169 protein-coding genes, 7 tRNA genes and 3 pseudogenes are annotated in these 177,690 nt (G+C 56.8%); 116 read left to right on the top strand and 63 right to left on the bottom strand.

The window, feature by feature from the left end:
- Positions 1–41: 41 nt before the first annotated feature.
- Entirely contained in the window at positions 42–992 is a 951-nt protein-coding gene (tal, locus tag SPL01S_RS17115; RefSeq protein WP_063201479.1) for a transaldolase, read from the bottom strand.
- A gap of 272 nt (positions 993–1,264) precedes the next feature.
- The gene (gene cbp21 / locus SPL01S_RS17110) at positions 1,265–1,858 is read right to left on the bottom strand and encodes a chitin-binding protein/chitosanase CBP21 (protein ID WP_062868205.1); all 594 of its coding nucleotides are present in this window, start codon (positions 1,856–1,858) and stop codon (positions 1,265–1,267) included.
- Positions 1,859–2,264: 406 nt separating this feature from the next.
- On the opposite strand from cbp21, the gene SPL01S_RS17105 reads away from it, so the two are divergent.
- Positions 2,265–3,206 (top strand): LysR family transcriptional regulator, encoded by a 942-nt coding sequence (locus SPL01S_RS17105; protein WP_004947759.1) that lies wholly within the window; start codon positions 2,265–2,267, stop codon positions 3,204–3,206.
- Between the two features lie 96 nt (positions 3,207–3,302).
- On the opposite strand, the gene chiB is transcribed toward SPL01S_RS17105, so the two are convergent.
- On the bottom strand, positions 3,303–4,802 hold the full coding sequence (chiB, locus tag SPL01S_RS17100; protein WP_063201476.1) for a chitinase ChiB: 1,500 nt from the start codon (positions 4,800–4,802) through the stop codon (positions 3,303–3,305).
- Positions 4,803–5,099: 297 nt separating this feature from the next.
- On the opposite strand from chiB, the gene SPL01S_RS17095 reads away from it, so the two are divergent.
- From SPL01S_RS17095 to maeB, 5 genes are all read left to right on the top strand, one after another.
- Entirely contained in the window at positions 5,100–5,426 is a 327-nt protein-coding gene (locus tag SPL01S_RS17095) for a phage holin, lambda family (protein WP_062790035.1), read from the top strand.
- 10 nt (positions 5,427–5,436) lie between these two features.
- Entirely contained in the window at positions 5,437–5,817 is a 381-nt protein-coding gene (gene chiX / locus SPL01S_RS17090; protein ID WP_006327113.1) for an L-Ala D-Glu endopeptidase ChiX, read from the top strand.
- Positions 5,814–6,197, top strand: coding sequence for a DUF2570 family protein (locus SPL01S_RS17085; protein WP_004947747.1), 384 nt, complete (start codon positions 5,814–5,816; stop codon positions 6,195–6,197). Before chiX ends, SPL01S_RS17085 begins: the two co-directional genes overlap by 4 nt.
- Entirely contained in the window at positions 6,178–6,351 is a 174-nt protein-coding gene (gene lysC, locus SPL01S_RS25495) for an Rz1-like lysis system protein LysC (protein ID WP_169800862.1), read from the top strand. The genes SPL01S_RS17085 and lysC overlap by 20 nt, the downstream gene beginning before the upstream one ends.
- A 168-nt stretch (positions 6,352–6,519) precedes the next feature.
- Positions 6,520–8,799, top strand: coding sequence for an NADP-dependent oxaloacetate-decarboxylating malate dehydrogenase (gene maeB, locus SPL01S_RS17080; protein ID WP_062868202.1), 2,280 nt, complete (start codon positions 6,520–6,522; stop codon positions 8,797–8,799).
- A gap of 48 nt (positions 8,800–8,847) precedes the next feature.
- On the opposite strand, the gene mmuM is transcribed toward maeB, so the two are convergent.
- On the bottom strand, positions 8,848–9,786 hold the full coding sequence (gene mmuM / locus SPL01S_RS17075; protein ID WP_063201469.1) for a homocysteine S-methyltransferase: 939 nt from the start codon (positions 9,784–9,786) through the stop codon (positions 8,848–8,850).
- A complete protein-coding gene (gene mmuP, locus SPL01S_RS17070) occupies positions 9,776–11,185 on the bottom strand; it encodes an S-methylmethionine permease (RefSeq protein WP_013814023.1) in 1,410 nt (469 codons plus the stop codon). Before mmuP ends, mmuM begins: the two co-directional genes overlap by 11 nt.
- 193 nt (positions 11,186–11,378) lie before the next feature.
- Between mmuP and SPL01S_RS17065 the strand changes: the two genes are divergently transcribed.
- Entirely contained in the window at positions 11,379–12,218 is an 840-nt protein-coding gene (locus SPL01S_RS17065; protein WP_063201465.1) for a ChaN family lipoprotein, read from the top strand.
- A 27-nt stretch (positions 12,219–12,245) separates the two neighbouring features.
- Here the strand turns inward: SPL01S_RS17065 and SPL01S_RS17060 are convergent, their stop codons facing one another.
- From SPL01S_RS17060 to amiA, 3 genes are all read right to left on the bottom strand, one after another.
- Positions 12,246–12,701 carry a YaiI/YqxD family protein gene (locus SPL01S_RS17060; protein ID WP_004947732.1) on the bottom strand — a complete coding sequence of 152 codons (456 nt, stop codon included), beginning with the start codon at positions 12,699–12,701 and terminating at the stop codon, positions 12,246–12,248.
- Positions 12,701–13,621: an oxygen-dependent coproporphyrinogen oxidase gene (hemF, locus tag SPL01S_RS17055; protein WP_062868199.1), complete on the bottom strand. Its 921-nt coding sequence runs from the start codon at positions 13,619–13,621 to the stop codon at positions 12,701–12,703. The genes SPL01S_RS17060 and hemF overlap by 1 nt, the downstream gene beginning before the upstream one ends.
- A 62-nt stretch (positions 13,622–13,683) precedes the next feature.
- Complete coding sequence (gene amiA, locus SPL01S_RS17050; RefSeq protein WP_004947727.1) at positions 13,684–14,571, bottom strand: N-acetylmuramoyl-L-alanine amidase AmiA; 888 nt, start codon at positions 14,569–14,571, stop codon at positions 13,684–13,686.
- 205 nt (positions 14,572–14,776) lie between these two features.
- Here amiA and SPL01S_RS17045 point away from each other — a divergent pair, with 205 nt between their 5' ends.
- The gene (locus SPL01S_RS17045; RefSeq protein ID WP_004947724.1) at positions 14,777–15,202 is read left to right on the top strand and encodes a GNAT family acetyltransferase; all 426 of its coding nucleotides are present in this window, start codon (positions 14,777–14,779) and stop codon (positions 15,200–15,202) included.
- Between the two features lies 1 nt (position 15,203).
- On the opposite strand, the gene SPL01S_RS17040 is transcribed toward SPL01S_RS17045, so the two are convergent.
- Complete coding sequence (locus tag SPL01S_RS17040; protein WP_063201461.1) at positions 15,204–15,635, bottom strand: YgiW/YdeI family stress tolerance OB fold protein; 432 nt, start codon at positions 15,633–15,635, stop codon at positions 15,204–15,206.
- Positions 15,636–15,806: 171 nt separating this feature from the next.
- Between SPL01S_RS17040 and SPL01S_RS17035 the strand changes: the two genes are divergently transcribed.
- The 8 genes from SPL01S_RS17035 to cysM all read left to right on the top strand — a co-directional run bounded on the left by SPL01S_RS17035 (position 15,807) and on the right by cysM (position 23,216).
- A complete protein-coding gene (locus SPL01S_RS17035) occupies positions 15,807–16,271 on the top strand; it encodes a DUF2919 domain-containing protein (protein ID WP_063201457.1) in 465 nt (154 codons plus the stop codon).
- A gap of 130 nt (positions 16,272–16,401) precedes the next feature.
- Positions 16,402–16,986: an RpoE-regulated lipoprotein gene (locus SPL01S_RS17030; protein WP_037433439.1), complete on the top strand. Its 585-nt coding sequence runs from the start codon at positions 16,402–16,404 to the stop codon at positions 16,984–16,986.
- 202 nt (positions 16,987–17,188) lie between these two features.
- The gene (locus SPL01S_RS17025; protein ID WP_004947716.1) at positions 17,189–18,088 is read left to right on the top strand and encodes a Dyp-type peroxidase; all 900 of its coding nucleotides are present in this window, start codon (positions 17,189–17,191) and stop codon (positions 18,086–18,088) included.
- A 204-nt stretch (positions 18,089–18,292) separates the two neighbouring features.
- Positions 18,293–19,315, top strand: a complete 1,023-nt coding sequence (locus tag SPL01S_RS17020) for a sulfate ABC transporter substrate-binding protein (RefSeq protein WP_062868196.1) — start codon at positions 18,293–18,295, stop codon at positions 19,313–19,315.
- Positions 19,315–20,148: a sulfate/thiosulfate ABC transporter permease CysT gene (cysT, locus tag SPL01S_RS17015; RefSeq protein WP_062868195.1), complete on the top strand. Its 834-nt coding sequence runs from the start codon at positions 19,315–19,317 to the stop codon at positions 20,146–20,148. The genes SPL01S_RS17020 and cysT overlap by 1 nt, the downstream gene beginning before the upstream one ends.
- Positions 20,148–21,023: a sulfate/thiosulfate ABC transporter permease CysW gene (cysW, locus tag SPL01S_RS17010; protein ID WP_063201454.1), complete on the top strand. Its 876-nt coding sequence runs from the start codon at positions 20,148–20,150 to the stop codon at positions 21,021–21,023. The genes cysT and cysW overlap by 1 nt, the downstream gene beginning before the upstream one ends.
- Positions 21,013–22,101 (top strand): sulfate/thiosulfate ABC transporter ATP-binding protein CysA, encoded by a 1,089-nt coding sequence (gene cysA, locus SPL01S_RS17005; RefSeq protein ID WP_063201451.1) that lies wholly within the window; start codon positions 21,013–21,015, stop codon positions 22,099–22,101. Before cysW ends, cysA begins: the two co-directional genes overlap by 11 nt.
- Before the next feature lie 233 nt (positions 22,102–22,334).
- The gene (cysM, locus tag SPL01S_RS17000) at positions 22,335–23,216 is read left to right on the top strand and encodes a cysteine synthase CysM (RefSeq protein WP_004947698.1); all 882 of its coding nucleotides are present in this window, start codon (positions 22,335–22,337) and stop codon (positions 23,214–23,216) included.
- 3 nt (positions 23,217–23,219) lie between these two features.
- On the opposite strand, the gene SPL01S_RS16995 is transcribed toward cysM, so the two are convergent.
- Both SPL01S_RS16995 and SPL01S_RS16990 read right to left on the bottom strand, forming a co-directional pair.
- A complete protein-coding gene (locus SPL01S_RS16995; RefSeq protein ID WP_063201447.1) occupies positions 23,220–25,169 on the bottom strand; it encodes a MacB family efflux pump subunit in 1,950 nt (649 codons plus the stop codon).
- A 3-nt stretch (positions 25,170–25,172) separates the two neighbouring features.
- Complete coding sequence (locus tag SPL01S_RS16990) at positions 25,173–26,369, bottom strand: efflux RND transporter periplasmic adaptor subunit (protein WP_063201444.1); 1,197 nt, start codon at positions 26,367–26,369, stop codon at positions 25,173–25,175.
- Between the two features lie 175 nt (positions 26,370–26,544).
- Between SPL01S_RS16990 and SPL01S_RS16985 the strand changes: the two genes are divergently transcribed.
- From SPL01S_RS16985 to SPL01S_RS16975, 3 genes are all read left to right on the top strand, one after another.
- A complete protein-coding gene (locus SPL01S_RS16985; protein ID WP_004947692.1) occupies positions 26,545–27,225 on the top strand; it encodes a response regulator transcription factor in 681 nt (226 codons plus the stop codon).
- A 5-nt stretch (positions 27,226–27,230) separates the two neighbouring features.
- Positions 27,231–28,547 (top strand): ATP-binding protein, encoded by a 1,317-nt coding sequence (locus tag SPL01S_RS16980; protein WP_063201441.1) that lies wholly within the window; start codon positions 27,231–27,233, stop codon positions 28,545–28,547.
- 160 nt (positions 28,548–28,707) lie between these two features.
- Positions 28,708–29,613, top strand: a complete 906-nt coding sequence (locus tag SPL01S_RS16975; RefSeq protein ID WP_063201438.1) for a sulfotransferase domain-containing protein — start codon at positions 28,708–28,710, stop codon at positions 29,611–29,613.
- Between the two features lie 67 nt (positions 29,614–29,680).
- Here SPL01S_RS16975 and crr read toward each other — a convergent pair whose 3' ends face one another.
- The 5 genes from crr to cysZ form a co-directional block, all read right to left on the bottom strand.
- Entirely contained in the window at positions 29,681–30,190 is a 510-nt protein-coding gene (crr, locus tag SPL01S_RS16970; protein WP_004947686.1) for a PTS glucose transporter subunit IIA, read from the bottom strand.
- Positions 30,191–30,239: 49 nt separating this feature from the next.
- Positions 30,240–31,967 (bottom strand): phosphoenolpyruvate-protein phosphotransferase PtsI, encoded by a 1,728-nt coding sequence (gene ptsI / locus SPL01S_RS16965; RefSeq protein ID WP_004947683.1) that lies wholly within the window; start codon positions 31,965–31,967, stop codon positions 30,240–30,242.
- A 46-nt stretch (positions 31,968–32,013) separates the two neighbouring features.
- Entirely contained in the window at positions 32,014–32,271 is a 258-nt protein-coding gene (gene ptsH, locus SPL01S_RS16960) for a phosphocarrier protein Hpr (protein ID WP_004947679.1), read from the bottom strand.
- Positions 32,272–32,668: 397 nt separating this feature from the next.
- On the bottom strand, positions 32,669–33,637 hold the full coding sequence (gene cysK / locus SPL01S_RS16955) for a cysteine synthase A (protein WP_004947678.1): 969 nt from the start codon (positions 33,635–33,637) through the stop codon (positions 32,669–32,671).
- A 183-nt stretch (positions 33,638–33,820) separates the two neighbouring features.
- Positions 33,821–34,582 (bottom strand): sulfate transporter CysZ, encoded by a 762-nt coding sequence (cysZ, locus tag SPL01S_RS16950; protein ID WP_063201435.1) that lies wholly within the window; start codon positions 34,580–34,582, stop codon positions 33,821–33,823.
- Between the two features lie 221 nt (positions 34,583–34,803).
- On the opposite strand from cysZ, the gene zipA reads away from it, so the two are divergent.
- The 3 genes from zipA (at position 34,804) to SPL01S_RS16935 (ending at position 38,114) form a co-directional block, all read left to right on the top strand.
- Complete coding sequence (gene zipA, locus SPL01S_RS16945) at positions 34,804–35,799, top strand: cell division protein ZipA (RefSeq protein WP_063201431.1); 996 nt, start codon at positions 34,804–34,806, stop codon at positions 35,797–35,799.
- 78 nt (positions 35,800–35,877) lie between these two features.
- A complete protein-coding gene (ligA, locus tag SPL01S_RS16940; RefSeq protein WP_063201426.1) occupies positions 35,878–37,899 on the top strand; it encodes an NAD-dependent DNA ligase LigA in 2,022 nt (673 codons plus the stop codon).
- Entirely contained in the window at positions 37,899–38,114 is a 216-nt protein-coding gene (locus tag SPL01S_RS16935) for a DUF3820 family protein (protein ID WP_004947672.1), read from the top strand. The genes ligA and SPL01S_RS16935 overlap by 1 nt, the downstream gene beginning before the upstream one ends.
- Positions 38,115–38,143: 29 nt before the next feature.
- On the opposite strand, the gene SPL01S_RS16930 is transcribed toward SPL01S_RS16935, so the two are convergent.
- A complete protein-coding gene (locus SPL01S_RS16930; protein ID WP_062868188.1) occupies positions 38,144–39,136 on the bottom strand; it encodes a bile acid:sodium symporter family protein in 993 nt (330 codons plus the stop codon).
- A gap of 94 nt (positions 39,137–39,230) precedes the next feature.
- On the opposite strand from SPL01S_RS16930, the gene SPL01S_RS16925 reads away from it, so the two are divergent.
- Entirely contained in the window at positions 39,231–40,151 is a 921-nt protein-coding gene (locus SPL01S_RS16925) for a LysR family transcriptional regulator (protein WP_063201422.1), read from the top strand.
- Position 40,152: 1 nt separating this feature from the next.
- Here SPL01S_RS16925 and SPL01S_RS16920 read toward each other — a convergent pair whose 3' ends face one another.
- Both SPL01S_RS16920 and SPL01S_RS16915 read right to left on the bottom strand, forming a co-directional pair.
- Entirely contained in the window at positions 40,153–40,629 is a 477-nt protein-coding gene (locus SPL01S_RS16920) for a FlxA-like family protein (RefSeq protein ID WP_062868186.1), read from the bottom strand.
- A 59-nt stretch (positions 40,630–40,688) separates the two neighbouring features.
- Complete coding sequence (locus tag SPL01S_RS16915; protein WP_063201419.1) at positions 40,689–41,237, bottom strand: nucleotidyltransferase family protein; 549 nt, start codon at positions 41,235–41,237, stop codon at positions 40,689–40,691.
- 214 nt (positions 41,238–41,451) lie between these two features.
- On the opposite strand from SPL01S_RS16915, the gene SPL01S_RS16910 reads away from it, so the two are divergent.
- A complete protein-coding gene (locus tag SPL01S_RS16910; protein ID WP_063201416.1) occupies positions 41,452–42,834 on the top strand; it encodes an ethanolamine ammonia-lyase subunit EutB in 1,383 nt (460 codons plus the stop codon).
- Positions 42,834–43,625 (top strand): ethanolamine ammonia-lyase subunit EutC, encoded by a 792-nt coding sequence (eutC, locus tag SPL01S_RS16905; RefSeq protein ID WP_063201412.1) that lies wholly within the window; start codon positions 42,834–42,836, stop codon positions 43,623–43,625. The genes SPL01S_RS16910 and eutC overlap by 1 nt, the downstream gene beginning before the upstream one ends.
- On the opposite strand, the gene SPL01S_RS16900 is transcribed toward eutC, so the two are convergent.
- Complete coding sequence (locus SPL01S_RS16900) at positions 43,604–44,563, bottom strand: LysR family transcriptional regulator (protein WP_063201409.1); 960 nt, start codon at positions 44,561–44,563, stop codon at positions 43,604–43,606. The genes eutC and SPL01S_RS16900 overlap by 22 nt on opposite strands.
- Positions 44,564–44,913: 350 nt before the next feature.
- Here SPL01S_RS16900 and SPL01S_RS24760 point away from each other — a divergent pair.
- Positions 44,914–45,093, top strand: a pseudogene (locus SPL01S_RS24760) (ABC transporter substrate-binding protein); the annotation flags it as partial.
- Positions 45,094–45,132: 39 nt separating this feature from the next.
- On the opposite strand, the gene SPL01S_RS16895 reads toward SPL01S_RS24760, so the two are convergent.
- On the bottom strand, positions 45,133–46,341 hold the full coding sequence (locus tag SPL01S_RS16895) for an RNA-guided endonuclease InsQ/TnpB family protein (protein WP_063201406.1): 1,209 nt from the start codon (positions 46,339–46,341) through the stop codon (positions 45,133–45,135).
- A gap of 22 nt (positions 46,342–46,363) precedes the next feature.
- On the opposite strand from SPL01S_RS16895, the gene tnpA reads away from it, so the two are divergent.
- Positions 46,364–46,780 carry an IS200/IS605 family transposase gene (tnpA, locus tag SPL01S_RS16890; RefSeq protein WP_063201493.1) on the top strand — a complete coding sequence of 139 codons (417 nt, stop codon included), beginning with the start codon at positions 46,364–46,366 and terminating at the stop codon, positions 46,778–46,780.
- A 103-nt stretch (positions 46,781–46,883) separates the two neighbouring features.
- Here the strand turns inward: tnpA and SPL01S_RS16885 are convergent, their stop codons facing one another.
- On the bottom strand, positions 46,884–49,163 hold the full coding sequence (locus SPL01S_RS16885; protein WP_063201403.1) for a TonB-dependent siderophore receptor: 2,280 nt from the start codon (positions 49,161–49,163) through the stop codon (positions 46,884–46,886).
- A gap of 308 nt (positions 49,164–49,471) precedes the next feature.
- On the opposite strand from SPL01S_RS16885, the gene fes reads away from it, so the two are divergent.
- Genes fes through SPL01S_RS16870 form a run of 3 tightly spaced genes read left to right on the top strand, consistent with a single transcriptional unit; the run spans position 49,472 to position 55,003 of the window.
- Positions 49,472–50,845, top strand: a complete 1,374-nt coding sequence (gene fes, locus SPL01S_RS16880) for an enterochelin esterase (RefSeq protein WP_063201400.1) — start codon at positions 49,472–49,474, stop codon at positions 50,843–50,845.
- Positions 50,820–51,026, top strand: a complete 207-nt coding sequence (locus tag SPL01S_RS16875; RefSeq protein ID WP_062868178.1) for an MbtH family protein — start codon at positions 50,820–50,822, stop codon at positions 51,024–51,026. Before fes ends, SPL01S_RS16875 begins: the two co-directional genes overlap by 26 nt.
- A 32-nt stretch (positions 51,027–51,058) precedes the next feature.
- Entirely contained in the window at positions 51,059–55,003 is a 3,945-nt protein-coding gene (locus tag SPL01S_RS16870; RefSeq protein ID WP_063201397.1) for an enterobactin synthase subunit F, read from the top strand.
- Positions 55,004–55,109: 106 nt separating this feature from the next.
- Here the strand turns inward: SPL01S_RS16870 and SPL01S_RS16865 are convergent, their stop codons facing one another.
- The 3 genes from SPL01S_RS16865 to fepD are packed head-to-tail and all read right to left on the bottom strand — an operon-like array spanning position 55,110 to position 58,005.
- Positions 55,110–55,910 (bottom strand): ATP-binding cassette domain-containing protein, encoded by an 801-nt coding sequence (locus tag SPL01S_RS16865; RefSeq protein WP_062868176.1) that lies wholly within the window; start codon positions 55,908–55,910, stop codon positions 55,110–55,112.
- Positions 55,907–56,932, bottom strand: a complete 1,026-nt coding sequence (gene fepG / locus SPL01S_RS16860) for an iron-enterobactin ABC transporter permease (RefSeq protein WP_081113165.1) — start codon at positions 56,930–56,932, stop codon at positions 55,907–55,909. The genes SPL01S_RS16865 and fepG overlap by 4 nt, the downstream gene beginning before the upstream one ends.
- Entirely contained in the window at positions 56,932–58,005 is a 1,074-nt protein-coding gene (fepD, locus tag SPL01S_RS16855; protein WP_063201393.1) for a Fe(3+)-siderophore ABC transporter permease, read from the bottom strand. Before fepD ends, fepG begins: the two co-directional genes overlap by 1 nt.
- Positions 58,006–58,267: 262 nt before the next feature.
- On the opposite strand from fepD, the gene entS reads away from it, so the two are divergent.
- Entirely contained in the window at positions 58,268–59,536 is a 1,269-nt protein-coding gene (gene entS, locus SPL01S_RS16850) for an enterobactin transporter EntS (RefSeq protein ID WP_004947625.1), read from the top strand.
- On the opposite strand, the gene fepB is transcribed toward entS, so the two are convergent.
- Positions 59,523–60,482, bottom strand: a complete 960-nt coding sequence (fepB, locus tag SPL01S_RS16845) for a Fe2+-enterobactin ABC transporter substrate-binding protein (protein WP_063201390.1) — start codon at positions 60,480–60,482, stop codon at positions 59,523–59,525. The two genes, entS and fepB, sit on opposite strands and share 14 nt — an antisense overlap.
- 323 nt (positions 60,483–60,805) lie before the next feature.
- On the opposite strand from fepB, the gene SPL01S_RS16840 reads away from it, so the two are divergent.
- The 4 genes from SPL01S_RS16840 to dhbA are packed head-to-tail and all read left to right on the top strand — an operon-like array spanning position 60,806 to position 65,264.
- Complete coding sequence (locus tag SPL01S_RS16840) at positions 60,806–62,014, top strand: isochorismate synthase (protein ID WP_063201389.1); 1,209 nt, start codon at positions 60,806–60,808, stop codon at positions 62,012–62,014.
- Between the two features lie 8 nt (positions 62,015–62,022).
- Positions 62,023–63,648, top strand: a complete 1,626-nt coding sequence (locus SPL01S_RS16835) for a (2,3-dihydroxybenzoyl)adenylate synthase (RefSeq protein ID WP_063201386.1) — start codon at positions 62,023–62,025, stop codon at positions 63,646–63,648.
- Positions 63,649–63,651: 3 nt separating this feature from the next.
- Positions 63,652–64,506 (top strand): isochorismatase, encoded by an 855-nt coding sequence (locus SPL01S_RS16830; RefSeq protein ID WP_063201379.1) that lies wholly within the window; start codon positions 63,652–63,654, stop codon positions 64,504–64,506.
- Entirely contained in the window at positions 64,506–65,264 is a 759-nt protein-coding gene (gene dhbA, locus SPL01S_RS16825; protein WP_063201376.1) for a 2,3-dihydro-2,3-dihydroxybenzoate dehydrogenase, read from the top strand. Before SPL01S_RS16830 ends, dhbA begins: the two co-directional genes overlap by 1 nt.
- A gap of 202 nt (positions 65,265–65,466) precedes the next feature.
- On the opposite strand, the gene SPL01S_RS16820 is transcribed toward dhbA, so the two are convergent.
- From SPL01S_RS16820 to SPL01S_RS16805, 4 genes are all read right to left on the bottom strand, one after another.
- Positions 65,467–65,542: transfer RNA gene (locus SPL01S_RS16820), tRNA-Lys, on the bottom strand.
- A gap of 7 nt (positions 65,543–65,549) precedes the next feature.
- A tRNA-Val gene (locus SPL01S_RS16815) sits at positions 65,550–65,625 on the bottom strand.
- Between the two features lie 39 nt (positions 65,626–65,664).
- A tRNA-Val gene (locus SPL01S_RS16810) sits at positions 65,665–65,740 on the bottom strand.
- A 40-nt stretch (positions 65,741–65,780) separates the two neighbouring features.
- A tRNA-Val gene (locus tag SPL01S_RS16805) sits at positions 65,781–65,856 on the bottom strand.
- 292 nt (positions 65,857–66,148) lie between these two features.
- Here SPL01S_RS16805 and gltX point away from each other — a divergent pair.
- The 3 genes from gltX (at position 66,149) to SPL01S_RS16790 (ending at position 68,037) form a co-directional block, all read left to right on the top strand.
- Positions 66,149–67,558 carry a glutamate--tRNA ligase gene (gltX, locus tag SPL01S_RS16800; protein ID WP_063201373.1) on the top strand — a complete coding sequence of 470 codons (1,410 nt, stop codon included), beginning with the start codon at positions 66,149–66,151 and terminating at the stop codon, positions 67,556–67,558.
- A 267-nt stretch (positions 67,559–67,825) separates the two neighbouring features.
- A tRNA-Ala gene (locus SPL01S_RS16795) sits at positions 67,826–67,901 on the top strand.
- A gap of 60 nt (positions 67,902–67,961) precedes the next feature.
- Positions 67,962–68,037: transfer RNA gene (locus tag SPL01S_RS16790), tRNA-Ala, on the top strand.
- 115 nt (positions 68,038–68,152) lie between these two features.
- Here SPL01S_RS16790 and SPL01S_RS16785 read toward each other — a convergent pair.
- Positions 68,153–69,340, bottom strand: a complete 1,188-nt coding sequence (locus tag SPL01S_RS16785; RefSeq protein ID WP_004947602.1) for a NupC/NupG family nucleoside CNT transporter — start codon at positions 69,338–69,340, stop codon at positions 68,153–68,155.
- 378 nt (positions 69,341–69,718) lie between these two features.
- Here SPL01S_RS16785 and SPL01S_RS16780 point away from each other — a divergent pair, with 378 nt between their 5' ends.
- Entirely contained in the window at positions 69,719–70,951 is a 1,233-nt protein-coding gene (locus SPL01S_RS16780; RefSeq protein WP_063201370.1) for an Nramp family divalent metal transporter, read from the top strand.
- A 185-nt stretch (positions 70,952–71,136) separates the two neighbouring features.
- On the opposite strand, the gene SPL01S_RS16775 is transcribed toward SPL01S_RS16780, so the two are convergent.
- Positions 71,137–71,538, bottom strand: coding sequence for a DUF2502 domain-containing protein (locus SPL01S_RS16775; protein ID WP_073972068.1), 402 nt, complete (start codon positions 71,536–71,538; stop codon positions 71,137–71,139).
- Between the two features lie 220 nt (positions 71,539–71,758).
- A complete protein-coding gene (gene mgrA / locus SPL01S_RS16770) occupies positions 71,759–72,748 on the bottom strand; it encodes an L-glyceraldehyde 3-phosphate reductase (RefSeq protein ID WP_063201366.1) in 990 nt (329 codons plus the stop codon).
- Between the two features lie 248 nt (positions 72,749–72,996).
- Between mgrA and SPL01S_RS16765 the strand changes: the two genes are divergently transcribed.
- A complete protein-coding gene (locus SPL01S_RS16765; protein WP_063201362.1) occupies positions 72,997–74,658 on the top strand; it encodes an alpha-keto acid decarboxylase family protein in 1,662 nt (553 codons plus the stop codon).
- Here the strand turns inward: SPL01S_RS16765 and SPL01S_RS16760 are convergent.
- A complete protein-coding gene (locus SPL01S_RS16760; protein ID WP_063201359.1) occupies positions 74,634–75,524 on the bottom strand; it encodes a LysR family transcriptional regulator in 891 nt (296 codons plus the stop codon). The two genes, SPL01S_RS16765 and SPL01S_RS16760, sit on opposite strands and share 25 nt — an antisense overlap.
- 157 nt (positions 75,525–75,681) lie before the next feature.
- On the opposite strand from SPL01S_RS16760, the gene SPL01S_RS16755 reads away from it, so the two are divergent.
- Positions 75,682–76,134: a multidrug/biocide efflux PACE transporter gene (locus tag SPL01S_RS16755; RefSeq protein WP_063201356.1), complete on the top strand. Its 453-nt coding sequence runs from the start codon at positions 75,682–75,684 to the stop codon at positions 76,132–76,134.
- A gap of 67 nt (positions 76,135–76,201) precedes the next feature.
- Positions 76,202–76,894, top strand: a complete 693-nt coding sequence (locus SPL01S_RS16750) for an aspartate/glutamate racemase family protein (RefSeq protein WP_063201353.1) — start codon at positions 76,202–76,204, stop codon at positions 76,892–76,894.
- Here the strand turns inward: SPL01S_RS16750 and SPL01S_RS16745 are convergent.
- Positions 76,891–78,138, bottom strand: coding sequence for an ion channel protein (locus SPL01S_RS16745; RefSeq protein ID WP_063201349.1), 1,248 nt, complete (start codon positions 78,136–78,138; stop codon positions 76,891–76,893). The genes SPL01S_RS16750 and SPL01S_RS16745 overlap by 4 nt on opposite strands.
- Before the next feature lie 343 nt (positions 78,139–78,481).
- On the opposite strand from SPL01S_RS16745, the gene glk reads away from it, so the two are divergent.
- Positions 78,482–79,447, top strand: coding sequence for a glucokinase (gene glk, locus SPL01S_RS16740; RefSeq protein ID WP_303621171.1), 966 nt, complete (start codon positions 78,482–78,484; stop codon positions 79,445–79,447).
- A gap of 65 nt (positions 79,448–79,512) precedes the next feature.
- Here glk and SPL01S_RS16735 read toward each other — a convergent pair whose 3' ends face one another.
- Positions 79,513–80,739 (bottom strand): L-lactate MFS transporter, encoded by a 1,227-nt coding sequence (locus SPL01S_RS16735; RefSeq protein ID WP_063201345.1) that lies wholly within the window; start codon positions 80,737–80,739, stop codon positions 79,513–79,515.
- A 398-nt stretch (positions 80,740–81,137) separates the two neighbouring features.
- Between SPL01S_RS16735 and SPL01S_RS16730 the strand changes: the two genes are divergently transcribed.
- Positions 81,138–81,479, top strand: coding sequence for a DUF2502 domain-containing protein (locus SPL01S_RS16730; protein WP_006327015.1), 342 nt, complete (start codon positions 81,138–81,140; stop codon positions 81,477–81,479).
- Between the two features lie 9 nt (positions 81,480–81,488).
- Here the strand turns inward: SPL01S_RS16730 and SPL01S_RS16725 are convergent, their stop codons facing one another.
- From SPL01S_RS16725 to SPL01S_RS16715, 3 genes are all read right to left on the bottom strand, one after another.
- Positions 81,489–82,223, bottom strand: coding sequence for a LytR/AlgR family response regulator transcription factor (locus SPL01S_RS16725; RefSeq protein WP_013813970.1), 735 nt, complete (start codon positions 82,221–82,223; stop codon positions 81,489–81,491).
- On the bottom strand, positions 82,223–83,911 hold the full coding sequence (locus tag SPL01S_RS16720; RefSeq protein ID WP_063201489.1) for a sensor histidine kinase: 1,689 nt from the start codon (positions 83,909–83,911) through the stop codon (positions 82,223–82,225). Before SPL01S_RS16720 ends, SPL01S_RS16725 begins: the two co-directional genes overlap by 1 nt.
- A gap of 110 nt (positions 83,912–84,021) precedes the next feature.
- Entirely contained in the window at positions 84,022–85,266 is a 1,245-nt protein-coding gene (locus tag SPL01S_RS16715; RefSeq protein WP_062868159.1) for a DUF1479 domain-containing protein, read from the bottom strand.
- A gap of 171 nt (positions 85,267–85,437) precedes the next feature.
- Between SPL01S_RS16715 and SPL01S_RS16710 the strand changes: the two genes are divergently transcribed.
- From SPL01S_RS16710 to SPL01S_RS16700, 3 genes are all read left to right on the top strand, one after another.
- On the top strand, positions 85,438–85,977 hold the full coding sequence (locus tag SPL01S_RS16710) for a GNAT family N-acetyltransferase (RefSeq protein WP_063201342.1): 540 nt from the start codon (positions 85,438–85,440) through the stop codon (positions 85,975–85,977).
- Between the two features lie 116 nt (positions 85,978–86,093).
- The gene (gene alaC / locus SPL01S_RS16705; RefSeq protein ID WP_062868157.1) at positions 86,094–87,329 is read left to right on the top strand and encodes an alanine transaminase; all 1,236 of its coding nucleotides are present in this window, start codon (positions 86,094–86,096) and stop codon (positions 87,327–87,329) included.
- A 111-nt stretch (positions 87,330–87,440) separates the two neighbouring features.
- Positions 87,441–87,965, top strand: coding sequence for a cytochrome b (locus SPL01S_RS16700; protein WP_063201338.1), 525 nt, complete (start codon positions 87,441–87,443; stop codon positions 87,963–87,965).
- A 67-nt stretch (positions 87,966–88,032) separates the two neighbouring features.
- Here SPL01S_RS16700 and ypdK read toward each other — a convergent pair whose 3' ends face one another.
- Entirely contained in the window at positions 88,033–88,107 is a 75-nt protein-coding gene (ypdK, locus tag SPL01S_RS25315) for a membrane protein YpdK (protein WP_086012885.1), read from the bottom strand.
- Between the two features lie 365 nt (positions 88,108–88,472).
- Here ypdK and SPL01S_RS16690 point away from each other — a divergent pair, with 365 nt between their 5' ends.
- The gene (locus SPL01S_RS16690) at positions 88,473–89,237 is read left to right on the top strand and encodes a CDP-diacylglycerol diphosphatase (RefSeq protein WP_006327003.1); all 765 of its coding nucleotides are present in this window, start codon (positions 88,473–88,475) and stop codon (positions 89,235–89,237) included.
- A 264-nt stretch (positions 89,238–89,501) separates the two neighbouring features.
- Here the strand turns inward: SPL01S_RS16690 and SPL01S_RS16685 are convergent, their stop codons facing one another.
- On the bottom strand, positions 89,502–89,951 hold the full coding sequence (locus tag SPL01S_RS16685) for a type II toxin-antitoxin system HicB family antitoxin (RefSeq protein WP_020439517.1): 450 nt from the start codon (positions 89,949–89,951) through the stop codon (positions 89,502–89,504).
- Positions 89,952–90,026: 75 nt separating this feature from the next.
- A complete protein-coding gene (locus SPL01S_RS16680; RefSeq protein ID WP_062792047.1) occupies positions 90,027–90,476 on the bottom strand; it encodes a DUF805 domain-containing protein in 450 nt (149 codons plus the stop codon).
- A gap of 286 nt (positions 90,477–90,762) precedes the next feature.
- Between SPL01S_RS16680 and mltB the strand changes: the two genes are divergently transcribed.
- A complete protein-coding gene (gene mltB / locus SPL01S_RS16675; RefSeq protein ID WP_063201335.1) occupies positions 90,763–91,848 on the top strand; it encodes a lytic murein transglycosylase B in 1,086 nt (361 codons plus the stop codon).
- Between the two features lie 56 nt (positions 91,849–91,904).
- Here the strand turns inward: mltB and SPL01S_RS16670 are convergent, their stop codons facing one another.
- The gene (locus tag SPL01S_RS16670; protein ID WP_062868153.1) at positions 91,905–93,056 is read right to left on the bottom strand and encodes a porin; all 1,152 of its coding nucleotides are present in this window, start codon (positions 93,054–93,056) and stop codon (positions 91,905–91,907) included.
- A gap of 422 nt (positions 93,057–93,478) precedes the next feature.
- On the opposite strand from SPL01S_RS16670, the gene SPL01S_RS16665 reads away from it, so the two are divergent.
- From SPL01S_RS16665 to SPL01S_RS25575, 3 genes are all read left to right on the top strand, one after another.
- Positions 93,479–93,769: a hypothetical protein gene (locus SPL01S_RS16665; protein ID WP_062869705.1), complete on the top strand. Its 291-nt coding sequence runs from the start codon at positions 93,479–93,481 to the stop codon at positions 93,767–93,769.
- Between the two features lie 96 nt (positions 93,770–93,865).
- Complete coding sequence (locus SPL01S_RS16660; protein WP_063201332.1) at positions 93,866–94,789, top strand: DMT family transporter; 924 nt, start codon at positions 93,866–93,868, stop codon at positions 94,787–94,789.
- 3 nt (positions 94,790–94,792) lie between these two features.
- Positions 94,793–95,095 (top strand): hypothetical protein, encoded by a 303-nt coding sequence (locus tag SPL01S_RS25575; protein WP_063201331.1) that lies wholly within the window; start codon positions 94,793–94,795, stop codon positions 95,093–95,095.
- Positions 95,096–95,126: 31 nt separating this feature from the next.
- Here the strand turns inward: SPL01S_RS25575 and dsdC are convergent, their stop codons facing one another.
- Positions 95,127–96,056, bottom strand: coding sequence for a DNA-binding transcriptional regulator DsdC (gene dsdC / locus SPL01S_RS16650; RefSeq protein WP_063201328.1), 930 nt, complete (start codon positions 96,054–96,056; stop codon positions 95,127–95,129).
- A gap of 370 nt (positions 96,057–96,426) precedes the next feature.
- The gene (locus tag SPL01S_RS16645; RefSeq protein ID WP_063201326.1) at positions 96,427–98,430 is read right to left on the bottom strand and encodes an ATP-binding protein; all 2,004 of its coding nucleotides are present in this window, start codon (positions 98,428–98,430) and stop codon (positions 96,427–96,429) included.
- A gap of 375 nt (positions 98,431–98,805) precedes the next feature.
- Here SPL01S_RS16645 and SPL01S_RS16640 point away from each other — a divergent pair, with 375 nt between their 5' ends.
- From SPL01S_RS16640 to SPL01S_RS25310, 7 genes are all read left to right on the top strand, one after another.
- Positions 98,806–99,114 carry a hypothetical protein gene (locus tag SPL01S_RS16640; protein ID WP_063201324.1) on the top strand — a complete coding sequence of 103 codons (309 nt, stop codon included), beginning with the start codon at positions 98,806–98,808 and terminating at the stop codon, positions 99,112–99,114.
- A 74-nt stretch (positions 99,115–99,188) separates the two neighbouring features.
- Positions 99,189–100,300 (top strand): IS3 family transposase gene (locus tag SPL01S_RS16630; RefSeq protein WP_111738501.1). Its coding sequence is split into 2 segments (ribosomal slippage): positions 99,189–99,450 and positions 99,450–100,300, totalling 1,113 coding nucleotides; the frame shifts between segments, so codons are not numbered across the junction.
- Positions 100,301–100,729: 429 nt separating this feature from the next.
- On the top strand, positions 100,730–101,059 hold the full coding sequence (locus SPL01S_RS16625) for a hypothetical protein (RefSeq protein WP_063201320.1): 330 nt from the start codon (positions 100,730–100,732) through the stop codon (positions 101,057–101,059).
- 1 nt (position 101,060) lies between these two features.
- Complete coding sequence (locus SPL01S_RS16620; protein WP_063201318.1) at positions 101,061–102,074, top strand: Shedu immune nuclease family protein; 1,014 nt, start codon at positions 101,061–101,063, stop codon at positions 102,072–102,074.
- A gap of 70 nt (positions 102,075–102,144) precedes the next feature.
- Positions 102,145–102,801 carry a hypothetical protein gene (locus SPL01S_RS16615; RefSeq protein ID WP_063201316.1) on the top strand — a complete coding sequence of 219 codons (657 nt, stop codon included), beginning with the start codon at positions 102,145–102,147 and terminating at the stop codon, positions 102,799–102,801.
- Between the two features lie 2 nt (positions 102,802–102,803).
- Positions 102,804–103,130 carry a hypothetical protein gene (locus tag SPL01S_RS25045; protein ID WP_063201314.1) on the top strand — a complete coding sequence of 109 codons (327 nt, stop codon included), beginning with the start codon at positions 102,804–102,806 and terminating at the stop codon, positions 103,128–103,130.
- 62 nt (positions 103,131–103,192) lie between these two features.
- A complete protein-coding gene (locus tag SPL01S_RS25310; protein WP_147424913.1) occupies positions 103,193–103,507 on the top strand; it encodes a hypothetical protein in 315 nt (104 codons plus the stop codon).
- Here SPL01S_RS25310 and SPL01S_RS16605 read toward each other — a convergent pair.
- The 3 genes and pseudogenes from SPL01S_RS16605 to SPL01S_RS16595 all read right to left on the bottom strand — a co-directional run.
- A pseudogene (locus SPL01S_RS16605) lies at positions 103,496–103,906 on the bottom strand (tyrosine-type recombinase/integrase); the annotation flags it as partial. The gene SPL01S_RS25310 and the pseudogene SPL01S_RS16605 sit on opposite strands and share 12 nt — an antisense overlap.
- Before the next feature lie 272 nt (positions 103,907–104,178).
- A tRNA-Arg gene (locus SPL01S_RS16600) sits at positions 104,179–104,253 on the bottom strand.
- A gap of 129 nt (positions 104,254–104,382) precedes the next feature.
- Positions 104,383–105,312, bottom strand: coding sequence for a formate/nitrite transporter family protein (locus SPL01S_RS16595; protein WP_013813956.1), 930 nt, complete (start codon positions 105,310–105,312; stop codon positions 104,383–104,385).
- A gap of 253 nt (positions 105,313–105,565) precedes the next feature.
- Between SPL01S_RS16595 and ccmA the strand changes: the two genes are divergently transcribed.
- The 10 genes from ccmA to mlaA all read left to right on the top strand — a co-directional run bounded on the left by ccmA (position 105,566) and on the right by mlaA (position 113,412).
- Entirely contained in the window at positions 105,566–106,186 is a 621-nt protein-coding gene (ccmA, locus tag SPL01S_RS16590; protein ID WP_063201312.1) for a cytochrome c biogenesis heme-transporting ATPase CcmA, read from the top strand.
- A complete protein-coding gene (gene ccmB / locus SPL01S_RS16585; protein WP_004947525.1) occupies positions 106,186–106,845 on the top strand; it encodes a heme exporter protein CcmB in 660 nt (219 codons plus the stop codon). Before ccmA ends, ccmB begins: the two co-directional genes overlap by 1 nt.
- Before the next feature lie 118 nt (positions 106,846–106,963).
- Positions 106,964–107,701, top strand: coding sequence for a heme ABC transporter permease (locus SPL01S_RS16580; RefSeq protein ID WP_013813954.1), 738 nt, complete (start codon positions 106,964–106,966; stop codon positions 107,699–107,701).
- The gene (gene ccmD / locus SPL01S_RS16575; protein ID WP_004947521.1) at positions 107,698–107,934 is read left to right on the top strand and encodes a heme exporter protein CcmD; all 237 of its coding nucleotides are present in this window, start codon (positions 107,698–107,700) and stop codon (positions 107,932–107,934) included. Before SPL01S_RS16580 ends, ccmD begins: the two co-directional genes overlap by 4 nt.
- Positions 107,931–108,425, top strand: a complete 495-nt coding sequence (gene ccmE, locus SPL01S_RS16570; protein ID WP_004947520.1) for a cytochrome c maturation protein CcmE — start codon at positions 107,931–107,933, stop codon at positions 108,423–108,425. The genes ccmD and ccmE overlap by 4 nt, the downstream gene beginning before the upstream one ends.
- Positions 108,422–110,392 (top strand): heme lyase CcmF/NrfE family subunit, encoded by a 1,971-nt coding sequence (locus SPL01S_RS16565; protein WP_063201309.1) that lies wholly within the window; start codon positions 108,422–108,424, stop codon positions 110,390–110,392. Before ccmE ends, SPL01S_RS16565 begins: the two co-directional genes overlap by 4 nt.
- A complete protein-coding gene (locus SPL01S_RS16560) occupies positions 110,389–110,940 on the top strand; it encodes a DsbE family thiol:disulfide interchange protein (RefSeq protein ID WP_013813951.1) in 552 nt (183 codons plus the stop codon). The genes SPL01S_RS16565 and SPL01S_RS16560 overlap by 4 nt, the downstream gene beginning before the upstream one ends.
- Positions 110,937–111,404 (top strand): cytochrome c-type biogenesis protein, encoded by a 468-nt coding sequence (locus SPL01S_RS16555; protein ID WP_006326986.1) that lies wholly within the window; start codon positions 110,937–110,939, stop codon positions 111,402–111,404. The genes SPL01S_RS16560 and SPL01S_RS16555 overlap by 4 nt, the downstream gene beginning before the upstream one ends.
- Positions 111,404–112,615 carry a c-type cytochrome biogenesis protein CcmI gene (gene ccmI, locus SPL01S_RS16550; protein WP_063201307.1) on the top strand — a complete coding sequence of 404 codons (1,212 nt, stop codon included), beginning with the start codon at positions 111,404–111,406 and terminating at the stop codon, positions 112,613–112,615. Before SPL01S_RS16555 ends, ccmI begins: the two co-directional genes overlap by 1 nt.
- Before the next feature lie 35 nt (positions 112,616–112,650).
- Positions 112,651–113,412 (top strand): phospholipid-binding lipoprotein MlaA, encoded by a 762-nt coding sequence (gene mlaA, locus SPL01S_RS16545; protein WP_004947508.1) that lies wholly within the window; start codon positions 112,651–112,653, stop codon positions 113,410–113,412.
- 105 nt (positions 113,413–113,517) lie between these two features.
- Here the strand turns inward: mlaA and fadL are convergent, their stop codons facing one another.
- Positions 113,518–114,795 carry a long-chain fatty acid transporter FadL gene (fadL, locus tag SPL01S_RS16540; protein ID WP_063201305.1) on the bottom strand — a complete coding sequence of 426 codons (1,278 nt, stop codon included), beginning with the start codon at positions 114,793–114,795 and terminating at the stop codon, positions 113,518–113,520.
- A gap of 405 nt (positions 114,796–115,200) precedes the next feature.
- Between fadL and SPL01S_RS16535 the strand changes: the two genes are divergently transcribed.
- The 4 genes from SPL01S_RS16535 to sixA all read left to right on the top strand — a co-directional run bounded on the left by SPL01S_RS16535 (position 115,201) and on the right by sixA (position 120,054).
- Positions 115,201–115,497 carry a YfcZ/YiiS family protein gene (locus SPL01S_RS16535; protein ID WP_004947502.1) on the top strand — a complete coding sequence of 99 codons (297 nt, stop codon included), beginning with the start codon at positions 115,201–115,203 and terminating at the stop codon, positions 115,495–115,497.
- Between the two features lie 192 nt (positions 115,498–115,689).
- Positions 115,690–117,000 (top strand): acetyl-CoA C-acyltransferase FadI, encoded by a 1,311-nt coding sequence (gene fadI / locus SPL01S_RS16530; protein WP_063201303.1) that lies wholly within the window; start codon positions 115,690–115,692, stop codon positions 116,998–117,000.
- The gene (fadJ, locus tag SPL01S_RS16525; protein ID WP_063201486.1) at positions 117,000–119,165 is read left to right on the top strand and encodes a fatty acid oxidation complex subunit alpha FadJ; all 2,166 of its coding nucleotides are present in this window, start codon (positions 117,000–117,002) and stop codon (positions 119,163–119,165) included. The genes fadI and fadJ overlap by 1 nt, the downstream gene beginning before the upstream one ends.
- Positions 119,166–119,571: 406 nt before the next feature.
- Positions 119,572–120,054, top strand: coding sequence for a phosphohistidine phosphatase SixA (sixA, locus tag SPL01S_RS16520; protein WP_004947495.1), 483 nt, complete (start codon positions 119,572–119,574; stop codon positions 120,052–120,054).
- Positions 120,055–120,121: 67 nt separating this feature from the next.
- Here the strand turns inward: sixA and smrB are convergent, their stop codons facing one another.
- Positions 120,122–120,652 (bottom strand): endonuclease SmrB, encoded by a 531-nt coding sequence (smrB, locus tag SPL01S_RS16515; RefSeq protein WP_006326965.1) that lies wholly within the window; start codon positions 120,650–120,652, stop codon positions 120,122–120,124.
- A 183-nt stretch (positions 120,653–120,835) separates the two neighbouring features.
- Between smrB and prmB the strand changes: the two genes are divergently transcribed.
- The 6 genes from prmB to SPL01S_RS16485 all read left to right on the top strand — a co-directional run bounded on the left by prmB (position 120,836) and on the right by SPL01S_RS16485 (position 125,490).
- Positions 120,836–121,768 (top strand): 50S ribosomal protein L3 N(5)-glutamine methyltransferase, encoded by a 933-nt coding sequence (gene prmB / locus SPL01S_RS16510; RefSeq protein WP_006326964.1) that lies wholly within the window; start codon positions 120,836–120,838, stop codon positions 121,766–121,768.
- A 61-nt stretch (positions 121,769–121,829) separates the two neighbouring features.
- The gene (gene aroC / locus SPL01S_RS16505) at positions 121,830–122,915 is read left to right on the top strand and encodes a chorismate synthase (protein ID WP_062868136.1); all 1,086 of its coding nucleotides are present in this window, start codon (positions 121,830–121,832) and stop codon (positions 122,913–122,915) included.
- 5 nt (positions 122,916–122,920) lie between these two features.
- Positions 122,921–123,748: a penicillin-insensitive murein endopeptidase gene (gene mepA / locus SPL01S_RS16500; protein WP_063201301.1), complete on the top strand. Its 828-nt coding sequence runs from the start codon at positions 122,921–122,923 to the stop codon at positions 123,746–123,748.
- A gap of 3 nt (positions 123,749–123,751) precedes the next feature.
- Positions 123,752–124,552: a sulfite exporter TauE/SafE family protein gene (locus SPL01S_RS16495; protein WP_062868135.1), complete on the top strand. Its 801-nt coding sequence runs from the start codon at positions 123,752–123,754 to the stop codon at positions 124,550–124,552.
- Between the two features lie 66 nt (positions 124,553–124,618).
- Entirely contained in the window at positions 124,619–125,176 is a 558-nt protein-coding gene (locus tag SPL01S_RS16490) for an elongation factor P hydroxylase (protein WP_062868134.1), read from the top strand.
- A gap of 32 nt (positions 125,177–125,208) precedes the next feature.
- Positions 125,209–125,490: a YfcL family protein gene (locus tag SPL01S_RS16485; RefSeq protein ID WP_013813937.1), complete on the top strand. Its 282-nt coding sequence runs from the start codon at positions 125,209–125,211 to the stop codon at positions 125,488–125,490.
- A 43-nt stretch (positions 125,491–125,533) separates the two neighbouring features.
- Here SPL01S_RS16485 and mnmC read toward each other — a convergent pair whose 3' ends face one another.
- Positions 125,534–127,555 carry a bifunctional tRNA (5-methylaminomethyl-2-thiouridine)(34)-methyltransferase MnmC2/FAD-dependent 5-carboxymethylaminomethyl-2-thiouridine(34) oxidoreductase MnmC1 gene (mnmC, locus tag SPL01S_RS16480; protein ID WP_063201299.1) on the bottom strand — a complete coding sequence of 674 codons (2,022 nt, stop codon included), beginning with the start codon at positions 127,553–127,555 and terminating at the stop codon, positions 125,534–125,536.
- Positions 127,556–127,725: 170 nt separating this feature from the next.
- On the opposite strand from mnmC, the gene fabB reads away from it, so the two are divergent.
- From fabB to SPL01S_RS16445, 7 genes are all read left to right on the top strand, one after another.
- A complete protein-coding gene (fabB, locus tag SPL01S_RS16475) occupies positions 127,726–128,940 on the top strand; it encodes a beta-ketoacyl-ACP synthase I (RefSeq protein WP_062868132.1) in 1,215 nt (404 codons plus the stop codon).
- 205 nt (positions 128,941–129,145) lie between these two features.
- A complete protein-coding gene (locus tag SPL01S_RS16470; protein ID WP_004947462.1) occupies positions 129,146–129,367 on the top strand; it encodes a putative periplasmic lipoprotein in 222 nt (73 codons plus the stop codon).
- 203 nt (positions 129,368–129,570) lie between these two features.
- Positions 129,571–129,993, top strand: coding sequence for a hypothetical protein (locus tag SPL01S_RS16465; RefSeq protein WP_063201297.1), 423 nt, complete (start codon positions 129,571–129,573; stop codon positions 129,991–129,993).
- A 68-nt stretch (positions 129,994–130,061) separates the two neighbouring features.
- On the top strand, positions 130,062–130,385 hold the full coding sequence (locus SPL01S_RS16460) for a copper-binding protein (protein ID WP_006326952.1): 324 nt from the start codon (positions 130,062–130,064) through the stop codon (positions 130,383–130,385).
- A gap of 10 nt (positions 130,386–130,395) precedes the next feature.
- The gene (locus tag SPL01S_RS16455) at positions 130,396–131,655 is read left to right on the top strand and encodes a TolC family protein (RefSeq protein ID WP_063201294.1); all 1,260 of its coding nucleotides are present in this window, start codon (positions 130,396–130,398) and stop codon (positions 131,653–131,655) included.
- Positions 131,652–133,106 carry an efflux RND transporter periplasmic adaptor subunit gene (locus SPL01S_RS16450; protein WP_063201292.1) on the top strand — a complete coding sequence of 485 codons (1,455 nt, stop codon included), beginning with the start codon at positions 131,652–131,654 and terminating at the stop codon, positions 133,104–133,106. The genes SPL01S_RS16455 and SPL01S_RS16450 overlap by 4 nt, the downstream gene beginning before the upstream one ends.
- Positions 133,103–136,222 carry an efflux RND transporter permease subunit gene (locus tag SPL01S_RS16445; RefSeq protein ID WP_020439507.1) on the top strand — a complete coding sequence of 1,040 codons (3,120 nt, stop codon included), beginning with the start codon at positions 133,103–133,105 and terminating at the stop codon, positions 136,220–136,222. Before SPL01S_RS16450 ends, SPL01S_RS16445 begins: the two co-directional genes overlap by 4 nt.
- A gap of 46 nt (positions 136,223–136,268) precedes the next feature.
- Here the strand turns inward: SPL01S_RS16445 and apbE are convergent, their stop codons facing one another.
- Entirely contained in the window at positions 136,269–137,300 is a 1,032-nt protein-coding gene (apbE, locus tag SPL01S_RS16440; protein WP_063201290.1) for an FAD:protein FMN transferase ApbE, read from the bottom strand.
- Positions 137,301–137,455: 155 nt separating this feature from the next.
- Here apbE and SPL01S_RS16435 point away from each other — a divergent pair, with 155 nt between their 5' ends.
- A complete protein-coding gene (locus tag SPL01S_RS16435) occupies positions 137,456–138,568 on the top strand; it encodes an SLC13 family permease (protein WP_062869704.1) in 1,113 nt (370 codons plus the stop codon).
- Between the two features lie 35 nt (positions 138,569–138,603).
- Here SPL01S_RS16435 and pepT read toward each other — a convergent pair whose 3' ends face one another.
- Positions 138,604–139,836 (bottom strand): peptidase T, encoded by a 1,233-nt coding sequence (pepT, locus tag SPL01S_RS16430; RefSeq protein WP_063201288.1) that lies wholly within the window; start codon positions 139,834–139,836, stop codon positions 138,604–138,606.
- A gap of 216 nt (positions 139,837–140,052) precedes the next feature.
- On the opposite strand from pepT, the gene SPL01S_RS16425 reads away from it, so the two are divergent.
- Entirely contained in the window at positions 140,053–140,949 is an 897-nt protein-coding gene (locus tag SPL01S_RS16425; RefSeq protein WP_063201285.1) for an endonuclease/exonuclease/phosphatase family protein, read from the top strand.
- 199 nt (positions 140,950–141,148) lie between these two features.
- Entirely contained in the window at positions 141,149–142,336 is a 1,188-nt protein-coding gene (locus tag SPL01S_RS16420; RefSeq protein ID WP_063201282.1) for an MFS transporter, read from the top strand.
- Here the strand turns inward: SPL01S_RS16420 and pdxR (SPL01S_RS16415) are convergent.
- Complete coding sequence (gene pdxR, locus SPL01S_RS16415) at positions 142,323–143,756, bottom strand: MocR-like pyridoxine biosynthesis transcription factor PdxR (RefSeq protein WP_373282285.1); 1,434 nt, start codon at positions 143,754–143,756, stop codon at positions 142,323–142,325. The two genes, SPL01S_RS16420 and pdxR (SPL01S_RS16415), sit on opposite strands and share 14 nt — an antisense overlap.
- A gap of 92 nt (positions 143,757–143,848) precedes the next feature.
- On the opposite strand from pdxR (SPL01S_RS16415), the gene SPL01S_RS16410 reads away from it, so the two are divergent.
- Positions 143,849–144,304 (top strand): rhodanese-like domain-containing protein, encoded by a 456-nt coding sequence (locus tag SPL01S_RS16410; RefSeq protein ID WP_063201276.1) that lies wholly within the window; start codon positions 143,849–143,851, stop codon positions 144,302–144,304.
- A 4-nt stretch (positions 144,305–144,308) separates the two neighbouring features.
- On the opposite strand, the gene flk is transcribed toward SPL01S_RS16410, so the two are convergent.
- Complete coding sequence (flk, locus tag SPL01S_RS16405; RefSeq protein WP_062868122.1) at positions 144,309–145,340, bottom strand: flagella biosynthesis regulator Flk; 1,032 nt, start codon at positions 145,338–145,340, stop codon at positions 144,309–144,311.
- Positions 145,341–145,639: 299 nt separating this feature from the next.
- Between flk and SPL01S_RS16400 the strand changes: the two genes are divergently transcribed.
- From SPL01S_RS16400 to SPL01S_RS16385, 4 genes are read left to right on the top strand one after another with little or no spacing between them, the layout of a single operon-like run.
- Positions 145,640–146,005: a hypothetical protein gene (locus SPL01S_RS16400; RefSeq protein WP_063201271.1), complete on the top strand. Its 366-nt coding sequence runs from the start codon at positions 145,640–145,642 to the stop codon at positions 146,003–146,005.
- 49 nt (positions 146,006–146,054) lie between these two features.
- Entirely contained in the window at positions 146,055–148,091 is a 2,037-nt protein-coding gene (locus SPL01S_RS16395) for a protein-disulfide reductase DsbD family protein (protein WP_063201268.1), read from the top strand.
- Positions 148,088–148,804: a DsbA family protein gene (locus SPL01S_RS16390; RefSeq protein ID WP_062868119.1), complete on the top strand. Its 717-nt coding sequence runs from the start codon at positions 148,088–148,090 to the stop codon at positions 148,802–148,804. The genes SPL01S_RS16395 and SPL01S_RS16390 overlap by 4 nt, the downstream gene beginning before the upstream one ends.
- Complete coding sequence (locus tag SPL01S_RS16385; protein ID WP_063201265.1) at positions 148,797–149,297, top strand: protein disulfide oxidoreductase; 501 nt, start codon at positions 148,797–148,799, stop codon at positions 149,295–149,297. The genes SPL01S_RS16390 and SPL01S_RS16385 overlap by 8 nt, the downstream gene beginning before the upstream one ends.
- 8 nt (positions 149,298–149,305) lie before the next feature.
- Here SPL01S_RS16385 and pdxR (SPL01S_RS16380) read toward each other — a convergent pair whose 3' ends face one another.
- A complete protein-coding gene (gene pdxR, locus SPL01S_RS16380) occupies positions 149,306–150,763 on the bottom strand; it encodes a MocR-like pyridoxine biosynthesis transcription factor PdxR (protein ID WP_063201262.1) in 1,458 nt (485 codons plus the stop codon).
- 168 nt (positions 150,764–150,931) lie between these two features.
- Between pdxR (SPL01S_RS16380) and SPL01S_RS16375 the strand changes: the two genes are divergently transcribed.
- On the top strand, positions 150,932–151,927 hold the full coding sequence (locus SPL01S_RS16375; protein ID WP_063201483.1) for a DMT family transporter: 996 nt from the start codon (positions 150,932–150,934) through the stop codon (positions 151,925–151,927).
- Positions 151,928–152,082: 155 nt separating this feature from the next.
- Positions 152,083–152,712, top strand: a complete 630-nt coding sequence (locus SPL01S_RS16370; RefSeq protein ID WP_004947390.1) for a CatB-related O-acetyltransferase — start codon at positions 152,083–152,085, stop codon at positions 152,710–152,712.
- Positions 152,713–152,750: 38 nt separating this feature from the next.
- On the opposite strand, the gene SPL01S_RS16365 is transcribed toward SPL01S_RS16370, so the two are convergent.
- The 3 genes from SPL01S_RS16365 to SPL01S_RS16355 are packed head-to-tail and all read right to left on the bottom strand — an operon-like array spanning position 152,751 to position 155,706.
- Positions 152,751–154,268 (bottom strand): tripartite tricarboxylate transporter permease, encoded by a 1,518-nt coding sequence (locus SPL01S_RS16365; protein WP_004947387.1) that lies wholly within the window; start codon positions 154,266–154,268, stop codon positions 152,751–152,753.
- A gap of 11 nt (positions 154,269–154,279) precedes the next feature.
- The gene (locus tag SPL01S_RS16360; protein ID WP_004947383.1) at positions 154,280–154,711 is read right to left on the bottom strand and encodes a tripartite tricarboxylate transporter TctB family protein; all 432 of its coding nucleotides are present in this window, start codon (positions 154,709–154,711) and stop codon (positions 154,280–154,282) included.
- A 14-nt stretch (positions 154,712–154,725) separates the two neighbouring features.
- Positions 154,726–155,706: a Bug family tripartite tricarboxylate transporter substrate binding protein gene (locus tag SPL01S_RS16355; protein ID WP_063201259.1), complete on the bottom strand. Its 981-nt coding sequence runs from the start codon at positions 155,704–155,706 to the stop codon at positions 154,726–154,728.
- A gap of 275 nt (positions 155,707–155,981) precedes the next feature.
- Between SPL01S_RS16355 and SPL01S_RS16350 the strand changes: the two genes are divergently transcribed.
- From SPL01S_RS16350 to SPL01S_RS16340, 3 genes are all read left to right on the top strand, one after another.
- Positions 155,982–156,308, top strand: a complete 327-nt coding sequence (locus SPL01S_RS16350) for a hypothetical protein (RefSeq protein WP_063201256.1) — start codon at positions 155,982–155,984, stop codon at positions 156,306–156,308.
- A gap of 203 nt (positions 156,309–156,511) precedes the next feature.
- A complete protein-coding gene (tctD, locus tag SPL01S_RS16345) occupies positions 156,512–157,186 on the top strand; it encodes a transcriptional regulator TctD (protein WP_013813917.1) in 675 nt (224 codons plus the stop codon).
- The gene (locus tag SPL01S_RS16340; RefSeq protein ID WP_062868114.1) at positions 157,173–158,591 is read left to right on the top strand and encodes a sensor histidine kinase; all 1,419 of its coding nucleotides are present in this window, start codon (positions 157,173–157,175) and stop codon (positions 158,589–158,591) included. The genes tctD and SPL01S_RS16340 overlap by 14 nt, the downstream gene beginning before the upstream one ends.
- On the opposite strand, the gene SPL01S_RS16335 is transcribed toward SPL01S_RS16340, so the two are convergent.
- Positions 158,588–159,487, bottom strand: coding sequence for a DMT family transporter (locus tag SPL01S_RS16335; protein ID WP_004947367.1), 900 nt, complete (start codon positions 159,485–159,487; stop codon positions 158,588–158,590). The two genes, SPL01S_RS16340 and SPL01S_RS16335, sit on opposite strands and share 4 nt — an antisense overlap.
- 123 nt (positions 159,488–159,610) lie before the next feature.
- Between SPL01S_RS16335 and SPL01S_RS16330 the strand changes: the two genes are divergently transcribed.
- The 15 genes and pseudogenes from SPL01S_RS16330 to hisP all read left to right on the top strand — a co-directional run bounded on the left by SPL01S_RS16330 (position 159,611) and on the right by hisP (position 174,046).
- Positions 159,611–160,384: an AraC family transcriptional regulator gene (locus SPL01S_RS16330; protein WP_063201253.1), complete on the top strand. Its 774-nt coding sequence runs from the start codon at positions 159,611–159,613 to the stop codon at positions 160,382–160,384.
- Between the two features lie 55 nt (positions 160,385–160,439).
- Positions 160,440–161,561: a 4-phosphoerythronate dehydrogenase PdxB gene (gene pdxB, locus SPL01S_RS16325; protein WP_063201250.1), complete on the top strand. Its 1,122-nt coding sequence runs from the start codon at positions 160,440–160,442 to the stop codon at positions 161,559–161,561.
- Positions 161,562–161,712: 151 nt separating this feature from the next.
- On the top strand, positions 161,713–162,723 hold the full coding sequence (locus SPL01S_RS16320; protein ID WP_063201247.1) for an aspartate-semialdehyde dehydrogenase: 1,011 nt from the start codon (positions 161,713–161,715) through the stop codon (positions 162,721–162,723).
- Complete coding sequence (gene truA, locus SPL01S_RS16315) at positions 162,723–163,544, top strand: tRNA pseudouridine(38-40) synthase TruA (RefSeq protein WP_063201244.1); 822 nt, start codon at positions 162,723–162,725, stop codon at positions 163,542–163,544. Before SPL01S_RS16320 ends, truA begins: the two co-directional genes overlap by 1 nt.
- 93 nt (positions 163,545–163,637) lie before the next feature.
- Positions 163,638–164,300, top strand: a complete 663-nt coding sequence (locus SPL01S_RS16310; protein ID WP_004947352.1) for a DedA family protein — start codon at positions 163,638–163,640, stop codon at positions 164,298–164,300.
- A gap of 234 nt (positions 164,301–164,534) precedes the next feature.
- Complete coding sequence (gene accD / locus SPL01S_RS16305) at positions 164,535–165,443, top strand: acetyl-CoA carboxylase, carboxyltransferase subunit beta (protein ID WP_004947349.1); 909 nt, start codon at positions 164,535–164,537, stop codon at positions 165,441–165,443.
- A gap of 208 nt (positions 165,444–165,651) precedes the next feature.
- On the top strand, positions 165,652–166,917 hold the full coding sequence (gene folC, locus SPL01S_RS16300) for a bifunctional tetrahydrofolate synthase/dihydrofolate synthase (protein WP_063201241.1): 1,266 nt from the start codon (positions 165,652–165,654) through the stop codon (positions 166,915–166,917).
- Positions 166,918–167,721: a cell division protein DedD gene (dedD, locus tag SPL01S_RS16295; protein WP_063201238.1), complete on the top strand. Its 804-nt coding sequence runs from the start codon at positions 166,918–166,920 to the stop codon at positions 167,719–167,721.
- Between the two features lie 233 nt (positions 167,722–167,954).
- A complete protein-coding gene (gene cvpA, locus SPL01S_RS16290; RefSeq protein ID WP_004947341.1) occupies positions 167,955–168,455 on the top strand; it encodes a colicin V production protein in 501 nt (166 codons plus the stop codon).
- 21 nt (positions 168,456–168,476) lie between these two features.
- Positions 168,477–169,994 carry an amidophosphoribosyltransferase gene (purF, locus tag SPL01S_RS16285; protein WP_063201235.1) on the top strand — a complete coding sequence of 506 codons (1,518 nt, stop codon included), beginning with the start codon at positions 168,477–168,479 and terminating at the stop codon, positions 169,992–169,994.
- Positions 169,995–170,124: 130 nt separating this feature from the next.
- Positions 170,125–170,697, top strand: a complete 573-nt coding sequence (locus tag SPL01S_RS16280) for a UbiX family flavin prenyltransferase (protein WP_063201232.1) — start codon at positions 170,125–170,127, stop codon at positions 170,695–170,697.
- A gap of 302 nt (positions 170,698–170,999) precedes the next feature.
- Positions 171,000–171,781, top strand: a pseudogene (gene hisJ / locus SPL01S_RS16275) (histidine ABC transporter substrate-binding protein HisJ).
- 85 nt (positions 171,782–171,866) lie between these two features.
- Positions 171,867–172,553 (top strand): histidine ABC transporter permease HisQ, encoded by a 687-nt coding sequence (locus SPL01S_RS16270; protein ID WP_004947330.1) that lies wholly within the window; start codon positions 171,867–171,869, stop codon positions 172,551–172,553.
- Positions 172,550–173,254, top strand: a complete 705-nt coding sequence (locus SPL01S_RS25305; protein WP_004947327.1) for an ABC transporter permease — start codon at positions 172,550–172,552, stop codon at positions 173,252–173,254. The genes SPL01S_RS16270 and SPL01S_RS25305 overlap by 4 nt, the downstream gene beginning before the upstream one ends.
- An 18-nt stretch (positions 173,255–173,272) precedes the next feature.
- Positions 173,273–174,046, top strand: a complete 774-nt coding sequence (gene hisP / locus SPL01S_RS25300; protein WP_004947323.1) for a histidine ABC transporter ATP-binding protein HisP — start codon at positions 173,273–173,275, stop codon at positions 174,044–174,046.
- A 42-nt stretch (positions 174,047–174,088) separates the two neighbouring features.
- Here the strand turns inward: hisP and SPL01S_RS16255 are convergent, their stop codons facing one another.
- From SPL01S_RS16255 to yfcG, 3 genes are all read right to left on the bottom strand, one after another.
- Entirely contained in the window at positions 174,089–175,003 is a 915-nt protein-coding gene (locus SPL01S_RS16255) for a TIGR01777 family oxidoreductase (RefSeq protein WP_063201229.1), read from the bottom strand.
- A 27-nt stretch (positions 175,004–175,030) separates the two neighbouring features.
- Complete coding sequence (gene folX / locus SPL01S_RS16250; RefSeq protein ID WP_004947317.1) at positions 175,031–175,402, bottom strand: dihydroneopterin triphosphate 2'-epimerase; 372 nt, start codon at positions 175,400–175,402, stop codon at positions 175,031–175,033.
- Between the two features lie 104 nt (positions 175,403–175,506).
- Positions 175,507–176,136 carry a GSH-dependent disulfide bond oxidoreductase gene (gene yfcG, locus SPL01S_RS16245; RefSeq protein WP_004947314.1) on the bottom strand — a complete coding sequence of 210 codons (630 nt, stop codon included), beginning with the start codon at positions 176,134–176,136 and terminating at the stop codon, positions 175,507–175,509.
- Between the two features lie 314 nt (positions 176,137–176,450).
- On the opposite strand from yfcG, the gene yfcE reads away from it, so the two are divergent.
- Positions 176,451–177,002, top strand: coding sequence for a phosphodiesterase (yfcE, locus tag SPL01S_RS16240; RefSeq protein ID WP_063201226.1), 552 nt, complete (start codon positions 176,451–176,453; stop codon positions 177,000–177,002).
- 90 nt (positions 177,003–177,092) lie between these two features.
- The gene (yfcD, locus tag SPL01S_RS16235; RefSeq protein ID WP_063201223.1) at positions 177,093–177,650 is read left to right on the top strand and encodes an NUDIX hydrolase YfcD; all 558 of its coding nucleotides are present in this window, start codon (positions 177,093–177,095) and stop codon (positions 177,648–177,650) included.
- The last annotated feature ends 40 nt before the right edge of the window (positions 177,651–177,690 follow it).

The raw sequence follows: 177,690 nt of genomic DNA, 5'->3' as shown, positions 1-177,690 counted from the left end.
GGCGAGTTGCTTACGAGAGGACATTCATAACTCCAAAATAATTACAGTTCAGCGGCCAGCATGTCTTCCAGCTTCTGCTGGTCGACGGCGAACAGGCGGATACCTTCGGCCAGTTTCTCGACCGCCATGGCGTCTTGATTATGCAGCCAGCGGAATTCGGCTTCGGCAAGCGGGGCGGGCTGATAGAAACCTTCGGTGGACGGCGTCAGCTTACGCTCGACCGGTTGCTCGCTGTGTTTGAGCTGTTCCAGCAGGTTCGGCGCTATGGTCAGGCGATCGCAGCCGGCCAGGGCCAGGATCTGCTCCACCTTACGGAAGCTGGCACCCATGATCACCGTCTGGTAGCGGTGCTGTTTGTAGTATTCATAAATGGTGCGCACCGATTTCACGCCCGGATCCTGCTCGGCGTCGTACTCGGTGGCAGGCTGCTTGGCCTGGTACCAGTCATAGATGCGGCCGACGAAAGGTGAAATCAGGAACACGCCGGCTTCGGCACAGGCGCGGGCCTGGGCGAAGGAGAATAGCAGCGTCAGATTGGTGTTGATGCCTTCTTTTTCCAGTTCCTCGGCGGCTTTGATGCCTTCCCAGGTGGAGGCCAGCTTGATCAGAATACGCGACTTATCAATACCCTGTTCCTGGTACAGGCCAATCAGCTTGCGCGCCTTGGCTACGCACATGCCGCGGTCGAAGGACAGGCGTGCGTCCACTTCGGTGGAAATGCGGCCCGGCACGCTTTTGAGAATTTCGACGCCGATGTTCACCGCCAGTTTGTCGCCGGCGTTGATCAGTTGGGTTTCTTTGCTGCCGCCCTGTTGGCGGGCATAGTTCAGCGCTTCGACGATCAGTGGCTTATATTGCGGCAGCGCCGCGGCTTTCAGGATCAGTGAAGGGTTGGTGGTGGCGTCCTGGGGTTCGAACTGGCGGATGGATTCAATATCGCCGCTGTCGGCCACAACCGTCGTCAGCTGCTTGAGTGCATCTAATTGGTTCATTTATACGCTCCTTGATCAGTGCCAAACATGTAGGGAAATGAGAACCTTTTTCATCATAGGGTGAACACACTGCATCATAAGCCTGATGAATAAAATGCGCTTTTTCTGATTGTTGCGATGGATAAGAACAATGGATCCCGAAACGAGCCAGGCGGGCTGCGGGTTGCACCTGCGGCAATGCGGTTTTGGCGTGGGGGAGACGGCGAGAAGAAGAGGGGGCAACGGCAATAAAAAGGGTTCAGCCCGGCTGAACCCCAGGGGACGTCCTCCGATTATTTACTCAAATTCACGTCAATCGCCTGATAGAAGGCATTGGTGGTGTCTGCTACATCCCACACGGCGAGGATCACATGCGAACCGCTGCGGTCTGCCGGTATGTTGCACTGGTGGGTGACCTGCGCGGCTGGGATCGCGCCGCCGTCGTTGTATTGGCAGAACGGCGTCAGGTCAAAGGAAGCGCGGGTCAGCGGCTGCGACGCATCCCAGTTTGGCTTGGTAATGAAATAACGCCAGCCGGTGGTGCTGTGACGGGCGGTCAGCCTCCAGGTAAAGGAGTTGGCGCCGGTGTGCAGATTAAGCTTGTTCCAGCGGGTTGGCGTTTGCTGATCCAGCTCGAAGAAGGTGCTCTTGTCGGCGCTGGCGATATGGCCGTCCACCGGACCGTTTTGCGGGAAGCCTTTCAGACCTTCGACGCTTTGCGGCTCATACTGCACGCTGCCGCACTGGGTATTGAGTTGCAGCTTGCACTGGTAAGAACGGCTGGCCGGTGTTTCGACATAGCCGTGGGCGTTAGCTTGTTGGGATACGCCAAACAGGGCGGCGCTCAGCAAACCGAGGGACAGAAGGGTACGAGAAGTATTGTTCATAAGTCACTCCGGACAGAAGTTATATTGTAAGTTGAGTGTATTTTCGCCACTTAAATGAGAGGTCATTAACGAAATTAAGAAACATCATTATTGATGGCTTGTTTTATTTTTATCATTCGTGGCATGGATGGGGATGGAAAGTTTTATAGGCTATTAACTAAAATTATTATGATGAATGTCTTTTATTCGTTGATTGAATTTATTTAAACGCTGCTGTCTAAAAACGCAGCATCATGATGAATTTTACTTAATGGATTGATGAATACTCTTTCAGATGACGCTCTCCGATATGGAGTATATTGCTTGTGGTTTTGTTTACTCTTGTTCGACTTGAACGTTTTTTACGCGCCAGTTGCCTGGGAATTTAGTGTCAATTTTTCTTATTTTATGTCAAAGAGGAATTAGTATGACTAGATTATCCCTGGATGCGATTAAAATAATCAGCACCATAAAAAGTACCGGCTCTTTCTCTATGGCGGCGGAGGCGCTGCATAAAACGCCTTCGGCGATATCCTACCGGGTTTCCAATATTGAAAGTAAACTCTGCGTGAAACTATTTCATCGAAATGGCCCGATGATTACCCTAACGGATGAAGGGGAATTCCTGCTGCAAGAGGGCAGCTGGATTTTAAATGCGGTGCAGGATCTCGAGAGCCGTGTGAGGAATATCCCGAAACTCGATAATAATATCCGCATCGTCGTCGACAAGTTCTTTCCGTTGGAAACTATCACCCAGGATATACGTGACTATATTCAGCACAGCCCGAACGCCAACATTTCGGTGCAGCGGGAAGCGCTGAACGGCACCTGGGATGCGCTGAAGAACAACCGGGCGGATTTGATTATCGCCATCGGCCAGATCCCGGACAGCGTGCAGGCCAAGACGCTGATGCTCGGCAAGCTGAATTTCGTGCTGTGCGTTTCGCCTTCGCATCCCTTTGCGGCGCAGAAAAAACCGGTGGATAAAAATCAGCGGTTGAATGACATCGTGGTGGTGATTGCCGACAGCAGCCACGAACTGCCAAAGCGCAACCACGGCACTATGCCGTTGCAGCGCCAATTGGTGGTTTGCGACGTCGAGAGCAAGCTGGCGCTGTTGAAGCGCGGTATCGGCCACGGCTTTTTGCCGCCTTCGCTGATCGAAAAAGAGCTGGCGAGCGGCGAGCTGGTGACGGTTCCCGTCGATATGCAAAAAGGTGACGAAATGATTTGGCTGGCCTGGCACCCGGCCAGCAAGGGGACAGGTTTTACCTGGTGGCATGAACGCCTGACGCGTAAAAGCGACGTTTTCAGCCTGATGGGGCGCGAAGTGATTCGCGATGGGGGTTACCCTTGGTGCAATAACTGAGGGCAGCGATATGCTAACGGCAAAGGAATGCGATCATTAAACGGTTAACAGAGTAAGAAACCCCGCAGCATCAGGCTACGGGGTTTTTTTATGCCGTTAAGCTACGCGGCCCACTTTCAGCCAGGCGCTGTCGGAGCCGGGTACGGAAGTGATAAAGCCCCACTTGGTCTGCCAGACGTAGCCCTGATAAGACACCAGCGCGCCCTGTGGATAGGTGGTGCCCGCCACGTACGCCGGCGCGCTCATGATCGGCAGATTGCTGGGGCCGACGCCGGTATAGCGCAGGCCGGTGCCCATATCCAACTGGCTGTCGTCATAGTCGGCAGCGTTGAAATAGCGGTCCAGCGAGGCCAGCAGGTCGCCGTTGCGGTTGTCCTGCCCCAGGTGCCAGAACATCACGCCGCCCAGTTGCTGCTGCTTGATGTACTTCGCCTTGTATTTGAAGCTTTCGACGTCGTCATAGGTAACGAACAGGCCGTTGGCCGCGTGGTACAGGTACGGCGTTTTGGTTTTGTCGTTCCACAGGCGCTGATAGCCGTAGTTGCCGAGCAGCATCTGTTCCAGTTGGCGGTAAGAGGCGATGCGCGGGTCCTTGTCGCGGATGCACTCTTCGCAGCCCACCAGCCAGTAATCGGTACCCGGGAACGGATCTTCCCCCGGCGTGCTGTGGCTGCTGTATTGGCCGCCGTTGCTGCCGCTGACGCCCTTGAACGCACGGCCGTAGAACGGCACGCCCATGACGATCTTGCTGCTTGGCACGCCTTCCAGCATCAGGTGTTGCTGTACGGCGGCGTCCACCGTCAGGCTGAACGGGCTCGGGAAGGCGCGGGTCAGCTCTTCCCAGCTCCAACCCAGATTGGCTTCGCGCAGCGCGTTATAGAAGGTCGGCCCGGCGCTGTCGCCAAACAGCGCAGCCTGATGGTTGGTGATTTTTTCCCATGGACCGGCCAGATCGTAAGTCATCAGGTTGATGTAATCGAGCGAGGCGACGATCTGCGGCAGCTTGCTGTAGTAGCGCGACAGGAAGAACGCGCCGCCGGCGCCGGCAATGGTCAACTGATAAGGCAGCGCCTGGCGACCGTCGGTCTGGGTCTGCTGGTTCAGCAAAGCGCGGATCTCCTGCAGCGCGGCGACAAAACCGTCCACCTCGCTGCTCTGCGGGTATTCCCAGTCAATGTCCACGCCGTCGAAGCCATAGTCTTTCATGATGCGCACGCAGGATTGCGCGAATTTGGTTCGCGCCGCCGGAGTTTTCACCGCATTCACGTAATTGGCGTGGGACACGCCCAAATCGTTGGAGTAATACCAGCCACCGATGGAGAACATGATGCGCAGGCTGGGGTTGTGCGCTTTCAGCGCGGTCAACCGACCGACCACGTCGCGTGCCTTGGCATCTATCGTTGCCGGATCCCAGGCGCACTCCAGATTGCTGTTAATGTCCAGGAACGAGAAGTTAATGTGGGTCAGCTGTTTGGCCTTGGCCGGCGTGATATTGGACACCGGGAAAGGCACGATTGAGGTATCGGTTTCGGTATAGTTATTAATTTGGTTGGTCGGAATAAAATAATAACCAATCACCGCTTTGCGTGCAGACATAGTATTTCTCCAGAGTTGAGGTTTTGTTATCGAGAGCGGTTCTCTCGCCGCTATTAAATGTTTATTTTCCCGGCAAAGAAAAGTCGAAATAAATCACAGTAAAGATGAATTTTTCATTCGGTGTTGGCCATTATTCCTGAAGGCTGTTGTGCCAAGGGTGAGCGTGAATGAATTTGACCATAGACGCTGTTTTTATTCATTTGCTTTGTTATAGCATCCTTAACTAGATTCTGACTGTACCGATATCCTGCCGGCCGTGATTGGCATTTAATTAAAATTAAAAATAGGAGAGTAGCTATGTCCAGCATAGAGCCAGACGCTGTTGGATTAATTATTCAGCGAGCGTGTGAATACCTTCAGCCGGCAATGAATGCCATTTTGGCTGGCATTATGGCGCTTTTGCATGGCGCCTATCGCAACGTAGGGATGCGACGTCGGTTATTAAATGCAGGCATGTGCGCGTTATTGGCCTGGACGGTGCGTGATGCATTGGCGCTGGCGGGCCTGGAGTTAAAATGGGCGAATCTTGCCAGCGTGCTGATTGGCTTTCTGGGCGCTGATTATATTAGCGCATTAATTAAAAAAATCATTGGCAAGAAGACGGGGTTAAAAAATGTTAAATGAAATTGAGGAAATGCGCTTTACCGCACGCAGTGAGGACAACTTAATTGGCGTGCATCCGGATCTGGTGCGGGTGATGCGGTTGGCGTTGAATTATTCGCTGGTGCCTTTTTCCATCAGCGAAGGGGTGCGCAGCATGGCGCGGCAGCGTGACATGCTGCGCACCGGCAAAAGCCAGACGCTGAGGAGCCGGCATCTGACCGGTCACGCGGTGGACGTGGTGGCGATGCCGGCGGGCGTGGTGTCCTGGGAGTGGGATTACTACGCGCAAATTGCCGTGGCGGTGCGCCGCGCGGCGCGTGAATGCGCAGTCAGCGTCGAGTGGGGCGGCGAGTGGCGCACGCTGAAGGACGGGCCGCATTTCCAGCTCTCTTTCAAGGATTACCCGGCATGAGCGGTTGGCTGAATAAGCTGATACAGGGTGGGTTGCTGCTGCTGTTGGCGGTGGCGATTTGCCTCGGCGGTTACAGCTCGCTGCTGTCGCACCGGCTGGCGCTGGCGCGGCAGCAGGCGGCCGAACAGCAAAAGACCTTGGCGCAGCAGGCCGGGCTTATTGCCACGCTGCAAACCCAGGATGCGCAGAATCGTGCGCTGATGGCCGCTCAGCAGCAACAGGAACAGCAGTTGCGCCGGCAAAGCGACGTTTACCAGAGGAAATACCGTGAAGCGATTAAAAATGATGCCTGCGCTGGGCAGCCTATGCCTGGCGCTGTGCTTGAGCTCCTGCGCCCAACCGCCGACGGTACCGACGCCCGTGGTGCTGCAGCCCCCTGAATCCGTCTTTACGCCCTGCGAGCAGCCTCTGTTGCAGGGCGACACCTGGGGCGATGCCGTCAGCTATACGCTGGCATTGCAGACCGCGTTGCAAATTTGTGCGGGTCGGGTGGCGACGCTCAACGCCTGGCGAGCAAAACTGCCGTTGCCTTGACGGCGGTTTTGTTATTTCCCGTCCAGGGGGGGCCTGTTTTTTTGCTTTTATAAAACTATTTCGATCAAGGTTATGGCCCGCTTCAAAGTTTGTGACGTTTCTCTCACTATACTGGTCTAGCCTAAAAGCCTTACCTCAACATAAAAGCAAAAAGCAAAGGAACCCATAATGGACGAACAGCTCAAACAGAGTGCCCTTGATTTCCATCAGTTTCCGGTCCCAGGGAAGATCCAGGTCTCTCCAACCAAACCCCTGGCAACGCAACGCGATCTGGCGCTGGCCTATTCACCGGGCGTTGCTGCCCCTTGTCTGGAAATTGCCGCCGATCCTCTGGCGGCCTACAAATACACCGCCCGTGGTAACCTGGTCGCGGTGATTTCCAACGGCACGGCGGTACTGGGGCTGGGCAATATCGGCGCATTGGCCGGTAAGCCGGTAATGGAAGGTAAAGGCGTTTTGTTCAAGAAGTTTTCCGGTATCGACGTGTTCGATATCGAAGTGGATGAACTTAACCCGGACAAGCTGATCGACATCATCGCTTCCCTCGAGCCGACCTTTGGCGGCATCAACCTGGAAGACATCAAGGCGCCGGAGTGTTTCTACATCGAGCAAAAACTGCGCGAGCGCATGAAGATCCCGGTGTTCCATGACGATCAGCACGGCACCGCCATTATTACCACCGCCGCAGTGCTGAATGGCCTGCGGGTAGTGAAAAAGAATATCTCCGACGTGCGCCTGGTGGTGTCCGGCGCCGGTGCGGCGTCGATAGCCTGTCTGAACTTGTTGGTGGCACTGGGGCTACGTCAGCAAAACATCACCGTTTGCGATTCCAAAGGGGTGATCTACAAGGGCCGCGACGCCAACATGGAGCAAACCAAGGCGGCCTATGCCATCGAAGATAACGGCCAGCGCACGCTGGGGGATGCGATCCCCAATGCCGATATTTTCCTCGGCTGTTCCGGCCCGGGCGTGCTGACCCAGGACATGGTGAAAACCATGGCCAGGGATCCGTTGATCATGGCGTTGGCTAACCCGGAACCGGAAATTCTGCCGCCGCTGGCGAAGGCCGTGCGTCCGGACGCCATTATCTGTACCGGCCGTTCCGACTACCCGAACCAGGTGAACAACGTGCTGTGCTTCCCGTTCATCTTCCGCGGGGCGCTGGATGTGGGCGCCACCACCATTAACGAAGAGATGAAGCTGGCCTGCGTGCATGCGATTGCCGATCTGGCGTTGGCGGAACAGAACGACGTGGTGGCTTCCGCCTATGGCGATCAGGACCTGTCGTTTGGCCCTGAATACATCATTCCAAAACCTTTCGACCCGCGCCTGATCGTTAAAATTGCCCCGGCGGTGGCCAGAGCAGCGATGGAGTCCGGCGTGGCGACGCGTCCGATCGAAGACTTCGACGCCTACGTCGAGAAACTGTCCGAGTTCGTCTACAAAACCAACCTGTTCATGAAGCCGATCTTTGCCCTGGCGAAGAAGGAAATGAAGCGTGTGGTGCTGGCGGAAGGCGAAGAGGAAAGGGTGCTGCATGCGACTCAAGAGCTGGTGTCACAGGGCCTGGCCTATCCGATCCTGGTCGGCCGCCCAAGCGTGATTGAAATGCGGTTGCAAAAACTCGGCCTGCAACTGACGCCGGGCAAAGATTTTGAAGTGGTGAACAACGAGTCCGACCCGCGTTTCAACGAATACTGGGGCGAGTATTACCAGATCATGAAGCGTCGCGGCGTTTCGCAAGAGCAGGCGCGCCGTGCGGTAATTGGCAACCCGACGCTGATTGCCGCCATCATGCTGCATCGCGGCGAGGCGGACGCGATGATCTGCGGTACCATCGGCAGCTACCATGAGCACTACGAAGTCGTGAAAAACGTGTTCGGCTTCCGCGAAGGTGCGCACGTCGCCGGGGCGATGAATGCGTTGTTGCTGCCAAGTGGCAATACCTTTATTGCCGACACCTATGTCAACGACGATCCGACGCCGGAACAGCTGGCGGAAATCACCCTGATGGCGGCGGAAACCGTGCGCCGCTTCGGCATTGAGCCGAAAGTCGCGTTGCTGTCCCACTCCAGCTTCGGTTCCTCCGACTGCCCGGCGGCGCGCAAAATGCGCAAAACGCTGGAGCTGGTGAACCAGATGGCGCCGGAACTGGAGATTGACGGCGAGATGCACGGCGACGCCGCGCTGGTTGAAAGTATTCGCCACGATCTGATGCCGGACAGCCCGCTGAAAGGCGCGGCCAACGTGTTGATCATGCCGAATATGGAAGCGGCGCGCATCAGTTACAACCTGCTGCGCGTATCCTCTTCGGAAGGGGTGACCGTGGGGCCGGTGCTGATGGGGGTATCGAAACCGGTACACATTCTGACGCCAATCGCCTCGGTGCGCCGCATCGTCAACATGGTGGCGTTGGCGGTGGTGGAAGCGCAGACCGAACCGCTATAAGCCTTGAGTGACGACAAGCCCCCTGCGTTCTGGCGCAGGGGGCTTTTTTTATGCCTTGCAGCGTGCGGCGATCTGGCGGATATCCTGCGGCGTAGTGCGGCAGCAGCCGCCAATCAACCGGGCGCCGATGTGTTGCCATTCCCCAATCTGATCGATAAGGCTGCCATTCTCGCCCCCGCAGGCATGCCAGGTTTTGGTGACCGCGTCGTAATGCTCGCCGGAGTTCGGATAGACCAGCAGCGGTTTGTCGGTCAGTGTGGCCAACTGTCGCAACGCCGGGGTGACGTTTTCCAGCGCAATGCAGTTGATGCCAATCGCCAATACCTGCGGATTGCCGTGCAGTGCTGCCAGCACCTGCGTCAGCGGCGTGCCGTCGCTGAGATGTTGGCTATCGCGCAGGGTAAAGGCGAACCAGGCGCCGAGCGTCGGGAACTCCTGCAACAATGCCAGCAACGCTTGCAGCTCGCTGAACGACGGCAGCGTCTCGCAGGCCAGCAGATCGACCCCGGCCTCGGCCAGCGCGGCAATGCGTGGGCGATGGAAAGCGATCATCTCTTCTTGCGGCAACGAGTAATCGCCGCGGTATTCGGAACCGTCGGCGAGGTAGGCGCCATACGGCCCCACAGAGCCTGCGATCAACAAAGGTGCGGCCTGCGGATGCTGCGCCAGATAGTCGCTGCGCGCCTGTTGCGCCAGTTGCACGCTTTTGGCGATCAGCGCCAGCGATTGCTGTTGGTTCAGGCCGCGGCGCAGGAAACCCAGCGGCGTGGCCTGGTAACTGGCGGTGATGGCGCATTGCGCCCCGGCGTTGAAATAGTCGAGGTGAACCTGATAAATCAGCTCAGGATTTTCAATCAGCACTTTTGCCGACCACAGTGGATCGCTGAGGTCGCAGCCGCGCGCCTCCAGTTCGGTAGCCAGCGCACCGTCTAAAATCAGCGTGCGGTTAGCGGCCAATAAGGCGGCGACGGTATTGTTAACGGACATGATTCTCTCCCAACGAAGATTTCTGCCCGGCGCGGCGGGTCAGATAATAGGCGACGTAGCACAGTGCGACAAACGGCAGCCCGCAATAAAGCGCGATGCGCTGCGCCGGATCGAAAGCCAGCCCTACGCAGGCCAGCAGGCACAGGGCGAAACCGAGGATCGGCGTCAAGGGGTAACCCGGCGCACGGTATTTCAGGCCCTCGATCGGCTGACCGCTGCGCAGATAATGGCGGCGGAAGGCGTAATGCGCCGCGCAGATGCTCAGCCAGACCGCCACCACCGCAAAGCCGGAAATGGCCGACAGGGCGACAAACACCGTGTCCGGCGCGATAACGCTGGTCAGCAGCGCCAGAACGCCGCCGAGCATGCTGAAGGTCAAGGCATTGACCGGGATGCCGCGTTTATTCACGCGTGAAAAATAGGCCGGCAGGGTGCGCTGATTGGCCAGCGACCACAACATGCGCCCCGAGGCGTACAGACCCGAATTGGCGGCCGACAAGATGGCGGTCAGGATCACGAAGTTAAAGATATCGGCGGCATAAGGTATGCCAATGCGTTCAAACACCAGCACGAACGGGCTTTTCACAATCCCGGCCTGATCCATCGGGATCAGCGCCGCCAGAATAAATACCGTGCCGATAAAGAACAGCATCAGGCGGATCACCGTGGTGCGTATCGCCCAGGGCACCACTTTTTCCGGGTTTTCGGTTTCGCCGGCGGCAATGCCGATAAGTTCGGTGCCGGAGAAAGCGAAGTTCACCGCCACCATGGTCATCAGGATCGGCAGCGTTCCGTTCGGCAGCCAGCCGGAGGCGGTCAGATTATGCAGGAAGGGCGCAGGCGTGCCGTCTTTCATCGGCAACAGGCCGAACATCGCAGCACCGCCCAGAATGATAAAAGCCAGAATGGTGACGACCTTGATCAGCGAGAACCAGAATTCGCTTTCGGCAAAGAAGCGGGTAGTGATCACGTTGAGCAGGAAAATCGCTGCGCAGAAGATCAAACACCACAGCCACACCGGCGACTGCGGGAACCAGTACTGCATGCAAAAACCGGCGGCGGTCAGGCTGGAGCCCAGCGCCACCGTCCAGGTCAGCCAATACAGCCAGGCAACGGTATAGCCGGTAGCCGGGCCAAGATAACGTGAAGCATAGACGTGGAAAGCGCCGGTTTCCGGCATCGCGACGGCCAGTTCACCCAGGCACAGCATCACCAGATAAACCACCAATGCGCCGATCAGATAGGCCAGCAGGGTGCCCAGTGCGCCGGTAGTGGAAATGATATAGCCGGTGTTGAAGAACAGCCCGGTACCGATCACGCCACCCAGCGACAGCATCACCAGATGCCGGGCTTTCATGGTGCGTTTGAAGTGCCCTTCGGCGGGTTCAGGTGAGTGCATGATATTTCATCCGTATAGACGTCTAAGCAGCTAAATGGCTATTGGTTATACCCGTAATATTTCATGAAATCAATGTAAGACCAGAAGTCATAAAGTAAAAAATAGTTATCGATGTCTCAGGCGGGGTGTGTGGTTATATGCAAATGATAATTATTATCTATAATGTCGCCACTTTTTATTGCAGGGTAATGTCATGAGATTACTTGTTTTACTGGCCGCCTTGGTGCTCGGTGCCTGTAGCCAGGCCCCGGTTTCCGTACCGAAAAACACCCTTGACGGCCTGGGGAAAATTACCGATTTACGCAGCGGCGAAACCCTGTTGCCTGAACAGCTTCTTGCCCGTCTGGCTGCCGAGCCAAGGGTGATGGTCGGGGAAAAACACGACAATCCCTATCATCATCAAATCGAACTGTGGCTGGTGCAAAATCTGCCGCAGCGGCGGCCGCAGGGCAGCGTTCTGATGGAGATGATTACCCCGAGTCAGCAGGCTAACGTGGATAAGGTCAAGCAGGCACTGTGGGAGGATTCTGCCCTGCGTGATGAGCGCGTGGCGCAGTGGATTGACTGGCAGAAAGGCTGGAAATGGTCGCTGTACGGCGAGGTGGTGATGGCGGCGATGCGGGCGCCGTATCCGCTTTGGTCAGCCAATCTGGATCGCGAGGAGATCATGGCGTTTTACCGGCAGCCTGTGTTTCCGAAGGGGCAATTGTCGGTACGCCCGGCAGTGCAGAAGGCGTTGGAAGATACCATTCGCATTTCGCACGGCGGAAAAATCGAACCCCAACAGCTGCACGCGATGCTGGCAATCCAACAACAGCGCGATCGGCGCATGGCCGAGCGCCTGCTGGCTGCCCCAACGCCGGCGCTGTTGATTGCCGGTGGTTATCACGCCTCAAAATGGGTGGGCGTACCGCTGCATGTGCAGGATCTGCAACCGGGCGCGCAGCCGACGGTGTTGATGCTGGCGGAGCAGGGTGCGCAGGTTGATGGCCAGATGGCGGATTACCTGTGGGTCACGCCGCCGGTAAAATGACGGCGCCGCCAGCGGAAAGCTGCGCTGTTACTGCGCCCGTTTCGCCTGCTGCAGCCACTTGTCCAACTCGTTGGCGAACTGCTGGCGGTCGCGCTGGTTCAGGGTATTCGGGCCACCGGTCTGGATCCCGCTGGAGCGCAGGGTATCCATAAAATCGCGCATGTTCAGGCGTTCGCGGATGGTGTCCGGCGTGTAGCGTTCGCCGCGCGGGTTGAGGGCCACTGCGCCTTTTTCTATCACTTCGGCCGCCAGCGGAATATCGGCGGTGATCACCAGATCGCCTTTTTCGCAGCGGCGGACGATTTCGTTATCCGCCACGTCAAAACCGGCCGCCACCTGCAGGGTGTGGATGTGTTTTGACGGCGGCGTTCTCAGCGGTTGGTTGGCCACCAGCGTCACCGACATGGCGGTGCGCTCGGCGGCGCGGAACAGCACTTCTTTGATCACGTTCGGACAGGCGTCCGCATCGACCCAAATCTGCATTACTCAGGCTCCTTCAGCCAGTCGCGCACCGGCAGGAAATCACGGTACAACGCCGCCTCCGGGCTGCCCTCTGCCGGTTGATAGTTGTATTCCCAGCGCACCAGCGGCGGCATAGACATCAGAATGGATTCGGTGCGACCACCGGTTTGCAGGCCGAACAGCGTGCCCCGATCCCACACCAGGTTGAATTCGACATAGCGGCCGCGGCGATAGAGCTGGAACTGGCGTTCGTTGTCGCCCCAGCTCAATGCTTTGCGTTTTTCCACGATCGGCAGGTAGGCATCGAGGAAACCTTCGCCCACCGCGCGGGTGAAAGCGAAGCTGCTGTCAAAGCCCGGCGTGTTGAGATCGTCAAAGAACAGGCCGCCGATGCCGCGCGCCTCGTTGCGGTGCTTGATAAAGAAGTAGTCGTCGCACCACTTTTTGTATTTGGGGTAGACCTCGTCACCGAAGGGCGCACACAGCCGCTCGGCGGTGCGGTGCCAGTGAACGGCGTCTTCTTCGAAACCGTAAAACGGCGTCAGATCAAAGCCGCCGCCAAACCACCACACAGGCTCTTCGCCCGGTTTTTCCGCAATGAAAAAACGCACGTTGGCGTGGCTGGTGGGGATATAAGGGCTGTGCGGGTGGATCACCAGCGACACGCCCATCGCCTGGAAGCTGCGGCCGGCCAGCTCGGGGCGGTGTGCGGTCGCGGAAGCGGGCAGGGTGGCGCCGGAGACGTGCGAGAAGTTTACCCCCGCCTGTTCAAACACCGAACCCTGAGTCAATACGCGGCTGCGGCCACCGCCACCTTCTTCGCGCGTCCAGCGGTCCTCGTTGAAAACGGCACCGCCGTCGGCCTGGGCCAGTTGCGCGCAGATACTGTCCTGCAGCGACAGCAGGAAAGATTTTACTTCTGCGATGGTCGGTAAGCTCATACGGATAATTTACGCGTCTGACGAAACAAGGCGCAAAGTATACCCGTATTCGCTGCTGCTTATCAGCCGGTTTTTCGTTGGTGCGCGTCGTAGTAGCTGAAGAAACTGATCACGCCGTCGGCGATGGCGCGGGCGATTTTCTCGCGAAATGCGGTGGTGCCGAGCAGGCGTTCTTCTGCCGGGTTGGTGATGAAAGAGGTTTCTACCAACACCGAAGGAATGGACGGGGATTTGAGTACCGCAAACGCCGCCTGCTCGGTGCTGTCGCTGTGCAGGTGATGCACCGGGCGGATCTGGCCGAGCACGTGGCGGCCGAGCGTCAGGCTGTTGTTGATGGTATCGGTCTGTACCAGATCGAACAGCACCTGCTGCAGATAGTTATCCTGATTTTTATATTTGCCGCCGGCCACGTCATCGGCGGCGTTCTCGCGGTTGGAGAGATAGCGCGCCATGGCGCTGCTGGCGCCGCGGTTGGACAGGGCGAACACCGAAGCGCCGGAGGCTTCGGGGCTGGTAAAACCGTCGGCGTGAATCGAAATAAACAGGTCGGCCTGATGCTGGTGGGCGATTTCGACCCGCTGGAACAGCGGGATAAACTCGTCTTCCTCCCGCGTCAGACGGGCTTCGACGTGATCGTGTTCATGCAGCATGCGCCGCACGTGGTTGGCGATCTCCAGCACCACGTGTTTCTCTTGCGAACCTTCGCTGCCGACCGCGCCGGAATCGATGCCGCCGTGGCCGGGATCGATCATCACCAGCCGTTTGCTGCCGGTCGGTTTTGCCGCAGGTTTGGCGTGCTGGTTGCGCAGCATGCCGCCGGACTCCGCTTTGGCCGGTTGGCTTTTGCAGCCGACCAGTGCCAGCGCCAGGCCGGAGAGCAGTAACTGACGTCGCGTGGGGGAGGTGGAGAGCGGTTTAAAATTGAGGAATTGCTTAACCTGCTTTTTCATAACGCGACGCTCCATCGATAAATTCTATTTTGCGACGTTATATCGTATTGATAATCATTAATCGAACGGTTAACTATGTCCATTTATTACGCCAGTTACTGCCGTTTTCTGCCTGATTGGCGTGGGAAATCGCAGTTTGATATTGCTTAAGTGAATAATCCCGCGATAATCAGATAAACACCTTAATTAACAGCGGCGAACATCGATGGAAATTCGCGTATTTCGACAAGACGACTTTGAAGAAGTCATTACCCTGTGGGAGCGCTGCGATCTGCTGCGGCCTTGGAACGATCCCGAGATGGATATTGAGCGCAAACTGAATCACGATCCGGATCTGTTTCTGGTGGCGGAAGTGGGCGGAGAAGTGGTCGGCTCGGTGATGGGCGGCTACGATGGCCACCGTGGTTCGGCGTATTACCTGGGTGTGCACCCGGATTATCGCGGGCGCGGCATCGCCAATGCGTTGATTAGCCGTCTGGAGAAAAAGTTGGTCGCGCGCGGTTGCCCGAAGATCCAACTGATGGTGCGTGAAGACAACGACACGGTGATCGAGATGTACGAAAAACTCGGTTACGAGATCCAAAACATCACCAGCCTGGGTAAGCGGCTGATCGAAGACCAGGAATATTGAGTCAATAAGGCGGTGAACCTTCACCGCCCGTTGCTGAGCGTTGCGGCAGCTTTTTGATGTTTTTCACATCGACTTCCACGCTGCTCCAGTCTTTATCCACTTTCCCTTCCAGCTGTACTTTATCTTTCGGGGTAATGGTCTGGCCGTTCCAGCGTTTTTTGTCGATCTCCACCGTCAAGGTGCCGCTGGCGTCGCGGAAGGTGTAGGTATCGTCGCCGACGCGCTGCTCGATGTTGCCCTGCAGCATTACCCAGATGTCGTCGCTCATCGATTTCACCTTATCCACCGTAGTCAGTGCGGCGCTGGGGCCGGAAAAGCCGCCCTGCGGAGCGGTTTGCGTCTGCGGCGCGGAAGGGTCCAGGAACCCGCCTTGTTGTGCCAGAACCGGTGCGCTGCACAGGGCAATCAAAGCGGCCAGGGTATATTTTTTCATTTGAAGCTTCCTTATCTCAATCGAGAATCAAAGCCCTGCCAATCAGGACTGCTGGGGTGATGAGGCAAGTAAAACATAAAGATCTTAAGAGCTTCTTAAGCGGGCGGATTGAAAACAATCATTACGGCTCCCATTTGAAGAAGTAATGATAAAACAGGCAAGGAACCGACGTTGAAGCCACACCCACACCGATTTTCCCCCGACGATTACGATCATCACGGCGTGCTGCGTCTGCCGTTGTGGTTTTGGGGCGTACTGGTTTTGCAGGCCCGCACCTGGCTCCTGTTTGTGATGGCCGGCGTTTCGCAGCAACAGGGGGAAGGGCTGCTGCAACTGTTTTACCCGGATACCCAAAGATTCTGGTACGGCATCCTGCTGGGGTTACCGGCTGCACTGGCATTTTTGATTGCCCCGCGCAGGCATCTGTGGCCAAGGTTGTGGCGAGCCTGGCGTTGGGTGCTCGGAGCCTCGGTGCTGGCGGCGCTGGGCGGCTCCCTGTTCAGCCTGTGGCAGCAGGACGGCAATCTGCCGGCGCTGGATGGGGTTTTAGCGCTGCTAGATGCTTTGGCACTGGCCTACCTGCTGTTGAACGCGCGGCTGAAGGCCTGTTTCACTGCAAAGGAAGAGGCCGCTTAAATGCCGAACGCTGCGGCACTTTTCTCATTTTCCGCACTCCAATCTCGCAACCCATGGCGTCGCGAGGGCAGTTGTGAGAGGCTGGCACGCGGCCTGACTGAGCCATGCCTTTGATGTTAAGGAGCTATAAATGAATATTCGCCCACTGCTGTTAGGGCTCCCGCTGTTACTGACCGGCTGTTCGACGATGTCCAACTTCTCTTGGTCGAGCCTGTCACCGTTTAACTGGTTCGGCAGCAGCCTTGAGGTCAGCGCCAAGGGCGTTGGCGATCTCAACGCCGGCACCCCGATGTCGGAAAGCGCGATCAACGACGGGCTGAACGGCGATTATCGCCTGCGCGGCGGCATGGCCACCGACAAGGGCCAGATTGTTTCTTACTACCAGGCGATGGACGGCAATGACGTGAAGCTGGTGATCACCGGCGAGCCCAAGGGCAACGTACAGCGTGTGGCCGTGATGGACAGCAAAGTGGCCACCGAGTGGGGCAATAAGCTCGGCACGCCGTTCAGCGATATGTACGGCAAGGCGTTTGGCGCTTGCAAACCGGCCGACGGCGACGACGCAGGCAAGGTGGAGTGCGTGGCGGAGCAGAGCAAGTACGTCACCTACATCTTCAGCGGCAAATGGGCCGGCCCGCAGGACATCATCCCGCCGGACGACACGCTGAAAAGCTGGACGGTCAGCAAGATCATCTGGCACGCCAAACCGCAGTAAGCCTGACACAGTGTTCGGGGCGAATATATTCGCTCCGACCCTCACCGGGCGCAGCCGGCAACGCTGCAGCTTGAAAAGCGACGAGTAACCCTATTTTCTTTGCGTTCCGTTAAGGCAATCTTGCACGCATGCGTTATTATATCGCGCATTTGTAACAGGAAACCCAAGCCTGTTACCCGATTGCGATACTGAGGATAACGACATGACACAGGTTCAGAGCGGCATTTTGCTGGAGCACTGCCGTTTCGCCATTTTTATGGAAGCTACCGTACAGGGCGAATTCGCTGATTTGCGTCAGGGCTGCAAGCAGTTTTGCCAGCGGCTTATTGAGTTGCAGCAGCAGTTCCCGGATGCGCATTTGGGGGCGGTCATCGCCTTTGGCTACGACGTCTGGCACGATCTGTCCAGCGGCCAGGGGGCAAAAGAGCTGAAGCCGTTTACCCCGTTGGGCAAAGGGCTGGCGCCAGCCACCCAGCGCGATTTGTTGATCCATATCCAATCCCTGCGTCATGACGTTAACTTCTCGCTGGCGCAGGCGGCGCTGGCGGCGTTCGGCAACGCCATCAAGATTGAAGAGGAAACCCACGGCTTCCGTTGGGTGGAGGAGCGCGATCTGAGCGGCTTTATCGACGGTACCGAAAACCCGCAGGGCGACCAACGCCCAGAAGTGGCGGTGATTGCCGAAGGCGAAGAAGACGCGGGCGGCAGCTACGTGCTGGTGCAGCGTTACGAACACAATCTGCGTCAGTGGCAGCGCTTCACCACCGAGCAGCAAGAACAGATTATCGGCCGCACCAAGCACGACAGCGAAGAGCTGCCGTCGGATCAGCGGCCAGAGACGTCGCACGTCAGCCGGGTTGATCTGAAAGAAGACGGCAAGGGTCTGAAAATTCTGCGCCAAAGCCTGCCTTACGGCACCGCCAGCGGCAAGCATGGGCTCTATTTTATCGCCTACTGCGCACGTCTGCATAATATCGAAAAACAGCTGCTGAGCATGTTTGGCGATCTGGACGGCAAACGCGATGCAATGCTGCGTTTTAGCCGTGCGGTGACCGGCAGTTATTACTTTGCCCCTTCGTTGACGCGCCTGTTGTCACTTTGATGCCCTCATCGGGGCCGGCCATGTCGGCCCCGGTACGCTTTTCCCGCCCCAGCGAAACCGCTCCGCTCCTGCCTTATAGCGTTTGATGCTTGAAAATCACTAAACGGTATATAAAAGCGTTACAGCTCCGCGCCTAGTTATAAATACACTGGTCATCAATAAGGCGAAAGCCTGAAAGATTGACTCAGTGAGCTAAGGTGCAGAATGAAACAAATCCGGGTTAAAAATATCGTGCTGAAAGGATGGTTGGCAGCGGCTCTGTTAGCCAGCGGCACCGTCTCGGCAACTGAATTGCTGAACAGCTCTTATGACGTTTCCCGTGAATTGTTTTCCGCACTGAATCCTGGCTTTGAACAGCAGTGGAACCAGCAGCATCCGGGCGACAAGCTGACCATCAAGCAGTCCCACGCCGGTTCTTCCAAGCAGGCGCTAGCTATCCTGCAAGGGTTACGCGCCGACGTGGTGACTTACAATCAGGTGACCGACGTGCAAATCCTGCATGAACGCGGCCAACTGATCCCGGCCGACTGGCAGGCCCGTTTACCGAACAACAGCTCACCGTTCTATTCCACCATGGCTTTCCTGGTGCGCAAGGACAACCCAAAAGGTATCCACAGCTGGAACGATCTGGTCCGTGACGACGTGAAGCTGGTGTTCCCGAACCCGAAAACCTCCGGCAATGGTCGTTACACCTATTTGGCCGCCTGGGGCGCCGCCAGCCAGGCCGACGGCAACGATCAGGCCAAAACCCGCGCCTTCATGACCCGTTTCCTGAAAAACGTGCTGGTGTTTGACACCGGCGGTCGCGGCGCGACCACCTCCTTTGTGGAACGTGGCCTGGGCGACGTGCTGATCAGCTTTGAGTCGGAAGTAAACAACATCCGCAAGCAGTATGGGGAAGACAAATACCAGGTCATAGTACCGCCGGTCGATATTCTGGCGGAGTTCCCGGTGGCCTGGGTGGACAAAAACGTGGAAAAGAACGGCACCGAACAGGCAGCCAAAGACTACCTCAATTATCTCTACAGCCCGGCGGCCCAACAGGTGATCACCAGCTTCTACTATCGCGTTTACGACAAAAAGGCGATGGAAGCGGCGAAGGGCCAGTTCCCGGACACCAAGTTGTTCCGGGTGGAAGATCAGTTTGGCGGCTGGCCGCAGGTGATGAAAACGCATTTCTCCACCGGCGGCGAGTTGGATCAACTGTTAGCGGCAGGGCATAAGTAATGTTGTCGTTGTCCAGTAAACGGGTTTTGCCCGGATTCGGCCTCAGCCTGGGGAGCAGTCTGTTTTACACCTGCCTGATTTTGCTGCTGCCGCTCAGCGCGCTGGTCATGCAATTGGCGCAGATGAGCCTGGCGCAATACTGGGAAGTGATTTCCAATCCGCAGGTGGTGGCGGCCTATAAGGTGACGCTGCTGTCGGCGGGCGTCGCCAGCCTGTTTAACGCGGTGTTCGGCATGCTGATGGCCTGGATCCTGACCCGCTACCGTTTTCCCGGCCGTACGCTGTTGGATGGCCTGATCGATCTGCCGTTCGCGCTGCCGACGGCGGTGGCCGGCCTGACGCTGGCGGGGCTGTTCTCCACCACCGGTTGGTATGGCCAATGGCTGGCGCATTTCGACATCAAGGTGACCTTCACCTGGCTTGGGATCGCGGTGGCGATGGCGTTTACCAGCCTGCCGTTCGTGGTGCGCACCGTTCAACCGGTGCTGGAAGAGTTAGGGCCGGAATATGAAGAAGCGGCCGAAACCCTGGGCGCAACCCGCTGGCAGAGTTTCCGCCGCGTGGTGATCCCTGAGCTTGCGCCGGCGCTGCTGGCCGGCACGGCGATTTCCTTTACCCGTAGCCTGGGTGAGTTTGGCGCGGTGATCTTTATCGCCGGCAATATCGCCTGGAAGACCGAAGTGACGTCGCTGATGATCTTTGTGCGTTTGCAGGAGTTCGACTATCCGGCGGCCAGCGCGATTGCTTCGGTGATCCTGGCGGCGTCGCTGCTGTTGCTGTTTAGCATTAACGTTCTGCAGAGCCGCTTCGGCCGACGCATCGGGGGGCACTGATGGCTGATATCTCTGAGTTCAATGGCGTCGAACGCCCGCGCGTCAACTGGGGCAAATGGACGCTGATCGGCATCGGCGTGCTGTTCTCGGTGCTGCTGCTGGTGGTGCCGATAATGTCGATTTTCGCCGAGGCCTTTTCCAAAGGCGTTGGCGCGATGTGGAGTAACCTGGTCGATCGCGACATGCTGCACGCCATCTGGCTGACGGTGTTGATCGCGTTGATCACCGTGCCGTTCAACCTGATTTTCGGCACGCTGCTGGCGTGGCTGGTGACGCGTTTCACCTTCCCGGGCCGCCAGTTGCTGCTGACCTTGGTCGACATTCCGTTTGCCGTTTCACCGGTGGTGGCGGGGCTGATTTATCTGCTGTTTTACGGCAGCAATGGCCTGTTGGGCGGTTGGCTGGATGCACACAATATCCAGGTGATGTTCTCCTGGCCGGGCATGGTGCTGGTGACCATTTTCGTGACCTGTCCGTTCGTGGTGCGCGAACTGGTGCCGATGATGCTCAGCCAGGGCAGCCAGGAAGACGAGGCCGCCATTTTGCTGGGTGCATCCGGCTGGCAGATGTTCCGCCGCGTTACCTTGCCTAACATCCGCTGGGCGCTGTTGTACGGCGTGGTGCTGACCAACGCGCGCGCCATCGGCGAGTTCGGTGCGGTGTCTGTGGTGTCCGGTTCTATTCGCGGCGAAACCTTCAGCCTGCCGCTGCAGGTGGAGTTGCTGCAACAGGATTACAACACCGTCGGCTCCTTTACCGCCGCTGGGCTGTTGACCCTGATGGCGATCATTACCCTATTTTTGAAGAGTGGCCTGCAATGGCGTCTGGAACGCCAAAATGCGCGCCTCGAGCGGGAGGAAAATCATGAGCATTGAGATTAGCGGTATCAACAAATTTTTCGGTCGTACCAAGGTATTGAACGATATCTCGCTCGATATTTCCTCCGGTGAGATGGTGGCGCTGCTGGGGCCTTCCGGCTCCGGGAAAACCACGCTGCTGCGCATTATCGCCGGGCTGGAAAGCCAGAGCGGCGGCAAGCTGGGCTTCCACGGCACCGACGTCAGCCATGTGCATGCACGCGATCGCCGCGTGGGCTTCGTGTTCCAGCATTACGCGCTGTTCCGCCATATGACGGTGTTCGACAATATCGCTTTTGGTCTGAGCGTGCTGCCGCGCCGTGAGCGCCCGAACGCTGCGGCGATTAAACAGAAAGTGACCCAATTGCTGGAAATGGTGCAGCTTGGTCATTTGGCCAACCGTTACCCGTCGCAGCTTTCCGGCGGCCAGAAGCAGCGTGTGGCGTTGGCGCGTGCGCTGGCGGTAGAGCCGCAAATTCTGCTGCTGGACGAACCCTTCGGCGCGCTGGACGCGCAGGTGCGCAAAGAACTGCGCCGCTGGCTGCGTCAGTTGCACGAAGAGCTGAAATTCACCAGCGTGTTCGTGACCCACGATCAGGAAGAGGCGATGGAAGTGGCCGATCGCATCGTGGTGATGAGCCAGGGCAATATTGAACAGGTTGGTTCACCGAATGAAATCATGCGTGAACCGGCCAGTCGCTTCGTGTTGGAGTTTATGGGCGAAGTGAACCGCCTGAGTGGCGAAATCCGCGGTTCGCAGCTGTTTGTCGGTGCGCACCAGTGGCCGCTGTCGTTCCAGCCGATGCATCAGGGCAGCGTCGATCTGTTCCTGCGGCCGTGGGAAATGGAAGTGGGAACCGAGAGCAGCGAGCGCTGCCCGTTGCCGGTGCAGGTGCTGGAAGCCAGCCCACGCGGCCACTTCTGGCAGTTGATCGTACAACCGATCGGCTGGCATCAGGAGCCGATCAGCGTGGTGCTGCCAGAGGGCAACCAACCCCCGGTGCGCGGCGGCCGTTACTATGTTGGCAGCCTGAATGCGCGTCTGTATGCCGGCGATCAACTGCTACAACCTGTTGCGTTAGCCAAAAGCGCCTGATAGTTTTTAGCGGCCAATATTATTTTAAAGGCAACCCCAGGGTTGCCTGAGGTTGATGACAAAGTTGTTTTTGAGTCCGAGATACCCGGGCCTAGCGCACCGAGGGGCGCTCCGGCGGCAAGCCGCTACGACCCCTTCGGCACGCTCTCCCTAATAATCGGCTTTGTCAGCAGTCTGAGGCAACCCCAGGGTTGCCTTTTTACATTCCGCACTCCAACAGACAGGCAAAGATCGTGACAACGCTCGAACAATGCATCGGCAATACCCCGCTGGTAAAAGTACAACGTCTGGCCGCAGGACTGGGCAGCGAGGTCTGGCTCAAACTGGAAGGCAACAACCCGGCGGGTTCGGTAAAGGATCGCGCCGCGCTGGCGATGATCCAACAGGCGGAACTGCGCGGCGAAATACAACCCGGCGACAAGCTGATCGAAGCCACCAGCGGCAACACCGGCATTGCGCTGGCCATGATCGCGGCGCTGAAAGGCTATTCCCTTAAGCTGCTGATGCCGGAAAACATGAGCCAGGAACGCCAGGCGGCGATGCGTGCCTATGGTGCAGAGCTGATTCTGGTCAGCCGTGAACTGGGGATGGAAGGCGCGCGCGATCTGGCGCTGGAAATGCAGCGTGAAGGGCAGGGCAAGGTGCTGGATCAATTCAATAATCTGGATAACCCTTACGCCCACTTCACCACCACCGGCCCGGAAATCTGGCAACAGACCCAGCAGCGCATTACGCACTTCGTCTCCAGCATGGGCACCACCGGCACCATTACCGGCGTAGGCGGTTACCTCAAGAGCCAAAACCCGCAGGTGCAAATCATTGGCCTGCAGCCGGCGGAGGGCAGCAGCATCCCCGGCATCCGCCGTTGGTCACCGGCCTATCTGCCGGGCATATTCCGCCCGGAGCTGGTGGATCAGGTTCTGGATATCCAGCAAACCGATGCCGAGCAGACCATGCGCCAGCTGGCTCAGCGCGAAGGCATTTTCTGCGGCGTCAGTTCCGGCGGCGCGGTGGCCGGCGCATTACGCATTGCTGCGGCGAACCCAGGCAGCGTGATTGTGGCGATTATCTGCGATCGCGGCGATCGTTATCTCTCCACCGGCGTTTTTGACTGAAGGTTATTCCCTTTCCAACGCATGTATCGGATCCATCCCGGCGGCGCGTTTCGCCGGGAAAAAGCCGAAAATCACCCCGATCAGCGTCGAACAGACAAACGCGGCGACGATCGAGGCTCCGGAATAGATCATGGTGAAGTTACTGCTGAATTGGCTGAACAGCACGCCGATCCCCAGCGACAGCAGCACCCCCAATGCGCCGCCCAGCAGGCACACCAGCACCGCCTCGATTAAAAACTGTTGCATGATATCCCCGGCGCGAGCGCCTACCGCCATGCGCACGCCGATTTCGCGCGTGCGCTCGGTGACCGACACCAGCATGATATTCATCACCCCAATGCCGCCCACCACCAGCGAGATCAGCGCGATCATCGACACCAACAGCGTCAGGGTAGCCGTGGTTTTCTCAATGGTTTGACGGATGCTGTCGGTGTTCATGACGAAGAAATCCTTGGTGCCGTGGCGTTGGCTCAGCAAACGGGTGACGCCGTCTTCGGCGCTGCCGAGATCAACATCGTCGTTGACCCGCACGGTGATGCTCTTCAGGTAACTTTGGCCCAGCATGCGTTTCATGACGGTGGTGTAGGGGATCCAGACGTTCAGGTTTTCATCGCTGCCGAAGCCGCTCTGCTTTTTGGCGGCCACGCCGATAATCCGGCACGGCAGCGAACCGAGCAGGATCACTTCGCCGATCGGGTTGGCCCCGTTGGGGAACAGCTTATTGCGGGTATTCTCGTCGATCACCGCTTCCTGCATCAGGTTGTCGACGCTGTGACGGTTAAATGCCATGCCGCTGTCGATGCTGTAGCCGCGCACCAGAAAATATTGCTCGCCTACGCCATTGACCGTACCGCTGACCGACTGATTGCCATAGCGAAAAGTGGTGCTGCTGGACAGCGTCGGCGTCACGCTGTGGACGTATCCCTGCTGTGCCAGCGCGTCGGCGTCGGTGGCGCGCAGCGTCTGGATCGCCGCAGAGCGCATATCGCCGAAATCCTTGCCCGGGTAGATTTCCAGCGTGCTGGTGCCCATGGCATTGATGTTCGCCAGCACCTGTTGTTGCGAACCTTTGCCCAGCGCCACCACCGACACCACCGAAGCGATGCCGATGATAATGCCGAGCATGGTCAGCAGAGTACGCAGGCGTTGTGACGCCATCGCCAACACCGCCATTTTGAAGGCTTCGTAAAAGCGGTCGCGCTGCGATTGCCAGCGGCTGCCGGCACTTTCAGGCACCTTCGGCAGCAGCGCGTTGGTCTGGGCGGTTTTTTGCCGATCGGCGACAACTTCGCCGTCGCGCAGCTCAATAATGCGTTGAGCATGTTCGGCGATCTGCATGTCATGGGTGACGATCACCACTGTATGACCGCGTGCATGCAGGTCTTTCAGAATGCTCAGCACTTCTTGTCCGCTGTGGCTGTCTAGCGCGCCGGTCGGTTCGTCCGCCAGGATCACTTCCCCGCCGTTCATCAACGCCCGGGCGATACTGACGCGTTGCTGCTGGCCGCCGGAGAGCTGGCTGGGCCGGTAGTTCAGACGGTCCGCCAGCCCGAGTCGCTGCAACAGATCGGCGGCACGCTGGCGGCGTGCGGCGCGTTGACGCCCGGCGTAGACCGCCGGCACCTCGACGTTGTCTTGCGCGGTGAGTTCCGCCAGCAGGTGATAGCGCTGGAAGATAAAACCGAAATGCTCGCGGCGCAGTTCGGCCAGGCTGTCGCGATCCAACCGCCCGGTGCTGCGCCCGGCAACCTGGTAATCCCCTTCGCTGGGGCGATCCAGGCAGCCAAGAAGGTTCATCAGCGTCGATTTACCGGAGCCTGAAGCGCCGACGATCGCCACCATTTCGCCCTGGCCGATGGTGAGATTGATATTGTTCAGCACCGTCACGCGTTGTTCGCCGGCCTGAAAATGGCGGCTGATGCCGCGCAGTTGCAACAGAGGAGGTGGGTTCATCAATCACATCCCCATCGGCGGCGGGCCCATGCGCCGCGTGCTGCTTTGCGTCGCCGCGCTGACCTGGCTGACAATCACTTTTTCGCCGGCCAGCACACCGCTGATGATCTGCGCGTCGACGTTGTTATTGATGCCGACCTTCACCGGGCGGCGGGCGATATTGCCCTGTTCGTCCACCACCTGCACCCAGTCGCCCTGTAACGCGGTGGCGGGGATCACGACTGCGCCTTTCGCCTTGTCCAGCACGATATACACCTGCGCGGTCATGGAAATGCGCAGCGCGCCGTCGGGGTTCGCCACGTCGAACAGGCCGTTATAGTAAATCGCGGTGCTGGAGGTGGAAGAACTGCTGGAACTGCTGCTGGAGCTCGACGTGGTGGTCTCATCATTGATCGAGTCGGGGGCGGGCTCTATCGCCCGCAGCGTGGCGCGGTAGCGTTTGCCCGGTTCGCCGAGAATGGTGAAATAGACCGGCATGCCGGTTTTCACCTTCACCACGTCGGCCTCGGAAATCTGCGCTTCGATGGTCATGGTGTCCAGCCGGGCGACTTTGACGAGGGTCGGGGCGCTTTGCACCGCATTCACCGTCTGCCCTTCTTCAACCGGCAGCGCGACGATGGTGCCGTCGATCGGGGAGGTGATTTTGGTATAGCCGAGGTTGACCTGCGCAGTATTCACCGCGATCTGCGCCTGCACGATCTGCGCGTCCAGTGCGTTGATGTCGGCGCGGGTGGCCTCCAGCGTGGCTCTGGCGCTGTCAAAATCCGCCTGCACGCCGACGCCGCGCGCCACTATGGCCTGTTGGCGCTGATAGGCGAGCTGATTGTTGCGCAGCGCCGCCAGTTTTGAGGCACGCTGCGCCTGTACGTTCTTCAATGCCGCTTCTGCGTCCCTCAGCGAGTTCTGCTGGGTTAAATCGTCGATCTCGGCCACCAGTTGCCCTTTATGCACCTTATCGCCCAGCGCCACGCGCAGGGCCTTTATCTGGCCGGAGACCTGCGCGCCGACGCTGACCTGTTTTTGCGCTTCAATGGTGCCATCGGCCAGCACGGTTTGTTCCAGATCGCGCGTTTGCGCTACCGCAGTGATATAACGGGGCGTTTCGGCGGTGCCTTGCGCTCTGAAGTAGAGAAATAAGGCGATAGCAGCCACAATAACAGTGGGCAACAGATAGCGTTTTGAGCGTTGAAACGATGGCATGACGAAGAGGTTCCCTGGCATAAAAGCGCGGCAAAAATCTATTTGCACTAATTTAGCGCGCCCTCGGCCAGGCTGCGGTTAAGTGGCGTTCAGGAATGTGTAAGGATTGAGTAAAACCGGCTGCGAAGCAGGCAAATAGGCGTAAAAATGACGAAAATCCGCGAAGGAGCAAGGCATGAAAATTTTATTGGTCGATGACGACCTGGAGCTTGGCACCATGCTGAGCGAATACCTGACCGGCGAAGGGTTTAACGCCACGTTGGTGCTGACCGGCAAGGCCGGGGTAGAAGGCGCGCTATCGGGCGAGTATACCGCGATGATCCTCGACATCATGCTGCCGGACATGAGCGGTATTGATGTGCTGCGCGACGTGCGTAAAAAAAGCCGTATGCCGATCATCATGTTGACGGCCAAAGGCGACAATATCGATCGGGTTATCGGCCTGGAGATGGGCGCCGATGACTACATGCCCAAGCCGTGCTATCCGCGTGAACTGGTGGCGCGCTTGCGCGCAGTGTTGCGCCGTTTCGACGAGCGTCCGGAAGAAGTGGATGACGAGATTGCCATCAGCTTCGGTGAATTGACGCTTAACCCCTCAACCCGCAGCAGCGAATGGCGCGGCAAGGCGTTTGATCTGACCGCTTCGGAGTTCAACCTGCTGGAACTGCTGTTGCGCGCGCCGGAGCGTGTGGTGTCCAAGGACGAGCTGTCGGAAAAAGGATTGGGGCGCCCACGTGAAGCCTATGACCGCAGCGTTGACGTTCATATCAGCAACATCCGCCAGAAACTGGGCGCGCTGACGGACAACATGCTCAGCATTGAAACGGTGCGCAGCATCGGCTACCGCATCAGGTAATGCCCATGCGCGGAAGACTATTCTGGAAAATTCTGCTGGGTTTCTGGCTCACGTTTATCATCATGACCCAGGCGCTGTGGGTCGCTTTTTCCCTGTACGGCGATCGCTATGAACCCCCGGAAAATGCCGTGGCCCGGCGGCTTATCAATCTGCAGTTGGCAACGGCCGGCACTTTGCTGCGCAGCGGCGGCGAGCCCGCCCTGGAAGCCATAATGCAAGACTGGTCGGACGATGACCGGCGTTTTTTGTCGGTAACCCCGATGGCGCATCCGCCTGCGACGGTGGAGGGGCCTTTCGAGGTTCGCCGCATGCCGGAAAATATCACGGCATGGGTGCAAACGGGGAACAATAGCGGCTATCTGTTGAATTATGATGTGCGCACTCTGCGCGAACAATACCGTCCTAGCAAGCGTTCGCATTTCTTCAATATTCCGGCGCCGATGCTGTGGGTGGGCGGACTGGGTGGGCTGCTGTTCAGCGCCGTGCTGGCCTGGAACCTGACCCGGCCAATGCGCAAATTGAGCGCCGGTTTTGATCGCGTGGCGCAGGGGGATTTGTCCGTGCGGCTGTTCCCGGCGATGCGCCGGCGGCATGATGAGCTTTCTGAAGTGGCACGCGATTTCGACACCATGGCCGAAAGGCTGGAACTGCTGGTCAGCGCTCGCGAGCAGTTACTGCACGATGTCTCGCACGAACTGCGCTCACCGCTTGCCCGGCTGCAGTTGGCCATCGGGCTGGCGCGGCAGAATGACGGCAACGTTGAGAGCTCGTTGCAGCGAATAGAGCACGAAGCGGGGCGGTTGGACAAGATGATTGGCGAGTTGCTGGCGCTGTCGCGCGCCGAGAGCAACAGCCTGCCGGACGAGGAGTATTTCGATCTTTACGGGCTGGTGGATGCGGTGGTCAACGACGCACGCTACGAAGCGCAGATCCCCGGAGTCGAGATCGTGTTGCAGGCCAGTTCTGACGTGGAGTACACCGTCAAAGGCAATGCCGAACTGATGCGGCGCGCGGTGGACAACATCGTGCGTAACGCATTGCGTTTCTCCAGCCACGGGCAGCGGGTCACAGTGGTGCTGACGCGTATCGACCAATTGTTCCAGATCGAGGTCAGCGATCAGGGGCCTGGGGTGGAAGAGGCAAAGCTTTCCAGTATTTTTGATCCGTTCGTTCGGGTGAAATCGGCGATGTCGGGCAAGGGTTATGGGCTGGGGCTGGCGATCACCCGCAAGGTGGTGCTGGCGCACGGCGGCCAGGTTGATGCGCGCAACGGCGAGCAAGAGGGGTTAATCATTACCCTCCGGATCCCGCGTTGGGGGTAAAGCCATGCAGTTTGTGGGTAATCATGTTGATTTGGAATTATACTTTGCTATTCTTGGTTAACGCGACATAAAAACTTGGAATATGGTGTTTTTATGGTTTAAGTTAGCGTGATAATGATGTCGTTATGAGTTGATTTGATCACAGCTTAGCGGAGACAACATGAACCCAACGATTTGGCCAGTAAAACAGCGCGAACAGCAGTGCTACCTTTCTGACTCGAGCATTTGGAATGAGTTTGTTTTTCGTGGTGACGACATCATTATCGCTTCATCACCTAAAGCGGGCACGACGCTGACACAACAAATTGTGGCCCAACTGGTGTTTAATGGTGATGAGAACGTAGCTATTGCCGATATTTCACCCTGGTTGGATTTTCGCCTTCCAGGTCGACAAATCCTGCTTGAGTTATATGAGCAACAGCAGCATCGGAGGATCATAAAAACGCATCTTCCGGTCGATGCATTGGTGTATTCGCCGAAGGCCAAATATATCTATGTCGCTCGTGACGGGCGCGATTGCGCCTGGAGTCGGCATAATGTGGAATTAAACCTTAGCGAACAATTTCGTCAAGGGCTCGATAATGCCGAAGGGCAGATCGCCAAGGCTCCGCCACAAGCGGCTGTGGACGTTAAACAATACTGGCAGCAGTGGTTAAACCTAGAGGGTGAGGCTTTTTGGCTGAATATCAAAAGTTGGTGGTCGATTCGCCATCTGCCCAATTTACTGTTGTTGCATTTTAACGATATTAAGCAAGATACGCCCGGTACCATCAGACGAATCGCCAGGTTTTTAGAGATCCCCATTCAAGACGCGCATTGGCATGACATTGTACTGCATTGCTCGTTTGACTGGATGAAACAGAATGGGGAAAAGGTTGCACCAATGAACGGGAGTTTGTGGCAGGGCGGCGGCAATACATTTATCAATAAAGGTGTAAATAAGCGTTGGGCAGAGGTGCTGTCCGCACAGGAATGCGCCGACTATGAGGCGAAAGCGAATCATGAGCTTGGTGAAGCCTGCGCGCATTGGTTGATCAATGGGGGTTGGCAAGCTCGCGAGGAGTGATTTTTCGCGGCAAGAATGACGTAAAAAAAACGGCGCACTGGGCGCCGTTTGTCTTTCACATTCGCAATTACTTCTTGATGCGGATGATCGGGGTTTCACCAACGATTACGGTACCGGACAGTTTGATCAGTTCTTTGATCTCGTCCATGTTGGAGATAACAACCGGCGTCAGGATAGACTTGGCTTTCTCTTCCAGCAGTGCCAGGTTGAACTCGATAACCACGTCGCCTTTCTTGACGCGCTGGCCTTCTTCAGCGATGCGTTTGAAGCCTTCGCCTTTCAGTTCAACGGTGTCGATACCGAAGTGGACAAACAGCTCGATGCCGCTGTCGGATTCGATAGAGAAAGCATGGTTGGTTTCGAAAATTTTACCGATAGTGCCGTCAACCGGGGCAACCATTTTGTTGCCTGTCGGTTTGATGGCAATACCGTCGCCAACGATTTTTTCAGCGAAAACTACGTCAGGTACATCTTCGATGTTAACGATTTCGCCAGAAAGTGGAGCTACGATCTCGATAGTGCCCGTGTCTTTCTTGTCATCAGAAACCAGAGATTTCAGTTTATCGAACAAACCCATGATCTTCTCCTAAGCATTAAATTGGGCGGCGTTCCAGTGTCGTGGAAGTTTAGCAGAGCGTTTTTTCTTCGATGAATTTATTCACGCAATTCATCAGGTCTTGCGCCGTTGGCTGTGCCAAGGCTTGCGCTGCCAACGCCTTCACATCTTCGAAATTCGTATTACGAATAATTTTCTTGATGCGCGGGATTGAAATCGCACTCATGCTGAACTCATCCAGCCCCATGCCCAATAACAACAGTGTAGCACGCTCATCGCCAGCCAGTTCACCGCACATGCCGGTCCACTTGCCTTCTGCGTGAGATGCATCAATGACCTGTTTGATCAGGCCAAGCACTGATGGGGACATCGGGTTATAGAGATGAGAAATCAGCTCGTTGCCGCGATCTACCGCCAGAGTATACTGGGTTAGATCGTTTGTCCCAATACTAAAGAAGTCGACTTCTTTCGCCAGATGGTGGGCAATCACCGCCGCAGCTGGTGTTTCCACCATTACGCCCACTTCAATTGTTTCGTCGAACGCCTTGCCTTCTTCACGCAACTGCGCTTTCAGCGTCTCGAGTTCGCCTTTCAGATCGCGTACTTCTTCGACGGAAATGATCATCGGGAACATGATGCGCAGCTTGCCGAACGCGGAGGCGCGCAAAATGGCGCGCAGCTGGGCGTGCAGGATTTCTCTGCGGTCCATGGCGATACGGATGGCGCGCCAGCCGAGGAACGGGTTCTCTTCTTTCGGCAGGTTCATGTACGGCAGGTCTTTGTCGCCGCCGATGTCCATGGTGCGGACGATCACGGCTTGTGCGCCCACGGCTTCCGCAACGGCTTTATAGGCCTGGAACTGCTCGTCTTCGGTTGGCAGCGAGTCGCGGTCCATGAACAGGAATTCGGTACGATACAGGCCGACACCTTCAGCGCCATTGCGCTCTGCACCCGCGACGTCGCGCACGGTGCCGATGTTGGCGCAGACTTCAACCTGATGGCCGTCCAGCGTAATCGCCGGCAGATCTTTCAGCTTGGCCAGATCGTTTTTCTCGGTAACGTACTGGGTCTGTGCGGCTTTCAGCTGATCGATAACGTCAGCGGTTGGGTTAACGTAAATTTTATTGTTAACCGCGTCCAGAATCAGGTAATCGTCGTTCTTCACCTGCTTGGTTACGTCGCTGGTGCCTACGATTGCCGGCAGTTCCAGGGAGCGCGCCATGATAGAGGTGTGCGAAGTACGGCCGCCGAGATCGGTGATGAAGCCCAACACTTTGTCCAGGTTCAACTGTGCGGTCTCAGACGGGGTCAGATCGGTTGCAACCAGGATCACTTCGTCCTGGATGGAGCTCAAATCGACGATAGCCAGGCCCAGAATGTTCTGCAGCAGGCGTTTACCGATGTCGCGTACGTCAGCCGCACGTTCTTTCAGGTATTCATCGTCCAGCTCTTCCAGCGCTTTCGCCTGGCCTTCAATGATGGTGTAGGCTGCCGCATCGGCAGAAGCCAGATCGTCTTTGATAAGGGCTATGATTTCCTGCTCAAGCTCTTCGTCTTCCAGCAGCATGATGTGGCCTTCGAAGATGGCTTCTTTTTCTTCGCCGAAGGTTTCGCCAGCTTTGGTCTTGATCGCTTCCAGCTGTTCGGACGCTTTGGCGCGGCCAGCCAGAAAACGCGAGACTTCCTGCTCTACATGGTCTGCAGAGATTTTCTTCCGGTTGATGACAATTTCATCTTCTTTCAGTAGGAGAGCCTTACCAAAAGCGATACCCGGTGATACTAAAATGCCTGAAATCATAACCCTACCTTACTCTTGACTGGTTTTAACTAAAAAGACGGGCCGATTACTCAAGCTCTGCCATCAGTTTTACCAAGTGCTCAACGGCTTTCTGGTCGTCTTCACCTTCAGCAGAGATGGTCACTACGGTCCCTTGGGTCAGCCCCAGAGTTTGCAGTTTGAACAGGCTCTTGGCGCTGGCGCTTTTACCGTTGGAAGTCACGGTGATGTCAGATGTGAAGCCTTTGGCTTCTTTAACGAACTGAGCGGCAGGGCGAGTGTGCAGACCATTCGGAGCGGTAATAGTAACTTCTTGCTGGAACATTGATGTTTCCCCAACTTATTGGTGTGTTGTGGAGCTAAAGTTTAGCCCAAGGGTATTACTTTAGCTTGTCTGGTTAGCGCCTGACTATGGTACAGGGGCGAGTATTGATGCAACAGAAAACGACGAATTTGGCCCTTCAGATCAAAAAAAATTGGCTTCTGCCGTCGTTTCAATCAGCTCTCCATTATGCCGTGTTTAACGCAGCTGCGACAAACGAGTAAATCGATTCAGCTTAAAACATGGGGCGGAGGGTGATTAATTTTGTGCATCGAAATAATGCACCGTTAAATACTAAAGCTGGCGGGTAAAATCAATCTTCAACTGCTATAAACTTTGATCCAGTCCACAAAAAAGCACCCCGAAAGGTGCTTTTTTAGCTATTTGTGCACAGCTGGCACTACTGTTGCAATTCTTGCTCGGTGAACAAATCGGCAAACAATGCAGTGCTCAGGTAGCGTTCACCGGAGGATGGCAGAATCACAACGATGGTTTTGTCGGCGAAGTCGGCTTCTTCTGCGATTTTCACCGCTGCCGCCACGGCCGCCCCGGAGGAAATGCCCGCCAGAATGCCTTCTTCGTCCATCAGACGGCGCGCCATGCTGATGGCTTCGTCGTTGGTGATTTGTTCTACGCGGTCAACCAGATCGAGATCCAGGTTACCGGGGATAAAGCCTGCGCCGATGCCTTGAATCTTGTGCGGGCCCGGTTTGATTTCTTCACCGGCCAACGCCTGCGTGATCACCGGGGAATCGGTAGGCTCTACCGCCACGGTGGTGATCGCTTTGCCTTTGGTGTTTTTGATGTAGCGGCTGACGCCGGTCAGCGTACCGCCGGTGCCGACGCCTGAGATGAAAACGTCGACCTCGCCATCGGTGTCTTCCCAGATTTCCGGGCCGGTGGTTTTCTCATGAATGGCGGGGTTAGCCGGGTTGCTGAACTGCTGCAAAATGAGGTAACGCTCCGGATCGGTAGCGACAATTTCTTCCGCCTTGGCGATGGCGCCTTTCATGCCTTTTGCGCCTTCGGTCAGCACCAGGTTGGCCCCCAGCGCTTTAAGCAGCTTGCGACGCTCGATGCTCATGGTTTCCGGCATGGTCAGCGTCAGTTTGTAGCCGCGTGCGGCGGCGACGAAGGCCAGAGCGATACCGGTGTTGCCGCTGGTCGGTTCTACCAGTTCTTTGCCGGCGACCAGGATGCCGCGTTTTTCTGCGTCCCAAATCATATTGGCACCGATGCGGCATTTAACGCTGAAGCTTGGGTTGCGTGATTCAACCTTGGCCAGAATGCGTCCGTTGCCGATACGGTTCAGACGAACCAGCGGCGTATGGCCGATCGTTAATGAGTTGTCTTCGTATATCTTGCTCATAGCCCGTCCTTTAACTCTATGAAAATGTGGGGAACATCGAAAGCATACGCTAACAGTACCGGCAGGGAAGTAAAGAATTGGTATATCGATATGTTATTAGGAAATAAGTTTTAAGCACAACGATAAGGGCGCAAATTGCGCGCCCTGTCGAAGAATTAATCGTAATGCGGGGAATGAAACGGCTCAGGAACGAACGAATTGTGTACGGTAACGGTCGACCCACATGGCGGTGGCGCCGCAAACCGCGACCGGCAGGATCACCAGATTAAGGATGGGGATCATGGTGAACAGGCTGACCATCGCGCCAAATTGCAGGTTGTCGGTTTTGTGCTGACGCAGCGCACGACGCATATCGGCAAAGCTCACCTTATGGTTATCGAAAGGGTAGTCGCAATATTGGATCGCCAGCATCCAGGCGCTGAACAAAAACCACAGCACCGGCGCCACCGTTTGGCCGATCCCCGGAATGAAATAGAGTATCAGCAACAGCAGAGCACGCGGCAGGTAGTACGCCAGTTTGCGCCATTCACGCGCCATGATGCGCGGCAGGTCCTTCACTATGCCGAAGATGCCGGTGTCCGGCAGTGGCTTGCCGGTCAGGCTGCCCTCCAGATGTTCGGCCAGCAGGCCGCAGAAGGGTGCGGCAATCAGGTTGGTGAGGGTACTGAACAAATAGCTGAATACCAGCAGGACGGAAATGACCGCCAGCGGCCACAGCAGATAGCTCAGCCACTGCAGCCAGTTGGGCACGTGGCTCATCATGCTGGGGATCCAATCGCCCAGTTGGCTGAACAGCCACCAGAAAGCGGAGCCCATCAGCAGCACGTTGACCAGCAACGGCAGGACGACATAGCGTTTAATCCCCGGGCGCGAAATCAGGCGCCAACCTTCGGCAAAATAATGAAAGCCGCTGGTGGAGTGAGAAGGTGACTGCGTATAGGACATATCTTAAGTTATCTCGTTGTCTGAACAGGCATCGCTATCATATCGGGATGATTTTCTACTGGCTAGGGTGTCATTGGCTGAAAAAACAGCAAAAAAAGGCAGTATAATCATCTTTATTGGCATAAAGTTCAGCACGGACTTGCACTTGTGTGCTCGGGCAAATAGAGTTAAAGAGTGAATGTTTGCCGCGGTGGCAATGTATTGGAACAACAGAGATAGCAATGATGCAGGATTTGCGTCTGATATTAATCGTTGTTGGCGCGATCGCCATAATAGCGTTGTTATTGCACGGTCTGTGGACCAGTCGCAAAGAACGCTCGTCGCTTTTCCGCGATCGCCCAGCCAAGCGTTCTAAAAAAGAACGTGAACAATCCCCGATCGACGATCTCGATGAAGGCGTGGGAGAGGTGCGTGTACGCGCCGTCAACCCGCACGATGAGCCGTCGTTTGGTCATTTTGATGCCGCACGCGAAGAACCCGTGGTTGCGCCGAAGCCTGCTCCGGCGGCCGAGCTTACGCCACGTGCCGTTCAACCGGCTGCTCATCAGTCTCCGCCACCGCTGTCTCAGCGGCCGGATTATGATGACATCCTGCTGGACAACTACGCGCAGGACGCAGACGACGAGCCGCAGCAACCTGCGCCGCGCCGTGAACCGCGCGTTGACGATCTGCCGCCTGTGGCGACTGCAGCAGAGCCGGCGTTCCGCGCCGAACCTGCGCATCAGCCGCAGCCGGAAGTGAAACCAGCGGCGGTGGAACCTCAGCCGGCTCCGGCAGCCATTAAACCGGCAAAACTGAAAGAAACCGTACTGGTGCTGCACGTTACCGCACATCAGGGTGGCGTGATCGGCGGCGAAGTTCTGCTGCAGAGCGTGCTGCAAGCGGGCTTCCAGTTTGGCGCAATGGGGATTTTCCATCGCCATATCAGCCCGGCAGGCAGCGGCCCTGTGCTGTTCAGCCTGGCGAATATGGTCAAGCCGGGATCTTTTGATCCCGACATGATGTCCGATTTCTCCACGCCGGGCGTGTCGATGTTCATGATGGTGCCGTCTTATGGCGACGCTAATCAGAACTTCAAGCTGATGCTGCAGTCGGCACAGCGAATCGCCGACGACGTGGGCGGTGTGGTGCTGGACGATGAGCGCCGTATGATGACCCCGCAGAAGCTGGAAACCTACAAAGCGCGCATCCGCGAAGTGTTGGAAAGCAACGCCTGACCGGTAGCGACGCGCACTGAATATCCGTAACAACAAAGCCCCCGCTTGCCGGGGGTTTTTTATCTTTGATGGTGAGCCATGGAATCGATAATCCAACAAATCAATCAACTACGAACCTCACTGCGCCATCACGAATACCAATATCATGTGCTTGATGCGCCGGAAGTGCCGGATGCGGAATACGATCGTCTGATGAATGAGCTGCGTGAGTTGGAAAACGCGCACCCGGAGCTGATCACCGCCGATTCGCCGACCCAGCGCGTGGGCGCCGCTCCGCTGGCGGCGTTCGATCAGGTGCGGCATGAAGTGCCGATGCTGTCGCTGGATAACGTATTCGACGAAGAAAGCTTTCTGGCGTTCTACAAACGCGTACAGGATCGCCTGAAGAGCAGCGATCCGCTCACTTTCTGTTGCGAGCTGAAACTGGACGGTCTGGCGGTCAGCCTGCTGTACGAAGACGGCGAACTGGTGCGTGCGGCCACGCGCGGCGACGGCACCACCGGTGAGAACATTACCTCCAATGTGCGTACCATCCGCGCCATCCCGCTGCGTCTGAGCGGCGACAATATCCCGCGTCGGCTGGAAGTGCGCGGCGAAGTGTTTATGCCGCAGGCCGGCTTCGAGCAGATGAACGAAGAGGCGCGTCGCAAGGACGGCAAGATATTTGCCAACCCGCGTAACGCCGCCGCCGGTTCTATCCGCCAGCTCGATCCGCGCATTACCGCCAAACGCCCACTGACCTTTTTCTGCTATGGCGTTGGTCTGTTGGAAGGCGGCGAGCTGCCGCGCAGTCACTGGCAGCGCCTGATGCAGTTTAAAAACTGGGGCTTACCGGTCAGCGATCGCGCCAAATGCTGCACCGGCAGCGACGAAGTATTGGCTTTCTACCGCCAGGTGGAGCAGGACCGCGCGCAGCTCGGATTCGATATCGACGGCGTGGTGGTCAAAATTGATGATATCGATCTGCAGGAAACGCTTGGCTTTGTGGCGCGAGCGCCACGTTGGGCGACGGCATTCAAGTTCCCGGCGCAGGAACAAATTACCGTGGTGCGCGAAGTGGAATTCCAGGTTGGGCGTACCGGGGCGATAACGCCGGTGGCGCGACTGGAACCGGTGCAGGTTGCCGGCGTGATCGTCAGTAACGCCACGCTGCACAATGCCGACGAGATCGAACGTTTGGGCCTGCGCATCGGCGATACGGTGATCGTGCGCCGTGCCGGTGACGTGATCCCGAAGGTGGTCGGGGTGATTGAGGATCGCCGTCCGCAGGACTCGCGTGAAATAGTGTTCCCACTGCATTGCCCGGTCTGTGGTTCCGATGTGGAGCGGGTTGAAGGCGAGGCGGTAACGCGTTGCACCGGTGGGCTGATCTGCGCCGCGCAACGTAAAGAAGCGCTGAAGCACTTCGTTTCCCGGCGCGCGATGGACGTCGACGGCATGGGCGACAAGATCATCGAGCAACTGGTAGAAAAAGAATATGTGAAGAATCCGGCCGATTTATTCCGCCTGTCCGCAGGTATTCTGACCGGGTTGGATCGCATGGGGCCGAAGTCGGCGCAGAACCTGGTCAACGCGCTGGAGAAATCCAAGCGGACCACCTTTGCCCGTTTCCTGTATGCGCTCGGCATCCGCGAAGTGGGCGAGGCCACGGCGGCCAACCTGGCGGCGCACTTCGGTGAGCTTTCAAAGCTGTACGCCGCCGATATCGACGCGTTGAAACAAGTTCCGGACGTCGGTGAGGTGGTGGCGAAGCATGTGCGTCATTTCCTCGACGAAGAGCTTAACCAGAAGGTGATCGACGAACTGATTGGCGCCGAGATTGGCATCAACTGGCCGGAAGTGGTGGTGGTAGCGGCGGAAGAGATCGACAGCCCGTTTGCCGGTAAAACCGTGGTGTTGACCGGTTCGTTGAGCCAACTTTCACGCGATGAGGCTAAAGATCGTTTGACGGCGCTGGGCGCCAAGGTCAGCGGCAGCGTCTCGAAAAAGACCGATCTGGTGATTGCCGGCGAAGCGGCCGGCTCCAAGTTGGTGAAGGCGCAGGAATTGGGCATTGCAGTGATCGATGAAGCGGAAATGATCCGCCTGCTGGGTGTCTGATGGAAAAAGAGAATCTGATCGAGATCGCCAATACCCTGATGCCGTTTGGCAAGTACCAAGGGCGGGCGCTGATTGACCTGCCTGAAGAGTATCTGCTGTGGTTCGCCCGCAAAGGCGAGTTCCCCAACGGCAAACTCGGCATGCTGATGGAAATGACGCTGGCGATTAAAATCGAAGGGCTTGACCACCTGGTCAAGCCGTTAAAAAAGAGTTGAACAGACAGACGGGCGAAAGCCCGTTTCGTTTATCCGCGCGACGCTTCTGCGTTGAGCGCCCCCTGTTTTTCCTGCTGTTTCTTCTGATAACGTCTCGCCAACACTGCGCAAGTCATTAATTGCACCTGATGGAACACCATCAGTGGCAAAACCATAATCCCCACGGTTGAAGCCGGGAACAGGATATTGGCCATCGGGATACCGTTCGCCAGGCTTTTCTTCGAGCCGCAGAACACTATGGTGATTTCGTCGGCTTTGCTAAAGCCCATCCAGCGCGCCATGTAAGTGTTCACCACCAGCACGATCGTCAGCAGGACGATGCTGCCCACCACGATAAACACCAGCGAACCCATGCCCACCTGATGCCAGATACCGTGCGTGACCGCCTCACTGAAGGCGGCATAGACCACCAGCAGAATCGAGGTCTGGTCGGTTTTACCGATAAGCTTGCGGTTGCGTTCGATCCACTTGCCGATCAGCGGCCGTGACAAATGGCCGGCGACGAAGGGCACCAACAGTTGCAGCACAATCGAGCCGACCTGTTGCAGGCTGCCGGTTTCACCGTGGACGTTCATCAGCAGCCCGACCAACAGCGGTGAGACGAAGATCCCCAGCAGGCTGGAGGCCGACGCGCTGCACACCGCGGCGGCGACGTTGCCCCCCGCCAGCGAGGTAAAGGCGATGGCCGATTGCACGGTGGCGGGCAGAATGCACAGGTAGATAAAGCCGGAATACAGCTCTGGGCTGACGTCGATCGGCGACCACCATTTAAACAGCACGCCGAGCGCCGGAAAAATGATAAAGGTGCTGAACATCACCCACAGATGCAGCCGCCAGTTGTTGCTGCCGGCCAGAATGGCTTCGCGAGACAGCTTGGCGCCGTGCATAAAAAACAGCAGGGCGATGGCGGCGATGGTCAGCACGTTTAGCCAGCCGACAAATTCGCCCCGCGCAGGCAGGAACGACGCCAGCAATACGGTGGCGAGCAGCGTCAGGGTAAAGCGGTCGGGCAGGAATCTCATGGTGGCGTACTCGAATAAAAATGATGCGCTTATTGTGGCGCTGCGGGATATAATAATTAAATTGATTTATTTAATTTATTTATGAAAAAAATACATGAATTATTCCATCAAGCAGCTCAGAGTTTTTGTCGCCATTGCCCGGCATCGCAGCTTCAGCCGGGCCGGTGAGGCTATTGGCCTGACCCAGTCGGCGGTCAGCCACAGCGTGAAAGAACTGGAAGCGGAGATCGGTGTGCGCCTGCTGGACCGTACCACGCGCGAAGTGGTGCTGACCGACGCCGGGCAGCGGCTGGCCAATCGCGTGGAACGGCTGCTGGATGAATTGCAAACCTCGTTGCTGGATGCACGTAGCTTTGGCGTGCAACGCAGCGGCACGGTGCGCGTGGCTTCCAGCCAGACCATCTCCGCCCACCTGATGCCGCAATGCATCGCCGCCGGGGAGCAGCAGTATCCGGATATTCGCATCATGCTGCGTGACCAGGCGCAACAGCAGGTGCTGCACAGCATCCGTAACGCCGAGGTGGATTTTGGCATCGTGGTGGATCCGGTCCAGGCGGTGGATCTGGACTGCGAGCCGATTCTGCATGAACCCTTCCTGCTGCTGTGCCGCCGCGATCACCCGTTCGCCGCAATGCCCGAGGTGCACTGGTCGGCACTGAACGGCAGCCGTTTGGTGTTGCAGGATTATGCATCCGGCAGTCGGCCATTGATTGACAGCGCTTTGCGTCAGCAGGGAGTGGAAGCGCCGGTGGTGCAGGAAATCGGTCACCCGGCGACGCTGTTTCCCATGGTGGCGGCGGGTATCGGCATCAGCATTTTCCCGGCGCTGGCGTTACCGCTACCGGAAGGCGGGCAATTGAAAGTGTGTCGGCTGGTGCCGGAAATTAATCGTGCGCTGATGCTGGTGCGGCGTAAAAACCGCTCGTTGACGCCAGCTGCGGAGGTGATTTGGCAGGTAGTGGGGCAGCAGGCGGCGTTGTTGCAACAGCAACGCCGCCAACAGGTGGATTATTGAATCAGATATACACATCCACGGCATTCAGCGCGGTGGGGCGATTGACACCATCGCCTTTGACCGGGGCGCTGCCGGAGGCGGCTTTCGCCATCTGTTCCTGCTGCTGCTTTTCCATTTCTTCTTTCTGAATACGTTCGATTTCGGCCTGCAGCATTTTGATCTGCGCCTGGATCAGCTGTTTCTGTTTTTCGATCTCTTTGGCATCGCCGCCCGAGTCTTTGAGAGCCACCAGTTTTTGTTGCAGATCCTGGATCTGTTTATTCAGCGCCTTGATGCGTGCCGAGGCGCTGCTGTCCGAGATATTGACCTGTTCCTCGCTGCCGGCGCCTTCGGTTTCTTTGGGTTTACCGCCTTCGGGCTGCTGATTGACAGGCTTGGCCATCAGCACCTGGCCCTGTTTGCCGGGGGCGCTGAAGACGTTGCTGACGCCGGGTACGGTGTTTTTTACCGGCACGATCATGGTAATGCTGGTGGACATGATGCTCTCCCTGAGTCTTGATGTTTCTGCTCAAGGTATCGGCAGCGGTGGGTAAAACTTTACCCGCGAACTTGCCGTAGCCGCGGCCAGCGCTGCAGCCAGCCTTTGTCGGCCACCCTTTGCTCGAAGGTGTGGATATCGCCGTTTTTGGCATTGAAGGTAATGGTGTCGTCGAACAGTCGCTCAAGGCCGAAAGGCGCTACCAGTTGGATGCCGTCATCGGCGTTCAGACGCGCGCCAACCGCCGTTTCAAGTTCGGTCCAAAAGCTGATGGCATCCTCGCTGTTGAGGTAGGGCGCCCGCCCGCTGCGCAGGTGCATGCGAGCCTGATTTTTCACCGACCACGGCTGCGGCAACCACTGTTGCAGCCGCGCCTCCAGCATCCTATCGCGCTCCGCTTCCGACCGTTGCGGATCAAAATGAATCACGTCGATGTCGTTGAGCGGTGTCGGGGAGGCATAACCGTGGAGCCGGTCCCACACCAGATTGCGTACAAATCCGGCGCCCAGACACCAGTCGTTCAGGCCGAGCCGCCGTACGGTGCGCAACAGGGTCATTCTTTCGTTATCTTGCTGTAACCACTGGATAATTTTCTGATGCCGGTTCATTACCTCTCCTTTGTTGCGGCTACTGTAACCCGAAGCGCTCGCCGGCGGAATGCAATGCATGATTTTAGTGCAGGCTCAGGCTGCCCGGAGCCTGGCGGTAAACGGCATTAACTGAATGATTTCCTGTAAAAAATAAATTCATCTGTCGACTGACTACACTTGGTACAGGGTTTGCAACTTCCGGTGATCATTCCGGGCAGAACAGGGGAGCGCGATGTATCAGGCAACGCTTAGCCGGCGCAGCTACCGTTTCAATGATTTACGCCAACTGATGGCAAAGGCGTCACCGGCCCGTTCCGGCGACTATCTGGCGGAGGTGGCGGCGGAGAGCGCGGAGGAACGCATGGCGGCGCGCCTTGCGCTGGCGGAGGTACCGCTGAAAACGTTTTTGCAGCAGGTGCTGGTGCCTTACGAAGAAGATGAGGTCACGCGGCTGATTATCGACAGCCATGATGCCGTGGCCTTTGCGCCGATCTCCCACCTGACGGTGGGGGATTTCCGCGACTGGTTACTGAGCGAGCAAGCGGACAGCGCAATGCTGGCGCAGGTCGCCACCGGGATTACGCCTGAAATGGCGGCGGCGGTGAGCAAACTTATGCGTAATCAGGATCTGATCCTGGTGGCGAAGAAGTGCCGGGTGGTGACGCGATTTCGCAATACTCTCGGCCTGCCAGGCCGCATCAGCGTGCGCTTGCAGCCCAATCATCCGACCGACAGCCTGCAGGGCATCGCCGCCAGCATGCTCGATGGCCTGTTGTACGGCAGCGGCGACGCGGTGGTCGGTATCAACCCGGCCAGCGACAGCCTGCCGCTGCTGGAAAAGCTCAATTACATGCTGGATGACGTGATCCAGCGTTTCGCCATTCCCACACAGTCCTGCGTGCTGACGCACGTCACCAACACGCTGCGGCTGATGGAGCGCGGCGCGCCGGTGGATCTGGTGTTCCAGTCGATCGCCGGCACAGAAGCCGCCAACACCGGCTTCGGCATTAATCTGGCGCTGCTGGCGGAGGCGCAGCAGGCGGCGTTGAGCCTCAATCGCGGCACGCTGGGCAATAACGTGATGTATTTCGAAACCGGGCAGGGTAGTTGCCTGTCGGCCAATGCGCATCACGGCGTCGATCAGCAAACCTGCGAGGCGCGCGCCTATGCGGTAGCGCGCCATTTCTCTCCGTTGTTGATCAATACCGTGGTCGGATTTATCGGCCCGGAATATCTGTATGACGGTAAACAGATTATTCGCGCCGGGTTGGAGGATCACTTCTGCGGCAAGCTGCTCGGCCTGCCGCTGGGGTGCGACGTGTGCTACACCAATCATGCGGAGGCGGATCAGGATGACATGGACACGTTGCTGACGCTGTTGGCCACCGCCGGATTAACCTTTTTGATTGGCGTGCCGGGAGCGGACGACATCATGCTCAATTATCAGAGCACCTCCTTCCACGACGCGTTATATATCCGCGAACTGCTGGGGCTCAAACACGCACCGGAGTTTGCCGACTGGTTGGTGAAAATGCATATCACCGACGAACTGGGGCGGCTGCGCGATACGGCCTCCAACCATCCGTTGTTGCTGGCGTTGCAGGGAGAGAGTTGATGAATAAACCGGTTCACGTCAACAGCTGGGATGCGCTGCGCGCCTTTACCGATGCGCGTATCGCGTTGGGGCGCACCGGTGCCAGCCTGCCCACCGGGGAGCTGCTTAAATTCGGTCTGGCGCATGCGCAGGCGCGCGATGCGGTACACCAACCGTTCGACAGCGATACGCTGGGCGGGGCGTTGCAGGAGAGTGGCTGGCAGACGCTGACGGTGCACAGTCAGGCCGCTGATCGCACCGCCTACCTGAGCCGGCCGGATCTGGGGCGGCGGTTGGCGGCGGACAGCCGCAGTCTGCTGCTGGGCCTGCCGGACAAGGCGGCCGATTTGCTGCTGGTGGTGGCGGACGGTCTGTCTTCCAAGGCGGTGCACCGTCAGGCGTTACCCTTGTTGCAGGCGCTGCGGCCTTATCTCGATCTGTTGGGGCTATCCGTAGCGCCCGTGGTGCTGGCGCATCAGTCGCGGGTGGCGCTGGGGGATGATATCGGCGAGTGTCTGCAGGCAAAAGCGGTGGCGATATTGATTGGCGAGCGGCCGGGCCTGTCCTCGCCGGACAGCCTGGGCATTTACCTCACCTGGGGGCCGAACACCCGGCGGCGCGAGTCGGAGCGTAACTGTATTTCCAACGTTCGCCCGGAAGGGCTGGATTACCCGCAGGCGGCGTTCAAGTTGGCGTGGCTGCTGGAACAGGCGTTCCAGCGGGGTCTGACCGGGATTGAACTGAAAGACGAAAGCGATAACCCGGCGTTGTATGGCCGGGTATCGCCGCTTCATTCCCAACTGGGGGGCTGACCGATACTTTGCTGCAGCAGGGTGGTGAATGCGTTTAACCGGGCGGAGATCTTGGCCACCGGCCGCAGCAGGTAGATGCCCTGTTGTTCCTGGCGCGGATCCTCCAGCACGGGTTGCAAGCGGCTGGCCTGGATATCCGGGCCAACCACCCAGTTGGGTAAAAAGGTGATCCCCAATCCAAGCAGCGCCGCCTGGCGCTGGGCGGTAAAGTCGTTGCAGCGCAATACCATACTGCAACGGTTCAGTAGCTGGTCGCTGAGGATTTGCGTCCAGCAGGCCGGTTGCTGTTTATTATAACGGGCAATCAGCCGATGTTCCGGTAGCGCGTTCAGGTCCTCTGGGCAGCCATAGCGGGCGATATAGTCGGGGCTGGCACACATGACCCAGCGCTGAGTGGCTATTCGGCTGGCGTACAGCCCGCTGTCTTTCTGTTCGCCGATGCGGATGGCGGCGTCCAACAATTCCTGCGTCGGATCGGTCTGGCGTTCGGTCAGATCCAGGTCAACAAACAGCTGCGGGTAGCGTTCAGCCAGCGTCGGCAACAGCGGCAGGATGTAGGTCTTGCCAAAGGTCGGCAGGCAACTGATGCGCAACGTTCCCTGCGGCACATCACTCAGCGAGGCCAGTTCGGCGCGGATATCGGTGATGTCCGACAGCAGCGCCGCCGCCCGCGCCTTCAGCATTTCCCCGGCATCCGTCAGCATCAGGCCACGCGTCGAGCGGATAAACAGCGTGGCGCCAAGGGCGCTTTCCAGCGCGTCGATGTGGCGAACCAGCGAAGAGGGCACCATGCCCAGTTTACGGGCGGCAGCGGAGAAGCTGCCCAGCAGGGCCACTTCGAGAAATATCGGCAGATGTTCAACATAGCGGGCGTCATTCATCTTTGCATTATATGCAAAAGCGTTTCTTATGAATACCGTGTTCTCTGCCCACCGCATTGCGGTTACTCTTTTTCTGGGGCTTACGGACGGTAAGAGCGAACCGGGATCCCGCCGCAAAGAGAAAAATAGATAAACGAGTTTGATGACAACGGTGTTTTTACGACCGAGATACCCGGGCCTAGCGCACCGAGGGGCGCTCCGACGGCCAAGGCCGTTACGACCCCTTCGGCACGCTCTCCCTAATAACGGGCTTTGCCAGCAGATTGAATGTATAAATCAAGCGGATTTTAGACCTTAAAACAACCCCATTCTCCCAGGCACCGCCATGCGCCTGCGACAGTGATTGCTGCTTCAATACCAGAGTAAACGTTCAATTTGACGCTGTGCCCGCCAACAATGAAGAGAAGGATCATGCCAAGCGGGTGGCGCTGTATGAGCAGGCGCAGGTAATGATGCATGAGCAGATGCCGGCGTTGATGATTGCCCACTCGACCATTTTTGAGCCGGTGCGCAAGGAAGTGAAAGGCTACGAAATCGACCCGTTCGGCAAGCACATCTTCAAACAGGTATCGCTGGAGAAATATTGACATCCTCCCCGTCCTGAAGGACGGGGATCCCTACCGCGTTCAGACCCTAGCCTGACTCGCCTCGGCGGGTTCCTGCTTCAACGGGCGGCCTGACTGCACCCTCCCTCCACAGGCAAGTACGGCATGTCCTGCCGCTAAAATGTTACGTGCGCCATTGACATCGGCGTTCTCGGTGTAGCCGCATATCTGGCATTCAAACTTACTCTGAGATAGGCGGTTCTCTTTTGCTGTATGACCGCAGCAGGCGCACCGCTGGCTGGTATATGCGGGAGGAACCGCCAGCACCTGACCGCCTCGCCAGAGCTGCTTGTACTCAAGCTGGCGACGCATTTCATACCAGCCCTGATCCAGTATCGAACGATTTAGACCTGATTTGGCTCTCACCTTTCGCCCGTGTTGATCTGACGTGCCTTTTGCCGATTTCGATATGTTACCGACCTTCAAGTCCTCAATGACGATCATCGCGTGGTTTTTGCTGATTTCACTGGTGACTTTGTGAAGGTAGTCGCGCCGGATATTGGCTATGTGCGAGTGCAGATGCTGGATTTTCCGCTTCTGTTTCTGCCAGTTTGAGCTGAACTTGACTTTGCGGCTTAACTGCCGCTGGAGTGTTGCCAGCTTGCACTGGTTTGCTTTGAAGCTGTTGACGGGCGGGTATACCGTGCCATCTGAAAGCGTGGCGAGTTTCGTGACTCCGGCATCCAGACCGACCATTGAAGCCGCGTTGTGAGCGGGTTCTGGAACGTCGTATTCTGTCTGAATGCTGACGTACCATTTGCCGCATGACTGGCTGACCGTCACGTTTTTTACTACGCCAATGATTTCACGGCTGTTGCGATAACGTATCCACCCCAGCTTAGGCAGCGATATCCGACTGTTGACGTGATCGAGCTTCACCCCTTGCGGGTAGCGGAATGCATCGTTTTGCCCGCGTTTTTTGAAGCGCGGGAATGCGGCGCGCTTCTGGAAGAAATTCTTGTAGCCGCGCTCCAGATCCTTCAGTGACTGCTGCAATGGCTGAGATGGGGCCTCTTTGAGCCATTGTGTTTCAGGATTTGCTTTCCACTCAATGAGCCATGAAGCCATTTTTGTATAGGGAAGATACTTATTCTCCGCCTCGTGGTTCTCATTCTGAAGTGCCAAAGCACGGTTAAAAACGAATCGACAAGCCCCAGCGAAGCGCCGCATTTCGCGCTCCTGCTGACCCTTTGGTCTTAACGGGAATTTAAAGGCTTGAAGTCGTTTCATGACTATTATTATACTTTGGTCTATGACAAAAGAAACCGATATTCGCCGGGGAAGACACTGCGTTTTTCTGATGCATATTCACTTGGTATTCGTTGCCAAATATCGACGAAAAGTATTTGATCAGGACGCCATCGAGAAGCTGCGCAGTTACTTTGCCAGTGTATGTGCTGATTTTGACGTTGAGCTGGTCGAAATGGACGGCGAACACGATCACGTGCATCTGTTGATCAACTACCCGCCAAAATTGGCAGTTTCCAACCTGGTCAACAGTCTTAAAGGGGTATCCAGCAGATTACTTCGCCGGGATCGGCCCGATATAGCTCAACGCTATTACTACAAAGGCGTTCTGTGGACACCGAGTTATTTTGCAAGCAGTTGCGGTGGTGCGTCGATATCGCTCATCCGGCAATACATTGAGCAGCAGCAAACACCAGGTTAGTCGGAAAACCGCGCCTTATATCCCCTCCCTGAAGGACGGGGTTTTACGGCGCACCTGATAAAAAAGGGGCTGCGTGGCAGCCCCCGGTCTTTCTCAACAGGCATCAGAAATGCGTGTTGATGCTCATATAATAAGTGCGGCCCGGTTCGTTGTAGGTTGCAGCACCCGCTCCGGCGATGTTGATGGCGCCGGTGTTGGGATCGCCAACGTTTTGCGCGTTGCCGGCGCGGAACTGGCGTTTGTCGAACAGGTTGTCGATGCCGGCGGTGACGCTGACGTTTTTGGTGACGTCATAGGTGGCGCTGGCGCCGACGATGGCGTAAGGGCTGACCTCGCGGGTTTCGCTGCCGGTCGCCGGTTTACCCTGATAGTTGTACTTTTTCGGCTTCTGACGGCCGTACCAGGTCAGGGTCGATTGCATTGACAGTTCCTGGGTTGCCTGCCAGCTCAGCGTCGAGTTGATAGTGAATTTAGGGATCACCGACAGATAATCGCCGGTGCTCTTGTTCTTGTTCTCGATCATGTAGGTGGCGTTGTTGCTCCAGGAAAGGGTCTCGTTGATCGGTACGTTCAGTGTACCTTCCAGGCCCTGTACGACCGCTTTCGGCACGTTTTCCCACTGATAAACTGCCGTACCTGTGCTGCTGGTGGCGATTTTGCTGTTGCCCGCCTCGATCTTGTTGCGGTAATCGTTGCGGAAGTAAGTCACCCCGGCCAGCCAGCCTTCATGATGGAATTCCAGCCCGATCTCTTTGTTGACGCTGGTTTCCGCCTTCAAATCGTCGTTGCCGAGCAGATAGCAGCCATTTTTGGTATCGCTGGCCGCACAACCTTGCCCCTTGCTGTACAGCAAATAGTTTTGGTTGGTCTGGAACAGCGTCGGCGCTTTGTAGGCGCGGGCGATGCCCATTTTCAGCGTGAAGTTGTCGCCCAACTCTTGCGACAGGTTTAGCGCCGGGCTCCAGTTATTACCGGACTCGGAATGGTGATCGTAACGCAGGCCGGGCGTCAGCATGGTGCTGTCGGTCAGCTCGATATTGTCCTCGGCGAACAGCGAGAAGATATTCGCCGAAGCGTAAGGGCTACGGGTGCCGGTCTCTGTGCCAGGAATGGTGCCGCCCATCAGCGTTTGGCTGGTTGACGTGCCATCCTTCATGCGCTGCTGGTTCCACTCGGTGCCCAGCGTGGCGGTTTGCGTGACGCCCAATTCAAACGGCACGCTGACTTCGCTGTGCGCCAGAAAATCGTCCAGCTTGGTGGTGCCGAAGCCTTCATTTTTGGTGTCGAAAATACCCTCGGTGCCGCCGGCCAAACCTTCGTTCAGACGCGTATTACGCGTGCGCTCGAACCGAACGTAATTGTTGGTGCTGACTCCGTTGTCCCAGGCGCCGCGATGGTTGAGGCCGAAGGTTTCGCGGTAGATGCGGTTGGTCTCTTTGCCGTAGTTGCTTTGCACCAGCGCGTTGGTGTTGGTGTTTTGCGTATCGCCTGCGTACAGGTTGCCCTGGCGGCCATAGGAATATTCAAACTCCAGCGACTGCAAGCGGGCGAAGTCCCAGTGCAGCAGGGCGTCGATGTTTTTGTCGACCACCCCTTCACGCCCGGAGGGAATGCTGCTGGCATAAGCGCCTGCGCGTTCGGATTTGTGCGATTCGTTAATATCCCAGGCGTCGGCCTGCGTTTTGCTGTAGCCGCCGAACAGGCGAAAGCTCAACTGGTCGCTCAGCGGGCCGGACAGGCTGAAGTCGGTGCGCTTGGTAGATCCTTCCTGCTTATGCTGCGGCACGTTGAAATAAGTGTTCAGCGAGCCGTGCAGATCTTTGGTGCTCTTTTTGGTGATGATATTGACCACGCCGCCGGCGGCGCCGTTGCCATAGCGTGCAGCGGCCGGACCGCGCAGCACTTCGATGCGTTCGATCATCTCCGGTGGCACCCAGGCGGTATCGCCGCGGCTGTCACGTTCGCCGCGCCACCCCTGGCGCACCGAGTTGCGGCTGCTGGCCGGAATACCGTCGATCAGAATCAGGGTGTTTTCCGGGCCCATGCCGCGAATATCGATCTGGCGGTTGTTACCGCGCTGGCCGCTGGTGGAGTTGCCGGTCAGGTTAACGCCGGGCATGGTACGGATCAGTTCGCTGATATCGCGCGCCGGAGGGCGTTTTTTGATTTCGTCGGCGGTGATGGTGGATACCCCCGGAGCCTGCAGGTTTTGTCGGGCAGCGGTGACGACAATGGTGTCCTCGGCGGCGGCTTTTTTGCTTTTGGCGGCGGTATCGGTTTCTGCGGTGGTATCAGTTTGCTGTGCGGCGTGCGCAAAGGCGGACGCGCCTAACCCTAACCCGATGAGTGTGGCTAAAGAATAACGTGAAAGTTTGCGGTTCATTTGAGTGTTCCTACCTTGCTGCCTTTCCCGGGGCCGAAGACAGGCCTCCAGCAGAGAGAAGGGCGGTTGTAGTTTTTGTGATCGCGGAAATAAAAATCCAACAGACCGAGACGCAACGGCATTGGATTCGGCGCTAAAAAGCGATATCCGTCCCTGTTGAAGAATACCTGCTCTGTTTACGAGCCTTAACACACTATTGCAAACGCAAATAATTATCAATAGTATTCGGTTTACCGTTTTTAGGCAGCGCCTCGCGCCGCGAATGTGCCGGCGTTCTTGAAGCTGCCAGCTAAAAGTGAATAGGCGTTTTGAAAACAAAATCCGAGTCAGAAAGCAGCAGATTATTATCGAGCAAGCACGCCGGGCGTCATGGATGGTGGCTGAATATCGCCAAACGCGGTACGCCGCTGGTGGAGCTGCAAGGAGATGGGCGAGGGAAGGTCACATTTTTATGGCGTGATCCTCAGGGATGTGAGCTCACTTCAGCCTATCAACGCGTCTGGATCCACATCAACTGCCTCACCGATCATCATCAGCCCTCGCCACCGCAGAGCTTGCAACGGCTGGAAGGGACCGACGTCTGGTATTGGCAAACCGAGCTGAACGCCGACTGGCGTGGCAGTTACTGCTTTATGCCCTGCATGGACGATCGGCCGCTGACGCTCAGCGATAACGATGCGCACGCCAATATGCATTCGGTCCGTCACTGGTGGCATCAGGTGTTTGCCAGCGCCACCCACGATCTGCTTAATCCTCATCGCTCCTGGTTCGGCGCCAACGGCAACGTCTTGTCCGGCCTGCATATGCCGGCGGCGCTGCCGCAGCCGGCCTGGCAGGATTTCGAACGCTATGCGTCGGCCTGCGGGCGTTGTACCCCGGCTCCGCCCGCCAGGCTGCAACGCCACAGCTGGCACAGTGCGCGGCTGGGCAATACCCGTAACGTTTGGGTTTACACCACCGGCGACAGCAACCCGGCGCAACGGCCGTTGGCCCTGCTGCTGGACGGCCAGTTCTGGTCGAGCAACATGCCGGTCTGGGATCCGCTGATGCAACTGACTCGTGAAGGTAAACTGCCGGAGGCGGTGTATCTGTTGATCGATGCCATCGATCAAAAACAGCGTGCGCATGAGTTAGCCTGCAATGAGGATTTTTGGTTGGCGGTGCAGGAAGAACTGCTGCCGCAATTGGCTGAATGGGCACCCCACAGCGGCAACCCTGCAAGCACGCTGGTGTGTGGCCAGAGCTTCGGCGGCCTGTCTTCGCTGTATGCCGGTCTCCACTGGCCGCAGCGTTTTGGCGGCGTGATTGCTCAGTCCGGCTCTTTCTGGTGGCCGCGTCGCGACATGTACCAGCAACCTGCCGTGCCGGCCGATGCCGGTTGGCTGCTGCGCCAGGCCGAACGAAGCGTTGGCCGCAAGGGTGGATTGAAGGTGTTCATGGAGGCCGGCACCCACGAACAGGTGGCGCGCAGGGTAAATGATCGGATGGCGGATGTGCTGCGTGATGCCGGCCATCAGGTGCAATACCGGGTGGTGGAAGGCGGGCACGACTCTCTGTGCTGGCGCGGCGGGTTGATCGACGGGCTGCAGGCGTTGTGGGCGGATCAGCCTGCGGCGCCATTCGCCAGGCTAACTTTCAAAGTCCAAGGAGTCCGTGATGGAAACTCTGAACCCGTTCGATGATGAACACCAAATCTGCCTGATTCTGCAAAACGATGAGCGGCAATACAGCCTGTGGCCTGATTTCAGCGCAGTACCGGCGGGGTGGACGCCGGTTTTCGGCCCGGCGGTACGCTCGCTGTGCGTGAGCTGGCTGGAACAGCATTGGCAGGATATGCGGCCCGCATCGCTGCGTAAGGCGTGATGGCGCCATTACCGTTAACAGGAGTCACTCCCTTGTCAGACCCTATTTTATTACCGACCGAAGCGCGGCCTGCCACTGAATTGCCGCTGGTCGCCGCGCAACCTGGCATCTGGGTGGCCGATCAAATATCGCCGTACGCCAATGCCTATGCGGTTTCCCACTATATCGAACTCAGCGGCCCACTGAACGAAGAGCGGCTATTGCAGGCGATTGCGCAGGGGTTGTCCGAAGTCGATACTCTTCAGCTCCGCTTTGAAGAGCGGGACGGGGTGCCGGTACAGTGGCATGACGCCGACCTGGCGATCCTGCCGACGGAATATCTCGATCTGCGCGGCTCTCCCGATGCCTTGGCGGCGGCGCAGGCGGTGATGCAGTTGGATATGTCCGGTGATTTGCGCATCGGCAGCGGCAAGGCGCTGTACCGCCATATGTTGATCCACCTGTCGGACCGGCGTTGGTTCTGGTATCAGCGCTACCACCATATTCTGGTCGATGGCTTCAGTTTTACCGCCATTGCCCGCAGAATCGCTCATATTTACAGCCGCATACTGAACGATGAACAGCCTGATCCGACGCCGTTTACCTCCTTCAGCGAGGTGGTGGCGGAATATCAGCGCTACCAGCAGTCGGCAACCTGCCAGCGCGATGCCGCTTTTTGGCTGAACAAGGCGCAGCAGTTGCCTGCGCCGGCCACGCTTTGCCCGCAGCCGCTGGCCGGGCAGACGCCAACCACCCGCATCCACCGGTTATCGCAGCTGTGCGATCGTCAAGATTTTACCCAACTGGTGAACGCCAGCCCGCAGCAGTTCAGCGTGGCGGATATGGCGCTGGCGCTGGTGGCGCTGTGGGTGTCTCGCCTGAGCGGCCACGGCAGCTTCAGCGCCGGTTTCATCTTTATGCGCCGCACCGGTTCTGCTGCGCTGTGCGCCAACGGCCCGGTGATCAACGTATTGCCGATCGAAATGCACCTCGATCCCCAGGCCACGCTGTGCGAGATCGCCGGTGGCATCGGCCGTGAGTTGAAAACCGTCCGTCGTCATCAGCGTTACGAGGCGGAACAAATCCAGCGTGATTTGGGACGGATTGGCGATGCTCAGCCGCTGTACGGCACCGTTTTCAACTTTAAAATGTTCGATTTCCAGCTGGATTTCGGCGGTATCGAAGGCATTACTCACGAGTTGGCCTCGGGGCCGGTACGGGATCTGGAGATCGCGCTGTATCTCGACGAGGCCGGCACGCTGAAAGTGGATCTGCTGGCCAATGCCGAACGTTATCAGCGCGATGAGCTGGCGGCGCATTTACAGCGCCTGCCGCTGTTGCTGCGTCAGTTTGCCGCCCGGCCGCAAATGCCGATTGGCGAAGCCGATTTGCTGACCGAACAGGACCGCCAACTGCTGGCCAGGGTTAACGACACCGCTCATCCGGTGGCGGCGCAAACCCTCAGCGGCCTGCTGGCCGAACAGGCGCAGAAAACCCCGGACGCCCCGGCGCTGAGAGACGCGCAATACCGGTTCAGTTATCGCGAAACCCGTGAACAGGTCACCGCGCTGGCGCGCCAACTGACGGCACAGGGTGTACAGCCCGGCGATATCGTTGCCGTTGCGCTGCCGCGCTCGGTGTTCCTGTCGCTGGCGCTGATGGCGATTGTCGAAGCGGGGGCCGCCTACTTGCCGCTGGACACCGGCTACCCTGACGAACGCCTCGGCATGATGCTGGAAGATGCCGTACCGCGACTGATCATCACCGAACCTACCCAGCAGGCGCGTTTTGCCGACAAGGGAGAAATCCTGCTGTTTGATTCGCCTCTGGCCGTCGACTGCGCGGCTGAGGCGATACTCAGCGGGCCAACGCCGCATCACCCGGCTTACATCATCTTTACTTCCGGTTCTACCGGGCGGCCGAAAGGCGTGCTGGTGGGGCATCAGGCGATCGTCAACCGTTTGCTGTGGATGCAGCATCAGTATCCACTGGCGGCGAACGATGTGGTGCTGCAGAAAACGCCATGCAGCTTTGACGTCTCGGTGTGGGAGTTTTTCTGGCCGTTGATGGTGGGGGCCCAGTTGGTGATGGCACCGCCGGAAGCGCACCGCGACCCGCAACAGCTGTTGGCGTTGATTGACCGGCATCGGGTTACCACGCTGCATTTCGTGCCTTCGATGCTGGCGGCCTTTGTCGGCGCGCTGGACAACTCGCCGGCGGTGGCCTGCTGTGCGCCGTTGCGGCAGGTCTTTTGCAGCGGCGAAGCGCTGCCGGCTGAGCTGTGTCGCCTGTGGCAAAGCCGCACTGGCGTGCCCTTGCATAATCTGTATGGCCCGACCGAAGCGGCGGTGGATGTCAGTTGGCATCCGGCCTGGGGCGAGTCGCTGGCGGCAATCACGGGCGCCAATGTGCCGATCGGCCTGCCGGTGTGGAATACCGGGCTGCGCATCCTGGATGCGCGTCTGCGGCCGGTGCCGCCGGGCGTGGCCGGCGATTTGTATCTTACCGGCGTGCAGCTGGCGCAGGGCTATCTTGGCCGCCCGGAACTGACCGCCAGCCGCTTTGTGGCCGATCCCGAAGGCAACGGCGGACGGATGTATCGTACCGGCGACGTTGCGCGCTGGCTGCCGGGTGGCGAAGTGGAATACCTCGGCCGCAGCGACGATCAGCTAAAAATTCGTGGTCAGCGCATTGAGCTGAGCGAAATCGACCATGCATTGCTGTCGCTGCCTGGCATTAAGCAGGCGGTGACCTATGCGCTGGTACTGGGCAATACGCCGGCAGACACCGGCGGTGGGGACGCCCGCCAACTGGTGGGTTACCTGGTGGCCCAGCCTGGCGTGCGCCTGGATCTCGACGGCCTGCGTGCCGCCTTGGCCGATCGCCTGCCGCCACACATGGTGCCGGTGGCGTTGGTTGAGATGGACTCTTTACCGCTAAGCGCTAACGGCAAGCTGGATCGCAAAGCGCTGCCGCAGCCGCAAAACGGCGTCAGGGCTGCGGGTCGTGAACCTGAACCCGGGCTGGAGACGGCGATCGCTGCGGTATTTGCGCGCTTGCTGCAACGTGAAACCGTATTTGCCGACGATGACTTCTTCGCCCTCGGCGGCCACTCGCTGCTGGCTATGCGGCTGGCGGCGGAGCTGCGGCGTGAGTTGGGCAAGGCGGTTTCGGTAGGGCAGGTGATGGTCGCTTCCCGTGTGGAACAGCTGGCGCAACTGCTAACGCAAGAACGCACCCAGGAAGAAGCCGACCAAACCGGTTTTGACAGCGTATTGCCGCTGCGCACCACCGATGGCCCGACGCTGTTCTGCCTGCATCCGGCTTCCGGATTCTCCTGGCAGTTCAGCGTGTTGCCGCGCTATATCGATCAACATTGGTCACTGGTGGGCATTCAGTCGCCACGTCCGGATGGCCCGCTGGCGCTCAGCGAGAATATGGATCAGGTGTGCGAGGCGCATCTGGCGACGGTATTGCAGGTTCAGCCACAGGGGCCTTACCACTTTATCGGTTATTCGCTGGGTGGCACCTTGGCGCAGGGGATCGCCGCTAGGTTGCAGGCGCGAGGCGAAAAAGTGGCCTTTCTCGGCCTGCTGGATACCTATCCGCCGGAAACGCAAAACTGGGACGTGATGCTGGATGACAACGTGCTGAAAGAAGTGCAGCGCGAACGCCAGCAGTTCCTGGCGGTATCGGAAGATACGCTGGATCCGGCACTGGGCGAAACCCGGGTGGCGATGTTCGATAATATCGAAGCCAACTATGCTGATTCGGTGCGTCTGCTTTCCGCGACCCATACGGCGAATTTCAGCGGGCAGGCGACGCTGTTTGTCGCGCGTCAGACGTTGCAGGAAGGGATGGACGTGCAGCAAACCTGGGCGGAATATGTGGATGCCTTGCAGGTTCATGAACTGGATTGCGCGCACGTAGATATCGTCTCACCGGCGTCGTTTAAGGTGCTGGGGCCCTTGCTGAACCGCATTCTAAGAGCGCTGTAATACCCGTCGTCTTTCAAGCCGCCCCGTTGTTAGTTGTACGACAAGGCCCATTCGTGGGCCTTGTCCTTTTAGGAGCGCTGCGAACCGCGTTCAAATCTGCGGGAAATCATTTCCCCAGCGGCACCACCAGCGGCGTGTGCGAGACAGGATCGTCAATGATCATGCAGCGCAGGCCGTACACTTCTTCGATCAACTCCGGCGTCACGATATCCTTAGGTGCACCTTCGGCCACCACTTTGCCGCCGCGCATGGCGATCAGATGGGTGGCGTAACGGCAGGCGTGGTTGAGATCGTGCAGCACTACCACCAGCGTGTGGCCGTTTTCACGGTTTAATTGACGCATCAATTCCAGCAGGTCGATCTGATGGCTAATGTCCAGCCAGGTGGTCGGTTCATCCAGCAACAGCAGCGGCGTTTGCTGCGCCAGCACCATCGCAATCCAGACCCGCTGACGCTGCCCGCCGGAAAGCGTATCCACCGGCTGTTCGGCCAGTTCAAACACGCCGGTGGAACGCATTGCCTGCTCCACCGCTTGCTGGTCTTCTTCGCGCCAACGGCTGAACAGGCGCTGATGCGGGTAGCGGCCACGGGCCACCAGATCAAACACGGTGATGTCGCCGGGAGCGGTCGAACTTTGCGGCAGCAGGCCTAACTGGCGCGCCACCTCTTTGGTGGCGTATTCGCTGATGTGCTTGCCGTTCAGCCAGACCGTTCCGGCTTGCGGTTGCATCAGGCGGCTGAGGGTGCGCAGCAGGGTAGATTTACCGCAGGCGTTCGGCCCGATAATCACCGTCAGTTCGCCCTGGGGGATAGAGACGCAAAGATCGCTCGCTACGATTTTCTTGTCATAGCTTAGCGTCAGGTGTTCAGCGCGCAGCGGCGCGGGCAGCAGGGGTTCAGCATTCATTTTTTTCGTGACTCACGGATTAACAGCCAAATCAGATAAATGCCGCCGAGGCTGACGGTCAGCACGCCTACCGGCAGTTGATAAGGCATAAACAGGCGCTGGGCGGCGACATCGGCGATCAGCAGCAACAGCGCGCCGGTCAGGGCGGTCAGCAACAGGACGCTGCGGTTGGCGCACAGGCGGCGGGCAATCTGCGGCGCCACCAGTGCAATAAAGGAGATCGGCCCGGCCACGGCGGTGGCGGCAGCGGTCAGCGTTACGCCGATCAGCAGCAGCAGCACGCGCGAACGTTCCACCGGTACGCCGAGGGCGCAGGCGGTGTCGTCACCCATTTCCAGCAGCCGCATGCGGCGTGACAGCGTCAGCAACAGCAGGCAGCACAGCGCGATCACCGCCAGCACCGGCAGGCTTTTTGCCCAGCTTATGCCGTTAAGTGACCCTGCGCTCCACAGCCCGGCGGTCATGGCGGATTCCAGCGAGGCGCTGATGATAAGCCAGGTATTGCCGGCCACCAGCAGGGCGCGCACGGCGATGCCGACGATAATCAAACGGAAAGCCTCGACACCGTTGCGCCATGCCAGCAGATAAACCAGCGCGGCGGTCAGCAGGCCACCGGCCAGCGCCCCGGAGGTGATGCCGATAACACCGCCGTTAAACAGCACTATGGCGACCAATACGCCGCTGTAGGCGCCAGTATTGAAGCCAATCACGTCCGGGCTGCCGAGCGGGTTGCGCAGCAGAGACTGGAAAATAGCGCCGCTGATCCCGAGTGCGGCGCCCAACAGCAACGCCATAGTGACGCGTGGCAGGCGCCACTGGGTGACTATCACCGTCAGGTTTGCCGGGCCTTTGCCGAGGAGAGCATCGATCACCTGCGTGGCGTTAAGCGAAAGGGAACCGGAACCTAGGGCGTAAATCGCCAGTACCCCGCAGGCAAGCGCCAGTATCGACGCGGTCAGCGCCGGCCGCGACAGGGCACGCAATTTTTGGTCGGTCATCAGACGGGCTGCCAGCATCGACATTAGCGTTGCCTCCTGAACATATGGCGTTGGCGCACCAGCATGATCAGCAGCGGTGCGCCAATCAGGGCGGTCACGATGGAAACGCGCAGTTCGCCGGCCACCAGGAAGCGGCCAATCAGATCGGCGCTCAGCAACAGGATGGGGGTCAATACCAACGTCCACGGCAGCATCCAGTGCAGCTCGGAGCCGGCCAGCCGCCGGGCAATGTGCGGCATCATCAGGCCGACGAAGGCAATCGGGCCGACGGCGGCGGTGGCGCCGCCGCACAGCAGGGTGATCGCCAGCAGGCCCAGCAATTGGGTGCGGACGATGCCGGTGCCCAGCGCAGTGGCTAATTCGTTGCCCATGCTCAGGCTGTTAAGCGATTTGCTCATCCACAGCGTGATTAGCGTGCCGAGCAGGATCGGCAGGGTGACGGTGCGCACCACCTGCATATTTTGAATATCCAGCGAACCGGCCTGCCAAAACCGCAGTTGATCGAACACCAGCGGATTGAGCAGAGAAATCCCTGAGGTCATTCCCTCCAGCACCGCCGCCATCGCGACCCCGGCCAGCGTCAGGCGGACCGGGTTCAGGCTGCTGCCGCCCAGCGCGCCGATCAACGCGACCAGCAGCGCAGCGAACATCGCCCCGGCAAAGGCGAACCACAGGTATTGGCTAACCTCGGCGGCACCAAAGAAGGTGATGCCCAGTACCACGGCAAATCCCGCCCCGGCGTTCACGCCGAGAATGCCCGGATCGGCCAGTGGGTTGCGGGTGAGGGTTTGCATCAATACGCCGGACAGGCCCAGCGCAATGCCGGCCAATACGCCTACCAGCGTGCGCGGCAACCTGGCTTCGGTAATGATGGTGCAGTCTGCCCCGCTGCATTGACCGTTCAGCGCCTGGATAACCGTGTCAAAAGGAATGGATTTAGCGCCGAGCGACAGGCTGAGCAGCATAACGGCCAACAGCGCGCAAACGGCAAGCAGCAAACCAAACAGTTTGCGATGAAATGAGTGGGGAGTGCCGCTAATAAGACGATCCCTGGGGGCCGGAATGGACGGTGCGCCATTGCGTGTAATCCGTAACATAACAATCCGTTATTTAATTGAATATAAATGATATTTATTATCATTATTGATTGCTTTCATCTATGTTACCATGACTCCCTTCGCTATTGCAGCACATACCCTTCATTCTTGAAGCTGTCTCTGCGTTGGCTGCTTGCACTTACCCCCCAATCACGTACTTCCTGTACGTTCATGGGGATGCGCTTGGTTGCCGCCTTGATTCAACTCCAATTATTTTGGCTATAGACGCTGTCCCTTTTCCTAAGTTGTGGTGAGAAAGCTGATGAGTAAGCCCTCTATTTTGCTGGATTTTGGCCTGCTTAAGACCAATGGCGCGTTCCGTGCCGTATTTTGCGCACGTTTTATTTCCATTCTGGCGCTGGGATTGATGGCCATTGCGATCCCGGTTCAGATCCAGGCGTTGACCGGTTCGACCCTGTTGGTCGGGCTGTCCGTGACGCTGGCGGGCAGCGGTATGTTTGCCGGTTTGCTGATGGGGGGCGTATTGGCCGATCGCTACGAGCGCCGCCGTTTGATTCTGTTTGCTCGCTCCACCTGCGGCATTGGCTTTATCGGGCTGTGCCTGAACGCTGCCTTGCCGGCCCCTTCGTTAACGGCGATTTATTTGCTGGCCGTGTGGGACGGTTTCTTCGGCGCGGTCGGGGTGACGGCGCTGTTGGCCGCTACGCCGGCGTTGGTGGGGCGTGAAAACATCGTTCAGGCCGGTGCCATCAGTATGCTGACGGTGCGTTTTGGCTCGATCCTGTCGCCGGCGATCGGGGGCCTGGTGATCGCTCACTCCGGCGTGATGTGGAACTACGGCCTGGCGGCGTTGGGCACTTTGCTGACGTTGATCCCCTTGCTGCGTCTGCCGCAGCTAGCACCGCCACCACAACCGCGCGAACACCCGCTGCGCGCATTGGCCGGTGGTTTCGGCTTCCTGTTCCGCAACCGGGTAATCGGTATGGTGGCGTTGATCGGCGCGCTGCTGACCATGGCCAGCGCGGTGCGGGTGCTATATCCGGCGATGTCCGGCATGTGGCACGTCAGCGCAGCGCAATTGGGCTTTATGTATTCCGCAGTCCCGCTCGGCGCGGCGATTGGCGCGTTCACCAGCGGCCGGGTCGCTCACGTAGCGCGGCCGGGCTGGATGATGTTGACGACGGCGATAGGTGCGTTCGTCGCCATAGGTCTGTTCGGTCTGATGCCGTGGTACGGTTTGGCGCTGTTTTTCCTGGTGATTTTTGGTTACCTGAGCGCGGTGAACTCGTTGCTGCAATACGGGCTGATTCAGAACCTGACGCCGGACGCCTTCCTGGGGCGCATCAATGGTCTGTGGACGGCGCAAAACGTCGTGGGCGATGCGCTGGGGGCGTTACTGCTGGGGGCAATGGGGGCGTTTATGCTGCCGGCGATGACGTCGACCAGTTTTGGTTTTGGGGTGGCGGTGCTGGGTGTGGTATTGGCTTTCGCCATGCGCGGTTTGCGCCAGGTGGGCAGCGGCGGGCAGGAAGAAAGGCTCCAGCCCGCCAGCGAGACTACCGAGAAATAAACTGTTTTTCCAACAGCGTCAGCAAGTTGCCGGCGCTGTAATAATCCAGCCGGAAGGTATCGTTGCCCAGCGCGTAAACCCGTTTGTGCTGCACAGCCGGCAGGTGAGCGAGTAAAGGATTGGCCAGCAGGCGTTGCGCGTCGGCGTCGCCGTTGGCGAACAGCATCAGCGTCTGGCCGTTCAGGCCTTCCGCCAGGTTCTCGCCGCTCAACTGAATAATGTCCTTGCGCACGCCCATGCTGCGGCTGTTGTTCAATTTGGCGGGCGGTACCGCCAGAGTGAAGCCGAGCTGTTTAAGCATCTGCCCCTGAGAGGAGTCGGCGGTCCACAGATTGGCGGTTTTGCCGTCCGAACCAAACACCAGCGCGGAGACCGGCTGTTCAGGCAGCGTCATGCGCTGTTTCAGCGCTTTTTCACGCGCATCGAAATCGCCAATGACCTTATGCGCCTGGGCTTCATGCCCGGTGGCCTGGCCCAGCTCTGCGGCCAGTTCTTGCCAGCTTTTGTCGTCGTAATTGACCACCAGCACCGGGGCGATGGCAGAGAGCTGATCGTACAGGCGCAGGGCGGAATCGGCACCGGTGGCCGAGATGATGATCAGATCGGGCGCAACACCGGCGATGGCTTCCGCATTGGGTTCGCCGATGTACAGGCGTTTGACGCCACGCTGCGCGGCGATGTCACCCCATTGACGGAAGAATCCCTGTTTGTCCGCCAGACGGCTGCCGGGCGTGGTTGCCCCGCTGGCGACGACCGGTGCGTCGATGGCCAGCAGGGTACCGGTGATGGTAACGCTGGTAGAAACGATGCGGGCAGGGGGCTGATTGAGGGTGATCACGCCGCGTGAGGTTTCAATGTTACGCGGCCAGCCGGCATCGGCGGCGTGAGCGGCGCTGATTACCGCTAGCCCGAACAGCGCCAGGCCGAAGATCAGGTTCTTCTTCATAAAGAAAGTCCTTAGGTTTTAAATAGTAATACTTATCATTTATACCCGTCGTCTTTCAAGCTGCAGCGTTGTTGGCTGCGCTCACTCCCCCCAGTTACTTACTTAAGTAAGCGCCTGGGGACTCCCGAGCTGGCCGCCTAGCTACAACTTGAAAGCCATAGGGTATATGCAGTTATGTCGCTGATTTTCTACCACGATGAAGAGGAGAAGAGCTGTTTACAATTATTGACATGGCAAATTTCCAAGGGTACTTTAACGCGGTCAAACATAAATGATAATCATTATTATGTTTGTTATCATTCACGAAGAGAAATGGAGTACCGATGAGCGTGACTGTAAAGGGTGCCGGCCAAAAGAAACCGCAAAGCAAGGAGAGCGAACTGAATACTGCAGGCGTTTCGCCCACCGCGGGCTTCTTCTTTACCTCTCCTTTCCGTAGCCTGAGTACGCAAGGCTGCTTCGCCAAAATCACGTTGCCCGCTGCGGGCGGGGACCAGGTGAATGGAGAGTTCCAGCGAGAAGTACGGCACGCTTTCGCCGAAGCGAAACTGGCCGGCGTGAAGAACCCGGTACTCTGTGGCGCCATTCCTTTTGATACTCATCAACCTTCCGCGTTGTTTATTCCCCAGCAAACTCAGTGGTTTGAACGCGATGCCTTTTTGGCCGGCACAACGCCGCCGCAGGACTCCTTGCCGGAAATTACCCGGCAAACCGAAGTGCCTGCCCAGCAGCCCTTCATGCAGATGGTTGCCGATGCGGTGCAGGCTACCCGTGGCGACCGGTTGGATAAAGTGGTGCTGTCGCGCCTGCTGGAGATTGAAACTCGCGAACCTGTCGATCGCCAGGCGCTGATGGCGCGCATCATCGCCCAGAACCCTAACGGTTTCCACTTCCACGTGCCGCTGGAGCAGGGGGCGCTGGTGGGCGCCAGCCCAGAATTGCTGTTGCGCAAATTCGGCGCGCAGTTCCATTCCAATCCGCTGGCCGGCTCTGCCCGCCGCGATGCCGATCCGCAGCGGGACCGGGAAATCAGCCAACAGCTATTGGTGTCGGACAAAGACCTTTATGAGCACAAGTTCGTCACCGAAGGCATGCGCCAGGTATTGGCCGACCGCTGCCGCCACTTGAACATCCCGTCATCCCCTGAATTATTGAGCACCACCACGCTGTGGCATCTGTCTACGCCTATCGATGGCGAAGCCGCCAGCCGGGCGGAAAATGCGCTTTCGCTGGCCTGCCTGTTGCACCCGACTCCGGCTTTGTGCGGCACGCCAACCCAGCTTGCGCATCAGGTGATCAAGCAGCTTGAACCCTTTGATCGCGGCCTGTTCGGCGGCATTGTCGGCTGGTGCGATGCCGAAGGCAACGGCGAGTGGGTCGTGACCATTCGTTGCGGCACCGTGCAGGGCAATCAGGTGCGGCTGTTTGCCGGTGCAGGCATCGTGCAAGACTCTTCGCCGGAATCCGAATGGCGTGAAACCGGCACCAAACTCAGTACCATTTCGCGGGCGTTTGGCCTGAACCAAGGATAGGCATACCCATGAGCATTGATTTTACTCCCTGGCCTGAGGCGTTGGCCCGTCGTTATCGTGAACGCGGTTATTGGACCGACCGGCCATTGACCGACATTATTGCCCGCCAGGCCAAAAATGACGCCGTGGCGCTGATAGACCCGCAACGCAGCCTGAGCTATCGCCGGCTCAATCAACTTTCTGACCGGCTGGCCGCCGCGCTGCAACGTCGGGGCTTGCACAGTGGCGATACCGCTCTGGTGCAGTTGGGCAACGTGGTCGAGTTCTATGTGGCCTTCTTTGCGCTGCTGAAAATCGGCGTGGTGCCGGTGAATGCGCTGTTCAGCCATCAACGCAACGAACTCAAGGCTTATGCCGCACAAATCAAACCTGCGCTGCTGATTGCCGATCGCCAGCATGGCCTGTTCGGCAACGACGAATTCCTCACGGCGTTTCGCGCCGAAAATCCTTCATTGCGCGTAGTGGGGCTGCGCAGCCAGGCGGAAGGCGAGCAGTCGCTGGCCGCCTGGCTCGAAGAGGATGCCGAAGATTTTATCGCGACACCGACCCCGGCTGACCAGGTGGCGTTCTTCCAGCTTTCCGGTGGCAGCACCGGCACGCCAAAGCTGATCCCGCGCACCCACAATGATTACTACTACAGCATCCGTCGCAGCGTGGAAATTTGCCATTTCGATGTGCATACCCGCTACCTGTGCGCGCTGCCGGTGGCGCATAACTACCCGATGAGTTCTCCGGGCGTGCTCGGCGTGTTTTATGGCGCCGGGCTGGTGGTGTTCGCCAGCGATCCTGATGCCGGGCAATGCTTCCGTTTGATCGAGCAGCACCAGATTAACGTGACGGCGCTGGTGCCGCCGGCGGTGACGCTGTGGCTACAGGCGATTGAAGAGTGGGGCGGTCAACCCTTGGCCAGCCTTAAGTTGTTGCAGGTGGGGGGCGCCAAGTTGAGTGAAACCTTGGCCGCGCGTATTCCGGCGGAAATCGGCTGCCAGTTGCAGCAGGTCTTTGGCATGGCGGAAGGCCTGGTGAATTACACCCGGTTGGACGATGACGACCGGCATATTCTCACCACTCAGGGCTGCCCGATGTCGCCGGACGACGAACTGTGGGTGGCCGATGACGAGGGTAACCCGCTGCCGGTGGGGCAAACCGGGCGCCTGATGACCCGGGGCCCTTACACCTTCCGCGGTTATTACCAAAGCCCCGAACATAACGCCGCCGCCTTTGATAAAGACGGTTTTTACTGTTCCGGGGATCTGATCAGCCTGACTGAAGACGGCTATGTGAAGGTGGAAGGGCGTCAGAAAGATCAGATCAATCGCGGTGGGGAGAAGATCGCCGCCGAGGAGATCGAAAACTTGCTGTTGCGCCACCCGGAGGTGATCAATGCGGCGCTGGTTTCCATGCCGGATGAGCTGATGGGCGAGAAGAGCTGCGCCTTTATTATCGCCGCCAGCGCGTTGAAGCCGGTGGTGCTGCGCCGCCATTTGCGTGCAGAGGGCGTGGCCGAATTTAAATTACCTGACCGCTTTATACAGGTCGATACGCTGCCGCTCACCCCGGTAGGCAAAGTGGACAAAAAACGGTTGCGTCAACGCCTGGAGACGCAATCACTGACTCAGGCCCAGGGAGAATAAGTCATGGCCATACCTAAACTTAACGATTACGCGCTGCCGACGCAGGCTGAACTGCCGACCAACAAAGTGAGCTGGACGGTAGAACCGCAGCGGGCTGCGTTACTGATCCACGATATGCAGCAGTATTTCCTGAATTTCTGGGGTGAAGACAGCCCGCTGATTAAACAGGTGGTAGAGAACATTGCCAATCTGCGCCGCTACTGCAAATCACAGGGTATTCCGGTGTTTTACACTGCGCAGCCCAATCAGCAAAGCGACGAAGACCGTGCATTGCTGAACGATATGTGGGGGCCAGGGCTGAATAAACACCCGGAGCAGCAGGCGGTGGTTCAGGCTCTGGCACCGGAAGATGACGATACGGTTCTGGTGAAGTGGCGTTACAGCGCCTTCCACCGTTCGCCGCTGCAGGAAATCCTGCAGGAGTCGGGGCGCGATCAGCTGATCATTTGCGGCGTGTATGCCCATATCGGCTGCATGACTACCGCCATCGATGCCTTTATGCGCAATATCCAGCCGTTTATGGTGGCTGACGGTCTGGCGGATTTCTCCCGCGACGAACACCTGATGGCGCTGCGTTACACCGCAGGCCGCTGTGGCCGTGTGGTGACTACCGCCGAGCTGCTGCCGGGCATCGCCAGCAAAGCTGCGTTGCGCCTGCAAATTATGCCGTTCCTCGATGAAGACAGCGAAGACATGGGCGACGATGAGAACCTGATCGACTACGGTCTGGACTCGGTGCGTATCATGGAGCTGGCCGCGCGCTGGCGTAAAATCCGCAGCGATATTGATTTTATCGCGTTGGCCAAAAGCCCGACCATTGACAGCTGGTGGGCTATGTTGTCGCAGGAGAAGTCTTGATGGGCGAAGAGGGCGATTTTGCCGGTAAGCGGGTTTGGGTTACCGGCGCGGGTGCCGGTATTGGCCTGGAGACGGCGTTGGCGTTTGTTAGGGCCGGTGCTGAGGTTATTGGCTTCGACCTGCGTTTCGACGAACCGGAATACCCGTTCCGTACAGAAGTGCTGGATGTCGCCGATAGCGATGCGGTAGACAGCTTGTGTGGGCGTTTGCTGGCAGCACAGCCAGCGCTGGACGTGCTGGTGAATGGTGCGGGCATTTTGCGGATGGGGTTGGCAGATGAGACCAGCACCGCAGACTGGCTGGCCTGTATGGCGGTCAATGCCGGCGGGGCGTTCAATATGTTCCGCCATGTCTTGCCGGTGTTCCGTCGCCAGCGGCGCGGTGCGATTGTCAGCGTAGCCTCTAACGCGGCGCATGTGCCGCGCGTCGGCATGGCGGCCTATTGCGCTTCCAAGGCGGCGTTGCGCAGCCTGTGCCAAACCGTAGGGTTGGAAATGGCGCCTTATGGCGTGCGTTGCAATCTGGTTTCGCCCGGTTCGACCAACACGCCGATGCAGCGCGGCATGTGGCAGGACGAAAGCGGTGAACAGAACACCATTAACGGCTTCCCGGAGCAGTTCAAGCTGGGTATTCCGCTGGGCAAGATCGCCCAACCGCAGGAAATTGCCGATGCCATTTTGTTCCTGGCTTCCGATCGCGCCAGCCATATCACTATGCAGGATATCGTGATTGACGGCGGAGCGACGCTGGCGGCCTGATATACCCGTCATACTTCAAGCTGCGTGTGTGTTGACGGCAACTTGGATTAATCAGGGTATAGGGTGACTTGTTATTTATGACTATAGAGCGCTGCTTGCAGCGCTTTTTTATGGGCGGTAAAAGGGGACCAGGTCATAGAGGTCGTGGTGATTTCCGGGCTACAGATGCGAAAAAAGCGCCAAAAGGCGCTTTTTTCTGTATTGGTGGGTCGTGCGGGATTCGAACCTGCGACCAATTGATTAAAAGTCAACTGCTCTACCAACTGAGCTAACGACCCGCAGAAGTGGTGGGTGATGACGGGCTCGAACCGCCGACCCCCTCCGTGTAAAGGAGATGCTCTACCAACTGAGCTAATCACCCACTTCAGAACTTCCGGGTACTGCCAAACAAGAGAATGAGTGGTGGGTGATGACGGGCTCGAACCGCCGACCCCCTCCGTGTAAAGGAGATGCTCTACCAACTGAGCTAATCACCCTCATTCTTCTCATTTCTTACTGCTTTACTGCTCAACAAGATGGTGGGCGATGACGGGCTCGAACCGCCGACCCCCTCCGTGTAAAGGAGATGCTCTACCAACTGAGCTAATCGCCCCGTCTTGTTGGAGTCGCATTATAGGGATAGTTGAAAGTGAGTCAACGGTTTTTAAAATGATTTCAATCGTTCGCCGCAAATTTAAACAGGATGCGATATTTATCACCACCAATGATGATTCTTTGCACATTGTTATGCGAAATGCGCCGCAGCGATAACGAAAACCGGTGCGGCAATCTCGTGTCGGCGTTGAGGAATTAGCGGGGGGTGGTACAATGTTGCCCACTTTTTTCAATTCCGAGCAATCGTCGGCAACCGCCGACCCGCGTTGCGTAATAAGGCAGTGAAACCAATGAAAATCAAAACCCGTTTTGCACCGAGCCCAACCGGCTATCTTCACGTCGGTGGTGCCCGTACTGCGCTTTACTCCTGGTTGTTCAGCCGCCATTCGGGCGGTGAGTTCGTTCTGCGTATCGAAGATACCGATCTGGAACGTTCCTCGCAGGACGCTATCGACGCAATTATGGATGGCATGAACTGGTTAAATCTGGATTGGAACGAAGGTCCGTATTTCCAGACCAAGCGTTTTGACCGTTATAACGCGGTGATTGACGACATGCTGGTGCAGGATACCGCCTATAAATGCTATTGCTCGAAGGAACGTCTGGAAGCGCTGCGTGAAACACAGATGGAAAACGGTGAAAAACCGCGTTACGACGGCCACTGCCGTGACAGCCAGGACAGCCACACCGATGACGAGCCGTGCGTGGTGCGTTTCCGTAACCCGCAGGAAGGTTCGGTTATCTTCGATGACAAGATCCGCGGCCCAATCGAATTCAGCAACCAGGAACTGGATGATCTAATCATTCGCCGTACCGACGGTTCGCCAACTTATAACTTCTGCGTCGTGGTGGACGATTGGGATATGGAAATCAGCCACGTGATCCGCGGCGAAGACCACATCAACAACACCCCGCGCCAGATCAATATCCTGAAAGCGCTGGGTGCGCCGGTACCTGAATATGCGCACGTTTCCATGATCCTGGGCGACGACGGCAAAAAACTGTCAAAACGCCATGGCGCGGTGGGCGTGATGCAGTACCGCGATGACGGTTACCTGCCGCAGGCGTTGCTGAACTATTTGGTGCGCCTGGGTTGGTCCCACGGCGACCAGGAAATCTTCTCTATTGATGAGATGAAAGAGTTCTTCACCCTGGAAGCGATCAACAAATCCGCCAGCGCTTTCAATACCGAGAAGTTGCAGTGGCTGAATCACCATTACATTAACCATATGCCGGCGGAAGAAGTTGCGGTGTATCTGGCGTGGCACGTTGAGCAGCTTGGCATTGAGACTCGCAACGGCCCTGAGCTGAAAGATATCGTCAAACTGCTGGGCGAACGCTGCAAGACGTTGAAGGAAATGGCCGAGTCCTGCCGTTACTTCTATGAAGACTTCAGCGAATTCGACGCTGACGCCGCCAAGAAGCACCTGCGTCCGGTGGCACGCCAGCCGCTGGAAGCGGTACGCGCCAAACTGGCTGCTGTCAGTGCCTGGACGCCGGAGAACGTGCATGACGCCATTCAGGGTACCGCTGATGAGCTGGGCGTAGGTATGGGCAAGGTGGGCATGCCGCTGCGCGTAGCGGTCACTGGCGCCGGTCAGTCACCGGGTATGGACGTGACCGTGCATGCTATCGGCCAGGCGCGTTCTTTGCAGCGTATCGACCTGGCGCTGGCCTACATCGCCGGGCGTGAAGCCTAGGCCTGATAGATTGGCTGCGTGCTGCCGTGCTGTCAGCACGCGGCCGGTAGCAAGATGACGCGATAACCGATAAAGCCTTGTGGAGCGATCCCCAGGGCTTTTTTTATGCCTGGCTGATTTTTATCCGTAATGGCTATTTTTTAGCGCTAAACGCGCTGATTTGGCGGCTTTTTCAGCGCTTGATCGAGTAATTCAATTTAGCCGTTGACAGTGTTTCGGGGGTTTCATATTATGCGCCCCGTTCACAGGATTTTGTGTTTGTGGATTGGGGCTATAGCTCAGCTGGGAGAGCGCTTGCATGGCATGCAAGAGGTCGACGGTTCGATCCCGTCTAGCTCCACCAACCTTTATCTCAGAAAGGTTGGGGAATACCGTAACGCCGGTTAAAGCGTACCACTTTTGTGGGGCTATAGCTCAGCTGGGAGAGCGCTTGCATGGCATGCAAGAGGTCGACGGTTCGATCCCGTCTAGCTCCACCACCATTTAAAAAGCCGACCTCAGGGTCGGCTTTTTGCTTTCTGTCTTTCCTGCTTTCTACACTACGGGCAATAAAAAAGGCCGCCGAAGCGACCTTTCCGTTGTTGCCGTTTCGGCTTAGCCCAGAACCAGGCCCGCGATGGACGCAGACAGAAGGCTGACCAGCGTAGAACCGTAAACCAGCTTCAGACCAAAGCGGGAAACTACGTTGCCCTGATTCTCATTCAGCCCTTTAATCGCACCGGCCACAATACCGATGGAAGAGAAGTTGGCGAAGGAAACCAGGAACACCGACAGAATGCCCAGGCTGCGTGGCGACAGTTCGGCAGAGACTTTCTGCAGTTCCATCATGGCCACGAACTCATTGGAGACCAGCTTGGTCGCCATGATGCTGCCCACCTGCAAGGCTTCGTGCTTAGGAATACCCATAATCCAGGCGAATGGATAGAAGAAGTAGCCCAGGATTTCCTGGAAGCTCAGGCCGAAGATGGCGCTGAACAGACCGTTGAGCGCAGCGATCAGAGCGATAAAGCCGATCAGCATTGCGGCAACGATAATAGCTACTTTGAAACCTGCCAGAATGTATTCACCCAGCATTTCGAAGAAGCTCTGGCCTTCGTGCAGATTGCCCAGATGCAGTTCTTCTTCTTTACTGGTGTCATACGGGTTGACCAATGACAGCACGATAAAGGTGCTGAACATGTTCAGTACCAGCGCCGCAACCACAAACTTGGCGTCCAGCATGGTCATGTAAGCACCCACGATGGACATGGAAACCGTAGACATCGCGGTTGCCGCCATGGTGTACATGCGTTTTTCCGACATCTTGCCCAGGATATCTTTATAGGCAATGAAGTTTTCAGACTGGCCCAGGATCAGCGAGCTGACGGCGTTAAACGACTCCAGCTTGCCCATTCCGTTTACTTTTGACAGCACGGTACCAATAATCCGGATGATAAACGGCAACACTTTGATGTATTGCAGAATACCGATCAGCGCAGAGATGAAGACGATTGGGCACAGTACCTTCAGGAAGAAGAAGGCCAAACCTTTATCACCCATACCGCCGAATACAAAATCAGTCCCTTGCCCCGCAAACCCGAGCAGCTTGTCGAACAGCGCCGCGAATCCTTTTACAAAGCCTAAACCCGCTTCCGAATGCAGGAAAAAATAGGCCAGCAGTACTTCAATAACCAACAGTTGAATAACGTAGCGAATGCGGATGCTTTTACGATCGCGGCACACTAACAGTGCCAGGATCGCAACCACCACCAACGCTAACGCAAAGTGCGCAATATGGGACATGTTTGCTCCAAACTTGAGGCAGGCTGAATTTCGGATGTCATTTTATGTAACGCCACGTTTAAAAACGAGAGGTCCATTGCAAATATGGAAAGTCGTAATGGGAAATGTCTTAAATTATTAGGTTAAAGCATAAAAAATCAATGGGTTACTGAATCCATATGAAATTCCTATTCTTGTGCTAATTTGATTATCAGGCGTATTTCGTTTGGAATATGCCTCGTTGGGGGGCCGAAAAGTGTCATCTGCACGTTACACCCTTCGTTAAAACCTGAGTTATCCCCGATTACAGAGATAAGTTTTACCGTTACAAATGCGCTTGATAATTATTATCATTTGCATAAAATAACCCTTAGTTTATCAGACGTAAGGGTTCAGGGTATGCCAAACAGTCGCGTGGTTGAGAACACCCGTCGCCCGTCCAGAAAAATCAAACTGTCGCTGATGGGGCCCGCATTTATCGCGGCCATCGGTTATATCGATCCCGGCAATTTCGCCACCAATATCCAGTCTGGCGCCTCTTTGGGTTACAGCCTGCTGTGGGTCGTGGTCTGGGCCAACGTCATGGCCATGCTTATCCAACTGCTGTCCGCCAAACTCGGCATCGCTACCGGCAAAAACCTGGCGGAACACATCCGCGATCGCTTTCCACGCCCGGCCGTATGGGCTTATTGGGTGCAGGCGGAAATCATTGCGATGGCCACTGACCTGGCGGAGTTTATCGGCGCGGCGATAGGTTTCAAGCTGCTGTTGGGCGTTACGCTGCTTGAGGGCGCGATCCTGACGGGTATCGCCACCTTCCTGATCCTGATGCTGGAAAAACGCGGGCAAAAACCGCTGGAAAGGGCGATCGGCGGGCTGCTGCTGTTTGTTGCCGCTGCCTATATGGTGGAGCTGGCGTTTTCCCAGCCGCAGCTCGGCCCGCTGTTAAAAGGCATGGCGATCCCGGATCTGCCGAATGGCGATGCGGTATATCTGGCCGCCGGCGTGCTGGGCGCGACCATCATGCCGCACGTGATTTATTTGCATTCATCCTTAACCCAGACTGCCGGCGAGAATTCAAAGGCGGATCGGTATGCGTCCACCAAGGTCGATGTCGCCATTGCCATGACCATCGCCGGTTTTGTTAACCTGGCAATGATGGCAACCGCCGCCGCCACCTTCCACTTCAATGGGCACAGCGGCGTGGCCGATCTTGATCTGGCCTATCTGACACTGCAGCCGGTGCTGGGCCAGGCGGCTGCGACGCTCTTCGGGCTGAGCCTGGTGGCCGCCGGTCTGTCTTCCACCGTAGTGGGGACGCTGGCGGGGCAGGTGGTGATGCAGGGATTCGTACGATTTTACATTCCGCTGTGGCTGCGCCGGGTAGTCACTATGCTGCCGTCGTTTATCGTCATTATGCTGGGAATGGACGCCACGCGTATTCTGGTGTTGAGCCAGGTACTGCTGAGCTTCGGCATTGCGTTGGCGCTGGTGCCGCTGCTCTCCTTCACCGGTAACCGGGAACTGATGGGGGAAATGGTGAACAGTTGGAGCATACAGACGCTGGGCAAGGTGATTGTGCTGGTGGTAGTCGGCCTGAACGGTTATCTGCTGGTCAGCAGCGTGCTGTGATTAAAAAGGCCAGCGTTACGCTGGCCTCAGACTGCTGACAAAGCCGATTATTAGGGAGAGCGTGCCGAAGGGGTCGTAGCGGCTTGCCCGCCGGAGCGCCCCTCGGTGCGCTAGGCCCGGGTATCTCGGGTTTAAAGACAACTTTGTCATCAAACTCAGGCCAGCGTTACGCTGGCCTTTTGGCATCAATCATCGTCGTGATGGCGACGACCGCGATCGTCATCATGGTGATTTTTCTTCCAATGATGTTTTTCGTGGTGCTTGTAGTAATGCTTATCGAATTTGCGATAGCGGCCATCATGATAGTAATAATTTTTGCGCCAGTAATCGTTATCGCGCCAGCGATAACCATCCCAGTAATAGCCCCGGCGGCTGCGATCGCCCAGGTAGCGGCCCTGATGGCCTTGCCACCAATCGCGGTCGCGCCAGTCGTAGCCGTCCCAATAACGGCCGCGGTTATCTTCCTCGCCAATGCGCAGCGATACGCCCGGCATCAGATTGATACTGAGGCCATCCGCATGCGCCTGCTGGATGGCGGGTACCGTCGACGCCACCAACAAGGCGGCCAATAACAGAGGTTTAAACATGGCTTCTCCTTTCCGCCGTAGCGGGTTGGCCAGTTAATGAAGCGCGTTCATCATTAACCGGCCTTATTATTTTTTTACTGCAATATCGCCATATTAGCGCCTGCGGATAGGGTTGAATCTTAGTGGGATTCTGAAAAGCGGCGATGGGATGAGGATTTAAGATTTGTCTGGCGCTGCGGAGGTTATCGCCGGCCATGCGCCCGGCGATAATTGTAAGCGATTACATTAATATCCGTTCGATATGGGCGATTTCGTCGCTGCTGAAAGTGCGGTTAGCCAGCATGCCGACGGCATCTTCAATCTGGCTGGTCTTGCTGGCGCCAATCAGCACGGAAGTCACGCGATCGCCGCGCAATACCCAGGCCAGCGCCATCTGCGACAGCTTCTGCCCACGCTGTTGCGCCAGGGCGTTAAGCTGGCGCACCTTTTCCAGTTTTGCGTCGGTGAGCTGATCAGGTTGCAGGAACTGGCTGCCGCTGGCTGCGCGTGAATCTTGCGGAATGCCGTGCAGGTAACGATCGGTCAGCAGGCCGCCGGCCAGCGGGGAGAATGCAATGGAGCCGACGCCATGGTCTTCGAGCGTATCCAGCAGCTCCGGCTCAACCCAGCGCTCGAACAGGGAGTACTTAGGCTGATGGATCACGCAAGGCGTGCCGAGCCGGTGCAGAATCTCGAATGCCTGGCGCGCGCGGTCGGCCGGGTAGTTGGACAGCCCGACGTACAGCGCCTTGCCCTGGCGTACCAGCAGATCCAGCGCGCCCATGGTTTCCTCCAGCGGCGTATCCGGATCCGGGCGATGGTGATAGAAGATATCCACATATTCCAGCCCCATACGTTGCAGGCTTTGATCCAGGCTGGCGACCAGATACTTCTTCGAACCCCAGTCGCCGTAAGGGCCAGGCCACATGGTGTAACCGGCCTTCGAGGCGATGATCAGTTCATCGCGCCAGGGTTTCAGATCTGCGCTGAGGATGCGGCCAAAGTTTTCCTCGGCGGAACCGGGTGGTGGGCCATAGTTATTGGCCAGATCGAAATGGGTAATACCGCGATCGAACGCGCAATGTATCAATTTGCGCGCATTGTCATACAACGTAGTGTCGCCAAAGTTGTGCCATAAGCCGAGCGAAACCGCGGGCAATTTCAGCCCGCTGCGTCCGCAGCGGCGATATTCCATATTTTGATAACGCGAAGAATCAGCCTGGTAAAGCATACAAACCCTTTTCGGCAGAGGTGAGAGTGAGTTTTAGTGTATGCGTTTTCACTCCCGTTGTCAGAGCCCAGGATCACGCTAAATCACCTTCAATTTTTAAATGCTGCCCATGAGGCAGGTAAATGCTCGTGGCGAGTGTGGGGATGTAACGTAGGGTTTCCATCCGCTGTTTAAATACAATGCTCGACATTTTCATAACATATTTGATACTTAAAACTAACAATTGCAACCTTTGGCAGGTGATGATCATGAGTAAAAGCTATACGGTGGCCGATTACCTACTCGATCGTTTAGCCCAGATCGGCATCCGGCACTTCTTTGGCGTGCCCGGAGACTACAACCTGCAGTTTCTCGACCACGTGATTGCTCACCCGCAGATCGCCTGGGTGGGGTGTGCCAACGAACTCAATGCCGCCTATGCCGCAGACGGTTACGCGCGCTGCAAACCGGCCGCCGCTTTACTGACCACCTTTGGCGTGGGCGAACTGAGCGCGGTAAATGGTATTGCCGGCAGCTACGCCGAATACTTACCGGTGATCCACGTGGTTGGCACCCCGGCGCTGCGCGCGCAGCGGGCCGGCGATTTACTGCACCACTCGCTGGGGGACGGGGATTTTGGCCACTTTGCCCGCATGGCCAAAGAAGTGACCGTCGCTCAGGCGAACCTCACCGCCGCCAACGCCGAGGCGGAAATCGATCGCCTGCTGACCACCGCGCTGTTTGAACGCCGCCCGGTTTACCTGATGTTGCCGAGCGACGTGGCGGAAGCGCCGCTGGCGTCGCGACCGGCGCCGCTGATGCTGCGACAGGCCCATCTTTCACAGGCGTCGTTGCAGGCGTTTATCGCCGCAGCGCGAGAAATGCTGCTGCCGGCACGGCGGGTTTCTCTGTTGGCCGATTTCCTGGCTGAACGCTTTGGCGCCGAAGGGGTGCTGGAACAGTGGATGAATGAGGTCGACATGCCGCATTCGACGATGCTGCTCGGTAAGAGCGTCTTTGATGAAACCCATGCCTGCTTTACCGGCACCTACGCCGGTGCGGCCAGCGATCCGCAGGTGAAGCAGCTGATTGAGAACGCCGACGTGGTGATTACCGTCGGCGTGCGCTTTACCGATACCATTACCGCCGGTTTCAGCCATCACTTGCCGACGGAGAAGTGTATCGATATCCAGCCTTTTGAAGCGCGGGTCGGGCAGCAGGTATTCAGCCAGATCCCGATACGTGACGCGGTACAAGCGTTGCACCAGTTGACGTTGCCACTGGCGTTGCAATGGCAGTTGCCGGCGATCAAACGGCCGGAATTACCGGCGCCGAGCGGCAGCGGTTTGGACCAACACGGCTTCTGGCAACAGATCCAGGACTTCTTGCGCCCAGGCGACATAGTGATCGCCGATCAGGGCACCGCCTGTTTTGGCGCTGCGGTTTTGAGCCTGCCGCAGGGCTGCCGATTTATCGTTCAGTCGCTGTGGGGATCTATCGGCTACACCCTGCCGGCGGCGTTCGGCGCGCAGACGGCGGAGCCGGATCGCCGGGTGCTGCTTTTGATCGGCGACGGAGCGGCGCAACTCACCGCGCAAGAGATTGGCTCGATGCTGCGCGACGGGCTGAAACCGGTGATCTTCCTGCTGAATAATGAGGGGTATACCGTCGAACGGGCGATTCATGGGCCGGAGCAGCGCTACAACGACATCGCCCAGTGGAACTGGACGCAACTGCCGCAGGCGCTGGCCGGCGAGCATCAGGTGAAAACGCTGCGGGTCACCGAACCGGAGCAACTGCGCCAGGCATTGCGCGAAGTGGGCGACAGCCGGCAGTTGGCCTTCGTGGAAGTGGTGCTGCCGAAGATGGATATCCCCGAATTGCTGGATACCGTTTCGCGCGCCATTCAATCACGCAACGCGGCGGCCTGATCTTCCGCGCTTTCCAACAAGCGCTCCAGCAACCAGTACCCCGCCGGCCCCGGCGGGGACAACTTCGACCACACCGCATCCACGGAAATCAGCTTCGGCCAACCGCGCGGCTTCAGCTCGGCTAATTTGTCGTGGCCGTACTGTTTCACCAGCCAGTTTGGCAACGCGGCCCAGCCAAAACCTTGTTCCGCCATTTCCAGCAGCATCAGATAGCTCGGCGCGGACCATACCAACCCCTGGGGCCGTGCCGCGTTTGCGCCAGTGTAGGTATTCAAATACAGCTGGCGCGTGCTGGATAACTGCTCATGCGTTGGCGAGGCCGTTTGCGCCAGCGGGTGCGAGCGGGCGACGAACAGCCCCATTTCAGTTTGCTCCGGCAGCCGTGCGAAGGCGATATCCGGCGGATAACTGGGCTGAACCTCTACCATGCCAAGGTGAGCACGCCCGCTTTGCAGCAGATCGAGCACGTCCCCGTCCTCGGCAATCATGCATTCGAGTTCAATATCCTGATAGCGCCGCTCAAAGTGCAGCATCAACCTGTCGTGGTGATTCGGCTGGTAGGTATCGGAAAATACGATGGTTAACCGGGGTTCTGTCTTGTCCGCCAGGCGGATGCTCAGCGCGTCAAGCCGTTCGCTGGCGGCGAGGATCTCCTGCACATGGCCGAGCACTTTACGGCCGGCGGCGGTCAAGACTGGCTGCCGTGCCTGGCGATCGAACAATTGCAAGCCGAGATCCGCCTCCAGGTTAGCGATGGCGGTGCTGATGGTCGATTGGCTTTTACGCAGCTTGCGCGCGGCGGCAGAAAAAGAACCCAGAGCGGCGGCTTCGACAAATGCCTGCAGGGCTTCAGGTGAATAGCGCATGATGTATCTACTTTATCGATGGAACCTATTTTTAATCTACCCAAAAAATCGATGATAATCACCTGGCTTTAGTTGGGGGCGAATAAATCAGCTCCGATTAATGCGGGGCGGCTTGCCGCTCCCCGACAGATTCATAGGGTAAAAAAACAGGTGATGTATGCAACTGCAAAACAAGTCTTTCGTTGAACGTATCGTCCATGCCGTCGGTTTTGAAGCCATTGCCGTGATGATTTGCGCCCCGCTGGGTGCCTGGCTGCTCAACCGTTCTATGGTACAGATCGGTGCGTTGGCGGTGATGTTGTCGACCGTCGCTATGCTTTGGAACATGATTTATAACACGGTGTTTGACCGCCTGTGGCCGGTGGGCCGCGTGGCGCGTAATCTTAAAGTGCGGGGGTTCCACGCTCTGGGCTTTGAGGCCGGTTTTGTCCTGATAGGCGTGCCGATTGCCGCCTGGATGCTGAATATTTCCTTCGCGCAGGCCTTTATGCTGGAGATCGGTTTCTTCCTGTTCTTCCTGCCGTACACCATGATCTATAACTGGGTGTACGACACGCTGCGTCAACGCTGGTTCGAAGCGCGTCAACCGGCCAGTTCCGGCGTGAAATAACGTGTCGTCATCGCTGCGATTCTCCGGTAGTGTCGGAGAGAGACGGCAACGAGGCGGAGAAAAAACGATGAAAGTGTTGGGTTTGTTGGGCGGTATGAGCTGGGAATCAACCCTCCCTTATTACCGCATGATCAATGAACAGGTGAAGGGGCGTCTTGGCGGCCTGCATTCGGCCAAGATCGTCCTCTACAGCGTCGATTTCCACGAGATTGAACGCCTGCAGCATCAGGGGGATTGGGACGGCGCGGGGCATCTGCTGGCCGCAGCAGCCGTGTCGTTACGAGCCGCAGGTGCGGAGGCCATCGTCATCTGCACCAACACCATGCACAAAGTGGCGGACGCGGTTGAACAGGCCAGTGGCCTGCCCCTGATTCACATCGCCGACGCCACGGCGTTGCAGGTGCGCCAACAGGGGATCCGTCGCATCGGGCTGCTCGGCACGCGTTTTACCATGGAGCAGGATTTTTATCGCGGGCGGTTGCAAGAGCGGCACGGCATCGAGGTGGTTACGCCCACGGCGGCCGATCGCGATATCGTGCATCGCATTATTTATGAAGAGCTGTGTCTGGGGACGATCCGCGACGCGTCGCGCGATGAGTATCGCCGCATTATCGGTGACCTGGAACAGCGGGGCGCGCAGGGCATTATTTTCGGCTGTACCGAGATTGGCCTGCTGGTCAGCGCGCAGGATGCTTCGGTGCCGGTGTTCGACACTACCGCTATCCATGCGCGCGCCGCCGCGGAATACGCGCTGGCCTAATCGTCGTGCGGCGGTTGGCGTTTGCCTACCAACATCAAGGGTTTGCCCGCCAGCACCAGCCAGGCGGGCAGCATCACAATGCACAGCACCGGCAGCAGGTGCAGCTCCGGCACCACTGCGACGGCCATAAACAGGCTGAGCCAGCCATCACGCGTGACCACCAGCACCAGCCCCATAATGGCGCAGGAGACGGTGATGGCCGCCGGTACAGCCGGGACGTGCTGATGCAGCATCAGGCCCAGCGCCACGCCGACAAACACCGCCGGGAAGATACGCCCGCCGCGAAAACCGCTGGCGGCGGCAATCACCAACGCCGCCAGCTTGGTCAGGGTAATCAGCAGCAGTTCCGTGACCGAGAAGTTCTCCCCGGCAGCCAGCCGCTTCATTTCGTCCAACCCTTTAAATAGCGTGATCTCCCCGCCGATCAGCGCCAGTACACCGAGCGCAAAGCCGCCCAGGCCCAGCATCAGCACCGGGTTTTTCAGCGAATGGAACAGGCGATGGAGATGAGGGAAGCTCCACAGCGCTACCATACCCAGCGCGATGGCGATCAGGGCGACGATGGAACCACTGAAAATATCCGTCAGCCGGGTGGCGGCATAGGCGTCAATTTGCAGCGCGAAGTTCGGTGTGAAAAACAGCTGAGTGGTCACCGCGCCGGCCGCTGCCGCCATCAGCGGGGCAAACAACCGATCCCACAGCGGCACGTCGTTATTGCCGGCCAGCGTTTGCGAAAAGATCAGCGCGGCGGCAACCGGGGTGCCAAACAGCGCGCCGATGGTGCCGGCGGCGGCGAGAATAATCCAGTCCATGCGCGGCACTCTCGGCAACAGCCGCGAACCTACAGCGACCACCAACGCAATATTGATGGCAGTGATGGGGTTTTCCGGCCCCAGGCTCACGCCGCCCGCCAGACCAATGATTAACGCCAGCCCGAGGCCGGGCACGGCAGAAAGCGGCAACGGCATGCCGATCAGCGATTCGGTAGCTGGATCCGGTCCTGCGTGGCCGGGCATATAACGGATAATCAGCCCGACGGCGATACCGGCCAGCGTCAGGATGCTGAGCAGCCACCAGGGCGAGTGGGTATCGATATTCAAGGCCGTGGGTATGTTCACCCAAAGCAGCCGTTGCAGCGCGTCGGCGAATTTCATCACCAGAATAAGCACCAGGCTTGAGGCTGAACCGATAACGAGAGCGGGCAGGGCGAAAGCCAACATGGTATTGGCGCGCGGGTGCAGCATGCAAGGATCCCTTGTCAATGGCCCCCTGAGCGGCAGGGAGAATGGGTGATTGGGTTGTGCCCTGGCTTGCCAGACAAAAAGGGACGTCGGCACGTAAAGCAATGGCCGACAGGCAAAGGGCGCAGGTTGATTAATAGTGCCTCTCTGTTATGACGCTTAACAGCCGCCACGGCACGTTTTTTTGCCGCAATTTGTTTCAAACTGCGGCATAACCGCCAAGCTGAAACGTTTTTTGTGATCTGGATCGCTAATGGATGGCAGCGCGAAGGATGGTGATTGTTGTTTTTGCGGCGGGATTTTACAGTGTGGGCAGCTTTCAATTATTCATTTTGCGGAGAAGATACTGATGACCTATGCCCTCGTAGGTGATGTTGGCGGGACGAATGCCCGCCTGGCGTTGTGCACTGTGGCGACGGGTGAAATTACCCAGGCAAAAACCTATTCCGGCCTGGAGTTTGACAGCCTGGAGGCGGTGATCCGCCAATATCTGAAGGAGCAGGATATTCAGGTGCAGGACGCCTGCATCGCGATTGCCTGCCCGGTCACCGAAGATTGGGTGGCGATGACCAACCACACCTGGGCGTTCTCGATCAAAGAGATGCAAGCCAACCTGGGGCTTAACCATCTGGAAGTGATCAACGACTTTACCGCCGTCTCGATGGCGATCCCGATGTTGACGCCAGACGATGTGTTGCAGTTCGGCGGCGGCAGCGCGCAGAAAGACAAGCCGATTGCGGTGTACGGCGCCGGCACCGGCCTGGGGGTGGCGCACCTGGTGCACGTTAACCGCCGCTGGGTGAGCCTGCCGGGGGAAGGCGGCCACGTTGATTTTGCGCCGAACAGCGAAGAGGAAGATAGCATTCTGGAGGTGCTGCGGGCAGAAGTGGGGCACGTATCCGCCGAGCGCGTGCTGTCCGGCCCGGGATTGGTCAATCTCTACCGCGCTATCGTCAAGTCCGATCAACGCCTGCCGGAAAAGCTAGAGCCAAAGGACATCACCGAGCGCGCGCTGGCCGACAGCTGCATTGATTGCCGCCGTGCCTTGTCGCTGTTCTGCGTTATTTTAGGACGCTTTGGCGGCAACCTGGCGTTGAATCTCGGCACTTTCGGCGGCGTTTACATCGCCGGCGGCATAGTGCCGCGCTTTATGGAGTTCTTCAAGGCATCCGGTTTCCGCGCGGCGTTTGAAGATAAAGGGCGTTTCAAGGATTACGTGCATGATATCCCGGTCTTTATGATCACCCATGCGCAACCGGGCTTGTTGGGCGCCGGTGCCCATCTGCGCCAGACGTTGGGTATGCATTTGTAATCTGCATCAGCGATAAAAAAAGGGGCGCAACCCAATGGGTTGCGCCCCTTTTTGCTATTTAAAAATCAGGCTTTGACCAAGTCTGCCGGCTCGCGGCTTTCTTCTTCCTGCTCCACTGCTTTTGGCGCCTTGATGAACAGGGTAATCAGCAGGGAAGCGATGGACAGTACGCCAATGACCATGAAAGTGGCATGGAAACCGCCGAAGTATTTGGCGACGAACGAGCCGGCCAGCGCGCCCAGACCGAAGCCCTGATAAATGATGCCGTAGTTTTTGCTGTGGTTTTTCAGGCCGAAGAAGTCGCCGACAATCGCCGGGAACACGGTGATGTTGCCACCGAAGCAGAAGGCGACGGCGCCGACGCAGATAAAGAACAGCGTATGGTTCAGGGTGAGGAAGCTCAACGATACAATCGCCAGCACGGTAACCAGCATGGTGAAGCTGATGACGCGCATGCGGCCTACTTTATCCGACAGCGTACCCAGAATGATGCGGCCTGCGGTGTTGAAAATCGCTACGGCGGAAACGGTGTTGGCGGCAGTGGCTAAATCCATCCCGGCCAGCTGTACGCCCATGTCTTTCACGATGCCAATCAGGTACAGGCCACTCATGCAGGCGGCGAAGAAAATGATGAACAACAGGTAAGCCTCTTTGGTCGCTAGCATCTGGCGCACGCTGAAGTCGTTACCCAAAGTACCGGCCTTTTGCTGTGCGGACTGGCTGGCGAGCACCGGCTCTTTCAACAGTAAAGAACCCAGCACAATCAACGCCATCACAATCGCGCCCCAGTAGAAGAAGGCGGCGGACACGCCGACGTCGGCAATCAGCGCGGCGTTAACGTATTTGAACAGCAGGCTGCCGCTGCCGAATGCACCGACGGAGATGCCGGAGATCAGCCCTTTATTGGCCGGGAACCACTTGATCAGGTTGGACAGAGTGGAGATGTAGGCGATACCCACCGCGAACCCAACCACGACGCCGGCCAACAGATAGATCATATCCAATGAACTGACGTGGGCGCTGGCGATAAGACCCAGGCCGACCAGGATACCGGAGCACAGTGTCAGGTTGCGGATGCCGAAGCGTTCCTGCAGCTTGCCGGCGAACAGCGTGGCGAAGGCCAGAAAGAAGCTGGTGATGGAGAAGGTGGTGGCGACGTCACCGAGGCCCCAATGGAATTTGTCGACCAGCGGCTGGTTGAACAGGCTCCAGGTATAAATAGTGCCGAGCCCCATCTGGCAGATGATGGTGCCCAGAACGATTAAGCTGCGATTTGCCGGTTTGGTGTTCATGGCCGGTCTCCTTCTCTGTGTGTGCGTTGCCGGGCGGTCAGCCGTTGGCGGAAATTTGCGGAGAACCTCAGAGGCCCCGCGGTATGGGCATAGTATAAGGCTGGTAATACCACTCGACGGCAGATCGGGAATGAGTTGCACGGAGGAAGGAATGAAATGCATCTGGTGGCGCATGAGTTGCCGTTTTAGCGGTTAAAAGGGGATGAAATGCCGCTGGCGCCACGTGATCTACATCAAAGATAGCCACGATTTATTGTCGGTCAGGTGCCCAGGATTGTGCTCAAATTGTGAAGGAAACGTCTGGAATGGGTAAATGGGCATTATTCCTATAGAGCGGCGATAGCGGGGGGCCTATGTTATCGGTGAACGGACAGGTTCCGCTCTGCAGGAGTCACGAGATGAAAAAAACACTGTTGTTGTTGGCCGCGCTGCTGTCGTTGCCGTTGGTAAGCCAGGCGGACGTATCCATTGGCGTGAACGTTCCGGGTATTTCATTGCACATTGGCGACCGCGACGATCGCGGCCATTACTGGGACGGCGACCGCTGGCGCGATCCGCGCTGGTGGTCTGAACACCGCGTCTATGAGCGTCCGCGCGAGTATTACTACGGGCCGCCGCCACGCGTGATCTATTACGAGGAGCCGCGACACGAATGGCGCGATCGCCCGCATTATCGTCGCATGCCGCCACCTCCGCCGCCGCCACCGGGGTATTATTACGGCCCCGGGCCGCGCTGGTAACGCGCGCGGTTATAAACGCATTAATTTGCGGAACTCTTTCACCTTGCTGCGGCTGACCGGCACTTCAAACTCCAGGTCGCTCAGCCGCAGAATATAAGTGTTGTTGAACCAGGGCACGATCTCGCGGATTTTCGACAGATTGACGCAGTAAGACCGGTGGCAGCGGAAGAAATGCTCCTCCGGCAGGCGGCCGTAAAACTCGGTGAGGTTCATCGACATCACAAACTCTTCGCGGCGGGTATAGACCCGCGTCACTTTTTCATCGGCAGCGGCATAATAGATGTCGTTGATATCGGTGACGATAATCCGCTCGTCTTTGATCAGGTTAATGCTGTGGCTGCTGCGGTTTGGCGCGCTGGCTTGTTCCGGGGCGTTAGCGGGCCGGTTATGCAGCGCCTCCAGTTTTTGCAACATGGTGACGATGCGCGCTTCGTGATAGGGCTTCAGGATGTAGTCAAAGGCTTCGATTTCGAACGCTTCCACCGCATGTTCTTTATAGGCGGTGATGAAAATAATTGAAGGCCGGTGCGCGAACTTGCTGATGTTCTGCGCCAGCAGCACGCCATCCAGCGACGGAATGTTGATATCGAGAAAAATGGCGTCGACCTGATGATTCTGCAGGTATTTCAGCACGTCCAGCCCGTCGTCGAAGGTGGCTTCGATAACGATGTTGCTGTGCTTTTTGATCAGGTAACTGAGCTCCTCTTGGGCGAGGAATTCGTCTTCAACGATAATGGCTTTCATTATGGCTCCCCGGCCGGCAGTGCGCTGTTTTCCATCTGCAGTTTGCCGCCGTTTTTGCTGATGTAAAAGGCAATTTCGGTGCCCGGCTCCAGCCGACGGATGCGCAACCCTTCGCCATACAGCAGCGACACCCGGTGATGCACGTTCAGCAGACCGATATTGTGGCCCGGCATTTCATTGCGCGCCACCCGGTCGATGACCTCCTGATTGATGCCGTTACCGGTGTCTTTTACCGAAATCTTGACCCGAGCGCCCTGATCCTTCACCGCAATCACTACCACACCTTTGCCTTTGCACGGCTGAATGCCGTGTACGATGGCGTTTTCTACCAGCGGTTGGATCAGCAGGCTGGGGATACGCACCGAGATATCGTCGTCGATGTCGTAAATTACCGTCAGTTTGGCACCAAATCGCGCCTGTTCGATGGCGATGTAATCCTGGATTTGGTGCAACTCCTTGCGGATATCGATCAGTTCGTCGTTCAGCTCCAGGTTATAGCGCAGGTAACGTGACAGGTTGATAATCAGCTGGCGCGCGGTGTCCGGATTGATGCGGATCGACGAAGAAATGGCGTTCAGGGCATTGAACAGGAAGTGCGGGTTGATCTTGCTCTGCAGCGCGCGCATTTCGGCTTTGTCCGCCATCTGGCGCAGGTGCTCAATGCGCGAGACTTCCATTTGGGTGGAGATAATCTGCGACAGGCCCACCGCCATGACCTTTAGCGTATTGGTGATCTGATGGGCATGGCAGTAGTAAATTTTCAGCGCGCCGGTCACTTCGCCTTTTTCCCACAGCGGGATCACCAATTGCGAGTGAATTTGCGGCGTGGCCGGGTTTTCCAGGTTGTTTTTGATGATGATCTTGCCGTGGCGGATGCTTTCACGGGTCACGCGGCTCAACCCTTCGCGGCCAATCGGATAAGCCTCTTCCCCCACGCCGACGTAGGCCATCACCTGGTGAGTATCGGTGATCGCCACCGCGTCGGCCTTGATGTCCTGGCGGATGATGTCGCAGATGGTCGCCAGAGTTTCGCTGTTGATATTGCGAAAGTAGGGCAGGGTTTTACGGGCAATATCCAGTGCCAGCTTGGCCTGCCGGGCGGCGATCACCTCTTTTTCGTCTTCCACGCTTTGCACCAGCAGCACGATCAGGCCGATACATACCGTGCCGAGGATCATCGGCAGCGCAATCTTGGAGACGATATCCAACCCCAACTCGGTCGGCTTGGCCCACAGGACGATCAGCAGCATGGTCAGGGATTCGCACAGCATGCCGCCGAGGATCCCGGCGCGCCAGCGTTGCTCTTTTTTCACTTTAAGATTGATATAACCGGCGCTGATGCCGGCAATGATGCTGGTGATCAGGCAGGGAACGGAGGTGATGCCATCGATATCAATCAGGTAGCGGTGCACCCCGGCGATGATGCCGGTGATGATACCCACCCAGGGGCCGAACAGGATGCCGCCGGCCATAATGGCAATGACCCGCACGTTGACCAGCGAACCTTCGACGTTGATGCCGGAATAGGTACTGAACAGCGCGAACAGCGAGAAGATCGCCGTGACCATGCCCAGCTCAAGCGGCGTGTGGTCCTCTTTTTGCAGCAGTTGGCGGAACAACCGGGTACGGGTGAGGAAGAACAGGCAGATTAACATCAGTGCGGCGCGATCAAACACCGCTAACAGCATTTCAAAAAAAGGGTGCACGACGGGCTCTCGCTGCGGCGGACAGATGCGCAGGAGTATATCACAGCACAGTGGCCCCGTGGCGGCCGGGCGGCGCACCACGGGGCTTTGGGTTATTTAATGCCGAGCTGTTCCTTGCCGAGCGGTGTCAGCAGATCGACAGTGGCGCGGCCGTTGAAATCCACTTCGAAATCGTCGGGTGCGAAATCCGGTGGCGTTTTACCGGCGATAAAACTGGGCAGTTGGCGTTGCAGATAGGCATCGTTTTTCTCGCAGCCCGGCGCGGCGGCGATGTACATCACGTTGCTATCGAACTCGCCGTTATGCTCGTTTTCCACCGCGTGAATCACATCACAGTGCCAGAACACCGTGTCGCCCGGTTCTAAATCGGGAATAGGGGAAATCCCACTGATTAAAAGGGGATGCCATTTTTCCGAGATTGACAGCGCGCGCCCTGGGGCGGCATCGCACAAATCGTCTTCGGCGACGTCATCTTGCAATGCACGCAACAGAACGTAGGCCATGGCGTTGGCTATCGGCACCAGATTCAGCGTGCCGGCATTGGTGCGTTGCGGCGTCAGCGCCGTCCAACCCTGGAAGGTGCGGAACATTGAGCAGACGGCCGGCGAAGCGATTTCGCGCACTTCGGTGCGGCCATCGGCGGCGAACGGATCGTAAGCTTGCCAGTCGCCGGAGAACACGTGGCGGTAGACATAGCGGAAATTTTCATCCAGCCAGCGTTCAATGGTGCCGCTGTCCACGTGCGGCGACAGGCCCAGAGAAGACGAGTTCGGCGGGCGACGGCGGGTGCGATCGGCATAGGTGGCGACCCGAGTCGGGTCAAAATGCTGTTTGCCGTTGCTTTCGGTTTCCCACAGGCTGTTGAGAAACACCTGTACGGCGTGCATGCGGGCGTCCTGACGGGCTTCCACCTGCGGTTTTGACCAGTAAATGCCGTAGATTTGCGGTTTGCCGGCAGCCAGTTTGCCGAAATAGTTGTCTTCGGCGGCATTTTTCAGGCGTTCGACAAAGTTGTTGCGCTCAAGATAGCTGCCGATTTCCCGGTTCCAGGCTTCGGCCTTGCTGCGGGGGAACACGCCGCGGATGGCGCAGGCGCCGCGCTGTTTGATCAAGGTTTTTTGCCGCTCGCTGACCCGCTGCTGCAAAATATCCTCCGCATCGATTTGTGGCACCGGGTTTTGGCCGGCGGCCAACTCCTGGCGGATTTGTTCGACCTGTTGGCGAATGTGGTCTTCCAGCGCCAGGAACACCTCGCGGTAGTTGGGCAGAGCCTGACGCAGTTGCTGTTTTACGGTTTTAATGGCGGTGGGGATATCGTCAATGAGTAATGAAGCCATGGTGTTCTCCTCACGCTGCCTGTGGGCAACGATGGACGGTTGTAGAGGACTGAGTAAGACGTTATGGTTTTGTTGTTTTGACGTTAACGATTATCTGGATTTAATAGAGGAAAATAAAGGGGTGTATTTCATTCGTAACCTCCTTGTTTTCGTTTTTCGGAGATTTGTGCAATGAAATTGGTCACTGAGCGTTTGACCCTGCAGTCGATAACCCCCGACGATTGGCCACTGTTTCTGCGTCTGTATCAGGACCCTGACGTGATTCGCTATATCGCCGACCCGCTGACTGAAGCGGAAATACGCACGCGCTTTGAGACGCGGTTGCCGGCCTGGGACAAGCATGGGGAACAATGGCTGTGTCTGGTGATGCGCGAAAAGGCGAGTGGCGAGGCGGTGGGCGTCACGGGTTTTCGGCCGATGTGGCTGCCTTGCCAACAGGCGGAAGTGGGATACGGCATTTTGCCGTCCGGACACGGCAAGGGCTATGGCAAGGAGTCGCTGCGGGCGGTGCTGGATTTTGGCTTCCATGCCTGCGGCTTCCACAAGCTGACGGCTACCGTCACCGCGGGCAATACCGCTTCGCGCCGGCTGCTGGAGTCGTGCGGTTTTCAGCTGGAAGGCACATTGCGCGATAATTTCCGCCTGGCAGGGCAGTGGCACGCGGACTGGATGTTCGGGCTGTTGGCGGCGGAGTTTCAGGCGGAAAAATAAAAATATCGCGGCGGGTATCGACAATCCCGTCGCCGCTGCGATATGTTCAATATCCGACCACAAGCTGGTCAGCGTCGCTCGGACGGTCCGGGCGCTAACGTCTCTTCGAGGAATCTATGGCTGATAACAGTCCACAACGCCGTTTTACGCGTATTGAACGTCTTCCCCCTTACGTATTCAACATCACCGCCGAACTGAAGATGGCTGCCCGCCGTCGCGGCGAGGATATTATCGATTTCAGCATGGGTAACCCGGACGGCCCGACGCCGCCGCACATTGTGGAAAAACTCTGTGCCGTTGCGCAGCGTGACGACACCCACGGCTACTCTACCTCGCGCGGCATCCCGCGTTTGCGCCGCGCCATTTCACGCTGGTACGCCGATCGCTACCAGGTGGAGATTGATCCCGAAAGCGAAGCCATTGTCACCATAGGTTCGAAAGAAGGGCTGGCGCACCTGATGCTGGCGACACTCGATCACGGCGACACCGTGCTGGTGCCGAACCCAAGCTATCCGATCCATATTTACGGTGCGGTGATTGCCGGCGCGCAGGTGCGTTCAGTGCCGCTGGTGGACGGCGTGGATTTCTTTGGTGAGCTGGAGCGCGCCATCCGTGAAACCATCCCGCGGCCGAAAATGATGATCCTCGGCTTCCCTTCGAACCCGACCGCCCAATGCGTTGAGTTGGATTTCTTCGAACGGGTGGTGGCGCTGGCCAAACAGTACAACGTGCTGGTGATCCACGATCTGGCCTATGCCGACATCGTGTATGACGGCTGGAAAGCGCCGTCGATTATGCAGGTGCCGGGCGCCAAGGACATCGCAGTGGAGTTTTTCACCCTGTCGAAAAGCTACAACATGGCGGGTTGGCGCATCGGCTTTATGGTCGGCAACCCTGAATTGGTCAGCGCGCTGGCGCGCATCAAGAGCTATCACGATTACGGCACCTTCACGCCGTTGCAGGTGGCGGCCATCGCCGCGCTGGAAGGCGACCAGCAGTGCGTGCGCGATATCGCAGAGCAGTATCGCCAGCGCCGCAATGTGTTGGTGAAAGGGCTGCACGAAGCCGGCTGGATGGTCGATAACCCGAAAGCGGCGATGTACGTATGGGCCAAAATACCTGAGCCTTATGCGCATCTCGGTTCGCTGGAATTCGCCAAACGCCTGTTGGCGGAAGCCAAGGTCTGCGTATCGCCGGGCATTGGTTTTGGCGACTACGGCGACACCCACGTGCGTTTCGCGCTGATAGAAAATCAGGACCGCATTCGTCAGGCGGTACGCGGTATTAAAGCCATGTTCCGTGCCGACGGGCTGATCAAACCGGCCAAGAGCACTGCCCCCGCCGCAAAATAATCGCTTCAGGCCGGCACATTCGCGCCGGCCTTTTTTCTCAACGCTAAGGTTTTCTTCATCATTTCCCCACTATGCTCGATTAATCTTTTTTCAATTAATCAGGAAGAGTGTATGGGCAACCGCTACGCGAGATCGCAAATTATTTTACACTGGCTGACGCTGCTGATGGTGATTCTGACCTATGCGGCAATGCTGTTGAAGGATTCGGTGCCGGAGGATATGGCACCACTGGTGAAAACTCTGCATTTTAACTTTGGCCTGGCGGTATTTTTGCTGATGTTTATCCGGTTGGGGCTGCGTCATCGTTATGCCACGCCGGCCACCACGCCACCGTTGGAAGAATGGCAGGAATGGGGCGCCAAGATTTTCCACGTGCTGCTCTACGTGCTGTTTCTGGCGTTGCCGGTGCTGGGAGTACTGACGCTGGCCTACGGGGGAAAGGAGTGGGTGTTGCTGGGCTGGCAGGCGCCGCAATTTATCACGCCGGACCCGGCGCTGCGCCGCATTATCAAAAGCACGCATGAAACGCTCGCCAATACCGGCTACTTTATCATCGGCGGTCACGCGCTGGCGGCGCTGTATCACCATTATCTGCGCAAGGATGACACCTTGCGCCGCATGATGCCGGGCAAATAACCGCATTCAGAAACAACAAAGGGGCGCTTCTGCGCCCCTTTATCTATGTTCCCGGTCATGCTGAGGGTTATGCAACCATCAGCATAAAGGTGCCAATCCACGCTACCAGCATGAACGAAACGCCCATAACAAAATATTTCATTGAACAACTCCCATCTGGAGTTTCTCGCAAGCCAATGATCCCGATTGTTGTGCTGAGTATTTTGTGGATAACCTGCGGTTTATTGGCGGGTTCTTCAATCAGGAAGAACAACGTCCTTGACCACGGGTTACCCGGTTGTCGTGCTTCAAAGTCCGTGAGGTAAAACATGAACCACGACAGGATCGGCGCTAATGTACTCCCAATGCCAGCCTGATTACAATACTGTGTTTTTGATCACACTTTTTGGCTATTTTTTACCCAGCCTTGACTGTTTTTAAACGATTTTTATTTCTGAAGATGATATTCAGTTTTACTGTAGCAGAGTGATATCCTGCGGCCGGTGATTCTGAAGAGAATGATTTAACATGTTGATATTGAAAAAAATATATCCAATTTTAGCGTTGGTTCTGTTATTTCCACCCTTACCGTCATTTGGCAGCAGTGCGTTATGGCGAGTGGTGAATAATCTATGTGTTTTTAATTATCAAAGGCTTGGCACCGCTTTCCCTTGTGAAAGAATTTATCTTGAAGACGGTCGAGCGAAAGGGTATGCGATAGTTCGCGATCCGGAAACTCGTTATCACTATTTGCTGGTGCCGACATTGAAATTGAAAGGTGTTGAAAGCCCTGAACTGCTATCACCTTCGTTGCCGGATTATTTTTCGCTTGCCTGGCAGAACCGTGATGTATTGGATAGTGTTAATGGCAAACCGCTACCGCGTAATGCATTTGCTTTGACGATTAATTCTCAGAGGGGGCGTACTCAAGGGCAGTTACACATTCATATCGCTTGTCTGAAGCCACATATTCGTCTCAGTATCGACAGGCAGCTTCCTCACATAGGTAACGATTGGACAGCGTTGCCTGAAAATCTGGTTGGGCAGCATTACGTAGGAAAACGCATCAGGCAGGACAATTTGGAGGGCGTTTATCCCTTTGTGCAAATTGGCCGCCAATTAGCCAAAAGCAGCGTTGAAATGAAAAACTTTGGTGTGGCGGTTGTGCCGGTGACGTTCGAGGATAAACAACAAGGTTTTGTTCTATTGGCAGATGAAGCCGGACGAGTAAAAAATAACACTGGGCATACAGAAAACATGCTTGATTTTACTTGTAAAGGCTTCGTTAACTAGCATTCCAAATGAACGTCGTGGTGGCCTGGAAAGGCCACCACGCTTAAAAAACTCTCGCTTTGTGGCATCAGTTCACGTACTGCGCCGTTTGAGCTTACTCAATGGCAGTAGTAATTCCGATAGCAATAACAGTCAAAAACAGCGCACAGGATAGCATCATGGCTATCCAAATCTCACGACGACTCCACTGCATTTTACGACCTTTGCTGATGTGATTATTGTCCAGTAACAATCACATCGGCCAGCGGCAGAAAAAGTTTAGTTTTATTTAATCCGACAGGATTGCGTTGTTGCCACCGTAGCGCACACCTCATATCCCAGCAGGTAAAGAGCCTGTTCCAGCGCTTCCACTTTTGAGGCATAGGCAACGTCCAGCAGACGATCCATTTGGCCGCCGTTAAAGCCCAGTTTGCGCGCCAGATCGGCTTTGGACGTGGCGCCGGCCAGCATGATGTTATGCAGCTCGAGCTTAAGTTTCACCAGCACCGGGACGTGGATCTCCAGGTCTTCCGGCTGGGTGCGGGATGGGGGCGGCACCGGGCGGCCTTCTTCCATTTCCGTGGCGATGGCGATCAGCAGGCTTTCCTGCGCTTCCAGTTCGATATCTTCACGTTTATAGCAGGCGGCCTGCTGTTCAGGAAAATCGCGAAAATGAATCTGCCAGGCGTCGCTTTCGTTATCAAAGGCGTAATGGGCGGGGTAGTGGCAAGACATGATATTTCCTGTATGGCGCGTGGATTATGCGGCATTGTGACCGCTTGGCCTGCAGATAGCCAGTACCGGGTTTCGCTAGCCGGCCTGCTCGGGCTTGCCTGCCCGGCGGGCAGAAGGCAGCACCAGTGCGCACAGGACGCCAATCAGGCTGATGACGATCAGCCAGCGTTCAACCGGGCCGGGGTGGTAGTTATTCACCACGCTGAGCGCATACAGCGCTAACGCCAGCGGCCAGCCGGGCGTGCCGACGTCATTGAGCCGGTATGCGGTGCGGGCGACAAACCACAGCGTCAGGCCGATCCAAAACAGCGACCACAGCATGATGCACAGTAGGTAGACGAATACCGAAAAAAACGCGGCGATGTCGCTGTGCGCGTAGGCGCGGAACAGGTTTTTATCCAGATAGGGGGACAGGAATGACAGCAATGTCAGGCCGGTGGCGAAAATAGCCAGGGAGAAAACATAGTTTTTACGCGTAATGCGGCGTTTAAAGACGTTTCTAGCGATCTGTCCGAGGGAGTCCAAAGTAACATTCCGTTGTAGCAAGTAGCTCTGGCCGGGTCGTCAGCCAAGGGGGGCGTATTTTAGTGGCATTCGACAGTGAGTCAATATGATAATTTTTCTCATTTAGTTAAGGTTTAGGCTCCTGCCTTCTTACCCTAAGTGGTTTAGGTTTTCTGGGTGACGTATCACGATTTCTGAATTTTTAGCTTCCCGTCCTGCCATGAGCGACATAATCCAGTTTGTTCGCGCCGGACAATGGATTAACATAACGCTTACTTATCACTGGCCTGGCTTATATGGATATCCGATGCGTCATTTAGTTGCTCTTCTCCCTCTGCTTACCTTACTTACAGCCTGTAGCAGCGGGCCGAAGCCTACCCCAGCAGCTCCTCAGGCTAACGCTGTAAAAGGCGGTTTCCTGCTGACGCCGGCGCATAGCGGCCAGCCGTTGGGCGGTGATTTTGCCAATAATCCAAACACTGCTCGCTTTATCGATAAAATGGTGAAGGAACACGGATTCGATCGTCAGCAATTGCATGACGTGCTGGCCCAGGCAAAACGGCTGGATTCGGTGCTGCGGTTGATGGATCGTCAGGCGCCGACCCCCAGCACTCAGGCGCCGTCCGTGCCGAACGGATCCTGGTTGCGCTATCGCAACAAGTTCATCACGCCGGATAACGTGCAAAACGGCGTGCAGTTCTGGAATCAGTATCAGGAAGCCCTGCAGCGCGCCCAGCAGGTATACGGCGTGCCGCCGGAGATCATTGTCGGCATTATCGGCGTTGAGACCCGCTGGGGCCGTGTGATGGGGAAAACCCGCATTATCGATGCCTTGTCCACGCTGGCCTTCGACTATCCGCGCCGCGCCGATTACTTTGCCGGCGAGCTGGAAACCTTCCTGTTGATGTCGCGCGCCGAAGGGGATGACCCGTTGGATCTGCGCGGCTCCTTTGCCGGTGCCATGGGCTACGGCCAGTTTATGCCTTCTTCGTTCAAGAGCTACGCGGTTGATTTCAACGGTGACGGCCATATCAACCTGTGGGATCCGGTGGATGCGATCGGCAGCGTCGCCAACTACTTTAAAGAACATGGCTGGATCAGCGGCGAGGCCGTGGCGGTACCGGCCAGCGGCCAGGCGCCGGGGCTGGATAACGGCTTTAAAACTCGCTACTCGCTTGACACCCTCGCGGCGGCCGGGCTGACCCCGCAAGGCTCGCTCGGCACTGAGCAGGAAGCCAGCCTGCTGCGGCTGGATATGGGCACCAGCTACCAATATTGGTACGGGTTGCCGAACTTCTACGCCATTACCCGTTACAACCACAGCACCCATTACGCCATGGCAGTGTGGCAGTTGGGCGAAGCGGTGGGGCGCTCGGCGCGCGGCGGGTTCTGATGCGCGGATAACAATGAAAAAGGCCGTGAAAACGGCCTTTTTTACGTCTATACCAATCAGAAATCGTAGCGCAAGCGCACCAACGTCATATCACCGAGGTTATCGGTACTTGAAGTCAGCACGTGTTCCACATCGACGCGGAAACCGTAATCAAACTGCACCGTAACGCCCAGGCCGTTATCGATACGCTGATAGTTGCGACCGCTCACATACTCCAGACGATCGCCCATAAAGTAAGGCATTACGGATTTCACCGCATATTGGCCCACCGGCACGGTGTAACCGGCCAGATACTCGATACCCCAGGCGTCGCCGGCGAAGTAGTTGTCAACGTCGGCTTTTTTGGTGGTCAGGAAGTTGTTGTACCAGCCGCCGCCAAAGGTCAGGGTCCAGCTGTCCGGCTTCCAGCTCAGCGCGGTGCCCACAATGTTCTGATCGTAGTCTTTCGAGCCGCTGGTCGAAGGGTTACGCATCTCGGCGCGAGTATAGTTCCACGCGGTGCCCCAGGTCAGATCCGGCGTCAGGTGGTAATCCACGCCCAGCGAACCGCCGCCTTTGCGCTTGTAGCGCAGGCCATTGCCCGGCAGATAGTCGTTATCGCTGAACAGGTAAGAGGCGTAAACGTCCGCATCGCCAAAGGTATTTTTGTACTTCAGCATTTTGCGCGAGCGGTAAGAGCCGTCGTAGTCGCCGTTGATGCCGTTGCCCGGTGCCTGGGCCAGCATGTCGTAATCCCAGATATCGGTTTTGGCGCCCACCACGTCGTAATACACGCTGTTTTGCTGGCCAAAGGTCAGTTGACCCCAGGTTTTGCTTTTCAGGCCGGTGTACAACATGCGGCGGCTGGTGTTATTGGCGCCGTCGGCATAGTGGTGATCCCAGTCGAACAGGGCAGGGATATTCACCCCCAGCTCGTAGTAGCTGATCCAACTGATGTCGTCGAACAGATAGTAGTCCGCGGCAAAGCGGAAACGGGTGCCGCCGTCGAAGCCGTTGCGTTTATAGGAGCCTTTATCGCCATCGCCGGTCATGTTGTTGAACTGCGGGCGGATGCTGCCGCCGACGGTAAAGTTGAGGCGGCTCAGCGGATCGCCCGCCTGAGGATCCTGCTTGAGAAGGGTGATTTCAGCCTGGGCAGCGAAAGAGGCGGTGCCCATCACCAGCCCTAAAGCGACCGCCTGAGTCAATGCGCGCAATGTGAAAGTCATGTGTTGTTATCCCTGTTATTGATTGCCAACATCACCGACGCATCGGCATCGGTGATTTGCTCAGGTTTTTTCTGAGCGTTTTCATTGTTTTTTGGCGTGGTTGAAGCGAAGCGCATATGTAACACGATGTGCGTCACAAAAAGTTACTTTTCTTGCTAATTATTTGATTGGGTATTAATCGTTGGCGGGAGAGGGCGGCGTAGCCTGACGCAGGGTCATGCTCAATGTAGTGGCTAAGCCATGACAACAATATTCGGATGAACTCAGCTAACACATAGCCTTATATTTTTCACTTGTCAGTGAATGGCAGATGCCGTGTAATTTAATCGACATGAGGGTCTTAAATAAGCCGACGGGTAGCGGAATTAATTTTGCCGATATCGGTTAGACGGATTGCATTAATAAGGAGTCTGGAGATGACTATGAAAGCTTTTTTGGCGTTATTTATTGGTTTGTTTTCATTGCCGCTGATGGCGGCAGAGTCGCACGTGTGTCAGTCTCAAGCTTATGATTATGCTAGTATTGGCAAGCTCAGACTGAGTGATGATACGGTATTTACCTGCCGTGATGTAGGCCGCGTCACTATTCCTGATTTGGCGAAGCGGGGTTGGAAGGTTATTCATGTAGCGCAACAAACTGAATATACCGGCGACACCGATAGCGATAATGAAGTGATTAAGATGTACCAGGAAATAGTGGTTTATAAAGAGTAGTCTTTTAGATATTCCTGCGATTTTATTCTCTATCACTGCGCTTATTCGCGGCGAGGGAACATTGTATTTTGAGCAGAACGGTTTGCGGGAGGCAAGATGATTTCCAGAAACAACATAGACAGCAAAGCGGCTACCGCCATGACGCTGATATGTGCCATATGGGGGCTGCAACAAGTCGCGATCAAGGCGGCCGAGCCGGATATCTCCGCCGTACTGCAAATCGCCGTCAGGTCAGGCGTAGCCGCTTTGGCGGTCTACCTTTTGGCGCGTTACAAAAGGGAAAGGTTCGTATTCGATCGCCCCACGCTGTTGGCCGGTTTGGGCGTTGGCTTATTGTTCGCGTTAGAGTTCTTTTTCGTCTCTGAAGGTTTACGTTATACCAGCGCGTCGCATATGGCGGTCTTCTTGTACACCGCTCCCTTATTCTCCGCCATAGGGCTGCATTTTTTTATCCGGCACGAGCGCTTGTCGGCCGTGCAGTGGGCCGGTATTACTCTGGCCTTTGCCGGCGTGGTGCTCGCCATCTCGGCGATGGGCGACAGCTCGGGCGGTGAGGCGCAGCTCCGTGGCGATATTTATGGCCTGTTGGCGGGCATGTCCTGGGGCGGCTCGACGATAGTCATTCGCACCACGCGCCTGGCGAACTGTTCGTCCAAACAGACGCTGTTGTTCCAGCTTACAGGGGCCTGCCTGCTGTTATCTTTGTTGGCGATGACGATGGAGAACCTTCATTTCAACCTGAGTTCTGTGGCCTGGACCAGCCTGATATTCCAAACGGTTATCGTCTCTTTTCTCAGCTATCTGATTTGGTTTTCTCTGCTGCGTGATTATCAGGCCTCTTCGTTGGGCATTCTGACCTTTATGACCCCCATTTTTGGCATTTTGGCCGGCGTGGTGATTTTGGGTGAGCCGCTGCAAATTGAATTTGTACTGGGTTCTGTACTGATCGTCTTCGGGCTTATTGTCGTAAGCTGTTCTTATTTATTTTATGTTAATAGAGGAGTTGCACCAAAAATATAATCCATGGATGTTAATGTTCATAACTACCAAATAAGCTGTGAAAACCAATTCACCCTCACCGTACAAATATCCAGGTATGCCTGGGGGTATCCTTTGATAACGCTCTACGATAATGGTGATTTTTCCGTGGTGAAAAGCACCAAATGGATGCGGTTATCCAACCAGATGCCGGTTGAAGTTATCACCTTTGCTAATAACTATGCTGTGGCCTGGGATAATAGCCGCAAGCATATTTATTATTCAAAGGCCGGAAGGTTATATAACTGCGCGCTGGATTTCTCTTATCCCCCAAAGAAATGGCGCTGATTTTAAGAAAACCTGCCAATGCCTCCGGCCATCAGGCCAGAGGCGCTATCTTCATCAACCACTCTTTGAAAGCGAGGATCTTCGGCCACTGGCGTTCGGAGATGGTCGACATAAAATAGCAGTGTTCGCAAGGCAAGATCATGTTGCTGAACGGGATAATCAGTTCGCCGCTTTTGATCCAGTCTTGCACCAGATTTAGCCGCCCCATGGCGACGCCGAGGTGTTTGGTCGCCGCCAGCACGGCCAGATCCGAGCGATCGAACTCCATGCTTTTGCTTTCTGTATCCAGCGCTAAATCAAAATGTTGCGACCAGGTCAACCATTCGTCTTCGCCGGAGTTGTACCTGTCATGCAGCAGCGTGCAGCCTGCCAGGTTTTCCGGTGCGCCGTAGAGGTTATGTACCTTGGCGTACTGCGGAGTACAGATCGGGACTATAGATTCCTGCATAAAAGCTTCGTCTATTTGTTTCCCGGACGGCAGCTTGCCAAAGTACATGGCCAAATCAACCCCCCGATTGGCCAGGCTGATGATCTCCTGCCCGGTGACTATGCTCAAATGAATGGTGGGGTGTTGGGCAATAAAATCGCCGATCCGCGGTATTAGCAAGCACTGCACGATGGAAGGGTGCGAATAAATAGTCAGGTTGCCCGTCAACTCACGGTTTTTAATATCAAGAATTTCCTGATTCAGCGTATCGAAAGAGCGGCTTAATGCCCATTGCATGCGCTCGCCTTCCGGTGTCAGCGTAATTCTGCGATGGAAGCGTTGAAATAAAAGAAAACCCAACTCTTTTTCCAACAGATTAATTCTGTGGCTCACTGCGCTGGGTGTAATAGACAGTTCTTCCGCCGCCAGTGAAAAGGATAAGTTGCGGGCGACGCATTCAAAAGTATGCAGGCGTGAAAATTGATAGCTGGTCAGCGGACTTGCGCGTTGAAAGTATTTTTTGTCGGGGAACATGTCATGCCTCCATGCTTATAATTAAACAATTTTAGCATTTAATTTAACGGGGCTGAAACGCGATTTCTCTTATTTACAAATAACGGCTGAGATTAATGACGTTATCTGGCTGACCGAGCGGGTCATTAGGCTGGGGTTCAGGATTCGCTATTAAATATGGGCCAGGTGTCTTGCTGAGTATCGAGGGAAGGGGGCGCTGTCGTAAAGGTGTTTTTTGTGTGGTGATGGTGTCCCGGACTGGAATCGAACCTTTCATTATATATATGTAATAAAAAGAATTTTTTGTTTTATTGAATTTTGTACCCGTTATTGTACCCGGCTGGTGCATTAGGCGTTTTTTTGACCAATGCACTATGAAGCCTTTCAACATTTATAGAGCTGTATCGTTGGCTTGAAGTGAGGCAACCATCGTAGTTGGAGTCTCATCACTAAAATTTGCAATTTCAATTGCATCTCTCTCGAGCTTCAGTTTATCCAGCATGAACCGATTTATAAGGTCGAAATTGTCAAAGATTGTATACCAGTTTTTGACATAGCGTTTCATGCGGTGGTCATCAGCGACTAATCCCATGTCACCTTTTTGGATATGTGCATTCATACGACTTTCTATTTCAAAGCTGTCCTTTGATATTTTTCTGCCAATTAATATAAGTTCAAAATGAAGGTTTTGACTACTAAACCCAGGGTGACGTTGTATAATCGCTGCATAATCATCTAGTTGCCTTAAGTGTTTGACGTTCAAAGAAATACTCGGTCTTTTTATTTCAATGATTATGCATTTGAAAAAAGGCTTTCCATTGGAGTCAAGAGCGGGGAGTTTCCTTGCTAGAAACAGATCGGTTTGTCTTTTGGCCCCTTCTAATTCACTAGCATCTTCAGTATCATGATGGTCCATTTCATCTATATCTTTCACATTATTTCTAAGTTCTTTAGCAATCTTTGTGAAAGTGTCTTCTTCAGCTCCTAAAGTTTCATAACGCTCGCCGAAAAGCCAAGTGTTGTTTTCAATTATTTTTTGGAGGTCAGGGGTTTCTTTTATTTCTTTATAATGGACGTCCATTAAATAGTGGAGTTTGTCTACTACTAAACGCCTTTTTTGTAATTCTTCAATTGCACTAATGATGTTGTCAAGCTTTGTTAGTCTCAATTGGTCTGAAAATTTCGTTAGTCCTTCTTTACTTAAGTCGAGAACACTTTCCAAAACATCAAATAAATCTTCGTTATTATTGGAACCAGATAACTTATCCAATAGCCTCACGAAAATTTTCCTCTGCTTCGCATTCAGGCTGTCCAATAGTCCGGGGTCTGCAATGTATATGTCCCTTACAATTGACTTGATATTATTGAGCTTCCATTCTGCATATTTTTCATCACCGTATTCACTATAGCTAGGAAATACCCCTTCTTGCTCATACCTCTCTATGGTTTCCTCTAATTTCTTTTTAAGAAAGTCGTCATAAATATCTCTTGCTATACTCCAAATGAATTTTATTACTTCTTTCCACGTGGATGATGTAGGATTGCTTTTAGCTGATGAAAATATATCGTCACCTTTATTGCTAAAGGTATCAGCCCAATCAGATGTTACAAATATTGATAAGTAAAAATCTTTCTTTTTGTTAAATTTACTGGGTACCTCATACATTTTCTTTCCCTGAGAGTTTATAAGGTACACATTGGACCTTTCTTTTGCAGGTTTTTCACTCCACCTTAGCGCTTTAACCGCAAATGATGAACCATCAACATCTCTATCAAACGAATGTGAATCATGTTCAGGTGCGGAAATTATCTCACCATTATATGAGAGTGTAAGTTGTTCGTTTAATGCTAAGTGGCAGCAAAACTCATTCTGTAAACGTCTTATTATCTCATTATCAGTTGGTAATTCATTGTGAAAATGATTTAAAACGACACATGTCCCACTACGGTTTGTCATTAGTAATGGATGTTGGTCTTGATTGTTTATATCAATAAATGCTTGGTATGCTTTTATAGAGTTGCTTTCAATTTCTATTTTTGCATTGATGTTTTTATGTTTTGTAAACCAAATTGCTTGGTGGCTTAGTTTGTGGAAAGCTAATCGTCCTCTACCTTGCGAACCGTGTTGTTCGATACTGTCTTTTTTTAATGAGTCATCGAATCGATTGAAGTTAGAGTCAAAATCGTTAATGTCGATTCCATCACCATCATCCAGAACATACAAAGACGACATTCCACCTAATTCTGTTCTTTGTAATTCTATTGTTACATTTTTAGCTCTGGCGTCAAAACCATTCCATGCTAGTTCAATAATCGATTGAAACGGCTCGTGATTTTTAAATCTCTTTTTTATACCAACATCATTAATGTTGGTCTCTCCACTGATTATGCGCATGAGTGAGTCCTTCTTCTCGCAGCTTTTTCGCTAAAATGTAACCATGTTGCACACTGATGATTTATAAGATCAACACTATAGCGTTTTTATCCGTGCGCGCAATGCTATCCGCGCCACGCCTGCCCGCTTCGCAGGTCGCTTTTAATGCACCTGCACGACCTCGCGGAGGCCGCGTCAGCACTGGCGCTTGAGGGAATTAAAATTGTGCAAACTAGCGTGCAAAACCATGCATCTGCATGCGCAGAAAATTATCGGTATTTAATCTGTTTTAGACGAAAGTTTTAACAGTAAATTGCCGGGTTTTTGAGGATATCTTGGGTACGTGTGACGTTTTCCCATACCTTATGCTCTGGCGTATTGGTGAATGGTAAGGTAATGCAAACCTTGATGAGCGGCATCACACCAGATCAACGGGCTGAAACCATTGGGTGGCTTAAAGCGGTTCAGGAGAAAGTAATACAAGAGGCAAAGGCCAGGGGGCCCGATCCCACAAAGCGATCGTTACGCGGAGTGGGCACACCAATTACGTGGCGGGTCAATAATGCCATTACAGGCCAAGGTGTCGGAGGCATGAAGAGCGCTTGGTTTACTACCTTTTTCAGTTGGACTATTTTCTGCAATACCCACAAAGCCGCGCCCTGCGTGGCTTTTGTGTTTTCTTTCTGTGTGCCGCTGGTTTTGTAAGCATCCCTGCAAAACGAACCATTCACTTTTAGAGATCTTCCGACATACTGATTATGTCCCCTGAGGAGATCGCCATGCGTAAAGCCCGATTCACCGAACACCAGATCATTACCGTTCTGAAGTCCGTCGAAACCGGACGTACCGTCAAGGATGTCTGCCGTGAAGCCGGTATATCTGAAGCCTCGTACTACAACTGGAAAGCAAAGTATGGCGGTATGGAAGCCTCTGATATCAAAAAGATGAAAGACCTAGAGGATGAAAACCGACGCCTCAAACAGATGTTTGCTGATCTCAGCCTTGAGTGCCGGGCACTTAAAGACGTCATCGAAAAAAAGCTTTAAAACCAGCGATAAAGCGTGAACTCGTCAGCTATCTGACGGCGCAATTTGCCATGAGTTTACGCCAGGCCTGCAGAACGTTATCGCTGAGCAGGACGGTATATTTTTATCAGCCCGATGCCCGGCGTGATGAACCGGTGATCCATGCGCTGACTGAACTGGCAGAACGCTATCCGCGCTACGGTTTTAAGAAGCTGTTCCAGCTGCTGCGCAGGCTGGGCAATACCTGGAACCATAAACGCGTTCACCGGATTTACTGCCTGCTGAAACTGAATTTTCGTCGTAAGGGAAAACAGCGGCTGCCAGTGCGTAATCCAGCACCACTGGCGACGCCGCAAGCGTTAAACCAGAGCTGGTCCATCGATTTTATGCACGATGCGCTGGTCTGCGGCAGACGCTTCCGGACCTTCAATGTGGTGGATGATTTTAACCGTGAAGCTCTGGCGATAGAAATCGACCTTAATATCCCGGCGCAACGCGTCGTCCGGGTGCTGGACAGGATCGTGGTAAATCGCGGCTACCCGCTGAAGATGCGGATGGATAACGGGCCGGAACTGATATCACTGGCTTTAGCCCAGTGGGCTGAAGACCACGGCGTGATGCTGGAATTTATCAAGCCGGGTAAGCCAACACAAAATGCTTTTATCGAACGGTTCAACCGGACATACCGGACAGAAATCCTGGATTTTTACCTGTTCAGAACACTGAATGAAGCACGGGAAATTACAGAGCGCTGGCTGACGGAATACAACAGTGAGCGACCCCATGAATCCCTGGATAACCTGACGCCGGAAGAGTACCGGCTGATGGCTGAAAAACCGGAACTCTCAAAAAGTGCGTGGAACTAATGCTGGGATACTTACAGTTTTATTTTTTCCCTGCACCTCCGCGTAAAATAAAATAATTCAGCTTAATCAATACTTTACTTTTTCTTGAGGTAGTGTATCTGGAGGCTACAACTGAAAAACACTGAAATTCTTTTCAAACTTTTCAGTTGGGGATTTTTCTCAGAAGCCCAGACGTGGCACGTGCTGGCGTTTGGGTTTGTGGAAAAATAAAACTGAAAAATTTTTACGATCCAAAGTGTGCAGGCGGGTGCGGTTGCGGTGTAGTGCCGTTTCCGTCCTAGATCAAATTTTGCCATGTATTAACTGGAAATTAATTGACAATTATTCTTTGAGTTGATTTATTGAAAGTAAGTTGAGCTTCATAATAGTACAGATGTTTATTATTGGATTTTTAATTACTTACAAAGTATATAATATAAGGAAAATAGTATGTCTTTAAGGCTATTACAGCAAGCTATACAAGAAAGAAAACCAATTTCATTTGAGTATAATAAGGAAGGTAAGGTTCAAGGTGAAAGAATTGGTAATACACATGCTGTGTTTATAATGAGAAGGAAAGATAGCAGTGAGTCGACAAAGGTTCATATCGTACAAACTGCTGGTGTGACAGATTCGGGAAAAGATTTCCCTGACTTTAGAATGTTTGATATTACGGAAATAACCAATGTTCGTATTATTGACTCAGAACCCAATTTTGTTATAGACGCACGTTATAATCCATTGTGGGACGGTTATGCCCATGTCATAGCGAAGGTGTAATATGAGTATTGACCATTCCTTTTTGATTGGTACTGATGGTGTAAATGATTTAAAGTTAAATATATCCGGGCTGGATTCTGACTCTCGAGATGTATCTAATTTGAGTTTTAATTTTTTTGCACATTGTTCGAATACAGGCACGCCTAGATTTACTTGTCAATTAGAGATTGGTCACTTAAGATCATTATATAGATACCTTTCGCAATATAGTGTTATCCGTGAAGACACCTCCAACTCTACGGGACGTTTTGTTGAGGTTGACAGTAATCATCAAGAGATTATGCAGTTATTAGAACATGCGGATAACACTTCACTTGTTTTAGCTCTTCAGCACGTGATTAGTAATCGGCTTACTAATGACGATATAAATACTATTTTAGGAAGAAAAGATGCTCTAAATGAATACCAAGGAATGTATGGCGATCCTGATAACTTCAATGAGCCTCATTGGCAAAGGTTTTTTGAAAGGAATGAATGGATATTTGGCTATGGTCTAAGGTACAAATATTTAAGTATTCTACAACGTGAGGCGCATTTATCGCATACGGATTTAAATGGTTCCAATGATGTCATCGCTGATTTTTTAATGTCAGATGCAAGATTTACTAAAATAGTAGAATTAAAAACACCTCAGACTAATTTATTCGTAAATAGACAAAATAGAGCGGACTCTTGGAGGCTATCGAGTGAACTGACAGATGCGGTTAGTCAGATTCTTGCTCAAAAAGCTAATTGGGAAATTGAAAGTCAAAGGGATAATTATACAGCTGCTGGTGAGCTAATTTCAGAGAGAACACACGATGCTGAATGTATACTTATTATCGGAAATTTAGGCTCTATTGAGGGCAATGAAAAAGAAAAGGCTATTAAAAGAAAAACTTTCGAGCTTTATAGAAGAAACTTAAAGAACATCGATATTATTTGCTATGATGAGCTTCTCGAACGAGCAAGGTTTATTGTACGAAGTGCAGAGTTACTTGAAGATGCCATTGGTGATGCTTTAGCTCTTGAGTAATACTCTGCTTCTATTGATGCTTATATGTAAAGTATAAAATTTATTCAGTTTTATAAGTAGGAGAAATATTGTGAAATTAGATGGGTTAGAAGTATTTCAAGAGTTAGTTATAAAAGTGAGTATTGACCTATCGTCAGCCCGTGAAAAAATACTCAGTAAGGTTAGTGCACCTTGGAGTAATATGATAGAAGAGGAGCGGGAAATAAGAGGTGCAGCTATTGATGATGAGGATGTTATCGTTTTTTCAAGAGAGCCTTTCGATAACGTAGATGAGTCAAGCCTAATACTTTGGCAAGATGGAAATAGTTATCGTGTCGCGAATATAGTTCCAAAAAATGTAGGTGATTTAGGTATTAAAAAATATAATTTAATACTTCGTGATTTTTACGAAAAAGTTATTTATCCGTTAGTTAAAGAAGAAGGGTTCAATGTGACTATTTCATCAAAAACACAATCACTTGATGATTGGTTGGATGAGTCAACTGCGAATTCTTTGAGTTTATTTTTAAGAATGGCAAACAAATACACAGGCGCTTCACACCCACTAGATGAACAGCGCTGGTATGAGTTTCTAATTAATGCTCATAAATCCTCTGCCTCATTAGATGCAGAGCAGTTATCTCGCTGGTTGATTGAGGTTGATAGTTGGCCTGATGAAATTGCTAGAGAGTTAGCTATTAATTATGAGTTCGCTCGAGGTTTACTGAAAACTTACGACGAAAAATAACTATGATGACTAAAAGAATTGATTTTATAAATCTAGCTGAAATGGGGAAGCCTATTTTTCTCTTAGATACTTGCTCTTTTCTTGACATTATTAGGGATATAACTAGAGAAACAGTGACAAAGAGTAATGTTGAGGCAAGCTTTCACTTGCTAAGAATAGCAGAGGAGGATAACGGCCTTATTTTATTAATGGCTGAACAAGTGATGCATGAACTAAATGATAATGAATCCTATGTGGAAGATGAGGCAAAAAGATCTCTTGTGAAATTTAAGAGTCAGGCGATTCGTGTAAATGATGTGGCCTCTTTTTTGGTTCTCAAAATAATTTAGATGTGGGGCATCTAGATGCACATGTAGCTAGAGCAAAGAGTATATTAAAAAGGTGGAAAGATGTGTCTTATTTTATTCCTCAAGCTAAGGGTATTACAGAACGTGCCTACCTCAGGGTCACTAGTGCTAGAACGCCGTCAAGAAAAGGGAAGGAGTCAATGAAAGACTGTGTTGTGACAGAAACTTATCTAGATGTTGCCGATAACTTGCGAAGTTTAGGGTTAACATCTCCAATAGTATTTATCTCATCAAATACAAAAGATTACTATTCATCTAATATACCTAGATTATTAGATGATATTAGTGACGATTTCAAAAAAATCAATATTAATTATGCCCCAAACTTTGGGGGGGCTAAATATCTTTTAGGGGTTTAGTATATTATTTGCGTAGAATTGCAACATTTTTTTCGGCCTTCTAAATATTGCGCATGGCTATAAGTTCCTCGAATTTAGTTCTTATCAACATGCGCAAACTGCATTTCAATCCAGACGCTTTCAAAGCCATACTCATGCAAAATAGTGCTCACTGTATGTCGGAAACCATACCCAGTAGCTCGGCCATGATAACCGAGCATCTTGATCACTTTGTTTATGCTAGCTTCACTCATTGGCTTACGGGCATCGTTTCGTCCAGGGAACAGCAGTGAATGGCGCCCTGTGAGTACTTTTAGTTTTTCAAGGATCTCTAAAGCTTGAGTTGGAAGCGGCATCAGGTAGGGCGGCGCTTTTTCATCCGTTCTTTTACATTTCCCACAATGTATTCTCAAAATCGAACATTGAGTGCGCGTATAAACTCAGGCAATTTGCTTTCAGTTAGGAAAGAATAACAACGAGAAGTAGCAGGCTATCTCATTTATTGTATGAGGCTTCTCCCAGGATTTTGCGCGGCAAGCTATACGTCTGTAAGTAGCACAATGTGTATGACCAGAACTTTGAACTATGCGCATTAGAAGTTTGGATTTCACCAAACAACATTGGACGCTGCTAGATAATGTGATGGTTTAAAAGGTTTTTATAGAAATATTTGATGTGGTTAGAAGGGTTAATGGTGTCCCCGACTGGAATCGAACCAGTAACTAGCCCTTAGGAGGGGCTTGTTATATCCGTTTAACTACGGGGACCCTGCGGGCCGGCAACCTGAGCTGCCGGGGCAGTATACCTTTTTTTACCCGCAGAATAAGCGCTTAGCGGTGCGTTTGCTCATTCCCTCGCCAATATGCGGTGAATTTTGTACGTAGCCCCGGCTGCGATCACGGTTTTTTCGCCTTGGCGGCCCCTTTTTCCGCCTCCAGCTTCGCCGCCTTGTTTTTAACGCTCATATCGTTACGGATCTGCGCGTGGCTGATGAGCGCGAAGATAAATGTGCCGCCGATAATGTTGCCCGCCAGCGTCGGAATGGCGAATGGATAGAAAAATTCCTGCCAGGGGAGAGCGCCGCTAAACACCAGATACAGGATCTCGACCGAGCCGACCACGATATGGGTCAGGTCGCAGATCGCCACCAGATAGGTCATCAGCACAATGATCCAAATCTTGGCCGCCCCGGCGGAAGGGAACATCCACACCATGGTGGCGATGATCCAGCCCGCCAGAATGCCGTTGGCGAACATTTCTGACGGCGAGTTTTTCATCACCTCTTCCGACAGGCTGACGAAGGCGCTGCGGGTATTGTCGTCGAAAATCGGCATATGGATAAACGCCAGCGACGCCAGTCCGGTGCCAATCAGGTTACCGAGCAGCACCACGCCCCACAGGCGGAACAGGATCAGGAAGTTTCTCGGCGTCGGTTTGTGCATGATCGGCAACACGGCGGTGACGGTGTTTTCGGTAAACAGCTGTTGGCGGGCCATAATCACAATGATAAAGCCGAAGGTGTAGCCAATATTCTCGATAAAGAAACGGCTGGGATCGTCCGGCAAGCGGGCGTGAAAAATGCCTTTCGCCACCAGTGACGCGCCCATCGACAGCCCGGCGGCCACGGCGGACCACAGCAACGCTACCCAGTCGCGTTCCAGCTCTTTTTCACCTTCCATACGGATAAGCTCATGCACCGCCGCCGCGCGGGAGGGCAGGTTCTCTTCTTTTACCTCGATTTCTGATTTGCCCTGTTCGTGCTCTTTGCTTTCTACTTTTAGAGGATCATCGGCATTCGCTGTTGTGCGGGGTTGTTCGTCGCTCATGATTAACTTTCTCCGTCAGAGGTCGCCAGGGCTATCTATCAAGCGTAGTTGGCACACGGGCGGCGCGACAGAAATGCGGAAAATGGCGGAAAAAAGTAACAAGAGTTTAACGCCGTCGGTTTTTCCTACGCATTATTGATCTGGGCCGTCATATTACCCCTATTGGAGTAGCCGAGCGGCCGGTGGCGGGCTGCGTGCCGCAGGCGCCTTATGCTATGATTCGCTATCCCAAAGAAAAATATGAGTTCTCCCGATGCTGGAAGCTAAAAGTCTGAGCTGCGTCCGTGATGAACGCACCCTGTTTAGCGAGTTAAGCTTTACGGTGAAGCCGGGCGAGATTATTCAGGTGGAAGGGCCGAACGGCGCGGGCAAGACCAGCCTGTTGCGCATTCTGGCCGGGTTGGCGCAGCCGGAAAGCGGCGAAGTGTGCTGGCGTGGGCAAAATACGCTGCGCCACCGTGAGAATTATCATCAGGATCTGCTGTTCCTCGGCCATCAGCCGGGGATTAAAACCATGCTGACGCCCTTCGAGAACCTGCAATTTTACCAGGCGGTACGCGCTGCGCCCGATCGTCAGGCCATCTGGCGGGCACTGGAGCAGGTGGGGTTGGTCGGTTACGAGGATTTGCCGGTGGTGCAGCTTTCCGCCGGCCAGCAGCGCCGGGTCGCGCTGGCGCGTTTATGGTTAAGTGAGTGCCCACTGTGGATCCTGGATGAACCGTTGACGGCAATAGATAAACAAGGCGTGGCTGAATTGATTAGCCTTTTTGAGCAACATGCGCAGCAAGGCGGCATGGTATTGTTGACCACGCACCAGGATCTGGCCGGCACGACGCAGGCGGTAGGTAAAATCAGCCTGGCGGAGACTCTCTGATGTTTTTGACGGTATTGCGCCGCGAGCTGAAAATTGCCTTTCGCAAAGGGTCGGAAATCGTTAACCCGCTGTGGTTCTTCCTGATCGTTATCACGCTGTTTCCGTTGGGCATTGGGCCTGAACCGCAGTTGCTGGCGCGCATTGCGCCGGGGATTATCTGGGTGGCGGCGTTGCTGGCTTCGCTGTTGTCGCTGGAGCGTTTGTTTCGCGACGATTTTCTCGATGGCTCGCTGGAGCAACTGCTTCTGTTGCCGACGCCGCTGCCGATGACTGTGTTAGGCAAAGTGTGTGCTCACTGGGTCGTGACTGGGTTGCCGCTGTTAATCCTGTCGCCGTTGGTGGCGCTGCTGCTATCGCTGGATATGCAGACCTGGCTGGCGGTGGCGTTTACGCTGCTGCTGGGCACCCCGACGCTGAGCCTGGTCGGTGCCATCGGTGTGGCGCTGACCGTCGGGTTACGCAAAGGAGGCGTGCTGCTCAGCCTGCTGGTGCTGCCGCTGTATATTCCGGTGCTGATATTTTCCACCGCCGCTATCGACGCCGCTTCCATGGGCATGCCGATAGCGGGGTATCTGGCGATTCTGGGCGCCATGCTGGCGGGCAGCATAACGCTGGCCCCCTTTGCCACCGCCGCCGCTCTGCGAGTGAGCGTGCACTAGCATCACTGATTAACATGCGGGTTAACGCCGTTAAGAGCGTGTTCCACCGCGAAAGCTATTTTCGTCGCCCCACGATAGGGGGGCCACCTTAAAACATTTACCGTGAGCAATGACGACAATGTGGAAATGGTTACATCAATTCGCCCAGCCTGAACGGCTGTATCGTGTCTGCGGCCGTTTTGTCCCGTGGTTGGGGCTGGCCGGTGCCCTCTGCCTGGCGATCGGCTGGGTATGGGGCTTTGGTTTTGCGCCGAAGGATTATCAACAGGGCGACAGCTTCCGCATCATGTATATCCACGTGCCGGCCGCCATGTGGTCAATGGGCATCTACGCTTCGATGGCGGTGGCGGCGTTTATCGGCCTGGTGTGGCAGATGAAAATGTCCGATTCCGTGGTGGCGGCGATGGCGCCGGTCGGCGCGGTATTTACCTTTATCGCGCTGGTCACGGGGGCCGCCTGGGGCAAACCTATGTGGGGCACCTGGTGGGTGTGGGACGCGCGTCTGACCTCTGAACTGGTGCTGCTGTTCCTTTATATGGGCATTATTGCGCTGTATAACGCCTTTGAAGACCGTCGCCTGGCCGGCCGCGCCGCCGGTATTCTGGTGCTGGTAGGGGTGGTGAACATCCCGATTATTCATTTCTCTGTCGAATGGTGGAACACGCTGCATCAGGGTTCCACCAATATGCAACAGAGCATCGCGCCAAGCATGCGCACCCCGCTGCGTTGGGCGATCCTCGGCTATCTGCTGTTCTTCATTACGCTGACCCTGATGCGGTTGCGCAATCTGATCCTGGCCCAGGAGCGTCAGCGCCCGTGGGTTGCCGGGCTGGTCAACAAGGAGCGCCAACCATGAATGCCGCATTTACCTCCTGGTCGGCGTTTTTCGCCATGGGCGGCTACGCCTTTTACGTTTGGCTGGCGGTGGCCGTCACGCTGTTGTCGTTGCTGGGCCTGGTGGCTCACACCTGCTGGCAGCGCAGGCAACTGCTGGATGAAGTCAGCCGTCGTCAGGCGCGCGAACGACGCATTCGTCAGTCGCAGCAGTCGAAACAAAAATCCGCTGATCCGCGGGAGAAATCATTGTGAATCCACGTCGTAAAAGCCGCCTGTATCTGGCGATTGTCGTGCTGATCGGCGTGGCGCTGACTGCTACCCTGACGCTGTACGCGCTGCGCTCCAACATCGATCTGTTTTATACCCCGAGTGAAATTCTGCAGGGCAAGGGGGAGGATCACGAAAAACCGGAGGTGGGCCAACGCCTGCGCATTGGCGGCATGGTGATGCCCGGCTCGGTGAAGCGCGATCAGAAAACGCTGCAGGTCAACTTCAAGATTTATGATGCGCGCGGCGTGATTGATGTCACCTATACCGGCATTCTGCCGGATCTGTTCCGTGAAGGGCAGGGCGTGGTGGCGCAAGGCGTGCTGGGCGAAGGCAACGTGGTCAACGCGCGTGAAGTGCTGGCGAAACACGATGAAAAATACACCCCGCCGGAAGTGGCAGACGCAATGAAAGAAAACCATAAGGGGCCGGCTTCGGCCTACACCGCCCCGCAAAATGAGGGCGGCAAGTCATGATGCCGGAAACGGGAAGTTTTCTGCTGTGCCTGGCATTGGCGATTTCGCTGCTGCTGAGCATTTATCCACAGTGGGGCGCGGCGCGTCAGGATAATCGCATGATGGCGGTGGCGCGCCCGCTGACCTACGGCATGTTCGCCGCCATTGCACTGGCGTTCATCTGCCTGGTGCACGCCTTTGTCGTGAATGATTTTACCGTGGCCTATGTGGCCGCCAACTCCAACAGCCAACTGCCGGTGTATTACCGCATCGCCGCCACCTGGGGCGCGCATGAGGGATCGCTGCTGCTGTGGGTACTGTTGCTCAGTTGCTGGTCATTGGCGGTGGCGCTGTGCAGCCGTTCAATGCCGCAGGATGCGGTGGCGCGCGTGCTGTCGGTGATGGGCATGATCACCGCAGGCTTCCTGCTGTTTATCATCATGACCTCCAACCCGTTCACACGCACGCTGCCGAACTTCCCGATCGACGGCAGTGACCTCAATCCGCTGCTGCAGGATATCGGCCTGATCTTCCATCCGCCACTGTTGTACATGGGGTATGTCGGCTTCTCGGTGGCGTTTGCCTTCGCCATCGCCTCACTGATGGCCGGCCGGCTGGATACCGCCTGGGCGCGCTGGTCGCGGCCCTGGACCACGGCGGCCTGGGTGTTCCTCACTATGGGGATCGTGCTGGGTTCCGCCTGGGCCTATTACGAACTGGGTTGGGGCGGCTGGTGGTTCTGGGATCCGGTGGAAAACGCGTCCTTTATGCCTTGGCTGGCCGGTACGGCGCTGATGCACTCGCTGGCGGTGACCGAAAAACGCGGCACCTTCAAGGCCTGGACGGTGCTGCTGGCCATTACCGCCTTCTCGCTGTGCCTGCTGGGCACCTTCCTGGTGCGTTCCGGTGTGCTGGTTTCGGTACACTCTTTTGCTTCCGACCCGGCGCGCGGCATGTTTATCCTCGCCTATCTGGTGATCGTGATCGGCGGTTCCCTGCTGCTTTACGCGGTCAAGGGCGGGCAGGTACGCAGCCGGGTGCAGCATGAAACCTTCTCGCGCGAAACCTTCCTGCTGGGCAACAACGTGCTGTTGATTGCCGCCATGCTGGTTGTGCTGCTGGGCACGTTGCTGCCGCTGGTGCACAAACAGCTGGGCCTGGGCAGCATTTCTATCGGCGAACCCTTCTTCAATACCATGTTCACCTGGCTGATGGCGCCGATGGCGCTGCTGATGGGCATCGGCCCGCTGGTGCGCTGGCGTCGCGATGAACCGACCAAGCTGTGGCGCCGCTTGAGCGTGGCGCTGGCGATCACGCTGGTGCTGTCGATCCTGCTGCCGTGGCTGTTACAAGACAGCATTGCCGGCATGACGGTGGTCGGGCTGATCATGGCGGTGTGGGTGATTATTCTGACGCTGATGGAGTTGCATGAGCGCGCTACCCATCGCCACGGTTTCTGGCGCGGCCTGAGCCACCTTTCCCGCAGCCACTGGGGCATGGTGTTGGGCCACCTCGGGGTCGCGGTGACGGTGATCGGCATTGCGTTCAGCCAAAACTACAGCGTGGAACGCGATGTGCGCATGAAGGCCGGCGACAGCGTGGACATTCACAGCTACCACTTTGTGTTCCGCGACGTGCACGATATTCGCGGCCCTAACTACAGCGGCGGCGTCGGTATTATCGACGTCACGCGCAACGGCAAGCCGGAAGCCACGCTGCACGCGGAGAAACGTTACTACAGCGTGGCACGCAGCATGATGACCGAAGCGGCTATCGACGGCGGTTTCAGCCGCGATCTGTATGCGGCGCTGGGGGAGGAACTGGACGACGGCTCCTGGGCGGTGCGGCTGTATTACAAACCCTTCGTGCGCTGGATCTGGTTCGGCGGGGTATTTATGGCGATTGGCGGCATCTTGTGCATTCTCGATCCGCGCTATCGGATGAACAAAAAACTCAAGCGTGAAGGCAAGCTGGAGGAGCAGGCATGAACCGTAAGTTACTGTTTATCCCGTTAATCCTGTTCCTGTTGCTGGTGGCGGCCTTTATGGTGCAATTGACGCGCAATGCCGGCGGCGAGGATCCGACTATGCTGGAGTCTGCGCTGATCGGCAAACCGGTGCCGACTTTTAAGCTGGAGTCGCTCGACCAACCCGGAAAAACGTTCGATCAGGCGGTGCTGCGTACCGGCAAGCCGATGTTGTTGAACGTTTGGGCGACCTGGTGCCCAACCTGCCGTGCCGAGCATCAATACCTCAATACCCTGGCTGCGCGCGGCATTCGCGTGGTGGGGCTGAACTATAAGGACGACCGCAGCAAAGCGGTCACCTGGCTGAATTCATTGGGCAATCCCTATGCGCTCAGCCTGTATGACGGCGATGGCATGCTGGGATTGGATCTTGGCGTGTATGGCGCGCCGGAGACGTTCCTGATCGACGGGCAGGGCATTATTCGTTACCGCCATGCCGGGGATATGAACGAGCGTGTCTGGCAGCAGGAAGTGTTGCCGCTGTACAAAAAGTACGGGGGTGAAGCATGAGGCTGATTGCCCTGATGTTTGCCGCATTGCTGAGCTGGAGCGCGGCGGCGGCTATCGATACCTATAAATTCAACTCGGTTGAGCAGGAACAGCAATACCGTGAGCTGACCGAACAGCTGCGCTGCCCGAAATGCCAGAACAACAGTATCGCCGATTCCAACGCCATCATCGCCGCAGACATGCGCACCAAGGTGTACGAGCTGATGATGCAGGGGCAGAACAAACAGCAGATCATTGATTATATGGTGGCGCGCTACGGCAATTTCGTCACCTATGAACCGCCGGTGACCCCGGCGACGCTGATCCTGTGGGTTGGCCCGTTGCTGTTTGTGCTGATCGGCGGTGCGGTGGTGATACTGCGCACTCGCCGCCGCCGTGCCGGCGCTGCTAACGATGAATTCTCCGAACAGGAGCAACAGCGCTTGGCGGCGCTGCTGAAAGAGACTGACAGGAAGAAACCCTAATGGCTTTTTGGCTGATTATTATTGTGCTGTTGGCCGGCGCTGCGGCGCTGCTGGTGGTGCCTGCGATGCGCCAGGGCAAGCAGGGCGCGGCTACCAGCCGCGACGCATTGAATAAGGCGCTTTATCAGGATCGCCTGCACGAGCTGGAGCAGGATGAAGCGCAGGGCGTGGTTGCCGAGCGCCCGGTGCTGGTAAAAGAACTGCAACAGAACCTGCTGAACGACATTCCCGGCCAACAAGATGTGCAGACGAAACCGATCACCCGTTGGGCGCTGGTGCCTGGCGTGTTGCTGCTGGTGGTGGTCACCCTGGGGTTCTATCTGAAAACCGGTGGGTTGGCGCAGGTGATGGACTGGCAGCAGGTGCAAGCCCAAATGCCGGAGTTGCGTGCGCGCGTCGCCAATGAGCGTGCTCAGCCGCTGAGCATGGAAGAGATTGCTCGCCTTGGGCTGGGGCTGCGCACCGCACTCCAACAAGACGATCGCAACATCAACGACTGGATGATGCTGGGCCGCGTCGGCATGGCGCTGAATAACGCCACAACGGCGACGCAGGCATTTGCTCATGCTTATCAATTGGATCCGAATAATCTGGAAGTGCGCCTCGGCTATGCGGAAGTGTTGACGCGATCCAACGATCCGGAGGATAACAAGCAAGCCACGCAGATGCTGCGCAAGATGATCGCCGACGATCATACCAATCTGCGCGTCTTGAGCTTGCTGGCGTTCAATGCCTTCGAACAGGGTGATTTCAAACAGGCGATCGGCGCCTGGCAGGTGATGTTGAAACTGCTGCCGGACAACGATCAGCGCACCGAGGTGTTAAAGCGCAGTATTGCACAAGCAAAATCACAGGCGGGCGAAGAAACTGTTAAACTGAATGTAAACGTGACGTTATCGCCCGAGGCGACTAACGCTTTACCACAGCAGGGGACGCTGGTCATTTCGGTGACCGATGGTGCCAACCCGGTGCCTGTTGCGGTAAAACAACTGCCCTTAAGCCGTTTCCCACTGTCATTCTCTTTGGATGACAGCAACGCCATGATGCCTGAACGCCTGCTTTCGGCGCTGCATCAGGTGAAGGTGCGGGTACGGATTTCTCACGACGGTCTGGCCACGCCGCAGGCGGGCGACTGGTTTGGTGAGAGTGAGCTGCAGAATTTCAGCGGTAAAGAGCAGGTTAGCGTTCAGATTAACAAGCAGGTTCCCTGAATAAAAAGACCGAACGTATTTTCATGGAGAAAAATATGAACTTTCGCCTGACTGGGCTGGCTTTCGCAACTGTGCTATTGGTGGGCTGTGCCAGCGCGCCGCAAGATGAACCACAAGGGCGATCCGATCCTCTGGAAGGATTTAACCGGACGATGTTCGACTTTAACTATAACGTCCTGGATCCGTACGTATTGCGCCCGGTGGCCGTGGCCTGGCGCGACTATGTGCCCATGCCGGCGCGTAACGGTTTAAGCAACTTCACGTCGAACCTGGAAGAGCCGGCCAGCATGGTCAACGCCTTCCTGAAGGGCGACCCGTATCGCGGGATGATTCACTTCAACCGTTTCTTCCTTAACACCCTGCTGGGGATGGGTGGTCTGATCGACGTGGCGGGGATGGCGAACCCGAAACTGGCGCGCGAAGAACCGAACCGTTTCGGCAGCACGCTGGGGCATTACAATGTCGGCTACGGCCCTTATGTGATGTTACCTGCCTATGGCAGCTTCACCCTGCGTGAAGATGGCGGCGATTGGGCGGATACGGTCTATCCGGTGCTGAGCTACCTGACCTTCTGGATGTCGGCGGGTAAATGGGTGGTTGAGGGGATTGAAACCCGCGCCCAACTGCTGGATTCCGACGGGCTGCTGCATAACTCTTCCGATCCTTACGTAATGGTGCGTGAAGCCTACTTCCAGCGTCATGACTTCCTCGCGAGCGGCGGTTCACTGAAGGCGGAAGAAAACCCGAACGCCAAGGCGATCCAGGGCGATCTGGACGAAATCGATTCAGCGAAATAATTCCTCGCCAAGAGAGTATGAAAACCCGCCGCCAGGCGGGTTTTTTGTTATAAAACGGCAACAAAAAAGCGCCCCGCAGGGCGCTTAAGCGTTTTGAACGACCGCTTAGAAGCGGTAGTTGAAGTTGGCGCCGTACAACCAGGCCTTGCCCACCGAATTGAAGGTGTATGGACCTTCTTTGATGGTGACTTTTTGGCCGTGCATGTAGGAAACACCGACGTCGACCGACGCGTCTTTGTTGAACGCGTAGCTGGTACCGGCGCTGATCCACATACGGTCCTGATCCGGGATCGAGATAGAGCGATTCTGGGCAGGCACCGGGCTGTCATCGAACGCGACACCGGTACGGAAGGTCCAGTTGTCGTCGTAGAAGTAGGTGGTACCCAGCGCGATGCGGTAGGCGTCTCTGAAGCCTTCATGCTTCTCGAACAGCGTCTGCCCGTTGTTGCCGGTGGCTTTCAGCTCCTGGAACTGGCTCCAGCTGGTATAAGCCAGGCTGTAGTGGACAGCCCACTGCGGTGCCACTTTGTTGTAGCCCGAGATTTCCCACATTTCCGGCAGGTTCAGGGTCAGCGAGCCTGGAATGGTGTTGCCATCAGTACCCCATGGCAGACCGGTTCTGCCCTGCAATGGGTTCAGACGAGATGGGATGCTACTTTTGTAGTCGCCGTCGAAGTCAACTTTCACTTCTGAGCGGTAAGTTAAGCCATAGCGGTTGTTTTCGTCCACTTCATACAGGATGCCGGCGTTCCAGCCGTAGCCCCATTCGTCACCCTTCAGGTGGGAGATTTGAGTATCAGCGGGCATGCCGAGGGCTGCACCGCTTTCGCCTGCATAACGCTCAAGTTTGGCTTTAGCGTAAACCGCGTCAAAGCCCAGACCGAAGCTGAAGTGCTGGTTCAGGCGATAGGCGCCGCTCAGATTGAGGTTCACCGTGGTCAGGTCGGTTTTGCCGCCGTAAGCGCCCGCGGTGTAACCGTCGTTGAATTCGGTGGCCAGACCAAAGTTGCTGGTGACCGAGCCGCCCACGGCGAATTGATCGTTAATCGGGTGAACATAGTGCAGGTTCGGCACCCAGGCGGTTGGCGCGATGTTTTTGGAATCCAGGCTGGCGCCTGAAGGGGACTTGCCGGTGATGTCCACATCCGGATCGATAAATACCGCACCGATCGAGAATTCTGGTCGGGTGTACATCATCAAAAGGGCCGGGTTGCGGCTGGCGGATGCTGCAGTATCCGCGATGGCGCCTTCACCAGAATACGAACGTCCTAAACCCGCTGATGAGAACTCATTCAGCTGGAATCCTGCGGCAGACACGTTTGAAGAAATAATTGCCACTGCAGCTGCGAGAGCTGATTTAGTAAATAGGTTTTTCTGGCTCATGACCAAAACCTCATTATGTGTTTATTATTTAAACTATGTTACACAAGGTAACAAGGAGCGCGGGATTGTAGGGTCCGTTATCATTCAGACAAATCAGACCAGTGGCTGAATTATAGGTCCGACCTGTTAGGATGTTGCAACTTTGTTTTTGAGATATTTCAATATTGGTATCAAAAAAGAGATCTGCTTAACAAAAAACCAGCAATGCATAACAAATCTCTTACCATTCCTTAGCAGACGACGATTTTTATTTGTGATTTCCATCACTTAAAACACCTATAAAAAGTAAGTGCTAGCGATGGGTTTCGCTGCGGGGTAAAATAAACGCAGAATCTTGCGTCTTTGCGCCAGAAAGTTAATGGCAGTTTGGACTCGCGTAATGGCGGTCCCTGAGGAGAATTAATCATGTCCGATGCAATTAATAAATGCAGCGCCCAAGAAACTGCAGCTTGTTGCTGTGTCGATGTCGGTACCGTGATGGACAACACCGATTGCACTGCATCCTACAGCCAGGTGTTTGCCAATCAACCAGATGCCGAGAAAACGCTGGCTGCGCTGACGGAAAAAGCCCGTGGCGTGGAGTCTGACCCTTGTGACATCAGCAGTAGCATTAAACCGGTTGACGGTGGTGTGCAACTCACTGCGGACTTCACCTTTGCCTGCCAGGCGGAAACACTGATTTTCCAGCTCGGCCTGCGTTAATTCCCGCCCAAAACGGTGCGGGGTAAACCCAGCGCCGCTGCCTCGCCGCTTTCCCCCCAATAGAAAGTTGCTCCTGCTCTCAGTTTTCACTTCTGGCGGTTTGCCAAATGTAAACATTTGGTTAACAATGACCTCATCAGGTCAGACCTCTTTTTGCCCGTTGCGCTGACGTTATTTTTTTCAGGAGCGTTTATGAGTAAGGCACTGCCGTTGGTGACCCGTCACGGTGACCGTATCGCGATTGTAAATGGACTGCGTACCCCCTTTGCCAAACAGGCAAGCGCCTATCACGGCATTCCGGCGGTGGATCTGGGGAAAATGGCGGTGAGCGAACTCTTGGCCCGCAGCGGCATTGATCCGGCGCTTATCGAACAACTGGTATTCGGCCAGGTAGTGCAAATGCCCGAAGCGCCGAATATCGCGCGTGAAATTGTCCTCGGCACCGGCATGAACGTACACACCGATGCGTACAGCGTGTCGCGCGCCTGCGCCACCAGCTTCCAGGCGATTGCCAACGTAGCGGAAAGCATCATGGCGGGCAGCATCAGTATCGGTATTGCCGGTGGCGCCGATTCCTCCTCGGTGTTGCCGATCGGCGTCAGCAAAGCGCTGGCGCGTACGTTGGTGGACGTCAACAAGGCGCGCACTTTGTCGCAACGCCTCAAACTGTTTAGCCGGTTGAGGTTCCGCGATCTGCTGCCGGTGCCGCCGGCGGTGGCGGAATACTCGACCGGCCTGCGCATGGGCGATACCGCCGAACAGATGGCGAAAAGCCACGGTATCACCCGCGAAGAGCAGGATGCACTGGCGCACCGCTCTCACCAACTGGCGGCCAAGGCCTGGGAACAGGGGCTGCTGCGCGATGAGGTCATGACCGCTTATGTGCCGCCGTACCGCGCGCAAATCAGCGAAGACAACAATGTTCGCAAAGACTCCAGCCTGGCGTCATACGCTAAACTGAAACCGGCATTTGACCGCAAACATGGTAGCGTCACTGCGGCCAACAGTACGCCGCTGACCGACGGCGCAGCGGCGGTGCTGATGATGAGCGAATCGCGAGCGAAAGAGCTGGGGCTGCAACCGCTGGGCTACCTGCGCAGTTTTGCTTTTTCCGCCATCGACGTGTGGGAAGACATGTTGCTGGGGCCATCCTACGCCACGCCGTTGGCGCTGGATCGCGCCGGTATTGGCCTGGCCGACCTGACGCTGATTGACATGCACGAAGCTTTCGCCGCGCAGACGCTGGCAAACCTGAAGATGTTCGCCAGCGATGAATTCGCCCAACAAAAGCTGGGGCGCAGCAGGGCGATTGGCACAGTGGATATGGATAAATTTAACGTCTTGGGTGGCTCGATCGCCTATGGCCACCCGTTTGCCGCTACCGGCGCGCGCATGATCACCCAAACGTTGCACGAGCTGAAACGCCGTGGCGGCGGATTGGGGCTGACCACCGCCTGCGCGGCCGGAGGGTTAGGGGCCGCAATGATTGTAGAGGTGGAATGATGAGCTTTGAAAACGCATTGCATGAACAGCGGGCCAAACCCTCGGCTTTTCAACTGACGCTGCGCCCGGACAACATCGGCGTGATTACCATCGACGTCCCGGGTGACAAGGTCAATACGCTGAAAGCCGAGTTCGTCGAGCAGGTGAATGACGTACTGATCCGCGCGCAACAGCATACTGCGCTGGAAGGGCTGGTGATTATTTCCGGCAAGCCGGATTCGTTTATCGCCGGGGCGGACATCACCATGATTGCCGCCTGCACCAGCGCCAAAGAGGCCGAAACGCTGGCGAAGAAAGGGCAAAGCACGCTGGCGCAGATCGCCGCTTTCCCGGTGCCGGTGGTGGCGGCTATTCACGGCGCTTGCCTGGGGGGAGGGCTGGAACTGGCTCTGGCCTGCCATGGTCGCGTTTGTTCGCTGGATGACAAAACCGCTCTCGGCTTGCCGGAAGTTCAGCTTGGTCTGCTGCCAGGCTCCGGCGGCACTCAGCGATTGCCGCGGTTGATCGGCGCCAGCAAGGCGCTGGACATGATGCTGACCGGCAAGCATATCCGTGCGCGTCAGGCGTTGCGGATGGGATTGGTGGACGATGCGGTGCCGCAGGCGATTTTGTTGCAGGCCGCCATTGAACGGGTCAAGCAGGGTTGGCAGAGCCGGCGTGCACTGCCGTGGCAGGAGCGCTTGCTCAACGGCCCTCTGGGGAAAAGCCTGTTGTTCAGCATTGTGCGCAAAAAAACGCTGGAGAAAACCCACGGCAACTATCCGGCGGCGGAAAAAATCATTCAGGTGGTGCGTACCGGCCTGGACAGCGGCAGCACCAGCGGCTATGAAGCCGAAGCGCGGGCCTTCGGCGAACTGGCCATGACGCCGCAGTCGGCGGCGTTGCGCAGCCTGTTCTTTGCCTCTACTGCCTTGAAGAAAGAGCGCGGCGGCAATGCCCAACCTCATGCGCTGCATCGCGTCGGCATTCTGGGCGGTGGCCTGATGGGCGGCGGGATTGCCTGCGTAACCGCCACGCGCGGCGGCCTGCCGGTACGAATTAAAGACGTGAATGAAACCGGCATCACCCACGCGCTGAAATACAGCTGGGATGTGCTTGGCAAGCGGGTGCGCAGCAAACGCATGCGCCCGGCGGAACGGCAAAAACAGATGATGCTGATCTCCGGCTCGACCGATTACACCGGCTTTGAACGGGTGGATATCGTGGTGGAGGCGGTGTTTGAGGATCTGGCCCTGAAGCAGAACATGGTGGCCGAGATTGAACAGCACGCCGCGCCGCATACCATTTTCGCCTCCAATACCTCGTCGTTGCCGATTGGCCAGATTGCCGCCAAAGCGCAGCGGCCGCAGCAGGTGATCGGCCTGCATTATTTCAGCCCGGTCGACAAAATGCCGTTGGTAGAGGTGATCCCTCATGCTTCTACCAGTGAGGAAACCATTGCCACCACCGTGGCGCTGGCGCACAAACAGGGCAAGACGGCCATCGTGGTCGCCGATCGCGCCGGTTTTTACGTCAACCGCATTCTGGCTCCTTATATAAATGAAGCGGCGCGCTGTCTGCTGGAAGGCGAACCGATCGAATCGCTGGACAAGGCGCTGGTGGATTTCGGTTTCCCGGTGGGGCCGATTACCCTGCTTGATGAAGTGGGCATTGATGTAGGCACCAAGATTATCCCGGTGTTGGTGGAACAGCTAGGGCCGCGTTTCGCCGCGCCGGCCGCCTTCGATGCGGTACTGAAAGACGGGCGCAAAGGGCGTAAAAACGGCCGGGGTTTCTACCTGTATCCGAGCGAAGGTCAGCAACGTCAGCGGGGCAAGCGCGCCGATACTTCGGTATATCTTCTGCTGGGTATCACGCCGAAGTCGCATTTGCAGCCGGCGGTCATCGCCCAGCGCTGCGTAATGATGATGTTGAATGAAGCGGCGCGTTGCCTGGAAGAAGGCGTGATCCGCAGCGCACGCGATGGGGATATCGGCGCGGTCTTCGGTATCGGTTTTCCGCCGTTCCTCGGGGGGCCGTTCCGTTATATGGACGAGCTCGGCGCAGAGAAGGTGGTTAAAACGCTGCAATACCTGCAGCAGCAATACGGCGAAAACTTTGCCCCCTGCGAACGCTTGCAGCGCATGGCGCAGCAGGGCGAACGCTTTTATCCGCAAGGGGAGTGAGCGGCGCGGCGCCCTGATTTGTACTAGAGTTGGATCAGGGCGCAGTGTGATCGTTATCACTCCTTGAAATACCTGCAATCCTGGGCGCTATACAGGGAGATAGCGACGGGGTAACGTAACCGGATAGCGCCGAAAGACTGATCGCCATCAATAAGTTTCATGATGGAAAGGTTAAAATTTAACCCGTTGAATTGGTTGTTATGTGAGCGCCATATTCATGTCAGGACGATGTTGATGTAAAAAACAGCGTTTTCTTTACGTGAACTTTCAGGCAAAATGCCCGGCCGCCATAAAAGAGACGGCGCGTTATCGTTTCAAAGCTTTTGCTTTGGGGTTGTAAAACTCGGCGATACAGCACGCTCGGCGTTTCTGTATAGCGTTATTTTGTCAACAACAGCGGTGCAATATGCAAGTTTTGATTATGCGTCACGGAGAGGCGGCACTTGATGCGGCCAGCGATTCGGTAAGACCTCTTACCCTTTGTGGCCGTGATGAGTCACGTCAGATGGCGGCCTGGTTAAACACCAAGTCTGTGGATATTGAACGAGTACTGGTCAGCCCCTACCTGCGGGCCGAACAGACGCTGGAAACGGTGCGCGAAGCCTTGGCGCTGCCGGAAAGCGAAGAAGTGCTGCCTGAGCTGACGCCGGGCGGTGATGCCGGTCTGGTGGGGAGTTATCTACAGGCGCTGGCGCAGCAGGGGGTCAGCTCCGTGTTGATCGTCTCCCACTTGCCGCTGGTGGGTTATCTGGTTGCCGAACTCTGTCCGGGCGAATGCCCGCCGATGTTTGCGACCTCCGCGATCGCCAATGTCGATCTGGCGGCCGACGGCAGCTACGGCAAGTTTGAATGGCAGGTCAGCCCGTCGCAGGTGATGGCTAAAGTGTAGGACGCCGTGTCTTGGGTCCCATCAGAAAAGGGCGATGTTTAACATCGCCCTTTGTCATTTTTGCCGTTTACTCGGCCAGTTCGACCAGCAACAAAATCGCCGCGTTGCCGCCCCATTCCTTGGGAGCCTGGTGGAACGCCAGTACGTCAGGGTGCTGCGCCAGCCACAGCGGCGTCTGCTGTTTGAGAATGTGCTTGCCGTGGCCGTGCATGACGCAGGCGCAGTGCACATGTTCACGCTTGCAGGCGGCAATCAGTGCGCCCAGCTCCTGCTTGGCCTGCATTTGGGTCAGGCCGTGCAGATCGAGAAACAGGTCTGGTGAATAATCGCCGCGCCGCAATTTTTTTAGCTCAAACGCGCTGTAGCCGGGACGCACGTAGCGTGTCGGTCCTTCCTCTTCCAACTGCGGTTGGTATTCATCCGAGAAATAATAGCTGGCATCCACCTGTTCCTGCAGCAGGCGCTGCGGCGCCATTTGCCGGGTTTTTGGCCTGGGTTTGGGGTGGACAACGGTATCCTGACGCAGTTTTTTTGCGCTTGCTATCGACTCTCTGAAGAGCTGCAATTCATCTTTGCTCAGAGGGTGCTTGTTCTTCATTTTTTATTCACCGGAAATCATTTATCACGACAGTTTACCGTGTCGCGGGTATCTGTCGACGCAAAACTCCCGTCCGAATGAAAATGAGAATGTCTTAACGCGACTATTGCTGCTGATTTGTCGCGGGCTTCATGGCAAACTATGCGGCTAAATCATGAATCACAGTGCCTGCCGGAGGGCAAATTGGACAAAATTTTCGTCGACGAAGCAGTGAATGAACTGCACACCATTCAGGATATGCTGCGCTGGGCGGTGAGCCGCTTCAATGCCGCCAATATCTACTATGGTCACGGAACTGATAATCCGTGGGACGAAGCGGTGCAATTGGTGCTGCCAACCCTGTTCCTGCCGCTGGATATTCCAGAGGACATGCACACCGCACGTTTGACCTCCAGCGAGCGCCATCGCATCGTTGAACGCGTGATTCGCCGCGTCAACGAGCGCATCCCGGTAGCTTACCTGACCAACAAAGCCTGGTTCTGCGGCATGGAGTTCTATGTCGATGAACGTGTGCTGGTGCCGCGTTCGCCGATTGGCGAACTGATCAACGATCACTTCAGCGCGCTTATCCCGCACCCACCGCGCCACATTCTGGACATGTGCACCGGCAGCGGCTGCATCGCCATCGCCTGCGGTTACGCTTTCCCGGAAGCGGAAGTGGACGCGGTGGATATCTCCAGCGACGTGCTGGCGGTGACCGAGCGCAATATTCAGGCGCATGGCGTCGAGCATCAGGTTATCCCGATCCGTTCCGATCTGTTCCGCGACGTTCCCGCGATCCAGTACGATCTGATCGTCACCAACCCACCGTATGTGGATGCGGAAGACATGTCCGATCTGCCGCAGGAGTTCCGCTTTGAACCGGAACTGGGCCTGGCGGCGGGCAGCGACGGCCTGAAGCTGGTGCGCCGCATTCTGGCCTGCGCGCCGGATTACCTGAGCGACGACGGCGTGCTGATTTGTGAAGTGGGCAACAGCATGGTACATCTGATGGAACAATATCCGGATATTCCGTTCACCTGGCTGGAGTTTGACAACGGCGGTGACGGCGTATTCATGCTGACCAAACAGCAACTGGTCGATTGCAAAGAACACTTCAGCATCTACCGCAGCTAAGACTTCTTCGGGCCTGTTCTGACGGGCCCACAAAGATAATCATTAACGGTAAGGAGCCGTGATGGCAGGAAACAGTATTGGGCAAATTTTCCGCGTCACCACATTTGGTGAATCTCACGGTGTGGCGCTGGGATGTATCGTAGACGGTGTACCGCCGGGTATTCCGCTTACCGAAGCCGATTTGCAGCACGATCTGGACCGCCGCCGTCCGGGGACTTCGCGCTATACCACTCAACGCCGCGAACCGGATCAGGTGCGCATTCTTTCCGGCGTGTTCGAAGGCGTGACGACCGGCACCAGCATCGGGCTGATGATTGAAAACACCGACCAGCGTTCGCAGGACTACGGCGCCATCAAAGACGTGTTCCGTCCGGGCCATGCAGATTACACCTACGAGCAGAAATACGGCGTACGCGATTACCGTGGCGGCGGCCGTTCTTCGGCGCGTGAAACCGCGATGCGCGTAGCGGCCGGGGCGATAGCCAAGAAATACCTGCAACAGAAATTCGGCGTCCAGGTGCGCGGCTATCTGGCGCAGATCGGCGACGTGGTCTGTGAACTGAAAGATTGGGATCAGGTCGAACAGAACCCGTTCTTCTGCCCGGATCCGGACAAACTGGAAGCGCTGGACGAACTGATGCGCGCGCTGAAAAAAGAGGGTGACTCGATCGGCGCCAAGGTCAGCGTAGTTGCCGAAAATGTGCCGGTGGGCCTCGGTGAACCGGTGTTTGACCGCCTGGACGCCGATCTGGCGCATGCGTTAATGAGCATCAACGCGGTAAAAGGCGTGGAAATCGGCGACGGTTTTGCCGTGGTGACCAAGCGCGGCAGCGAAAATCGCGACGAAATCACGCCTGAAGGTTTCCAGAGCAACCATGCGGGCGGCATTCTCGGCGGTATCAGCAGCGGCCAACCGGTGGTCGCTCATCTGGCGTTGAAACCGACCTCCAGCATCATGGTGCCGGGCCGTACCATCAATCGCCAGGGCGAAGCGGTAGAAATGGTTACCCGTGGCCGTCACGATCCCTGCGTAGGCATTCGCGCGGTTCCGATCGCCGAAGCGATGATGGCGATTGTGCTGATGGATCACCTGCTGCGCCAGCGTGCGCAAAACGGTGATGTGGTTTCTAACGTTCCGCGCTGGTAATTGCGATGAAAAACTGGATGTTAGGCATCGTTGCCCTGATGGCGTCAGGTTCTGTCATGGCGTTGACGCCGTGGCAGAAAATCGATCATCCGGTGGCCGGTGCGCCACAGGCGATTGGCGGTTTTGCCAATGGTTGTATCGTCGGTGCCCAGCCGTTGCCGCTGAACTCACCGGATTATCAGGTGATGCGCCCCGATCAGCGCCGCTATTTCGGTCACCCCGATCTGCTGGCGTTCATTCAGCGCCTGAGCAGCAAAGCCAACCAAAAAGCGCTGGGCACGGTGCTGATCGGTGATATGGCGATGCCGGCCGGCGGGCGCTTTAGCAGCGGTCACGCCAGCCATCAGTCCGGGTTGGATGTCGACATCTGGCTGCAACTGCCGCGCCAGCGCTGGAGCGCGCAGCAACTGCTAAAACCGCAGCCGATCGATCTGGTTTCCGGCGACGGCAAACAGGTCGTGGCGCGTCAGTGGCAACCGCAGATTGAATCTCTGATCAAAATGGCGGCGCAGGATGCGGAAGTGACGCGCATCTTCGTCAACCCGGCGATCAAGCAACGCCTGTGTCTGGATGCCGGCGCCGACCGCGACTGGTTGCACAAGGTGCGGCCGTGGTTCGGCCACCGCGCGCACATGCACGTGCGTCTGCGTTGTCCGGCAGGCAGCCTGGAGTGTCAAGAACAAGATACCCCGCCGCCGGGCGATGGTTGTGGGGCGGAGCTGGCGAGCTGGTTCGTGCCGCATCAACCCAGCGCCAAACCGGGCAAGCCGGTCCCACCGCCATTGCCACCTTCCTGTCAGGCTTTGTTGGATAACCATTTCGCAGCGGAATAATAAATGGATTGGTTCGTCGTTGGCCCCGAGATGCTCGGGGTTTTGTTCGTGGTGGCGTTGCTGGCGGGTTTTATCGATTCCATTGCCGGAGGCGGCGGCCTGCTGACCGTGCCGGCGCTGCTGGCGGTGGGGGTTTCCCCGGCGCAGGCGCTGGCAACCAACAAGTTGCAGTCGGTGGGCGGTTCGTTTTCCGCCAGCCTGTACTTTATCCGCCGGCGGGCGGTGGATCTTAACGATCAGAAACTGACGATCCTGCTGGCGCTGATCGGCTCCATCGCCGGGGCGATTCTGGTGCAGCATATGCGCGCCGATCTGCTGCGACAAATGCTGCCGCTGCTGGTGATTGGCATAGGTCTGTACTTTTTGCTGACCCCGCGTCTGGGGGAAAGCGATCGTCAGCGCCGCCTGAGCGCGTTGCCGTTCGGGTTGGTGGCCGGTGGCTGCGTCGGTTTTTATGACGGCTTCTTCGGCCCCGGCGCCGGTTCGTTCTATGCGTTGGCCTACGTGACCTTGTGCGGCTTCAATCTGGCCAAATCCACCGCGCACGCCAAGGTGCTGAACTTCACCTCCAACGTTGGCGGCCTGACGTTTTTTATCATCGGCGGCAAAGTGGTGTGGGGCATTGGCCTGGTGATGCTGGTAGGGCAGGTGCTCGGTGCGCGTCTGGGCGCACATATGGTGATGACCCGCGGGCAGAAGCTGATTCGGCCCATGATCGTCATCGTCTCGCTGGTGATGAGTTGCAAACTGTTGTACGACAACCACGGCGCGGAAATTCAGCAGTGGCTGGCGCTGCATATTTAGCATGCCGGAAGATCGCTAAAGTGGAATAATTACCACTTTATTTTTGTGGTTATAGAGTTTTTATTTATGTCAGACACACAGACTACCCATCAATACGAGCAGCTGATTGATATATTTAATCAATGCTTTAGCGAAGACTACAACACGCGGTTGGTCAAGGGCGATGATGAGCCGATTTACCTGCCGGCCGACGATGAACTGCCGTACCACCGCATCGTTTTTGCCCATGGCTTTTACGCCAGCGGCCTGCATGAGATCTCGCACTGGTGCATTGCCGGTGAAGAACGCCGCAAATTGGTGGATTTCGGCTACTGGTATTGCCCGGATGGGCGCGATGCGCAAACGCAAAGCGAATTCGAAGCGGTAGAAATCAAACCGCAGGCGCTGGAGTGGATGTTTTGCATGGCCGCCGGTTTCCCGTTTAACGTCAGCTGCGATAATCTCAACGGCGACTGCGAGCCGGATCGTATCGCCTTCCAGCGCAAGGTGCGCGACCGGGTGCTGTCACTGCTGGAACAGGGAATACCCACAAGACCCGCGCGCTTTATTCAGGCGTTACAATCGTTCTACAATACGCCCCCGCTGGCCGCCGGGCATTTTCCCTATCCGGAAGATTTCTGTTAACGCCACAGCTTGCTATTTAAAGAGGAAATTTGATGATCGCAGAATTTGAAGCGCGCATTCTGGCGCTGATTGATGACATGGTAGAGCACGCCAGCGATGATGAACTGTTTGCCGGTGGCTACCTGCGCGGTCATCTGACGCTGGCGGTGGCAGAGGCGGAAGAGCACGGCGAGCACACCGCCGAAGCGCTGAAAGCGCGGGTGGAAAACAGTCTGCACAAAGCCATCACCGCCGGTGAGTTGTCGCCGCCGGACCAGATTTTGGTGCGCGGCATGTGGGAAAATCTGTACCAGACCGCACTGCCGACCGCCTGATGCCCATCACAGGGCGCTTCAAAAGCGCCCTGCAACTTCTGCATTAAACCGCACGCCCCTTTAGCAATTTTCTCACCCACATCCGGTTCGGATTCAACGCCGCCAGCATCTCCGCGTCGCCCGGCAAGGGTTCGCCAAACAGCTGCGCCGCCAGGATCTCTGCCGCCAGCGGTGCCGAACACAGCCCGCGTGAACCCAGTGCGCCAAGAACAAACAGGTTGAGATAAAGCGGGGCGTCCGCCACGGTTTCACCAAGCTGACGGCGGCGTTGCAAATCCTGATACTGCGTCAGCGTGGCCTGATAGTCCGGCACTGCGCCAATCATCGGCAGGTGATCGCGGGTAGCGCTGCGCACGCCGCAGCGGGCATGGTGCGCGCTGACGTCCACCTCTCGTGGCCATGCTTGTTCCGGCAGGCAGCGCAACAGACGCGCTCGGTTATCCTGCTGCTCTTCCTCGCGGTATTCAGTGGCGGTATCGCCGCGCTGGTAACTGGCGCCGATACAGTGCTGTTGATTATGAGCATTGACCGGCGTCAGGTAGCCGTCGTAGCACAGCACCTGCTTCAATTCGCTCAGCGCCGGGGTGGTAGGAATATGGGAAACCTGGCCGCGTACCGCGTACACCGGCAGCGCTTCACTTTGCGCCAGCTCGGAAAGGCGATGGCCATTGGCCAGGATCACCGTGGCATGCCTGCGGGTTTCGCCATTGCCGAAGCCGAGCTGCCAATTGCCGTCTGTGTGTATGAGGTTGTTTAGGTTGTACTCGTAATGGCAATGCATCCCCTGACGTTGCGCCAACGCAATGGCTCCCTGCGTCAGTTCAGCCGGGCATAGCCAACCGCCTTGCGGGTAGCTGACGCCGCCAAAACCGCTGTCTACGCCGCACAGCGCGCTGAGCGTGGCGCGATCGGCCGGTGCCGCCAGCGCCGAAGGCCATTCAACCGCCACTATATTGGCAATTTTCCCGGCACTCTTCTCATCAAAGGCCAACTGGCTGACGCCGCACCATTGATGATCGAATGCCACGTCTTGTTGCAACAGCGCATCGTACTGGCGGCGGGCAAACGGGAAGGCGGCGCTGAAAAAGGTTTCCAGCGCGTCACCGCGGCCGTTCAGCAACGGATAGAGCGCACCCTGACGGTTGCCCGATGCGCCTTCGGCCGGTTGCGGATCGGCGCAGTACAGCGTTACCTTCGCGCCACGGCGCAGCAGGGCGAGGGCGGTAAGCGCGCTGGCGATGCCGCCGCCGATGATGGCGATATCGTCAGTGTTTTCCGCCGCCGGGCGCAGGAACCAGGGCGCGGGATGCGGCAAGGCCGGTGCATGGGCGGGTAACTCGCCGATCAGCATTTCGCGTTTCTGACCGAAACCTTTGCTCTTTGCTACCTCAAAACCCGCCTGTTGCAACCCACGCCGTACAAAACCTGCTGCGGTAAAAGTGGCTAAGGTACCTCCCGGCCGGGCGAAACGCGCCATGGCGGCGAACAGCTGCTCAGTCCACATATCCGGGTTTTTCGCCGGCGCAAAACCATCGAGGAACCAGGCGTCGACCTGGTGATTCATGCTGGGGTCAAAGTGCGGCAGCAGCGCGTTGACGTCGCCGAACCACAGATCCAGCGTAATGCGGCCCTGAGCCAGCAGCAGGCGGTGGCAGCCCGGCAACGGCAGCGGCCACTGAGCGCGGAGCTCATCGGCATAGGGGGCCAGTTCCGGCCAGCGTGCGTGCGCGGCCGCCAGATCGGCGTGCAACAGCGGGAATTTTTCAAAACTGATGAAATGCAACCGTTGCAGCGGGGCATCTTGCATTGCAGCACGAAAACCGGCAAACGCCTGCCACAGGGTTAAAAAGTTGAGCCCGGTGCCAAAGCCGGTTTCCGCGACGATAAACAGCGGGCGCGGGTGCTCGCTAAAACGCTGCGGTAGCCGGTTGCCCTTGAGAAATACGTAACGGGTTTCTTCCAGCCCATCCTGATTAGAAAAGTAGACGTCATCAAACTGTTTCGAAACAGGTGTACCCTGTTCGTTCCAGGATAACGCTGCGGTTTGGATCGGGGCGTGGCTCACGGTTAGTTGCTCGTAACTCAAGGGGTGACGGGATTCTAACGGGGCTGGCGAAATGGCGCAAACTGGATAAGAATAAAGCTGAAAAACGCTGATCGGACTTGTTCGGCGTACATCTGTACGCTAAAGTGCGATGCAAAATCCCGAATGTAAAATTGTGGAAGAGGTACTGAATGAAACGTGCAGTGATTACTGGCCTGGGAATCGTCTCCAGCATTGGTAACAACCAGCAGGAGGTCCTGGCGAGCCTGCAGGAAGGACGTTCTGGGATCACTTTCTCCCAGGAGCTGAAAGATTCCGGCATGCGTAGTCACGTATGGGGCGATGTTAAACTGGACACTACCGGTCTGATCGACCGTAAAGTGATGCGTTTTATGAGCGACGCGTCCGTTTATGCCTATCTTTCCATGGAAGAAGCTATCAAGGATTCCGGCCTGGCTGCCGATCAGGTTTCCAACGATCGCACCGGTCTGGTGGTTGGCTCTGGTGGCGGCTCTCCGCGCAACCAGGTTGCCGGTTCCGACGGCATGCGCGCCAAAGGCCTGCGCGGCGTTGGTCCTTATATGGTGACCAAGGCCATGGCTTCAGGCGTTTCCGCTTGCCTGGCAACCCCGTTCAAAATTCGTGGCGTTAACTACTCCATCAGCTCTGCCTGCGCAACCTCTGCACACTGCATCGGTCACGCGGTGGAATTGATCCAACTGGGCAAGCAGGACGTGGTCTTTGCCGGCGGCGGTGAAGAACTGTGCTGGGAAATGGCCTGTGAGTTCGATGCGATGGGCGCACTGTCCACCAGCTACAATGAAACCCCTGAAAAAGCTTCCCGTACTTACGACTCTGCGCGTGACGGTTTCGTCATCGCCGGTGGCGGCGGTATGGTGGTGGTTGAAGAGCTGGAACACGCTCTGGCGCGCGGCGCGCACATCTATGCGGAAATCATCGGCTACGGTGCGACTTCCGACGGTGCTGACATGGTAGCGCCTTCGGGCGAAGGCGCAGTGCGCTGCATGAAGATGGCGCTGCAAGGCGTTGATACCCCAATCGATTACATGAACGTGCACGGCACCTCCACGCCGGTGGGCGACGTGAAAGAGCTGGGCGCAATCCGTGAAGTGTTTGGCGACAACACTCCGGCCATCTCTTCCACCAAGGCCATGACCGGTCACTCTCTGGGCGCCGCGGGCGTGCAGGAAGCGATCTACAGCCTGCTGATGGTTGAGCACGGCTTTATCGCGCCGAGCATCAACATCGATAATCTGGATGAGAAAGCCGCTGGCATGAACATCGTGACTCAGCCGACCAAACGCGAGCTGACCACCGTGATGTCCAACAGCTTCGGTTTCGGCGGCACCAACGCCACGCTGGTCATGCGTAAGCTGCAAAAGTAATTTAGCCGTAATCCATGCCAGTTGATCAAGCCCGCTTCGCAGCGGGCTTTTTACTGCCTGTCGCTGCCCGTTCAGAGTTATCCCAAATTACATCTTTTGACGGATCATTAACGCCTCGTTCAGCCTTTTACGCATACAATAGCCCGATAACGCGATTATCACTCGGCGTAGCGTTTTCAGAGTGATCGAACCTTGAGGCATGAGTATGAAAAAGTTAATTGCGGTTGGGTTGCTGTCAGTGTTTCTGGCGGGGTGCGCGACTGAGTCACCTTGTGTCCCGGTTTATGACGATCAGGGGCGTTTGGTGCACACCAACACCTGCATGAAGGGCACGACGCAGGATAATTGGGAAACCGCGGGCGCTATCGCCGGCGGTGCGGCGGCGGTTGCCGGCCTGACGCTGGGTATTATCGCGTTAACCAAATAATCGTCTGTCGGTGAATGTCCCCGCCAAAAGCTCAGCCATTGCTGGGCTTTTTCTTTGGGCGATGAGCCGCCAGTTGATTGAAGTCATGGTATTTTTATTTCTGGTTCGCTGACGGATACCGCTTTGTCAGCGGGTGTAAATTCCATTCCTGCGCCTGCCCTGGGTCGATATACTCCCGCTATCTCATCCGTTGGAATGATCTGATGTCGGCTTTGACGTCCATATCCTTATCCATGCACCGTCTGCGCTTCGCTAAAAAGCGGGCCTGTGCATGGTTATGGGTCGTCAGCTGGCTGTTGTTGAATACCCAGCTGGCGCTGGCCAGCCATAACTGCAACCTGCAGTTCAGCGGCGAAGCGCCGATGGCACAGCATATGATGCATATGCAAAACAGCGTGCCGTCGCAGCAGCAGATACAGGCCCAAGAGCCGCTATGCGAGAAACACTGCGTACCTGAGTCAGCCCAACAGGATCACACCAACCTGACGTTAGCTGCTTTGCCCACCAGCGGCGAATTGGCCGTCATTACGCCTTTCCCGTCACGTTCTACCTCGTCCAATACCTGGCAAACGCCGCCAATAACAGGCCCGCCGGCAGAGATTGTTTTCTGCCGGTTCCGTGAATAGCTCTGACAACCGCTTTGCCGTCCCCGACGGTTTTCCGCGTTTGTTAACTATTTTATGGAGTACCCGTTATGCGTAATGTATTTGTCGCCGTAGTGTTCACCCTGTTTTTTGCCTTTACCGCCAGTGCTGCCGATAGGGCGATGCAGGATCCTGCCGCCAAACCGACCGTCGAAATCCACAGTCAGGGCATCATCAAAGCCTGGGATGTGCGGAAGGTGTCCATCGCTCACCAGGCCATTCCTGCGCTTGATTGGCCGCCAATGACCATGAGTTTCCTGCTCCCTCCAGCACCTTCCTTCGCCGCATTGCCGGTGGGTACCGCGGTTGACTTCAGCTTCCTGCCGATCGACGGCGGTTACCGGCTGATCGCTGTCGCTGCCGCTCGGCAATAACGGAGGCACCATGACCATTATCATTTCTCACCCTCTACGGGTGGGCTGGCTGCTGCTCGCCTGTTGGGCACCGGTCTCTCAGGCGGCGGAACTGACCTTACAGCAGTCGCTGACGGCGGCGGAAGGTTATTCTGCGGAACTGTCCGCCAATCGGCATCAGGTGAACGCCTTGCAGAACATGGCGGATTCGGCGATGCAGTTGCCCGATCCCAAGCTGAAGTTCGGTATTGAAAATGTGCCGGTGCAGGGCGGTAACGCCCAGCGTTTTACCCGCGAAGGCATGACCATGGGGCGAATCGGCATCATGCAGGATTACGTCAGTGGCACCAAACGTCAGCGTAAAGCGGACACCCTGCGTGCCGAAGCCAGCCAGACAGATGCAGGTAGCGCCACCATTCGCGCTCGTCTACAGCAACAAACTGCGCAGGCGTGGCTGGCGCTGGCGTTGAGCCGACAAACCTTGAGTGATGCCTCAGCGCTGGTGGCGGAGAGTGAACGTCAGATCGCCACTCAGCATGCTGCCGTGGCCGGCGGTGGAACGCCTGCGAGCGGCGTACTGGACGCCAGGCTGACGCTGCTGAGCATGCAGGATCGCATCAGCGAGGCGCAGCGTGACGTTGCTGTCGCGCAGGCACGCCTGGCGCAACTGACCGGCCTGTCTGCAACGGATACTGCCGGGGCGATGCCGCGCTTTGAGCGTTTACCGGCCGACAGCGACGTATTGCGGCAGGCCATCAGGCAGCATCCCGAAGTGCTGCAAGCCAGCCGCGAGGCTGACGTTGCCAAAGCGCGCTCGGCTCAATCAGCGGTGGCGGCAATACCGGATGTCGGTGTTGAGGTGTATTACGGCAAGCGTGCCGACGATTACGAGGATCTGGCCGGGGTGATGTTTACCGTCGATTTGCCGTTGTTCCGCGCACAGCGGCAGGACAAGGACTATGCCGCCGATGTTTCCCGCAGCATGGAGGCCAACGATCGGTTGACGCTGTTGATCCGTGACCATCAGGCACAACTCGATACGCTGTTGGCGCAGTATCAGGCAGCGCAGGCGCAGTGGCAGCGCCAGCAACGTCAGGTCATTCCCCTGCAGCAACAGCGAGTGAGCCTGTTGTTAGCGCAATATCGCAGCGGTAAAAACGACCTGTCTGCGGTGCTGGAAGCTCGGCGGGCGCTGCTCGACAGCCGCCTCAGCGCCGGTAAGGCCGCCAGGGAACTGGCGCAGATTTGGGCCGCCATTCGCTATCTCACCCCTCAGGAATCGATGCAATGAAAATACAATTCAAGCTGGCGCTGTTAGCGGCGCTGATCGGCAGTGGGCTGGCGGGATACTGGTTTGGCGCAGCGGGGGGAGACGCGCCCGCGCCGGCCGCCAAGAGTGAGCGACAGGTGCTTTATTGGTACGACCCGATGATGCCGGGACAGCGTTTTGACAAACCGGGTAAATCGCCTTTTATGGATATGCAACTGGTGCCGCGCTATGCCGATGAGGCAGAGCCCGAGGGCGGCGTGACCATCAGCGCCCGCCAACAGCAGAACCTGGGCGTTCGCACCGAAGCTGCGCAATTGCGCCAACTGGAGCCGCAACTGAGCGCTTTCGGCAGCGTCGCGACCGATGAACGTGGAGTTCAGATTATCGCTGCCCGCGCCAACGGGCTGGTGGAAAAACTCTACGTGCGTGCCAGCCAGCAACAGGTGAAAAAGGGCGAAGCCTTGGCGCAGCTGTGGATCCCCGACTGGAGTGCGGCGCAGCAGGAGTATCTGGCGGTACGCCAACTGGGAGACACCGCGTTAAGCGCCGCCGCACGCCAGCGGTTGCAGCTGCTGTTTATGCCCGAGGGGGTGATTCGGCAGGTGGAGCGCACGGGTAAACCCGAGCCGCGCGTCAAGATCACGGCACCGGGAAATGGGTTTGTGAATAAGCTCAGCATTCTGGAAGGCGCTCAGGTCACCGCCGCGCAGGGGCTGTTTGAGATAGCCAGCCTTGATCCGGTGTGGATCGTTGCTGATTATCCGCAGGCGCAGGCCGGATTGCTGAAAGTAGGCGATAAGGTGCAGGCCGCCTCCGTCAGTTGGCCTGGTGAAAGATTTGAAGGCGAGGTGAGCGAACTGCTGGCCAATGTCGATCCGCTGACCCGAACCTTCAAAGCGCGCATCCTGCTGAAAAATCCTCAGCAAAAACTTCGGCCGGGCATGTACCTGCAACTCACGCTGTCGCACAGTACCCTCGGTCAGCCGGTGTTGGCGATACCGCAGGAGGCGCTGATCGGCAGCGGCGATCGCAATAGGGTGTTGCTCGCCGAAGGCAATGGGCATTTCACGCCGGTTGAGGTGGTGGCCGGGCGTGCACAGGATGGCTGGGTGGAAATCAAACGCGGGCTGAGCGTCGGACAACAAGTGGTGACCTCCGGCCAGTTCCTGATCGACTCCGAAGCCAACATGCGCAGCGCCCTGCCGCAGATGGCGGCGCAAACTGAGCTGAAACAGTACCAGGCCGAGGGGGTGGTCGATGCCGTAAGCGAGAGCGCCATAACGCTCTCCCACGGCCCCGTGCCGGAGCTGCAGTGGCCGGCGATGACCATGGATTTTGCCCTGCCGTCGGCGGGGTTGCCGGCCGGCATCAAGCCTGGCGACAGGGTGAAAATCGATTTTACCGTTGATGACCAAGGTTCGCATATCAGTCAGATTGTGCTGACGGGCGCTGCGCATGGGGGCCATTTATGATTGCTTTCGTGATCCGTTGGTCGTTGCGCAACCGGCTATTGGTGCTGCTGGCTTCGGTGTTGTTGGCTGGATGGGGCGTTTGGGCATTGCAGAAAGCGCCGCTGGATGCATTGCCGGACCTGTCTGACGTACAGGTGATTGTCCGTGCCTCTTACCCCGGTAAGGCACCGCAAGTGATTGAAGATCAGGTTACCTATCCGCTGACCACCACGCTACTTACGGTGCCGGGAGCCAAAACGGTGCGTGGTTTTTCCATGTTTGGCGACGCTTACGTCTACGTGCTGTTTGAGGATGGCACCGATCTTTACTGGGCACGCTCGCGGGTGTTGGAGGCGCTGAGCCAGGTGCAATCCTCGCTGCCGGCGCAGGTGAAGGTGGCTCTGGGGCCGGACGCCACCGGTGTCGGCTGGGTTTACGAATATGCTCTGGTGGATAAAAGCGGGAAACATAGCCTGGCCGACTTGCGCGCGCTACAAGACTGGACGCTGAAATTTGAACTGAAAACCGTCCCTAACGTGGCTGAAGTGGCCAGCGTCGGCGGTATGGTTCGTCAGTATCAGGTGGTACTGGACCCGCCAAGCCTGCGCGCGCTGAATATCACGCATCAACAGGTGGTGAGTGCCATTCAGGATGCCAACCAGGAAGGCGGCGGCGCAGTGCTGGAGATGGGGGAAGCGGAATATATGGTGCGGACCTCGGGCTACCTGAAAAAGCGGAGTGACTTTGCCAACGTGGTGATTACCGTGCGTGACGGCGTGCCGATCCTGCTTTCGCAAGTGGCGACGTTGCGCGAAGGGCCGGAGATCCGCCGTGGTGTGGCTGAGCTGAATGGCGAGGGCGAAGTGGCGGGCGGCATCGTAGTGATGCGCTACGGTAAAAATGCGCTGGAGACCATTAACGCGCTGAAGGTGAAGCTGCAGGAAGTTCAGCAGACCTTGCCGCCCGGTGTGGAAATTGTGACAGTGTACGACCGCTCCCAACTGATTGAACACGCGATTGAAACCTTGTCCCACAAGCTCCTTGAGGAGTTTATCGTGGTGGCCTTGGTGTGCACGCTGTTCCTGTTCCATTTCCGCTCGGCGCTGGTGGCGATGATCACGCTGCCGCTGGGCATTCTGGGTGCTTTTGTGGTCATGCATTATCAGGGCGTCAACGCCAATATCATGTCGCTGGGCGGGATAGCTATCGCGATTGGTGCCATGGTAGACGCGGCGATCGTCATGATTGAGAACATGCATAAGGTGCTGGAGCAGTGGCGGCAACGCCATCCCGGGCAGCAGCCGACGTCAACGGATTATTGGCGCATTTCAGAGCAGGCGGCGGTGGAAGTAGGGCCGGCGCTGTTTTGCAGTTTGCTGATTATCACGCTGTCCTTCATTCCGGTGTTCACCCTGCAGGCGCAGGAAGGGCGGATGTTCTCCCCGCTGGCTTATACCAAAACCTACGCCATGGCGGTGGCCGCTGGCCTGGGCATTACGCTGGTGCCGGTGCTGATGGGCTACTTTATTCGTGGCCGTATTCCCGACGAGCATGCCAACCCGATTAACCGCTGGCTGATCCGCCTGTACCAACCGGTGTTGGCGGCGGTGTTGGCGCGGCCGAAAACTACGCTCGGGGTTTCGTGCTTATTGCTGTTGTTGACGGCATATCCGCTTAGCCGATTGGGCAGCGAGTTTATGCCGCAGCTTGATGAAGGCGATCTGCTTTATATGCCATCGTCATTACCGGGCATGTCGGCGCGTGAGGCGAGCAGGTTGCTGCAACTGACCGACCGGCTGATCAAAACCGTGCCGGAAGTGGCGACGGTATTCGGCAAGGCGGGGCGGGCGGAGAGCGCGACCGATCCCGCGCCGTTGACCATGCTGGAAACCACCCTTCGCTTCAAGCCGCGCGACCAGTGGCGGCCGGGTATGACCATGGACAAATTGGTGGCGGAGCTGGACGCGGTGGTCAAGGTGCCGGGCATTGCCAATGTTTGGGTTCCGCCGATCCGTAATCGGTTGGACATGTTGGCCACCGGGATAAAAAGCCCGGTTGGCATCAAGGTGAATGGCAATAACATGGCCGACATCGAGCGGATTTCCGGGCAGATTGAGCAGGTGGTAAAACAGGTGCCGGGTGTCACCTCGGCGCTGGCGGAGCGCATTACCGGCGGCCGCTACGTGGACATTGATATCGATCGCCAACGCGCCGCACGCTACGGCGTTTCGGTGAAAGAGCTGCAATCCATGGTGGCGACCTTGGTGGGGGGGGAAAACATTGGCGAAACCGTCGAAGGCCGGGCGCGTTATCCGATCAATGTGCGCTACCCGCGTGAGGTGCGTGATTCGGTGCAGCAACTGCAGGCGTTGCCGGTGTTGACCGCCGGCGGTGGTCAGGTGCCATTGTCGATGTTGGCGGACATTAGTGTCACGGAAGGACCACCGATGCTGAAAAGTGAAAACGCGCGGCTCTCCAACTGGATTTATGTCGATCTGCGCGGACGGGATCTCAAATCGGCGGTGGAAGAGATGCAACGGGCGGTCGCGCAGCAGGTTAAGTTGCCGGCGGGCGTGTCGTTGAGCTGGTCCGGGCAGTTTGAGTATCTGGAACGTGCCAGCGCCCAATTGAAAATCGTACTGCCGGTGACGTTGGCGATCATTTTCGTGCTGCTGTTTGTTACCTTCAGCAGCGTGCGTGATGCGCTGTTGATCATGGCGACGCTGCCGTTTGCGCTCATAGGCGGCGTGTGGCTGCTGTATCTGCTGAACTACAACCTTTCGGTGGCCGGGGCGGTGGGCTTTATTGCACTGGCGGGGGTGGCGGCGGAATTTGGCGTGATCATGGTGCTGTACCTGAATCATGCGCTGGAAAAACACCGCCAGCCGGGGCAACCGCTCACCCGAAAACAGCTGATGGACGCCATCGCCGAGGGGGCGGTATTACGGGTGCGGCCAAAAGTGATGACCGTCGCCACCATCATGGCTGGGCTATTACCGATCATGTGGGGCAACGGCGCAGGCTCTGAAGTAATGCGCCGCATTGCGGCCCCGATGATTGGCGGGATGCTCAGTGCACCGTTGTTGTCGATGCTGGTCGTCCCGGTGGTCTACTTATTGTTGCATCGCAAAGGATGATGGCGCGGGGCGCAGTGTGCTGCGTCCCGCTTTTACGAAACGAAGACTACTTCGCCAGAAACGCTTTGAACTGCGGCGTCATCACGGCGCTGAAACCTTCATCGGTTTTGCTGATCAGGTACACCGCCAGCCCTTTTTCCTCCGCCAGCTTCAGCGCTTTTTCCGTCCCCAGCACCATCAACCCGGTATCCCAGCCGTCCGCTTCCAGCGTGGTTGACGCTATCACCGTGGCGGAGACCAGCCGGTGGGTGATGGGCCGGCCGGTAACGGGATCGATAACGTGCGAATAGCGCTGGCCATTCTGTTCGAAGTAGTTGCGATAGCTGCCGGCGGTACTGATGCCGTAGCCTTGCAGATCGACCAGCGCCTGCACCGCATTTTCCCTGTCGGTCGGTTTTTGGATCGCCACCCGCCACGGCTTGCCCTGGCCGTTGACGCCGCGTGAGGACACCGCGCCGCCGACCGACACCAGATAGTTGGTGATACCGTTGCGCGCCATCAGTTTAACCAGCTGGTCAACGCCGTAGCCTTCACCCAGGGTCGAGAGATCGACATACATGTTCGGCAGATCTTTCTGCAGCCACTCCCCACGGCTGTCGCTGAGCAATTTGAGATGCTGCAGGCCAATATTTTTTTGCGCGGCTTCAATCTGCTGCTGCTCCGGTACCTTGACGGCGCGTTTGTCCGGGCCAAAACCCCACAGATTCACCAGTGGGCCGACGGTAATATCCATCGCACCCTGCGTATCGCGGCCGATGCGCTGGGCCGTCAGGATAATATCCGCCATCCCGCGCGGGATGGGTTGCGGGTCGGTACTGTGCGATTGATTGAAGCGCGACAGCACCGACGCGGGGCGGTAGGTGGAAATATCATCGTTGGCCTGTTCGAGCAAGGCGTCGACCTGCTGTTGCAGCAACGGTTTGCTGATCTTGATGTCACCGCTGATTTTGACGCTGTAGAAGGTGCCCATGGTTTTGCCTTCGAGGTCGATCTGCGAACGGGTTTCCTGATCGTTACAGGCGGCAAGCAGGCTGAGCGCGGTGCTCAGCAACAGCCCTTTGGCGATAGCGTTGACCATGAAAAATCCTTAGAAACGTAGAAAGGCGCTACAAATAAAGTAAAGCGCGGTAAATGAAAAGCGCAGAAAGGTAAAATAGCATTTTGCTGGCGTTGACGTCGCGCTTCGGCTAACGTCTGGCTCCTGATTCCAGATTGATTTTTGAAGCGATGACCATGAGTTCAAACGCCGCTGCCCGGCTGATCCAACCGTTCCTGAAAGATCGTTTCCTGCATATCCTGCTGTTGGCCGGTGTGGTGATGGCCGCCCTAAACCCGCAGCAGTTACCCGCACTAGCCGGTTTTATCGACTGGCGCACCATTATTACCCTGCTGGGGCTGATGCTGTTGACCAAGGGCGTTGAGGTCAGCGGCTATTTTGATTTTGTTGGCCGTAAAATCATTAACACGTTGCGCAGTGAACGGTGGCTGGCGCTGTTTTTGGTGTTTTCCGCCGCGCTGCTGTCTTCGTTCCTGACCAATGACGTGGCGCTGTTTATCGCCATCCCGTTGACCATCACGCTAAAAAAACTTTCCTCGCTGCCGATCAGTCGGCTGATTATCTTCCAGGCGCTGGCGGTCAACGCCGGCTCGCTGTTAACGCCGATCGGCAATCCGCAAAACATTCTGCTGTGGAGCAAGTCGTCGCTCTCTTTCCTGGGGTTTATCATTCAGATGGCACCCTTTGGCGCGGCGATGATGGTCAGCCTGCTGGCCCTGACCTGGTTCAGCTTCCCGGCGCGGGATATCGTAAAGGCACCGCATACTGAGGGCTATCCCTATCAGCGGCCGCTGTTGCTGAGCTGCGTGGCACTGTACGCAATTTTTCTGCTGTGTCTGGATGTCGGCTTGCCGCTGTACGGCTTGTTGGCGGTGTTTGCCGGTTTCTTGCTATTGGCGCGCCGGGTGCTGTTGCAGATCGACTGGAGCCTGATTTTTGTCTTTATCGCCATGTTTATCGACGTCGGCTTGTTTACCCAATTGCAGGCGATTCAGCCCTGGTTCGCCGATATCGCCCGGCTTGGTGACGGCGGCATTTACGCATTGGGGATTGGGCTGTCGCAGATCATCAGCAATGTGCCGGCGACCATTTTGCTGCTCAACTACGTGCCTTCCAGCCAACTGGTGGCCTATGCGGTGAACGCCGGGGGCTTTGGGCTGGCGATTGGCTCGCTGGCGAACCTGATTGCGCTGCGCATGGCGGGGGAGCGCAAGATCTGGCTGAAATTCCATTACTACTCGCTGCCATTGCTGGCCTGGGGTGCGCTGCTCGGCTGGCTATTGGCCTGACACCGGCCGCGCTTTGCTGCGCGGCCAACGCTTTTCTAACCACGCGCCGCCAGCAAACAAATGCTGCGGGTCACCTGATAAGATTTCACAAAGGAACTGATCGGCAGAAACTCGAAACGCGAATGGAAATTGTGCGCGCCGGTGAAGTAGTTCGGCGTCACCACGCCACGGCTGGACAGCGCTGCACCGTCAGTGCCGCCGCGCATCGGGATCACCTTCGGCGGAATGCCGTGTGCGGCGAGGGCGCCGAAAATCAGTTCGATGGCGCGCTTGTCTTCACCGATTGAATTGCTGATATTGCTGTAGATATCCGTAACGCTGCAGCTCACCCTGGCGCGCGGGTAGTTCGCCGCCACCTGCCGCACCACCTCCTGAATACGCGCTTTCCGCGCATTGAAAGCGACCAGATCGAAATCGCGAATCGACACTTTTAGCGTGGCGAGATTGGCGTTGGCGGTGATGTCGTTGAACCAGAAATAGCCTTCGCGCCCCTCGGTATGTTCCGGGGTATCCAGGATATCGAACTGATTGATGATGTCGGTGGCGATGCGAATCGGGTTGATCAGCACGTTCTTCGCCGACATCGGGTGCGCAGTCACGCCCTCGATACGGATCTCCGCCGCCGCCGCATTGAAGTTTTCATAAACCACTTCGCCCAGTTCACAGCAGTCGATGGTGTAGGCGAAATCTACGTCAAAGCGCGCCAAATCCAGCGCTTTGGCACCGCGCAGGCCGATCTCTTCATCCGGCACAAAGGCCACCACAATGTCGCCGTGGCGGTCTGTGGCGCTCAGGTTAGCCAGCAATGTCATCACGACAGTAACCGCCGCCTTGTTATCGGCGCCGAGCACGCTGGTGCCGTCGCTGAAAATAATGTCTTCGTTCGGATAGGCCTGGATCTCCGGATGTTCGGCGGTGCGCAGCCAAATGTCGTGCTCCGCGTTCAGGCAGAGATCCTGGCCGCTAAAGTGCAGGCGCTGAGGATGTATATGCGCCGACAGGCCGACGTCGACGGTATCGATATGGGTAATAAAACCGATGCGCGGCGCACCGGGTTGGTTGCCGGGTTTGCGGGCGGTCACGGTGGCATGCTCGTCGATTTGCACGTCCTTCAGCCCCAGTTGGCGCAACTCGGCTGCCAGCAACTTTGCCATATCATGCTGGCCGGGCGTGCTGGGCAGGGCGTTGACGGCGGCATCGCTCTGGCTGGTGACCGCCAGATAACGAAAGAAACGTTCGGTAAGCTGTTCGGCAATGGCGCTGGTCATGCGGGTTCCTCTCGATAAGCTGTCTATCGGTTTTAATGCTAAATCAGCCGGTTGTCCATTGCTGCAATGCTTTCGCTGTCGGAATGCGAGACGCCGCGCAGAATAAAAAAATAGCGGCGCAACTAGGAAATAGTCGCAGGTATCTGCGGCAGAATCGTTGTTAGCTGTGGGGGAAAGGGTGCCCCAACAATAAATCTGATCGTTAAAGGAGAACCGATGCGCTCACGTAATGCTTTGCTTATTACTCTGTTATCCCTGGGAATGTCTCATGCCGCCTGGTCATCCACCGCTGCCGGTAATGCCAACAGTAACGTCAACAGCCGCGAAGTGGCCAGCGCACTCGGCGGCCTGAAGAACAAAACCTATGATCTGGAGCAGGCGCCGAAGATCCGCATCGCCAGCTTCAATATTGCCGCCGGCAAGGTCAGCGACATGACCGCCATCGCCAAGGCGATCAAGGCGATGAACGTCGACGTGGTGGCGCTGCAGGAAGTGGATAAGCTCACCGGCCGCAGCGGGAAACTCGATCAGGCGGAGGAATTGGCCAAGCTGACCGGCATGCACGTAGCCTTTGGTCGGGCGATAGACTTTGACGGCGGTGAATATGGCCTGGCGTTTCTGTCGAAATACCCCTTGCATGACAGCAAGATTTATCCGCTGCCTTCCGGCCAGCGTGAACAGCGCATTGCCTTTAGCGCCCAGACCGACGTGCCCGAGTTTCCGGTGCCGATCACTTTGATCAATACCCATCTGGACACCAAGGAAGACCCGGCCATGCGCCTGGATCAGGTGCGTGAATTAAACGATCGCACCATTGAAATACGCGGCATCAAGCTGCTGTTCGGCGATATGAACGACGTGCCGGGCAGCGTCACCTGGACCGAACTGAGCCGTTACTGGAACGACATTATGCCCGCGGCGCAAGATGGCCGAAGCTGGCCGGCGGAAAATGCGGAAATCAAAGTCGATTATATCTTTAGCGGCAATGCCCAACGCTGGCATCTCGACAGCCTGACGGTGCCTAACGCCAGCGGCGACTGGAATGGCATTCACTGGCCTGCGGTCAGCGATCACCTGCCGGTGGTAGCCGAGCTGCGGCTGATCGAGCAGTAAAGGGCCCGAGTAAACGCGGGTTGGCGATTGACAGCCGCAAAGCCCGCTGGTTACTATCTGGCGATACAACCCAGGGTTCTGGGTTGCGTAGGCGTTCACGTAATCCAACGCGCTCGTTCTTGTTGCCTTTGGCAACGAGAGAAGAGAGCGTTGGGGTCATCTGGCTCTCTCTGTATTTCCCCTTTTGAGTGAGCAATCTATGTCATCTACGATTTCACATGCGGAGCCTTCCGCTAACAAAGCGCTGCTTTCGCTGACCTGCGCGATCTTTCTCACCTATCTGACTGTAGCTTTGCCGTTGCCGGTGATCCCGCTGTACGTGCATTTTGAACTGGGCATGAGCAACCTGATGGTGGGCGTCGCGGTGGGTATTCAGTTTCTGGCGACGGTACTGACCCGCGGTTACGCCGGTCGGCTGGCTGACCGCTTTGGCGGCAAACGCTCGGCGCGACAGGGGATGATTGCCTGTTCGCTGGCCGGCGTCGCCTATCTGGCGTCAGCGCTGCTACCGGCGGCACCAGAGATCAAATTCGCCCTGCTGATCCTCGGACGCCTGATTTTAGGCTACGGCGAAAGCCTGCTGCTGACCGGCACCCTGACCTGGGGTTTTGGTCTGGTGGGGGCCGCCCGCTCCGGCAAGGTAATGTCCTGGACCGGCATGGCGATCTACGGCTCGCTGGCGGCAGGCGCGCCTGTCGGCCTGATGTTGCATCAGCACTGGGGTTTTGTGGCGTTAGGCGTGTCTACTTTGCTGCTGCCGCTGATCGCCATGCTGCTAAATATGCGTGTCGCGGCGGTGGCGCCAACGCACGGTGAACGTCCTTCGCTGTGGAAAATGGTGGGCAGTATTTGGCAACCGGGCGTAGCGCTGGCATTGCAGGGCGTGGGTTTTGCCGTGATTGGCACCTTTGTGTCGCTGTATTTTACCGCGAATGGCTGGGGGCATGCCGGCCTGGCGCTGACGATGTTCGGCGTGGCATTTGTGGTGATGCGCCTGCTGTTTGGCCATTATCCCGACAAGTTCGGCGGCATCCGCGTGGCGCTGGTTTCATTGCTGATTGAGGCCTTTGGCCTGCTGCTGCTGTTCTCGGCCGCCACGCCGCTGATGGCGTTGGTTGGGGCGGCATTCACCGGTTTAGGTTGCTCATTGATCTTCCCCGCACTGGGCGTGGAGGTGGTGAAACGCGTGCCGCCGCAGGTGCGCGGCACGGCCGTCGGCAGTTACTCGGCGTTTCAGGATGTCTCTTACGCCATTACCGGCCCATTGACCGGGCTGTTGGCCACGTCGCTGGGCTATTCCTCGGTATTTATGGCCGGGGTGGTGTGTGCGTTGACCGGCGTGGCTTTCACGCTGTTGTTTGCGCGCAGCAACGCTAAGCGGGAATAATCCGGGCCAGCCGTTCGACGCCGGCACGGATCTCCCCCGGTGTCAGGGCGGCGAAACCCAACAGCCAGCCGTCGCGTCGCGCCTGCGCCGTTTGATACTGTGGCGCCAGCCCAGGCGTGATCACGCCCAACTGCTGCGCCTGGCGGGTGAGGGCGATTTCCTGGCCCGGCGGCAACCAGACGCTGAGTTGCAACCCGCCACCTGCCTGCTGTGGGGTGGCATAATGCCCAAGCTTTTCCTGCACTTCCTGCAGCAAGTGGTCACGACGGCTGCGGTACAGCTGGCGCATGTAGCGGATGTGGGCGGCAAAATGCCCTTGATGGATGAATTCGGCGGTGACCGCCTGCATCAGTTGGGCGCTGTGGCCGTCGTAAACCGTACGTGCGGTGGTAAAAGGTTCCACCAGGGCGGGCGGCACCACCAGATAGGCCAGCCGCAGAGAAGGGAAAAGCGCTTTGGAAAAGGTGCCTAAATACAGTACGTTGCCCTGGCGATCCAGCCCCTGCATCGCCGGCATCGGCTGACCGTCATAGTGAAATTCACTGTCGTAATCGTCTTCAATAATCCATGCTCGCTGCCGCTGGGCCAACGCCAACAGTTGGAGTCGCCGTGCCAGGCTCAGTGCCACGCCGGTGGGATAGTGGTGCGAGGGCGTCAGGTAAATCAACTGCGGCCTGGGTAACTGCTCATGTGGTTGCATACCGGCGTCGTCCACGCTGATCGGTACCAGCTCTGCACCTGCGCTGGTAAAGGCGTTTCTGGCACCGGCATAACCGGGGTCTTCCATCCATACCTTGTCGCCGCTGTCCAATAGCAGGGCGGCGATCAGCTGTAGCGCCTGTTGTGAACTGGTCAGCACCACGACCTGTTGCGCGTCGCAGTTGACCCCGCGCGCCTGGCTAACGTAACCGGCAATGGCCTCACGCAGCGGCAGGTAACCCTGAGGGTCGCCATAGCGCATCAGGTTTTCTCCCCGCAGGCGCAATTGCTGAGCGGTGAGCTGCTTCCACAGCTTTAACGGGAAGGCACGCAGATCCGGTGAGCCGGCGGCAAACGGCAGCGGTTGTTGTGGATCGCGGCAGCCACCGGTTTGCACGATCTGCCGGCCACGTGATGACAAGCGAGGCTCGCCCGTGATTTTGCGGGCTGAAGGGGACTTCACTATGTCTATCGCCACAAAGGTGCCCTGGCCAACCCGCCGCTGCAGATATCCCTCGGCCTCCAGCTGGCTGTACGCCGCCTCGGCGGTCACCCGCGAGACGCCTAAATCCCCGGCCAGAACCCGTGATGAGGGTAACCGCTGCCCACGGCTCAGCGTTCCGTTATGAATAGCGCGGCGCAGCGTGCCGCAAACGCGTTCACGCAAGGTGCCTGCGTCCTGTTCCGGCCGTTGGAAAAGCGAGATTAGTGCACGGGTCATAATGGGTCTTGTCTTGTGGCAAGAATGGGTATCAATCATAAGACCAAAATCAGGCAATATTGTCATCAGTCTCATCCACAGGAGTGAATTTTATGGCGGCATCTTCATTGGTTTTGGCATTTCCCCCTGGGCCGGCGACGCAAAGCCTGGATTATCTGGCGGCGAAATTGAGTTATTACGCGGACGCATGGGATGTGGCGGAAGATCTGCGCAACGGCGTCAGCGAGATCCTGGTGATAGATACTCGCGCGCAAGCCTTGTATGCGGCCGGGCATATTCCCGGTGCTATCAGTTTGCCGCATCGGCTGATGGACGAGGCCGGCACGGCGCATCTGGATCGCAATAAAGTCTATGTCACCTATTGCGACGGCATCGGCTGCAACGGCTCAACCAAGGGGGCATACAAGCTGGCGCAACTGGGATTCAGAGTGAAGGAGCTGATTGGCGGGCTGGATTTCTGGAAACGCGATGGCCATCCATTGGCCACCGGTGAGCATCCGGGTTCGCTGCGGGGCACTGCAGCAGGGGAAGACTGCGGTTGTGCCTGATGGGTTAAAACACCAGCGCCAAGACCACCGCCAGTACCAGAATCAGCAGGATAAACGCCACTGCCGGCTTGTTCAGCGCCTTTTGCAGCGGTTGGGGCAGCGCGGCGATTAACGGATTGAGCAACGGCTGCGGTTCGGCAGGGCCGCCGGCGATCGGCTGAGTGGGGCCGGTTTTTTCAAGACGGCGGGCAAACAGCTGGTTGATGGCATCGCTCATCTGCGGGTGGGTGAGCGGTGCACTGGCGTTGCAGTTGAAACGCGACTGGCAGTAGTCATTCAACTGTTGTTGTTCCTGTGGGTCGGCCGGTTGTTTAAGTACGGCCAACAGGCTGTTCAGCGTCGGTGCGGACTGCGGACTAAGCGCCACTTTGACCTGCAAAAACTGGTTTAGCAGTTGGAAATGGCGAGCCGGTAGCGGGTCGTTGGTTTTTACCCCGGCCAGATCAAACAGCGTCTGCCAGATCTTGATCGGCGACTCGCCGGTAGCGGCGCTGAGTTTGGTCACCTGCTGTTGCAGGTTTTGGTGCTCGGCAGGCAGTAACGGGCGATCGCTGGTGGCGGTCTGCTGCGGATGAGGAATGGCCAGGCTGCCGGTCTGCAACAGGTTCAACACTTGCTGCAATTGCGGATGGCTCAATTGGCTCAGCACCGTGTGGCCAAACTGCTGGCGAATAAAATCGCTGACGGCCTGGCGGTTATTGCCCTGCGGCAACAGTTCGGTGAGTTGCTGAAGCAGCTGGCGGCTGGCATGGCTTTGCTGCACCTGGTTCAGGCGGTTTTGCAACAGTTGCTCGGCCGGCTGGAAATGGCGAGCGAGCAGTTCGCTGCTATTATGGTCTGCCCCGAGATCGTGACGCAGCGTGGCCCAGATTTCTGCGGACTTGGCCGGGCTGAGCGCCATGATCTTAACGATCAACTTCTCCAGCGTAGTGCGTTGCGCCGGAGAGAGCGGGCTGTCGTCGGTGGTTGTGGTTTTGCCCGGGTTCGGAGGGCGATCGCTGGCGATCGGGGTGCCCGGTCCACTCAAAGGTTGCATATCACCAGTCCTTCGCTGTGTATCCCCTTCTTACTTGAGGTTGCAGCTGCGTTGACTGTGCAATCTCACCCGAATCACTTACTGAGTCATCGGGATTCACTTGCTTGCCGCCTTGCCGCAACCCCAATTACTTTGGGGAGAGAAAAATCGTCGTACCCGGCGAAAAGCGCAGGTGTGCCTCCATGATACCTGTAAATGGCCGCTACCAATACCGCCCTCAGACATTTCTTTACAGGCAAAATGATTGCTAATCACGTCTGCGCCGCTAAGATAAGCCCAGACTTGGCATTGAGGGCAGCATGGTTAAACAGCAGCGGATTGCGAAATGGTTTTTATGCCTGGCTTGCCTGGTGGTGCTGACCTGCATGACTCAACGCATGGCGGGCCTGCATGCGTTGCAGCAGGCGATGGGCCTGCCCGTTGCCGGTGCCGCAACCTTCGTTACCGATGACGACGCTGCACTTCAGCCCAAGCCCTGCGAACTGAGCGCCAAGTCCCTGTTGGCCGCGCCGCCGGTGATGTTCGAAACCCTGCTGTTCGGTCTCGGCCTGCTGTTGGTGCTGCTGGCACCCACCGTGGCCGCGCGTCTGCGTATTCCCCCTCCCAGAGTGATTTCTCCCACGACCCTCAGGGTACACCTCCGATTATGCGTATTCCGTGAATGAGTTAATCGCCCGTCCTTTTTGGTGATTGACTCATTTATGGAGAAAAAACATGTTGAATATCATCAGGTCGGCGCTTGCCTGCCTGTTAATGCTGTGGCTGCCCGCCTTGCAGGCGGCAGACAGCGGCTGGCTGCAAAACCCGGCCAACGATCACGCCAAAGTGCGGCTGCGCGCCGACACGTCGCACCCTGGGGAGACCCGGCTGCTGCTGGCAATAGAGTTGCAACAAGGCTGGAAAACCTACTGGCGTTCACCCGGTGAAGGCGGTATTGCGCCGGCGATAAGCTGGCAAGGTAACCCGCCGCCGGCCACCTGGTTTTGGCCGACGCCGCAGCGTTTTGACGTAGCAGGCATTTCCACTCAGGGATATCACGATCGGGTTGAACTGCCGATAGCGATAAAGGGAGCCGTACCGCCTCAGCTGGCGGGCACCCTGACGCTGTCTACCTGCAGTAACGTCTGCATCTTGACCGACTATCCGTTCAGTCTCGATCTCGGCGCGCCGCCAGACGCGCAGTTTAACCACGACTTTGCTCAGGCGATGGGGCAGGTGCCGATTGCCGATGGCCTGGTTGACGGCATTAAAGCCGGTTATCAGCGCGGGGCACTGCAGATCAGCGCCGAGCGCACCGCTGGCTGGCAACAGCCCGAGTTGTTCTTCGATACGCTGGAGGATGCCGATCTCGGCAAACCGCAGATCAGCGCCGACGGCAGTCGGATGTTGGCGCAGGTACCGGTCAGTGATGGCTGGGGGGATACCGCACCGGACTTGCGCGGCAAAACCCTGACGTTGGTCATCAGTGACGGCGGCATCGCGCAGCAGGTTCAATTGCCGATTGGCGGGCCGCTGGTTTCTCCGGCTGCGGCGGCTTTCCCGCTGTGGCAGGCGGTGCTGATGGCGCTGGCCGGTGGCCTGATCCTCAACCTGATGCCCTGCGTGCTGCCGGTGCTCGGCATCAAACTGGGCTCGATTTTGCAGGTAGAACTGCGGGATCGGCGCAGCATCCGGCTGCAGTTTCTGGCTTCGTCATTGGGCATCATAGCCTCGTTTATGGCGTTGGCGTTGCTGATGACGGCGCTGCGGTTGAGCAATCAGGCGCTCGGTTGGGGCATTCAGTTTCAAAACCCGTGGTTTATCGGCTTTATGGTGCTGGTAACGTTGTTGTTCAGCGCCAACCTGTTCGGCCTGTTCCACGTGCAGCTTTCCTCTTCGCTGAATACCAAACTGGCGACCCATAACGGGCACGGCCTGAGCGGGCATTTCTGGCAGGGCGCTTTTGCCACCTTGCTGGCGACGCCCTGTTCGGCGCCCTTTCTTGGCACCGCCGTGGCTTTTGCCCTGGCCGCGCCGCTGCCGGTGCTGTGGGGCATGTTTGTCGCGTTGGGCATCGGTATGAGCCTGCCGTGGCTGCTGATCGCCGCCTGGCCGGCGCTGGCGCTGCGTTTGCCGCGTCCGGGGCGTTGGATGAACGCGTTACGGTGGGCAATGGGGTTGCTGATGCTGGCCTCTTCGCTGTGGCTGCTGAGCCTGATGGTGAATCATATTGGCGCCACCCCGACGCTGGCCCTGGGCGGCATGGCGCTGCTGGCTCTGCTGTTGGCGGTATGGCGACGGCATGGCGTGCGCCTTGCTGCCGGATGGGTTGCCGGCACGCTGGTGCTGTTCGGCGTGGCGTTGTTGGCCGGTTCGCTCACCGCCGGGTTGTGGCGTCAGCCGTTGCAGGACAAGGTGCGCTGGCAACCGCTGAGCGAGCAGGCGATCACCCAGGCGTTGGCCGAGCGTAAGCGGGTGTTTATCGACGTCACTGCCGACTGGTGCGTCACCTGTAAAGCCAATAAATTCAACGTACTGTTGCGTGATGATGTGCAAAAAGCGCTGAATGCCGAAGACGTGGTCGCTCTGCGGGGTGACTGGAGCCGTCCTTCTGCCGAAATCAGCGCCTTCCTGCAACGGCGCGGCAGCGTTGCCGTGCCTTTTAACCAGATTTATGGCCCCGGCAGCCCTGACGGTGTGGTGTTGTCCCCGCTGTTAACCCGCGATGCCGTGTTGCAAACCCTGTCCGCCGCCAAAGGAAATTCACAATGAAAAAGTTACTGATGTTATTGATGCTGATTGCCGTTCCCGTCTGGGCCGCCGCCCCCTTTACCCCAGAGCAGGAGCTGCGCATTAAGGAACTGATCCGCGAAACCCTGGTGTCGAACCCGGATATTCTGGCGCAGGCGGTCGATGCCTGGCAGCAGCAGACCGCCGGCCAGCAGATCGATCAGGCAATTAAGCAAAACGCCAAAGCTTTGTATGAAGACCCTGCCAGCCCGCGTCTGGGGGCCGACAACGCCAGGCTGACGCTGGTGGTGTTTACGGATTACAACTGTCCGTACTGTAAGCGTTTTGATCCGATGCTGGAAAAAATCGTCAAACAAAATCCGGAGGTAGCGCTGGTGGTGAAACTGCTGCCGTTCAAGGGCGAAAGTTCGGTCAGCTCGGCGCGTGTCGCTCTAACTGCCTGGCAGCAACATCCGGACCAGTTTTGGGCGTTGCACCAGCGGCTGATGGCGAAAAAGGGCTTCCACGACAGCGCCAGCATCGCCGCCGCCCAGCAGAAAACCGGGGTGAAAGCGGTGGCGCCGAGTGAGCTGAGCATGACCACGCTGCGCACCAACATGGAACTGGCGGAAAAACTGGGGGTGCAGGGAACGCCTGCGACGCTGATTGGCGACCAGATGCTGCCGGGGGCGGTGTCTTACGAGGAATTGGAGGCGATAGTGAAACAGCAACTGGCGAAGGCCAAAAATGGCTAAGCTGCGGCGCTGGGGGCGCGAACTCTTGATTCTGCTGCTGATTGTGCTGGCGGTGGTGATGGCGATGGACTGGCTGCGCGCACCGCAGGCACCGGCGGCTTTCGATGCGCAGGCGTTGACCACATTGAGCGGCGAGAGGGTTTCACTCGCGCAGCTCAGCCGGGACAAGCCGCTGCTGGTCTATTTCTGGGCCAGTTGGTGCGGCGTGTGCCGCTTCACCACGCCGTATGTTGCCAGGCTGGCGGAGGAGGGCGGCAATGTGCTGACCGTGGCGCTGCGTTCCGGTGACGATCTGCAGGTCGAACAGTGGCTGGCGCGCAAGCGGCTGACGCTGCCGGTGATTAACGATCCGCACGGTGAGCTGTCGGCGCAGTGGCAGGTTGGCGTCACCCCGACGCTGGTGGTCATTTCCCAGGGCAAGGTGGTGCAGAGCACCACCGGCTGGACCAGCTACTGGGGAATGAAACTGCGTCTGTGGTGGGCCGGGCGGTAAGCCCCGGTCTATTTGGCGGCGATGACCTCATTAATCGCCCGGCAGAGTCGGGCGATACCTTCTTCAATCAGCGGCGGCGTATTAGCGGCGAAATTCAATCGCAGGCCATGCGTACCACGTTGTTCCTGAGCATAAAAACACTCTCCGCGTGCAAAGGTGACGCCGTGGCGCCAGGCCACCGGCATCAGCGTTTCGTTGTTAACCGCAGCGGGCAGCGTCAGCCAGATAAACAATCCACCCTCAGGCGTTTCAAAGTGGCAGCCGTGCGGCAGATGCTGCTGCAATGCCGTTACCATGGCGTCGCGGTGTTGGCGGTAGATCCGCCCGGCACGCCGCAGCTGTTTGTCATAGCGGCCTATGGTGACAAAGGCGTCCAGCGCCCGCTGGATCAGGTTGGAGCTGGTAAAGCTGTCGACGTGTTTTAACCGTGCTACCCGCTGATATTGCTCACTGTCTGCGACCAGGTAGCCGATGCGCATGCTGGGCAGCAGCATTTTGGAAAAGGTGCTGACATACATCACCGCGCCTGGCTGCGCCTGCGCCCGCAGTGACGGCAAGTGTTTGCCGTTGTAGCGCAGATCGCCGACGAAATCGTCCTCCAGGATCAGCACGCCGGCATGTTGCGCCAGCGCCAGCAGGCGTCGGCGGCGGGCTTCGCTCATGCAACGCCCGGTCGGGTTATGAAAGTTGGGGATGGTATAAATCAGTTTTGGTCGGTGCTTTTCCAGCAGCGCCGGCAGGTGTTCAACCTGCATGCCGTGTCGATCGCTGGGGATGGTGACGATATTGAGCCTGTGCAGGCGCAGTAGCCCCAGCGCTTCGGCGTAGGTGGGTTCTTCGACGATCACGGTATCTCCCGGCTCAAGCAGGCTTTGCACAATCAGGCTGATGGCGTGCTGCGAGCCGTTGGTGATCAGCACCTGCTCCGCTTGGGTGGGGATGCCTTGGGCTGTGAGGATCCGTCCCAGCGTATCGCGCAGCGGGTAGTAGCCGCAGTATTCGCCATAGCCGAAAGCTTCTTCCGCATGGCGGCTGAGTACCGACAGCAATATCTTGCGGAATTCTTCCTGGGGAAAAACCTTCGGGCTGCCGACGCCGGCGGCAAAGTTGATGATGTTATCCGGCAGCGGCGTGTCGGGGTAGCCGTCCAGCCGCGAGGTCAGCGTGGTGAAACGCTCTGCCGGGAACGGCGTATCGGACGTCGGTTGCGGTTGAGCAGGCCGCGCGCCCGGATGCAGGACGTAGGCACCGCTGCCGCGCCGCTGGTGCAGAAATCCTTTGGACGCAAGTTCGGCGTAGGCATTGTCGACCGTCAGCCGGCTGACGGCCAGTTCGGCTGCCAATGTGCGGGTGGAAGGCAGTTTGTCGCCATCGACAAAGACGCCGCTCAGTATCGCCCGCCGCAGCGCCTCTTCAATTTGCAGATACAGCGGGACATCCTGCTGGCGGTCTAACGGGATATGCATGGAAATTGGCTCGGTCAGGGGCGGTGATTTTTACTATACCTCATGGCCATCGGGCTTCAAGCGGATAAAAGTGGCCTGCATAACAATCGGGGAAAGTGGCTCTGGCGACAAAATTTCGCCGCGTTAGAATTCCTGCCTGAGTCCGTTATCGCCGTTTTTGAGGGTGTCATGTCATTACCGTCGGGTATTTCAGCAAGGCCGGTTTTCCCCGGTGCGCGTATTTTGCAGGGCAACAGTCAGGGGTATGTCATTGCCATCGTCAGCGCCATGCTGCTGGCCTTTACCGCCATTATTATCCGTGTGCTGACGGAGCATTATCACTTGCCCACCTTTGTGCTGGCCTTTTGGCGTGCGGCATTGGTTGCCCTGGTGTTATTGCCGTTGTTGTTGCTGCTCAAACCCGAATGGGCGCGTTTGCAGCCTGCGCAGGTGCCTTTTTATGCCTGTTATGGCCTGCTGCTGGCGGTGTTCAACAGTCTGTGGACGCTGTCGGTAGCCTTGAACGGCGCGTCGGTGGCGACCATTCTTACTTACTGCTCGGTAGGTTTTACCGTATTTCTTGGCTGGGTGATGTACAGCGAACGACTGAACCTGCGCCAACTGCTGGTGATTGTGGTCAGCCTGGGCGGCTGTTTCCTGGTCAGTAACGGCGACAGCCTGGGCAATGCCCATTTCAACCTGCTGGGGCTGTTGATCGGCATGTTGTCCGGTATCGGCTATACCCTGTACACCCTGGGAGGGCGCGTAGCCACGGAACGGCGCTATCCGGTGTGGAATACCATTTTGTATGTGTTTGGTTTTTCGGCGGTTTACCAATGGCTGTTCAACATCGCGCTGACGCTGTTTCCCCTGCCGGCATTTCAGGGCATGACCGGCTCTTTGTGGTTCCTGTCCCAGGGGGCACAGGGCATTGAATGGAGTGGCTGGCTGTTGCTGGTGATCCTGGCCGCCGGGCCGACGCTGCTGGGGTTTGGCCTGTACAATATCAGCCTGAAGACGTTGCCGCTGGCGGTTGCAAACCTGATTTTGTCGCTGGAGCTGGTGTTCACGGCGGTCATTGCCTATTTCCTGCTGGGGGAAAACATGAACCGGCTGCAACTGCTGGGCAGCGCGCTGGTGATGGGTGGGGTGTTGATGCTGAAGAAGAAGACGGATCAGGCCTGATTTGTTACCCTTATGCCTCGCTGGAGAGGCAATCATGACTAACAATCCAAGATTAAAAAAGGCGATCATCGCTTAAACAGGCCGTGTTGAGTGAACGAAAACACGGCCACAGATCTCGTTCCGTGGCTCTTGCAACCAGCAAAAGAGAAAGCGCCATGTCTGAAAAACACTGGTCCAAAACAGAACTGCTGCACCAAACGGTGACCAATCCCAATATTATCGTCAAGGGAACCCACAGCTATTACAGCGACTGCTGGGATAGCGGTTTCGAACGCTCCGTCGTGCGTTATTTACACGGCGACGCGGTCAGCCAACAGTGGCCACCGTTGGGGCCGATAGACAAATTGCTGATCGGCGATTATGTCTGCATAGCCGCCGAGGCGGTGATCCTGATGGGCGGCAATCATACGCACCGTATCGATTGGCTGAGCCTGTACCCGTTTATGGAGAGCATCCAGGCTGCTTATCAGCCCAAGGGTGATACCCGGTTGGGCGACGGCTGCTGGATAGGCATGCGGGCGATGCTGATGCCGGGCGTCACTATTGGCGAAGGGGCGGTGGTGGCCGCAGGCAGCATAGTGACTGCGGATGTCGAACCTTACGCCATCGTGGGCGGCAACCCGGCGCGGCCGATCAAGCTGCGATTTACTCCGGAGACGATCGCAGGGTTACTCGCGTTGCGCATTTATGATTTGTCGGCGGAGGATTTTGCCCGCGTGCAACCTTGGCTGGCCGACAATGATATTGCCGCCCTGGAACGGGCGATAAACGACATTAAGCGTTAAAACTGAAAAGGGCGGGGTAATCTCCCCGCCCACTATACTTACTCGGCTTTGGCCGTTTCTTCCACCCTGCGGCGTTTTCGCACTCCGCGCAGCAACAGCGGCAACACCAGCACCGCCACCGCCAATACCAGCAGCGTTTGCGCGATACCGCTGCTCCACAGGATGCCGAAATCCCCGTTGCTGATTGACAGCGCACGGCGCAGGTTCTGTTCCAGCATTTCCCCCAGCACGAAACCCAGGATCAGCGGCGACATCGGGAAGTGCATTTTCCGCAAGATATAACCGAACACCCCCAGTCCGACCATCAACAGCAGGTCAAAGGTGGTGCTGTGCACCGCATAAACGCCCACCGCAGACACGGCGGCAATCGCCGGTACCAGGAACCACAGCGGGATGGTCAGCATGCGGGTAAACAGGCCGACCAGCGGCAGGTTCATGATCAGCAGGATCACGTTGGCAATCAGCAACGCGGCGATCAGGCCCCAGACAATGTCCGGCTGCTCGGTGAACATCGCCGGGCCTGGCGTGATGTTGTACAGCGTCAGTGCGCCCATCATCACCGCCGTGGTGCCCGAACCCGGCACGCCCAGCGTCAGCATCGGAATGAACGAGCCGCAGGCCGAAGCATTGTTGGCGGCTTCCGGCGCCGCTACGCCGCGAATATCCCCTTTGCCGAAGGTCTCGCTGTTGCCGCTGATTTTCTTTTCGGTCATATAGGTGAGCGCACTGGCGATGGTGGCGCCGGCACCGGGCAGGATGCCGACGAAGAAGCCGATCACCGAAGAGCGCAGCGTCGGGCCGACGCACTCGGCGGCCTCTTTGCGGTTAAACAACAGGCGACCGGTTTTACGCACCAGCTTTTGTCCGCCGCTGGTGCTTTCCAGCATCAGCAGGATTTCACTGACCGAGAACAACCCGATCACCACCACGATAAACTGCACGCCGTCGGAGAGATGCACGCTGTCGAAGGTGAAGCGGTAAACGCCGGTGTTGGCGTCTACGCCTACCGTCGCCAGCCCCAGGCCAATCAGCGCCGCCAGCAGCGACTTCAGCGGGTTTTGGCTCATCATGCTGCCCAGACAGGCGATGGCGAACACCATCAGGGCAAAGTACTCCGCCGGACCGAACGCCAGTGACCAGCGCGCCAGCAGCGGGGCGAACAGAATAATGCCGCCGATGGCGATCATGGAACCGACGAAAGAGCTGACCGCCGAGATCGACAACGCCACGCCGGCGCGGCCCTGTTGCGCCATCGGGTAGCCGTCCAGCGCGGTCATGATCGCCGCCGCGTCGCCGGGTACGTTAAGCAGGATGGACGAGATGCGGCCGCCGTATTCGCAGCCGATATAGACCGTCGCCAGCAGGATCAGCGCGGACTCGGCCGGCAGCTTGAGAGCAAACGCCAGCGGCAGCAGAATAGCCACGCCGTTGATCGGCCCCAGCCCCGGCAGCAGGCCGACAATGGTGCCGACGAAGCAGCCAATCAGTGCGATAATCAGGTTCTGCGGCACCAGCGCCACCTCGAACCCTTGGGTTAAATACATCCAGGTTTCCATCATCGCCCCCGTTAGCTCAGCCAAACGCCGAGTGGCAGTGTTACATCGAGTAATTGGTCAAAGGCGTAGTACAGCGCAACGCCCATCACCACGCCGGAGACCGCTGCCGCAAGCAGGCTGGCCTGGAACAGCAAGCCAATGCTGAAGGTCAGCAGTGCGGTGGCCAGCGGAAAGCCCAGCCATTCGAAGCCCCAGGCGTACAGCACCAGCGTAATCACCAGCACCAGCAGGCGTTGCATTACCTTGTTGTGCGGCCATTCGACGGCCTGCGGTTTGTTCAGCAGCAGCAGTGCCGCGCACAGCGACATCAGGCTGAGGATGGCCAGCGGGAAGGGGCGCGGCCCCAGCGGTTCATAGCTGTATTCGCTCTGAATGCCCCAGCCGATAAACAGGCCGCCGATGCACAGCAGCAACCAGAAACCGGCAAAAATGCGATCGCTCATGGTATTTCCCCCGGTTATTTAGCCAGGCCGAAGACTTTGGCCTGCTCGCGGTACTGATTGACCTGGTTTTTCACGTAGGCATCCAGCTCCTTGCCGGCCAGGTTGAATTCAAACAGGCCGCGCAGGTCGCGCTGCTTTTTGAATTCGTCGGTTGCCATCATTTTCTTGAAGGTGTCGAGCCACCACTGGTATTCCTCTTCGCTGACCTTCGGGCCAACGTAGAAACCGCGGATGATCGGCCAGATCAGATTGAACCCCTGTTCTTTGGCGGTCGGCACGTCGGCTAACTGGCCCGGCAGACGCTGTTCGGAGTACACCGCCAGCACGCGAATTTTGTCACCTTGCAGGTAGGGCACCATTTCGCTCAAATCGCCGGACACTGCCTGAATATGGTTACCGAGCAGCGCGGTGACCGGCTCGCCACCGCCTTCGAACGCGACGTAGCGCATCTTGTGAGGATCGACCCCGACCTCGCGCGCCAGCAGGGCGGTTTTCATCCAGTCCTGGCTGCCGATCGACGCGCCCGCGCCGAACACCACGCTGTTGGGATCTTTCTGGAAGGCGTTCATCAGCTCTTTGAGGGTTTTGTACGGCGAGTCGGCGCGCACGGCGATCATGCCGTAGTCGGTACCGACGGCGGCCAGCCATTTCACGTCATCGACGTTGTACCGGCCGAACTTCCCTTGCGAAAGGTTGAGCAGGGAGCCGCCGGAGAAGGCCACCACGGTGCCGAATTCCGCAGGGCGTTGGGCGACGATGGCGTTATAAGCCACCGCACCGACGCCGCCGGGCATATAGGTAACGCGCATCGGTTTGTCGATGGCTTGGGTTTCTTGCAGCGACACCTGAATCAGTTTGCAGGTCAGATCAAAACCGCCGCCGGGCTTGGCGGGGGCGATGCATTCGGTGCGTTTCGGCGCTTCTACGGCAAAGGCCTGATTGGCCGCCAGCAGCAGGGCGGTTGCAGCCAGAGTACGGGTGATTGTTTTTTTCATTGCTTTCCCCAAGGTATTTTCTGTCGGTGTGAATCCCCGCCGATACGGGTTGCTGAATTGTTAAATCAACAACCTTTCATTTACCTTTCAGTCACAGGGAAAGTTTACAAGATGTGATACGCGTCTCCTGTCCGGTGCCAACCGCCGGTGCGCTAGCACATACGGCGTGGCAAGAACAGCCCGTAAACCTGGCTTAAAACATGTGTAATGTCAGTTTTGTTGCGTTGCTCTTGGAGTAAAATAATAAAAAATAAAATTATTACGGACGCATTATTATGTTTTTACTCGGGAAATTATTCGGTGGCAGGGACAACGCCAAGGTGAGCGCTATCAAGATGTTGCCGGCGGCTTATGCTGAAATGATTGGGGAGGCGGGGCATTGTCGGCTAAAACGCCTGCGCCCGGAGATCGGCGTTTTTGAACTGCATTTTTCTACGGCCAACGGCGAAAAACATGCCTGCCAAATGACCGCCTGCATCACCGGCGTGGATATCGTTTTTGCCGCCAATAATCGCTCCGTGCTGGTTTCTCCGCCGTTCAGCCCAGCCAAAGTACGGCCGGCGCTTGATATCGCCTTGGCCGACAGCGGGCTTCCATGTTGAAATAAAGCGGGTGCCGCCAGCACCCGTTGTTCTATACCGTAATTGTGTACCAGCTCCCAAAACGGGCTCTGCGCCACCCTTCTATCACGCCGCCTTCCATGCCATCCTGCTGTTATAAACATGTTAACAAGCGATATGTCGTCTCCTGACGATATGGCGCTGTATTCATCCTGCTTGTGCAGATAAATCAATGGAATGGAAAAATGCGGCTGTTATTGGTAGAGGATCATCCCGAGTTATCCCATTGGTTGCAAAAGGCGCTGACCGGCGCCGGTTTTGCCGTGGACATCGCGCCGGACGGGTTGGCGGCCGACCATCTGTTGTTAAACGAACGCTATGCGCTGGTGGTGCTGGACGTAGCGTTGCCGCGCCTGAATGGCCTGGATCTGCTGGCCCGCCTGCGCAAGCGCGGCCAGGACCTGCCGGTGTTGCTGTTGACCGCCAGAACTGACGTTGCCGATCGGGTCAAAGGGCTGAATCTGGGCGCCGATGACTATCTCACCAAACCCTTTGAACTCGATGAGCTGGAAGCGCGCATTCGGGCGCTGCTGCGCCGCAGCGTCGGCGTTACCCAGCAGGCGCTGCAGTATGGCGCGCTGACCTATCACGATGAAGGCTATTTTCAACTGGACGATAAACCGTTGTCGCTAACGCCACGCGAGTTGGCGGTGCTGACTGCCCTGATCCACCGGCGCGGCCGGCCGGTCGCCAAACAGCAGCTGTTTGAACAGGTGTTTACCCTGTCCGACGAAGCCAATCCGGAGAGTATTGAGCTGTACGTGCATCGGCTGCGGAAAAAGTTACAGGGCAGCAACGTGGCGATCGTCACCCTGCGCGGTCTGGGCTACAGCCTGGAGCTCTGCAATGAGGTGGTTTAACGCACCGCGCTCCCTGTTTTATCAACTGCTGCTGTTTTTCGGTTTACCTTTACTGGTGCTGGGCGGTATCTCCATTTACACCCATTACTTTAGCGCCATGAACGCCGCCACGCTGGCTTACGATCGCACGCTGCTGGCATCGGCGCGCACCGTGGCGGAGCGGCTGGTGGTGCGCAACGGCCGCCTGGAAGTGGATGTGCCTTACGTGGTGCTCGATAGCTTTGAGCGCAACATGAACGATCAGCTCTATTACGAAGTGATCTCTCCGCAGGGAAAAAGCATCTCCGGTTACGACGATCTGCCGCCCATGCCGCCGCATATCCTGCGCTCCAGTCTGTATCCGGCGCTGGTGCATTTCTATGACGCCGAATACAGCGGCCGGCCGATCCGCGTGGCTGCGCTGTACCAGCCGGTCAATGAATCGGGCGTCATGGGCATGGCGACTATCCTGGTGGCGGAAACGCTGGAGTCGCGCCGTTACCTGGCACGGCAGATGATGCTTTCCGCCTTGCTCAGCCAGGGGACCGTGGTGGTGCTGACGATGATTCTGGCCTTCGCCTTGCTCAAGCGAGTGCTAAAGCCGATGCGCAAGCTTTCCGGCATCATGCTGCGGCGCGATCCGGGCGAACTGACGCCGTTACCGATGGTGTTGCCCTGGTCGGAAATGCAGCCTCTGCTGCTGGCGTTCAATCGCTATATCGAACGGCTGCGGGTAATGGTGGCGCGTCAGGAGCGTTTTAGCGCCGACGCCTCTCATCAACTGCGCACGCCGCTGACGGTGCTGAAAACTCAGGTGGGGGTGGCGCTGGCCAGCGATAAGCCGGAGCAGTGGCGGGAAAGCCTGGCGGCGATGAGCGTCACGCTGGATAACACCGTGGCGCTGACCGATCGCCTGCTCTATCTCTCGCGGCTTAAAGCCCATGAACATCATGCCGATCGCAAGCTGCAACCGGTGAATCTGGCGCAGGTACTGCGCGATGCCTGTTTTTCGCGTCTGCCGCAGGCGCGCAGCAAGCGTATTGATTTAGGCTATGAAGGGGAGTCGGTATGCTGGGTCGGCGGTGAGGCGCTGTTGCTCACCGAGTTGTGCGCCAATCTGCTGGATAACGCGCTGAAATACGTGCCGAATCAGGGCGTGGTCACCGCGCGTCTGACGCTCGATAAACCGGCCGGGGAGTGCGTGCTGGAGATAGAAGATAACGGGCCAGGCATTGCTCAGCAGGATACCGCGCAGGCGCTGCAACCCTTCCATCGGCTGGATAATGTGGGCGATCAGCCCGGTGCCGGGCTGGGGCTGGCGCTGGTCAGCGACATTACCCGTTATCACGGCACCCGCCCGGAGCTGTTGACCTCGGCCGCGCTGGGCGGCCTGCTGGTGCGGGTGCGTTTTCAGCTGTTGCCTTAGGACTTCACTTCGGCCGCTGGTTTTTTTGCCTTGCGCCCTAACGGCGTGCGCAGACGTTGCGACAAAATTACGCCCAGCAGCGTGACGCCGCCGCCGATCAAATGGTAGCTGTGCAGCTGTTCATGCAGGAACAGCACGGCGATGACGGCGGTAAAGACCGGCGACAGGTTCATAAATATCGACGCAGTATTGGCCCCGAGGCGCATCACGCCCTGGATCCACAAGAAAGGCGCGATGATCGAAGCCGGGATGCCGGCGAACAGCACCAGCGGGATATTCTGGCTGTTCAGCCCGACATCCTGCGCCATCAGAAAGTTGGGTAACAACAGCACGACACCGAACAGGATTTGCACATACAGCGCCTGCCAATTAGGCAGAGCAATCATCCAGCGTTTGGTCAGCACGCCGTACAGCGCATAGGAAGCGGCGGCGGCGAACATCATCAGTTCGCCCTTGCCGATGCCATGTTGCAGCAGCTCGCCTGGATGACCGGCGCTGACCAGCCAGATCAATCCGCCGAAGGACAGCACGCTGCCGATCGCCACGCCGACGGTCGGTGCAATGCGCAGCAGTACGATGCTGATCAGAATGGTCAGCAGCGGGATCAGCGACACAATGATACCCATAAACAGCGCGCTGACGCTGTGCGCCGCATAGTAGGCCAGGCTTTGGTACAGCACCATGCCGAGCAGGCCGAGGATCAGCAATTTCCATCCGTTGGCGCGCACCTCCCGCCAATTGCGGATCACGCCGGGCAATACGAACGGGGTCAGGACGATCAGCGCCAGCAGCCAACGGTAAAACGAGATGGCGGCCGGATCGATTGCGGTGGCGGAGAGTTTGCTGACGACGGCGTTAACCGACCAGATCAGCACCGCCAGCAGCGGGAAGAGCATATTCACGATGATTATTCTCAATAACGACGGACATGCTGGCTAGTCTACTCGTGTCCGGTTTATTATATATAGCGATATCCAGACAATATTTTGTGTCAACAAGACAAATCACGGTGTGAAACCATGTCAGAAATCCGTCACTTTCCTGAAGCCTTGATCCCGGCGCCGCGCCCGGTGCAGTTTCGTTGCGAGGAGTTTAATGCCCGCACGGAATTCCAGCCGCACAGCCACCCTTGGGGGCAACTGATGTGGGTGAAAACCGGGGTGATGGTGATGAAGGTCGGCAATCAACGTTTTCTGGCGCCGCCGGAATTTGTGCTGTGGGCGCCGGCGGGGATCGAGCACTCCTGCTACAACCAGCGGCAGGCGCAGTGCCGCATGGTGGATATCATGCAGTCGCTGTGCGTCGGGCTGCCGGCCGACCCCTGCCTGGTGAGCGTGACGCCGATTTTCCGTGCCATCGCCGAAGATTTTTATGCACGCAAACAATACATCCCGCACGACAAACAGGATTTGCGTCTGTGCCGGGCGCTGATCGATCAACTGCATCTGTCGCCGGTCCAGCAAACTTATTTGCCGTCGTCCGAAGATAAATTCCTGGCGCCGGTGCTGGAAGCGCTGGAGCATTGCCCCTCGGACAACACCCCGCTCGCCGTCTGGGCCGCCCGGGTCTATACCACCGAACGCACCCTGTCACGCCGTTGCCGGCAAGAGCTGGGCATGTCATTCAGTGAGTGGCGCCAGCGGTTGCGTTTCCTGCATGCCGTTTCGCTGCTTGAACAGGGCAAAACCGTGCAGAACGTCGCGCTGGAGGTGGGATACAGCTCGGCCTCGGCGTTTATCGTCATGTTTCAGCAAATCGCCGGCAGCACGCCCGAACGCTTTCGCCGGGCCTGATTCGGTGGCACACTCTTTCCCAGCCAAAATAAGTCGCAAATCGTCGGAGCAACAAGTGAAAATCCTGGTTGATGAAAATATGCCGTACGCGGCTGAATTGTTCAGTCGTTTGGGGGATGTGCAGGCGGTGCCTGGCCGCCCGATCCCGCGTGATGCGCTGGCGGATGCCGATGCGCTGATGGTGCGTTCGGTGACTAAAGTGAATGAAGATCTGCTGGCCGGTACTCGCATCGGTTTCGTCGGCACCGCCACCGCCGGTACTGACCATGTGGATGATGCCTGGCTGAAACAGCAGGGCATCGGGTTTTCCGCAGCGCCAGGCTGTAACGCCATTGCGGTAGTGGAATATGTGTTCTCTGCGCTGATGCTGCTGGCCGAACGCGACGGTTTTCAGTTGCGCGACAAAACCGTCGGCATTATTGGTGTGGGCAACGTAGGTTCGCGCCTGGATGCCCGCCTTAAAGCCTTGGGCGTCCGTACGCTGCTGTGCGATCCGCCGCGCGCAGAACGTGGTGACGTCGGTGAGTTCTGGCCGCTGGAAAAACTGGTGGTGGAAGCCGATGTGCTGACGTTCCATACGCCGCTGAATAAATCCGGCCCCTATCGCTCGCTGCACTTGGTTGACGCCGAGTTGCTGGCGGCGCTGCCCGACAACCGTATCCTGATCAATGCCTGCCGTGGCGAGGTGGTGGATAACGCCGCGCTGCTGCTGGCGCTGGAGAAAGGCAAAAAGCTGAGCACGGTGCTGGACGTTTGGGAACCGGAACCGGAGCTTTCATTACCGCTGCTGGCGCGGGTGGATATCGGTACTGCGCATATCGCCGGTTACACGCTGGAAGGCAAGGCGCGGGGCACCACTCAGGTGTTCGAGGCCTTCAGCCGCCATGTGGGGCAGCCACAGCAGATTGAGCTGGCCTCGCTGCTGCCGGTGCCGGAATTCAGCCAGATCCAGTTGAACGGGCCGCTGGATGAAGGCAAATTAAAACGATTGATGCACTTGGTGTATGATGTGCGCCGCGATGATGCGCCGCTGCGCAAAGTGGCTGGGCAAGCGGGCGAATTCGATCGCCTGCGCAAGCATTATCAGGAGCGCCGTGAATGGTCCTCATTGCGCGTCCAGTGCAATGACAGCGCCAGTGCGGAACTGTTGCACAAGCTGGGTTTCAGCGTGCTGTAAGGGGCCGGCATCCGGCTCCTTGCCTAAAAGGCATCGCGCCCAATACGTAAGGTTGCCTTAAGCAATCGCCGCTATAATAGGCGGCAAAGGATTATCGGGCGGTGGCAACACTGCCCGTCTGCTTTTTAAATGAATACTCTGGAGAAACCCAATGTCTGACGGCTGGAATATCGCTCTGCTTGGCGCCACTGGCGCGGTAGGTGAAGCGTTGCTGGAATTATTACAGGAACGTCAGTTCCCGGTGGGCGAACTCTATCCTTTGGCCAGTGAACGCGGCGCCGGGGCAACGGTACGCTTCAACGGCAAGTCGGTGCTGGTGCAAAAAGCGGAAGAATTTGACTGGTCACAGGCGCAACTGGCGTTCTTTGTCGCCGGTACCGAGGCGGCGGCCCGCTATGCGGAAGACGCCGGCAACATGGGTTGTCTGGTGATCGACACCAGCGGCCTGTTTGCGCTGGAGCCGGATGTCCCGCTGGTGGTGCCTGGTGTTAACCCGCAGGTGCTGGCGGACTACCGCAACCGTAATATTGTCGCCGTGGCCGACAGCATGGTCAGCCAACTGCTGACGGCGATCAAACCTTTGACCGAGCAGGCCGGGCTTTCCCGTCTGCACGTCACCACCCTGATGTCGGTATCGGCACGCGGCAAAGTGGCGGTGGACGATCTGGCCGGCCAGAGCGCGCGCTTGCTGAACGGCATTCCGGCCGAGCCGGGCGTTTTCGCCAAGCAACTGGCGTTCAACCTGTTACCGCTGCTGGCCGACGAGCAGGGCAGCGTGCGCGAAGAACGTTTGATTGTCGATCAGGTGCGCAAAGTCCTGCAGGACGAAGGGCTGCCGATTTCCGTGAGCTGCGTACAGTCGCCGGTGTTTTACGGCCACGCGCAAGTGGTTCACCTGGAAGCGCTGCGCCTGATCTCTGCCGAAGAAGCGCGCAGCGAGCTGGAGCAGGTGGATGATATCCAACTGAGCGAAGAAGACGACTACCCGACTCAGGTAACGGAAGCGTCCGGCAGCGATGCGTTGAGCGTCGGCTGCTTGCGCAATGACTACGGCATTCCTGAAATCCTGCAGTTCTGGTCGGTGGCGGACAACGTACGCTTCGGCGGCGCGCTGATGGCGATCGAAACCGCAGAGCGTCTGGTGCAGGAGCAGATGTACTGATGTCTGAAGTTGTCTTGCCCACCCAACCGAGGTTAAAAATCGCGCTGGGGATTGAATATGACGGCAGCCGTTATTACGGCTGGCAGCGTCAGCAGGAAGTCGCCAGCGTGCAGGCCTGTCTGGAACAGGCGTTGAGCAAGGTGGCGAATGCGCCGATTAGCGTATTGTGCGCCGGACGTACCGACGCCGGCGTGCACGCTACCGGCCAGGTGGTGCATTTTGAAACCACCGCGCAGCGCAAGGACGCCGCCTGGACGATGGGGGTAAATACCCATCTGCCGCCGGATATTGCCGTGCGTTGGGTGACCGGCGTGGCCGAGGATTTCCATGCGCGCTTTAGCGCCACCGCGCGTCGTTACCGCTACATTATTTATAACCACCGCTACCGCCCGGCGGTGTTGCAGCAGGGGGTGACCCATTTTTATCACCCGCTGGATGCCGAACGGATGGAAAGGGCGGCGCAGGCGCTGCTGGGTGAGAACGATTTCACGTCGTTCCGCGCCGTGCAATGTCAGTCGCGCACGCCATGGCGTAACGTAAAACACGTTAAGGTTACGCGCTACGGCGAGTATATCGTGGTAGATATTAAGGCGAATGCCTTTGTGCACCATATGGTACGCAACATTGTCGGCAGCCTGATGGAAATCGGCTGCGGCAATCAGAGTGAGAACTGGATGGCCGAACTGCTGGCGCTGAAGGATCGGAATCTGGCTGCGGCGACGGCGCGTGCCGAAGGGTTGTATCTGGTGTCCGTCGATTATCCTGAGCATTTTTGTTTGCCCCGGCCGCCAATGGGGCCGCTGTTTTTACCCGACGATTAGTTTTAGCTGACGATTAGACGCCGGCGCGCCCGACGCGTTGCTCCCTTGTACATCTGCCGGGTGGGTGAGACACCCGGTAAAAAGAGAGAATCTATGGACATCATCAAGTTTGTGATTGATTTTATTTTGCATATTGACGTGCATTTGGCCGAACTGGTCGCGCAATACGGCATGTGGGTCTATGCCATTTTGTTCCTGATCCTGTTTTGCGAAACCGGGCTGGTGGTTACGCCTTTCCTGCCGGGGGATTCTCTGCTGTTTGTCGCCGGCGCGCTGGCGGCGCTGCCGACTAACGATCTGAATGTGCATACCATGGTTGCGCTGATGGTCGGGGCTGCGATCCTCGGTGACGCGGTGAACTATACTATTGGCCGGCTGTTCGGCGATAAGCTGTTCAGTAACCCTAATTCGAAAATTTTCCGCCGCAGCTATCTGGATAAAACCCATCAGTTTTATGAAAAGCACGGTGGGAAAACGATTATTTTGGCGCGATTTGTGCCGATCGTGCGTACATTTGCGCCGTTCGTCGCCGGTATGGGGAAAATGTCCTACCGTCATTTCGCTGCCTACAACGTGATTGGCGCGCTGGTTTGGGTGCTGCTCTTCACTTATGCTGGCTACCTTTTCGGTGATTTGCCGATCGTGCAGGAAAACCTGAAACTGTTGATCCTGGCGATCATCCTGGTTTCAATTTTGCCGGGCATCATTGAAATCTGGCGCCATAAGCGCGCGGCTGCCCGCCAGCAAAAACAGTAAAAACATCGCTTAACCTGTCGGTTCGACCAGTTTTTTATCCACAGTGTCGGGCCGATATGGTTTAATGAGCGACATTTATGGTCTGTTCCTGCGAGCAAACCCTGAAGCCAGTGCCTCGGTCACGCGTTTGTCGCGTTTCACTCGGGCACTTTTTCATTGGGTCTGTCTGCGGGGGGATTGTTAAAGCATGAACAGCGGACTGGCATGTGCCAGGTTCAAACAGAAAGGTCATCGATGAGCTGGATTGAACGAATTCTTAACAAGAGCAATATTACACAAACCCGTAAGGCGAGCATTCCTGAAGGGGTCTGGACCAAATGTGACAGCTGCGGTCAGGTTCTCTATCGCGCCGAGCTGGAACGTAATCTGGAAGTGTGTCCTAAGTGCGACCACCACATGCGCATGACTGCGCGCATGCGCCTGCATACCCTGCTGGACGAGGGCAGTGAGGTAGAACTGGGCAGCGAACTGGAGCCGAAAGATGTTCTGAAGTTCAAGGATTCCAAAAAGTATAAAGATCGTCTGGTTGCCGCACAGAAAGCGACCGGCGAGAAAGATGCGCTGGTCGTGATGAAAGGCACGCTGTACGGCATGCCGATTGTCGCCGCTTCTTTCGAATTTGCTTTTATCGGCGGTTCCATGTCTTCCGTGGTCGGTGCACGTTTCGTGCGCGCGGTTGAACAGGCGCTGGAAGACAACTGCCCACTGGTGTGTTTCTCAGCCAGTGGCGGTGCGCGTATGCAAGAAGCGCTGATGTCGCTGATGCAAATGGCGAAGACCAGCGCAGCGCTGGCGAAACTGCAGGAACGTGGTCTGCCGTACATTTCGGTACTGACCGACCCGACCATGGGGGGCGTTTCCGCCAGTCTGGCGATGCTGGGCGATATCAACATCGCCGAGCCGAAAGCGCTGATCGGCTTTGCCGGCCCGCGCGTTATCGAGCAGACCGTGCGTGAAAAACTGCCGCCGGGCTTCCAGCGCAGTGAGTTCCTGATTGAAAAAGGCGCCATCGACATGATCGTGCGCCGTCCGGAAATGCGCCGCACTCTGGCGAGTATCCTTTCCAAGCTGACCAACCAGCCGCAGCCGCATTTCGATGAGGCGGAGCCGGTAGTCGCACAGGAAAATCAGGCCGACGCCTGAGGCCGATAAATCACCCGCGCAGGTGCAAGCCCGCGCGGGATTCAGCTGTCGTTTTGTGGCTAAATGCCGGCTGATATGCCCTATGAATTTCACGTTGCGGTCAACTCGCTGCAGCTTGAAAGGTGACGGGTGTTACGGAGAGCATCGCCTTTACCGCGGTGAGGGTGGTGCCCTGATGGATCAATGAACCCAATCAGTGATGGGACTCATGCAAAACCACCAAATTCCCCAAGCCACGTCGCCATTGAGCTCGTGGCTTTATTATCTTGAACGTCTGCACAGCCAGGCGATCGAACTTGGCCTGGAACGCGTACAGCGCGTTGCGGCGCATCTTGATTTACTCACTCCCGCACCGACGGTGTTCACCGTTGCCGGCACCAATGGCAAAGGCACGACTTGCCGGACTCTGGAAGCCATTCTGATGGCGGCCGGTCTGCGCGTTGGCGTTTACAGTTCGCCGCATCTGGTGCGCTATACCGAACGGGTGCGCATTCAGGGCGAGGAGCTGAGCGAAACGGAGCACTGCCGTTCGTTCGCCGCCATTGAGGCGGGCCGGGGTGAAACCTCACTGACCTATTTCGAATTTGGCACCCTGTCGGCGCTGCAACTGTTCAAACAGGCTAAGCTTGACGTGGTGATCCTGGAAGTTGGCCTTGGCGGCCGCCTGGATGCGACCAACATCGTCGATCCGAGCGTGGCTGTGGTCACCAGCATCGCGCTGGATCATACCGACTGGCTGGGCAACGATCGCGAAAGCATCGGCCGCGAGAAGGCCGGAATTTTCCGCGGCGGCAAGCCGGCGGTGGTGGGCGAGCCGGATATGCCTGACACCATCCGCGAGGTGGCGGAAACGCTGGGCGCGACGCTGTATCGCCGTGGCGAAGCCTGGACTTACAGCGAACAGGGCGAACGCTGGCAGTGGGAAGGCGGCGGCACGCGGCTGACCGATCTGCCGATGCCCAACGTCCCGCTAGCCAATGCCGCGACCGCGTTGGCAGCACTGCACTATTCCGAGTTGGAAATCGATGAGCGGGCGATCTTCACCGGCCTGCAGCAGGCGACGCTGCCTGGGCGCTTCCAGATTGTGCGACAGGATCCGATGCTGATCCTGGACGTGGCGCATAACCCGCACGCCGCAGGCTATTTGGCCGGGCGTTTGGCCAAGTTGCCGCGCAAAGGCGGCAAGGTGCGTGCCGTGGTGGGCATGCTGTCGGATAAAGACATCGCCGGCACGCTGGCTTGCCTGAGCGAACAGGTGGATGAATGGTATTGCGCGCCGCTGGAAGGGCCGCGTGGAGCCAGCGTGGAATCGCTGGCGCAACATTTGACGGAACCGCGGCAGTTTGCCGATGTCGAAACTGCCTGGCGTCAGGCTATGCAGGACGCTGATATTCAGGATATTGTGATCGTCTGTGGATCGTTCCACACCGTTGCGCACGTGATGGCGGCGTTAGACGAGATGCGGGGAGTGTGAGTGGCAAGCAAATTTCAAAACCGATTGGTAGGAACCGTCATTCTGGTCGCGCTGGGGGTCATCATCCTGCCAGGGCTGCTGGATGGAAAAAAGAAACATTACGAGGATGAGTTCGCGGCCATTCCCCTGGTGCCGAAACCGGGTGACGTGGAAGAAAACGACGTGGTGCCGCCGGTAACCCAGTCTTTGCCGGCGCAGCCGCCGGAGGGGGCGGGCGCACTGGTCGAGCAGCAGGCGGCGAACGAAGCGGCCTCGCAGCAGGCCGTGCGCCAGACGGCGCAACAGCCGGTTCAGGTCGCGCCGCCGGTCGAAACTCGCCCGGTGCAACAACCGAAACCGAAGCCGGTCGAAACCAAACCGGTGGAAGTGAAACCAAAACCGGTTGAAACCAAGCCGGTGGAAGTGAAGCCAAAGCCGGTGCAGCAGCCGAAACCGGTTGTTCAGCCGAAGCCTGAGGTTGTTCCGGAGGTTAAAGCGGAGCCCAAAGTTGAGCCGAAGCCAGAACCTAAACCAGAACCTAAGCCAGAACCGAAACCGGCCGCAGAAGAGAAAGCGCCGGCAGGGCAGGCTTATGTGGTGCAACTGGGGGCGCTGAAAAACGCCGCCAAGGTGAATGAGGTCGTGGCGTCGCTCAGGCTGTCCGGCTATCGCGCCTTCACCGTGCCGTCAACGCCGGTGCAGGGGCAGATCACCCGGATCTACGTTGGCCCGGACGCTTCAAAACAGAAGTTGCAGTCTTCGCTGTCTGCGCTGAACTCCATCAGCGGTTTGAGCGGCCAGGTGAAGCCCTACGGCGCACGTTGACAGGATTGGGGCACAGCATGCTGTGCCCCTGAATCGATGAGTGCTGGTGTAATCACTATTAAAAATGTGCCTTTCACAGGCAAAACGGCCTATGTAGGCGCGGCGATTGGGAATTTTTTTATCGCCGTTTTTTATTTGTAACGTGCTAGGAAATCCCCTACGCAAACGTTTTCTTTTTCTGTTAGAATTCGCCGCGAATTGGATGCAGGGGCGATTCATCATTGGAATAGTTCATGGTCTGGATTGATTACGTCATTATAGCGGTGATTGGATTTTCGGCTCTGGTGAGCCTGATCCGAGGGTTTGTTCGCGAAGCATTGTCACTTGTGACATGGGGATGTGCGTTTTTTGTTGCCAGCCATTTCTACTCTTACCTTGCGGTCTACTTCACTCGTTTTGAAGATGAACTGGTGCGAAACGGCATCGCGATTGCCATCTTGTTTATCGCGACCCTGATCGTAGGAGCTATTGTCAACTATGTGATTAGCTCACTGGTAGAGAAAACCGGGTTATCAGGCACCGACCGGGTGCTGGGCGTCTGTTTCGGCGCACTGCGCGGCGTGTTGATCGTTTCGGCGATGCTGTTTTTCCTGGATACCTTTACCGGCTTCTCGCAAAGTGACGACTGGAAACAGTCACAGCTCATTCCCCAGTTCAGTTATATCATCAGGTGGTTCTTTGACTACCTGCAGAGCACGTCGAGTTTCTTACCGACCCATTTACCGGGGCGGTAGCGCTGATGAGGAAAAGACAACATGTGCGGTATTGTCGGTATCGCCGGTTTTATGCCGGTAAACCAGTCGATTTATGATGCGTTGATGGTGCTTCAGCACCGTGGCCAGGATGCCGCAGGCATCGTCACCATAGATGCCCACAACGGGTTCCGTCTGCGTAAAGCAAATGGTCTGGTGAAGGATGTGTTTGAGGCACGCCATATGCAGCGCTTGCAGGGCAACATGGGTATTGGCCATGTGCGCTACCCGACGGCTGGCAGCTCCAGTGCCTCAGAGGCTCAACCATTTTATGTAAACTCGCCGTTCGGCCTTACGCTGGCCCATAACGGCAACCTGACCAACGCCCATGAGCTGCGCCAATCGCTGTTTGAAAGCGGTCGCCGCCATATCAACACCACCTCCGATTCCGAGATCCTGCTGAACGTACTGGCCAGTGAGCTGGACCGCTTCCAGGATTATCCGCTGGAGTCAGACAACATTTTCACCGCCGTTGCCGCCATGCATCAGCAACTGCGTGGCGCTTACGCCTGCGTGGCGATGATCATCGGCCACGGTCTGCTGGCGTTCCGCGACCCGAACGGCATCCGCCCGCTGGTGATCGGCAAACGCCAACTTGAAGATGGCCGTAACGAGTATATGGTGGCTTCCGAGAGCGTAGCGCTGGATACGTTGGGCTTCGAGTTCCTGCGCGACGTGGCGCCGGGCGAAGCGGTGTACATCACCGAGAAGGGCCAACTGTTCACCCGCCAGTGCGCAGAGAACCCGAAAACCAACCCGTGCCTGTTCGAATTCGTCTACTTCGCACGTCCAGATTCCTTTATGGACAAGATTTCGGTCTACAGCGCCCGTGTGCGCATGGGGCAGAAGCTGGGTGAGAAGATTGCCCGTGAATGGGAAGATTTGGACATCGACGTGGTGATCCCGATCCCGGAAACGTCCTGCGATATCGCGTTGGAAATCGCGCGTATCCTGGATAAGCCGTATCGCCAGGGTTTTGTGAAGAACCGCTACGTCGGCCGTACCTTCATCATGCCGGGCCAGCAGGCGCGCCGTAAGTCGGTGCGCCGCAAGCTGAACGCCAACCGCGCCGAGTTCCGCGACAAGAACGTGCTGCTGGTGGATGACTCTATCGTCCGCGGTACCACGTCCGAGCAGATCGTTGAGATGGCGCGTGACGCCGGGGCGAAACGCGTTTATCTGGCTTCCGCTGCGCCGGAAATTCGTTTCCCGAACGTGTACGGCATTGATATGCCGAGTGCCAACGAACTGATTGCCCACGGCCGTGAAGTGGACGAAATCCGCCAAATCATCGGTGCCGACGGTCTGATCTTCCAGGATCTGGACGATCTGATCGAAGCGGTGCGCGAAGAGAACCCGGACATCAGCCAGTTCGAATGCTCGGTGTTTAACGGCATCTATGTCACCAAGGACGTAGACCAGAACTACCTCGAGTATCTGGAATCGCTGCGTAACGACGACGCCCAGGCGATGCGTGGCCAGACCGAAGCAGAAAATCTGGAAATGCATAACGAAGGTTAAGCCTAAGCGCTAGCCAAAAAGGTGCACCGCGGCGTTTGTCGCGGTGCATTATCCTCCCCGACTTGCTTATGCACCGCCATTCCGGCAAAGTCTGCCTGATCCTACTTTCTCTTCGGCAGAGGCCAGCTTTATGAAACGACTCATCATCGGTATTTCCGGCGCCAGCGGCGCAATCTACGGCGTGCGCCTGTTGCAGGCATTGCGTGACGTCGCAGAGGTGGAAACCCATTTGGTGATGAGCAATGCGGCGCGGCAAACGCTTTCGCTGGAAACCGAGCTTGGTCTGCGTGAAGTGCAGGCGTTGGCTGATGTGGTACATGATGCACGCGACATCGGTGCCAGCATTTCTTCCGGCTCGTTCAAAACCCTGGGTATGGTGATTTTACCTTGCTCAATCAAGACGTTATCCGGTATCGCCAACAGCTATAGTGACGGCCTGCTGACGCGCGCCGCCGATGTGGTCCTGAAGGAGCGCCGCCGGCTGGTGTTGTGCGTGCGCGAAACCCCGTTGCATATCGGCCATTTGCGGCTGATGACGCAGGCGGCGGAGATGGGCGCGGTGATCATGCCACCGGTACCGGCTTTTTATCACCAACCGAAAAGCATCGATGACATCATCGATCAAACCGTGAATCGGGTGGTCGATCAGTTCGACATTGAATTACCGAAAGATTTGTTCACCCGCTGGCAAGGCTCCAATTAACAAATTTATCCCCAATTTGGCACATTTGTGCAACACCGCACTGAATTAGGGCGGTACATGCACCATAATGATCCCACTCCATCACGTTCACTGTTTCAAGGCTCTGGCATTTTGTCATTGCCCGTGACGCGGCCCTGACTGGCCGATTTATTTTTGCGGTTATCGTCCCAGGAAACAGTTTTGTGAAGGCCGGAGTCGTTCCCTCCGCCTACAGCAACAAATGTGGCACGATTACTGCAAATTGATTTGGTGGGAAAGTAATGCCCGCAGTGGCATCAGAAAAATCAATTTGAGGGTAATTTATGAAAAAGCTGGTTAAGGTTCTTCCTTTAGTCTTGGCTTTGAGCGCAGTAAGCAGCGCATTCGCCGCGCTACCATCGACGCTGAAGATAGGTACCGATCCGACCTATGCACCATTTGAATCCAAAAATGCCAAGGTGAGTTGGTCGGCTTTGATATCGATCTGGCCAAAGAGCTGTGCAAACGCATAAATACCCAATGTACCTTTGTGGAAAGCGATTTTGACGCACTGATCCCCTCTCTGAAGGCGAAGAAAATTGACGCCATCATTTCTTCTTTGTCGATCACTGAAAAACGCCAGCAGGAAATTGCCTTTACCGACAAGCTGTACGCCGCTAACGCCCGTCTGATCGCGCCGAAAGGCTCGAAGCTGCTGCCAACGGTGGACGCGCTGAAAGGCAAGAGCGTGGGCGTGCTGCAGGGCACCACCCAGGAAGCCTACGCGAACGCCATGTGGCAGCCTAAGGGCATCACCGTGGTGCCTTACCAGAACCAGGACCTGGTATATGCCGACCTGGCATCCGGCCGTATCGATGCCGCCTTCCAGGATGAAGTGGCGGGCAGCGACGGCTTCCTGAAGCAGCCCCCGGGCAAGGATTACGCTTTCGCCGGCGAATCGGTGAAGGATGACAAGTTCTTTGGCGTGGGCACCGGTATGGGGCTGCGCAAGACCGATACCGAACTGAAGGCGGCGCTGGATAAAGCCTTTGCCGACATGCGCAAAGACGGCACTTACGACAAGTTTGCGAAAAAATACTTCGATTTTGACGTCTACGGCGGTTAATCCCACGTACCGTTCCATGGTGTGACTACGGGGCCGGCCTGCTGGCCCCGATGGTTCGGGCTCCAATGACGACAGGGTGAAGTAGATGCTGCAAGGCTATTCCCAACTGATATTTGAGGGCGCTCTGGTGACGCTGGAACTGGCCCTCAGTTCCGTACTGCTGGCGCTGGTGATTGGTTTGATCGGTGCCGGCGGCAAGCTTTCCCATAACCGCCTGCTTTCTACGCTGTTTGGTGCCTATACCACGCTGATCCGCGGCGTGCCTGATTTGGTGCTGATGCTGCTGATTTTCTACGGCCTGCAGATTGCGCTGAACAACCTCACAGAACTGCTCGGCTTTTCGCAAATTGATATCGATCCGCTCAGCGCGGGGATTATTACCCTCGGCTTTATCTATGGTGCCTATTTCACGGAAACCTTTCGCGGCGCTTATATGGCGGTGCCGAAGGGGCAGATCGAGGCGGCTACCGCCTACGGTTTTTCAGGCTCACAGATTTTCCGCCGCATTTTGTTCCCTGCAATGATGCGTTTTGCCCTGCCGGGCATCGGCAACAACTGGCAGGTGATCCTCAAGGCGACGGCGCTGGTGTCGATTCTGGGTCTGAACGACGTGGTGAAGGCCACTCAACTGGCCGGCAAAGGCACCTATCAGCCATTCTTCTTTGCGATAGTGGCCGGTGTGGTTTATCTGATTTTTACCACCGTTTCCAATGGCGTGTTGTTGTGGCTTGAACGGCGTTATTCATTGGGCGTCAAGAGGGCCGAATTATGATCGAGATTTTGCAACAGTATGGGCAATCGCTGCTGTGGAGCGACGGCTACCGTTTCACCGGTGTGGCGGTCACGCTGTGGCTGCTGATCTCATCGGTGGTGATGGGCGGCTTGCTGGCGATACCTATGGCGGTAGCGCGCGTTTCCTCAATCTCCTGGGTGCGTTTTCCGGTGTGGCTCTACACCTACATATTCCGCGGCACGCCGCTGTATGTGCAGCTGTTGGTGTTTTATTCGGGGATGTACAGCCTGGAGATCGTGCGAGGTACGGATTTCCTCAACGCGTTCTTCCGCAGCGGGCTCAACTGCACCATTCTGGCGCTGACGTTGAACACCTGCGCCTACACCACCGAGATCTTCGCCGGGGCGATCCGCGCGGTGCCGCACGGTGAAATTGAGGCGGCCAGCGCCTATGGGTTCTCTCGCTTCAAAATGTACCGCTGCATCATTCTGCCTTCGGCGCTGCGCACCGCGCTGCCGGCTTACAGCAACGAAGTGATCCTGATGCTGCATTCCACGGCTCTGGCGTTTACCGCCACCGTGCCGGATCTGTTGAAGATAGCGCGAGATATCAACGCGGCGACCTATCAGCCGTTCTATGCCTTTGGCATCGCGGCTGTGCTGTATCTGGCGATCTCCTACGTATTGATCAGCCTGTTCCGCAAGGCCGAAAAACGCTGGATGGCGCACGTTAGTCACTGATAATGACGGGGAAAAACCATGTCTGAAAATAAATTAGCCGTCACTGAACTGCATAAGCGTTATGGGGAACACGAAGTACTGAAAGGCGTGTCACTGGCGGCGAATGCAGGGGATGTGATTAGCATCATTGGCTCTTCGGGGTCCGGTAAAAGCACCTTTTTGCGCTGCATTAACTTCCTGGAGAAACCCAGCGAAGGCTCCATCAGCCTGAATAATGAAGATATTCGCATGGTGCGTGACAAGGACGGCCAACTGAAGGTGTTTGACAAGAAACAGCTGCAATTGCTGCGTACTCGTCTGACCATGGTGTTCCAGCACTTTAACCTGTGGAGCCACATGACGGTGCTGGAGAACGTGATGGAAGCACCGGTGCAGGTGCTGGGGTTGAGCAAGACCGAAGCGCGCGAGCGCGCGGTGCGTTATCTGGATAAGGTGGGCATCGACGAACGTGCGCGTGGCAAATACCCGGTGCATCTGTCGGGTGGCCAGCAGCAGCGCGTGTCCATCGCCCGTGCGTTGGCAATGGAACCGGAGGTGCTGTTGTTTGATGAACCGACGTCGGCACTGGATCCGGAGCTGGTGGGGGAAGTGCTGCGCATCATGCAGAAGCTGGCTGAAGAGGGGAAAACCATGGTGGTGGTGACGCACGAGATGGAATTTGCGCGCCATGTATCAAGCCACGTGATTTTCCTGCATAAAGGGCTTATTGAAGAGCAGGGGCCACCGGCTGAGCTGTTTGGCAATCCAAAAAGCCCGCGCCTGCAGCAGTTCCTTTCCGGCGCTTTAAAATAATCGGTTGCCGGGGACCTGCTCCGCCGGGCCCCGGCATTCCCCTCAACGGGCGTCGATCCGTTGATTGATAACGTCATCCAGCGCCTGTTCCAGCTCCAGAAAGCGGAAACTGAACCCCGCCTCCTCCAACCGTCTCGGCACCGCCCGTTGGCCGCCCAAGACCAGCACCGCCGCTTCTCCCATCAGTAAACGCATGGCAAATGCCGGCACGCGCAAAAACGCCGGACGATCGAGCACGTTGGCGAGTTGGGCTGTGAACTGTTCGTTATGCACCGGGTAGGGGGCGACCATATTGAAGGGGCCCTGCAGGGTGGCGTGTTCCAGCAAATAAAGAATGCCGTTGACCATATCGTCGAGATGTATCCAGGGCAGATATTGGCGGCCATTGCCTATCGGCCCGCCCAGCCCCAGACGGAACGGCGGCAGCATTTTCGCCAGCGCTCCGCCTTTGCTTGCCAGCACCACGCCGGTGCGCAGCAGGCAGACACGGGTCGCGTCGCTTTGCGCTTGCAGCGCCAGGGATTCCCACCGTTGGCAGAGCTGATGGGTGAATTCGTCATGCGGAGCTTCATCTTCGGTGACTACCGCCTGGCCCTGATCGCCATAGTAGCCGGCGGCGGAACCGGAAATCAGCACGCCGGGCGGCGAGCTGCCGGCGTTAATCAACGCCGCTAACCGTTCGGTCAGATCCCAACGGCTGTGACACAGGCGCTCTTTCTGCGCCTTGCTCCAGCGTTTATCGGCGATAGGCTCACCGGCCAGGTTGATCACGGCGTCAAAGCCATCCAGCGACGTTTGGTCCTGCAACGTTGACCAGTAGCTGACTTGTTCGCCAAACCGTTCATGCGCACGTTGTACGTCACGGGTCAGTACCGTGATTGAGTGAGACAGACTCAGCAGCCGCTGCGTCAGGCTGCTCCCTATCAATCCTGTGGCGCCGGTGATCAGGATCCGCATGGTCAACCTCCCTGATACGCTATTGTTTCAGCCCCGGCGATAACTCATGGTCATGGAAACCGAGTCGGCATAACGCAGGGCCAGTAGTTTATCGATCTCTACTTCAGCATAGGTTACCCAGGCATGTTCTTTCACGATATCGAGCACATCCTGAGTTAATTTTTCCAGCAGAGCGAAGCGGTTATCTTCAACATGGCGGATGATCGCTTTGGTGATGGTGCGGTAGTTGAGCGCGTCGTCGATGTTTTCGCTATTGCGCGCCTTATCCGCCGGGTAGTGGATTGCTACATTAATCAGGACGTCCTGGCGGTTGTTGATTTCTTCTTCCTTGATACCGATGAAAGTACGCAACCGCAGATTTTTGATACGAATAATGGCGTCGGGTTGACTAAATGACATCAGAGAGTCTCCACAGGTCTGATTATTGGCGCTCAGAATACACGGAAAGTAGGGAAAAGATAACGAGCTGGAGAAAACTCCCCGGAGGCCGGGGAGTCGGGCGGTTAACCCTGTTCGGCCAGCTTGTAGGCGCGCCCGGTCGCCGGGCGGTTGCTGATGCGTTCGAACCAGTTGCGCACTGCCGGATAATCCGCCAGGTCAATGCGCTGGCGCGGATGCGAAACCACCCAGGGATAGGTGGCGATATCGGCAATGCTGTAATTGTCGCCGCCCAGGTACGGGTGCTTTTGCAGCTCGGCTTCCAGCACGCCATACAGGCGCTTGGTTTCCAGATGGTAACGTTCGATGGCGTAAGGCACCGGTTGCGGGGCGTAATGGTTGAAATGATGGTTCTGCCCGAGCATGGGCCCAAAGCCTGCCACCTGCCAGAACAACCACTGCAGCGTGGCGGCGCGCTCACGCAGCCCTTTGCTCAGCAACTTGCCGGTTTTCTCCGCCAGATACAGCAGGATTTCGCCGGATTCGAACAGGCTGATAGGCGCACCGCCGTCAACCGGTTGCTGATCGACAATCGCCGGGATTTTGTTGTTGGGTGAAATGCTCAGAAAGTCCGGCTTGAACTGGTCGCCGGCGCTGATATTTACGCGGTGGATACGGTAAGGTAAGCCAACCTCCTCCAGAAACAGGGTAATTTTGTGACCGTTGGGAGTAGGCGCGTAATACAGGTCAATCATGGTGCCTCCTGCGGTAAAGTGATCTGTAAGTCATTACACGTTGCAGCGATCTTCGCCGCATACAAAGGTATATCAAAGATTCAACTATACCCGATGAATTTCAAGTTGCAGCCAACATGCAGCTTGAAAGACAACGGGGATATAGAGTTACCAACAATAGCAGCTAAGAATAGCAGGCTATGTGAGATTCGTCTGATGCTATATCCGCAAGAGACATCACAATTTCAGGCCAATGAGGTTTAACCTCTCGTCAGCCTTGCCGTCCTTGGCCACTGCGATAAAATAGCGCATATATCCATGCTAAAGGAATGGTTATGAAGCTGATATTCGCCTCTGATATACACGGTTCACTCCCCGCCACTGAAAGCATCCTGGATCGATTTGAACAAAGCGGCGCCGACTGGCTGATTCTTCTGGGCGATTTGCTGAATCATGGGCCGCGAAATGCGCTGCCGGCAGGTTATCAGCCAGCTCAGGTTGCCGAACAATTGAATCGCTATAGCGACAAGATCATCGCCGTTCGCGGCAATTGTGACAGTGAAGTTGATCAAATGTTGCTGACGTTTCCCATCACCGCATCCTGGCAGCAGGTGTTGTTGCAAAAAAGACGATTGTTTTTAACCCACGGTCACCTTTATCATCCCTCGGCACTGCCGTCGTTATCTTCCGGCGATGTCCTGGTCTATGGCCACAGTCATGTACCGCAGGCGGAACGGCAGGGAGAGATTTACTGCTTTAATCCAGGGTCGGTCAGCATTCCGAAGGGGGGCTTTCCCGCCAGTTATGGCATACTGGAGGAGGGCATTTTAAGTGTGGTTACCCTGCAGGGCGGCAAGGCTGTTGCAGAGGTGGCATTAACGCACTAATTTATACACACACAATAAAAATCTTTGAAAAACACTCATTGATTAACCAGCGCGCGGGATGCAACGCGCCAAAATAGAAGGTTTTAGAGGATGGCGGAACAGGGTCAGGCTGCAGATACCGAGTGGGTTGATATCGTCAACGAGCAAAACGAAGTGATTGCTCAATCAAGTCGCCAACAAATGCGTGCTCAACGGCTGCGTCATCGTGCTACCTATATTGTGGTGCATGATGGAATGGGTAAAATTCTGGTGCAGCGTCGCACCGACATTAAAGACTTCTATCCGGGCTGGCTGGATGCCACCGCGGGCGGAGTGGTACAAAGCGGCGAGAACGTGCTGGATTCCGCACGCCGCGAGGCGGAAGAGGAACTGGGTATCGCCGGCGTGCCTTTCGCCGAACATGGCCTGTTCTATTTTGAAGAAGAACAGTGCCGGGTATGGGGCGCACTGTTTAGCTGCGTTTCCCACGGGCCTTTTGCCTTGCAGGAAGAGGAAGTGGTTGAGGTGAGCTGGCTGACGCCGGAAGAGATCACCGCCCGCTGCGACGAGTTCACACCGGATTCGCTGAAGGCGCTGTCGCTGTGGCTGACGCGCAACAACGAGCAGGCTTACGGTAAACCGCTACGCGACACCGACGAAAACGTCTGAGAGTCGCCAGGTCGTCAACATGAAAAAGCCGGTCATATGA

Origin of the sequence: Serratia plymuthica NBRC 102599 (assembly GCF_001590925.1) — a bacterium.
GTDB lineage: Bacteria > Pseudomonadota > Gammaproteobacteria > Enterobacterales > Enterobacteriaceae > Serratia > Serratia plymuthica.
This window is presented reverse-complemented; position numbering and strand designations above follow the sequence as displayed.

Coding starts and splice junctions, on each gene's coding strand:
- SPL01S_RS16720 (WP_063201489.1), bottom strand. CDS start 83,911: ATGCTGTTAGCGGTGTTTGATCGCGCCGCACTGATGTTAATCTGCCTG.
- SPL01S_RS16645 (WP_063201326.1), bottom strand. CDS start 98,430: ATGCGCATAATCAGTGGAGAGACCAACATTAATGATGTTGGTATAAAA.
- entS (WP_004947625.1), top strand. CDS start 58,268: ATGAGTAAGCCCTCTATTTTGCTGGATTTTGGCCTGCTTAAGACCAAT.
- tnpA (WP_063201493.1), top strand. CDS start 46,364: ATGACAAAAGAAACCGATATTCGCCGGGGAAGACACTGCGTTTTTCTG.
- SPL01S_RS16780 (WP_063201370.1), top strand. CDS start 69,719: ATGCCAAACAGTCGCGTGGTTGAGAACACCCGTCGCCCGTCCAGAAAA.
- SPL01S_RS16985 (WP_004947692.1), top strand. CDS start 26,545: ATGAAAATTTTATTGGTCGATGACGACCTGGAGCTTGGCACCATGCTG.
- SPL01S_RS16450 (WP_063201292.1), top strand. CDS start 131,652: ATGAAAATACAATTCAAGCTGGCGCTGTTAGCGGCGCTGATCGGCAGT.
- apbE (WP_063201290.1), bottom strand. CDS start 137,300: ATGGTCAACGCTATCGCCAAAGGGCTGTTGCTGAGCACCGCGCTCAGC.
- SPL01S_RS16865 (WP_062868176.1), bottom strand. CDS start 55,910: ATGAATGCTGAACCCCTGCTGCCCGCGCCGCTGCGCGCTGAACACCTG.
- chiB (WP_063201476.1), bottom strand. CDS start 4,802: ATGTCTGCACGCAAAGCGGTGATTGGTTATTATTTTATTCCGACCAAC.
- SPL01S_RS16885 (WP_063201403.1), bottom strand. CDS start 49,163: ATGAACCGCAAACTTTCACGTTATTCTTTAGCCACACTCATCGGGTTA.
- SPL01S_RS17060 (WP_004947732.1), bottom strand. CDS start 12,701: ATGCAGATTTGGGTCGATGCGGACGCCTGTCCGAACGTGATCAAAGAA.
- accD (WP_004947349.1), top strand. CDS start 164,535: ATGAGCTGGATTGAACGAATTCTTAACAAGAGCAATATTACACAAACC.
- SPL01S_RS17020 (WP_062868196.1), top strand. CDS start 18,293: ATGAAACAAATCCGGGTTAAAAATATCGTGCTGAAAGGATGGTTGGCA.
- SPL01S_RS17065 (WP_063201465.1), top strand. CDS start 11,379: ATGAGATTACTTGTTTTACTGGCCGCCTTGGTGCTCGGTGCCTGTAGC.
- SPL01S_RS16765 (WP_063201362.1), top strand. CDS start 72,997: ATGAGTAAAAGCTATACGGTGGCCGATTACCTACTCGATCGTTTAGCC.
- SPL01S_RS16395 (WP_063201268.1), top strand. CDS start 146,055: ATGTTGAATATCATCAGGTCGGCGCTTGCCTGCCTGTTAATGCTGTGG.
- fadJ (WP_063201486.1), top strand. CDS start 117,000: ATGAGCTTTGAAAACGCATTGCATGAACAGCGGGCCAAACCCTCGGCT.
- mepA (WP_063201301.1), top strand. CDS start 122,921: ATGAAAAACTGGATGTTAGGCATCGTTGCCCTGATGGCGTCAGGTTCT.
- aroC (WP_062868136.1), top strand. CDS start 121,830: ATGGCAGGAAACAGTATTGGGCAAATTTTCCGCGTCACCACATTTGGT.
- SPL01S_RS16255 (WP_063201229.1), bottom strand. CDS start 175,003: ATGCGGATCCTGATCACCGGCGCCACAGGATTGATAGGGAGCAGCCTG.
- SPL01S_RS16920 (WP_062868186.1), bottom strand. CDS start 40,629: ATGTCCACCAGCATTACCATGATCGTGCCGGTAAAAAACACCGTACCC.
- ccmD (WP_004947521.1), top strand. CDS start 107,698: ATGAATGCCGCATTTACCTCCTGGTCGGCGTTTTTCGCCATGGGCGGC.
- zipA (WP_063201431.1), top strand. CDS start 34,804: ATGATGCAGGATTTGCGTCTGATATTAATCGTTGTTGGCGCGATCGCC.
- chiX (WP_006327113.1), top strand. CDS start 5,437: ATGCGCTTTACCGCACGCAGTGAGGACAACTTAATTGGCGTGCATCCG.
- SPL01S_RS17085 (WP_004947747.1), top strand. CDS start 5,814: ATGAGCGGTTGGCTGAATAAGCTGATACAGGGTGGGTTGCTGCTGCTG.
- fepD (WP_063201393.1), bottom strand. CDS start 58,005: ATGTTACGGATTACACGCAATGGCGCACCGTCCATTCCGGCCCCCAGG.
- SPL01S_RS16455 (WP_063201294.1), top strand. CDS start 130,396: ATGACCATTATCATTTCTCACCCTCTACGGGTGGGCTGGCTGCTGCTC.
- SPL01S_RS16755 (WP_063201356.1), top strand. CDS start 75,682: ATGCAACTGCAAAACAAGTCTTTCGTTGAACGTATCGTCCATGCCGTC.
- SPL01S_RS17030 (WP_037433439.1), top strand. CDS start 16,402: ATGAATATTCGCCCACTGCTGTTAGGGCTCCCGCTGTTACTGACCGGC.
- SPL01S_RS16725 (WP_013813970.1), bottom strand. CDS start 82,223: ATGAAAGCCATTATCGTTGAAGACGAATTCCTCGCCCAAGAGGAGCTC.
- SPL01S_RS16830 (WP_063201379.1), top strand. CDS start 63,652: ATGGCCATACCTAAACTTAACGATTACGCGCTGCCGACGCAGGCTGAA.
- fepB (WP_063201390.1), bottom strand. CDS start 60,482: ATGAAGAAGAACCTGATCTTCGGCCTGGCGCTGTTCGGGCTAGCGGTA.
- SPL01S_RS16420 (WP_063201282.1), top strand. CDS start 141,149: ATGTCATCTACGATTTCACATGCGGAGCCTTCCGCTAACAAAGCGCTG.
- pepT (WP_063201288.1), bottom strand. CDS start 139,836: ATGACCAGCGCCATTGCCGAACAGCTTACCGAACGTTTCTTTCGTTAT.
- SPL01S_RS25575 (WP_063201331.1), top strand. CDS start 94,793: ATGGATGTTAATGTTCATAACTACCAAATAAGCTGTGAAAACCAATTC.
- SPL01S_RS16565 (WP_063201309.1), top strand. CDS start 108,422: ATGATGCCGGAAACGGGAAGTTTTCTGCTGTGCCTGGCATTGGCGATT.
- cysT (WP_062868195.1), top strand. CDS start 19,315: ATGTTGTCGTTGTCCAGTAAACGGGTTTTGCCCGGATTCGGCCTCAGC.
- fabB (WP_062868132.1), top strand. CDS start 127,726: ATGAAACGTGCAGTGATTACTGGCCTGGGAATCGTCTCCAGCATTGGT.
- crr (WP_004947686.1), bottom strand. CDS start 30,190: ATGGGTTTGTTCGATAAACTGAAATCTCTGGTTTCTGATGACAAGAAA.
- SPL01S_RS16365 (WP_004947387.1), bottom strand. CDS start 154,268: ATGGAAACCTGGATGTATTTAACCCAAGGGTTCGAGGTGGCGCTGGTG.
- SPL01S_RS16975 (WP_063201438.1), top strand. CDS start 28,708: ATGAACCCAACGATTTGGCCAGTAAAACAGCGCGAACAGCAGTGCTAC.
- SPL01S_RS16555 (WP_006326986.1), top strand. CDS start 110,937: ATGAGGCTGATTGCCCTGATGTTTGCCGCATTGCTGAGCTGGAGCGCG.
- pdxR (WP_063201262.1), bottom strand. CDS start 150,763: ATGCATATCCCGTTAGACCGCCAGCAGGATGTCCCGCTGTATCTGCAA.
- mmuM (WP_063201469.1), bottom strand. CDS start 9,786: ATGTCCGTTAACAATACCGTCGCCGCCTTATTGGCCGCTAACCGCACG.
- cysZ (WP_063201435.1), bottom strand. CDS start 34,582: ATGTCCTATACGCAGTCACCTTCTCACTCCACCAGCGGCTTTCATTAT.
- SPL01S_RS16375 (WP_063201483.1), top strand. CDS start 150,932: ATGTCATTACCGTCGGGTATTTCAGCAAGGCCGGTTTTCCCCGGTGCG.
- SPL01S_RS25305 (WP_004947327.1), top strand. CDS start 172,550: ATGATCGAGATTTTGCAACAGTATGGGCAATCGCTGCTGTGGAGCGAC.
- SPL01S_RS17105 (WP_004947759.1), top strand. CDS start 2,265: ATGACTAGATTATCCCTGGATGCGATTAAAATAATCAGCACCATAAAA.
- ccmA (WP_063201312.1), top strand. CDS start 105,566: ATGCTGGAAGCTAAAAGTCTGAGCTGCGTCCGTGATGAACGCACCCTG.
- SPL01S_RS16700 (WP_063201338.1), top strand. CDS start 87,441: ATGGGCAACCGCTACGCGAGATCGCAAATTATTTTACACTGGCTGACG.
- SPL01S_RS16280 (WP_063201232.1), top strand. CDS start 170,125: ATGAAACGACTCATCATCGGTATTTCCGGCGCCAGCGGCGCAATCTAC.
- SPL01S_RS16390 (WP_062868119.1), top strand. CDS start 148,088: ATGAAAAAGTTACTGATGTTATTGATGCTGATTGCCGTTCCCGTCTGG.
- fadI (WP_063201303.1), top strand. CDS start 115,690: ATGAGTAAGGCACTGCCGTTGGTGACCCGTCACGGTGACCGTATCGCG.
- SPL01S_RS16270 (WP_004947330.1), top strand. CDS start 171,867: ATGCTGCAAGGCTATTCCCAACTGATATTTGAGGGCGCTCTGGTGACG.
- SPL01S_RS16435 (WP_062869704.1), top strand. CDS start 137,456: ATGAGTTCAAACGCCGCTGCCCGGCTGATCCAACCGTTCCTGAAAGAT.
- SPL01S_RS16715 (WP_062868159.1), bottom strand. CDS start 85,266: ATGGCTTCATTACTCATTGACGATATCCCCACCGCCATTAAAACCGTA.
- ligA (WP_063201426.1), top strand. CDS start 35,878: ATGGAATCGATAATCCAACAAATCAATCAACTACGAACCTCACTGCGC.
- SPL01S_RS16355 (WP_063201259.1), bottom strand. CDS start 155,706: ATGAAAAAAACAATCACCCGTACTCTGGCTGCAACCGCCCTGCTGCTG.
- SPL01S_RS16485 (WP_013813937.1), top strand. CDS start 125,209: ATGATCGCAGAATTTGAAGCGCGCATTCTGGCGCTGATTGATGACATG.
- SPL01S_RS16340 (WP_062868114.1), top strand. CDS start 157,173: ATGAGGTGGTTTAACGCACCGCGCTCCCTGTTTTATCAACTGCTGCTG.
- SPL01S_RS16320 (WP_063201247.1), top strand. CDS start 161,713: ATGTCTGACGGCTGGAATATCGCTCTGCTTGGCGCCACTGGCGCGGTA.
- ptsH (WP_004947679.1), bottom strand. CDS start 32,271: ATGTTCCAGCAAGAAGTTACTATTACCGCTCCGAATGGTCTGCACACT.
- SPL01S_RS16990 (WP_063201444.1), bottom strand. CDS start 26,369: ATGCCATCGTTTCAACGCTCAAAACGCTATCTGTTGCCCACTGTTATT.
- yfcE (WP_063201226.1), top strand. CDS start 176,451: ATGAAGCTGATATTCGCCTCTGATATACACGGTTCACTCCCCGCCACT.
- SPL01S_RS17025 (WP_004947716.1), top strand. CDS start 17,189: ATGACACAGGTTCAGAGCGGCATTTTGCTGGAGCACTGCCGTTTCGCC.
- SPL01S_RS16910 (WP_063201416.1), top strand. CDS start 41,452: ATGTATCAGGCAACGCTTAGCCGGCGCAGCTACCGTTTCAATGATTTA.
- ptsI (WP_004947683.1), bottom strand. CDS start 31,967: ATGATTTCAGGCATTTTAGTATCACCGGGTATCGCTTTTGGTAAGGCT.
- SPL01S_RS16735 (WP_063201345.1), bottom strand. CDS start 80,739: ATGAACACCAAACCGGCAAATCGCAGCTTAATCGTTCTGGGCACCATC.
- SPL01S_RS16915 (WP_063201419.1), bottom strand. CDS start 41,237: ATGAACCGGCATCAGAAAATTATCCAGTGGTTACAGCAAGATAACGAA.
- cysK (WP_004947678.1), bottom strand. CDS start 33,637: ATGAGCAAGATATACGAAGACAACTCATTAACGATCGGCCATACGCCG.
- alaC (WP_062868157.1), top strand. CDS start 86,094: ATGGCTGATAACAGTCCACAACGCCGTTTTACGCGTATTGAACGTCTT.
- dhbA (WP_063201376.1), top strand. CDS start 64,506: ATGGGCGAAGAGGGCGATTTTGCCGGTAAGCGGGTTTGGGTTACCGGC.
- SPL01S_RS16535 (WP_004947502.1), top strand. CDS start 115,201: ATGTCCGATGCAATTAATAAATGCAGCGCCCAAGAAACTGCAGCTTGT.
- SPL01S_RS16470 (WP_004947462.1), top strand. CDS start 129,146: ATGAAAAAGTTAATTGCGGTTGGGTTGCTGTCAGTGTTTCTGGCGGGG.
- maeB (WP_062868202.1), top strand. CDS start 6,520: ATGGACGAACAGCTCAAACAGAGTGCCCTTGATTTCCATCAGTTTCCG.
- SPL01S_RS16580 (WP_013813954.1), top strand. CDS start 106,964: ATGTGGAAATGGTTACATCAATTCGCCCAGCCTGAACGGCTGTATCGT.
- SPL01S_RS16335 (WP_004947367.1), bottom strand. CDS start 159,487: ATGCTCTTCCCGCTGCTGGCGGTGCTGATCTGGTCGGTTAACGCCGTC.
- cvpA (WP_004947341.1), top strand. CDS start 167,955: ATGGTCTGGATTGATTACGTCATTATAGCGGTGATTGGATTTTCGGCT.
- SPL01S_RS16595 (WP_013813956.1), bottom strand. CDS start 105,312: ATGAGCGACGAACAACCCCGCACAACAGCGAATGCCGATGATCCTCTA.
- SPL01S_RS16875 (WP_062868178.1), top strand. CDS start 50,820: ATGGAAACTCTGAACCCGTTCGATGATGAACACCAAATCTGCCTGATT.
- SPL01S_RS16330 (WP_063201253.1), top strand. CDS start 159,611: ATGTCAGAAATCCGTCACTTTCCTGAAGCCTTGATCCCGGCGCCGCGC.
- ccmI (WP_063201307.1), top strand. CDS start 111,404: ATGGCTTTTTGGCTGATTATTATTGTGCTGTTGGCCGGCGCTGCGGCG.
- SPL01S_RS17095 (WP_062790035.1), top strand. CDS start 5,100: ATGTCCAGCATAGAGCCAGACGCTGTTGGATTAATTATTCAGCGAGCG.
- SPL01S_RS16625 (WP_063201320.1), top strand. CDS start 100,730: ATGTCTTTAAGGCTATTACAGCAAGCTATACAAGAAAGAAAACCAATT.
- SPL01S_RS16495 (WP_062868135.1), top strand. CDS start 123,752: ATGGATTGGTTCGTCGTTGGCCCCGAGATGCTCGGGGTTTTGTTCGTG.
- SPL01S_RS16900 (WP_063201409.1), bottom strand. CDS start 44,563: ATGCGGTGGGCAGAGAACACGGTATTCATAAGAAACGCTTTTGCATAT.
- SPL01S_RS16310 (WP_004947352.1), top strand. CDS start 163,638: ATGGACATCATCAAGTTTGTGATTGATTTTATTTTGCATATTGACGTG.
- mltB (WP_063201335.1), top strand. CDS start 90,763: ATGCGTCATTTAGTTGCTCTTCTCCCTCTGCTTACCTTACTTACAGCC.
- fepG (WP_081113165.1), bottom strand. CDS start 56,932: ATGTCGATGCTGGCAGCCCGTCTGATGACCGACCAAAAATTGCGTGCC.
- SPL01S_RS16670 (WP_062868153.1), bottom strand. CDS start 93,056: ATGACTTTCACATTGCGCGCATTGACTCAGGCGGTCGCTTTAGGGCTG.
- pdxR (WP_373282285.1), bottom strand. CDS start 143,756: ATGACCCGTGCACTAATCTCGCTTTTCCAACGGCCGGAACAGGACGCA.
- amiA (WP_004947727.1), bottom strand. CDS start 14,571: ATGAAAAAGCAGGTTAAGCAATTCCTCAATTTTAAACCGCTCTCCACC.
- SPL01S_RS16840 (WP_063201389.1), top strand. CDS start 60,806: ATGAGCGTGACTGTAAAGGGTGCCGGCCAAAAGAAACCGCAAAGCAAG.
- SPL01S_RS17045 (WP_004947724.1), top strand. CDS start 14,777: ATGGAAATTCGCGTATTTCGACAAGACGACTTTGAAGAAGTCATTACC.
- SPL01S_RS16685 (WP_020439517.1), bottom strand. CDS start 89,951: ATGTCTTGCCACTACCCCGCCCATTACGCCTTTGATAACGAAAGCGAC.
- SPL01S_RS16490 (WP_062868134.1), top strand. CDS start 124,619: ATGTCAGACACACAGACTACCCATCAATACGAGCAGCTGATTGATATA.
- tal (WP_063201479.1), bottom strand. CDS start 992: ATGAACCAATTAGATGCACTCAAGCAGCTGACGACGGTTGTGGCCGAC.
- ccmB (WP_004947525.1), top strand. CDS start 106,186: ATGTTTTTGACGGTATTGCGCCGCGAGCTGAAAATTGCCTTTCGCAAA.
- SPL01S_RS16745 (WP_063201349.1), bottom strand. CDS start 78,138: ATGCTGCACCCGCGCGCCAATACCATGTTGGCTTTCGCCCTGCCCGCT.
- SPL01S_RS16760 (WP_063201359.1), bottom strand. CDS start 75,524: ATGCGCTATTCACCTGAAGCCCTGCAGGCATTTGTCGAAGCCGCCGCT.
- SPL01S_RS16710 (WP_063201342.1), top strand. CDS start 85,438: ATGAAATTGGTCACTGAGCGTTTGACCCTGCAGTCGATAACCCCCGAC.
- folC (WP_063201241.1), top strand. CDS start 165,652: ATGCAAAACCACCAAATTCCCCAAGCCACGTCGCCATTGAGCTCGTGG.
- dsdC (WP_063201328.1), bottom strand. CDS start 96,056: ATGTTCCCCGACAAAAAATACTTTCAACGCGCAAGTCCGCTGACCAGC.
- hemF (WP_062868199.1), bottom strand. CDS start 13,621: ATGAGCTTACCGACCATCGCAGAAGTAAAATCTTTCCTGCTGTCGCTG.
- SPL01S_RS16995 (WP_063201447.1), bottom strand. CDS start 25,169: ATGAACCCACCTCCTCTGTTGCAACTGCGCGGCATCAGCCGCCATTTT.
- smrB (WP_006326965.1), bottom strand. CDS start 120,652: ATGAAGAACAAGCACCCTCTGAGCAAAGATGAATTGCAGCTCTTCAGA.
- SPL01S_RS16385 (WP_063201265.1), top strand. CDS start 148,797: ATGGCTAAGCTGCGGCGCTGGGGGCGCGAACTCTTGATTCTGCTGCTG.
- SPL01S_RS16460 (WP_006326952.1), top strand. CDS start 130,062: ATGCGTAATGTATTTGTCGCCGTAGTGTTCACCCTGTTTTTTGCCTTT.
- SPL01S_RS16620 (WP_063201318.1), top strand. CDS start 101,061: ATGAGTATTGACCATTCCTTTTTGATTGGTACTGATGGTGTAAATGAT.
- SPL01S_RS16560 (WP_013813951.1), top strand. CDS start 110,389: ATGAACCGTAAGTTACTGTTTATCCCGTTAATCCTGTTCCTGTTGCTG.
- folX (WP_004947317.1), bottom strand. CDS start 175,402: ATGTCATTTAGTCAACCCGACGCCATTATTCGTATCAAAAATCTGCGG.
- SPL01S_RS16360 (WP_004947383.1), bottom strand. CDS start 154,711: ATGAGCGATCGCATTTTTGCCGGTTTCTGGTTGCTGCTGTGCATCGGC.
- SPL01S_RS25045 (WP_063201314.1), top strand. CDS start 102,804: ATGATGACTAAAAGAATTGATTTTATAAATCTAGCTGAAATGGGGAAG.
- SPL01S_RS16750 (WP_063201353.1), top strand. CDS start 76,202: ATGAAAGTGTTGGGTTTGTTGGGCGGTATGAGCTGGGAATCAACCCTC.
- sixA (WP_004947495.1), top strand. CDS start 119,572: ATGCAAGTTTTGATTATGCGTCACGGAGAGGCGGCACTTGATGCGGCC.
- mgrA (WP_063201366.1), bottom strand. CDS start 72,748: ATGCTTTACCAGGCTGATTCTTCGCGTTATCAAAATATGGAATATCGC.
- truA (WP_063201244.1), top strand. CDS start 162,723: ATGTCTGAAGTTGTCTTGCCCACCCAACCGAGGTTAAAAATCGCGCTG.
- cbp21 (WP_062868205.1), bottom strand. CDS start 1,858: ATGAACAATACTTCTCGTACCCTTCTGTCCCTCGGTTTGCTGAGCGCC.
- SPL01S_RS16370 (WP_004947390.1), top strand. CDS start 152,083: ATGTCTGAAAAACACTGGTCCAAAACAGAACTGCTGCACCAAACGGTG.
- SPL01S_RS16785 (WP_004947602.1), bottom strand. CDS start 69,340: ATGTCCCATATTGCGCACTTTGCGTTAGCGTTGGTGGTGGTTGCGATC.
- mmuP (WP_013814023.1), bottom strand. CDS start 11,185: ATGCACTCACCTGAACCCGCCGAAGGGCACTTCAAACGCACCATGAAA.
- SPL01S_RS16410 (WP_063201276.1), top strand. CDS start 143,849: ATGGCGGCATCTTCATTGGTTTTGGCATTTCCCCCTGGGCCGGCGACG.
- SPL01S_RS16730 (WP_006327015.1), top strand. CDS start 81,138: ATGAAAAAAACACTGTTGTTGTTGGCCGCGCTGCTGTCGTTGCCGTTG.
- SPL01S_RS16980 (WP_063201441.1), top strand. CDS start 27,231: ATGCGCGGAAGACTATTCTGGAAAATTCTGCTGGGTTTCTGGCTCACG.
- SPL01S_RS16665 (WP_062869705.1), top strand. CDS start 93,479: ATGAAAGCTTTTTTGGCGTTATTTATTGGTTTGTTTTCATTGCCGCTG.
- SPL01S_RS16935 (WP_004947672.1), top strand. CDS start 37,899: ATGGAAAAAGAGAATCTGATCGAGATCGCCAATACCCTGATGCCGTTT.
- SPL01S_RS16925 (WP_063201422.1), top strand. CDS start 39,231: ATGAATTATTCCATCAAGCAGCTCAGAGTTTTTGTCGCCATTGCCCGG.
- SPL01S_RS16465 (WP_063201297.1), top strand. CDS start 129,571: ATGTCGGCTTTGACGTCCATATCCTTATCCATGCACCGTCTGCGCTTC.
- SPL01S_RS16930 (WP_062868188.1), bottom strand. CDS start 39,136: ATGAGATTCCTGCCCGACCGCTTTACCCTGACGCTGCTCGCCACCGTA.
- SPL01S_RS17040 (WP_063201461.1), bottom strand. CDS start 15,635: ATGAAAAAATATACCCTGGCCGCTTTGATTGCCCTGTGCAGCGCACCG.
- mlaA (WP_004947508.1), top strand. CDS start 112,651: ATGAACTTTCGCCTGACTGGGCTGGCTTTCGCAACTGTGCTATTGGTG.
- cysA (WP_063201451.1), top strand. CDS start 21,013: ATGAGCATTGAGATTAGCGGTATCAACAAATTTTTCGGTCGTACCAAG.
- eutC (WP_063201412.1), top strand. CDS start 42,834: ATGAATAAACCGGTTCACGTCAACAGCTGGGATGCGCTGCGCGCCTTT.
- SPL01S_RS16445 (WP_020439507.1), top strand. CDS start 133,103: ATGATTGCTTTCGTGATCCGTTGGTCGTTGCGCAACCGGCTATTGGTG.
- gltX (WP_063201373.1), top strand. CDS start 66,149: ATGAAAATCAAAACCCGTTTTGCACCGAGCCCAACCGGCTATCTTCAC.
- cysW (WP_063201454.1), top strand. CDS start 20,148: ATGGCTGATATCTCTGAGTTCAATGGCGTCGAACGCCCGCGCGTCAAC.
- SPL01S_RS16660 (WP_063201332.1), top strand. CDS start 93,866: ATGATTTCCAGAAACAACATAGACAGCAAAGCGGCTACCGCCATGACG.
- SPL01S_RS16640 (WP_063201324.1), top strand. CDS start 98,806: ATGCAAACCTTGATGAGCGGCATCACACCAGATCAACGGGCTGAAACC.
- hisP (WP_004947323.1), top strand. CDS start 173,273: ATGTCTGAAAATAAATTAGCCGTCACTGAACTGCATAAGCGTTATGGG.
- purF (WP_063201235.1), top strand. CDS start 168,477: ATGTGCGGTATTGTCGGTATCGCCGGTTTTATGCCGGTAAACCAGTCG.
- flk (WP_062868122.1), bottom strand. CDS start 145,340: ATGCAACCTTTGAGTGGACCGGGCACCCCGATCGCCAGCGATCGCCCT.
- SPL01S_RS16690 (WP_006327003.1), top strand. CDS start 88,473: ATGTTGATATTGAAAAAAATATATCCAATTTTAGCGTTGGTTCTGTTA.
- tctD (WP_013813917.1), top strand. CDS start 156,512: ATGCGGCTGTTATTGGTAGAGGATCATCCCGAGTTATCCCATTGGTTG.
- SPL01S_RS16835 (WP_063201386.1), top strand. CDS start 62,023: ATGAGCATTGATTTTACTCCCTGGCCTGAGGCGTTGGCCCGTCGTTAT.
- yfcD (WP_063201223.1), top strand. CDS start 177,093: ATGGCGGAACAGGGTCAGGCTGCAGATACCGAGTGGGTTGATATCGTC.
- yfcG (WP_004947314.1), bottom strand. CDS start 176,136: ATGATTGACCTGTATTACGCGCCTACTCCCAACGGTCACAAAATTACC.
- SPL01S_RS16895 (WP_063201406.1), bottom strand. CDS start 46,341: ATGAAACGACTTCAAGCCTTTAAATTCCCGTTAAGACCAAAGGGTCAG.
- SPL01S_RS16400 (WP_063201271.1), top strand. CDS start 145,640: ATGGTTAAACAGCAGCGGATTGCGAAATGGTTTTTATGCCTGGCTTGC.
- SPL01S_RS16425 (WP_063201285.1), top strand. CDS start 140,053: ATGCGCTCACGTAATGCTTTGCTTATTACTCTGTTATCCCTGGGAATG.
- fadL (WP_063201305.1), bottom strand. CDS start 114,795: ATGAGCCAGAAAAACCTATTTACTAAATCAGCTCTCGCAGCTGCAGTG.
- SPL01S_RS16350 (WP_063201256.1), top strand. CDS start 155,982: ATGTTTTTACTCGGGAAATTATTCGGTGGCAGGGACAACGCCAAGGTG.
- SPL01S_RS16775 (WP_073972068.1), bottom strand. CDS start 71,538: ATGTTTAAACCTCTGTTATTGGCCGCCTTGTTGGTGGCGTCGACGGTA.